We start from the raw sequence: 224,859 nt of genomic DNA, 5'->3' as shown, positions 1-224,859 counted from the left end.
GCGTTATCGTCATCGGGGTTTACCAGCAGGCGGAAGTACGACATCAAGTCTTTTACCTCCTGCCGGGCGAAGAAGCTGGTACCGCCACTGAGCCGGTAGGGGACCTGGTGATGCTGGAGCTTTAGCTCGATCAGCTTGGCCTGGTAGTTGCCCCGATACAGGATGGCGAAGTCGGAGTAGGGGCGGTCGGTGCGCAGGTGTAAGGTGAGGATCTCCATGGCCACGCGCTCGGCTTCGGCGTCCTCGTTCTTGCAGCGAATGACCCGGATCTCATCGCCATGGCCCATTTCACTCCACAGCTGCTTCTCGAACGCATGGGGGTTGTTGGCGATCAGGGTGTTGGCGCAGCGCAGGATGCGGCTGGTGGAGCGGTAGTTCTGCTCAAGCATCACCACCTTGAGTGAGGGGTAATCCTCTTTGAGCAGCATCAGGTTTTCGGGCCTTGCCCCTCGCCACGCATAGATTGACTGGTCGTCGTCGCCTACCACGGTGAACTGATGACGAGTACCGATCAGCTGTTTCACCAGCAGGTACTGGCTGGCGTTAGTGTCCTGGTACTCATCCACCAACAGGTAGCGCACACGGTTTTGCCATTTTTCCAGGATGTCTGCGTGCTCCTGGAACAGCTTGACCGGCAGGAGTATCAGGTCGTCGAAGTCCAGCGCGTTGTAAGCCTTGAGCGTACGTTGGTAGGCGGCATAGACGACGGCGGCCGTTTGCTCCTTTGGGTTGCGGGCATTGGCCAGGGCCTCAGGTGGCAGCACCAGGTCGTTCTTCCAGCCGCCAATCATGTGCTTGATATCGTCCGCACCGTCGTCGCCGGCATACTCCTTTTGCATGATGTCCGTCAGCAGGGCTTTGATATCGCCCTCGTCGAAGATCGAGAACCCCGGCTTGTAGCCCAACCGTGCGTACTCTTTGCGGATGATGTTAAGGCCCAGGTTATGGAACGTAGATACCGTGAGGCCTCGGCCTTCGCTGCCGCGCAGCAGGCTGGTGACCCGCTCTTTCATTTCACGGGCGGCTTTGTTGGTAAAGGTCACGGCGACGATGTACTGCGCGCGCATGCCGCACTGTTGCACCAAGTAGGCGATCTTGCGGGTGATGACGCTGGTCTTGCCAGAACCCGCGCCGGCCAGCACCAGCAGGGGGCCACCCACATAGTTCACGGCCTCTTGCTGCCTGGGGTTGAGCCGAGACATAGGTACCCGAGGGGTTATAAAAAGGTCGCGCATTTTAGCAGGCCGGGCGTTATCTGCCGTAACCGTCTCTCTGCCCTCTATGTTTTTTTGGAAAATTTGTTACTTTGCTTGTACGTGTCTTCGAAGTTGTACAGCGTGACCGGTGCGGATGGCCTGCGACAGCGCATGGCTACCCCAAACGGCGGCTGGCGCTAGGCGCTTTGTTTGCTGCTTCGTCATGCCCTTAAGGAGCCTGCTTGTCTACGCTCACCGAACCCATGCGGCTGCTGCTTATTGGATCTCAGGATTGGGAGGCGGCATTACGGGAGTGTCTACCGTCCCTCGGCGATACCTGCACGATCACTTGCGCGCCTGAGTGGGGCGCGCCATGGGACGGCCCATTGACCGAGCAGGAAGGCTTGCTGGTGGTGCTGGCCAGCCCCGATGCACAGCCCCCGGCCGGGCGGTGTGCCTGGCCACAGGTATTGCTGCTGGATCAAGAGCCCGAGGATACCCCTGTCGGCGTCAGTGACTGGCTGGTGCGCCAGGCCTTCAACGCTGATGGTTTACGGCGCTGCCTGCGCCATGTGCGCGAGCGCAACGCGCTACTGACGACCCTTCAGCGACTCACCGACCTGGACACCCTCACCGGTATCGCCAACCGCCAGGGCTTCCTCACGCTGTTGGCGGCGCGTCTGGCAGGGGACGATGGGCGTGGCCTCGCCCTCGGCCACCTGGACCTGGACAACTTCCGCCATGCCAACGATTGCCTGGGGTACCAGGCAGGTGACCGCTTGATCTTGCAGGTCGTGGCCAGGGTGAAGGCCCAGCTGGCGCCAGGGGACCAACTGGCCCGGCTGGGCGGGGATGAATTTGCGCTACTGATCGATACGCGTCGCGACCCTCAGCGCGCTGAGCGCCTGGCCGAGCGTATCGTAGAGGCCTTGGGCGATCCTTACTGGGTCGATGGCGAAAGCCTGTTGATCGGCTGTAGCCTGGGCATTGCCCACGGCCACCTGCGTATCGACCCCGACCCGCTGATGTGGCATGCCCATATCGCCATGCGCCAGGCCAAGAACGTCCAAGGCTGTACCTTCCATGTCTTCAACGAACGGATCAACCGGCATGCGCGTAGCGTGGCCGATTTGGAAGGGGAGCTGCGCCGAGCCCTGCGTCGTGATGAGTTTGAACTGCATTACCAGCCACGCCTGGATTTACAAGGGCAGCAGATCGTTGGGCTAGAGGCACTGGTGCGCTGGCGGCACAGTGAACGCGGGTTGCTGCCGCCCAGTGAATTCATCCCGCTAGCCGAACAAAGCGGGCTTATCGTGCCGCTGGGCTATTGGGTGTTGTCACGCGCCCTGGAAGACATGCAGCATTTGTTGCAGGCCGGCATAGCTCCGCTGCATATGGCCGTGAACCTGTCCTTCCGGCAATTTCAAGACAGCCAACTGCTCAGCACGCTCAAGCGGTTGATTACCGAGCGAGCCATCGACGCCAGTTGGCTGGAGTTCGAGCTGACTGAAACAGCGGTGATGCGCCGCAACGATCAGGTGCGTCATACGATGGACGCCTTGGGGCGGTTGGGGGTGCGCTTCTCTCTGGATGATTTTGGCACAGGGTTTTCATCGTTCGTACACCTGAGCAACTTACCCATCGCCCTGCTGAAGATCGACCGCAGTTTCGTGGCCAACATGGATGCGCGTGCAGAAAGCCGGCAATTGGTGAAAGCCATGGTCAACCTGGCCCACAACCTTGGCCTGCAAGTGGTGGCAGAGGGCGTGGAAACCAAGCAGCAACTGAGCGAGCTGCAAGCCTACGGCTGTAGCCAGGTACAAGGGTTTTTAATCAGCCGCCCCTTACCGTTGCCCTTGCTGCTGATGTACTTGCAAGCCCAGCAACGGGCCAATGCCCAGCGCAGCCTGGCCTAAGGCGCCTACCTGCCAACGCCGCCGATTGATCGCTACCCCTGCGCCTCCAGGTTTACGGCATGAGTTGTGCTGATAGGTGGGCTCAAGCGCTTCATTTTTATCTCGAACGCGACCGTGAGGCTAATGGCCGCGCATGCCAGACCAAGCGCCAGGCCCCACCACACCCCGACCGCGCCCTGGTTGAGCTCAAACCCCAGCAGCCACGCAGCAGGCGCGCCTATCACCCAGTAACAGGCCAAGCCCACCAGGAAGGTCAGGCGCGCGTCTTTTAAGCCCCGGATGGCGCCCATGGCTACGGTTTGCACGCCATCGAACAGCTCAAACCACGCCGCTACCGCGAGCAGACGCAGGGCCAAGGCGAAAATATCGGCGAAGGCAGGGTCCTGCCCCTCGATGAAGAGGCCTATCAAGCGTTCGGGTACCAGCCATAACACCAGTGAAAAGCTCAACATAATGGCTGCGCTGAAGCCAATACCGATCCGCCCAGCCTTGAGCACTTGGCCTACGTGGCCGGCGCCGTAGTGGCGGCCAATACGCAAGGTGACGGCATAGGACAATCCGGCGGGCACCATGAACGCCACCGAGATGATCTGCACGGCAATCTGATGAGCGCCCAGTGGGGTTTGCCCCATGTTGCCCATGCACAGTGCCGCGAAGGCAAACAGCCCCACTTCTACTGCATAGGTGCCGCCGATCGGCAGGCCCAGGCGCCACAGCTCTCTGAGTGACGTGGTGCATGGCCGCATAAGCCCCGTCAGAAACGGATACGCTGCAAAACTTTGCTGATGGTTGAGGTAATAGGCCAGGGTCAACCCCATCAAGGTGGCCACGGTGGCGGTGACCAACCCGATACCCGCCAGCCCCAACGACGGCAGCCCAAGCCAGCCGTCGATCAGGGCCAGGTTCAGCACCAGGTTGAGCAGGGTAGCGCCTACGCTGATGACCATCACTGGCGTGGCATTGCCCACTGCACTGGTAAACCCTCTAAGCGCCATGAAACTGAGCGAGCCGGGCAGAGCAAAGGCCAGTACCTTCAGGAATTCACTGGCTGCGGCGACGTTTTCCGGGGTTTGGCCCAAGCGCACCAGTAGGGGCGGTAGGTTCCACAACAACAGACCGCCAACCAGTGCCAGCCCCCAGGCCAGCCATAACCCTGCCTGAGTGAGCCGGGTCACGCCCGCCGTGTCGGCGGCGCCATGGCGGATGGAAACCAATGTGCCCACCGCGGCAATCACGCCGATGCAGAAGATGGACACGAACGAGTAGCTGGCAGCACCCAAACTGCCCCCGGCCAGCGCCTCGGGGCCGAGGCGTACCATCATCACGGTGTCGGTAAGGATCATCAGCATGTGGGCCAATTGCGAGGCGACCAGCGGCCCGGCCAAGCGCAGCAGGGCATTGATTTCGGAGCGGGCAGTTAAAGGCATGGGCAGGACAAGTATGAGTCGAAACCGCGATTCTGCGCCTTGAACCGTCCTTCAACAAAAGGATAATAGCGATCACTGGCATGAGTTTTACTCATGCTGTTTCCTGTTCGTTACGGGGTTTGGTATCCATGGCGCGTCGACTGCCACCGCTCTATGCCTTGCGCGCCTTCGAAGCGGCGGCGCGGCATTGCTCTTTCACCCGCGCCGCAGAAGAGTTGTCCATTACTCAAAGCGCGGTCAGCCGTCACATACGCACGCTGGAAGACTATTTTGGTTGCCGGCTGTTTCTGCGCGCGGGCCGTAGCCTTGCGTTAAGCGAGTCGGCGCGGTTGATTCTGCCGGGTATCCGGGAAGGGTTTTCGTCGCTGGAGCAAGCTTGCGCTGCCTTGGCGGCGGAGGATGGCATTCTGAGGATGAAAGCACCCTCCACCCTGACCATGCGCTGGCTGTTGGCGCGGCTCAGCCGTTTCCGTCATTTGCAGAGTGGCAACGAGGTGCAGCTCACCAGCGCTTGGATGGACGTGGATGCGGTGGATTTCAACCTGGAGCCCTTTGACTGCGCCGTGCTGCTGAGCAACGGTAATTTTCCACAAGACTGGGAAGCCACCTGGCTGTTCGATGAGTTGCTGATCCCAGTCGGCGGCCCGGAGCTGGGCAGCCAGGCGCCTTGGGATGCCAACCGGCTGGCGCGCGCCGAGCTGCTTCACCCCACCCCCGACCGCCGTGATTGGCGCAGTTGGCTGCGCCACATGGGCTTGGATGGGCACATTGCGCTCAGCGGCGGCCAAGTGTTCGACACCCTTGAGTTAGGCATGATCGCTGCGGCGCGAGGCTATGGAGTATCCATCGGCGACCTGTTGATGGTGGCCGAAGATGTCGCGGCGGGCCGCTTGAGCTTGCCGTGGCCCACAGCGGTTGCCAGTGGGGAGAGCTACTATCTGGTATGGCCCAGTACGCGACCTGGCAACGAACGTATCCACAGGCTCAGTGACTTCCTGCGAACCGAAGCGGCCACGATGCAACTGCCGGCGGTTACGCTTTTGCGCTAGCGGGGTGAAATAACCTGGCGCCTTGCTCAAGTAAAAGCCGTTGCCGCCGAACTCTTGGACAGGGATCCGATAGCCAGGATCCAGTTCTTTTAATACGCGCCGGAGGTTTGAAGCTGGCGCGTTCGGTATACGTCTGGAGCTAGCATGACTCAACCCCGCGCTTTAATCGCCAAGCAGCTTGGCATTGCAATAGCCTTTGTACTGGTCGTGGTTATCAGCGGGAGTACGGCGTTTGCCCTGCGCTCCCTTGACCAGGCCAACCTCACGACCCGTGAGCAGCACATGGCCAGCGAAGCGCGGTTGTTGTCTGATCAACTCGATACCTTCCATAGCACCCTGCGTGAAAGCACGCAGCGCCTGAGCGGGTTGTTCGAGTCCCGTTTCGCTGAAGGGCTGAGCGTGCATCCAGAGGCACCGGTGACCATCTCCGGCACCTCAACTCCTGGCCTGTGGCTGGGCGATGAGGTACTGAACAACAACCTGAGCGAGGTGGATGACTTCCGTAAAATGACCGCAGGGGTTGCCACCGTCTTCGTACGCAGTGGCGATGACTTCGTACGCATCAGCACGTCGGTCACCAAGCAGGACGGCAGTCGCGCCATCGGCACTCAGCTCGACCATGCCAGCCCGGCTTACCAGCGCCTGCTGGCAGGGCAAAACTATGTGGGGGCGGCCGCGCTGTTTGGGCGCAACTTCATGACCCAATACACCCCGGTGCGTGATGCCGGCGGCAAAGTGATTGCCGTGTTGTTCGTAGGCTTCGATTACACCGACGCGCAAAAGACACAGTTCACGAACCTGGCGCAGTTCCGCATCGGCGCCAGCGGCTCCCTGGCCTTACTGGACGCTCAACATCAGTGGCTGGTGCCTCCGGCAGGCGTGAAGCACCTGGATGTCGCAGCCAAGGCTATTCCTGATGAAAGCGCCGACAACAAGAAAGGCCGTTTCTGGAGCGATGGTGAGAGCGAGTACTACTCCGTAGCCGTACCGTTCGCACAGGGCCCCTGGAATGTCGTAGCGACCATGCCACTCGAAGAGCTGCGCGAAGTCACCTGGAATGTGGGCACCAAGCTGGTATTAGGTAGCTTGCTGGCAACGGTCCTGGCAGTCGTCGCGGCCATGGTACTGCTACGCCGTCGGCTCAAGCCGTTGGGTGATTTGGTACGCCAGGCCGAAGCGTTGGGCGCCGGTGATCTGGAAGCGCGCTTGGTAGTCGCCGGTAACGATGAAATTGCCCAATTGGCACGCAGCTTCAACCAGATGGGCGATGCCTTGGCCACCATGGTGCGTCATATTCGTACAGCGGCCGGGCAGGTGAGTGACCGCGCCCAGGCGCTGTCCGGGCTGTCCTCGGGCGCTTACGACGGCATGGAACACCAAAGCGGCGAAATCACCAGCATGGCCGGTGCCGTAGAGGAGTTCAGCGCCACCTCCCTGAACATTGCCGACAACATGAGCGAAACCGAGCGCGTTGCCCAACAGAACGCCGAGCACACCCGTACTGGCCGTACCTCGATGGAGCAGGCTTCATCCTCCCTGGAGCAAATTGCCGGTGCCCTTAGCGATACCGCCAAGGTGATCGATACGCTGGGCCAGCGCTCGCAGGAAATCGGCGGCATCGTAGGCGTGATCACGTCCATTGCCGAGCAGACCAATCTGCTGGCGCTGAACGCGGCCATTGAAGCAGCCAGGGCCGGTGAGCAAGGCCGTGGGTTCGCGGTGGTTGCCGATGAGGTGCGCAGCCTGGCCTCGCGCACGCGTCAGGCCACAGACGAAATCTCGTCAATGATTGCCAGCATCCAGCAGCAAACCGGCCAGGCGATCCAGACCATGGAGCAGGGCAACACGCTGATGCAGGAAGGGCTGGCGCGTAATGCACGTGTGGCTGATGCACTTTCCCGTATCGATGAGCAAAGCCGCATGGCGGGTCAGCAATTTGCCGCTATCTCTACCGCGACCCAGGAGCAGAGCGAAACGGCGACCCTGTTGAGCAGCAACCTGCAGAGCATTGCCTCCGCCAACAGCGAGCAACGCGAAGTGGTGTCCAACCTTGCGGTGACCGCACGCGACCTCGAAACCCTGGCCGCCGACCTGAACCGTGAAGTAGATCGCTTCCGCGTGCGGGGCTGAGGGCTTAGCTCCGTTCAACACCCAACAGCGCGGCGCACGTGTCCAAAGAGCGCTGTTGGGTAAGGGCGTACAGGGCCATCTCGTCGATCACTGGCCGCCCCAAGGCGTGCTCGAACTGTTCGCGGTTGGCATTGCTCCCGTAGTCGCTGCGCGCCTGATCGCCCAAGTTGGATTGGAAGATCCCCGCAGCACTCACCGGTAAAAAATCTTCGTACACGATTGGCTCACAGGCCACATCGCCGGCCGCCACTAAGGCATCCAGCGTACGATCCTGGCCGCCTCGGGCCAGGCCTTGGGCCGTGGGCCGGTAGCGGAACCACGCCAGGCCCTGGCTGCGCATCTGCTCGGCGTCATCGGGAAAGGCCTCGAACGCGGTGTGCAGCAGCGCACCGTAACGCTGCGGGTCACGTTCGGCCGGTACGCCTTCGAGGCCTGAGCGGGCCTTGTCCAATAGTTGGTCGTACAGGGCTCGGCCGGCGGGCGTGAGGGCTGCGCCGCGCTGTTCGATTTCACCGAAGCGGGCACTGTGAGCGCCTTGAACCGTGCCATCAGTACCGCTGAACGCTACCGTTTCCTCCAGGGCCTTGAAGCTGGTTTGGCGAAGCAGTATCGGTTGCTGCCTGGCCGGCGGCCCTTCGATCACCGCCTTGGGGTCGATGCCACGGGTGGGCATCAGGTGCTGTGCCTGATCGATGTCCAAGGTACGAGGCGTCAGGTGATTGATGTGCGGCCCTTTAAACGCCACCACGTCGGCAATCAGGCGGTGCTGGCCATTGAGCTGCTCATACTGCGCCCGGCTGACGGTCGCCTGTTGGTGCCAGCGGAAGGTTTCGAGTGCTTCGGTGACGAACGTTTCCGCTTCGCTAGGCGTAAGGCCGCCTTGCGTTTCGTGGCGCGCGACCAGTGCCAAGGCAGTGGGGGTAAAGATACGCCGACTGGCCAGCAGGCGCCCGGCCATGTCTCGAAGCGCAGGGTCGTCAATCAACTCAAGGCGCAGGAGGGAGGTGAACACCCGGAAGGGGCTGACCTTGAGGCTGTCCTCATGCACCGCCCGAAATGCCGTGGAATGAACAGGCACGCCCGCCGAGGACAGGTCGTAGTACCCCACCGGCTCCATGCCCATGACAGCAAACAGCCTGGCCAGGGTAGCCAATTCTTGCGCGGTGCCTACGCGAATAGCCCCATGCCGTTCTTCATCGAGCCTGTCTAGGTCACCGCCTTCGCGCAGGGCATCGGCCAGTGCCGGCTGGGCTGACAGTGTGGCCTGGTTCACCTGCGCAACCAGTTTCAATAGGTCCCCGTACAGCGGCACTTCGGCGCGGTACATAGTGGACATGGCACGTGAAAACTGCGCGCGGATGCTGTCCGGGCGGGCGAAACCAGAGGAAGGCATGAGGGGCTCCTTGACGTAGGTGGGCACGGCTATATAAGCGGGCACCGCTGCCTACAGGCAAGCGAAAAAAAGTCCCAGGGTCATTCCTGTGTTTCGTGAATAGCACCGGTCACGCGGTTGGCATTGGTAACCATCGAGCGTCATTCCGACAAGGAATGATGTGCTGCCAAATCCTCGCTTGAGGTGCAACCCTTGGCACGGCGACTATCCTTGCATCGCGGTTTAACTTCCGGAGCATTTACATGATTGACGGCTTGCTAGAGCGCCTGGGTGTCCCTGCCTCAGCGTATCGGGACGGGGCGCACCCTGTGCACACCCCCATTGACGGCAGCCAACTGGGCGCTGTTTCCCTGCAAGATAAGGCCCAAACCCAAGCGGCCATTGGTCAGGCCCACGAGGCGTTTCTGGTGTGGCGTAACGTACCGGCGCCCCGCCGTGGCGAGTTGATTCGGTTATTCGCCGAAGTGCTGCGTGAGCACAAGGCCGCGTTGGGGGAGCTGGTATCCGTGGAAGCCGGCAAAATAACCCAGGAAGGCCTGGGCGAAGTGCAGGAAATGATCGACATCTGCGATTTTGCCGTGGGCCTCTCTCGCCAACTCTACGGTTTGACCATCGCCTCCGAGCGGCCAGGCCATCATATGCGCGAAACCTGGCACCCGTTGGGCGTGGTCGGCGTCATTAGCGCGTTCAACTTCCCCGTGGCGGTCTGGGCCTGGAACACCGCGTTGGCGCTGGTGTGCGGCAATACCGTGGTGTGGAAGCCTTCCGAAAAAACGCCGCTCACCGCGCTGGCGTCCCAGGCACTGTTCGATGAAGCCCTCAAGCGTTTCGGTGAGGCCCCAGCCGGGCTGGCGCAGGTGATTGTAGGCGGGCGCGAGGCTGGCGAAGCCTTGGTTGACGACCCACGTGTGGCCTTGGTCAGCGCCACCGGCAGCACTCGCATGGGCCGCGAGGTAGGCCCACGCGTGGCGTCACGCTTCGGCCGCAGCCTGCTGGAGCTGGGCGGCAACAACGCAATGATCCTGGCACCGAGCGCAGACCTGGACCTGGCCGTACGGGGCATTCTGTTTTCGGCCGTTGGCACGGCAGGCCAACGTTGCACCACGCTGCGTCGGTTGATCGTTCACCGCTCCATCAAGGATGACGTGGTCGCACGGGTCAAGGCAGCCTACGGCAAAGTGCGCATTGGCGACCCACGGGACAACAACCTGGTAGGGCCACTGATCGACAAGAGCGCCTTCCAGGCCATGCAAGAGGCCCTTGCCCGCGCCAAGGAAGAGGGCGGCCAAGTATTTGGCGGCGAGCGTCAGCTTGAAGCGCACTACCCTGACGCCTGGTATGTAGCCCCTGCGCTGGTGGACATGCCTGGCCAAAGCGCTGTGGTACGCCACGAGACGTTCGCGCCCATTCTCTACGTGATGGCATATGACGAGTTCGAGCAGGCGCTGGCCCTGAACAACGAAGTGCCTCAGGGGCTCAGCTCCTGCATTTTCACCACTGACCTGCGTGAAGCCGAACGCTTCCAGAGTGCTTCAGGTAGCGATTGTGGTATCGCCAACGTGAACATCGGCACCAGCGGTGCGGAAATCGGTGGTGCGTTTGGTGGCGAGAAGGAAACCGGCGGCGGTCGTGAGTCGGGCTCCGACGCGTGGCGTGCCTACATGCGACGTCAGACCAACACTGTGAATTATTCCCGCGAGCTGCCACTGGCCCAAGGGATTGTGTTCGACTGATACCCCCTACCCAGAGAGCTTGCGATGCCGCCTCGCCCCTTGAGCCAGGATTGTGTGTGGGAACGTGTAGTACCAGCGGCAGCGCCAGCCTGCCCGTTGACGGCCGACGTGCGCACGCAAGTGTGCGTGATTGGCGGTGGTATCACGGGCTTGAGTGCCGCGATCCGTTTGCTGGAGCGCGGTTATCAGGTGGTGCTGATGGACGCCCACCGCATAGGGCACGGCGGGTCCGGTCGTAACGTTGGCCTGGTCAATGCAGGCACCTGGATCAAACCGGATGAAGTGGAAGAGACCTTGGGCACTCAGGTGGGGCAGCGCCTCAATCACGTATTAGGCGAAGCGCCTGCGCGGGTATTCGAGACCATCGCGCGCCATGGCATTGAGTGCCAGGCGCACCACCAGGGCACGCTGCACATGGCGCACAACGCCAACGGTGTAGCAGACCTGAAAGAGCGCCAGGCCCAATGGAGCCGCCGTGGGGCGCCCGTGGAGCTGCTCACCGGCGCTCGATGCCAAACTTATTGCGGTACGGACAAAGTGTCTGCCGCACTGCTAGATCACCGAGCAGGCACAATCAACCCGATGGCCTATACCCGCGGCCTGGCGGTTACCGTGGAACGGTTAGGCGGCACCCTGTACCAGGACAGCCCTGTCACAGGCCTCGAGCGTGAAGGCTTTGGCTGGCGGGTGCGCACGGCCACAGGTAGCGTCGAAGCCGACAAGGTAGTGATGTCCACAGGTGCCTATACCGAGGGCGACTGGAACGCGCTGCGAAATAACTACTTCCGTGGCTACTACTTGCAAGTGGCGTCCGTGCCTTTGGACAGTGGCGCTGCCCACGACATCCTGCCCCATGCCCAAGGGTCCTGGGACACCCGCATGGTGCTGAGCAGCATCCGTCGCGATGACCAGGGCCGCTTGCTCCTGGGCAGCCTGGGCCGGCTGGACAATAAGCCGGCGTGGTTCGTACGCAGTTGGGCCGACCGTATCCAGCGACACTACTTCCCAGCGCTGGGGAAGGTTGAATGGGAATGCCACTGGACCGGCACGATCGACTTCACGCCCGACCATCTGATGCGCCTCTATGAGCCTGCGGCCGGGCTAATCGCAGTCACCGGCTACAACGGCCGCGGCAATACTACGGGCACCGTGCTAGGCGCCGCCATGGCGGACTTCCTGATCGATGACCAGGCGGCAGATTTGCCCATGCCCTTCTCACGCAGCCGCCCGGTCAGCGTGCCTGGGCTACGGACCGGTGTATACGAGGCAGGTTTTTCGCTGTATCACGCGGGGCAGTGCTTGAGGGTGGTGTTGTAGGTACGTGTTCCACACCACCGCACAGGCGGGGGTTATCAGCTCTTTGGCGGCAATAGCGTGTTGAAGGCGCGGTCCAGGTTGCCTTGGGCCTTGACCAGGTTCTCGCGCTTCTCCTTGAGCCACTGACGGTCGCCATCGAGTGCCTTGTGCGCCTCGGCAAGCATGCGTTTGACTTCTTCAGGCTGTGGGCCGCCCGTGCCTTTGCGGGTGTTTACCATCGTGCGTGGGGACAGTGCGGCGCGGAAGGTGGCTTCATCCAGCGGCAAGGTATTGGGCGCCCACTTGTACTTGTCCGCCGCCTGGGCATACAGCTTCTGCGCATGATCGTAGGGGAACGTCTTGGGCGTAAGGCCGTTGTCCCGCGCTTCTTCCACGATCAGTGAGGCGAAACTATGGCCGATGCGGAAGGGCACCTTGTGCAGGCGTTCGAGGGTGTCGGCCAGCTCCATGGACGTGGTCCATTCGTCTTCCAGCTCTTGTAAAGCGCGCTGCGGGTTAACCTGCAGCGCATCGAGTACGGCATTCATGGCCCCGAACATGTCACGGGCCGAATCGAACACGCCGAGCGAATCGAAGGCAAACTTGTAATCGGTCATTCCAGTGGTGACGTTGTGTGCTCGCAGGGTGACCGTCTGAGCCAGGCCTACGACGTCCGAGGAGGTCTCGCGGGCGCGCATCAACAGCCCAGGGTTACGCTTCTGTGGCATGGCACTGCTGGTGTAGGTTTTTTCTTCATCGAGCAGAAGCCATGGGCGGATCTGATGGTATTGGGTATGGATGTCGCCAATCATCGCGCCCACACGAATGGCCGCAGACGAGGCAATGTTGGCCGCCTCGATGGGTATGTCATAGGTCGATACCTGGCTGGAATCCAGTGAGTTCTCCCGCACCCCGTCAAAGCCCAGTAGGTCGGCCAGGCGCTCGCGGTTCAGGGGGTAGGCAGAGTTAGCCAGCACCGCAGTGCCCATCGGGCTCAGGTTGAGCCGCTGATAGAGTTCACGAATGCGCTGGCCGTCGCGCTCGAATGCCGCTTCGAACGCCAGCAGGTAATGGGCGTAGCTGATGGGCATGGCTTGTACGCCATTGGTGTAGGCCGGTACCAGGGTGTCGATATTTTTGTCGGCCAGCTCAAGAAGCCGCTGGCGAGTCGCGTTGAGCGCGTCGTCCATGGCCAGCACGTCATTGCGCAGCGTGGCCAGGCGATAGGTGGCGAGCATGTCCTGGCGGCTGCGGCCAGAGTGGATCAGCGAGGCCTCGGGCCCGATCTTGTCGGTCATGATCTGCTCCAACTGCAGCACATCCGTGGGGCGCTTGCCGTTGGCCTGTTCGCCCTGCTCGATCGCGTAGCGTACGCCGCCAGCGATCTTCTGGCCCAATTCGGGTGTGACGATACCTTCTTCGGTCAGCATCACAAGCGAGGCCTTGTTGATGCGGTTGAGCCAGGCGAACTGGCCATCCGTTTGGTCAGCCTTGGCCTTGGGCTTCTCGACGGTTGCCCCGATCTTCGCAGCTTGGGCGGCGCACTGCTCGGTGGTGGCGCAGGGCACCTCGGCGGTATTGGCTGCGTAGGCATAGGGGCCGCCGAACATCGCGAAGGCGACAGCGAGGTGGATCAAGCGTTTGGTGCTGGGCATGGCAGGTGCTCCCGAAAGTAGAGGTCAAAGCAGCGGCAGGGTGTAGCTCACGATCACCCGGGTCTGGTCGATACGGTTGCCGCCGACCATGCTCGCCATTGCTATGCCCACGCTGTACTGCGCGTTTTTATTGGACGTTTAGGCCAGCGGTGCTGGCCCGGAAAGCCTACAGGGGCAGTTCGCACATTTGAAATAGATAAAAAACGGTGTGTTGAGATTTTTTGAATATGGAGGCGAGCCATTGGGGAAAGAGGCTAGCGGCCAATGCCCCGGCCTATAGCCTCGACAGCTGGCTGCCAACGCGATCAATCCGGGCATCTGGGACTACAGGACTACTTATGCACCGCCGACATCTGCTTCTAGCTACCGCGATGCCGGTCACGCTGACACCCTGGCTTTCTGTCCGTGCGGCCGATAGCCCCTGTGCAGCTCCTTGAAGGCGGTACTGGCGGGTGCCGTATTGGAGCGATTCGGCACGGTTTATGGGCTCGCTCGCCGCTTAACTTACGGTAGCCGGGCTATGGTTGCCTATTCGCCGATCACAAAGAAACACAGGAGGGCAGGCAGTAGCGGATAAAACCGGCACCGGTGATTACGCCTTTGCCAGCGACATTGGGGTTGCCTGGCCTCCGGAGGGTGGGCCCGTTGTGATTGCGATCTACATCACCCAACCCTCCTCGGCACATGCCAAGCCTCGCAATAACGTGATCGCCGACGCCGCCCGTATAGTCGCTGATTGGGTACAGGTGTGAGGCGTTCGAGCAAGAGGCTAACTGCGCATTAGTATTAACGGAGTCAGTTATCCCGCTGCCGGCCGATACTGCAACGCCTCGGCCAAATGCTCCCGCGCTATCTGGGGTTGGCCGTCCAGGTCCGCCAGGGTGCGGGCGACTTTCAGCAAGCGGTGCGCCGCCCTGAGTGACAGCGTAAGCCGTTCGCAGGCCTGTTCCAGCCAGCGCTCGTCCACAGGTGTGAGCTGGCAGTATGCCCGCAGGCTGTTCAAGTCCAGAAAGGCATTGGCGCAGCCTTGGCGCTTCAACTGTAGGTCGCGGGCCTGAGCCACGTGGGTGGCGACTTCAGCGGTGGACTGGCCCCGTGGGCCGGTAGGGCTGAGGGTGGTGGTTTCTCGGGCAACGGTCACGTGCAGGTCAATGCGGTCGAGCAGTGGCCCTGACAGCTTGTTACGGTAGCGATCGATCTGCTCGGTGCTGCAACGGCAGCGCCCCGTGCTGTCGCCCAAATAGCCGCAAGGGCAGGGGTTCATGGCAGCCACCAACTGGAACCGCGCCGGGAAGCGAATTTTATCCCGCGCCCGTGCGATCACGATTTCTCCTGACTCCAGCGGCTCGCGTAGCACTTCCAGCACCTTGCGGTCGAATTCCGGCAGCTCATCCAGAAACAGCACGCCGTGGTGAGCCAAGGTGATCTCGCCCGGCTGGGGGCGGCCACCCCCTCCGACCAGCGCCGCCCCAGACGCTGAGTGGTGAGGGTGCCGAAACGGTCGCTGTGGCCAGCTGCTCAACGGCACAGAGCTGGCGACCGAATGGATAGCGGCGACTTCCAGCGCCTCGGGCTCGCTCAAGGGTGGCAACAAGCCAGGCAGGCGGCTGGCGAGCAGGGTTTTGCCGGTACCCGGCGGGCCACTGAACAGCAGGTTATGCGCACCCGCCGCAGCTACCAGCAGGGCGCGCTTGGCGGCCACTTGGCCCTGAACTTCGTTGAGGTCGGGGTAGGGGCGATGCACCAGGCACAGCCCTTCCGTTTTGAAGGGTGCCAAGGGCGCGTGCCCGGTGAAATGGCCGACGAGTTCGGTCAGGGTGCCCACGGCAATCACCGTGAGCCCGTTGGCCAGCGACGCTTCTTCAGCATTGGCATGCGGCACGATCAGCTCGCGCCCGGCGTCTCGGGCGGCCAGCGCGGCGGGCAGTACCCCTTGCACCGACCGCACCGCGCCCGATAACGCCAGCTCGCCCAGGCACTCCACGTTATGCAGGGCCTCTACGGGCACTTGCCCACTGCCCGCCAGGATACCCAGCGCAATGGCGAGATCGAAGCGGCCACCGTCCTTGGGGAGGTCTGCCGGGGCCAGGTTGAGGGTAATGCGCCGGGCTGGGAAGTTGAGCCCCGAATTGACGATGGCACTGCGTACCCGATCCTTGCTCTCCTTGACCGAAGCCTCTGGCAGGCCTACCAGAGTAAGGGCTGGCAAACCATTGGCCAGGTGTGCCTCCACCAGCACCGAGGGCGCGCCAACGCCCACCTGGGCGCGGCTGTGAACGATCGCGAGTGACATGGCAACTCCAATGGGTACGCTTCCTTGCGAGAGGCGCAGCTTAGCTCAGCACTTGATCCTCGCACCGGAGCACTATTTAACTGGATATGTCTTGGAAACAGCCGTATGCATTTAGATCGCTTCGATCACTTTAATCGTTTTGTGCTGCGGTAATTGCTCGATTCGATCATTCCACCTATGATGGAGGTACTAAAAAAACAAGACAGGAATCACCTATGAAATTCCACGGTATTGTCCCCGCGCTTGTGACTCCCTTCACGAACGATCACCGCATCGACGAAAGCGCTCAGATCGGCCTTATTGAAAACCTCATCCAGGCTGGGGTTCATGGCCTGTTCGTGTTAGGTACCAATGGCGAGTTCTTCGCACTGTCCACTGAAGAAAAACTGCGCATCGCCGAGCTTACGGTCAAGACAGCAGCGGGCCGCGTGCCAGTAATAGCGGGCACCGGGGCATTCGCCACGGCTGAAGTGATTGAAATGAACAAAAAAATGGCCGACCTGGGCGTGGATGCGCTGTCAGTGATCACGCCGTATTTCAATGCGGTCAGCCAGTCCGAACTGATCAAGCACTACGAGGCCATCGCCGACGCCTCCACCTTGCCCATCATGATGTACAACATCCCGGCCAAGACGGGCATGTCCATCGGCGTCGGCGCGGTGGGGGTGCTGAGCCAGCACCCTATGATCAAGGGCATCAAGGACAGCGCGGGTAACTTCGATAACCTGGTGCAGATGATGAAATACCGCAGCGATGACTTCGCGGTGTTTGCGGGCACCGACTCACTGATCTATTGGAACCTCCTGGCGGGCGGTGACGGTGCCGTGGCGGCTACTGCCAATGCCGTGCCTCACGTGGTGATGTCGATCTGGAACAACTTTCAGGCGGGTAACCATGAAGCCGCACGCAGCGCCCAGGAAGCCTTGCGGCCACTGCGTGATGCCTTTGCGTTAGGGACCATGCCTGTGGTGCTAAAGAAAGCCGCCGACCTACTCAACGTTCCTGTTGGGCCATGTCGCGCACCCGTGCAACCTCTGGATGCTGCCGCCGAAGAAAAGCTCAAGGCGTTGCTGGCTGTGTACCGCTGATTCACACGGAGCTTTCCCATGGCCACAACCTTTCATTTTCAGACCGTCAAGCACATCGTCCATGGCCCAGGCAGCCTTGAGCTACTTATAGAGAAGTTGCCATTGCTGGACAGCGTGGTAGGGCGCGTTGCGCTGATCACTCAGAACGCCATGCACCGACTAGGGGTTACCGAGCGTGTGATGGCTGAACTCACCGCGCAGGGCATCGAGGTGAAGATGCTCGATACGGTAGAGATCGAGCCAACGCTGGATAATATCGAGCGGGTGTTTCACGACGACATCGTCCCTTTTGCGCCGGATGCCTTCATCGCTATAGGCGGTGGTAGTGTGCTGGATGCCGCCAAGCTGTTCGCCGTCTTGTCCACCAATGCCATGCCCTTGACAGACATGCTGGGCGTGGACAAGGTCCCCCTGCCAGGCAAGCCCATGGTGCTGGTACCCACTACCTCAGGCACCGGCTCGGAAGTAACGCCCAACGCCATCGTCACGCTGCCGGACGAAGCGCTCAAAATCGGCGTGGTCAGCCGTCATCTGTTGCCCACCTTGGTGATCCTCGATCCGCTGCTGACCCTTGGCCTGCCCAAGCCCATCACGGCGGCCACGGGCATGGACGCTTTCACGCACTCCCTGGAATCCTTCATCTCTACCAAAGCCAACCCGATCAGCGATGCGTTCGCACTGGAATCCATGCGCTTGATCGCCGGGAGTATCGTCGAAGCGTTCGAGCAGCCTGATTCAGTGCAGGCGCGGGGTGACATGCTGCTGGGCTCGATGTACGGCGGCCTGGCCTTGACCGCCGCCGGCACTGCGGCCGTGCATGCCTTGGCCTACCCGTTGGGCGGCAAATTCCACGTAACACACGGGGTGGCCAATGCCATGTTGTTACCCCACGTGATGGCCTTCAACCTTGATAGCTGTGCGTCGCGCTTGAAGCGAGCCGCGCTCACCTGCGGCGTCGCCCAGGCGAGTGATTCCGACGTGGAGGCTGCGCAGAAACTGATCGAGCAGATTTGTGCCTGGACGACAGCCTTGGATATTCCCCAGGACCTGACCCTCTTTGGCGTAGCGGACACGCACGTGGCCGAGATGGCAGTCGCCGCATCGAAGGTCACGCGGCTGATGGCGAACAACCCCAAGCCGTTGAGTCTGGCTGAGATCGAAGGCCTCTATCGGTGCCTGTTGCCATGAGGCGCAGGTGTTCACACAAGCTCTAGGCGGCCTGACGTATAGCGCGCGCCAACCTCACTACAAGAATAAGCAGGAGGTTCATCATGAAAGTCGTTTCGACGTCACCGTCGTTCGCCAAGTATTCCACCCAGGCCTTGGACATACTCAAGGCCCAAGGCATCGATTGCGTGCAGTTGCCCGCTGACATCAGCGAAGACGCCTTCATTGCTCAGGCTGCTGATGCCCAGGCGGCCATCGTTGCCTTCAATACGATCAGCGCGCGCGTTCTGGACGCGCTGCCTGGGTTGCGCATCGTGTGCAAGCACGGGGTAGGCGTGGATAACATTGATCTGGCCGCTGCCCAGACCCGTAACGTCTGGGTGTGTAATGTGCCGGATTCCAACAAGCACGCCGTGGCTGATTACGCCTTCGCACTGCTGCTGGCGTCGGCGCGCAAAGTGCCGTTGGCGGATCAACAGACTAAAGCCGGCGCCTGGCCCAGGCTGTTTGGTGCTGACGTGCACGGCAAGACTTTGGGTATCGTGGGCCTGGGCAACATAGGCAAGGAAGTTGCCTTGCGCGCCAAAGGTTTTTCCATGCGGCTGATCGCTCATGACCCCTATCCGGACCAGGCCTTCGCTGAGGCTCACGGTGTGGAGCTGCTAGGCCTGGATGACCTGTTGACCCAGGCGGACTACGTTACGCTGCATATCGGGCTCAATGCCGCTACCCGACATTTGCTCAACGCTACCCGTTTGCGGCTGATGAAGCCTGAGGCCTACCTCATCAATGCTGCGCGTGGCGGGATCATCGATGAGAGCGCCTTGTTCCATGCACTGGAGCAGGACCAATTAGCGGGCGCCGCGCTCGACGTATTCGAAGAGGAGCCGGCCAACCAGCACCCCTTGTACGCGCTGCCCAACGTGATCGCCTCGCCTCATATCGCAGGCTATACCCCAGGGGCCTTGGACATCCTTAGCCTTACCTGTAGCCGTAATGTGGTGGCGGTGTTGGCTGAGAACACACGCCCGCAGCATGTAGTGAACAACCTCTAACGCCTTTGCTACCTGCTCAGCGACACGCTCGCGACCTGGCCTGTGTCTGCTGGTACATCACGCTGCCTGTGAATCCGAATCCGGAGCTGGAATCATGCAAAACAACAATAAAGCATCCTCTGTACGCTGGCTGATCGCAGGGTTGATGTGGGCCGCCATTGCCATCAACTACATCGACCGCGTGGTCCTGTCTGCCGCCGCACCTTTCATCAGTAAGGAGTACGCGCTGAATACGGCCGAAATGGGCCTTATCATGTCGGCATTCTTTTGGTCATACGCGCTGCTGCAATTGCCTGCGGGCTGGTTGGCAGACCGTTTTGGCCAGAAGCTCACTCTGGGCGGCGCAGTGCTCTGGTGGTCAGCCGCGACGGCACTGACTGGCATTGCCACAGGCTTCAAGTCGCTGTTTGCCCTGCGCATCGGCCTGGGCATAGGCGAAGCCGCGGCGTATCCCAGTAATGCCGGCATTGCGTCGCGCTGGTTCCCGGATAAGGAACGCGCCACGGTCGCGGGTATTTTCGACAGCGGCTCGAAGTTCGGCGGCGCCATTGCGATGCCACTGATCGTGTGGCTCATCGCACTGGTTGGTTGGAAAATGACCTTCGTGTTGAGTGGTTCGATTGGTATCGTCTGGGCGCTGGTATGGTTCGTCTTCTATAAGAATGATCCAGAACAGCACCCGCGCGTGAACGTCCAAGAGCTTGAGTACATCCGTGCTGGTCAACGGCGTCGGGAAAGCGATGGCGATAAACCCACCATGCGCTGGTACGACCTGCTGCGTTACCGCAACGTGTGGGCCATGTGCCTGGGCTTTTTCTTCATCAACTACAACTCCTACTTCTTTATCACCTGGTTGCCTACCTACCTGGTCAAGGAGCGGGGCATGGACCTGATCTCCATGGGGTTCATGGCAGCATTGCCGTTGTTGGTGGCCATGGTAGTAGAGGTGTTCGCGGGTTGGTTGTCTGACCGCATCTATCGCCAGGGCCGCTGGTCCCTGACACGGGTGCGCAAGACGTTCCTAGTGGTGGGCCTGCTGATGGCGTCCTGCATTGGTTTTGCGGCCTTTGCCGAGTCTGCCTGGCTGGCTATCGTGCTGCTGTGCATCGCTAAGTCGGGCACCACCGTAGCCGCCACTCAAGTGTGGGCCATGCCTGGGGATATCGCCCCGCGGGGTATGACGTCGATGTTGGCGGGCTTGCAGAACAGCGTTTCCAATATGGGCGGGGTCGTGGGGCCGATCATTACAGGCTTTATCGTGGCCTTCACGGACTCGTTCGTGCCTGCGCTACTGTTCTCGGCGGCCTTGATTGTCGTGGCCATTATCAACTATCTGTTCCTGCTAGGAGACGTCAAACCTATCGAGGAACATGAGCCTCAGCCGGTGGGCAAGGCTGCTCCTGCCTCACAAGGCTGAGCAGTACGCTAGTGCATCCAGCAGGCGAAGATCCTGCCTGCTGGGCCTCGCGCGCCAGGCGCCAAGCGAAGCCCTCTGAAATCGTATATAAAGACGCCTGAATCGATTTATCGAGCCCTTTATGAAAGTTGCCAACCGGCGCAAAGCCATTCTTGACCTCGTTCTGTCGGGTACCGTTAACGTCGATGAGCTATGCGCCCATTTCGACGTGTCCGAGGCGACCATGCGCCGCGACCTGAGCGCGTTGGCCGAGCAGGGCTTTATCGTCCGCACCTACGGCGGGGCGGCTGCCCACATTGGCCTGCGCGAGCCTGAAAGCTCGGTCGACGAACGCCGCCTGCAGCACAGCCGAGAAAAAATGGCCATCGCCCGCGCGGCGTTGGCACACGTGCGCGACAACGACACGCTGCTACTGGACGCGGGCACGACTACCTGCGCCTTGGCCGAGCTGCTCGAAGCCCGCCAGGGCTTGCACATCATCACCAATAATCTGTTGGCCTTGCCGGCTCTGGCCAGGGTGCCAGACGGTAAGGTAACGCTGCTGGGGGGCGAGCTGCGTGGCTCTAGCCTGTCTACGGTAGGGGCTGCGGCGCTGGCTGCCTTGGAGCACTTGAGCGCCGACAAGATTTTCCTCAGCGCCGACGGGGTAGTGGCGCACTTGGGCTTGTGCGAAGCCAGCGCAGACCAGGCCTACCTCAAAGCCAACATGATCGGGCGAGCGGCTCAGGTGTTCGTGCTGGCAGACGCCACCAAGCTAGGGCGTGCCCTGCAGCAGCACTGGTCCCCGGTAAAAGTGCCCTGGACCTTGATCACTGATACCGCCGCTGATGAGTCCCTGCTGGCACCGTTCCGGCAGATCCGCAAGATGACCATTGAAATCGCGGCGGGTTAAATGAACGTGTTTTACCTAAATTCCCTGCTCCGGTGCAGATTGCTATGAAACCAACGCTCCATATTGCTGCTGCGCTCTTGTTGGACGCCCACGGCCGCACCCTATTGGTTCGCAAACGGGGCACTGCGTTCTTCATGCAGCCAGGTGGCAAGATCGAACCGTCCGAACAGTCTGTGCAGGCACTGGCACGCGAGCTGGAAGAGGAATTGGGTATGCGCCTCAATGCCGAAGACGCTACCTATCTGGGTAACTTCAAGGCCACTGCCGCCAATGAACCGGGGTATGACGTGCAGTGCGAGCTGTTCCAGGTCGTAACTAACCTAAAAGTGCAGCCCGCTGCTGAAATTGAAGAGGCGGTATGGGTAAACGCGAGTGAGGCGCGCGCCCTGAACCTGGCACCTTTGACGCGCGACAGCGTGCTCGCGCAGTGGTTGGCAACTGCGGCCGGTTGACCGCTGCGGCTGCGTTCCTGATTGCTCGGCTATAGTGTTGCGACCCTCGCTGATGTTAATGGAGCGCTGCATGGAACGCCTCACCGCCAAAGATTTCCCTCCTGAGCTGCTTGAGCTGTACGACTACTACGCGCATGGGCGTATCAATCGGCGAACCTTTTTGGACAGGGCGGCAGTGTTTACCGTCGCCGGCCTGTCTGCCTCGGCGTTGCTTGCTTCGCTCAGCCCCAATTACGCCCAAGCCCAGCAGGTGGAGTTCACCGACCCCGACATCGTGGCCGAGTACGTAAACTACCCCTCACCTCAGGGGCATGGGACCGTACGGGCATATCTGGTGCGCCCTGCCAAGGCTTCCGGCAAAGTACCCGCGGTTGTGGTTGCACATGAAAACCGAGGGCTTAATCCCTACATTGAGGATGTAGCCCGGCGTCTGGCCAAGGCCGGGTTCGTGGCGCTGGCGCCAGACGGCCTCACTTCGGTAGGCGGCTATCCCGGCAATGACGACAAGGGCCGGGAATTACAGCAAACCGTAGACCCGCAAAAGCTGATGAACGATTTCTTCGCGGCCATCGAATGGCTCAAGGTTCATCCGGCTTCCACGGGGAAAGTAGGCATCACAGGGTTCTGTTACGGCGGTGGCGTGGCAAACGCGGCGGCCGTCGCCTATCCCGAATTGGGAGCCGCTGTTCCGTTTTATGGGCGCCAGCCAAAACCTGAAGATGTCCCTCGTATCAAGGCGCCTGTGCTGCTGCACTATGCTGAACTGGACACGGCCATCAATGAAGGCTGGCCCGCCTATGAAAAGGCCCTCAAGGCCGCTGGGGTGAACTATCAGGCGCATGTCTACCCAGGCGTCAACCATGGTTTCCACAACGACTCCACGCCCCGATACGACGAAGCAGCCGCCACACTCGCGTGGGATCGAACGCTTGCGTGGTTCCGGCAATACCTGGTTTAGCCCCCTCAGCGAAGCAGGTTGCTGTCACCCATGTGCTGCTCCAGGCGCATGCGTAGCCAGCGCTCGGCAGGGTCGGTGTCGGTGATGCTGAGCCATACCATGGACAGCTCCATGGCAGGCGTTTGAAAGGGCAGGGGTTCTGCGTGGAGCCTTCCCCAGCTTTCCATCACGGTAGCGGCGTAGTCCGGGCAGCCGGCCAGCAGGTCGGTACCTGCCAGGATCGCGGGCAGTGAGCTGAATTGGGGCACTGACAGCACGACTTTGCGGGTGCGACCAATTTCATCCAGCCATTCGTCTGCGATCCCGCGCGTATTGGCCGTATGCGAGACCACTACGTGAGGGCGGCTACAGTATTCGTCCAGGGTCAGAGGCTGCCCTGAGATGTCTGCGCGCAGTACCCGCGCGTGCATTCGCCTTAGTAGCTTACGCTTGGCGTTGGCAGGCAGGCCGCGTGTCTGGCTGATTCCAACCGTAATGTCCCCCGACGCAAGCAGGTCTGGGATACGCCAGTAGTCCACGTGCTGCACCACCACGACCACATCGGGCGCTTCCTGGCGAACTGCCCTTAGCAGGGGCGGGAGCAGGCCGAATTCCACGTCATCGGATAAGCCGATACGGAAGGTCATCTTACTGGTGGCCGGCTCGAAGTCGTGGCTCAGGCTCAAGGCCACAGACATCGCATCAAGTGCCGGAGACAAATGCTTGATCAACTCTTCGGCACGGGCAGTGGGTTCCATGCGATGGCCGACCCGAATGAACAGCGGGTCGTTGAATAATGCCCGTAGGCGGTTAAGCGCTGCGCTGATGGTGGGCTGGCCCAGAAAGAGTTTTTCGGCGACTCGGGTAACGTTGCGCTCAAGCATCAGCGCTTCGAACACCACCATGAGGTTGATATCAGCCTTGCGCAGTTCGTTGCGGTTCATCGGCGGGCATCTGGGTGGGCAAGAGAAGCAGGGCGCCAGGCAGCGCCGCAGGGTCAAGGCTGCGTAGGCAGGGTTTGCTCAGGCTCTTCGGCAGGCAGGCGCGCTTCTATTTCGGCCAGCCGCGCTTCCAATGCATCGACCTTCGCCCGGGTGCGGGCCAGTACGACCATCTGGCTGTCGAACTCTTCACGGCTTACTAGATCCAGGCGGGAAAAGGCACCCTGCAGCAGGGCGCGGAATTGGCTCTCGAACTCCTGGCGAGGCGGGAGCTTATCGCCACCCAGTAATCGGCTGGCTTGATCGGTGAGAGCATCGAGAAATGCTTTGGGCGCAAGCATGGGGGTTATTTCCGTAACAATTGAATAGGCGAAGTGTATCACGCGCTGGCGAACACCCATCACATTGGACGTGCACAGTTACGGGGCGAGGCCTTGCCATAAAATGCACCAAGTCTGTGCGCTCCAGGGGTTTGGATTCGTATAAAGCTCCCCTGTTTAAGAAAAGAAGCAGTTAATTGCGGGCACGGCATGATATGGCAAGGTTTCTGCTTGCAGCCCATCGACCACTGCACTGATGGCAGCCTGCAAGGCGAGCGCAGTGCGCAGCGGGGCGGGAATGTTTCGTTAGTAGGCGTGCAGGATGCCAAGCCAGTACAGGCTACGGCGGGTTACAACGCCAGGCACTGCGCTTAGACTTGGCCCGGGTTTGTTTTCCTGGGGCAAGTCCAACAATTCGGAGAGCGTTTCATGAAACTAGTCACTGCCATCATCAAGCCGTTCAAGCTGGACGACGTACGCGAGTCATTGTCGGAAATCGGCGTGCAGGGCATCACGGTCACTGAGGTCAAGGGTTTCGGGCGCCAGAAGGGCCATACCGAGCTGTACCGGGGCGCGGAATACGTGGTGGATTTTCTACCGAAAGTAAAGATCGACGTCGCTATCGACGATAAGGACCTTGACCGCGTGATCGAGGCCATTACCAAGGCAGCGAACACCGGCAAGATCGGTGACGGCAAGATCTTCGTGGTCAATCTGGAACAGGCGATCCGTATCCGTACCGGCGAAACCGACACCGACGCGATCTAGGCCGCCCTCACAAAAAAAGCCCCAGGAGTAAACAATATGACTCTGCGTCAATTCGCAGGGCTAGGCGCCCTGTTGTCTCTGATAATGCCGGGCCTGGCCATGGCCGACGAGGCGGCAGCCCCTGTGCTCAATTCCGGTGACACGGCGTGGATGCTAACCTCCACGGCCCTGGTACTGTTCATGACCATTCCTGGCCTTGCACTGTTCTATGGCGGCATGGTGCGGTCCAAGAACGTTCTGTCGGTCATGATGCAGTGTTTCGCTATTACCGGTTTGATCACGGTGCTCTGGTTCATTTATGGCTACAGCCTGGCCTTTGACACCACCGGCATGGAACAAGGCGTCATCAACGTCAACTCGTTCATTGGTGGCATGGGTAAGGCGTTCCTGGCCGGTATCACACCCGCCAGCCTGACGTCGGCCACGGCCTTGTTCCCGGAAGCCGTCTTCGTGACCTTCCAGATGACGTTCGCCATTATTACGCCTGCCCTGATCGTGGGGGCCTTCGCTGAGCGCATGAAGTTCTCAGCGATGCTGGTGTTCATGGGCGTATGGTTCACGCTGGTCTACGCGCCCATCGCTCACATGGTGTGGAGTGGCAACGGTGGCCTGCTGTGGGACTGGGGCGTACTGGACTTCGCCGGCGGCACCGTGGTTCACATCAATGCCGGTGTCGCAGGTTTGGTAACCTGCCTGGTACTGGGCAAGCGCAAAGGCTTCCCCACCACCCCTATGGCGCCTCATAACCTGGGTTATACGCTGGTGGGCGCTGCCATGTTGTGGGTGGGCTGGTTCGGCTTCAACGCCGGCTCTGCCGCGGCTGCGAATGGTACTGCGGGCATGGCCATGCTGGTGACTCAGATCGCCACTGGCGCTGCGGCGCTGGGCTGGATGTTCGCCGAATGGGTTAGCCATGGTAAGCCCAGCGCGCTGGGGATTGCTTCCGGTGTGGTGGCTGGCCTGGTTGCCATTACGCCAGCGGCCGGTACCGTAGGCCCTGTGGGCGCACTGGTGATTGGCCTGGTAGCAGGCGCGCTGTGCTTCTTCAGCGCTACCACGCTCAAGCGTAAGCTCGGTTACGACGACTCCCTCGATGCCTTCGGTGTGCACGGGGTAGGCGGGATCATCGGTGCGTTGCTCACAGGCATATTCGCTGCCCCCGCCATGGGCGGTTTCGGTACCGTGGAAGATATCGCTGGCCAGCTGTGGATTCAGGCAAAAGGCGTAGGCTTTACCCTGATCTATACCGCCGTCGTGACCTTCGTCATTCTCAAGGTGCTCGACATGCTGATGGGCCTTCGGGTGTCCGATGAGTCAGAGTCGATCGGCCTCGACTTGGCTGAGCATAACGAACGAGGCTACAACCTCTAACGCGGTGGCCTGCCATTCGCGAAATAATGCCCGGCTTGCCGGGCATTTTTTTATTCAGCATTTGTCACTGCTTGGAACGGTTAGACACCGCCCCTCCGGTTATACGGGGGGAAGGCCGGGGCACTTTTTATCTGTAGGAAATGCCCACACCCATACAGGACTTTGTTTTTTTTTCGAGCGCGCTAGAATGCGCGCGAATGCGTGGAGAACCCCATGTGGCAACAGACGACAATAACCCTTGTGGCGCGGCCTAGAGGGTTCCATCTGGTCACCGACGAGATCGTAGCAGGGGTTCCCGGCCTGGCACATTGTGAGGTTGGTTTGCTGCACGTCTGGCTGCAACATACATCCGCTTCACTGACGGTCAACGAAAACGCAGATCCGGCGGTTCGTCGAGATTTTGAGCGCTTTTTCGATCGGCTGGTGCCTGAACGTACTGGTGGCTTCGAACACAACGACGAAGGCGAGGACGACCTGCCAGCGCATTTCAAGGCCAGCTTACTGGGCTGCCAGCTTAGCCTGCCTGTACGCGCAGGGCGGCTGGCCCTGGGAACCTGGCAGGGGGTGTACTTGGGAGAACACCGTAATAACGGCGGCCCCAGGCGGTTGATGGCCACACTCCATGGCGAAGGGTGATCACCCGAGCCCTGTATTTCTTCCAGCGTGCCGAGCTCTCCGGCGCGCTGGGCTGTAAACAACTGCTCCGGCAACACATGAGGTAGGACCATGAGCGACGACGATCTGGAAAACGACGAGCTGGAAGTGGGTGACGAAGACGACACCGAGGAAGGGCTGGAAGCGGCTGCCGAAGACATTGCCGAAGACGACACTGGAGCCAGTGACAGCCCTGCGCCGGCAGGCGGCAAGGGTAAAAAAGCCGCTGTCAGTGTTGACGAGCTGCCTAGCATCGAAGCTAAGCAGAAGGAACGTGATGCGTTGGCCAGGGCGATGGAAGAGTTTCTGGCCAGAGGTGGCAAGATCAGCGAAGTCGAACCTAACGTGGTGAGTGATCCACCTCGTAAGCCAGACAATAAATACGGCAGCCGGCCTATTTAAACCGCTTGATTCAGCAAAGGCCCCGTCATGACTGCGGGCCTTTTGCTGTACTCGTGCTCCAGGCTAGCCCTGTGTTGCAAGGGTTAGCTCCACGCCTCCAGCAACGCTGGCAGTTCGCTCAGCGTGGCAATCTCACCATGTGGCGCAACGTCGCCTTCCCAGGGCACGCCTGAGGGGTTGTACCACACCGCCTTGAAGCCAGCTTGCAGGGCCCCAGCGATATCGTCATGGGGGTTGTCACCCACGTGTACCGACGTATTCGCCTGTGCCTTGCCAAGGCGCAACGCCTCGTTGAACAGGCGGGTATCAGGTTTGCCTACCCCCAGGTCTTCGGCGCACAAGGCGAAACTAAAGTAATCCGCCACCCCTAGCCTGCGCACGTCCGCATTGCCATTGGTCAACGCACCCAAGGTATAGCGCTGCGCCAGAGTTTCGAGTGTTGTGGCGGCGTCCGGGAAGAAATCTACGCGGTGCCGTGCTTCTAGAAACACTTCAAACCCTTCCTTGGCCAACGCCTGCGCGTCATCGAGTGCGTAGCCAGCCTCCTGAAGCGCGATGAACATGACCTGCTGGCGCAAGTGGCTGATGCGGTGAGCCAGGCCAGGGTCGGCGCCGACCAACCGCTGACGGATCTCGAACAGGCGCTCCGGCGGGAAAGGCCCAAGTTTGGGTGCGTGGCTGGCCAACCAATCACGTAGGGCGGTTTCTGCACCCTGGATCACCGGCGCGGTGTGCCACAGGGTGTCGTCCAGGTCGAAGGTTACCAATGTAAGACTCATGGTTGTTCATCGCCTTTGGTTCGCTTGGCACGCGGGTGCGCGCTGTCGTACACCCGTGCCAGGTGCTGGAAGTCCAGGTGGGTATAGATCTGGGTGGTAGAGATGTCAGCATGGCCAAGCATCTCCTGTACCGCGCGTAGGTCTTGAGAGGATTCAAGCACATGGCTGGCGAAGGAGTGTCGCAGCATATGTGGGTGCAGGCGTTGGCCAAGTTCACGCTGACCGGCAGCTTGCACCCTCAGGCGAATAGCCTGCTGCCCCAGGCGCTCACCTCGCTTACTAATGAACAGGGCGTCATCCACGGGGTTGGCCAGCCCACGAAAGGTCAGCCACTGGCGTACGGCCTCACGCGCCTTGGTTCCGATGGGCACCAGGCGCGCCTTGTTGCGTTTGCCCTGTACCTGCACCAGCCCTTGGGCCAGGTCCAGCGCGTTCAGGTCCAGGCCGGTGAGTTCCGACAAGCGAAGCCCGGACGAATAGAACAGTTCCAGCATGGCCTGATCGCGGCGGCCAATGAAGTCATCCTCCACGGCGCCGTCAAGCAGCTGCTGGGCACGGTCGGTGTCCAGTACCTTGGGTAGGCGCCGCTCGCCTTTAGGTGCCGACAAGCCAACGGCCGGATTGTGTTCGCACAAGCCTTCTCGCAGCAACCAGCCATAAAAGCTACGAACGGCTGACAGCAAACGGGCCAGGCTTCGAGGCGCTTGGCCATGCTGGTGCAGGCGTGCAACCAGCCGGCGCAGCTTGGCTGCGGTCAGGTCTGGCCAGCGTGTAACCTCCACTTGCTCGCAGTGCTGTAACACCTTCGCCAGGTCGTTGCGGTAAGCCTGCAAGGTATGGGCTGACGCCTGGCGTTCAGTGCGCAGGTGGTGGTAGTAACCGTCCAGTTGCGCCTGCATGGCTAGCGCACCGGCCGTGGGGCGCCAGTGAAGCGCGGCAACACACGGCTCAGCACCTCAGCGATATGGGTCAGAAACAACGTACCTACGGAGCTGCGGTAATGATCGGCATCCGTACTGCCAATGGCCAGCACGCCCTGTAGCCCTTGATGCACCAAGGGCACCAGCGCGGTAGAGGCGACGTGCGTGTGTTGCCCAGGGCCAAAGAGGAACTCAAGCTCTGTAGGGCGGAGTACACCGATGGCCGGCCGTGAATCGGTAAGCAACGCGCCGAGCGCCTGTTGTGCCTCCCCCAAGGGCGCCGAGCGACCAACGGCCGGCCCGGCATCGGAGAAGAGAATCAGGCTCACAAAGGGCACCTTGAAAGACTGGCGCAAGCTGTCGTCCACGGCCATAACAACCTCTTCAAGGCTGCCCGCATCCAGAATGTCCAGCATCAAGCGGCGGGTTTTCTCGAACAGCCGGTCGTTATCCCGTGCCACATCCATCAGGTGGCTCAGGCGCTGCCGCAGCTCGGTATTGCGCTCTCGTAGAAGCTTGAGCTGGTGCTCGACCAAGGACACGGTATCGCCACGCTTGTGGGGAATACGCAGCGTGGCCAGCAGGCTTTCATGGTGTTCGAAGAATTCGGGGTTGCGCTCCAGATAGGCCGCTATGGCCTCGGTACTGGGCTCGTCGCCAGCACGGGTGCCGGGTTCGTTGGTATCGTCTTCCGGCGTAGCGTGGGTGGAGGGCGGTAACAGGGGCTCGTCGCTCATGGTTGCTACTCTCCGATGTTAGAGGCGGACCTGGCCTTCGTAAACGCGCGTTGCCGGGCCAGTCATCATGACCGAATGCCCTGGGCCTGCCCATTCCAGGGAAAGGCTGCCTCCAGGAAGCTCCAGCGTGAGCGGGGAGTCCATCCAGCCTTGGGCGATGGCCGCAACCGCAGCGGCGCACGCTCCAGTACCACACGCCTGGGTTTCGCCCGCACCGCGCTCCCATACCCGCAACTTGGCCTGCTGGCGGTCAAGCACTTGCAAGAAGCCAACGTTTACCCGCTCCGGGAAGCGTGGGTGGTGCTCGATACGCGGCCCCAGCGTGTGTACAGGCGCGGTGTCGACGTCGCCTACACGCAGCACCGCATGAGGGTTACCCATGGACAGGGCGGCAATGTCATAGGCCGCGGCATCGACTTCCAGCGCATGGACCAGTTGATCCACGTCGGCTTGAAAGGGGACCAGCGCCGGCGAAAGCACCGGCGGGCCCATGTCTACGCGTACCTGGCCATCGCTCCGCACGTCCAGCTCGATGATGCCTTTTTTAACTTGAACCCTGATGGTCTTCTTTGCCGTCAACCGCTTATCCAGCACGAAGCGGGCAAAACAACGGGCACCGTTGCCGCATTGCTCTACCTCCGTGCCGTCGGCATTGAAAATTCGGTAGCGGAAGTCCACGTCCGGGTTGGTAGGGGCTTCTACCAGCAACAGTTGATCGAAACCAATGCCGGTATGACGGTCCCCCCACTGCCGGGCGTGCTTAGGGGTAATGTGGGCATGTTGGCTGACCAGGTCCAGGACCATGAAGTCATTGCCCAGGCCGTGCATCTTAGTGAAGCGCAGCAGCATGGCCATTTACTCCGGCAGCAGGCTTTCGCCCGCATAGAGCTCAGCGATGGTCTCGCGGCGGCGGACCTCGTGAGCGTCATTGCCATCGACCAGTACCTCGGCGCAGCGCCCGCGCGTATTGTAGTTGGAGCTCATCACGAAGCCGTAGGCCCCCGCGGAATGCACCGCCAGCAGGTCGCCCTCGGCCAGCGCCAGTTCGCGGTCCTTGGCCAGAAAGTCGCCTGTCTCGCAGATTGGCCCGACGATGTCATAAGGCCGGGCAGCCTCGCTGCGCGGGCGCACGGCGGTAACGTCCATCCAGGCCTGATACAAGGCCGGGCGAATGAGGTCGTTCATGGCTGCGTCGACGATCGCGAAGTCTTTGTACTCGGTGTGCTTGAGGTACTCGACCTGCGTGACCAGTACGCCTGCATTGGCGACGATAAACCGGCCCGGCTCGAACAGCAGCGCCAGGTCGCGACCCGCAGTGCGTTCACGCACCGCTTTGATGTAGTCACTTACCTGAGGAGGCTGTTCGTCGCGATACCGCACGCCCACGCCGCCGCCCAAGTCAATGTGCCGCAGGTGAATGCCGCAATCACCCAGGCGATCTACCAAGGCCAGCAGGCGATCCAGGGCGTCCAGGAACGGCGACAGGGTAGTGAGCTGAGAACCGATGTGGCAGTCCACGCCGATCAGGTCAAGATTTGGCAGCTGCGCGGCGCGCAGGTACACCGCTTCGGCCTGCTCGATAGCAATGCCGAATTTGTTTTCCTTGAGCCCTGTGGAGATATAAGGGTGGGTACCGGCGTCTACGTCGGGGTTGACCCGCAACGAAACAGGAGCCTGCACGCCCAGCTCGGCGGCTACCGATTGCAGGCGTTCGAGTTCATCGGTCGACTCTACGTTGAAGCAGTGCACGCCCACTTCCAGCGCACGGCGCAGGTCCGCACGGGTTTTGCCCACGCCGGAGAACACGACGCGGTCAGCCCGGCCGCCAGCGGCCAATACCCGTTCCAGCTCACCTCCGGAAACGATATCGAAGCCTGCACCCAGCCGTGCCAGGACGTTGAGCACGGCGAGGTTCGAGTTGGCCTTTACCGCGAAGCACACCAGGTGCTCCACCCCTTCCAAGGCGTCGGCGTAGGCGCGGTACTGGGCTTCGATGTGTGCCCGTGAATAGACATAGACCGGCGTACCAAAGCGTTCGGCCACGGCCGAGAGCGCTACCCCTTCAGCAAAGAGTTCGCCGTCACGGTATTGAAAAGCGTTCATGTCAGCCCTTATTCGTGTTGATGCGACTGGCTATGACCGTCGTGCTTGGCGTCGTCAGGCAGGAACAACGGGCCTTTTTGACCACAAGCGGACACAAGGCAGGCAACCGCGACCAGCGCAGCGAATGAGGCGATCAGGCGCTTCATGGGAAATCCTTTGGATAAACCGTCAGTTGCGGCCGAGTATACCGACGGGGGGGCGCCTTGCCTATGAAATGCCCGCTCCGCCGGGCGGCGACCCTGCGGCGGATAGTCTTTGCATTCGCTTTGATCTGCTCGTATCTTGCCGCAGTTGTTTGGCCTATCCACTACCGAGGTTGCTGATGAGTTTGACCGAAGCGCGTTTCCACGATCTGGTGGACAGTACCCAGGAAGCTCTGGAAGACGTGTTCGACGAAAGCGATCTGGACGTGGACGTAGAGAGCTCCGCAGGCGTACTCACCGTTCGCTTTGACAATGGCACACAGCTGATTTTCAGCCGGCAGGAGCCGCTGCGCCAGCTGTGGCTCGCGGCGCGTTCAGGCGGTTTTCATTTCGATTACGACGAAGCCAGTGGCAAGTGGATGTGCGATTCCACCGACGAGCTCCTCAACGAAATGCTGGGGCGCATCGTGCATGAACAAGCCGGCGCACAACTGGACTTCGATGAACTCTGATGGCTACCAAACCGTTGTACAGCAATGTCAGCACTGCCGTGAAATCACCCTGCATCAGCCTGTGCAAGCTGGATGAAAGCCGTTATTGCCAGGGATGTTTCCGTCACGTCGAGCACATCCGCGAATGGCGCGCTGCCAGTGACGAACGTCGCCGCGAGATCCGCAGCCTGGCAGACCAGCATCGCCTTAGCACAGCTGCCGAGGCGCCCGAAGCGCCGCGTTAAGCGCTGACTCCAGCGTTGTCTTGTAGCGTAGGTAACTGTTGCTGGACAGCACCTGATCGCCACTGAGGCTGGAGAGGTCCAAGTCAGTGAGGTAGCAGCGGTATTGCGCGGCATCGCGTCGGTGGGCCACGATTTCCTGAGCGACCTGTCCGTACAGCCGGTCACCGTAGTCCAGGTCGCTGAATTCCTTGTCATTGCAGTACAGCGTCACGCCGGGAGGGCCGTTCTGGGCTTTTCTAAGAATGGCCTGCACTTCATAGAGCCCCGTTTCTTCAACCGGTTGAGGCAGTGGGCAGCGCTCCACGGCCTTGGCCTGCCCCCCGGTACTGGTGATGCGATAAAACAACGTCCCCAGTGTGCGGGGGCTGGCCATGGCTAGCCGCGCTTCACGCCGATAAGCCACTGCCTGCAGGAAACGGTGCAGCGGCAACAGCAAGCTGGCTTCGTCTCGAAAGGGGAGCTGCTGATGCCACAGGCCGTTGTACTCATCCAGTACATAGACCGTGGCTTCTTCCCCCTGGCGGCTGTAAAACACCTGTACGCACTCAGGGTGACCATGAGGCAGTACCAAGGCCAGTTCATGCTCGCCCAGTGCATAAGCATCCAGGTGAAGCGGGCTGTAGGCCCTCAGGGGGCGTGACAGGTAGTCAAGCAGCACGGGCAGCCCTGGTAGAGAAACATGTCGCACATTGCCAGGCACCAGCTCCAGCACGTGGTAATGCTGCTCTACTTGAATCAGGTAGCGGTGGCCTAACTGGCGGTCCAAGAGCTCGGCGGCGGTGTCGAACAGCGCTTGCACCCTGGCGCTGATGGCAGGGGCCCGGTTGTGGCAAAAACAACTGACCCGCAGCGTGGCGGCCGGCCGTAAAGCCGCGCGCGTATTCAAGTGATCGCGCAGGCATTCCAGCAGGGCGTGGCGGCTGTCATAGCGGTTATAGAGCGTCTCGTTCCAGCTGTTGAGGGTCACTTGGTCCAGCGTAAGTACGAGGTTGTCCCGAACACCTGAATAGCTGAGTGAGTCCGTGCGCTCGGTGGTCATCAGGATATTCAGTTCGCGATGGTGCTTAAGCGGGTCGACCCCTACGTTCACCAGTAGCGCGACTTCACGGGGTGCGCTGGGTTGTAGCCACTGGGCTTCGCTGACGTCAGGCATAGGCAGCGCCACCGTTCGCTGCAACACGGCCAGCAGGTTGAACAGCTCGTAGTCGGTAAGGTCGGACTCGCCTGGGTGCAGCGCGATACGTGTACTGGTGTCGATGACACCGTTGCAGTGGCACCACACCAGTAGCTCGATAAGGTCCTGGCTGCGTTTGAGTGGCATGTATTGCTCACAGTCGGTGGCGCTATGGTTGCCGCGGTACAGGTACCACAGCCGCTTGCCAGCCTCGCGCCGGTTGGGCCCTTGCAACAAGGTCAAGGTGTCCTCGGCCAGAGACGGGGCAATGCCGGGATTGACAAGCTCCACCTTGCTGGCGCGCCGTTCGAAGGCGGCATACAGGCGCCGCCCCAGCACGGCAAGGTCTTTGCGGCTGGTAGGGCTGTCGGCGTGCTGATCGTGTGCAAAACGGGTAAGGAACCGATAACTGCCGTTGAGTTCGCTCACCAGGGCTTGGCGTTCAGCGGTGACCTGGCCTACCTTCCACCGGCTCCGGTTGTCCAGCAGCCGCACGTGCTGTTCAGCCCAGCCCCACTCGATCACCAGGCGCTGCATGGCCTGCGTTTGCCAATCAGCCTGGCGCCCCGTGCGGGCCAGACTGACCTTGCGATTGACCTTAAGGTACAGTGCCCGCCTTACCAATTCGAGCCGGCCGTGTTCGCCGCGGCCCTTGAGGTACGCCTCGATCTGGCGGTACACCATCATGTAGGGGTCCAGGCTGTCCAGGTCCAGTCGGCCTTGGTAGATGGCGTGTTTAAGCTGCAAACCGAGGCATTCTACAGTCGGGTGTTGGCTGGCATACACCTCGGCCACCAGCAGCTTGAGCAAGGACTTGTAAGGGGCTTGCAGGCCTTTGAACAGCTGCCACAAGCCTGCGCCTACGTATTCGTTGGCAGGGATGCGCGACAGGTTGCCCAAGTCCAGTACATCCTGTTCTCGAATGAACCGCTTGCTGAGAAGCGCCTGGGTGAAGGCTGTGTAATTGACCTCTTCGTAGACGGGTACCAGCCACCATAAAGGTGTGCGCCCCGCTAACCAGATCGCTGTGCGGTAAAACTCGTCCAGCAACAAATAATGCTGAGTCGTTCCACTGTCATCGGAGCTGAGCGTATCGTCGCGGTCTTCCCGTACAAAGCGTTCGCAGTCCACCAAAAAACAATGCACCTCCGCCCCCAGGGTGGCGGCCCAGGCTTCAATGGCCTGGCCTTTGCGTTGAAGCTCATCGAGTGCTTCCGGCGCCAGGCCTGAGGCATGGCACACCCACACGTCCATGTCGCTGCCTTCGTCCTGGGCCAGGCTGCCCAGGCTACCCATCAAGAACAGGCCCAGTATGGGCGCCGGTGCGTTGCCTCGGCGTGGTTTGTAGGCGAACGACCGTGTCAGGCGCTGTGCTTCGGCCAGCACCTCCTCGCCGGGGGCGTAATGGCTCACCCCCGCTGGGGTAACGCCAGACACATAGCCTGGGAGCAGCGGATGATTGACGTGAAACAGCAGCGGCAGTAACCGCAGCACGAATTGCTGCCTGCTGGCGAAGCCGTCCAGGGCGCGTTGCAGGCGCCCATGGTTGACCGTCAGGAACCGTTGGCGCAGTTGAGCCAGGACCTTACGGTCAATGCCTGCGCTAAGGTCGGGGCGGATTTCAAGGGTGCGGGTCATCTCGAGATCAGGCGCCAGGCCGATAACAGGGTATAGGTGTTATCGGCCAGAGGCGTTCGAGGTTGAGTGCAGTCAGGCGGTTTCTGTGGTGTGCAGTATGGTCAGCAATGACTGCGCATGCTGCGCCGCTTCAAGCCCCAGGCTTGTGAGGTAGCCGCCATCGGGCTGGGTGATGAGTTCTTTCTCATGCAGCCGAGCAGCGGCTGCGATCGCGCCAGGGGTTGCGGTTTGATGGACCTTTAACCCTTCCAGGGTTGTGTCCAGGTTGAACAAAGACAGCAGTTCGATTTCGGCAATCAGTTCTGGGCTGTAGGTCATGCGGCGGCCTCGCTGTTGTTATTGTTAAACGAAGCCCCTCCGGCAGGTACGGGCTCAGGCTTCGTCAGGAAGCTCGGGCAGGTCGCGTAGGGCGGCCTCGTACCATTCCCCGTCGAAGGGGCGATCGGCCTTGAGCATGTTGTCGATCTCGATCGCCAACACGTGGGCCATGAGCTTGAGAATATCCTCTTCTTCGTATCCCACCAGCTTGAGTTTGTTAAAAGTTGCCTGGGCGGCCTGAGGCTCTCCGCTTTCCAGCTGATTGCGGATCGCCTCGGTGAGGGTCACTTCAGCGAAGTCTTCATCGTTCAGTTCATCGTTCATCAGTAGTCCTTAGCGTTGAGCCAACAAGGCCGTGCCGCGAATGACGGCCGCACGTACCTGCGCAGGTGCCGTGCCGCCAATGTGATCCCGGGCATTGACCGAGCCTTCCAGGGTAAGCACGTCAAACACATCGGCGTCGATGTGATCGCTGAACTGGCGCAATTCATCGAGGCTCATTTCGGCGAGGTCCTTTCCCGTCTCGACGCCATGTTTCACAGCGTGGCCGACGATCTCGTGGCAATCGCGGAAGGGCAGGCCGCGACGCACCAAGTAGTCTGCCAGGTCTGTTGCGGTCGAAAAGCCGCGCAAGGCGGCCTCGCGCATGATGGCGTGGCGCGGCTTGATGGCAGGGATCATGTCTGCAAATGCACGCAGTGAGTCGCGCAAGGTATCGGCCGCGTCGAACAATGGCTCTTTGTCTTCCTGGTTATCCTTGTTGTAGGCCAGAGGCTGGCCTTTCATCAGGGTCAGCAGGCCCATCAGCGCGCCGAAGACCCGCCCGCTTTTGCCACGAACCAGCTCAGGCACGTCCGGGTTTTTCTTCTGAGGCATGATGGAGCTACCGGTGCAGAAGCGATCCGGCAGGTCGATGAACTGGAACTGGGCACTGGTCCACAGCACCAGCTCTTCGGAGAAGCGCGACAGGTGCATCATGGCCAGGCTCGCCGCCGCACAGAACTCGATGGCGAAGTCCCTGTCGGACACGCCATCCAGTGAATTCCCACTGACCGCTTCAAACCCCAATAGCGCACACACAGCGTCGCGGTCGATGGGGTAGGTGGTCCCGGCGAGGGCTGCGCTGCCCAAGGGTAGCCGGTTGGTGCGCTTGCGGCAGTCCACCAGGCGCTCATAGTCGCGGCTGAGCATCTCGAACCACGCCATGAGGTGATGGCCGAACGTAACCGGCTGGGCGGTTTGCAAATGGGTGAACCCTGGCATGATAGTGCCAGCTTCGCGTTCGGCAACCTCTAGCAAACCTTGTTGCAGGCGGGTAATCTCGCTCAAGATCGTGTCGATTTCATCGCGCAACCACAGACGGATATCGGTCGCGACCTGATCGTTTCGGCTGCGGCCTGTGTGCAGCTTTTTGCCGGTTACGCCAAGGCGGTCGGTCAGCCGGGCCTCAATGTTCATGTGAACGTCTTCGAGGTCCACGCGCCATTCGAACTGGCCGGCTTCGATCTCGGCCTGTATGGCACCAAGCCCTTCGACGATAGCGTCACGCTCTGCCTCGGTGAGCACGCCCACTTGGGCAAGCATGGTGGCATGGGCAACGGAGCCCATGATGTCGTGACGGTACAGGCGCTGGTCGAACGTCACGGAAGCGGTGAAGCGGGCGACGAAGGCGTCGACGGGTTCGCTGAAGCGGCCGCCCCAGGACTGGTTGGTCTTGTCGGTCATGACTGGCTCGTTGAAGGTTCAAACGGGAAGTACCGCATCATAGCAGGCTCGCCGGGTATTAGGCGTTCAGGGGCGCCGCAGCGGGGTTGGGCATCATAGAACCAAACCGATTGAGTAATGTGTCGCTGGCGAACGTCTACAGTTCAAGTGGACGCTGCAACCTTGGGCGATGTGAGCTGCGAAGGCTTCAAACCAAGACACCTCAGCAACCCCACTGCGGGGCAGCGGCAGGCGACCATAGGGAGAGTCAAGTTGCGCCTTAATCACTGTGAGGCACCCCTAATAAAGAGGGTGTCAGCGATCACCGCGAAGAAGCGAAAAACCTCATCGTTCCGTTTACGGGCACTTTTCACTACTGTCGCCAGTCTCAGCGTGGTATGCCGCCACGGCCGTCAGTTCACCTGTCTACGCTATCTATCCGCGAGACTTACGCAGGAATCCGGCACTCTATGAATGTCCTGATCGTTGATGACGAACCTATGGCCCGCGAGAAACTGAGCCGAATGGTCAGCGACCTCGAGGGGTACAGTGTCTTGGAGCCCGGCGCCGGTAGTGGCGACGAGGCCTTGACGCTTATTGAAAGCCTTAAGCCCGATGTTGTGTTGTTGGACGTGCGCATGCCAGGCCTGGATGGCTTGCAAGTGGCCGCCAAACTGTGCGAACGGGATGCGCCACCTGCCATTGTGTTTTGCACCGGCCAGGACGAGTTCGCTGTCGATGCTTTCCAGAGCAACGCCGTACACTTCCTGATGAAACCGGTGAGTTCGGAGAAACTCTCCGATGCGCTCAAGCAGGCCGAACGGCCCAACCGCATCACGCTTCAGGCCCTTACTCGGCCGGCTGCCACCAATGGCACGGGCCCTCGTACCCATATCAGTGCCCGCACGCGCAAAGGCATCGAGCTTATCCCGCTTGACCAAGTGATCTATTTTATTGCCGATCACAAATACGTCACGCTGCGCCATGACCATGGTGAAGTACTGCTCGATGAGCCACTTAAGGCGCTAGAGGATGAGTTCGGTGAACGCTTTGTGCGCATTCACCGCAACGCGCTGGTTGCACGCGAGCGCATCGAGCGGCTGCAACGCACCCCGCTGGGTCACTTCCAGTTATATTTAAAGGGCCTGAACGGTGATGCACTTATCGTGAGCCGCCGGCATGTTGCCGGTGTGCGTAAGATGATGCAGCAACTCTAAGCCCCGGCTTGAAAGGGCACTTACAGGCGTTTCTATCTGCTCGATAGACGCGCCTGGCCGTTACCGGTGCAGTGAGCTGGTATCATTAGCCGTATTTAGGCTTACGGTAATTCTTCATGCATGTCCGCTCTATTCGCATTGCTACCCGCAAAAGTGCGCTTGCCTTATGGCAGGCCAACTACGTTAAGGCACGCCTTGAACAAGCGCACCCGCTGCTGCAAGTGACCCTGGTGCCCATGGTGAGCCGTGGCGACAAGTTGCTCGATTCGCCCTTGGCGAAGATTGGTGGCAAAGGCCTGTTCGTGAAAGAGCTGGAAACCGCACTGCTGGAAAACGAAGCGGATATCGCGGTTCACTCCATGAAAGATGTCCCCATGGATTTCCCTGAAGGCTTAGGGTTGTACTGCATCTGTGAGCGCGAAGACCCACGGGACGCGTTCGTCTCTAACGTGTACGACGGCCTTGCTAGCCTGCCTAAAGGGAGCGTGGTAGGGACATCCAGCCTGCGTCGCCAGGCGCAATTGCTGGCGCGTCGGCCGGACCTCCAGATCCGCTTCCTGCGAGGCAACGTCAATACACGGCTTGCCAAGCTCGATGCTGGCGAATACGACGCGATTATTTTGGCCGCTGCAGGCCTCATTCGCCTAGGGTTCGAGGACCGTATCCGTGACAACCTTGATGTCGCTGACAGCCTGCCCGCAGGAGGGCAGGGCGCGGTAGGAATCGAGTGTCGCACCGGTGATACTGAGTTGCAGGCGTTGTTGGCACCGCTTCACCACGGCCCTACGGCTGCGCGGGTTGGCGCCGAGCGCGCCATGAACCGCTGTCTTAATGGCGGTTGCCAGGTGCCCATTGCGGCCTATGCTGTCCTCGAAGACGATCAGCTATGGTTACGCGGGCTGGTAGGGCGCCCCGATGGCACCATGCTGCTAATGGCGCAGGCCCGGGGCAGCCAGAGCGATAGCGAAGCCATTGGCTGTCGCGTGGCTGATGAGCTACTTGAGCAAGGCGCGCAGACCATACTCGATGATATTTACGCCCCGGATAGCGGCCATTGAGTCGCTGGCGGCTGCTGCTGACTCGCCCCGAGGCTGAATCGGCCACGTTGGCTGAAGCCCTCCATGACCATGGCCACTACGCCAGTGTGGTGCCAATGCTGCGCATCGAGCCCCTAGCCAACATAGCGCCGCGCGCGACGGATTGGTTATACCGTTTCACGCTGATCATTGTTGTCAGTAAGCCAGCGGCCCAGCTGTGCCTGAGCCTGTTCAACCCTGTGCCAACACCAGGTGGCCCGCGCTGGTTCGCCGTGGGCGCCGCGACAGCGGGCATTCTTCACACTGCCGGGCTACCTGTGGCCTTTCCCGAACAAGGTGACGACAGCGAAGCGTTGTGGCAGTTGCCTTCGTTAATGGCCGCGTTGGCGACGCCTGGTTGCAGAGCGTTGATCGTGCGTGGTGAGGGGGGTCGCGAGTGGCTGGCCGAGCGCCTGGTAGAGCAGGGCGCTCAGGTGGACTACCTTGAACTGTACCGTCGCATCGTTCCTGATTATCCTTCCAACCTGATTGCCCATCAGCTGCAAGCGGAACGCTTGAACGCGGTGGTGGTCAGCAGTGGTCAGGGGTTGGAGCATTTGCACCGCCTCGCAGGCGATGCCTGGCCGGCGATTACTACAATGCCGCTATTCGTACCGAGCGCCCGGGTTGAAAGCCTCGCCCAGGCATTAGGCTGTCGAGAACCGGTCAACTGCCGTGGCGCGGGTAACGCGGCCCTGATTGCAGCGTTGGCCGCCCGCAGCCCGTGAAACGCGCCCTTACAAAGGAAGGATACGTGAGCGAAACAGTCCCGCCCCAAGATCCCAAGGAACCGATCCGTCCGCCCGTGGAGCCGCCTGTCAAGGCGCCTGCCTCTGGGCCTGCGAGCAAACCTGCTGTCGATCCGGTAACCAAGCCTACTCCAACCCCGGGTTCCAGCACGTCTGCGCCGGTGCGCACCGCGCCTGGGGGTGCGCGTGGCCTGGCGATAGTGGCGTTACTGATAGGGGCGGCAGGCGTAGGCGTCGGCGGATGGGCAGCCTGGCAACTGCGCCACCTCAATGCTGGCCAGCGCCAGCAAACCACTCAGGTTGAAACCCTGACAACGGCTAACCGTACCGTGGCCGAACAGGCGCGTAGCCTGGATGCGAGGCTGGCGCAGCTGCCCGGTGCTGATGAACTGGAAGAGCGCCGCCGCCTGGTGGCACAGCTTCAAAGCGACCAGCAACGGCTAGGGCAGCGCCTGGAGACAGTGCTGGGTGCCAGCCGGCAGGATTGGCGTCTTACAGAGGCTGAGCACTTGGTGCGGCTGGCAAGCCTGCGGTTGTCGGCACTTCAGGACGTCAATAGTGCGCGTGCCCTGGTGCAAGGGGCGGATGACATTTTGCGCGAGCAGGACGACCCCAATGCCTTCGCCGCCCGTGAGCAATTGGCGCGTAGCCTGACTGCCTTGCAGGCCACCCAGCAGCCGGACCGCACCGGCCTGTTCCTGCAACTGGCGGCTTTGCGCGATCAAGCCGTCCAACTGTCTGCACTTGCGCCGCAATTCGAGGCCGATCGCCAGGCAGCCAGCGCTGCCAACGATGACAGTACGTTGCACTGGCGCCAATGGTGGGCACGCATTTCAGGCTTCTTCCGGGTCGATTTCAACCCTGATGCCAACGTACGGCCGTTGTTGGCGGGGCAAAGCCTTAACCAGGTACGCCTGGCGCTTGGCTTAGCGTTGGAACAGGCTCAATGGGCTGCCCTTAATGGCGAAGGAGCTGTATTCAAGCTGTCCCTTGGGCAGGCACAGGAAATCCTCAGCGCCAACTTTAGCCAAGACAACGCCCAGGCGAGCACACTGCTTACACACTTGAAGGCTTTCAGCGACAGCCAAGTCACCGTGGCCACGCCTGACCTTGCGGATAGCCTGACTGCCTTGCAGGCGTATATGACGCGGCGCCATCAAGCGACCACCGCAGCGCCTGCTACACAGGAGCGGCAGCCATGAAGCGCCTGTATCTGGTCCTGTTCCTGACTATCGCCCTGGCGTTGGTCATCGGCCTGGGCGTGTCGCTCCATCCGGGGTACGTGTTGGTGGATTACCCCCATGTGTTCCGCTACGAGTCTGGCCTTTGGACCACCCTGGCGGCATTGCTGGCAGTGGCGCTGGTGATCATGTTCCTGGTGGGGCTGGTACGGCTGCTGACGACCTCCGGTGGGGTGGTGAACCCCTGGTCACGTCGCAATCGGCGACGCCGGGTCCAGTCAGCCATTGCCCAGGGCCAGATCGACTTGGCTGAGGGTCGCTGGGCCAGCGCGCAGAAGCACCTGAAGCGAGCGGCTGAAAGCGAGCGCTACCCCTTGTTTTACTACTTGGGTGCTGCGCGGGCGGCGAACGAGCAGGGCTTGCATGAAGAAAGCGATAATCTGCTCGAACAGGCGCTGCAGTGCCAACCCAAGGCCGAGCTGGCCATTGCCCTGAACCACGCCCAATTACAAGCTGAGCGCGGTGACAACGACGGCGCATTGGCCACGCTGCAAGTCATGCATGAGCGCCACCCCACCAATGTTCAGGTGCTTAGGCAGTTGGCCAACCTGTGCGTGCAGCGTGGCGAGTGGTCAGCCGTAGTGCGCTTGTTACCTGAGCTGCGCAAACAGAAGATCATGGGTACTACAGAGCTCTCTGCACTCGAACAGCGTGCGCTAGGCGAGCGCCTACTCCCTGCAACCACCGGCCAAGAGCCCGGCGACGAGGCCGCAGTAGACGCCGCCTGGCAGCAGCTCAGCAGCAGTCAGCGTCAAGAGCCTGCATTGGTGCTCAGCTATGCTGAGCGGCTGCGCCGGCTAGGCGAAACGGCCAAAGCTGAGGGCGTGCTAAGGGCCACGTTGAAGCGCACCTATGACAGTCACTTGGTACGGCTGTACGGCGTGGTACCGGGTGAAGAGCCCAGCAAGGCCCTGGCCTTTGCCGAGGGGTTGCTCAAAGATCATCCGCAAGACCCTAGCCTGCTGCTGACCCTTGGCCGCCTGTGCTTGCATAACCGCCTGTGGGGTAAGGCGCGGGATTACCTGGAAAGCAGCCTTCGCCTGCAACGCAACCCGGAAGCCTGCGCAGAGTTGGCTCGGCTGTTGGCTCAACTGGGTGATACGCAGCGGAGTAATCAGCTGTTCCAAGAAGGCCTGGGGTTGCTGGACGAGCGTTTTCTGGCCAGCCCACTTCCGGGCCCTATTGCGGTCTAGCGTGTGAAGGGGCGCGTAACCTGCCAGGTGCGCTGCCTCCGCCCGTTCAGCAAGTGACTCAACCACCGCTCTGTGAAACCTGCGTTTTCAGAGTTGTTCCTATGCCGGCCGTCTTGAAACCCCTTCCCGGTTTCACTACCGTTGCTGCCTGTTCATTGTGTATCTGGAACGCCAATGCCTTCGGCCCGACCGCGTTACCTGTTCGTGTTGGCTAGCCTGCTGGCCCTGCTGGCTTTGAGCGCGTCGGTTTACCTGGAAAAGGTAGTGCTGCTTCGGCCCTGCTCACTGTGTCTGGTTCAACGCGGCTGTATTGCGCTTGTTGCGTTGGTATGCGCCATGGCCAGCGTGTTTAGGTCAAAAACGCCTAGCCTCCGCGCGTATGCGTCCCTTGCTTTGCTCTTTTCGACCTTGGGCGCAGCCTCTGCTATTCGACAGTTGTGGCTACAGGTCAGCGCGCCCCTCTCTCCCTACCTGTGCTACCCGAACCTTTTTCTCAGTGGCCAGTCTCAGCCTCTGCTCGAAACACTGAGGCTGTATGTACTGGGATCACCGGACTGTGCCGTCATCAATTGGACGATGCTGGACATGAGCCTGCCCGAATGGAGTTTGCTGGCATTTGCAGGGCTCATCGCCATCAGTGTATTCCAGCTTTTCAAGCGGTGAGGCGCGCCGCCAAGGTGAGCGCTTTCAGGCTACCTCAAGGTGTGGGCTTGCGATCATCAGGCCTTGGGCATAATCTCACTGAACGCGCCGGATTGTGGCCCTTTGCTACGTTCGATGGACGTACAGTGCAGGTTCGCTGGCCATTGGCTGGTTTGCGTTCCGTCACTCAACGTGAACCTCAAGGGAAGAACAGATCATGCTGGAAAGTTGTCAGAATGCGCAGGAACGTTGGGGTGGGGTCCACCTGATCATTGATCGTTGGTTGCAAGAGCGCAAGCAGCTGATCAAGGCGTTCGAGGCAATCGATCAAGCCTCCGAAGAGGGCCGCCTGCGTCGTCAGGGCCTGAAGGATTTTTGCGCGACCCTCCTGGATTATGTGTCTGCAGGCCATTTTGGTGTGTATGAACAGCTTAGCGATGAAGCCAAGGCGTTCGGTAATGAGCGAGGCCTTGAGCTTGCCAAGCAGATTTACCCGCGTCTCGATGTGCTGACCGAGGGCTGCCTCAAGTTTAACGACCACTGCGACAGTGGCGATTGCACGGATTTCGCGGACATGTCCGCGCGACTCAGAGAACTAAGCGGCGTGTTGCACGAGCGCTTTGAGCTGGAAGACTGCCTCATCGAGGTGTTGCACACCGCGCACCGCGCAGAAGCAGCGCAGGCCTGAGTACCCTTAGCTAGAAAGGTTGCGCAGTTCGATTTCAAACACTAGCGGCGTATAGGGTGGGATCAACTCACCCGCGCCTTCTGCGCCATACGCCTGATCCGACGGCACTACGATGCGCCATCGTGCCCCTGTAGGCATCTGCGGCAGAGCAATCTTCCAACCGTCGATCACGCTGTCGAGCCTGAACCACTGTGGTTGATCGTTCTGGTCGAATACGGTGCCATCCGGTAACTGCCCCTTATAGATCACTTCCACGCGCGAGCTGGCATCAGGTTTTGCACCTTGACCAGGCGAAAGCTCTGTATACAAGACCCCATTTTCCAATACGTGTGCGCCTGGCTTGGCACGCTCAGCCGCCATGAAATGGTGTTCGGCGCTCAGGGCCGCCTCGGCGGTGGAATCGTGGACAGGCTCATTGATTTGAGCCTCGTGCGTAGCCAGGATCTGCCGGATGCGCTCTTCATCCAGCGCTAGTGGCTGGTTGCGGTAAGACTGCTTAAGGCCTTCCACCAGCGCATCAACGTCCAGATCCGGCTGGTCGTCACGCAAGCGTTCGCCAATGCTGGCGCCCAGGCTGTAGCCCAGGTCATGGGCCGAGGGTACGGCTTGCTGCGCCATGCTCAAGGGGGAGGCCAGGCAGAGCGTTAGCAATAGGCGACGCGGCATAGAGTAGCTCCTTGAGGAAACACCGATTATCCCTACCCGAGGGTTCGCTTTCAAACGGCATGGCCCTTGGCTTGGGCAAGCGTAGCTAGTTTTCTTTCAAAGCCTAGCGAGCCGGCTCCGCCAGGCATACCATAGAGGCCCATTGGTGAGGAGGTATGACATGTCGGCCAAGAAAAAGCCTGTAAGCACACCGCTGCACTTGCTCCAGCAACTGACCGGCAGCCTGCTGGAGCACTTCGAGCAGGCCTGTACCGAAGCGCTTGCAGAGGCCGAGAAGGTCCTCGCCAAACTGGAAAAGCACCGCGTCAAGGTACAGGAAAAGCTGCACAAGCAGCGCGAGCGTATCGAAATTGCGGCCGCGGCTGGCAAACGCAAGGCTCAAGCCAAGGCCCGTACCACTGTCGAAGCCCTTGAGCAGTCACTCGTTGAGCTAGAAGGGCGCCAGGGCGAAACCCGGCAGTACATTGGCGAACTCAAGAGCGACATCCAGACAGGCTTGGCGCTTATTCAGGGCGTGAACAAGGTGCGAGAAGCTACGGGCAAGGCGCTGGAGAAGCGAGTGGTTTCTACGAACGCCAAGCCTGCAGCGACTCAAAAGCCGGTGCAGGTCGCAACGGTCAAAGCGCGCGCTTCACGGAGTGCGACGGTGGCCGAAGGTACAACCTCGGCAGGTACGGTCTCCAGCGCCTTTGCACCGATGGAGCCTGTGTCAATGGCACCTAAAACCAGGGGTCGCAAACCTACCCCCGGTGACGTTGCGCCGCTGGCAGAAGGTGTTACCCAGGCCTCGACTGCAGGCGTGAGCCGCCGGGCACCTCGCAAGCCGCGTGCCGGAGCCAACTCGGCACTCGCCAACCTGACCATGGCCGAAACCCCGGTCACGGACATTGCTACCGACTGAGCTACTCACGGCAGCGTAATCGCTGCGCGTAATGCGGCCTGAGCAGCCGAATCGGGTACAGCCCAGTTCAGCCACTCAGGCGATGCGCATTGGCCTGTTGGCCAGGCCTGTGCCTCGGCCTGGAGGCGTAATAGCAAGGTGCGCTCGGCGTCCAGTTCGAGTTGTTTTACGTGCACCCTGAGGGTGTTGAGCGCATCGTCTTCATGAGCTGCGGCTCGCCAATACTGGCGAAGCGCGCGAAGTGGGTCGACCACGGTGCTCGCCCAGGGCCCTGCGATAGCGTGCAAGGCATCAGCGCGAAGCTGTGACCACGGCACATGCCGCGTCTCGAGCCATAGCGCGCAGAGCGCCAGGCATACATTACTGCCCGTTGCCTGAACGCCAAGGCAGGCAGGTTCAACGCCCGGAAGGGCATACAGGTGGCATGCATAGCGCCATAGATCGTTGTGCATCACGCCCTCACGCCTTGAAGCAGGGAAGCTGGTAAACTCCGCCGCCATTATGATCCGAATCCAGAACCTTACTCTACAGCGTGGCCCGCAACGTCTTTTAGAAGACGCCGAGCTTACCCTGCACGCCGGCCAAAAAGCCGGTTTGATCGGCGCCAATGGCGCTGGTAAATCCACGTTGTTCGCGTTGCTGCGCGGCGAACTTGCGCCCGATGGCGGCACCTGCGACCTGCCGCCTGACTGGCGTATCGCCCACATGCGGCAGGAAATCGACACGCTTGAGCGTATCGCAGTGGATTATGTCCTCGATGGGGACCAGCGCCTGAGGGAGATCCAGCAGGGCCTTGCGGCGGCTGAAGCAGCGCAGGATGGGAGTGCGCTAGCCCGGCTTCATTCCGACCTCGACGCCGCCGACGGCTATACCGCCGACGCCAGGGCGCGCAAGTTGCTGGCAGGGCTAGGGTTCAGCAATGCCCAGATGGATCAGCCTGTGGGGGATTTTTCCGGCGGATGGCGCATGCGCCTCAACCTGGCCCAGGCCCTGATGTGCCCTTCGGACCTGTTGCTGCTCGATGAGCCCACCAACCACTTGGACCTGGATGCGATCCTGTGGCTGGAAGACTGGCTCAAAGGGTATGCCGGCACCTTGCTGCTGATTTCCCACGACCGGGACTTCCTGGACGCGGTGGTAGACCACATCGCGCATGTAGATCAGCGCACGTTGATGCTTTACCGAGGCGGCTACACCGCATTCGAGCGTGCCCGCGCCGAGCGCCTGGCGCAACAACAGCAAGCCTACGACAAGCAGCAGGCCCGTCGCGCCCACATGGAAAAATACATCGCCCGCTTCAAGGCGCAAGCGACCAAGGCACGCCAGGCCCAAAGCAGGATCAAGGCCCTTGAGCGCATGGAGGACATCTCCGCCGCTCACGTAGATTCGCCGTTCGAGTTCATTTTCCGAGAGGCGCACAAGCTTTCCAGCCCGTTGCTCGACCTCTCGGACGCCCGTCTGGGCTACGGCACCAAGGCAATCCTGGAGAAGGTCAAGCTACAGCTCACGCCGGGTGCACGTATTGGTTTGCTCGGCCCTAACGGCGCGGGTAAGTCGACGCTGATCAAAAACCTTGCGGGCGAGTTGGAGCCCTTGGGGGGTACATTGCGTCGGGGAGAGAACCTGGAGGTGGGCTATTTTGCCCAGCATCAGCTCGACTCCCTGGACGGCAAGGCCAGCCCCTTGTTACACATGCAGCGCCTTGCCCCTGGCGAGCGCGAGCAAACGCTCAAGGATTTCCTCGGGGGTTTCGATTTTCGCGGAGCACGTATCGACGAGCCTGTACTGAATTTCTCAGGGGGCGAAAAGGCGCGCCTGGCCCTTGCGCTCATCGCGTGGGGCAGGCCAAACCTATTGTTGCTCGATGAGCCCACCAACCACTTGGACCTTGAAATGCGCCTGGCACTTACCATGGCGCTGCAAGAGTTCAGCGGTGCGGTACTGGTGGTTTCGCACGACAGGCACCTGCTCAAGAGCACGACCGACGATTTCCTCTTGGTAGCAGACGGCAAGGTCGAGGCCTTCGACGGCGACTTGGAAGACTATGCCCGTTGGCTAGTGGAATACCGTCAGCGCAACGCGCCCATGGGTGCTCCGTCAGCAGGTGGCGAGCGTACCGATAAAAAAGCGCAGCGGCAGGCCGCTGCGGCATTGCGTCAGCAACTGGCCCCGCACAAGCGAGAGGCCGAGCGCCTGGAAACGGCCTTGGGCAAGGTTCACAACAAACTGGCCGAAATCGAAGCAGGCCTTGCAGACACGACCTTGTACGAAGCGGGGCGTAAGGATGCCTTGCGTGACCTCCTGGCCCGCCAGGCTGCTCTCAAGGCTGAGGAGGCCGCATTGGAGGACGCCTGGATGGCAGCGCTTGAGTTGCTGGAAACGCTACAGGCAGAGCTGGAAGCGCTGGCCTAATACAAGGCAGGCCCTGACAACCTGACAAGGAAGGACGTGAGAACATGGCATTGCATACATGGTTGGCCTTTCTGGCTGCAAGTTGGGTAATCAGCCTGTCGCCAGGGGCCGGGGCCATTGCGTCTATGTCATCCGGGCTGCGCTATGGGTTCGTCAGGGGCTATTGGAACGCCCTAGGTTTGCAGCTAGGGCTGGCGCTGCAGATCGCCGTCGTGGCGGCTGGCGTAGGCGCACTTCTGGCGGCTTCAGCTACTGCCTTTACGCTGATCAAATGGTTTGGCGTGCTCTATCTACTTTATTTGGCCATTCGCCAGTGGTGTGCAGCGCCCATGCCCGTGCAACAGGCAACTGAGCCTGATGCAGGTGGAAGCCGCTCGGGCCTGGTGCTGCGGGGGCTACTGGTCAATGCCAGTAATCCAAAGGCATTGGTGTTCATGCTGGCAGTGTTGCCCCAGTTCATCGACCCCAAGGCACCACTTGTGGCGCAGTATCTGGTGATCGGCGTGACCATGGTCACCGTGGACATGATAGTGATGGCAGGCTATACGGGGCTTGCGTCGAGGGTCCTGCGCCTGTTGCGCAGCCCGCGTCAGCAGCAACGCATGAACCGTACCTTTGCCGGGTTGTTCGTAGGGGCGGCGGTCTTTCTGGCCAGCCTGCGTAAAGCGTCGTTATAAGCCGCAGAGCGGGGCGGGCTACTGTGCAGGCGGCTGCGGCTCTTGCAGCTTGGCGGCGGCTTCGGTTTTGCGGGCAATCCGGGCCGCCTTGATGCGGCGAGCAACCCACAGCAGTACACCCAGAAGCAGCAGGCCGCCCAGCACCCACAGTTCGTACTTTTTCACGTTGCCCAGCAAGCCTTCGAGCACCGAGCCAAAATGGTAAGCCGCCTGGCCAAGCGCGATGGCCCATACCATTGCCCCAATGCCATTGAGCAGCAGGTAGCGCCTGGGTGAGTAGCCTGACAAGCCGATCGCTACCGGCATGACCGTGCGCAGGCCATAGACGAACCGGAAAGACAGTACCCACAAATCCGGGTGCTTTCGGATGTGCTCCAACGCCTTATCGCCCATCGTTTGCCACCGAGGCTTGCGGGCAAGCAGGCGACGGCCGTGACGACGGCCGAGGAAATACCACAACTGGTCGCCAGCGTAGCTGCCACAGAAAGCCACCAACGTCACCACGTTGATATCCATATAGCCACGGAACGCAAGGAACCCGGCAAGGACCAATATGGTTTCGCCTTCGAAGAAGGTCCCTAGGAACAGGGCCAGGTAACCGAAATCGTTGAGAAATTGATGAAGCATTTTGAGGATGCTGGCGAAATGAACGCGCAGCCTAACCCTTAAGCGCCATTCATGAAAGTGTCGATATGTGTCTCGACGTTAACATTGATGCGTGCGGCGCCCGGTGTTTGGCTCCGATTTTGTCGTAACTCAGCTGTCACATAAGCACCTTATAACAGCCAAGCCGTCTTCGACGGCATTTTCAGCCTGCTGGCTCGAGCGCACTGTGTACAGGCGTGACCTCACACCCCGAGCCAACGTCACTGAGGCTTAACGACCTTGCCGTACGCGCCGTCAATCGTGCCCAGGGCCTTAGGCCCTTCAGGATATTCACATGAATAATGAAGCGCTCCCCGATAGTGTCGTAGAAGAGACACAAACCGTACTCGAACCTCTCCAAGAGGTGGTTGTCGAGACGCCACACGAGGCGCCGCCTTCCCCCGCCATGGCCCCTCCGGGCCTGGATGACGCGGTGCTCTACAGCCACCGCGAGCTGTCTCAATTGCAGTTCAACATCCGCGTGCTGGAACAGGCGCTGGATGAAAGCTATCCCCTGCTCGAACGGCTCAAGTTCTTATTGATCTTCTCCAGTAACCTGGACGAGTTCTTCGAAATCCGTGTAGCCGGGCTCAAAAAGCAGATTACCTTCGCTCGCGAGCAGGCCGGCGCGGATGGTTTGCAGCCACACCAGGCGCTGGCACGCATCAGCGAGCTGGTACACGTACAGGTTGACCGCCAGTACGCGATTCTCAACGATATCCTGTTGCCGGAGCTTGAGAAGCACCAGGTGCGCTTCATCCGGCGGCGGTATTGGACACCTAAGCTCAAGGCGTGGGTGCGGCGTTACTTCCGTGACGAGATCGCCCCTATCGTAACGCCCATCGGGCTGGACCCGACTCACCCGTTCCCGTTGCTGGTAAATAAAAGCCTCAACTTCATCGTTGAGCTTGAAGGCGTGGACGCGTTTGGGCGCGACTCCGGCCTGGCGATCATTCCAGCCCCACGCTTGTTGCCGCGAGTGATCAAGGTGCCAGAAGAGGTAGGCGGTGCGGGCGATAACTTCGTGTTTCTGTCGTCGATGATCCATGCCCATGCCGATGACTTGTTCCAGGGGATGAAGGTCAAGGGCTGCTATCAGTTCAGGCTTACCCGTAACGCGGATCTGTCGCTGGACTCAGAAGACGTAGAGGACCTTGCCCGTGCGTTGCGTGGGGAGTTGTTCTCGCGGCGCTACGGCGACGCAGTCAGGCTGGAAGTGGCTGATACCTGCCCTAAACATTTGTCTGACTACCTGCTCAAGCAATTCAACCTGGCCGAGTCGGAGCTTTATCAGGTCAATGGCCCGGTAAACCTTACCCGTCTGTTCAGCATTACAGGGCTGGACAGCCACCCTGAATTGCAGCACATGCCCTTTACACCGGCCATTCCCAAGCTGCTGCAAAACAGCGAGAACGTGTTTAGCGTAATCAGCAAGCAGGATATTTTGCTGCTGCACCCGTTCGAGTCCTTCACACCTGTGATCGATCTTCTGCGCCAGGCTGCCAAGGATCCTCACGTATTGGCGATCCGGCAAACCCTGTACCGTAGTGGTACCAACTCGGAAATCGTCGATGCCTTGGTGGAGGCGGCGCGCAACGGCAAAGAGGTCACTGTGGTGATCGAGCTGCGTGCCCGTTTCGACGAAGAATCGAACCTGCAGATGGCAAGCCGGCTCCAGGCGGCAGGGGCTGTGGTGATCTACGGGGTCGTAGGGTTCAAGACCCACGCCAAGATGATGCTCATCCTGCGTCGCGAGGGCGGCGATATCGTGCGCTATGCCCACCTGGGCACGGGTAACTACCATGCGAGCAACGCGCGGCTGTATACCGACTACAGCCTGCTTACTGCAGACGCCGCGTTGTGTGAAGACGTGGGTAAGCTGTTTACGCAGTTGATCGGCATGGGCAAGACCTTGCGCATGAAAAAGCTGCTGCACGCGCCCTTTACCTTGAAGAAGGGCATGCTGGACATGATTGCCCGGGAAACCCAGGCTGCCGTAGAGGGCAAGCCCGCGCATATCCTGGCCAAATGCAACGGCCTGACCGACCCTAAGATCATCCGTGCCTTGTACAAGGCCAGCCAGGCTGGCGTGCGCATCGACCTGATCGTGCGTGGCATGTGCTGCCTGCGACCAGGCGTACCGGGCGTTTCGCATAACATCCATGTGCGCTCGGTAATCGGTCGGTTCTTGGAACACACGCGTATTTACTACTTCTACAATGGCGGCGACGAGCAGTTGTTCCTGTCCAGTGCCGACTGGATGGAGCGAAACCTGGACCGTCGGGTAGAAACCTGCTTCCCGGTAGAAGGTAAAAAGCTCATTACGCGGGTGAAAAAAGAGGTAGAGGCTTACCTGACCGACAACACCCATGCCTGGATACTGCAGTCAGACGGCACCTACACCCGCCTGATGCCAACGGGTAATCAAAACCCCCGTCATGCACAGGCGGCGTTGCTCGACAAGCTCAGCAACCAGGCGCTTACCGTACGGTTAGGGTGAACCCGACCCGGGTCAGCCACTCCGCTTCAAGCGCGAAGTCGGCCTGGGTGAGCGGGTTGTTTTCGAGCCAGCCATCAGGGAAGGCGACGTCAAGGGCATTGCCCTTGGCGTAAAGCTGGACCTGAGGCATTTCCTGAGTACCACGGATGTGGTGGAAAAGGATGGCAAAGCGCAGCAGCACGCACAGACGAATGAGTTTGTCGCCATCCTCCCCGAATTCTGCAAAACGCTCTTTGGGGATATTGCGTCGGTGACCGCGCACCAGCAGCGCGAGCATGTGCTGGTCTTCTCGCGAAAAGCCCGCCAAGTCTGAGTGCTCGATCAGGTAGGCGCCGTGCTTGTGATAGTGATAGTGGGCAATATCTAACCCCACCTCATGCACCTTGGCCGCCCAGCCCAACAGGTCACGCCAGACACCGTCATCCAGGCCCCACGCGACAGCGACTTGATCGAACGCCGCCAGGGCCTTTTCCTCCACGCGCGCCGCTTGGTCGAGGTCTACGTGGTAACGCTCCATCAAAGAGCTCAAGGTGCGCTCGCGCACGTCTTCATGCCCATGACGCCCCATAAGGTCATACAGCACGCCTTCGCGCAGCGCGCCTTCGCAGTGGTCCATCCGCTGCAACTCAAGGGCATCGAAGATGGCTTCAAGAATAGCCAGCCCGGCCGGGAAGATCGCACGGCGGTCTGGCTTGAGGCCGTCGAAGTCGATTCTGTCGACGTCTCCCAGCTTGAACAGCTTGCGCTTGAGCCAGGCCAGGCCGTCTGCATTGACTTCACCTGCCCCTTGGCCGTTGGCTTTTAGCGCCGCGCCGATAGCCCGGATAGTGCCTGAAGAGCCTATGGCTTCATCCCAGCCCAGCCGGTGTACGGCGTTTTCGATACTCATGATCTCGAGGCGCGCTGCCGTATAGGCCTGCGCATAACGGGCAGGAGTGATCTTGCCGTCACGGAAATACCGCTGGGTAAAGCTCACGCAGCCCATTTGCAGGCTTTCCCGCATGAGGGGCTCGAAGCGGTGGCCTACGATGAACTCTGTACTGCCGCCGCCAATGTCGGCGACCAGTCGCTTGCCTGGGGTATCTGCCAGGGTATGGGACACACCCAAGTAAATAAGACGGGCTTCTTCGCGGCCTGAAATCACCTCGACGGGATGGCCAAGCAGGGCTTCGGCGCGGCGTATGAATTCAGCTCGGTTGCGGGCTTCACGCAAGGCGTTGGTGCCCACGATCCGCACTGCACCCAAGGGCAGGCCATTGATAAGCTGCGCGAAGCGTTTCAGGCATTCGAGCCCGCGCTGCATGGATTCTTCATTCAGTTGGCGCTGCTCATCGATACCGGCCGCCAGCTGGACTTTCTCGCCCAGCCGCTCCAGGATCCGAATCTCACCCTGGTTAGTCTTGGCCACGACCATATGAAAGCTGTTGGACCCTAGATCTATCGCGGCGATAAGGGATAGGTTCGCGGGCTTGAGTGGTGGCATGTTCAAGATTCTCGGTAAATAACCTCAACATCCTGCCATGATCCGTGCGCTTCGCCAACGGCGCCGGCATGTGCAGGGCCTTGGTCAGGTGCCAGAACCCATCCCATACTTTCAGGCGGCATTAACCGAAGAAGGGGTGGTCATATAGAAAATGCTGGGCCCTCATAGGGAGAGCCAATAGGCGTACGCTTTCGGTTGCAAACCGGGATGGGTATGATAGGCATAATTTTTCAAGGTCTTGACCGGGAGATGTTCATGAGCAGCGACAAAATCAAACATGTAACTGACGCGAGCTTCGACGCGGATGTACTCAAGGCCCAGGGCCCTGTGCTGGTAGATTACTGGGCAGAATGGTGCGGCCCTTGCAAAATGATCGCGCCTGTACTTGACGAGATTGCCGGCACGTATGAAGGCAAGTTGACCGTTGCCAAGCTCAACATCGACGAAAACCAGGAAACGCCAGCCAAACACGGCGTGCGTGGTATTCCTACGCTGATGCTGTTCAAGAATGGCAACGTAGAAGCTACAAAAGTAGGTGCATTGTCGAAGTCTCAGCTGGCCGCGTTCCTGGACGCCAACATCTGAGCATGGCCAACGCTGAGCTTGAGAGTACAAAGCCCCGCATTTAGCGGGGTTTTTTCATTTTAGCGACTAGACGCCCCTGGATTCAGGTGTTAAATTCGGCCCTGCACTGGTTTCTCCGGTGCCCCCTGCAAGTCGTCGCCGACGCATTCCAACTCGAATTTGTGCGCGATCCTATCGCCTCTTCCCGGCGCGGCCTCTCTAAGCCCAATGCTTAATTCCCCTCCATACAGAACACTTCATTCCCTCTATGAACCTGACTGAACTCAAGCAAAAGCCGATCACCGACCTGCTCGAAATGGCCGAACAGATGGGCATTGAAAACATGGCCCGCTCGCGAAAGCAGGATGTGATTTTCTCCCTCCTGAAGAAGCACGCGAAAAGCGGCGAGGAGATTTCCGGTGACGGTGTGCTGGAGATCCTCCAGGATGGCTTCGGCTTCTTACGTTCTGCCGATGCGTCCTACCTGGCAGGCCCGGATGATATCTACGTCTCTCCAAGCCAGATCCGCCGGTTCAACCTGCGCACCGGTGACACCATCGTTGGCAAGATTCGCCCACCCAAGGAAGGCGAGCGGTACTTTGCCCTGTTGAAGGTTGACACCATCAACTACGATCGTCCGGAAAACGCGAAGAACAAGATTCTGTTCGAGAACTTGACGCCGCTGTTTCCCAACAAGCGCTTGAAGATGGAAGCGGGCAACGGTTCTACCGAAGACCTCACCGGCCGTGTCATCGACCTGTGTGCGCCTATCGGTAAAGGTCAGCGTGGCTTGATCGTCGCACCGCCGAAGGCGGGCAAGACCATCATGCTGCAGAACATCGCGGCCAACATCACCCGTAACAACCCTGAGTGCCACCTGATCGTTCTGCTGATCGACGAGCGCCCGGAAGAAGTCACGGAGATGCAGCGCACTGTGCGCGGCGAAGTGGTTGCGTCCACCTTCGACGAGCCGCCTACCCGTCACGTACAAGTGGCCGAGATGGTGATCGAGAAGGCCAAGCGCCTGGTTGAACACAAAAAAGACGTGGTTATCCTGCTGGACTCCATCACCCGCCTGGCACGTGCCTACAACACGGTAATCCCCAGCTCAGGCAAGGTACTGACCGGTGGTGTCGACGCCCATGCCCTGGAGAAGCCCAAGCGTTTCTTTGGTGCGGCACGTAACATCGAAGAAGGCGGCTCGCTGACCATCATCGCCACCGCGCTGGTAGAAACCGGCTCGAAGATGGACGAAGTGATTTACGAAGAGTTCAAGGGTACCGGCAACATGGAGCTGCCGCTTGACCGTCGCATTGCTGAAAAGCGAGTGTTCCCGGCTATCAACATCAACCGCTCTGGCACCCGCCGCGAAGAGCTGTTAACGGCCGATGACGAACTGCAGCGCATGTGGATCTTGCGCAAGCTGTTGCACCCGATGGACGAAATCGCTGCCATCGAGTTCCTGATCGACAAGCTCAAGCAGACCAAGACCAATGACGAGTTCTTCTTGTCGATGCGGCGTAAGTAGACGCCGTCGCCTGAACCTCTCAAAGCCCCGGTCTAAACACCGGGGCTTTGTTTTTAGCGCTGTTGGTTCTTGCTGGATAACGTTAGAAAAAATAACGCCCTAATAGCGCAAGGCCGGACGCAAGCACGATGACGTTGATGAGCTTGAGAAATTGCACCCGTGACATCGCGAGTGTCATTCTGCGACCCACTGCAATGCCTATCAGCATGCCAGGCGCCAGTAACAGCGCCAGCCAGAGAAGGCTTGTATCAAGGTAAACACCAGCGGTGGCAAACAGTACGACCCGCGTCAAAGTGCTCAGGCCGATCAGCGTAGTTTGGGTAATACGCATGGCGTCTTTGTTGGCTAGCCGACCGCTAAGGTAAATGGCATAGATAAATCCGCCGCTACCAAATAAGGCGCTGAAGACGCCGCCTACCGAGCCGAACGCAATAGCTGCCCTCGGGCTGAAAGTACGTTCTGGTTTTAGGCCACTGAGTGCATAAAGCGAGTACGCGGTGACAAAGAGGCCCAGTGCTGGGAGCAGGAGTGCAGGGGGTATGCTCAATAAAACCGCCGCCCCTATCAAGCTCCCAAGCGCCATCATGGGCACTAAGCGCCGTAATTCTTGCCAATCTGCGTTACGGCCATCTCGGGCGACGTTCACTACCGCCGCGAAGAGGTCCATTAGGGCCAGTAGGGGTACGATCTTAGCCACGGGGATGAAGAGTGCCAGAACGGGGCTCGCCACCAGCGCGGTGCCAAAGCCCGCGATACCAAAGATGACATAGGCGCACAGGAGCGTGACGAATATCAGCGCATAGGCTGAAGTGCCGATAGTTAATACGTCGCTCATCGCATGACGGTCATCGCATGAATCCTTCTCATCGGTAAAGATCCCTTCCCGGGGGGAGGGTTGACGCCCCGAGAGCTTAGCTGCTCAGCGCCAGGCCTCGTTGACTATGGTCAACTCGCCACTGCGCCAGGCCGCAGCACGCGTAGCTGGCTAAGGCGGCTGCGGGTACGTGCGAGGTCGCCTATATCGCAATCGTCCATTGCTTCAGCGAATGCAAAAGGGGTGATGATGAACAGTGCGCAACGCTTGTCGTACAGCACGTCTATAAGGTTCAGGAACCGCTGCTGGCCTGCGGCGCTGGCACTCGAAAGCCTGGGTACTTCGTCCAGGATCCAGCGTTTGTAGTGCTCGACCAGTGCCAGGTAATCGATACTCGCAGAGGCCGCCTCGCAAAGGTCGGCGAATCGGAAGTACAGCGTGTGTTCATTCAGGGCAAGGCCCTTCAAGATACGGCCATTGACGGCAATGTCCCCAAAGGTCATAGGCCCTATAGGCAGGCCCAAGCCCCTGCGTTGCTCTGGGGTACCGGGGTTGATAAATGCACCCTGGTTGAATGCATCAGCGCTGGCCTGGCTGCTGGTACGGTAGTCCACCTCGCCCGCGATGGCCTGGATATCCATGTGCTGCTCGATCAGCTCAATGGTTGGCAAGAACCGCTCATGGTAAAGCGGATTGGGCAGCAAGCCCTCAGGTGGGTAATTCGAGGTGACTACCAGCACACAACGTCGCTTGAACAGTGCCTTGAACAGACGGCTTATCAGCATCGCGTCGCCAATGTCGTGCAGGTGAAACTCATCGAAGCACAGCAAACGGCAGTCACCCAGCAGGCTGTCGAGGGCGCCCGACATAGCATCGTCGCTGGCAGCATGGTCAAACAGCCGTTGGTGCAGCTCTCGAAAGAAGGCATGGAAATGCACTCGCCGCTTTTGTTGCAGGGGGATCGCGGCAAAGAACGTATCAAGCAGAAAGCTTTTACCCCTACCTACAGGCCCCCACAGGTACAGGCTGCGGGGCGTGCGATAGCCTAGCTGTGTCAACAGCGAGGGGTGCAGCAGGGCCTGTGCCATATCGCCCAAGCGTTGCGCAACAGTGGCCTGGTCGGCATCAAGGCTATAACCCTTGGCGGCTGCAGCCTGTTCAATGGCGGCGATCAGGTCAGCTGCGGGATAGTGCTTCATACGGTGTCCATCATGTGGCTAGGCAGGCGTCACGCACCTGAACGATAAAAGGTCCCTGCCACGATGGCTAGGCCTTTGCTGGTAGTGCCAGATTTGCCCCAGCGTAGGAATTGCGCACAGCCCAGGCAGAGCAGGTAAGCTAGGCGTTTATTTTGCAGTGTGGCCTGGGCGATGGAATTCAAGGATCTGCGAGACTTCGTACAGCAACTGGAACGGCGCGGCGAACTGAAACGTATCGCGGTGCCAGTATCGCCAGTGCTGGAAATGACCGAAATCTGCGACCGTACCTTACGCAAGCAGGGCCCGGCATTGTTGTTTGAAAAACCTACCGGCTTTGATATTCCGGTGCTGGGCAACTTATTTGGCACACCGGGGCGCGTGGCACTGGGGATGGGCGCAGAAAGCGTGAGCGAGCTGCGTGAAATCGGCAAACTGCTGGCCTTTCTGAAAGAGCCTGAGCCACCCAAGGGGCTCAAGGACGCCTGGTCGAAGCTGCCGATTTTTAAAAAGATCATCTCCATGGCGCCCAAGGTGCTCAAAGACGCAGCGTGCCAGGAAGTGGTGCTCGAAGGCGATGACGTGGACCTTGGCCAGTTGCCTATCCAGCATTGCTGGCCCGGTGATGTGGCGCCGTTGATTACCTGGGGCCTTACCGTTACACGCGGGCCCAACAAAGAGCGGCAAAACCTGGGCATCTATCGCCAACAGGTGATTGGCCGCAACAAAGTGATCATGCGTTGGCTCAGCCATCGCGGCGGGGCGCTGGATTACCGTGAATGGTGCGAGAAACACCCCGGCGAGCCTTTCCCCGTAGCTGTGGCGCTGGGCGCGGACCCAGCTACCATCCTCGGCGCGGTTACCCCGGTGCCCGATAGCTTGTCCGAATACGCGTTCGCCGGGCTGCTGCGCGGCCATCGCACGGAGTTGGTGAAGTGCCGTGGTAGCACCTTGCAGGTGCCCGCCAGCGCCGAGATCGTTTTGGAAGGGGTCATTTATCCAGGTGAGTTGGCCGATGAGGGCCCTTATGGCGACCATACCGGGTACTACAACGAGGTGGATCGGTTCCCGGTGTTCACGGTGCAGCGTATCACGCACCGCACGCGGCCCATTTACCACAGCACCTACACCGGCCGGCCGCCTGATGAGCCCGCCATCCTCGGCGTGGCCCTAAATGAAGTATTTGTTCCCATCCTGCAAAAGCAGTTTCCGGAGATCATCGATTTCTATCTTCCACCAGAAGGCTGCTCGTACCGCATGGCGGTGGTCACCATCAAAAAACAGTACCCCGGTCATGCCAAGCGGGTGATGTTGGGCGTCTGGTCATTCTTGCGGCAGTTCATGTACACCAAGTTCGTGATCGTGACCGACGACGATATCAATGCACGTGACTGGAACGATGTGATCTGGGCGGTGACTACCCGTATGGACCCCAAGCGGGACACCGTCATGATCGACAATACGCCGATCGACTACCTGGACTTCGCCTCGCCGGTTTCTGGCCTGGGTTCGAAGATGGGCCTGGACGCGACTCACAAGTGGCCGGGCGAAACCAGCCGGGAGTGGGGGCGCGTGATCGAGCGGGACCCCGCCATCACTCGCCGGGTCGATGAACTCTGGAATCAGCTGGGAATAGACTGATGCGGGTAACCTTGCAGCCTTCGGGCGTTGTACTGGATGTTGGGCCGGGCGAAAAGATACTCGAGGCGGCCCGTCGGTTGGGCCACGAATGCCCCCACAGCTGCCGTAATGGCAACTGCCATGTCTGCACAGCCCTGCTGGTTGAAGGTCGTGTAAGGCAGGAAGGCGAGGTCCGCGACCACGGGGAGCTTTACACTTGTGTGGCAGAGCCCCTTGAAGACTGCGTGCTGTTATGGGATGGCGTGCTATCCAAGGGTGAGCTGCCCGTACGCGAGTTCGCCTGTCAGGTCACCGAGTGCGCGCAGGTAGGGGGCGATGTGTGGCGTGTGAGGTTACGCGCGCCAGCGGGTAAAACCCCCCGTTACCATGCTGGGCAATACATGCGCATTGAACGCAACGGCACTGATAAGGCGTCGTTCTCTTTGGCGTCGGCGCCTCATTGCGGGCGTGATCTGGAGCTTCACATTTTGGGCCGCGAAGAAAGCGCGCTCAACCTGCTGGCACAGCTACGCCAAGAGGGGATTGCCCGAGTGGAGTTACCTTACGGGGATGCGCACTTGGCCGAGTTGCCAGACGGCCCCCTCGTACTGATTGCCGCCGGTACCGGTATGGCGCAGATGCACAGTTTGATTGAGCACTGCCGGGCCCAAGGCTTCCATCATCCAGTGCATTTGTATTGGGGGGTGCGCCAGCCTGGCGACTTCTACCAGATTGAGCATTGGGCTGCGTGGGAAGAGGTGCCTAATCTCTTCCTCAACCGAGTAGTCAGCGAGCGGTGCGATTGGGGAGGGCGCTGCGGAATGCTGCATGAAGCCGTGCGTGAAGACATTCCAGACCTCTCCAGCGTGCATGTCTATGCCAGCGGCTCCCCAACCATGGTGTATGCCACACTCGACGCGTTGGTCGAGGCTGGCATGGATGCGCATCAGATGCGTGCCGACGTCTTTGCCTATGCACCTCGGTCGTGAGCTGCTGCGATGATCGGTAGCCCCAGGTACTCCCAGCTTCAGTTAGAGTGGCGATGAAGTCTTTGGAACCCTGGGGTTATTCCAATGTCCGCCCTCGAACCTTTCCCTATAAAGCCGTGTACTTACCCGCCTGTGCTTGACACGCCACAGCTGAGCGATGAGCAACTTGCCAGTTCATTGGCCGCGACGATGCGTCAGCATCAGGGTGGGCCGGTATGGCTGTTCGCGTATGGCTCACTGATCTGGCGCCCGGAGTGCAGCAGCGCCGAACGGCGCCGTGCACGTGTTCACGGGTATCACCGCGGGTTGTACCTCTGGAGTCAGGAACATCGCGGTACGCCACAAAATCCAGGTTTGGTGTTCGGGCTCGACCGAGGCGGCTCGTGCACAGGCTTTGCTTATCGCTTGCCAGAAGACAATCTTCAAGCGTCGCTGATGGCCCTGTGGAAACGGGAAATGCCGTACCCCTCCTACCGGCCGCACTGGCTCAACTGCCGGCTCGAAGATGGCAGCAAGATTCAGGCATTGGGCTTTGTGCTGGAGCGCCATTTGCCCTCCTATGCCGGTAACCTGCCCGATGATTTGCTGGTACAAGTATTGGCCAGTGCCTGCGGCCGCTCAGGCACCTGCCGCGATTATGTAGAGCAAACCATGAAGGCGCTGCGTACACACGCCATGCCTGACCGTAACCTGGAAGCCCGCTTCAAACGCTGGCTGGAATTGTCGCTAAAACCATTGAGTGCCATTGCGCCAGAGCACATCCCAGAAGCACAGGCCTAGGTGCGCCACAGAATAAACAGCCTAGGGCTATTTCTTTTCACGGGTTTGCCGATAGGGTAAGCAAGCCCCTGTGTCGGGCACCTGAATGAGGACTAGACGCTGTGAAATCCTGGATTGCTGTATTGATCGCCGCTTGCTTGCCTTTCGCTGCCCATGCGAACGAAGGCGGTGAGTCCAAAGAAGGGCCGCCCAAAGTGGTCTATTACTCCCTGACGCCACCGCTGGTGGGTAACTACGCCATGGACGGCGGTACCCGCCTGCATGTCTACAAGGCCGACATTGCGCTCAAAGTCACTGGCGATGAGGCTCAAGCGGCTGTCAAACATCACGAGCCTTTGATTCGAAATCAACTGGTGCAGCTGTTTAATCAGCAAACCGTCGATTCGATGAGCAGCAGCGAGACGAAGGAGGCTTTGCGTCAGGAGGCTCTCAAGCAAACCCAGCAAGTACTCAATGCTGAAGAGGGCAAGCCGGTCGTAGAAGACTTGCTGTTCAACAACCTTATCGTTCAGTAAGCCAAAGCGAGCCCTCAACCCCTGCCCAGGCCCAGCACGGCGGCCCATTGTTCGGGGGTTACCGGCATCACTGAGAGCCGGCTACCTTTCTTCACCAGTGCCAGCGCCTCCAGCGCAGCCTGTTGCTTGAGTAACCCAAGGCTTACAACGTCCGGAAACGTCCGTTCGTGGGCTACGTCCAAGGCCAGCCATGGGTTTTCGCGGTCGGAGGCTTTAGGGTCGTGATAAGGGCTGCGCGGGTCCAGTGCAGTGGGGTCGGGGTATGCCGGCGAAATGATTTTCGCGACCCCCGCAATACCAGGCAAAGGGCAACTTGAATGATAAAAAAAGAAGAAATCGCCCGGTTGCATGGTCCGTATAAAGTTACGGGCCTGGTAATTACGCACGCCGTCCCAACGGGTTTGGCTTAGTGCGGCAAGGCGTTCAATAGACAGCTCATCCGGCTCGGATTTCATTAACCAATAGGCCATTACTGCATCCTTTGAAGGCGTAGTTAGCAAGGAAGTGTTACAGCATTGATTAACCCGACGGCTGGTTGAAATCAACGTTTGCATGTCGTTGGGTGCTGTCGGAGAATGCGCGCATTTCCAGGCAGGGCCCACGTCACAGGGCCTTTGGCTATCATTCAAGTGTATAAACGGTGTCTGTGGGGGACCAATAATGCGGCGCAAACAACCGGATCTACTATGGGTGTTAGTGTTTCTGTTCGGCCTGGGGGTGGTCACCACTGGTTACGCCCAGAGCTTTTGGGAGCAAAACCTCAGTGACCCGGTAGACGCCTCTTACGCCGTTCCGCTGCGTTAGTTAACCCGTTGCCCCCTGCCTGTAATTACGTGCTGAGGTACCAGCGTTTATCTGTGACTGTGCCTTGCAAAGGCACATCCCATCCGGCCTGCTCCAGCTTGTCCACTTTCTGACACTCATGCGCCAGGCCAAGCAGCGTCGGTTTGCGCCAGGTCAGCCGGCGCGTTCGGTAGGCCAGGCTGCGGTCATAAAAGCCGCCCCCCATCCCAAGCCGGCCACCGTGCTCGTCGAACCCCACCAGCGGTAATAGCACCACGTCTAGGGTCCAGACGCGGCGTTGCTGCCGCGGGTTTTTTTCCGGCTCAGCGATTCGAAAGCGGTTGGGCCGCAGGCGTTCGCCCGGTCGTACGCGCTGAAACACCATCTTGGTACGCGGCCACGGGCTAAGCACGGGCAGGTAGGTGTGCTTGCCTCGCTTCTGGGCGCAACGTAGCAGCGCGCGCGGGTCGATCTCGCCGTCGTTCGGCAGGTACACAGCGAGAGTACGAGCGCGGCGGAACAGGGGGTGCTGGCTAAGCTGACGGAACAGGCCATGGGCGGCCGCGCGTTGTTGTGCGGGCGTCAGGGCATTACGCGCTTGGCGTAAATGCTTGCGCAGCTGGGGCCGTGTGAAACGCGAGGCTTTGATCATGAGGGTAAGCTCCGGGTATGAAGCGGGAGCTTGGCGTGCCCCCGAAGTGGGGCGAAAAAGGAAGGTGCTCCCCGACGAACCGCTGTCGGTGTAGCCCTTGAACCCGAAAGTTCAAGGTGGAGATTGCAGGAGGCTTTAAGGCTTTCCGTCGAGCGGACATGCACACCAGCCCCAACGTGCAACTTCCGTGGTTGTGCGTATCGGCTCAGGGACATGACCGACTGGCGCATACTCCAGGGAGCGGGCTCAAGTATACCCCAAACCCTTTCCACTGTTCAGCCCCTGGTTGCAACCTGACTAGTGGCAAGCGCGAGGTCTACGCGCTCCAGCAGGTCGCGAACCTGCTCGCGCGTGGCGGCATTGGGCTGCGCCTCGTCGGCCTCTTTGCGATGAAGCAGGTCGTGGGTAATGTTCAAGGCGGCCATTACCGCGATCCGGTCAGCACCGATCACTTTGCCGCCACTGCGGATCTCTCGCATCTTGCTATCGAGGTAGCGTGCTGCGCTGATCAGGTTTCCACGCTCTTCGGGGGGGCAGATGATCGAATAGTCCTTGTCGAGGATTTGGACGGTAACGCTATTGCTCGAACTCATCAGTCTTGCTCCAGGGCCTTGAGGCGCACAATCATCGACTCGACTTTGCGGCGGGCGATTTCGTTTTTCTCGATCAGGTGGGCGCGTTCCTCTCGCCAGGTTCTTTCCTGGGCCAGGAGGAGGGCGTTTTGCCGATTCAAGTGCTCGATGCGGTCGATCAGCAGTTCGATCTTGCCCATCAGTGCTTGCAGGTCGTTCTGTTCCATGAGGGGGCGGTTGGATGTCCTGGTAATGGGTCGTGTATGAACGAAAGCAGACCACAACGCAGCCATACGGTTGCGTCGATGGTCTTGGCTTACCTGCCGGTGTAGGATACGAAGCCTTCATTCTAGACATTGCGCCGCCCGGCGCCTAGCTGCCCATGCCTAACGTCAGTTCGCCGTACACCGCTTTTGCCAAGCTGCTCGCCGATAATGGTTACCCAGTGTCCCCCGCCGAATTGCATGGCTTGTTGCTTGGGCGCAGTTGCGCCGGCGCAGGGTTCGACGTCGAGCCCTGGCTCGATGACGCCATTGAAGTGCTGGGCGCGCCCGCTGACGGTAACGTGCGTCAGGCCCTGGTAGGCTTGCAGGAGATGGTCAAGGCCGAGGTCACCAGCACGGACGTCACCGTGGTATTGCTCGTGCCGAGCGATGATCTCCCGCTCGCCGAACGCGCCCAGGCACTGGGTCAATGGTGCCAGGGCTTTCTAACCGGGTTCGGTTTGTCTGCCGGCAGTGCTTCGCTCAGCAGCGAAGCCAAAGAAGTCCTGGAAGACCTCGCGGCGATCGCTCAGGTGCAAGAGGCGTTGGAAGAGTCCGAAGACGGCGAAACCGATTACATGGAAGTGATGGAATACCTACGGGTTGCGCCACTGCTGCTGTACTCCGAGCGGGCCAAACCTGCGCCGCCTGAGCCAAAGCCTTCACTGCACTGACCTTTCACAGGAGCCGCGCCATGGTCCAGATTCCGAAGTCCGAATATGCCCGTCGGCGCAAGGCCCTGATGGCTGAGATGGTTCCCAACAGCATCGCCATCCTGCCGGCTGCCGCCATCATGGTGCGCAACCGCGATGTCGAGCACCTCTATCGTCAAGACAGCGACTTCCAGTACCTGAGCGGCTTTGGCGAGCCAGAGGCGGTAATTGCCCTGATCCCTGGGCGCGAACACGGGGAGTACGTACTGTTCTGCCGCGAACGCGATGCTCAACGTGAGCTGTGGGATGGCCTGAGGGCCGGTCAAGAGGGCGCCATCCGCGACTACGGCGCTGACGATGCATTTCCTATTACGGACATCGACGACATCCTGCCTGGGCTGATAGAAGGCAGGGACCGCGTCTATACCGCCATGGGCAGCCACCCGGAGTTCGACCGGCACTTAATGGAGTGGGTCAACCAGATCCGCTCCAAGGCCAACCAGGGGGCTCAACCCCCCAAGGCGTTCGTGGCGCTAGACCACCTGCTACACGACATGCGGCTGTACAAGTCGGCCAATGAAGTCAAAGTAATGCGCGAAGCAGCAGCCATTTCTGCGCGCGCGCACGTGCGTGCCATGCAGGCAGCTCGCCCCGGTTTGCACGAATACAGCCTGGAAGCCGAGTTGGACTACACGTTCCGCCTTGGCGGCTCGCGCATGGTGGCATACGGCTCGATCGTTGCGGCGGGGCGTAATACCTGCATCCTGCATTACCAGGAAAACAACGCGCCTTTGCGCGACGGCGACCTGGTGTTAATCGACGCCGGTTGCGAAATCGATTGTTATGCCAGCGATATCACGCGCACCTTCCCGGTCAGTGGCACGTTCTCGCCCGAGCAGCGGGCTATCTACGAAATCGTATTGCAGGCCCAGCAGGCAGCTTTTGATGAAATTGCCCCTGGCAAGCACTGGAATCGCGCCCATGAGGCGACGGTGCGCGTCATCACCGAGGGCCTCGTGCGCCTGGGGCTGTTGGAGGGGCAGGTCGATGACCTGATAGCTACCGAAGCGCACCGTGCGTTCTACATGCACCGGGCTGGCCACTGGTTGGGTATGGATGTGCACGATGTGGGTGAGTACAAAGTCGGGGGTGAGTGGCGAGTACTGGAGCCCGGCATGGCCCTCACCGTAGAGCCCGGCATTTACATTTCGCCGACCAACGAGCAGGTAGCGAAGAAATGGCGGGGCATTGGCGTGCGGATTGAAGATGACGTAGTAGTCACTCGCACCGGGTGCGAGATTTTGACCAGTGGCGTGCCAAAGGCCGTGGACGAGATCGAAGCACTGATGGCTACGGCCAAGGCGGCCCACGCGTGAGCCGCTATGACATCGCTATCGTCGGTGGGGGGTTGGTAGGGGCCAGCCTGGCACTCGCGCTGCAGCCATTGGCACACGCGCGAGGCTGGCGAATACTGCTGATCGAACCCTTCGCCCCAGGCCGTGCCTTCCAGCCGAGCTACGATACCCGTAGCTCCGCCTTGTCCTACGGCACACGGCTTATCTACGAACAATTGGGCGCATGGGACACCATCGCTCGGCGCGCGGAGCCTATTCGGCATATTCACGTGTCCGACCGGGGCCGGTTTGGCGCGACCCGGCTAAACGCCGCCGAAGAAGGCGTGCCCGCGCTGGGTTACGTGGTAGAGAACGCCTGGCTGGGGCAATGCTTGTGGGCCGCCTTGGATGTGAGCGTGGTCAGTTGGCGGTGCCCGGCCGAAGTGGTCTCGATGCAGGCTCAGCCTGAGGGCTACCAACTCACGCTGGCGGATGAAAGCCAGGTGAGCTGCACGCTGGCAGTGCTGGCCGACGGGGGCCGCTCCGGCTTGCGTACTCAACTGGGCATTGGTGTAGACGTGCAGCACTACGACCAAACCGCGCTTATCGCCAACGTAAGCTTCAATCAGCCTCATGGTGGTCAGGCTTTCGAGCGGTTTACCGACGAGGGCCCGCTGGCCCTGCTACCCATGCCTGAAAATCGCTGCGCCTTGGTGTGGACGCGCAAGCCGGCGGACGCCGAGCGCTTACGGACCCTACCGGACCCTGCGTTCCTGGCAGAGCTGCAACAGCGGTTTGGCTATCGCATGGGCACGCTGGTGCAGGTCGGCGCGCGCAGCCTGTACCCCCTCACACTGGCTATCGCGCATGAGCAAGTGAGGCCCAATCTGATCGTGCTGGGCAATGCCGCCCATAGCCTTCATCCCATCGCGGGCCAAGGGTTCAACCTGTCACTGCGTGACACACATGAGCTGGGCCAAGCCTTGCAGCGCAGCGACAAGCCCTTGGGTGACCTCGCAACGCTCAGAGGCTACCTTGCCGCGCAACAGCGCGACCAGCGCTGGACCGTTGGGTTCTCCGATCAAATCACCCGCCTGTTCTCCCAGCCAGGGCGCGTGGTCGCTCATGGCCGCAACCTGGGTTTGCTGGGGTTGGACTTGCTGCCTCCGGCCCGTCATTGGTTCGCTCGGCAAGCCATGGGCTTGGGCAGCAGCACGGGCTCCGAAGGAAGAGGGTAATCAGGCGTGGACTCCAAGACAGGCAAACACATTCCTGAAGTGACAGCGGACATCGCCATCGTCGGGGCTGGCATGGTGGGCAGTACCTTGGCCCTGGCCCTGGCGGACAGTGGTCTGAAGGTGATGCTCGTAGACGGCGGTGAGCTGCAGCCTCGGCTCTTTATGGCCGGCAGCCCCTTCGAGCCTCGGGTGAGCGCCTTGTCGGGTGCGAGCCAACGTATTTTCGAACGGCTCGGCGTGTGGGGCAGCATGCAGGCGCAACGGGTCATGCCCTACACCGACATGCAGGTATGGGACGGTAGCGGTACAGGCGCGGTGCACTTCAGCGCGGCCAACGTACATGCGTCGGTGTTAGGCCATATCGTCGAGAACGGTGTGGTTCAAGATGCGTTGATCCAGGCGCTGCTCCAGAGCGATACCCAGCTGATGAGCGGTGCCCGCGTAGAGCAGTTGCGGTTTTCCGGCGATGATCGGCTGTTGACCCTCGCCGATGGCACTCACGTGCGTGCCCCGTTGGTGGTGGCCGCCGACGGCGCGCATTCGGTCATACGTCGGCTGTCTGGCTGCGCTACGCGAGAGTGGGATTACCTTCACCACGCCATCGTGACCAGTGTGCGTACCGAGCGCACTCACCAAGCCACTGCCTGGCAGCGCTTCGGGGATGACGGCCCGCTTGCATTCCTTCCACTCCAGGGCCCGCCCGGCGAGCACTGGTCGTCCATTGTGTGGTCTACCACGCCGGAAGAGGCCAAGCACCTGATGGCGCTGGAGACACCTGCATTTTGCAAGGCCCTGGGCGCGGCCTTCGAGTATCGGTTAGGGGAGGTACTCGCCGCCGACCCACGGGTGTGCGTTCCACTTCGCCAACGTCATGCAAAGCGCTATATGGAACCAGGCTTGGCACTCATTGGCGACGCCGCTCATACCATCCACCCGCTGGCGGGGCAGGGGGTGAACCTGGGCTTGCTCGATGCTGCCGTACTGGCCGAAGAGCTGTTAAAGGCAAAGCAGCGGGGTGAGCGGCTAGCGGACGCCCGGGTGCTCAGCCGATACGAGCGCCGTCGTATGCCTCACAACCTGGCCCTGATGGCGGCCATGGAGGGTTTCGAACGGCTGTTCCAAGCCAATTCCTTGCCAATACGCTGGTTACGCAATACCGGTTTAGCCACGGTCAATGGTCTGCCAGAGGCCAAAGCGGCCTTTGTGCGCCAGGCCTTGGGCCTCGGTGGCGACCTGCCTGCGCTGGCCAAGGTGGCTGAACCTTACCGCTAGGGGGCCAAGGCCAGGTGCCGGGCCGCCGGATGAAGGCTACAATGCGTCGCATCCGGAGCGCTGGGAAGGAGAACCCCATGGGATTGCGCACACCGCTGTACGGCCAACACGTGGCGCTGGGCGCCAAGATGGTCGACTTTGGCGGTTGGGAAATGCCATTGCACTACGGCTCACAGGTTGAAGAGCACCATGAGGTGCGCCAGCGCTGTGGTGTGTTCGACGTGTCTCACATGGCAGTGATTGACATCGAGGGTACCGATGCCTGCACCTGGTTACGGCGCCTTCTGGCTAACGATGTGGGGCTACTTGCCGAGCCTGGCCAAGCGCTCTACAGTGCGATGCTGAATACCGAAGGCGGTGTGATCGATGACCTGATCGTCTACCGACGTGTGCAAGGCTATCGGCTGGTGGTCAACGCCGCTACCCGAGAAAAAGACCTCGCCTGGCTCCGCGCTCAATCTCATGATTGTGCCGTGCAGGTGATAGAGCAAGTAAACACTGCCATTCTTGCTGTGCAGGGGCCTACCGCTGTGCAGGAGGTCGCTGCGCTGCTAGGCGGCACCCGCGCCTCGCTCATCAACGCTCTGAAGCCATTCGAGGCCAGGGAAGATCATGGCTGGTTCATCGCACGAACGGGCTATACCGGCGAGGATGGCCTTGAACTGCTGGTGCCCGCCGATCAAGTGTGCGAGCTGTTCAATGAGTTGCTGGGCGCGGGCATCCCACCGGTCGGCCTGGGTGCCAGGGACACGCTACGGCTTGAGGCAGGCTTGAACCTGTATGGGCGCGAGCTGGACGAAGCGCATTCGCCCTGGGTGTCCAACCTGGGCTGGACGGTAGCCTTGGACCCGCCCGAGCGGGAGTTCAATGGCCGTAGCGCATTGGAGGCAGAGCTGGCCTCTGGGCCTTCATCGCGGCTGGTCGGTTTGGTGATGGAAGAGCGGGGCGTGCTTCGGGCTCATCAGGTGGTGCGCTTCGATGCTACGGCCGGCGAGATCACCAGCGGCAGCTTTTCGCCTACGCTCAACAAGTCCATCGCCCTGGCTCGCGTTCCAAGGCCTAGCCCCGAACGCGCCGAAGTGGAAATTCGTGGCAAGTGGTACCCTGTCCGCGTGGTAAAACCTACCTTCGTGCGGCACGGCAAAATACTGATTTGATCGCCAACCGTGGCAATCCCTGTCGACCTATTGAGGACTCTCCATGAGCAATATCCCCGCTGAACTCCGTTACGCTGAAAGCCACGAATGGGCACGCCTTGAGGCTGACGGCACTGTCACCGTCGGTATTTCCGACCATGCGCAGGAGGCCTTGGGTGACGTGGTGTTCGTAGAGCTGCCAGAGATTGGCAAAACCGTGGGCGCTGGAGATCAATTGGCGGTAGTTGAGTCCGTAAAGGCTGCTTCGGATATCTACTCGCCAGTTAGCGGTGAAGTGGTAGCGATCAACGAAACGCTGAAAGATGAGCCAGAAGCGGTCAACGGTGAGCCCTATGGCGCCTGGTTCTTCAAGATCAAGCCTACAGATAACAGTGAACTGGACAAGCTGCTTGATGCGAGCCGTTATAAAACCGCTATTGGCGAGTGATAAATCTGGCTGTGCCTAGCCGCTGTAGTGAGCAGCGAGCTAGGCGGGCGCATGCCTATAGCCAGGGCTTACTCGGCTACGGCATTTTTGGCGAGGATTGCGTTGGCCAGCTCCATGTCTGAAGCCTGCATACCTGGGTGGTCAGTGCGAAGCTGGGTGAGCGCAGCCTCCAGGTAAGGGCCGCGGATGGCACCATCGCTTGCTACAAAACTGCCTGCGTCGTCTTGGGTGGCCACTACGAGCTTGTGGTCACGCGAAGTAAGGTAGGTAGAGCCAGTGGTGGCGCCTGAAGACAGCACGTTGCGCCAGAAAGGGTCTGCCATGGCGGACGCCAGGGGCAAGGAGGCCAGCGCAAGGGTTGCTACAACGTATTTGACGCGCATGACAGGGTACTCCAAGTAGTGTGTTATGCAGCCCGTTCGATCCTATTTACGAGCGTGTAGTTCCCGTATAGAGGGCCTCATAAAGCGCCAGGCGCAACCCGCAGCGCTTCGGCCAGGCTCGTACGCCCCGCTATCGCCAGGTGGGCGGCAGCATGGCGTAGGGGGCGCATGCCGTTGTTGCACGCTACCTTATGAACGATGGCCAGGTCAGGCTCTGCGCCAATCACCGATGCCAGGGGTTCGCTCAGCACCATCAGCTCGTAGATCCCCGCTCGGCCTTTGTAGCCGGTGCCGCCGCAGAGTTCACACCCCTTCGCTTCGTACACGGTATCCGGTTGAGGGCTGTGGCCCAGCCCTACCAAGGCTTGCCAGGCATCAACGGGCACGCTGTGCTGCGTTTTACACGCAGGGCACAGTAGCCTGAGCAGACGCTGCGCCATTACCCCTAGCAACGTAGCTCGTACCAGATAACCCGGCACCCCCAGCTCCAGTAGGCGGGCCAGTGCGCCAGGTGCATCATTGGTGTGTAACGTGGACAGTACCAGGTGCCCGGTCAATGCTGCCTGGACTGCCATATTGGCAGTCTGGCTGTCACGGATTTCGCCAATCATGATGATGTCCGGATCCTGCCTGAGTAGCGCCTGTACACCTTCCGCGAAGCCCAGCTCAATGGCGGGGCGTACCTGCATCTGGTTGAACGCAGGCTCTACCATTTCGATGGGGTCTTCGAGGGTACATAGGTTTACGCCCCGTTTGGCCAGGCGGCGCAAGCTGGCATAGAGCGTGGTGGTTTTGCCCGAGCCCGTAGGCCCGGTAACGAGAATGATCCCGTGAGGCCGAGCGAGCAGTGTTTCCCAGCGACATAAGTCGTTGTCATCCAGGCCCAGCGCCTGCAACCCCTGGCTAAGTATGGCGGGGTCGAAAATACGCAGAACCAGTTTTTCGCCAAAGGCGGTGGGGAGGGTCGCCAGGCGTAACTCCACTTCGTCGCCATTGGGGCGCTGGGTTTTTATCCGCCCATCCTGGGGTTTGCGCTTCTCCGCCACGTTCATCCGCCCGAGGGATTTAAGCCGGCTGATAACCGCTGGCGTGACTTGTGACGGCAGACGGTAGGCGTCACGCAGCACACCGTCGATTCGCAAACGGACATCGCCGTGCTCACGCCGCGGCTCGATGTGGATATCACTGGCGCCTTGGTCGAAGGCATATTTGAGTACCCAATCCACCACCTGAGTCACGGGTGCATCGTAGCCTGCGCTGGCCTCCTCCGCGCTGTGAAGCTGCATCAGCTGTTCAAAGGAGGCAGGCCGCGCTGCGGCATACACTACGCCGCTGGCGCCCTTTACCGACTGTGCCAACTGGAACAGCTCGTTGATCAATCGACGCAGTTCCGCTGGGTTGACGATTACACGGCGCAGGGTCTTTTTACAGGTATGGGCCAGGTCCTCCTCCCAGCTGCGCATGCCGGGTTGGGCGCATGCCACGGTAAGGTGCTGGGCATCTCCTGCGACCATCAGGATCTGATGGTGCCGTGCAAAGGCTTCCGACATGCTGCCGGTGGCCAATTGAGGGTTAAGCCGGAGGGGGTCTAGACGCAAGTAAGGAAGGCCTACCTCAGCGGCAAGCCAAGCCGCGAGCGGCTCCAGCTCCAGACGCTGCCCTGGCACGTGGAGGTCGTTCAGGTGGAGCGAGGCGATGAATTCGAGTGGGTGAGCATCCGGCGCCTCTACCCTGCGGGCTATAGCCAGCCTGACCGAAGCAGCGCAAATGCGCTGTTGTCGCTCTAACGCATGAAGCAGTTCGCAAAGGTCGAGTGGGTGGTCTTGCGGGGGGCTGATAATAACCATGCGGCGCGTCCTGTGCAGGGAGGGGCATCCATGCCCGTAGGGGAAATCCTACCCTGGCTTGTCTCGCCAGGCCCTGCGACAAGTGTCAACACGTGTTGCTGGTAATTACCCTTAGCGGCTCAGGGCTTTCCAGGCGCGGGTGCGGGCAACGACGCCGGCCTGTTCGGCACGCGCTTCCAACACCTCATCGCTGATGGGTGTATTGGCCAGCTCGTGCAGCTTGTTCAGCTCACCGTACAAGCGGTCTGCTTCTTCTACCGATAGCAGGCTCCGGGCGTGGTGCAACCACACTTGCAAGCGCTCAAGGCGTGGCGATTGCTCGGCCAGGTCTTCGGGCTGGCGCTGGTAGCGGTCCAGTTGCAGTGCCAGGGTTTCTTCAGCAAAGAAATGCATGAGCCAACTGGCCAGTGGGGCTTGCCCCTGACGGTTGCCGCGGGAGGCGCGGGCCAGCGTCCAGCCGCGCTGCATCAACCACCGTGACAGGTTCAGGGACAGTTGGCCCCAGCGCGGGTCTTCCAGTTCGTCGGAGAACTGCTCCGGCGCAGCGGCGCGGATATCCCCGTCTTCCTGGCCTGCCTCGATCACGGTACGCCAATCTTCCAGCAGGGCATCGAGCCCGGTGCGCAGGTCGCGGGTAGTGGCGCGGGGCGCAGCCTGGCCCAGACTGCCTAGCAAGGCACGCAGTTCGATCAGGCGCGCTACCCAGTCCTGCAGTAAGCGCCATTGCCCGGTATGCCGGTATTGCTCGGCAAGGCGCTGGCTGCTGCCCAGCAGGTGCCAGGCCACCGCCGCGAAGGCGTCATCCAGCGATTGCTCGGCTTCGAGCGCCGGCGCGGGTACGGCAAGGCTGTAGTGGGTAGGGTCCAGCAAGCGATAGCCGCGCTCTGCCTTACTGATGTCACACGGCATCAATGGCAGTGTGGCCGCCAACTCACAGGCCAGCTCAAGCAAACCTGCAGGTTCGCCCTCACGCAGCTCAAGCTCCAGTTCGCAGATCTCTTCAGACTGCTTGCCAGCGGCCACTTTCCCGAGGTCCAGAGCCACTTCCAGCACAACCTTGGCCTTGCCCCGGCCCCAAGCGATTTCGGCTTTTTCTCGAATGAAATCGGTGGTGAACAGCGGCTTGATGGCTTTTTTGTCCAGCTCTGCCAAGGAGGCAGGCCAGCAGGTCTCGTCAAGTTTTTTGATGTCCAGCTTGGGCTTGGCCAGCGGCCACTCGAACTCATTACGCTCGGACAAACCTGCCACGCTATGGCCACGGGTTTTCAAGGTCTGAATAATCGCGTCGCCGTCGCGGCGCAGGCGAAGCGCTACCTTGGCCTGTGCCAAATCCCGCTCAGGGGTATCAAAATACTGGTTAGTCAGCTCATGGCGAGCCCAGCCGCTCTTGTTGCGCTTTTTCAGCAGCGGGTGTTCGCGCAGGGCAGCGAGCGTTTCGCGGCTGACGCGGAGTTTGATTTCGGTTTCTTTGTGCATGGCGGGTATATCCGGGCGCAGACAAGGCGTAGCGTAGACGCGAAGAGCCCGGCAGTGTACAGGAGTCAAGCGCCGTGCGCCGGTTCCGATCCGTCACCTTGGCTGTCAGCCACCACGCAGGTAGTCACCGATGTCCATGCTTTCACTCAAAGAACGCTTTGCCTCATTGATTGCCACGCCGTCGGTCAGTTGCACCCAGGCCAACCTGGATCAGAGCAATGGCCCTGTAATCGACCTCTTGGCTGACTGGCTCACTACCCTGGGGTTCAGCTGCGACATACGCCAGGTATCACCTGGCAAATTCAACCTGTTGGCCACCTATGGGAGCGGGCCTGGCGGGTTGGTATTGGCAGGGCATAGCGACACGGTTCCCTTCGATGAGCCGCTGTGGAAAACCGACCCCCTAAGGCTCACCGAAGCGGACGGCCGGTGGATAGGCCTGGGAAGCTGTGACATGAAAGGGTTCTTTGCGCTCGTGATCGAGGCCGTATTACCCCTATTGAGCCAGCCTTTCCGGCAACCCTTAATGATCCTGGCCACCTGCGATGAAGAAAGCTCCATGGCAGGGGCTAAGGCGTTGGCCGCGCAAGGCGCGCCGCTCGGGCGGGCCGCGTTGATCGGTGAGCCCACTGGCCTGCGGCCGATTCGCCTGCACAAAGGGGTAATGATGGAGCGCATCGATATTTTAGGCCGCAGCGGGCATTCTTCCGACCCCAGCCTTGGGAACAATGCCCTCGACGCCATGCACGACGCCATGGGCGCGCTGATCGGCTTGAGGGGCGAGTTGCAACAGCGCTATCACAATCCCCAGTTCAGCGTCCCCCAGCCTACCTTGAACCTCGGCTGTATTCACGGCGGCGATAACCCCAACAGGATTTGCGGGCAATGCTCCCTGGAGTTCGACTTGCGGCCCTTGCCGGGCATGGACCCGATTACCCTTCGCCAGGCTATTCAGGAAAGGCTGCGGCCTGTGGCGGAGCGTCACCAGGTAACCATCGACTACGGGCCGCTGTTCGACAGTGCCCCATCGTTCGAAGAGCCTGAAGGTAGCGAGCTGGTGCGGGTTGCTGAAAAACTCACGGGGCATCGCGCCGAAGCAGTGGCATTTGGCACCGAGGCGCCGTATCTTCAGCAACTCGGCTGCCAGACCTTGGTGCTGGGGCCAGGGGATATCGCCTGCGCCCACCAGCCGGGTGAGCACCTTGAAATGTCACGATTGAACCCTACGATACGTCTGCTACAAGACTTTATTGAGTATTATTGCCTGACGCCTGCCCATGGCCAGGCTTGATTGAGCAACGAAACCGGGCATTGGCCCCGGCGACGGTATGGAAGAAGGAGAGGTGCGCGTGTTGCCAGGCCAGTTACGACGATAACCGTTCTCGCGTTACACCCTCGCGCCCTCCTAATAATCCGTACAGGCTCGTTTTATGCCCGAATATGTCAATTGGCTTCGCCACGCGTCCCCCTATATCAACGCCCACCGGGACTGCACGTTCATCGTGATGCTGCCCGGCGACGGAATCGAACACCCCAACTTCGGCAATATCGTTCACGACTTGGTGCTTTTGCACAGCCTGGGTGTACGCCTGGTGCTGGTTCATGGCTCCCGGCCGCAGATTGAAACCCGCCTCGCTGCTCGAGGGCTGGAGCCCCACTATCACCGTGGGATGCGCATCACCGACGGCGCCACCCTGGAATGCGTTATCGATGCCGTAGGTTCTCTACGTGTGGCTATCGAAGCACGGTTGTCCATGGACATGGCCTCGTCGCCCATGCAGGGCGCTCGCCTGCGGGTAGCCAGTGGCAACCTGGTAACGGCTCGCCCGATCGGGGTGGTGGAGGGCGTGGATTACCACCATACGGGCGAGGTGCGGCGCATCGACCGCAAGGGCATTAACCGCTTGCTGGACGAGCGCACAATCGTCTTGCTATCGCCGGTGGGCTATTCGCCTACGGGTGAAATCTTCAACCTGGCGTGTGAGGACGTCGCTACCCGTGCCGCCATCGACTTGGGTGCAGACAAGCTGCTGCTGTTCGGTGCCGAGCCTGGGCTGCTGGACGCACACGGCCAGTTGGTACGTGAGTTGAGGCCACAGCAGGTGCCGAGCCACTTGGCGCGCCTGGGTAACGACTATCAAGCTGAATTACTCGACGCAGCGGCTGAGGCGTGCCGGGGGGGTGTTGCGCGCAGCCATATCGTCAGTTATGCCGAGAACGGCGCGCTGCTTACCGAGCTGTTCACCCGCAACGGAGGCGGCACCTTGGTGGCGCAGGAGCAGTTCGAGCAGGTGCGCGAGGCCAATATCGATGACGTGGGCGGATTGATCGAGCTGATCAGTCCGCTTGAAGAGCAAGGTATTCTGGTGCGCCGCTCTCGTGAGGTGCTGGAGCGTGAAATCGAGCAGTTCAGCGTAGTAGAGCGTGAGGGCATGATTATCGCCTGCGCCGCGCTGTACCCCATCGCCAACTCGGACTGCGCTGAATTAGCGTGCCTGGCGGTGAATCCGGAGTACCGCCACGGGGGCCGAGGGGACGAACTCCTCGAACGTATAGAAGCACGTGCGCGCGAGCAAGGCCTGAAAACCCTTTTTGTCCTCACCACGCGTACTGCGCACTGGTTCCGCGAGCGAGGCTTCAGCCCCAGTGGTGTAGAGCGCCTGCCTTCGGCTCGCGCCTCGTTGTACAACTACCAGCGCAACTCGAAGATCTTCGAGAAGACCCTGTAGGCGTGTGCACTTTATCCACAGTGGCGCTCTGGAACCTTGTTCGCAAGCTGTCGCTCGCTCCTACAAGAGCCATGTCGCTCACTCTTGTAGGCGTCAGCGAAGCTGACGAGTTGCGCCCTACTGGCTGATGCCCAGGATGCTGGCCTGGTAGGCGGCTACGAACACATCGAATTCACCTACCTCTGTTTGTTCCAGTTCGCGCTGCTTGGTCAGGGATTCACGCGCCATCGTTTCGAACGCTTCGTGCTCATGTGCTGGCAACGGCGTGTCTTTGAAGTAGTCCGCATGCGCTTGGCTTTGACGCAGAGAGAAATCAGAAAAGCTCTCTTTGTTCTCGCTCATGTCGGCCAATACCTGAGCAGAAGGGGTGAGGGAAGGGTCTGCGACTTTTGCACGTTGGAGGTTAATGGCATTGACATGTTCCTCAAGGTCATGGCTGTGGTCGAGCAGGCTCGCCAAAGGCGCAATGGCCGTGAGCAAGTCATCTGCCCACTGGCGCAACGTGACCCTCTGGCCGCTGCGGTCCAGTTCCAGGCCAGGGCGTCGCCCTTCTTTAACCACTTTCTGGAAGTTATCGGTGCATGCAGTGCATTCAGCGTTTTCCAGCAAGGGGCTTTCTTCCAGCGCGCAGTACAACAGGAAGGCGTCCATGAAACGCGCCTGTGGCAGGTCAATACCTGTAGGCAGGAACGGGTTGATGTCCAGGCAACGCGCCTCGACGTACTGCACGCCGCGGCTGATCAAGGCCTGGATTGGCCGCTCGCCAGTACGGGTGACGCGCTTGGGGCGGATGCTGGAGTAGTACTCGTTTTCAATCTGCAGCACATTGGTGTTGAGCTGAACCCACTCGCCGTCCTTCTGCGTGCCGATGTCCACATAAAGCTGATACGGCGTGGCCACAGCCTTACGCAGGCTCTCGGTGTAGCTGTACAGGTCGTTGTAGCAGGGTGTCAGGCCTGCCTGAGCGTTGTTTTGATAACCCAGGTCGCTCATGCGCAGGCTGGTGGCATACGGCAGGTACAGCGTCGAGGCGCCGAGGGTCTCCAGGAGATGGGGACGGCCTCTTAGGAAACCGGCATCCAGCGCGGGGGACGCTCCGAACAGGTACATCAGCAGCCAGCTGTAACGGCGGAAATTACGCAGCATTCCGATGTAGGCGGCCGATTGGTAATCCCTGTCGTCCCCTTGAGCGCCTTCTTCGGCTTTCAGCAATGGCCAAAGGGCATCAGGCACGGAGAAGTTGTAGTGGATGCCTGCGATGCACTGCATGGTCCGGCCGTAGCGAACCGCGAGGCCCTTTCGATACACATGCTTTAGCCGACCAATGTTCGAAGTGCCGTACCAGGCAATAGGGATATCGGCTTCCTCTGGCAGAGGGCAGGGCATGGACGGTGCCCACAGCAGTTCGTCGCCGAGTGCCGTATAGGCGAAGCGATGAATGGTATCCAGGCGTTCAAGTGTCTGCGCCGGGTCTGCCAGCGCAGGCGTGATGAATTCGACCAGTGCCTCTGAGTAGTCAGTGGTGATCTGCTCATGCGTCAGGGCCGAGCCCAAGGCTTCAGGGTGAGGCGTTTGTGACAGCCGCCCATCATGGGTTACGCGCAGGCATTCACGCTCAATACCGTGCAGGCACTGCTTGAGCAGGGGCAGGTTGGCAGGCTCGCCCAGCAGTTGCAGGCGGCGGTGAAAAAGTTCGCTCAAGTTGATGTCCTTACGCGTCGATCGCCCCGATATGGGGATGGGCTTGACGTTCTGCAAGGTCGAAGCGGGTGCCCAATCTTCATGGGCCCTGAATAAGGGCCTGGTTGAGTTACCATTCGGCATTGCCTCTACTAGGCGAACTTACCCCAGTTCAAGCCCTTGGGCTATAGAGTGACGAAGGTACCTTGCGCCTTGGCCATTAGCTTGCCTGCTTGTAGCACTTCTGCCTCGACCACTAGGGTACGACGGCCAGGATGCAGCACAGTTGCAATGCAATGTACCGCGCCTTCAATGACAGGCCTTACGTAGTTGATCTTGCACTCCAGCGTAGCGCTTCGCTGGTCGAAACCATGTGACGTGGAGCAAGCCAGGCCCATGGTGATATCGATCAGGCTGAACAAGGCGCCCCCGTGCAGTACGCCACCGCGATTGCGCAGTTCAGGCGCAAGCGAAAGCGATACCTCGGCAATGCCTGTTTCGAGGCGAATGACTTCGCAGCCCAGCAACTGGCTGAACGCGCTATGGACCAAGCCTTCGGGGATGTCCATCAGCGCTTCTTCAATTGTTTAGCATTGGCGAACACGCTGGCCATGGCGCCATTGGCCGGCGCGGCCGGGGTGGCGTCACGAGCCTTGGGCGCAGCAGCCGGGCGATTACCCCCCTGGCGCGCCCCGCCTCGGTTACCTTCTGTTTTTTCCCCAGGCGTATCCCCCATGCGCATGGACAAGGCAATACGCTTACGCGGAATGTCGACCTCCATGACCTTGACCTTGACCACATCCCCAGCTTTTACCGCCTCGCGAGGGTCTTTGACGAACTTTTCCGAGAGCGCCGAAATGTGGACCAACCCGTCTTGATGGACGCCGATGTCGACGAACGCACCGAAGTTGGTCACGTTGGTGACTACGCCCTCAAGCACCATGCCCAGTTGGAGGTCTTTGAGTTCTTCAACGCCGTCCTGGAAGGCGGCGGTCTTGAATTCAGGGCGGGGGTCGCGCCCTGGCTTGTCGAGCTCCTTGAGGATATCGGTGACGGTAGGCAGCCCGAAAGTTTCATCGGTATACCGCTCGGGTGCCAACCGTCGCAGAAAGGCGCTGTCGCCGATCAGTGAACGGATGTCCCGGTCGGTCTGGGCGGCGATGCGTTGTACCAGCGGGTAGGCCTCAGGGTGTACCGCAGAAGCATCCAGTGGGTTGTCACCCTTCATGACACGCAAGAAGCCAGCCGCTTGCTCGAAGGTTTTTTCACCCAGGCGGCTCACCTTCTTGAGTTCGGTGCGGGCCCGGAAGGCCCCGTTGGCATCACGGTGCGCCACGATGTTCTGGGCCAGGGTGGTGTTTAGCCCGGAGATACGGGCCAGCAGCGCAACGGACGCGGTGTTTACATCGACCCCTACCGCGTTCACGCAGTCTTCCACCACAGCATCCAGCCCTCTGGCCAACTTGAGCTGGGATACATCGTGTTGGTATTGGCCTACGCCAATGGATTTGGGATCGATCTTGACCAGCTCGGCGAGTGGATCCTGCAAGCGCCGGGCAATGGACACGGCGCCCCTGAGTGAAACGTCCAGCTCGGGGAATTCCCGTGCCGCGAGCTCCGAGGCGGAATAGACCGAGGCCCCGGCTTCGCTTACCATCACTTTGGTCAAATTAAGCGTTGGGTATTTTTTGATCAGCTCGGCGGCCAGTTTATCGGTCTCGCGGCTGGCGGTGCCATTACCAATGGCGATCAAGTCCACCTGATGGCGAGCGCAGAGCGTGCCCAGTACCGCCAGGGTTTGATCCCACTGGTTTTTGGGTACGTGCGGGTAAACAGTGGCGGTTTCCAGCAGCTTGCCCGTGGCATCGACGACGGCGACCTTGCAGCCCGTGCGCAGGCCTGGGTCCAGGCCGAGAGTCGCACGTGGGCCGGCCGGGGCGGCCAGAAGCAAGTCATGGAGGTTGTGAGCGAATACGTTGATGGCCTCAGCTTCGGCCTGCTCGCGCAGCTCGCCCAACAGGTCGTTTTCAAGCGACGTGTAGAGTTTGACCTTCCACGTCCATCGCACTACTTCGCCTAACCATTTGTCAGCAGGGCGGTTCTGGTTTTTCAGGCTGAAATGCTCGGTGACCATCACCTCACAAGGGTGCAGCGTGCCGGGCAACTCCTCGCCTACCTTGAGCGCAGCACTTAATACGCCTTCGTTGCGCCCGCGGAAAATAGCCAGTGCGCGGTGTGAAGGCACGCTCTTGAATGGCTCGTCGTGTTCGAAGTAATCCCGAAACTTGGCGCCTTCTTCTTCCTTGCCAGGCACCACGCGGGCGGCAAGGGTGGCCTGCTCACCCAGAAAACCGCGCAGCTTGCCCAGAAGGCCTGCGTCTTCCGCGAACCGCTCCATGAGGATGTATTTGGCGCCTTCCAGCACCGCACGGGTGTCCGGGTAGCCTTTATCGCTGTCAATGAAACGGGCTGCTTCAGTCTCTGGCGTTAGCATCGGGTCGGCCATTACCGCATCGGCGAGTTCGCCGAGCCCTGCTTCCAGCGCAATCTGGCCTTTCGTGCGGCGCTTTTGCTTATAGGGCAGGTAAAGGTCTTCGAGGCGGGTCTTGGTGTCGGCGAGGTTGATGTCCCGCGTGAGCTCAGGCGTGAGTTTGCCTTGCTCCTGGATGCTAGCCAGAATGCTGGCACGGCGCTCGTCCAGTTCTCGCAGGTAACGCAGGCGCTCTTCGAGGTGGCGCAGTTGGGTATCGTCCAGGCTGCCGGTGACTTCTTTGCGGTACCGGGCGATGAACGGTACGGTTGAGCCTTCGTCGAGCAAGGCTACCGCCGCCGCGACCTGTTGGGGGCGCACGCCCAGTTCTTCGGCGATGCGGCTGTTGATGCTTTCCATTAAACCCACCTGAATACTGTAATGCCTCGGCCCCTTGTTGACGGGGGCAAACCTGACCGGGCATTTGCCGGCCTAAAAGCGTCGCATTATAACCAGCGAAACGTGGCAAGGGGCCCCGCCGGACAAATCCGCGAAGGCTTCCACGCCGCGAGGAAAAATCTGCTAACAATGCGTAGAACACTTATACCCGGCGGCTGCGACATAATGCGCACCGACAGCAAAGGAGTTATTCATGAGCAGCACCGCCCCAAACAGCGAAGGCGAAAAAATCCTCATCGTGGATGACGACCCCGGCCTGAGCAGCCTGCTGGAGCGCTTCTTCGTCAGCAAGGGTTACAGAGCCCGGGCCGTAAGGGATGTCGAGCAAATGGATCGCCTGCTTGCCCGCGAGGTTTTCAACCTGGTGGTACTTGATCTCATGCTCCCAGGCGAAGACGGCCTTTCCGCTTGCCGGCGGCTGCGGGCCGCTGACAACCAGATTCCTATCATCATGCTCACTGCCAAGGGCGATGAGCTGAGCCGTATCAAGGGGCTGGAGCTTGGTGCAGACGATTACCTGGCCAAGCCCTTCAACCCCGATGAACTCGCGGCGCGTGTCAAGGCAGTGCTTCGCCGTCAGGCTACCCCCGTACCGGGTGCCCCTGCATCCAGCGATTCCACCGTGTCGTTCGGGGATTATGCGTTGTCCCTCGCTACCCGTGAACTGACGCGCGGCGATGAAGTACACATGCTCACAACGGGTGAATTTGCCGTACTCAAGGCGCTTGTTACTCATGCCCGTGAGCCGCTGACCCGCGACAAGCTCATGAACCTCGCCAGAGGTCGGGAATGGGATGCGTTGGAGCGTTCTATCGATGTACAGATTTCCCGATTGCGGCGCTTGATAGAGCCAGACCCTTCCAAACCGAGGTACATCCAAACTGTATGGGGCGTAGGGTACGTTTTTGTGCCAGACGGCAACGCTGGCAAGTGACGCACGCCTTTTTGGCAGTCATCGCGTATGGCAAAGCTTCGGTACACCCTATTCCTATTAAAAGAATACGGGGGCCGAGGCGGGCCAGATCTACACCTGCCTGTTATTTTGTAATGCCGGGGCACTCGGCGCATCACTCCGAGGAGCACTGGGCTCTATGAAAACACCACTATGGTTTCCGCAGAGCTTCTTCGCTCGCACCTTATGGCTTGTGCTGATAGTCGTGTTGTTTTCCAAGGCATTGACCTTGGTATACCTGCTTATGAACGAAGATGTGCTGGTAGATCGCCAGTACAGCCACGGTGTGGCCTTGACCTTGCGTGCCTACTGGTCGGCCGACGAAAGCAATCAGGCAAAAATCGCAGAAGCCGCCGGCTTGCACCGGGTCACGGGCGAGGCGGTGCCAGAAGGCGAGCAACACTGGCCGTATAGCGAAATCTACCAGCGCCAGATGCAGGCAGAGCTAGGCGAGGACACTGAGGTGCGGCTGCGTGTTCATGCGCCTCCTGCCCTGTGGGTACGGGCCCCAAGCGTTGGTCCGGATTGGTTGAAGGTTCCCCTTTACCCCCACCCTCTGCGAGGCCAGAAAATCTGGAGTGTGCTGGGGTGGTTCCTTGCGATCGGTCTGTTATCCACAGCCTCGGCGTGGATTTTCGTGCGGCAGCTCAGCCAGCCCCTCAAGCATTTGGTATTTGCGGCGCGCCAGCTTGGCCAAGGCCGCAGCATAAGGCTGCCCATCAGCGATACGCCCAGCGAAATGACTGAGGTGTATAGCGCTTTCAACCAGATGGCAGAGGATGTCGAGCAAGCGGGCCGAGAGCGGGAATTGATGCTGGCAGGGGTTTCTCATGACCTGCGGACTCCGCTCACCCGGCTAAGGCTATCGCTCGATTTGATGAACAGCGATAACGAGTTTGCCGAGGAAATGGTCCGGGACATCGAAGACATGGACGCCATCCTGGATCAGTTCATGGCCTTCATCCGTGACGGCCGTGACGAAGCCGTAGAAGAGGCAGACCTGGGCGCCCTGGTGCAAGAGGTCGTCGCGCCGTTCAATCAGCCAGAGCAGCGCGTGAGGCTATGCCTGGAGCCGATTACACCGTTCCCGCTGCGGCGGGTTTCCATCAAGCGACTGCTTAATAACCTTATCGGAAACGCGCTTTATCACGCTGGAACCGGCGTAGAGGTCGCAGCATTTGTTTCAGGCGACTCCAGTGCGCCCTACGTGGTGCTGAGCGTGCTGGACAGGGGCGAAGGCATCGAGCCTGAAGAGTTCGAAGGTATTTTCAATCCGTTTACCCGTGGGGGCCGCGCGCGTAGCAAGGGTACCGGGCTGGGCCTTGCCATCGTCAAGCGGATTGCTTCAATGCATGGCGGCAACGTGGAGCTGCGTAATCGTGCCGGCGGCGGGCTGGAGGCGAGAGTGCGTTTGCCCCTGAACCTGATGTTGCCCAGGGACGCCGTTTAGGCCGCCAACCACCGAGTACGGGCGGCCCCAGCCTCAACCCTTGCCTTTGGTGCGGGTGAGGTTAGGGCCGCTGTTTTTCTCCAAGTGCTCAATGATCATATGGGCCACGTTCTTGCCCGTCGTGGACTCAATCCCCTCAAGGCCTGGCGAGGAGTTCACTTCCATCACCAGAGGGCCGTGGTTAGACCTCAAGATATCCACGCCTGCCACGCTCAAACCCATGACTTTGGCGGCGCGTATGGCCGTCATCCGCTCCTCGGGCGTGATCTTGATCAAGCTGGCGGTGCCGCCGCGGTGCAGGTTGGAGCGAAACTCCCCTGGCTTGGCCTGACGCTTCATTGAGGCGATCACCCGATCACCTACCACGAAACAGCGAATGTCCGCGCCGCCGGCTTCCTTGATGTATTCCTGCACCATGATGTTTTGCTTGAGGCCCATGAACGCCTCGATCACTGACTCCGCCGCTTTGGTGGTCTCGCACAGCACTACGCCGATGCCCTGCGTGCCTTCCAGTACCTTGATAACTAACGGTGCGCCGTTGACCATGCTGATGAGGTCTGGAATATCGTCCGGGGAATGCGCGAAGCCTGTTACCGGTAAGCCAACGCCCTTTCGCGACAGCAGCTGTAGGGAGCGCAACTTATCCCTTGACCGGGCAATTGCCACGGATTCGTTAAGGGGGCAGACGCCCATCATCTCGAACTGCCGCAAAACGGCGCAGCCATAGAAGGTAACAGATGCACCGATGCGTGGAATGACCGCATCGAAGCCTTCCAGGGGCTTACCGCGATAGTGGATCTGTGGCTTGTGACTGGCGATGTTCATGTAGGCACGAAGCGTATCCACCACTACCATCTCGTGGCCACGCTCAGTGCCGGCCTCGACGAGCCTGCGGGTGGAATACAGGCGCGGGTTGCGCGATAGCACAGCGATTTTCATTGAGCACCTGGGAGAGCGGAAAGAGAGGCCGGAGAGAGAGGTTTTTCTTGAACGTAGGTTTGGCCAGGATTAACCACCAGTTGGCCGTCAATCAATGCCTTGGAGCCGAGCAGCAGGCGATAACGCATCGCCTTGCGGCACGCCAGGGTGAATTCCACCTGCCATACCCGATCGCCCAAGGCGAGCAACGTGCGGATGACATAGCGAATTTGAGCATGGCCATTGGAGCTGCGCACGGTTTTCATGGTAACCAGCGGCGCCTCACAACGACGGTGCCTAAGCTGAACCACTGAGCCTAAGTGCGCATTGAAGCGTACCCAAGGCTCGCCGTTACGCTCGAAGCGTACGATTTCCGTGGCATGCAGGCTAGAGGTACTGGCGCCCGTATCGATCTTGGCGCGTAAACCCGCCACGCCTAATTCTGGAAGAGCGATCCACTCGCGCAAGCCAATGACAGTAAGGTGGTCGAAAGTCTTCAAGAAAATGCTCGAATAGTCAGCCGTACGGAAGCGTGCGCCGCAGGGGATAGGGCCACCCCCGCCTGTGCGGCCTGTGCATAGACCACGCCGTTGGCTTAATTGCGCTTGGTTTTGATAGCTGCGCGATCAGCCGTTGCCGCACTGTAAACAAAGCGCGCGCGCGTTGCATCCGTACGCCACGGTAGTAGAGTGGATATATGTTTCGAAATGAGGTCAGGCAGTGGCACAACACCCCGAACACGGTGAAAAGGTCCGGTTGGACAAATGGCTATGGGCTGCACGGTTTTACAAGACGCGTGCACTGGCCAAGGCTGCTATTGAGAGTGGCAAGGTTCATTGCCGTGGCGAGCGATGCAAGCCAGGCAAGGAGCCAAAGGTGGGCGATGAATACCAACTGCGCACGGGATTTGACGAGCGTACCGTTGTGGTGACGGCGCTGTCGGATGTGCGCCGCGGCGCACCGGAGGCTCAACTGCTCTATGCAGAGACCCCCGAAAGCCTAGTGCGCCGGGAGCAGGCGGCGGCGTTGCGCAAGGCGGGCGCCCTGGGTGTCAGCTCGGACGGCAAGCCTACCAAGAAGCAGCGCCGGCAATTGTTTACGTTCCGCTCCGGCGATGGCGACTGATGACGTTACTACGCATCAACGCGTGTGGGCGCAACGGCGTGGGCCGTGGCGCTGAGCCCTCACTGGCTCACGATGCTCAAGCGGCGCACGCCCGGTACTTGGCCAAATAGCCGAAATACAGGCGCTGTGGTTTGAGTTAGCCATGAGCTGGTATAGGCCAGAAACGGCGTATGGCAGGACCAGCCAAGGGCGAGAAGCGCCATGATCATGCCCCCAATGTAGTCGTCCTGGCCCCAGTGAGCGCCTGCCACGAGGCGTGGCATCATGAACAGCAGCGTCAGTGCCCACACCACCAGCCATTGCCCGGCACGGCGGCAAGAGAAGCTCATATACAGCGCCCAGATAAGCAATACCGACGCATGGTCGCCCGGGAAGCTCGCACTGGATTGGTCTTTAAGCTCCCACCGCTTTTCCAGATGTGGGTACCAGTCGCTCAGGTGAACGGCGCTGGGCAGCATCAAGGTAGGGCTGTCGTGTTGCCAGCCTGCGGTATCGCACAGCTTCGAAAACAGCGCGCGGATCACCAGCAAGAGTAAAAGCGTGGCGGTGAACCCCCAAAAGGCCTGACGAACCTGCGCCGCGTTGAAAACCCAGTCGCCGCGAATCAGCAGCAGCAGTAGAATAAGCCCGACCAACGCGTCGAACGGCCGTAGACTGCCCGCAGTCCATAAGTAGCGCCAACCGGTATTGGTTGCCAGTGGCTGGTTGAGCAAGGCAAATAGCGCTTCATCGAACGCGGTAAACGCCGCGTGGCCGGTCGGCCATAACCACATGCATAACAATGCAATCGCAACAATATTGCACAGGGCCAGCCCGCGCAGATTCCAGCTTGCCCGGAATAACGCCGGTTTGTTCATAGATACCTCAGTCAAGCAACGTCCGATGCACTCCTGGGTGCAGAGAAGTGGCGGTTAGATAACGCCCATACATATTTTGTCATCTTTCTGTGATAGCCGAACCTATGCACGATTTGCTTAACAACGATTTCACCCAACGTTTCATCTTCGACGACGCCGACGTGCGGGGAGAGATGATCTCGTTGGAGCACAGCTATGCCCAACTGCTGGCCAAGCACGCATACCCCCAGCCGGTTGCAACCTTGTTGGGTGAGTTCATGGCGGCTGCAGCGTTGCTGGCCGGTACGCTCAAATTCGAGGGGCTGCTGATCCTTCAGGCTCGCTCCGAAGGCCCGATCCCACTATTGATGGTCGAGTGCTCCAATACGCTGGAGGTCCGCGGGCTGGCGCGTTACGACGAGAAGGCGCTAGGCAACCAAAACACCCTCGCGGCCCTTATGCCGAATGGCATCCTGGCAATGACCGTCGACCCTACCCAGGGCCAGCGTTATCAGGGCATCGTTGCCCTGGACGGGGAGAACCTGGCGCAGTGCTTCTCCAATTACTTCGCGCTTTCGGAGCAACTGGGCACGCGGTTTTGGCTGGAGGCCGATGGCACGCGTGCACGCGGCATGCTCCTTCAGCAACTGCCCGTGGAGCAGCAGCGCGACCCGCAGGAGCGCGCAGACAAATGGGAGCACCTCATCACGCTGGCCAGCACCCTCAGTGCCGAAGAGTTACTGGAGCTGGACAACCCAACGACCCTGCACCGTCTTTACCATGACGAAGCCGTACGGTTGTTCGACCCTCAACCGGTGGTGTTCAATTGCAGCTGTTCGCGTGAACGCGCAGCGCGGGCACTCATCAGCCTGGGCGAGCCGGATGCCTTGGCGTTGGTGGCCGAACAAGGTGGCACTGTGGAGATAGATTGCCAGTTTTGTAACGAGCGCCATCTGTTTGATATCGCCGACATCGTGCAACTATTTGCCGGTGGCAGGGTCGATGCACCGTCAGATAGCCGTCACTGAACAGATTCAGCAATGTAAATCGCGCTACGAGCGCCGGGATAGCGCCGTTTTGAGCCAATGAAGCTACTCTTTTGCCTTGGTTCTAGGCATAATCCGGCCACTTTTTAGCTGTAGTAGGGTGTAATTTTCTACTACAAACGTTTGGAGCACTCGGCCTTGTTGCCGACGGGGATTCTCATGACGCAAGCCAAAAACGCCGTGTATACCGATATCAGCATCGCTCAACTGGTCGAAGAGGCCATTCGTCGCGGTGAAGGTGAGCTTGCCGCCAATGGCTCGCTGGTTGTGAAAACCGGTCACCGTACCGGTCGTTCGCCCGCAGATCGCTTTATCGTAGAAGAGCCGTCCAGCCAAGACGACATCTCCTGGGGCCCGATTAACCGTAAATTCCCAGCGGACAAGTTCGACGCGCTGTGGACGCGTGTCAGCGGCTACATTGCCGAGCGCGACGCCTTCGTTTCGCATGTTCACGTAGGCTCTGACGCCAGCCACTACCTGGCCGTGAAGATGACCACCGAAACCGCCTGGCATAACCTGTTCGGTCGGTGCCTGTTCATCAACCCCGAGCAGTACAATGCCGGCGCTCGACCAGAGTGGGAAATCCTCAACGCCCCATGGTTCGTCTGTGAACCAGAGCGTGACGGAACCAACTCTGACGGTTGCGTCATCATCAATTTCGCCGCGAAAAAAGTGCTGATCGCAGGTATGCGTTACGCAGGCGAAATGAAGAAGGCCATGTTCTCGGTACAAAACTTCCTGCTGCCGGCAGCCGACGTATTGCCTATGCACTGCGCTGCCAACATGGGCGAAGACGGCGACGTCACCCTGTTCTTCGGCTTGTCCGGTACGGGTAAAACCACCCTGTCGGCCGATGAGAGCCGTTACCTGATCGGTGACGACGAGCACGGCTGGGGCGAGGGTGTGGTGTTCAACATCGAAGGGGGGTGCTACGCCAAGTGCATCGACCTGACCGAGAAGAACGAACCGGTTATCTGGAAAGCCATTCAGTTTGGCGCTGTGCTTGAAAACGTAGTGCTGAACCCGGAAACCCGCCTTCCTGACTACACCGATGACAGCCTGACCCAGAACAGCCGTGCGGCTTACCCGCGAGAGCTGATCGACAAGATCGCCCCCAAGAACCTGGGTGGCGAGCCTAACGCGGTGATCTTCCTCACCTGCGACCTGACGGGCGTATTGCCCCCGGTTTCTATCCTTAGCGAAGAACAAGCGGCCTATCACTTCCTGTCGGGCTACACCGCGCTGGTAGGCTCCACTGAAATGGGCTCGGGCCCAGGCATCAAGTCGACCTTCTCCACCTGCTTTGGCGCGCCGTTCTTCCCGCGTCCGGCAGGCGTGTACGCCGAGCTGCTGATCAAGCGTATTCGCGCCTTCGGCTCGAAAGTCTATCTGGTGAACACAGGCTGGACTGGTGGTGGCTATGGTGTGGGCAAGCGCTTCAACATCCCCACCACCCGTGGCGTGATTGCAGCCATTCAAAGCGGCGCGCTGGTAGGGGCTGAAACCGAGCACTTGGACATCATCAACCTGGACGTGCCCAAGGCCGTCCCAGGCGTCGATACCGCCCTGCTCAAGCCTCGTTCCACCTGGGCCGATGCAGCGGCCTATGACGAGGCCGCCAAAGGCCTGGCAGGCCTGTTCGTTGAAAACTTCAAGAAGTTTGAAGTCTCTGACGCTATCCGTGCCGCCGGCCCTCAGCTGTAAGCACTAAGCAGCGGGGGCAACGCCCCCCGCCGTTAGGGCATAAAAAAATCCGAAGCCTTGTAATAGGGCTTCGGATTTTTTATGCCTGGGCACAGCTTTTAGGCGTTAGCTGCAATGCCGGGCCATCAGGGCGTAAAGATCTGGGCGACCTCACAGAACTGCCCACGTGCTGCACGGGTTTGAGCGTCGCGGGCTTTCTCGGCGCGACGTGTCCAGTCCTTGCATTGGGTACGGAAGTACTGCTGTGCGGCACGGCGGCATTCACGGTGTTCAATGCTTTGATCGGGGAAGTTGAAACACACTGAGCCCTGATCGATCACAGCCCGTTCAATCCGCCATTTGGCGACATAACGGTTAGGGCCGTCCCATTCACGCAGGGCGACCGTCATGACCTGGGAGGATTTGCTCGGGGTTGAGGCGGAGCGGCTGGCATTGGCTTTAAATTGAGCCAGATACTGCGCAGACACCATGCCCTGAGGCGCAGTACTGGCCACTTTAGGTTCTGCAGGTGGTTCGCTGCGTGACACAGCTGCCTTGGGCGGAGCGTTGATAATGACAACCGTTGCCCGGTTAACGACCTGCGTAGCCAGCGCGGTATTCACTACAGCAATAGGTTCAGGCTCGGGCGGTGCAAGTGCAGTGACCTGAGGTGCGGTGCTGTCATCGCCTTGCTTCATCAAACCCCACCCAGCAATGCCTACCGCTGCTGCGACCCACCACCATGCGGTGTTGCTACGCTTCTGTGCGTTGGTTCGCGCTGCGCGTGAGCTGCCCAACACCACATCGATTTGGGCAGGGTCCAGACGCTGTAAGTGAACGCCATTATTAGGGGTGGAGGGCATAGAGGCTTTCCTGGCCGTACTGCTACCGCTTCACCCTAACAATGCTAGATGATGGCGCAGTGCTGTTACTTGGCGCGGGAGATTAAACGCCAGCACAGGAAATGAACAGGGGGAGGGCACGCATTTGGTCGGAATGGATCCTAGCGCAAGACGAGAGGCTATGTGCCCCTCGACTTACTGCGGCTAGGCTGACCGTTGCTCCGCTCCAGCCTTTGGAGAGGGTCAGATGATGCGCGCGCTCTCCTTTGCGCGTTCGAAACGGATAGCAACGAACTTGGAGGTTGGTGTGTGGCTGCCGTCCCCTACGCTTTCCAGCGGCACGAGCGGGTTGGTTTCTGGGTAATACGCAGCTGCCTGGCCTGCGGGAATGTCAAACGGCAACAGCGTGAAGCCACTCACTCGGCGCTCCCGACCATCGTCCCACACCGAAATCATGTCTACTTTTTGGCCAGGTTGATAACCCAGACGGATGATGTCTGCCTCATTGGCAAAGACCACTTCGCGCTGCCCCCGCACGCCACGGTAGCGGTCGTCCAGGCTGTAGATGGTGGTGTTGTACTGATCGTGCGAGCGCAGGGTTTGCAAGATCAGGTCTGGCGTTTGCCCAGTGGAGTGCACCTTGGCATGGAGCAAATCGGTAAGCAGCGCGTTGGCCTTGAAGTTGGCCCGTCCGCTGGTCGTGCTCCAACGGCGCGCCCCCGCCGTGTTGCCGAGGTAGAAACCACCAGGGTGCTCCAGCTTGGTATTGAAGTCAGTGAACCCTGGGATGGTGTCGGCAATAAGCTCACGGATGCGGCTGTAATCTGCCACCATCCACTGCCAGTCGACTGGGCGTGGGCCCAAGGTGGCATTGGCAATACCGGCGATGATGGCAGGCTCCGAACGCATCAGCGGTGAGAGGGGGGCCAGCTGGCCAAAGGAGGCGTGCACCATGGAGAACGAGTCTTCCACGGTGACGGCTTGCGGGCCTTCAGCTTGGCGGTCGATGTCGGTACGGCCCAGGCACGGCAGAATCAGCGCCTGCTTGCCGTGCACCAGATGGCTGCGGTTGAGCTTGGTGCTGATCTGCACCGTCAGGTCGCAATTGCGCAGCGCTTCAACGGTGCGAGGCGTGTCCGGGGTCGCCCTGGCAAAGTTGCCTCCCAGCCCTATGAAGACCTTGGCGCGACCTTCCAGCATGGCGTGGATGGCTTCTACGGTGTTGTGCCCTTGCTGGCGAGGAACCTGGAAGTCGAAGCGTTTTTCCAACGCGTCCAGCAGAAACACCGGTGGGCGTTCATTGATGCCCATGGTGCGGTCACCCTGGACGTTGCTGTGCCCGCGCACGGGGCACAAACCTGCGCCAGGCCGGCCAATGTTGCCACGCAGCAACATCAGGTTAGCCAGCTCCTGGATGGTCTGGACCGAGTGACGGTGCTGAGTGATGCCCATGGCCCAGCACATGATTACCTTGGTGCCTTTGGCATACATGCGCGCTGCCCGCTCGATTTCTACCAGAGGCAGGCCAGACTGGGTAACGATCTCGTCCCAGGTGGTGGCATCGACGGCTGCCAGGTATTCCTGTACTGCGGTAGTGTGGGCATTGATGAATTCATGGTCGAACACCGCCAGGTTGCCACTGGCCTGGGCATCACGCTCCCACTGCAACAAGAACTTGGCCATGCCACGGGCAATGGCCATGTCACCGCCCAGCGCCGGGCGGAAGAACGCCGTGTTGGTGGGGCGGTCGCCGTTGGTGAGCATTTCCAGGGGGTGCTGCGGGTGCTGGAAGCGCTCCAGGCCACGCTCTTTGAGCGGGTTCACGCACACCACCTGAGCGCCTCGCTCTACGGCTTCACGCAAGGGTTCAAGCATGCGAGGGTGGTTGGTGCCGGGGTTCTGGCCCCATACAAAGATCGCATCGGCATGGTGGAAGTCTTCAAAGGTGACGGTGCCTTTGCCCACCCCGATGCTTTGCCCCAGGGCCACGCCGCTGGCTTCGTGGCACATGTTCGAGCAGTCCGGGAAGTTATTGGTCCCGAACGACCGTACGAAGAGCTGGTAGAGGTAGGCTGCCTCGTTGCTGGCGCGGCCTGATGTGTAAAACTCAGCCTGGTCAGGGTTTTCCAGCCCATTGAGGTGCTGGGCGATGAGGGCGAAGGCCGCATCCCATTCGATGGGCTTGTAGCGGTCGGTTGCGCTGTCGTAGATCATTGGCGCCGTCAGACGGCCTTGGTACTCAAGCCAGTAATCACTCTGCTCCTGCAGTGCGGTCACGGTATGGCGGGCAAAGAACGCGGGGTCTACCCGGCGCTTGGTGGCTTCCCAGTTCACGGCTTTGGCGCCGTTCTCGCAGAACTTCACCAAGCCATCTTCGGGCGACTCGCCCCAGGCGCAGCCGGGGCAATCGAAGCCACCGTTCTGGTTGGTTTTAAGCAGCGTGCGGATATTCTTCAACGCATTGCCGCTACCCAGCCAGAACTTGGTCACGCTCTGAAGCGCGCCCCAACCAGCGGCCGGGCCTGTGTAGGGCTTGTAACGGGGAGGCGAAGCGGGGGCTGTTTCCTTGACATGAGTAGTCACGATCAAATCTCCATCACGGGGCTGTACACCCGTGGCGCGCTATGGTGCGGCAGGTGAATGAGGTTCAGGTTGTGCTGTCGCGCCCATTGGCAAGCAAGGCCTGTAGGCGCAGAAAAACTGACCAAGGTGGTAATCCCGGCGCGAAGCATTTTCTGGATAAGCTCCAGGCTGCAACGGCTGGTAACGACCGCAAGCCCCCCGGTGGTGTTGATGTTCTGGCGCAACAGCGCACCGATCAGTTTATCCAGGGCGTTGTGTCGGCCAATGTCTTCACGTGCGAGCAGCAGCTCGCCGGTGCTGTCCATAAAGGCTGCGGCATGTACCGCGCCAGAGCGCTGTGCCAAGGGCTGTAGGTCGCTGATGCGTTGGCGCAGGCCTTCTAGCCACTGCGGGGGTGGCAGTGGTGCAGGCTCAAGCACCGGCAGGTCGGGTAACGCTTGGTCTACGGCTTCTACGCCGCAGAGGCCGCAGCCGCTGGTGCCCGTCATTTGCCGGCGATGGTCTTTTAGTGACCAGAACGCCCGGCTGGAAATCTCCACCTCAGCGGCCCGGCTGGCCCCTACACCGCGTATCTGAATGTCGTAGATGTCGTCGAGCCCTGCCACGATGCCACTGGCCAAGCTAAAGCCTACGACGAAGTCTTCAAGGTCTCGCGGGCTGACCAGCATCACCGCCTGGCTGATGCCGTTGTAGGCCACCGCCAGTGCGACCTCTTCGGCCAGGGCAGTATGCGCGACTTCACCACCGCTCAGCGGGGTGAAAACATAGTCCTGGCTTGTGGAATAAGGACTTTCGCTGGGTGCCAGGGTAGCGGATCGCATAGCGGGCATTCGGCAGTACCGGCAGTTTGGTTTATTCAGCCTATGCCGGGTGTGACTGGTCGTCTAATCGCTTGTTCCGATCTGCTGATAGATGGCCTCGATTAGCCCTCGTTGTTACCGTTCTGGTAATAGGCGAAACAGGCCTGCGCAAGGGGCGAGCGGGGTTCACCGCGGCGCATGATCAGGCCTAGGCTGGCCAAGGTTTGTGCATGCTCGATGGGGTGAAGGCGCAAGTGCTCGGTCAGGCCCTCCAGGCCCCCATCCAGCGGCATGATGGCGCAGCACAGCCCGCCGTGTACGGCTTGCAACAACTGGTGCACGGCATCTGTCTGTAAGAGCGGGCGCGGGTAAAGCCCCTGGCTGTGAAACGCATGGTCGATGGACTGGCGAAAGTGCATGCCGGTCGTGAGCAGGCCCAGGGGCAACTCATTCACCTGTGCCCAACTCAAAGGCGCCGCTTCGAACTGATAAAAGCGCTGGTCATGCAGCAACCCCATGCGCGTCTCATTCAGTGGCAGCGCCTCAAACCCGGCGGGGTCTAGCCGGTCCAGGTAGGACACGCCCAGGTCCAGGCGATTACTGGCCAGCTGTTCCAGTAACTGGTCGGAGCTCAACGAGCTGAGTTCGAAACGTAACTCTGGGTGCAGCCGGTGCATGCCGCGCAGCAAGGGGACTGGATCGAAACTTGACAGCGGCACCACACCCAACCGCAACGTGCCCACCAAATGGCCACGGCAGGCCGCTGCTTCGGCTTGCAGCCCATCGTAGGCTGCCAGCACGGTACGGGCCCACGCCAGAATACGCTCGCCGGGCGGCGTGAAGCCCTCGAAGCGCTGACCTCGGTTGACCAGGGGCAGGTCCAACTCTGATTCCAGGTTGCGCAAGCGCATGGACAGCGTGGGCTGGGTAATATGACACCGCGCGGCCGCTTGCCCAAAGTGGCGGGTTTCATCTAGGGCCACCAGGAACTTCAACTGCTTGATGTCCATATCAGGCTCCCGGCTGGCGAGCGATAGGGGCAAGGCCGGTGATCAAATCCCGAAAATCCTCAACGGCTTCGAACTCTTCCGTAGGCTTTGGCCCTTTGCGGCTGTCTGGCTCGCGTACCGCCAACAGATGGCCGATGCCGTAGGCACGGGCGCTGCGCAGGATGGGCAAGGTATCGTCTATGAACAGCGCCCGGGCCGGGTCGAAGTGCAGGTCTGCGTGCAGCGCGTTCCAGAACGCGGGCGTTTCCTTGGGGTAGCCGTAGTCGTGAGACGAAATCAGCCGATCAAACCAAGGCGTCAGGGCGATGCGCTCTAGCTTCAAGGTAAGTGAGCCCCGGTGAGCGTTGGTAATCATCACCAGGCGCTTCCCCGCCTGTTTCGCGGCTTCTAAAAAGGTATCGGCATAGGGCCGCAGCGCAATCAGGTGAGCGATTTCGTGCTTGAGGTCAAGGATCGACAGGTTCAGCTCCCTGCTCCAGAAGTCCAGGCAGTACCAGTTGAGCAGCCCCGCGTTCGCCTCGAACATCGGTTGTAGCATGGCCTGGGCCGTGGCCAGGCTTACCCCGTGTAGCTCAGCGTAGCGTTGCGGCAGGTGGTTCAACCAAAAGTGGTTGTCGAAATGCAAGTCCAGCAACGTACCGTCCATGTCGAGCAGAACGGTATCGATATCAGGCCAGGCTAAAGCGGGCATCGGAGAGCTCCCGGGCAGCGGAAAACAGGCTCGGCGTTGGCGCAAGCCAAGGTATAGTAACGCGTTCAAGCCAAGGAGCCGCCTCTATGCGCCATAAACCCACCGTGCTGGCTCGTGAGATCGTCGCCAGCAGCCGAATCTTCCGGGTCGAACAAGTGCAGCTACGCTTTTCCAATGGCGTGGAGCGTACCTACGAACGGTTAGTGGGCAGCGGCACAGGCCACGGGGCGGTGATGATCGTGGCCATGCTCGATGCCGAGCATGCCGTACTGGTGGAAGAGTATTGCGGTGGGACTGAAACCTACGAATTGTCATTGCCGAAGGGGCTTATCGAGCCTGGCGAAGACGTGCTCGCCGCCGCTAACCGGGAGTTGAAAGAAGAGGCGGGGTTTGGTGCGCGTCACCTTGAACGGTTGACTGAGCTATCGCTGTCGCCCGGCTACATGAGCCAGAAGATTCACGTGGTACTGGCCACGGGCTTGTACGAAGAGCAGTTGGAAGGGGATGAACCTGAGCCCATGCGGGTCGACCAGGTGAACCTGCGGGCCCTGAGCGAACTGGCCCAACATCCCGCCTTCAGCGAAGGTCGGGCCCTGGCAGCGCTGTACTTGGCGCGGGATGTGATGGTGCAGCGCGGGGAGCTGAGCCTGTGAGTTATCCACACCCGTTGATGGAAGGTGCCTTGGCCATCGCGCGCGCGGCAGGCCAGGCGATTTTACCCTTCTGGCGCACCGGGACAAAGGTCACGGCCAAGGCCGATGATTCCCCGGTAACCGCAGCCGACCTGGCCGCCCATCATGTGATTGCCCAAGGCCTGGCCCACCTGGCGCCTGAGATCCCGGTGTTGTCCGAAGAGGATTGCGACGTACCCTTGGGCGTGCGTCAGGGCTGGCGGCAATGGTGGCTGGTAGATCCACTGGATGGCACCAAAGAGTTTATCGCTGGCAGTGATGAGTTCACGGTCAACATTGCCCTGATCGAAGACGGCAAGGTGGTGTTCGGCATCGTGACCATGCCCGTCAGCGGCTGCTGTTGGTGGGGTGGGGCACATTTGGGCGCCTGGTGTGGCGAAGCAGGGCAGGCCGCTCAGCCTATCAAGGTGAGGGCCACGCCTGCGGCGGGTGAGCCCTTTACCCTGGTGGCCAGCCGGCGCCATTCCAGCCCTCAGCAGGAGCACCTGTTGGCAGGCCTGGGCGAGGTGGTAGGGCCGCTACGGCTGACCAGCGTGGGCAGCTCCCTGAAGTTTTGCCTGCTGGCAGAAGGTACCGCCGACTGTTACCCACGCCTGGCGCCCACCTCACAGTGGGACACCGCCGCTGCTCAGGGCGTACTGGAAGGGGCGGGGGGCGAAGTGATCGATACCCAAGGGCAGCCCTTTATCTACCCGGCCAGGGAAAGCCTGCTGAACCCGCATTTCCTGGCGCTGCCAACCGGGGTGCCATGGCGTAGCGCATTACTGGGGTTGTGCAGGTAAACCTGCTTTATTCGCCGTCTTCGCCGCTGCCCACGTTCAGCCCGTGCTTACGCAGCTTGTCGTGCAGGGTTTTACGCGGGATGCCTAAGGCTTCGGCAAGGCTGCGCAGGGAGCCATGCCCCTTGGTCATCTCCGTGCTTATCAACTGGCGCTCGAACGCCTCTACTTGCTCATTCAAGGGCCCTGTTGTGATGGCCTCGGCCGTGTCTGGCAAGGTGTGCTCCTGGCCACCAGGTGCATCCAGCGACAGGTCCAGCCCCAAGGCGAAGCGCTCGGCGACGTTTTGCAGCTCTCGAACGTTGCCCGGCCAGGCGTAACGCAGCAAGGCTGCCCGCTGCGCCGGCTGCAGCGACTGTACCGGCAGGCCGTGCCGCTCAGCCGCCGAGCCACTGTAATGGTCGAACAACGTGATGATGTCCTCACCGCGCTCGCGCAGCGGCGGGATACGCACGGGCGCTACGTTCAAACGGTAATACAGGTCTGCTCGGAAACGGCCTTGGTCGGCGGCCTGGCGCAGGTCTTCTTTGGTGGCAGCGATCACCCGAATGTCCAAGGGGATTTGCTGGTTGCCCCCCAAGCGCTCCACTACCCGCTCTTGCAGCAGGCGCAGCAGCTTGACCTGAACGTCCAGGCTCATGCTTTCGATTTCATCCAGGAACAAAGTGCCGCCATTGGCAAACTCGAACTTGCCGATGCGGCGTTTTTGCGCCCCTGTAAACGCACCGGGCTCATGGCCGAACAGCTCGCTTTCCACCACCGACTCAGCAAGCGCACCGGCGTTGATGGCCACGAACGGCCCGTTACGACGGCCCGAGAGGTCGTGTAGCGCCCGCGCGACCACTTCCTTGCCGGCCCCGGTTTCCCCCAGGATCAAAACGTCGGCACGGGTGGCGGCCAAGGCGCCAATCTGTTCGCGCAAGCGGGTCATCGAGGGGCTATGGCCTACCAGGCGCGTGCCCAAGGCCTGGCGATCGCTCAGGGCAAGGCGCAGGCTGCGGTTATCCAGCACCAGCCGTCGATGGCTAAGGGCACGGCGCACGCTGTCGAGCAACGCCTCGCTAGGGAAAGGCTTTTCCAGGAAGTCATAGGCGCCGGCACGCATGGCCTCGACGGCCAGGGGCACGTCGCCGTGCCCGGTGATGAGCAACACCGGCAGCTCAGGGTCGCTGGCATGAAGCGCTCGCAACACAGTCAGCCCATCGACGCCCGGCATCCGAATGTCCGAGACCACGACCCCCGGCCAGTCTCGCCCGATTCGGGCCTGCAGGTCAGTGGCCTGTTCAAGGGCGAGCACCTTGAGCCCGGCAAGGTCCAAAGTCTGGCTCAGGGCCTGTCGCAGGTGGGAGTCGTCGTCGATCAAGACGACGTCGGTATGCGCCGCCACGGCATCGAGGGTTGTCATGCCAGGTCCTCATGGGGTTGGGGGCTCACGCCAGGCGTCGCAGGCCGAAGCCTCAAGGTCAACAGCGCGCCGCCTTGAGGGTGGTTGGCCATTAGCAGTTCGCCGCCCAGGGCGCGCATCAGCGTATCGCAGATGGCCAGGCCCAGGCCAAGCCCCTGGGTGCGGGTTTTGGTCGTGAAGAAGGGCTCGCGGGCATGGGCCAGGGCTTCGCTGCTAAAGCCTGGGCCGTTGTCCCGGATGTAAAGGTCGACCCCCTCGCTGGTGCGCGCGGCGCTCATCCAGATCCGTCGGGGAGTGGCTTTTTCGGTCAGCGCATCCAAGGCATTGGCCAGCACGTTACCCAGTACCTGGCGCAGCCGTGTCTCACCGGCTTGTACCCATAAGGGCGCGTCGGGCAGGTCACGGATAAGCTCCACGGCCATCGCCCGACGCCGTTTGGCGAGCAGCGCCAGTGCATCTTCCAGCGCAGGCTGTAGCGCCACGCTCTCCGGGGCGTGGCGGTCCCGCCGGGCGAACGCCCTCAGGTGAGCGATGATCGACGCCATGCGGGCAGTGAGTTCGCTGATTGCCTTCAGGTTGCCGCGCGCATCATCCGTACGCTGATGGTCCAGCAGTACGCCAGCGTTATCGGCGTAACTGCGGATGGCAGCCAGTGGCTGGTTCAGCTCATGGCTAATGCTGGCACTCATGGTACCCAAGGCAGACAGCTTGCTGGCCTGGACGAGTTCGTCTTGAGCCTGCACAAGTTTTTGTTGCGCGTGCTCGCGCTCCAGCACCTCCTGGCGCAATCGGCTGTTGAGCTTTTGCAGTGCACTGGTGCGCTCGCTGACCCGCGCTTCGAGCTCTTGGCGGGCCCGCGCTTCGAAGGCGATGCGGTCCAGGTAATTGCGCCGCCGTTGCATCATCAGGCCCAGCATAAGCATCAAGGCCAGCAACGCGGCGCTGCCCACCGCCACCACGGTGCGTACTGGGCGGTCGATCAGGCTGCGAGGCGCCAGCAGGTTGACCGTCCAGCCGGTTTCGCTGATGAATCGGCTTTGGGTAAGCCAGGCGTGATGGTCGAGTTGCACCAGCCCAGGATTACCTGCGGGGTATGGCTGGTTGGCGGCAATCGCGGCGCGCTCGTCGTCTGTCAGCGGGCGCGTTGCGCGGTAGCGCCACTCGGGTTGTGAGGTCAGGATCACTACCCCGTATTGGTCGCTTACGGCCAATTGCTCCGGCGTGCGCCCCCATAGGGTTTCGGTGTGGTCCAGGTCTACCTTCACCACCAGGGCGCCGATGGTGTCCTGGCCTTCGCGCACACCGGCCGCGAAGAAATAACCGCGCTTTGCAGAGGTAGTACCCAGGCCAAAGAAACGCCCGAGACGGCCCGCGATGGCATCGCTAAAGTACGGTCGGAACGCGAAGTTACGGCCTAGAAAGCTGTCTCGCTGGTCCCAATTGGACGCTGCTAGCGTATTGCCGGCTGGGTCCATGAGGTACATGACTTCGGCACCGGTTTGATCGCAGATGGTCTTGAGCAGGCGGTTGGCGACATCTTGCAGCCTTGGGTCGGCAGGCCTTGCCAGCAATTGGCGCAAGGCGGGCAAGTCGCTGAGGATGGGCGGCAGTGCTTCGTAGCGACGTAACGTGCCCAGCAGGTTGGCAACGTACAGGTCCAGGGTTTGGCGGTTCTGGCTGATCAGCTCGCTGCGGTAATACCGCTCAGCCAGTTGTTGCAATGGCAGCAACAAGGGCGCAAGGCACAACGCAAGGAGCGCAAGGTTGCGCCAGCGCGGGCGGCGGGGGAGGGCGGGCTTGATCATGCGCGCATGTTAACCCACCCGGCCCTTAAAATTACGCGCCTTGCAAACACTCCAGCAGCGCGCTGTGCCAATCCGCCTGGCGTACACCCCATTGCCGTTCCAGCAGGCTGCAATCCAGGCGGGAGTTCACCGGCCGTTGTGCAGGGGTGGGGTAATCACTGGCGGGGATAGGCAGCAAGGTTGCGCACGGCTTGCCTTGGCGCTGCAACTGCTCAGCGATAGCCTGGGCGAAGCCAAACCAGGAGGTTTCACCCTTGGCGGTAAGGTGGTACACCCCCCAGCCCCCCGCCTGGCCTGCCTGCCAGCGTTCGATCAAGGCCACGGTGCTCTGCGCGATGGCGCCCGCCCAGGTTGGCGCGCCAAACTGATCCGCCACTACTTTAAGCTCAGGCCGCTCCTGCATAAGCCGCTGCATGGTGAGCAGGAAATTGCGCCCATGGGTGGCGTATACCCAGCTGGTCCGCAGAATGAGGTGCTGCCCGCCTACCGCCTGTATCGCCAGCTCGCCCGCCAGCTTGCTTTGGCCATAGACGCCTAGCGGCCCAGTAGGGTCGGTTTCCACGTAGGGGGAGGGCTTGTTGCCATCGAACACGTAGTCGGTGGAGTAGTGAATCAACGGCACGCCCAGGCGCTGGGCTTCTTCGGCCAATACGCCGGGGGCAACGGCATTGATCGCAAAGGCCAGTTCGCCCTCGGATTCGGCTTTATCCACCGCCGTGTGCGCGGCCGGGTTGATGATCAGGCTCGGCCGCAACGCACGCACCTGTTCCCGAATGGCCTCGGGGTGGGTGAGGTCAAGGGTGGCGCTGCCCAGTACCTGGACGTGGGCCTTGCCCGCCAGGCACCGTTGCAACTCGGTACTGACTTGGCCATGCGCCCCAATCAGCATCACGTTCAAGGGGGTACTCATTCGAACACGTCCGCGTCTGCAAAGGGCTTGCCCTGTTGATCCTTGGCAGAAAGGCGTGGTTCAAGGCCACTCAGCTGCCAATCGATAGCCAGAGTAGGGTCGTTCCACGCAATGGAGCGCTCGGCAGCCGGGTTGTAGTAATCAGTGGTCTTGTATAGGAAGTCTGCGGTTTCGCTTAACACCACGAACCCGTGCGCAAAGCCTTCGGGGATCCACAGCTGGCGCTTGTTCTCTTCCGACAGCAACACGCTTACCCACTGGCCGAAGGTAGGGGAGCGACGGCGGATGTCCACGGCGACGTCCAGTACCTCACCGCTGACCACGCGCACCAGCTTGCCTTGAGGGTTGGTCAACTGGTAATGCAAACCACGCAATACGCCGCGCTGGGAGCGCGAGTGGTTGTCCTGCACAAAGGCCGCCTGGCGCCCGGCGGCGTCCGCAAACTGGCGTTCGTTGAAACTTTCGAAGAAGAACCCGCGTTCATCACCGAACACCTTCGGCTCGATGATCAGTACATGGGGGATGGAAGTAGCCACAACATTCATAGAGATTCTCGTGCCAGGGCGAAGAAGGATTGACCATGGCCAGCCTTGCCAAAGGCGTTGGCCTGCACCACTAACGTGAGCGGCAGGCGCCTGCCGGAGCCGCCCGTCAGCACAGTAGCTTTCATGCAATCAGGTCTTTGTGTTCAGCGCCGCCCAAGCGTTCGCGCTGGTAGCTGCCATCCTGTACACGGCGGCACCAGTCAAGGTTGTCCAGGTACCACTGCACCGTCTTGCGCAGGCCGGTCTGGAAGGTTTCCTGAGGCACCCAGCCCAGGTCCTGTTCGATCTTGCTGGCATCGATGGCGTAACGCAGGTCGTGGCCAGGGCGATCTTTCACGAAGGTGATCAGGTCTGCATAGTGGCCCAAACCCTCGGGCCGCGAAGGCGCCAGCTCTTCGAGCAGCTCACAGATACCGCGCACCACATCGATGTTCTTTTGCTCGTTATGGCCGCCAATGTTGTAGGTCTCGCCCACCTGGCCACGGGTTACGACTTCCAGCAAGGCCCGCGCATGGTCTTCCACGAACAGCCAGTCGCGCACTTGCAGGCCATCGCCGTACACCGGCAAGGGCTTGCCTTCCAAGGCATTGAGGATGACCAGCGGAATCAGCTTCTCTGGGAAGTGATACGGGCCGTAGTTATTGGAGCAGTTGGTGACCACTACCGGCAGGCGATAGGTACGGTTCCATGCCCGCACCAGGTGATCGGACGCGGCCTTACTGGCCGAATAGGGCGAGCTGGGCGCGTAGGGCGTGGTTTCGGTGAAGAGGTCGTCAACGCCGTGAAGGTCGCCGTACACCTCGTCGGTGGAGATGTGGTGGAACCGAAACGCCTCGCGCGCTGGGCCTTCAAGGCTGTTCCAATAGGCACGGGTGGCTTCCAGCAGGGCATAGGTGCCCACGATGTTCGTCTGTATGAACGCCGAAGGCCCATCGATGGAACGGTCCACGTGCGATTCAGCGGCCAGGTGCATGATAGCTTCCGGCTTGAAGCGGGCCAGCACCTCAGCCATCGCGGGCTGGTCGATGATGTCCGCCTGAACGAACTCATAGCGCGTATCAGTGGCGATGGCCGTTAAGGATTCAAGGTTGCCCGCGTAGGTAAGCTTGTCTACGTTGAGCACTTCATGTTCGGTACGTTGAATCAGGTGCCGTACCAGGGCCGAACCGATAAAGCCCGCCCCGCCAGTAATAAGGATTCGCATGTGTTGCGCCTTTTTCCTTAAGTCGCCAGTGATAAATGGGGCTACTTTGTGGGCATACGTGGCTGCGTGCAAGCCTCAATACACCTTTACCGCACAACGAGGCGTGCCAGCGGTATTACCCGCGCTCCGCAGCGCGGTCGGGGTGCTTGATAAACGCCGGGCAACGCGGCGATATTGAGGTCTGAAACCGAGGTTATCCTGATGCCCTGCATGCGCTGATTCTCGTACTTCCGACAGTTATCGGTCCACGAGGCTGACGTGTACGATGCTGGAGCACTTTTTGCCCGTCGGCCACACGCTTGTGTCCGATCAACACCCATGACTCCGCTGGAACCTGACCATGACCACCCTTACCCGTACTCCAAAGGCCGATGGCTTCCATATGCCTGCCGAATGGGCACCTCATAGCCAGCTCTGGATGCTATGGCCGGAGCGCCCGGACAACTGGCGGCTGGGCGGCAAGCCCGCTCAGATCGCCCACGTGGCACTGGCGCGCGCCATTGCCCGCTTTGAGCCCGTCACCGTAGGCGTGTCTGCCGCGCAGTATGAAAATGCCCGGGCGCGCCTGGATGTGCCGAACATCCGCGTGGTTGAAATGAGCAGCGACGATGCCTGGATGCGCGACACCGGGCCTACCTTCGTCATCAACGACAGTGGCGAAGTGCGCGGCGTGGATTGGGATTTCAACGCGTGGGGGGGCTTCAATGGCGGCCTCTACAGCCCTTGGAACCGTGACACTCAGGTTGCCAGCAAAGTGCTGGACATGGAGCGCTGCGCGCGCTACTGCACCGAAGGCTTCGTACTGGAAGGCGGCTCTATCCATGTGGATGGTGAAGGTACGGTGATTACTACCGAAGAGTGCCTGCTCAACGCCAACCGCAACCCGCACCTGAGCCGCGCCGAGATCGAAGCCTGGCTAGGCGACTACCTCAACGTGAGCAAGGTGGTGTGGCTGCCCAACGGCCTGTTCAACGACGAGACCGACGGCCATGTGGATAACTTCTGCTGTTACGTGCGCCCAGGCGAAGTGTTACTGGCGTGGACAGACGACCCACGTAACCCCAACTACACGCGCTGCCAGGAAGCACTTCAGGTACTGGAAAGCACCACCGATGCCCAAGGCCGCCGCTTTGTTGTGCACAAGATGCCTATTCCAGGGCCTCTGTTTGCTACCGCCGAAGAATGTGACGGGGTCGACATCGCTGCGGGCAGCCAGCACCGCGACCCTTCCGTACAACTGGCAGGGTCGTATGTGAATTTCTTGATCGTCAACGGCGGCATCATCGCCCCGAGTTTCTCGCAAGCCACGGATGACACGGCTCGGGAGATACTCCAGCGGGTATTCCCTGAGCACGAGGTGGTGATGATACCCGGCCGCGAACTACTGCTAGGCGGTGGCAACATCCACTGCCTGACCCAGCAGCAGCCGGCGCCACATCACGCATAAAACCCGCTTTCCAGGGTCTCCCACGTCTGGCTTTGAGGTGTGGGAGTAACTGCATTTTTCGAGCCTCTTGCGCTGGCACAGGTTTTGTATCTTTATATACAGCGGTGAACGTAGGCTGTTCATGCGCCTGTAACGAAGTAAATCTAGCCTGTGCTGTCCGTTGAATCGGGGATGTGGCGATGAATGCAGTCAGAGGGCCTATGCCCCAGAGAACTACCACCACCGTGGCCTTGACAGTGGCGCAGCGTGCCAAGGCAAATACAGGTCGCAAAGGGTGTCTAAGCCACTCACGCCAGATGATTGCCGAACGGTACCCGGCAGGCCTCATCAGTGAAGACGAGCTTGAAGCCTTGTTAGGCATTATCGAAACCTGACGGTTGGCCTCGCGCATTCACGGAAGGCGCAGCGTCTAGGCGTATTCCGATTTCCCCTGGTTATTCCATTTCGTGGTTTGACACCCCTTGGTGCCCTCTCTAGGATCCGCAGCGCTGCGGCCACCGCTCAGGGTCGGCGCTCGCGTAGGGGCTTGATGCTCGATAGCGTGGGGCGTTCAGCCGCCGTATGAGCGTGGTGCGCTTTTTCATGGCACAAGGAAACCACGATGTTGAATCACCGCATGAGCCTGCTGGCGCTTGGGCTTTTATTCGCAACCCCGGTCATGGCTAGCGATCAGGCCAATGCCGAAGGGTTCGTTGAGGGCAGCCACGCCAACGTATTGCTGCGCAATGCCTACATCAACCGTGACTACAAGCATGGCGACAGTGACCGCGCCGAATGGGGCCAAGCCGCTATTGGCACCTTTACCTCCGGCTTCACTCAAGGCACCGTTGGCGTAGGCGTGGATGCCTTCGGCCTGTATGCCCTTCGCCTTGATGGCGGCAGTGGCCGAAGCGGGGCGGGTGGCATCGATTTCTTCAAGCAGGACAGCCACGATAACGCCAAGCGTGACATCGCCAGGGCTGGGGCGGCCATCAAGTTCAGGGTGTCTAACACGGAACTCAAGTATGGGCAGATGATACCTTCGCTGCCGGTACTCAACTACGACGACACCCGCCTGCTGCCTGAAAGCTATACCGGCTACCTACTCACCTCCCGTGAAGTCGACGGCCTGGTTCTCAATGCAGGGCATTTCACCGCTGAGGCCCGTAAAAGCGCCGAAGGCCAGGACAGCGGCGGTGTGAAGCAGCTGGACGTGTTCGGCGGCACCTACACGTTTTCAGAGCACCTGAACGCCTCGCTGTATGCCTCCGATGGCGAGGACCGGCTCAAGCGGCAATACGTGGGCGTGACCTATGTAGTGCCTCTGGAAGATGAGCATTCCCTCACCTGGGAGCTCAACGGCTACCGCACAACGCTGGACAGAGGCTATGCCAGCAGTATGGACACTGGCCGCAATAACAAGATCTGGAGCCTGGCGGCTACCTATGAGATAGGGGCGCACTCGTTCACCCTGGCGCATCAGCGCAGCACGGGCGATACCGGCTATGCCTATGGTGGCTATGGCAAAGAGGGCGGTGTAGGCGACGGCGGCTCGACCATCTTCCTGGCCAACTCCTACTGGTCGGACTTCAACGCTGAGGATGAGCGCTCCTGGCAATTGGCCTATGGCGTGGCTTTCGAGGAATACGGCCTGCCGGGCCTGACCTACAAGATTGCCTACGTACGGGGCGATAACATTCGCACCAATAACGGCGAAGGCGTAGAGCGTGAGTGGTTCAACCAACTTCAATATGTGGTTCAGGACGGCCCCGCAAAAGACCTGAAGCTGCGCCTGCGTAGCTCTATGTTGCGTACGTCCGCCAATGTGCGCGAGTCCGGCTACAACGATGATGGCAACGAAGTCAGGCTGTTCGTAGAGTACCCAATGAACGCCTTCTAATCGCCGTTCAAATGCGGGCAAACCCTGAACAAGTGCCATTCATGCCGCACGCTGTCTAGCCACCAGCTTCTCCTGTTTGGGTCTTCTGCCGTACCACGGCAAAGTCCTGGCGCTTGAGCCGGGGCAGGGCAGCGCTGCCTCGGGCGGCCTGCTCGAAGTAAGGCAGCGTGCCCCACAGCGCCAGGTCGCCTACCAGGTAACAACGGTGCTGTGCACGGGTCAGGGCCACGTTCAGGAGGTTTGGCTTCGCTGACGCCCACACCGCGCCCCCTGTGTTTTCGGTATCAGTGCCTAATACCATGAAAACGGTTTTTTCTTCTTTGCCCTGGAAGGTATGCACGGTACCGACGCTTCGCTTCACCCAGCGCCGCAACACGTCCTTTTTAGGGGCGGCCACGTCCCACGTGTGCTTGAGCAATGCATCGGTCAGGGCCTGGCGGATAGCCTTGAACGGTGAGATCACGTACAGCGCCGGCAGCGCTTGGTCACGCTGATACAGGCTCACGATCACTTTGATCATGAACTCGATCTGCTCAGGCACCACTTGCTTGCGCTGTACCGCGCCGCCAATGTCGACCCAGCCGCTGGGCAAGTCGATCAGGGGCGCGGCGGTGGGCAGTTTGTCACCCAAGCCATAGACCATCTTGCCGTCATAGGCGATGCGGTTGGCCAGGGTAAACATAGGGTCGTGGCAGCGGCGGTGTACCCGCAGCGGGCTACCTACCCAGATCGGGTCGTCCAGGTAGGGCGCGTACGCACCATAGCGATTGGCTTGGTCTGCTACCCGCTGCACCGACACGCAATGAGGCGCGTAGGCATTGGTTGCGGTGATAGGGTCCAGGCCCGCGAGGGCATTGAGCAATGGCGTGGGCAACGTAAACACTGGCTCGATTTGCAACGGATCGCCCACGACCACTGCGCGACGAGCGCGCCACAACGCGCCGACGGCAGCCTGGGGAACGGCCTGGCCGGCTTCGTCGATAAATACCCAACCCAGTGCGCCTTGGCCTAGACCGGCGAATTGTTTGGCGAAAGAGGCGAAGGTGCTGGACACCACAGGCACCACCATGAAGAGGCTTTGCCAGATGGGCAGGGTGTGGCTGGCGTCTTCCGGCAGTTGGTTGGACAGCAGGGACGAGACAGCGACCAGGTTCTTGCGCAAGGCCCCACCGGGCTGGCCAACACTGTGTACCCACGCCTGATGCAAGGTGAGGGCCGCCGCGAACAGCGCTGAACGCGCCGTGACCAGCGCTTCGTCATGCCACAGGCCGTCGATCTGAAACCCCTCGTCGCTCATCAGCTCAAGCGGGTCCGTTGGCAGCCGTGGGCGCCCTATGGTGGCCAGCGCTTGATCGCATTCTTCCCGTAGCGCCCGCCAATGCTCAGCGACTAAAGCCCGCTGCTCGGTATGGTGCTGTGCCTGCACCACGGCCTGGGACAGCTCATCGCTCAAACGCAGCCGCTCGGTATCGATAGCCTTCAGGTGGCGGTGGGCGTCTAACTGGGCGTCGGCGTTTGACCGACGCTTCTCCAGGTAGGCCTTGGCTTCCTGTGTACGCCATAAGCGCGCCCACCAGCCCGGTGCCGTGCGGTCGATCAGCTGTTGCTCTTCTTTCAGCTGCTCAAGGGTGCGCTCAGCAGTGTGGCGACGCTGTGCGTTGTTTTGCTGCAAGCCTTCTACAGTGGTTACAGCTTGATGAGCCGTAGCGACCTCAGCTTCGGCCTCGGCCAAGGCACTGACTTCAGCACCGTGTGCCAGCATCGCTAGCAACTCCGCCAGCCGTTCATGTGCATCGAGGGCTTCTTTGACCTGCTTGCTCATGGTAATGAAAGCTTCCCGCGCCTGATCGAAGCTCAGGTCGTTGGGGGCTTTAAGCCAGTCCCAGATGCGCATAGGGGTTTCGTCGCTGGCAGTGTCCAGCTGATACATACTCAGCCGCTCATTGAAGCGGCGGCGATTCGCCGAATTGCCCAGCGCACAGCTCATCAGCCCCCAGGGCATTTCACCGCCTTGGGGCGATTCCGCGCCACGCTTGGTGATCTGGATCGCCTGGTTATGGGCCACCGGCTGCAAGTAGCCGAACGTTTGCCAGGGCTTACCCAGGGCTTTTCGCTTCACCAGGTCGACAGAGATATTTTCGACAGCGGCGTTGTTGGTAGACGCCACCACCATCTCAAAACCCGTAAGCGCCTCGATCAGCGGGCGCACCTGCACGGATTTATCCGTGCCCATGAATCGGGTCATCACGCCTTGCTTGACGAACGCATCGTCTGCTTTCGCCAACCCCGCCAGCACCCGTGCGCGTTCTACCAGGTTGTTCGCAAACAGGTCGCGTAACAGCGTGGTTTTACCGGTGCCCGGCGGCCCATTTACGGAAAACAAGCCACTGTGCTCAAGGTCGAGGCGAATCTGATTGAGCGCGAACTGTTGCATCAGGCTCATGGGGTGACGCGAGTCCGCCAACCAGTGGCCGGGGTTGATGAAGCGCGGCCGTAGCGCCTGCAACAACAGGTCACAGCCTTGCTTGGAGTAAAGATCGATACGTTGGTCGGGCGGGAGGGGAGAAAGGTACTGCGCAAGCGTGGCCGGTACCGCGCCGCTACGTACGCTGCTGATCGCACGCTCGATATCCTTGATGTAGAAGCTGTTCAGGATGGCCAGCTCCTCGACCACGACCGCCTCGTCATCGTCGTCGTCTTCCAATGCCTCTGCATCAGCGGCTGAGGGTTCGGTGGGGGCTTTCTCGTTCGCCTTCGCAGGCTTTCGGGGTTTTACCCGAGCACTCAGCGCGGCCATTGGCGCCGAAGCGTCTGGCGTAAAGCTGGCCCATTCGCACAACAGCGCGTGCAACTGCTCCACCTCAACCGCCGCCAGGCCACCCCCTGCAAACGCCCCGCGGGTGCTCATGAAATTATTCAGCAGGCGTATCAGCGCACGTTGCGCCGCACTGTAAGCGTCGTAGCTCAATGCCTGCAGGCCGTGCGTCAACGTCTGGCCCAGCGCCCAAGGCGCAGTAGAGATCGACAACGACTCCATGATCGGGTGGCCGGCCTTATCCAGCGGCAGCTTAGCGAAGCACGTCATGCCTTCCAGGGTTGCCCGCGCTTCGTCTTCATAAGGTGTGTTGCTGTCCATAGGGTCTGGGCTAGGCGCCACGTGCTCAGCCACCTGGCTGACGGCAGACGTATCAAACACCCCAATAAACAGGTCGTAGCCCAGTAGCTCTTGGTCCTCGGGCACGTCAATACTCAACCAACCCGCCCCTGCACGCGCCAGCCCCTCTTGGCTGAGCACCTTCGACTGCCAGGCCTCCAGGTCATCCAGGTATTGCTCCAGCCCATACGGCATGAAGAACTCAACCTTGTGCCAATAATCCAGGACGGCAAGCAAGGCGGGCAGGGTGTCGGGTGTCAATGCGCTGATTCCTGAGGATCCATGTTAGGGAGGGATTGTACACAGGGGGCTTGGGGAGGGGGCATTGAGAGTGGCGTCGAGGCCATTCGCCAACTGCGTTGGCTTCAAGTTTTTCATCCCGAATGTCACACCCTTTCTTTTCTATTGGCTGTGATCATCGAAACGTTCGTCGAACGTCGCTGCTTCTTCACGGGGAAGGGAAATTCGTGACGTATGAGCTGGGTCCCACGCCTGATCGCCTAGCAGATGCAAACTATGAGATTTTCTTTAATGCACGAAAAGGTGCCGCAGAAGTGTACCTATAAGACGTAGAAACCCGGTCGAAGACCGGGTTTCCGGATGAATCATCTGGCTGCACTAAACAGGCTTCTGCCGCTGTTCGGACTTCCTCTAACAAAGTCAAACGTTCGTCATTAGCCTCTGGAATTATTTTTTGGGCAACCAGCTCTGACTTAACGGAGTATCATCGCGCACTCCAGAATTCAATGCTTGCAAGCGCGCCTCATAGGCAGCCCTGACTGACTCCGGGGCGCCTAGCACCGGAAGCTGCAATGACCCCAATGGGGGGGCTTCTTTGTCTATCATTTCGCCTGCTACTTTATCCTCAAAACGCTGACGATCAAGGTGACGCAAAGCAATTACTTCATCGATAAACTCACTGGCTTCAGCGTTACCTATATTCGGATATCTATCCGCAATACCGGCGCGGAGCATAGTGCGATTGTCGGTGGTAAAATTATTTTCACCGTTGCTCACATAAGCGGGCATTAGTCCTGATAATGCTGCACTCGAGGCTTTGACCGTGCCTAACTGTGCAGACGCAATGACAGATGCCACCTCGGTCAAAGTTTGATTTTCCACCTCTGCGCGGACCCCACGCATGCCTCCTTTTTTCTCGTTGGTTTGTTGCTGAAAGTAGTCTCGGGCCGCCAAATAATCCTCAACTCTATTCTGTAATATCTGCTTATCGGATGATTGAGCACTGTTCACTTGCCAAGCTTGCAAATGTTCCTGGATTTGTTCCGATGTCGCCCCCTCTAACAACATGTGCGACAAGTCTTCTGCGTGCCTGCCAGAAAATGTGGTCATCACCTCAAAAATCCGGTCTACAGCGTGATCCATATAGCTGTGTTGAACATTGGTAGCCAGCTGAGAAGCTGCCGCCCCAACAATAAAAAAACCGTTATCGCTATTTGAACCGCGAATTTGCAAACCTATTACGGTCTTGAAAGGCTGATCGCTATAGACTTGATCGTAATCATATACAGGCTCCAGATGATCAAGAAGACCACCTAGCATGGCTCCAGCACTACCCGGCTTATGAATATCCTGGCCCAAGGCATAAACGTAATAATCCGCCTCCAGGTTTTTTTTGGCTTCTTGGGGGCCTTGTCCTGGCGAGCTGTAACTCAGTCGCAATGCAGATCCATGCTCTTGCTTCGAGGGATGGATATCTAGCGCGTCCACTTTGTGCAAGGCGCTTTGAGCCAATGCTGGTGCAAACTTTAGTTGGTTGCCATCTAGCAGTGCCGGATGGGTACTGCGGATAAACCAAAGGACATTTGCCCCAAGCTCCCCGGCGCGCTCAACTGCATCAATGCCTGCATTCGGTCCATGTACCACTACTGTTTTTCCAGCGAACCTCTGGGGAGAGGTATCACTCATCCGCATAAACTCATCCAGGTCCAGCACCTTGCCACGCAAGGCTTCCTGCTCATGCAGTTTTATGTTGTCCAATCGTTTTTCTGCTTGGGTGTTTGGCGTAGCGCTGTTCCAAATACTGGTATGGGACCCGGCACCTGCCCCCAATACAACCTGTCGGCTGTCCAGAATCTGGCCGTTGTCCAGATTGAGTCGGAAAACACCGTCATCCAGCCGCGAAATGCCTGTTACCAGCGCTTCCAAGTGCTCTGCGCCTAGCCCCACTGCTTGCATCAGCTGTCGTTTGTTACTTGCAGAAAACTCAGCACGATTAGCGTAGTTAGGATCATATTTTGGAACCTGTTGGTCCCACTGGCTAATAATTTCGGTCTGGTGATTTATATAACCTTGTCCACGAACACTCGCCGCCCAAGAGTCCTCCTTACCAATAATACTGACTTTTCCTAAAAATGGTGAAGTTGCTCCGTCTTCTGTAAAGCGACTATTAAGTTCATTCAGCAGAAAGGCCACACTACTACCTACTCCTATGAACGTCAGTTCGCGTACTCGATGCGGATCCAGGTCAGAACCTGTTACAGTGGGTTGTATGCGATACAGATTTTTCCCGATAAGCATTATGGTGATCCTTATTAAAAAATACCCTAAGAGCATCCAAGTTCTACAGAGGTAGAGTGATCCGAAGTTGGGTAAGCTCTACCTGAGGTAAGGTACTGGCTCATTGCATATCTGAAAACCAAATTATTAAGACATTTGATGAGCATGGCTTAGGCTATGTACGGAATTAGTCGGAATCATTTCACCTGGCATAAACGCTCAGGTTCAGTAAGTTCGCGGTCATCACGGCGGAAGTTCTCTACGTTCGATCGGTTGCTCAAACGCCTGCATGTTCGGCTCAATGAACAGGGACTTATCAACGTGCAGACCTGGATGATCGACTCCGCAGCGATACGTGCCACCCGAGCCGCCAGCGGCGCCGCGAAAAAAGGGGGGCTTGAAGAACCCGAAGACCCTGCGCTCGGTCGTAGCCGGGCGGACTGACAACCAAGATTCATATGCTGTGCGACGCTAACGGCATACCGTTGCGCTTTTTGCTTTCAGGTGGAACGCCAGCGACATTAGCTACGCGCAACCACTTCTCGACGGGGCCTATGTCCCTACACTGCGCTAACGCCCTCGTTAGCGCTGCGTAAGTACTATGACGGTTACCGCATGCAGCCGGTAATCCCACTCTGATAAAACGCCAAAACGCAAAAACCCGCCAAAAGGCGGGTTTTCCGTGCTCCAGAGGCGCTGATGCCCCTCTGAAACCTCATATGGTGCCGGCACCAGGAATCGAACCCGGGACCTACTGATTACAAGGAACCTGAGCATTGCTTATTAATCAAAAGGTTACGCTATACCTTGTTACGTGAAGACGTCACTATAAGCGCCGTTCTATAAGAGGTTGGAATCGCTTGTTACGTGGGTTTATTCGGCTGATGGTCTCACGCGGGGCACGCTGAGGTCGTATATGTCCATCATCGATTCGTCACGGTGTCCGCTGGCCTCCTGTTTGTCGGCGCGATTGCCTGCTGTGTCGGTGATCCCTCGGCGCTTCAGGTCGTGAAGTCCAAAGCGCTGCTCAGTGGTAAGCAGCCCAGCTTCCACTGCTGCAGTGATGAAGCGTTGCCAGGCCGTGTCGAGGCTGGATTTATTCAGGGGACCGCCATGTGCAGCGACGATCAGCGGCCGACGAGAAGGGTCTTTCGAAACTGGCAGCGATCTTTTCAGCCAAACCTCTGCCCTATACGCCTTTGCCGCATCCCAAGCGCTACGCAGTCGCGGCGACCAGCTCACTACGTTATCGCGGCTACCTTTTCGCCGGTTGGTCAGAACCCCGTCTTCCAAGGCATTCGCGTCTGTGAGAGTCACAGTCTCGATTCCGCGCAATCGGCACAAATAGCCAATTTCCATCACAAACCAAAGATAGGTAGGGCAAGCGCCTGCTTGCCCGCGCTTGAGCTGGCCTCGCTCGCGTGCGCGCTCGATCAGGGAGTTCATTACATGGGGAGCAGGCAGGCGGCGTTGTTTTCGCTCCTTGGGTGCTTCAATACCCTGAGCAGGGTTTTGATCCAAGAACCCTCGGTTACGCCCCCATTGCAGCGCTCGTCGCAGATAGCGCAGGGCGTGGGCGGCTTTGGATGGCGTTCCTTCGTCGGCGATCCGATCAATAAGGCGCTGTACCAAGGCGGGAGTGAACTTCCGTACGGCCAGGTCGCCTAGGTCTTTGCCCAGTTTGGTGTGAGTGCCCAATAGAACATCACGCGAATAGCAGTAATCGTCCTGGGTATTGGGCAGGAGCTTTTTGAACTGAGCACTGTCATGGAACTGATTGCACAGGTGACGAAGACTGTCGCGGTCAACACCTTCGCGTTCTTCCATGATGCTATGTAACTCAGACAACAACACCGAGCGCGGTGCCAGGTTATGCCGGCGTTGCCGGCCACCCTCGTCGCGGTGCAGCGTGTACCAAACACCGCTATTACGGTGATCAAAAAAGACGGCCGCCGGAAGGGCGGCCTGATCGATGTGCGCTGGGATATGCGGGTTGTGCTTACGCTTCCTGGCCTTTCTCATAAAATCCCGGCGTCGTAGTGCTCTGGTGTGCCTAGGCGAAGTCCGCCGGCCTGGTTAACAAGATCGATAGTGGTCCACGGGCCGAACCGCCCCCGGAACAATCGAACGCCCTGGCCAACTAAGGTGCGTTCAACGTCCGAGCGTCGGTTATAGCCGGTGATGCGTTGTAAGTCCTTAAAAGTCAAAACTCCATCAATCGGCCGGCTCATATCAAGATAATCCCTCCTCAGCCTGTTGAGGCGGGAGTTGTTCGGAGACTTTACCTGATGGGCATACAGAGTCGCCTCTCGAACTGAAGCCATTAATTTCTTGATGATCTACTGGGGGGGGGCCAGGTCCCCGGCAGTGCCATTGGCTGGATATTGGGTTTGCATGGTGCTTCTCCTTTGAGACGGTGGGGGAGTTGCAGCTCCCCTGTACCGTCCTAGATGGGTATCAGTGCGCGTAGCGACGCGGTTTGTTCTGTTTGGCCGCTTCACGCTCTGCCATAAATGCAGCCCATTCCGCCGTCTTGCTTTGCTGACGGAGTCGGCTACATGCCTTGTGTTTACGTGTGGCGCGGGGCTTGCCGCAGATATCGCAACGGTTGGGCAAATCCAGCCGGTACCCTGCCATTGGCGGGCGGGTGCGAGTGTTTGAAGCCATCACTGCCCCCTCTCAAGCAGACGTGCTAGCGCATTAGGCTCGCCATCCGGCGTCAACTCATCCAGGGGCAGGCTGATCGTGCTGCCATTGGCGGTGCGCAACGTCGCAACATCGCCAGCGATTCCAATGATCACGGCTGTACGAGCGCTCAAACGGTACGCCTGGCCATCGCAACTCAGTGCGACGAAGCTGACCGTGTCTCCGATCGCCAGCGGGGTTGTGGTAGCCTCTGCGATGCCGCCTTGGGGTTGATTCACTTGCATGGTGCTTCTCCTTTGGGTGGTGGGTGGCGAGGGGTTGCAGCCCTTCGCCACCACTTCTTTTCCGGTCAAGCCGGTGTCAGTGCTGCCTTGCAGCCCTGTCTTTCTTCAGTTGCGACCAGATGCGGTCGCCGTTCTCCACATATTCATGCACCTCTTTTTCCGGCCGGCGGTCCATCTTCAGCAGAGCGATACAGTCGTCGAATAACGCCTTATCCAGTGCTCGCAGATCGGTAAGAGGGAAGGGGAAGGCACGCCCGTTGTAGAGGCTGAGCAGGAAGTCGCCGACGATGCGACTTTGCCCCGTGCTACGTTGGGCAACCGGCAGGAGGCGGTGTAACGCCGCTATGCCAGCAGCACGGATTGCTGGGCGCTCACGCTCCTCGATTGCGAGCTGTTCCGCTATCTGGCGGATGACGTCGTCGGTGGGTTGAGTTGAGTGCATGGTGCTTCTCCTTTGGGTGGTGTCAGACGTTGCAGCGCCTGGCGGGTATTGCAGTTGATGAATCAAGCCTGGAAGTGCCAGCACTTCACGATGGGTTGCTTGGTGACAACAGCGTTGGTGTTCCTGGCCTGGTAAGCCCGTACCGCGCTGTCGGTGGCTTTGTTGACGTCGAGCAGCTTCCGAGACCGGGAGTCTTTCAGGCGCTCGCGCAGCTCGCTGACGTCGGCAATCTTCTGGCGATGCTCGGCCGCACACTTCACAAAATCGTTGAGGTTGATGGCGATGATGTGGGCTTTCTTGCTGTGGTTGACCACCGGGCCGTCGGCGTCGAGGCTCTCCAGGTAGTCGTAAACCTCCCAGAATTCAGCCACCACCGGATGGTCAGAGTTGAGCGAGGCCTGGCGCTCGATGGCCATACGGACGATCTGCGAGCGGGTGTGCTCGATCTGTGCATCGGTGAGCGGCACCACCAGGCACAGGCAATCCAGCAGCGTGAGCATTTGGGCGTGGTTCTTGTTGATCCGCTCCACGCGGATGTAGCCGCGCAGCGTGTTGCCGCAATGGCTACAGTCGCTGTGCTCGTCTTTGAACGGGGTGTCACAGGCAAAGCAATGGGAGTGCAGGTTGCGCAACTTCGCCTCATAGCCCGCTATCCGTTGGCCGAACAGCTCCATCACTTCCAATTCTTTGCGCACGGCCTGCACCACAAAGTTGCTGAGGGTCGAACCTTCCAGCGCATTGAGCCTATCGGCCGCCGCACGGCTCTCAGGGGTGACGTTCGGCCGCACAAAGTGCAGTTTGACGATCCGGGTCATGATCGCCTCTGACGCCACCACAGGGGCGTTTTGGCTGATGGCGATGGTGCCGCGAAACGGTGGTTCGTAGGTTTCGTTACCGGCGGTTTTAACGCCCTTGGTCGCCAGGGTGCCACCGCCGTAGTAATCCTTGAGTTCGTCCCATTCGAAGGTCTTGGCGTGGGTCTTGTCGTCGCCGCTGCGGTCTGATTCCAGCAGCACGATGGGCATACCGGATACTTGGCCCATCAAGCGGCTGCGGCCGGCCTTGGTGGATTTGGACGGGTCAAACCCTTCATAACCATCGCGCCCCGCGAGTTTCCATAGCAACGTGAGCAATGTGGTCTTGCCGGCGCCGGCTTCGCCCGTGGCTTCAAGGAACGGAAACGACTGGTACCGACTACGGATCTGCTCGGCAAACGCGGCCTTGCCCTCGTTGGACTGGATGGCCTTCAGGCGCAACCGGTCCTGCAGCAGCTGATTCAACTGATGCTCGTAGGCGGTGGCACCGGCCATGGATTGCTGCGGTGCAGTTTTTGCAGCCTCCATGGCCGCGCGAGCGCGGCGCTGGTGGGCTTGGGCGATGCTGAGTGCCATGGGGTTAAGCCTCGCTGCTGGCTTCTTCGACTGGGGTGATGTTTTCCACCAGGCAACCCAGGCCGTATTCCTCGACCACATACGCCTCGTTCGACGATTCGAAGTTGCTGACGCGGTTCCACTCCGGCTCTTCCTTGAGGTAGCGGCGGCGTGCGCCGATCTGCCAGTACACCGACAGGTTGGCGAAGGTGGTGATGAGGATCGTGCCTTCAGGGATGTAGGGCACCTCGTACAGCGGCAGGCCGCCGACGCGGCGTTGGGAGATGATCAAGTCGCTCGCCAGGGTGTTGGTGGCGTCCTGGTCTTGGTTGACCAGGGCCAGGAACTTGTCATGGACCAGCTCGCGGCCGGTCAGCACAACCAAGCCGGGGTTACGGCGGTACCAAGGGTCCAGCAGCTGGATGGCGTCGTAGACCAGGGCATCGATGTTCTTGAAGTCGCCGGTCTTACCGATGGTGATCTTGCCGGCAACAGCGCCTTCCTTCAGCACGCGGTCAGGTGCGTGGGTGCGGTATTGCTGTAGCCAGCCGATGTTGACGTCTTCCAGCAGCGGGTGCGCAGTGCGGTCGGTTTGTTCGGCCGCCGAGAGGCCATAGAACCCGATTTGGATGCGGTCGAGCGCTTGGCGTTGGGCAATGGCACTGGCCAGGCGCGTCTGGAAGTCTGGGAACTTCGCCCAGGCGTCGAGCTGCTTGTAACTGACGTAGGTGTCAAAGTCGGTCTGCTCTGCGCGGTACTTATCGCTGGACAAGGTGCCAATGCTGCTTGGCTCACGCTTCTTGACCTTGGTGTTGGTGCGGCTTGCAACCGTGCTACCAACGCCGAGGCCCACCTTTTCACCTTGCTGCTCATCAACGCCGATGATGTTGATTTTGGTCAGGAACTCGCTCGACTCTTGGATCTTGGTTTCCAGGCGCTGCTGGATGGTCGGGTCAACGTTGAACGTGGCGGTGGCCGAGTCAACGCCGTTGAGCTGGGCAACCTGGACGAGGTAGCCGGTGTAGAGTTTTCGGGTGTCGTTACGCATGGGTGTCTCCGATAGTGGGCTGGGCGGTTGAGGCCGCAGGTCAGAATTCAGCCAGGGCGTGTTTGCCGCCGCCGGTTACCGGTGGGCGCTGGGTTTGGGAGTGGTCTTGAGTGTTCCCGAGGGTGGTCTTCAGCTCGATCAGCTCTCTGCTGAGCTGCTCGACCTTGGTGTTCAATTCGCCGGAGAATTGCCTCTCGGCGGCGAGTTGATCCGGCAGGTCTTTGACGTGGTCGGCAATCGCTTCGACGGCTTGGCCAATCTGGGCGAACTCTGCATCGTCCTTCGCCTGCTTGCCGCCCAGCAGCGCCTGAACCTTGCTGAACAGCTGGGCGCCGAGGCCGGGCTTGTCCTCGACTTCTTCAAACTGCAGCTCGGTTTCCACTGCCTCGGTAAACATCGATGTCGCCGAGTAGTGGCGGTCTTTGAATGGGCTGGATTCTGGCTTTTGCGCGGAGAACGACAGTACGTCGGTGCCCAAGCTGGCTGGAGAGTCCGTCACGGCCAGGCCGACGATGTACGCTTCGCCCGTGTCCGAGAAGTTGTCGTCGATTTCGATAGAGGTGTAGATCTTCTGCTTGGCCTTGTTCATGGCGATCAGGTCGGGCGTGGGCTCCACCTGGGCAAACAGGGCCAGCTTCTTCTGGCCGTTGATGTCCACTTCTTCGGTCTTGACCGCAAGCACGTCGCCGTAGGCTTTGAACGGGCTGTCTGGCAGCAAGCTGCGAAAGTGCTCCAGCCAGATTCGGGCGCCGTAGGTGGAGGGGTTGAAGTTCTTCGCCGCCTGTTCCAGCCAACTACGTTTGATGGTGCGCTTGTCCGAGGTAGCGCCCTCGACGGCGACACGGAACCAATTGCTGCGAAATTTCTTCATGCCGGGAATCCTCAATGCGTTGGGCGCATGCGTTGACGTAAGCGATGCGTTGCAATGAGAGGCATGGTCGTGACGCGCGCGAGTTGCGGCAATGAGGCGGGATTGTAGGTAGTGGCGCTACAAGGGGCGGCGCTACTGGCTCGCAGGCCAGAGCGGCAGCATCGCGGCCATGACTACGACCGAACTGCTCCCCATCGATCCCCGGCGCCAATCCAAGTTTCTGTATTGGATGGGTTGGCGCATTTGCGAGATTGCCGAGGCTACGGGCGAAAAGGAAAAAACGCTACACAGCTGGAAGGCCCGTGACGCGTGGGACCGGGCCGATAACGTTGAACGAATCGGTGGCGCACTGGAAGCGCGTTTGGTGCAACTGATCCTCAAGGAAGGCAAGAGCGGCGGTGACTTTAAAGAGATTGATCTGCTGCACCGGCAGTTGGAGCGCCAAGCGCGCATCCAGCGCTTCCAGGGCGGCGGTACCGAAACCGAACTCAACCCCAACCTCGCCAAGCGCAACGAAGGCCCGAAGAAAAAGGCCCCGAAAAACGATATCAGCGAAGAGCAGATCGAGCTGCTGCGCGAAGCGTTTATCGACGGCTGTTTTGACTACCAGAAAGACTGGTACCGGGCCGGCAATCAACGTACACGCGTCATCCTCAAAAGCCGTCAGATCGGGGCGACCTACTACTTTGCTCGGGAAGCGTTTATCGACGCGCTGGAGACCGGGCGTAACCAGATATTCCTGTCGGCTTCGAAGAACCAGGCGTACCTGTTTCGCGGGTACATCCAGGCGTTTGCCCGCGATGTGATCGGCGTGGAGCTGACCGGTGACCCCATCGTCTTGCCCAACGGCGCTGAGCTGTTTTTCCTCGGGACCAACGCTCGCACCGCCCAGGGCTACCACGGCAATTTTTACTTCGATGAGTTCTTCTGGACGTTCAAGTTTGAGGAGCTGAACAAAGTCGCGTCCGGCATGGCGATGCACAAGAAGTGGCGCAAAACCTACTTCTCCACGCCCTCGACCATGGCGCACGAGGCGTACACCTTTTGGACGGGTGAGCGCTTCAATAAGGGCAAGCCGGCGGCGCAGCACACCAAGGTCGATGTTTCCCATGGTGCGCTCCAGCAAGGGCGGTTTTGCGAGGACCGGTTGTGGCGACAGATCGTCACCATCCTCGATGCGGAGCAGGGCGGTTGCGACCTGTTCGACATCGAAGAGCTGCGCCGAGAGTACAGCCCCGAGGCGTTTGCCAACCTGCTGATGTGCGAGTTCGTCGACGACGGCGCGAGCATCTTCCCGCTGACGGTGCTTCAGCCCTGCATGGTCGATAGCTGGGTCGAGTGGGCCGAGGACTACAAGCCGTTTGCCATGCGCCCATTCGGCGACCGCCAGGTGTGGGTGGGTTATGACCCTGCCGAAACCGGCGACTGTTCCGGCCTGGTGGTGGTCGCGCCGCCGCTAGTACCTGGCGGCAAGTTCCGAGTGCTGGAACGTCACCAGTTCCGTGGCATGGACTTCGCGGCGCAGGCCAACGTTATCAAAGCCGTCTGCGACCGCTACTGGGTAACGTACATCGGGATCGATGTCACCGGGCTGGGCAGCGGCGTGGCGCAGCTGGTGCGCCAGTTTTTCCCCAACGTCACCACGTTCAGCTACTCGCCCGAGGTTAAGACCCGCCTGGTACTGAAGGCCTACGACGTGATCCACCGGGGCCGGCTGGAGTTCGACGCCGGCTGGACCGACATGGCGCAATCGCTGATGGCGATCCGCAAGACCATCACTGCAGGCGGTCGCCAGTTCACTTACACCGCCGGCCGCACCGATACCACCGGCCATGCCGACCTGGCGTGGGCGCTCTTTCACGCATTGCACAACGAACCGCTGGAGGGGCAGACCTCTGCCAATACCGGGCGGATGGAGATTTTTTGATGTCGAACCGCCGCAGAAATAACAAGCAGACGCCCGCTGTGGTAACGCAGGAGTTTATTCCACGCAGTGACAGCAAGATCGAGGCGTTCAGCTTCGGCGACCCGTCACCCGTGCTAAGCGGGCGGGAGGTGTTCGATTACCTGGAGTGCTGGTTTAACGGGCGGTGGTACGAGCCGCCGTTGTCCCTAGACGGCTTGGCACGCTCGGTGGGTTCCAGCGTGCATCTGCATTCAGGATTGATGTTTAAGCGCAACTTGCTAAGCAAGACCTTTATCCCGCATCGGTTGCTGTCGCGTGCGGCGTTTGAACAGTTCGCCCTGGACTTCCTGTGCCTGGGCAACGGTTACCTAGAAGGGCGGCGCTCGATGCTCGGCCCGGTGCGCGAGCTGGTGCCGCCCCTGGCGAAGTACATGCGTCATGGTAAGGACGGCCGGCAGTTCATGGTCCAGGGCTGGAAGGAGGAGCATGAATTTGAGCCGGGCACCGTTTTCCATTTGCGGGAGGCGGACCTCCACCAGGAGGTGTATGGCTTGCCCGAGTGGATCAGCGCCTTGCAGTCGGCGCTGCTGAATGAGTCGGCCACGCTGTTTCGGCGCAAGTACTACGAGAACGGCAGTCACGCCGGTTTCATCCTCTACATGACCGACGCCGCGCAGAACGAAGCGGACGTCGACTCCCTGCGCAAAGCGCTGAAGGACTCGAAGGGGCCTGGCAACTTCCGCAACCTCTTCGTGTACTCGCCGAATGGCAAGAAAGACGGGCTGCAGATCATCCCGGTCAGCGAAGTCACGGCCAAGGACGAATTCAACTCGATTAAAAACCAGACCCGCGACGACGTGCTGGCCAGCTTGCGCATTCCGCCGCAGCTGATGGGCATCGTGCCGCAGAACGCGGGTGGGTTTGGGTCGATCAGGGAAGCGGCGCAGATCTACGCGGCCAATGAACTGGAGCCGATTCAGGCGCGTATGGCGCAGGTGAATGATTGGCTTGGGGAGGAGGTCGTGTGCTTCAAACCCTATGAAATTCCCGTAGGGGCCTAAAGCCCCCTGCGCAGAAAACGAGGCGACGAGCTGGTGCGCTAACACCCGCTCGACGCTGAATCACTCGAACCAGCCGAGTGCTCCAACCAAGGCCTCGCCCCACTGCGCAGGGGGTGCGAAGCCTAAGCGAATCCACTTGTCGAAACAAGGATCACTTATGAGCACACCGATAATCCCATGGATGGGCGGCAAGCGCCGCTTGGCAGATCGTCTTATCCCGCTGTTCCCGCCGCATGAATGTTACGTCGAGGTCTTTGCCGGCGGTGCCGCGCTTTACTTCATGCGGCCCCAGGCTGCACCGGTTGAAGTCCTCAACGATATCAACGGCGACCTGGTGACGCTGTACCGGGTTGTGCAGAACCACCTGGAAGAGTTCGTGCGCCAGTTTAAGTGGGCGCTCAGCTCCCGCCAGGTGTTTGAATGGCAGAAGATGACCCGGCCGGAGACGCTCACCGACATCCAGCGGGCTGCTCGATTTTTCTACCTGCAGCACCATGCCTTTGCCGGCAAAGTCAGTGGGCAGACGTTTGGTACCGCCACTACCGGGCCGGCAATCAACTTGTTGCGGATCGAGGAGAACTTGTCAGCAGCCTGGCAGCGGTTGTCGGGCACCTACGTCGAGAACTTGGAGTGGCTGGAATGCGCTGAACGCTATGATCGGCCACATACGTTTCATTACATGGATCCGCCATATTGGGGGACCGCTGGTTATGGAGTGGACTTTCCTTTTGAGAACTATGAGCGGATGGCCGATTTCATGCGGCGGTGCAAGGGGAAGGTGATGGTCAGCATCAATGACCATCCTGATATCAGACGGGTGTTTGAGGGGTTTCACTTTGAAAATTTGGACATTCGCTACAGCACGGCGAATCAGCGGCAGAGCAAGGCTGAGGCCAGCGGGGAATTGGTGATTATGAACTGGGAGCCGGCAGCGTTGGGAGGATTGTTCTGACTTGAGCTATCACGGATAAAGTTACCGCAACACCGAGCCGCCCATGAGGCGGCCTTTTGCTGTTCGTGAAGGTGAATAGGGGGAGCAATCGTATTGTACTGGGTTAAAGTTCAATACCTGTGTGTTTTTCCAACTGTTTTTTGACAAGCCCCTTCGCAAGACTCCCTAGTAACTCCAGAGTAAACCCACCAGCTTTGAGGGCTCCCTCCTTGGTCGTGGCCCAAATCTTATCGTCTCGGACTGAGTCGGCAAAGTCATGGCCCTTCGAGGTAAGGCTACGGAATATGAAACTTCTGCTGGTTGGGTTTCCGCCGGCGGTATCAATCCAACCAATTTCAGCAATTAGATTGAAGTGATAACTAATTTGGTGGGCAGTGTATCCATCAACTTGGAAGTCGTTCTCAATGTCGTTGGATATTATGATCGCGCCAGGTTTTAGCTCCCACGACTCCAGCTTCAGGATGATGGCACGAATTAAGTCCATATCTCTTCGCATTGCATTCAACTCACGGCAGGTTTGATCTCAGAGGGGCCAGTATAGGCAGGACGACGTGCATCGGTGGGATTCGGCACCTACCGAGCCCTACCTCCCGGTAGTCATAGTCGACCAGCATCCGCCGTGGTCCACCCAGTGAGGGAATAACGATGATCATACCCAGCCCTTGCGCTGGGTATTTATTGTGGGTACAGTAATTTCATGCAAATTACTTATGACCCAGCCAAAGACGCTCGCAACGTTGAAGAACGTGGACTCCCATTTGCCCTGGTACGGGATTTTGAATGGTCTACAGCCTTGATCATAGAGGATGATCGCTTCGCCTACGGCGAGTGCCGGTATCGAGCGATGGGGTACATAGGGGATCGGCTGCATGTCGTGGTGTTCACCCCTCGGGGCGATGCGGTTCATGTCATCAGTTTTCGTAAAGCCAACAAACGGGAGGTCAAAATCTATGACCAACAAACTCAATCCTGAGATGGCCGATAGGACAAACCCTGAATGGTCGGCTAGGGATTTCGCGAAGGCCAAGCCTGCCAGTGATGTGCTGGCGGGGTTGTTCGGCAAGGCTCAGGCAAAGGAGATGCTCAAGCCGAAGCGTGGCCGGCCAAAGTCGGCAGCTACTAAAGAACACGTCAATGTTCGCTTTGATCCTGAGGTACTGGAGCAATTCAGAGCCTCTGGTCCTGGCTGGCAAACGCGAATGAACGCTGCCTTGGCCGACTGGCTCAAAACGCACACACCAGATGAATTGAAGGCGTAGTACCTGAGGTCATCGCCGAAACAATGAGCCGTCCATGTGACGGCTTTTTGCTGTCTGGGATTGGCTTTTCCCACAGCAGAAGCCCTGTCCAGAACGATGAAGATTTGTCCTTCAATAACGTGAACAAGCCCAGATCAACATAGCATTAGCGGGATGTCATGCAAGGCTTTAGAGGGCGTTCGGGCCAGTAAATACAAGGCTTTCAGGTATGGGAAGCTCTGCCGGCACTGGTGTTAGCTGGGGGCGGTCGACTAGCTTTGGGGGATTGGCGTGCCACAAGGTGGGTCAAGGGTGTGCTTCAGCACCTGGCGCGCGCCGTCATCCCCCCACCTCGCCTGCGGGCTAAATAGGTCGCTTTTTCTACACGTCTGCAGCCCCTTCAAAGCGGCGCCGGCTGGGGGCGGGATTCCGATTTCCCAATCCGGAAAACCCTGCGAACCCCTGCAAAGGTCAGGATGGCTAGCACAGGGGCTCAGTAGGGCTCTTTCGCGGCCAGCTCAGTCTTTGCCTGGATGGTAGGAACTTAAGTCAAACCGCATTCTTCTTGGTAGCGGATGACCTTGTCGCGCAGTTCGGGGCTACCTTGTTGGGGCTGATTGAATACAGCCAGGCAGGGAGCTTGCGAAGGGGGGCATGCCATTTCCCTCGGTTTGCCATCCTCGGCAACCATCACGATAATCGTGATGGTTGATGCAAATCTGGCTGCTGGGCACGTGCCATTAATGGTGGTGTCGGTAAGCCTAGGGCATCGTTTATTTGACGTAGCTGACAATGCAGCCCGTGTCTCTCAAATTCGCCGGTCGCGGCGTCCAGCCATTTGGCTATGTAGCGCCCTTGTTCCAGAAGAATGAGCAGTTGCTTGAAGTTGATGCCGTCGCGCGCGCTGCGCTTGACGCCAGGTAAGGGGAGGATGCGCGAGGCCTGCTCTTCCAGCATCGTGATGTGTCGCTCTGTGTCCTTGGTCCAGTAACGCCACAGCACATCGTCGCACTCTTCCTGGTACTGGATGATCTTGTCGCGCAGTTCGGGGGCTACCTTGTTAGGGCTGATTGAATACAGCCAGGCAGGGAGCTTGCGGAGGGGAAGGCAGATCATCCCCCGTATTTTTCCATCTTCGGCAACTGTGTCGATATTCGACACAGTTGAATTGAAGCGCTCCACGATTTTGATGCGTTGAGCGGACCATTCGAGTCCGATGTTTTCTACGATCGGCCTCATAGCCACATATGGCTCGTTGTCTTTACCGATCAGGACAACGGTGTCCTCGTAGAACGGGACGGGCATCAGTTGGTTCTGCATCCCATTTCCCCCTTACTTGATCTTGGCTACATTCGAGTTCATCACACTTGTCGAGTCAATGACGCCGGACAGTTGCTGGTCGACCAGGGCAAGAAAGCCGCCCATCAACTCAGGGGCAAAGGTGCTCTGGCAATGGCTGTCTTCAGCGCAGTTTTTTAGCAAACGCAGCGAGTCGCGCAGCATGTGCAGGGTGGAGAACGCGTTTTCCGATAGGCCGTAGGCGACTGGGGCTTTCATTTCACACCCCCTTGTCCTTCTAGGGCACGAGCTAGAGCCATGTGGTGGTTGTAGCGCTTGATGCGCGTGGTCAGGCTGGAGTCGGCGTGCAGGGCGGTGAGCGCCATATGGCGGTGCGCAAGTGCGCGAATTTTTGATGGAATTAGGACATGCATTTGGCGTAGCTCCTTGATTTCAGGAACTGCCACGATTCGCCGTCAAACGAATAAGGTGGCAGCTGTACGCAGGTTGACGGACCGGGAATCAAGGAAACCGGCACACCCTAAGGTGTCCTGCGCACAGCCGCCATAACAGGATATGCGGACACAAAAAAAGCGCCTGCAATCATGATGGGGGCGCCTGTGCGCCTTGAATTCGTCGGGCCGTCAAACCCGGTCGCTGAATTTGCAGCGACGGATGAACTGTAGCGCCAGCAGCCATTATGCGCAACAGGTTCATCTATCAACGCAGATTTACCGGGTGCAAGGGGCATTTTTCAGGAACGGCACGGGGATAGGGTAAGTTTTTGAAAATGCGTTTCTGACGTAGCTAGAAGCACCGTATTTGCTGGGGTTGCGGCTTAACTTTGGAGGGTTATGCAGGGTTAATTCAAAGGTTAGCGGTTCTTATCTATCTGATTTATAAGAATTTTATTTATTTTTTTTTAACGTCTGCAAAGGTTAGGAATTAACTTTACATAACCCCAGAGCTAACCTTGTTCAGATCTTGCAAATCAGCATCAGACAAGACTTTCAAAGCGATCAGCAAAAAGCTAACCCTCTTAACCTGTTTCCCGTGGGTCAACATGAAACCGCCAGCCCTCATAGGCACCGGCAGCCTCAGAGGCTGCGCACAGAACCACTCATTGGCTCAGCTTGTTACGTGCGTTGTTACGTACGTCCCAAAAAACAAAGGCCTGCATCGCTGCAAGCCTTTGATTTATATGGTGCCGGCACCAGGAATCGAACCCGGGACCTACTGATTACAAGTCAGTTGCTCTACCAGCTGAGCTATACCGGCGGGTAAGGGCGCTGATTATAGCGATTAGCGACGAGCTGTAAAGGGGCGATCTGCAAAGAATGCTCTATCTCGCACGCCGAGGCGCTTCCTAGGAAAAGTCCTACAGGCGAGAAAGATTTTTCCACCAGCCTGGGCGGAAAGCACCTACATGCCGCGCTGACCTGAATCCCCACAATAGCGCCTCCACAACGCCGCTTAGATTGCTGCTGGAGGCCGTCGTTCCATGCGCTTCATTTTTCTCGTTGCACTGCTGCTCGGTTTGCCTGCTGCTGTGCTGGGTGGGCCGAAGATCAGCATCGGTTCGCTCAGCGACTACATGCGGGCCGACAAGAGCGTGCTGGTCAAGCGCGTTTATAACAAAGGGAATGCCACTGCCTTCGTGAAGGTGCGTGCCTGGGAGCTGGTGCGTCAGCCAGATGGCAAGGTCAAGGAGCTGCCCCTGGACCTGGAAAGCGCCCAGGGTCGCCGCGATCTGGTGGTTAGCCCAGCACGGCTGATCATTCCCGCAGACGGGCTGCAAACCGTGCGCTTGCTGTTCAACGGCGAGCGCCAAGGCGAGCGTTATTTCCGCCTGCGCTTCAATCCGGTGTTGCCCACCGAAGGGGACGGGTTCGCGCTGACTGAACAGGAAGCCGAGGCGTACGAAGTGTCGATTTCCGGCGGCGTACAAGTGCTCGCCGGCTATGGCTCGCTGCTGTACGTGCGGCCTCGCGACGTGAGCCATCAACTGGCGGTAGACGAAGAGCCGGGGCGCTTTGTGGTGCGCAATGTGGGTAATGCCACTGCTGTACTCGACCACTTCCGCCGCTGCAATGCCGCAGGGGACGACTGCGACACCTCGGTGGTTCACCACCTTGCGCCTGGCGCGGCTCGGGTGTTTGCGAAACAGCCCCATTCCACCTACGTGTTCGAGCATCGGCGGGGCGCGCTTGCGCCGCTGCCCTACGAAATCAAGGGCTAGCCGGGCCCTTTCTTTCCGGCACACCAACTAGCAACCAGGAGCCACACTTAAATGAAATACCTCATCCTTCCCCTAGCCTTGTTCGCTGCGAGCCACGCCATGGCCGCTGATAACGAAATCCGTAAGCAGATTCAGGTCACCGCCATCGTGCCTACCGCTGCCTTTAGCGTTGTGGACGAACACGGCTGGATGAACGAAACCCAGCAAATGCCGATGGGCAACAACGGCAGTCTGGAGCGCATCACGGGCAAGCGCATGATTGTCAAAAGCACCACGGGTGCAATCTCGTTGCGGCTAGAGAACGATGCAGTGCTGACCAGCCGAGGTAACCGCATCCCGCTGACCATCAGTGCCAACGGTGTTGACTTGAGCACCACCAGCCAGGAAGTGGTGTCCGCCAGCGACGCGCTCAACCCCTTCTACATGAACATGGAAATCGCCGCAGCAGATGGCCCTTACCAGCCGGGCACCTACATGGGCTTCGTGGACATGACCTTCGAAACCCCGCTGCCTACGCCGTAAGCAGTACCGGCGGGTCGCCAGCGGCCCGCCTTTTTATTCTCTTTTCCTTGCCTGGACACGCGTTGTGTTTGCGATTAATCACATCTTGCTTTCGCTCGCCTGTGCGCTTGGCCTGGTCGCCACTGCGGCCCACGCGAGCCCGGCGCGGCCGGCTACCCTGGCCCTGATAACCCAGGCCCATGGGCTGCCCGCCGAGTTTCGTGACTATTTTTTTGATGTGCCCATTGCGGTGAAGGTGGACCTCAACGGCCACCACCTCGGCGACGCCATGCTGATGCTGAGCCGTGATGAGCGCGTACAACTGCTCAAGTATACCGATACCACTCCGGCCGACGTGTCTGCTGAGCAGCGGCAGGCGTGGCTGGAGGCGCTTGCCGAGCCTCATGCATTAGGTACCTGCACCCAGGCGTGCTCCGACGGGTTGCTGGCGTTGCACTACAGCCTCGAACGCTCACAACTGTCCATCCTTACCGCGAGTGTAGAGCGCACGAGCGAGGCGCCCAGTTTTCATACCTTGCCTGATAAAAGCGGCGGCCTGCTGCTGCGTAACCAACTAAACCTCGCGGGCAGCGAGTCCCAGATGTACGGCACCTTGGTAGCGGCCGCCACCGGCAGTGTGGGGCAATGGACCACCGTGGCCGAAGGGCAGATGGACCGCAACCGTTATGCCGGCGTTACCGAGGACCGGCATCGCCTGCGCAGCCTGTATGCCGACCACCTGGCGGGCGACCGCTTTGTGCGCGTGGGCTACTTCACCCCCAGCGTGCAAGGGCTGAGCCGTCAGCCGCGCACCCTTAATGGTCTGCCCGAGGGCACCTTGGGCGTGATGTTCGGCAGCAGCGACAGCCTCGCTATTGATAATGCCCAGCCCAGCGCCACGCCGGTGTACATCACCCCCAATCGCCCGGCCACGGTGGAGGTGTACCGGGATAACTCGCTGCTCTACAGCCAGCCCGTGCAGCCTGGGTTGCAGGCCATCGATACGCGGCCCTTGCCGGGCGGCATCTATGAAGTGGAGGTGCGGGTAGTGGAGGACGGCCAGGTCACCGCCACCAGTAACGAGTTCATCTACAAGCCGGGCAACTGGAAAAACCCCGAGCAGCGGTGGCGCTACAACGCCTACCTGGGGCAAGGCCGCGAACTGTTCAGTGACTGGGACAGCGACCGGAGCGAAGGCATGAATGCGGGTCTTATCGCCAACTACCTGCTGCACCCTCAAGCCATTCTTGGCGTGTCGGTGGAACGGGTAGATCAGCTCATGCAATACGGCCTGTCCCTCGATGCCGAGCTGAGCCAGGGCGTGCGGCTGTACAGCAACCTCTTCCGTACCCAGGAGCGCGGCAATGGCTTGGATGTGCAGGCCATCTACAATTACTCAGCCGGCAACCTGGTGCTGAGTCACACCCGCTCGTGGTTGTACGTTCACGACATCGACCGTCGCGTACCGGGCTTCTATAGCCCGCGTCGTCGCTGGGAAGTGCGGGAGAACGCGCAAACCTCCCTGAGCTGGCAGCACCGCTTTACTGCCCGAGGCACCGGCGTGGCGCGGTTGACCCATGAAACCGGGCCTGCCAGTGGCGCGGGTATTGACCTGTCTTGGGTGCAGCGCAGCCTGCTGCTGGGGTCGGAGGCCTACTGGCGCTTTTCTGTATTCGACCGGCCCGGCAGCGACAGCACAGGCAACCACCGCAGCCGAGGCGTGGATGTAAGCCTCACGGTAGCCCTGGGTGGCGCTGGCGATCGGGTATCCGGCTCGCTGGGCAGCCGCACCAACCGCGACGGCGGCCGCGAGCAAACCGCCTCGCTCAATTACCAGCACCAGCTGAACGGCCCCACCGTTCGTAGTCTGACGGGCACCCTGAACAGTGACAGCTACGGCGTAGGCGTAGGCGGGCGGGTGGACTTCCTCAGCCCTGTGGTGGCGGGCGACCTGTATGTGCAGTCTTCGTCCTACAACGGTGAGTTGGGCGGCGGGCTGAACCTGAGCAACACCGTGGCATTGGGGCATGGGCACCTGGCCGCCAGTGGCAACTTCAGTGCATACCATGCCGGCATGATCGTAGACGTGGACAGCGACCTCACCGAGGTGGAGCTGCGCACCTACGATGGCCATGGCGTGACCGGCCTGCTGCATCCCGGGCGCAATGTGATTCCGCTCACCCCCTACCAGCCTGGGCGGGTGCGCTTCGACCTGCGTGGCGAAGGCGCACACCCCGCCGTGGTGGTGCCGCAGGTGGCGGACTATCACCTGAACAAAGGCGCGGTGGGTTACCAGAAGGTGCGGGTGATGCGCACCGTTACCGTGATCGGCCGGCTGCTCGACGAGCGCGGCCGGCCACTGCCCGGCGCCATGGTGGCCAACCACGCCAGCCGCAGCGTAAGCGAGGCGGACGGGTTCTTTGCGGTGGAGATGAGCCATGCCACGCCCAGCCTGGAAGTGCGCCTGCAAGGCAAGCGTCGCTGCCTGGTCAACGTGGACCCGCAACGCGCCCAGCGTGATCAGGACGTGCTGCTGGTAGGCGACCTTACGTGCAACCAAACCACCGTCGCCGGCCGCGTGGCCCAGGAGAAACCCGATGTGTAATCGCTGGATCGCGCGCATTAGAGAACGCCGTTCATACCGCGCCCCGCTGTGCCTGTTGCTGTGGCTGGGCATGATGAGCGCCAATGCGGCCACGGTCGACATTAGCGCCGCCTATAAGCCCTCGCGTGGCGCCGAGGGCTTTAAGAACACCACGCCCCCTTCAGGTTTTTGTACCGAATTCGGCGGCTGCGGCGACCAGGTGTTTTCGGTGGCGCTGCCTATTGAGTACGAGCGCAAGGTATTGGCGGGCGCGGCCCCGCTGCCTCAGCGCTGGTCCCTGCAAACCCCTCGGGAAACCACGGTAAACATGGTCTCGGAACGGGGCCACACCGCGTCCATCAAGTTGCAGATCACCCATGTGGCGCAAGTGCTGAGCAGCCCTGGCGTGCAAGGCAAAGCGCTACCAGGGTTTGACCGAAGCGCCGGCGGGGGCTGCGATTACGTGTCCCCTTATGGCGGCGACGGCGGCGCGCGGGTGGGCTTTATCTGGCGCGTGGCGGCGCCGCTGTCGCCGGGCGTGTGTTACCCGGCCTCTTCGGGTACGGAGTCGCCACATGAAGTGGAGATCTCTGCGCGGTCATTTTCAGTCGGCTACAAACTGATCACGCCAGCCCCGCATACCCTGAAAGGCGGCCTGTACCGAGGCAGCGTGACCTTTAGCGTAGGGGAAGCGGGTGACTTTGGCCTGGGTAGCCAAGTGAGCAGCCTAAGCACCGGCAGTGTGACCTTTAACATTACCTTGGATGTGCAGCATGAACTCGTGCTGGATTTCCCAGCTGGCTCCGACCATGTAGTGCTTGAGCCAACAGGCACTACTTGGGAAGAGTGGCAGGCCGGGGGAAGAGCGCCTTCCAATATGCGAAGAACGGTGCCGTTTCGCATTTCAGCTTCTGGGCCTTTTACTGTGACGCTGCGCTGTGACGACAGCGCAGGTTGCTCACTTCGCAACATACGTACTCAAGAACCCATCGGGCTGCTGTTGTATCTCACCATGCCACTGCTTATAACCGCAGATAATGGAAGGCCTTACAGAGACGTATGGCTAACCAATAACAGAGTAGACGTGCTCACAGTGTCGCAGCCTGTGATCGATCAACTAGGTAATGTTTCGATAGGGATCGATTCAAACAGTTTTGCAAATGTCGTTTTGAAAAAACCTGGAGAAACCTACACCGGCACGTTTACATTGGTGTTCGATGCGCAGATATAAAGCCCTGCTTCGCCATGGATTAATGAACCTGGCGATTTGCAGCAACCTCGTCTGGGCCGCACCAGAGTTGCAGTTGGACACCTTTTACAATTACCTGGCACCGCAGCAGGCCACCTTTGTAAAGCGCATACACAACCGAGGCGACCAAGCTGCGTTTGTAACCGTCGAAGTTGCAGAAGTACATTACGGCGCTCAGGGCGCCCCTACCGAACAGCACCTTGAAGGTAATAACCGGGCGCTGATCGCAAGCCCTGGCCGATTAATCATTCCCGCCCAAGGCAGCCGGGATGTGCGGGTAATCTACAGCGGCCCCCGTGCCGTGGAGCGCTACTTCCGTCTGCGTTTCGTGCCGTTATTACCTACGGCTGATGAGTTGTCTGATTTATCCCCCACCGAGCGCCGCGGCTACCGAGACGCCAGTAGCGCCCAAGCCGTAGTGCTCAAAGCGCTGGGTGGTTTATTGCTGGTCCACCCAGCGCCGCCGCACTTCAGTACAGAAGTGGAGCAGGGCCAGGGCTGGGGGCGAGTGAGTAATGCCGGAAATACAACCGTACGCCTTGAGTCTTTTACCTGGTGTTCTACCGAGCAGGCGTGTGAGCAAACCAGAACGGTTCATGTACGGCCCGGCACCGTGTTCGAGCAGCGAAGCCCCTCTAAGTTTGTGCGCTTTACCCTCGTTGAAGGCAGCGCACACCATCACTACACGCCATAGATTGGAGTGCCCATCACAGAGAAAGGAGACGCCCATGCCGAACGCGCTGATTGTGGATGATCAGCCCTATATTCGGGCCACTGTGGAGCAGGTACTCAGGGAGGAGGGCTTTAACGCTATCGCTCATGCCAGCGATGGCGTACAAGCGTTGGCGTTGGCACGAAAGTTACGGCCTCGGCTGATCGTGCTGGAAATAGCCCTTCCGTTATTGGACGGTATTGAGGTTATCCAGCGGGTAAGGGGCTTGGGTTTTCCGGTACATATGCTGGTGTTGACCAGCTATCCACCTGAATACAGCGCCGAGCGCTGCCTTAAAGCTGGCGCGGCGGGCTTTCTGTGCAAGACCAATACACCCGAAGAGTTTCGCAATGCTGTTCGCACAGTTAACGCCGGGTTTATTTTCTTTCCCAATGTACGCAGTCACCAAGACGGCCCTGGTTTAAGCGATGCGGGTGAGCGTGAGCGTATTGCTAGGTTGTCCGCCAGGGAGATAGCCGTCTTGCGCTATTTAGCCGTGGGGTTTAACAACATCCAAATTGGTGAAGCCCTGTTATTGAGTAACAAGACCGTCAGCGCCTATAAATCTAGGTTAGTGGCCAAGCTCAAGGTTAAGTCGGTGGTAGGCCTTGCAGAACTGGCCCGCAGGCATCAGTTGATTTAAAGCTATTCACAAGGGCCGTTAACTGTGATGTGCATACAGGCCGCAGGGCTGCTGCTGATTGCCCAAAGCTTTTGCACAGAGTTATCCACAGGTTGTGTATTCCGCGACGATCAATAGATTGCGAGGTGTGATGGTTGGCGCACAGAACGTACCCAGCCGCGCTTGGTAGCCTTGCTCTGTGAGCCAGAGTGCGCGGTCCAAGGCCAGCCACAGCTCCAAAGGCCGCCTGAAGAGTGCGCGCGCTAGCTCCAGGTTGCGTACTTCGGCCAGCCGTACCCAGCCTTGAGCTTCGAGGCCTGGCCAGTCAATCACGCTAGGTAACGGGATGCCTTTCAACTCGGCCAGGTAGCGGCAGTAGGCATCGAAGGGTTGTGCCAGCCAGCTCACCGGAAGGGACGGCGTGGGCAAGTAGTCATCAGTCTGGCGCAGGCGGCGTTGCAGCAGGTCAAAGCCCAGGCGGCGGGCCATGGAGGTATCACGCTGCCGGAGCACACGGGTGCCAGCAGTCACCGCTTCGCTGGCCGTCAGGGCCAGGTCTTCCCGGCTAAGCGCCAGCCCTGTACGTTGGCCTAAATCACACAACGCCCTGTAGTGCGCTGACTGCGTACGGTTATAGCAGCAAGGCGCCACGGCCATGGCGCGGCAACCAGCTACCACCGCGCGCTCCAGCAACCGCACGTGTAAATCCCCGCAGGCATGTAAGGCCACAGACGTGCTATTGCCTGGCAACGCCAGAGTATTTTCCATCACGTCGACACAGCGGTGCTCGGCGGTGAGGCCTTGACGGTCGCTCAACGCTTGGCCGTCGGCCACCAAGGCGGGGTCGTATTCATAGCAGCTCAGTGCTTGGCCCCCTACGCTCGCCAGATAACGGCCCAAATGGCCTTTACCCGCGCACCAGTCCAGCCAGTGAACAGGTGGCTGTTGAAAGTGCAGGTGCTGCGCAAATGCTTTGATTTGCTGCCATTTTCGGCCGGGTACGTCTCGTTCCTCATGCCTGGGCACCTGGGGGGCATTCCGGTTGGATAACGGCCCCAGGGTGCTGAGGGCTTCCGCTTCGCTGGCTAATGCAGGGAAGGGCGCGGGTGCCGCGAGATCGACCGGGCAGCGCAGGCCCTGTTCCGCTTGAGCCAGGCTGCGCTTGCGCAGCCAACGCGCCAATTGTGGGTGGGTAGCTTCCCAAGGCAAGCGCACATGCGTGAACGGTCGAGGCTTCCACAAGGCTTCATTAGCCTTCAGAAAAGTGCCCAGTGCCTGAAAGCGCGCCGCCAGCTGCTCGCCTTCAAGCATGGTTAACGAATGCTGAAGGGGAAGTACTTGTCGTTGATCTTCTTAAAGGTGCCATCAAGCAGAATATCTTTAAGGGCGAGGTTCAAGTGGGTGCGCAACGGGTCGTTCAGGCGGGTGGCAATTGCGATCTGATCACCGTCCTGGACGGGTTCACCCTTGAGTTCGAAGCCTTTGCCTGGGTCTGTGCGCAGCCACTCATAGGCGCTGTATTTATCACACAGGGCGCCGTCCAGTTGGCCGTTGGCCAACGCTACATAGAGTTCATCCTGGGTCTGGAAGGTTTGCACGATGGCCACATCCGCCGCATTGGCCTGCAGCCAGGTGGCAGCCAACGTGCCTTCTTGCGCCCCAAGGGTCTTGCCCATGAAGGTGCCCGGCGCGCCGGTCAGGTCGCTGCTCTGGGCGGCAAGAAACTGCAGCTTGTTGATGTAGTAGGGGTCGGTAAAGTCGACCAACTGCTTGCGCTCCTCGGTGATGGAAAGGGAAGAAATCAAAAAGTCGAATTCGTTGTTATTCAGCGCAGGGATCAGGTTTTCGAAGTCGGTGGTAACGATCTCGCACTCCACCTTCATCTTGGCGCACAGGGCGGCACCGATGTCGGCGTCAAACCCTACCACCTGGCCGCTTGCATCCGTGTCGTTAAACGGCGGGTGGCCACCCTCCATGCCCATACGCAGCTTGCCTACCGCCTGCGCTGAAGATGCGCAGGCCAGGGCTAACACGCAAGCCAATAGTGAACTGAACAGTCGAGCCATGTAGCAAACTCCATTTACCAGGTGAGGACAACCCGCAGGCCGCCGCGAGCCGTCGTGCCTTCGACAACTGTTATCGGTCAAACATCACGTCACCACAGGGGTGCTTCTCTATTTATTTTGCGTCAGCGCATGTGCAGGGGTTACTTGGTATCACTCCAAAAAGCTGAATCGTTTAGGCCGGTTGCACCCTTTTCGTACCAAAGGTGTTACCAAATGCACAAAAATAGAGCGTTTTGAACGTGTTGGAATGAGTAATCCGGTAATGGTTACTGATGCCTGCGACAAAAAGTCATATTGCTCAACGGTTTGTTATTAGGCTGCAACCCCTGCATGGGCAGAGCTCTGTAAGATTTTGCATCAATTTGGCGCGCATCTTGCCTTTCATTGCCCACGGCGCGTTGCCTGCCCCTGCGCAAGTAACTGGGCTGTCGCCGACAAAGATCGCTTTCTAGGAAGGTTTACCTATGAGCAGTATTCAAAATGCCGGTGGGCTTGCCCAAGGGCTCAAACAGCGCCACGTCACAATGCTTTCGATTGCGGGCGTTATCGGTGCAGGGTTATTCGTAGGTTCCAGCCATGCCATTGCCACGGCAGGCCCGGCAGTGCTGCTGGCGTATGCCGCTGCTGGCACGCTGGTGGTGCTGGTGATGCGAATGCTGGGCGAAATGGCCGTTGCTTCACCTGATACAGGTTCATTCTCCACCTACGCCGACCGCGCCATCGGCCATTGGGCAGGCTTTACCATTGGCTGGCTGTACTGGTGGTTCTGGGTACTGGTGATTCCGTTGGAAGCCAACGCTGCCGCTGCCATCTTGCATGCCTGGATTCCAGGGGTTCAGGTCTGGGTATTCGCGTTGATCATTACTGCGGTGCTTACGGTGACCAACCTGTTCAGCGTGAAGAACTACGGTGAATTCGAGTTCTGGTTCGCGCTGGTCAAAGTCATCGCCATCGTAGCCTTCATTGCCATCGGACTTGGCGCAGTGTTTGGCTTCGTGCCTGGTAGCCAGGTAAGCGGTATCAGCCATGTAACCGACACCCAGGGCTTTATGCCGAACGGCTTGAGCGCGGTCATTGCGGCCATGCTCACCACCATGTTCTCGTTCATGGGTACGGAAATCGTCACCATTGCGGCGGCAGAGTCCCGTAACCCGGGCCAGCAGATCTCCAAGGCCACCAATTCAGTGATCTGGCGTATCTGCCTGTTCTACTTGCTGTCCATCTTCCTGGTGGTTGCCTTGGTGCCTTGGAATGACCCTGGGCTAATAGAGTTGGGTTCTTATCAAACCGTGCTTAACCGCATTGGCGTGCCCAATGCCAAGTTGATCGTGGACATCGTAGTGTTGATCGCGGTAACCAGTTGCTTGAACTCGGCCCTCTATACCTCGTCGCGCATGTTGTTCTCCCTGAGCAAGCGCGGTGATGCACCCAAGATGGCCCAGCGCACCTCGCGTGCAGGCACGCCCTACATCGCCGTGATTCTCTCCACGGCTGCGGCGTTCCTGGCTACCTTCGCCAACTACGTTGCTCCCGCAGCAGTGTTTGACTTCCTGCTGGCCAGTTCTGGCGCCATTGCACTGTTGGTGTACTTGGTAATCGCCTTCTCGCAGTTGCGCATGCGTCGCCAGGCCGAAGCGCGTGGGGAGAAGCTGACCTTCAAGATGTGGGCATTCCCGGGCCTTACGTACCTGGTAATCGTGTTCATTATCGGTGTATTGACCGAAATGGCCTTGGGTGAAGATCACCGCGTGGAGATCATCGCGACTGGCCTGTTGACCGTTGCCGTGGTTGCCGCTGGCCTGATCGTAGCCCGCCGTCGTAAGTTGGCAGGCCAACCTCATGTAGCCTTGAGCAACTGATTACAGCCTGTATACGCTAAAACGAGAAGGCCGCCACCTGCGAGGGTAGCGGCCTTTTTCGTAAGCAGGCTGCGATTACCAGCGTGGCCCTGCGCCGTGTTGCTGATAACCGCCGTACTGGGGTGGCGGAGCAGGGCGGTAATGTACCGGGCGTGGCGCGGGCTGGTAATAGACGGCCTGCGGTGCCGGCTGGTAGTACACGGGCTGCGCTGGGCCGCGTGCGTGGTCACGATGATGATGCCCGTCGCTCTGCAAACTGCCCGCGATCAATGCGCCAACAGCCGCACCGGCAATGATCGGCACCACGAGGTTGCGCTCATCTGCCGAGGCAGTGCCTGTGACGCCAGCACCTACCAGGCAGGTGGAAAGAAGCAAAGCCTTGGTCCACTTCGTAAACATGGTGTCTCCTCAAGGCGCCGGTTCAGAGTGCGCCATGGCCCTATGAAACACCGGCGCTCTGTAAAGCGCTGTCTACGGAGGGTAAAGATTGGGTAAGGCTGCGCTAAGCGTCGTTCAGGCTGCGGGGCGGTTGGCGATCTCTTCTGCCGCTGCCTGGTACACCTCAATGAATTCGGGCGTTTCCATCCGAGCAAGCGCGTCGTCTTCGCTCAGCCCCTGGTGTTTTTCGTAATACGCCACCCACAGCGAGATAATCAGGTCTTCCACGTCGCTTTGCGCGTAGTTGTCGATCACCAGCGCCAGCGGCGAATCTTCGAGGAAGGTGGTACACACCGCCTGCAAGCCCTGCGGCTCTGCCTGGGCCATGGCGTCGAACAGGTCATCGAACGCGCCAATTTCCATGCCGCCCTCGAAGAACTCCTCCATGCTGATGGTCTCGGGAGACAACGCATCGGGGTTCTTCGGTGCGGGTGCGTCAGTCACGTTGTTACGCTGGATACGGTTCTCACGCGCCTTGGCGGAGGCGCGTTTCTTGTTCTTCTGCTGTTTGCGGGGCGAAGACATGAGGGGGGGCTCCTTAGGGGCGGGGTTCGTTGAACGTCTGTAAGCCTATTGAAATCAAAGACTTATAAAAGCGTCGTTGAAATGAAGTGTACCTATGCAGCGAGCGTGCATACAAGGTACGTTTGGCAACGATTCCATAGGCGTTGGCGGTAGGCGCTACTAGAGGATTCTCCTATACTCCAGCGCATGAAAACCTTAACCCTCGTACTCGACGGTACCTCACCTGACAAGCTCTCTATGGCGCGTTTGGCTGAGTACCTGCAGGCGTTTTCCGCATTGCTAGGTTCTGCAGATCATGTGCATTTCCATGCGGTAACCGATGGGTCGGCGCGCTTGAACGTTCGTGTGGAAGACAGCGAATATTCTAATGTACTGCAACATGCGCAAGCGGCCACGAACAGTCAGGGTTCCGTAAGCGCTAAAAGGGCGTATCGGCAACTGGTGGTCTTGATGGAAGCCGACCACGTAGAAGGCCTCCTCTTGTCAGGCGATATTCAAATAATAGCGTTCCCCACTGCCCAGCCCATCGAGTCCCCTATGGTTATTAGTAAACAAGGCAGTGTTCAGGGGCGCCTGTACCTTGTGGGTGGGAAGGATGAAAGAGTTCCGGTTCGCTTGGAGGGCGCCTCAGGGGAAACCCTGTTGTGTGAGGTAAGTCTTGTCCTAGCAGAGCAACTTGGCGGACTCCTGTTCAAGCACGTTCGTCTGTACGGTGAAGGCGAATGGGAGCGTCATGCGAAAGGGGGGTGGCGTTTGAAAAAGCTCCACGCTCATTCTTTTGATAGGTTAGAGCACGTTTCAGTTAGAGAAGGTGTAGAGGCGCTTAGAGCGATTACGGCGGGGGTATGGATAGATAAAGAGGATCCCCACGAGGCTATCCAGAACTCAAGGGGTTAGCGTGCGTTTAGTACTTGATTCGAACGTCCTTTTACAAATTTTCGGTAGCCTAAAGCCGGCGGTTGCCAAGGCTGAGTGCAACACAGCTATTGAGTTAAGGAGGGGGGCTGGTGATGCTTAGCCATCATAGCCGTCATCATTTCAATGGGGCATTTGTAATCAAATCGCTGACGCGGACGGATGTTCAACTGGTACGCAATGGCATCCAGTTGCTCCTGACTTACACCTGACAGATCGGCTCCCTTAGGCAAATACTGGCGGATCGATCCGTTAATGTTTTCGTTGCTGCCCCGCTGCCAAGGGCTGTGCGGGTCGCAGAAGTAGATCGCCACGCCAGTGCGCTGGGTGGGACTGTCAGAAATTTTGTGTTCGGGCATAACATGAGCGAAAGGAGCCTGTATGCCGACCAAAAAGAAACCTGCGCGCCAACCACTGAGAGATCTGCCCAAAATCCCGAAAGAGCTGCTTGAGTCTTTCGGTGAAGGGTTGATGACCGCTGATGCCATCGAGATGGCCTCTGCGGCGTTTAAGAAAGCCTTGATCGAGCGCGCCCTGAGTGCCGAACTGGGTCACCATCTGGGCTATCCATCGGGCGCGCAGCGGCCGGAGGATGAAACCAACCAGCGCAATGGTAAAAGCGGCAAGACGGTTCTAACCGGCGATGGTCCGATTCGGCTGGAGATTCCGCGTGATCGAGATGGCAGTTTCTCCCCCATCCTGATTCCCAAGCACGAGCGCCGTTACACCGGTTTTGACGACAAGATCATCGCCATGTATGCCCGTGGCATGACCGTCAGAGAGATCCGTGCGTTTCTTTGCGAGCAGTACGGCACGGACGTGTCGCCGGACTTCATCAGCTCTGTAACTGACGAGGTCATGGCAGAGATCGGCGCGTGGCAACAGCGGCCCCTGGAGCCGATGTATCCCGTTATTTTCTTCGATGCCCTGCGGGTCAAAATCCGTGAAGAGGGGCTGGTCCGTAACAAGGCGATCTACCTGGCGCTGGGTGTATTGCCCAACGGAACCCGCGATATCCTTGGCATCTGGATCGAAACCACGGAAGGCGCCAAGTTTTGGATGAAGGTCTTCAACGATCTCAGGACACGGGGCGTCGAAGACGTGTTGATCGCGGTGACGGATGGCCTCAAAGGCATGCCAGAGGCCCTCAGCGCCGTGTTTCCAGAGACGACGTTGCAGACCTGCATTGTTCATTTAATCCGCAACAGCCTTGATTACGCGGCCTGGGATAAGCGCCGCGAATTGGCCAAGGCGCTTAAGCCGATCTATCAGGCAGTCACCGCCGAAGCGGCCGAGCAAGCGCTGGATGCCTTTGAACAGGGGCCCTGGGGCAAGCAGTACCCCACGGTCGTGGCGGCTTGGCGACGCGCGTGGGATCGAGTGATTCCATTCTTTGTGTTCCCGCCTGCCATCCGAAAAGTGATCTATACGACCAACGCCATCGAGAGCATCAATGCGCAGTTGCGTAAGATCATTAAAACCCGTGGTCACTTCCCGACCGACGAGGCCGCAACCAAACTGATCTGGCTGGGGTTACGCAATATCACGGCCAAATGGGGCAACGCAGCCCATGATTGGAAAAGCGCGATGAATCAGTTCGCGGTTCTGTACGGAGATCGATTTATCAGGCCGACCTGGTAAAGCATGGCTTGCCTAACGGCAGGCCGTTACCGGCCCGCACACAAAAAATCTGACAGGCCCCGCTGGGTGATTTCAGCGTGCCGCGCCATTTCACGACCCCTGTCATACGTCAGCGTTTTACGCGCCGCCAGTGGCATACGATTCAATGCCGCACTAAAGCCCTCAACAGCCGAGGTGGCCGTCGCATCGTTCATCCTGACCAGCATCAGATAGCCTGTACTTCGCTCCACCAGGGTCCCGACAGCCGATGCATTGGCCTTGCCCTTTATGAGATCGCCTTCCCAATGGCCCGGCATTTGCCGATCCTCTACCTCTGGCGGTCGTACGTGAATGCTGACCAGATCAGGGATTTGACCGCGCCGGTCAACACCGCCAGACCGTGGGCGCCTGGTGGTGTTGCCTTGGCGAAGGCAGATGATCAGTTCCTTGCGAAGCTCGCCCACTGGCAGCGCATAGATGGCGTTGTAGATGGTCTCGCGACAGACGAAGGTGTCTTCAAAGTTAGGAAATTCCATGGACCTGAGCTTGCCTGCAATTTGCTGTGGGGAAAAGCGTTGTCGCAACAGATAGACCACAAGATCGAACAGGTCGCTGCCTGGGACCAGCTTTAGCGCAGGGCGGCAGACCTGGCGGCGAGAGCGCATGTGTTGCTGGGCTTGGCTGGCTGAATAGCGATGAGCGGTCAGACTGTTGCGGCGCACTTCGCGGCTGATGGTCGAAGGGCTTCGGTCGAGCATCCTGGCAATGGCCCTCAGGCTCAGGCCCTGAAGAGTGCCTATTTGGATGGTCACGCGTTCTTCGATGTTGAGCTCTTGATAGGACATAGGCATACCGTACCGGAAAGGTCAGGTGTTGCACTCAGTTTTTGCCGCTATCGCCTGATTCAGTTCTGAATGATCCCCGTACAGGAGCGCTTGTTACCAGGCTGTCTGCCCGTGCAGAGGCTTTGGTTAATGCAGTCAATGCAGCAAATGGGCACATACTTATCCCCACACCTGTACTCACAGAACTCTTCATTGGGCTGAAGCCCGATCAGGTAGGGAAATACACGGCGCGATAAAAGCTCATTCTTGTTTTGAGATCGTCGGATTCGATGAGCTAGCGGCTATAGAGTGTGCCTTGATGGTCACTGAGCAAGAAATCAAAAACCTAGACCCCACCGCCACCAAGGCAAAACTGAGATTCGACCGACAGATTCTCGCTATCGCGATAGCAAATAACGCAGAAGAAATTTGGACTCATGACAGGCAACTGCTTGCGAAAGCAGAAAGTTTGGATATGCGGGTCAAAAGCCTTGCTGATATTGAGCCAGCACCGGTGCAACTTGAGGTGGATTGGTCTACGTAGGCTTTGTAGGGCTTGCGTCTGGCAGTTGCGTTTGTAAGAAGCACCTATGGCCTAAAAGTAAGAATTTGCGTTCTTGAAGATCCACCGGCGTAAGTGGTAAGCCCTGGTGCGGCCATTTTGGTGAGTTACAACATAACGTCGTATACAAGCACACCCTACGTACTCATGCGCCACGCGTTACGGATTCCAGATAACAAAAAAACCCTGAACCTTTCGATTCAGGGGTTTGGAAGTAATGGTGCAGGGACGGGATCGAAAAAATCCCCACAGCCGCCGTGATTAATGGCATTGATACGGTTTGATAGGCGCTATACCCCCATTTGTACCCCTAAACTGAAAAGCACTATGTATCGCCATTGGTAGCTATGCTCGGTATATTTCAGGAGGCAATTCACTGTAACTCGATCAAGGAAGGATGGGGTATGACAGATTTACCAAACCTGCAAAGCTGGATCTTCGGTGTAGGGGGGCTCATTGGCACCATTGCAACGGCTATTGCGACGATTTTCCTATGGCGGGTCACATCTACCCTGGCTGTTGAAACGAAGCGAATGGCCGAGGCTGCTGCCCAGCCCCACATCGTTATCACATTAAGCCCTAATCGTTGGTCGATGCCACACTTCGATATAAGCATTGAAAACACGGGCAATGCTGCGGCGTATGACATAAGGGCATCTATTGACCCACCGATAATGAACGGAGAAGCGCGCGAAGGTAAGCAAATCCCGTTTTCCTATGTCAGCGTATTGAAGCCCGGCCAGTGCCTCACCAGCTACGTATCAGAGCATGGCTTGCTGAAGGGAGGAAATTATTTGGTAGTCATATCTTGGCTAGTGGACGCCAGTAAGACAGAGAGACAAAAAAACGAATATACGTTGAGCATGGCTGATCACGTCGGCGTCAGCAGGTTGGGTGGCGATCCGATGGTAGATATTGCACGGCATTTGAAGGGACTGGATGAGAGCGTTAAATCAGTTTTCAAGAATCATAAACCCATCAATGTTGACGTGCATACCGCAGAGGAAAGACGTGCAGAGCATCAACAAATGATCGCAAGCTTTGAAGCCCTTAAAGCTCGTCAAACAGCGGCGGCTATTGATCCAGACGCCGTTCCACTGGCGAACCCTGATAGTCAGGAATGAAAAAGCCCAGGACGGCGAGCGCATTGGGGCTTGGGTGTCGGCCTGGCTCCACCATAGATTTGGTGGGCGAGTACGCCAGGCCGGTGGTCGGTGTTTTCTTCCAGGGCTCGAGCACGCCCCTCTAAGGCGCTCCTATAGCGGAATGGCGCTAGTGTGGTGCGACGCCCTACTCACATTTACTTTCGCTTGTCGGCGCCGTGCTCTTCCATCAACCAAGCGAAGTCAGTCCAGCTCATTTTTTTTCGGTTAACGTGATGGCCGACCGGTACCCATTCAATTCCACCTTTACTCAGGTGGATTTCTCCAAGCTTTCCGGGCGAGCTGCTCACCTCGATCACTACATCCTTATTCTGCACTTCCCATTTGGGCTGCTCGATCACAATTTTGTGTGCCATCTGATATCCCTTCAGCAGAAAAATGGAAGAAGGATTCTATACCGGCGAGTAGCCATGCGCCTATCTGGCCTAGACGCTCGCCTCATAATACTCGGTGAGTCGTGAAAGGCTACCCTCTTGACGTCTCCAGGCTTAGGCTCCGGAATGCCTGTCGACCTGACAGATGAGGTGTTAAAGAATTGTTAAAAAGACCTTCGAAGGCAGTTTGGTTTTAACAGATTCGGTGGAGGTGAAAAATGCTGCAGGCCAAACGGGGCCTGGCTTATGCCCGCATGCGCGTTCGGCATAGGGCTTTAACATCTTTAACACTTTTCTGTGAGCGGAAAAAAATCTGTACGTGCGGTCGGGAGCGGTCTAGCAAAGGGGGAGAGCCGTTTTTTTCGGCCCCCCCTACCTCCGTTGCACTAATTCGGTGCCTGCCACCAGCCCGCCTGGAGCGTTGCGTGCAGCTGCGCAGGCTGTCGGGGTTGACTCGGGGGCACTGGCCGACTGATCCCCTCCCGTAGGTCGCCCTAGACGCGAGCGCTACTTGGCGGTGAGGTCAACCAAGCGGACGGCATCCTTTGCGAACACAGCCAGGCCCGCGCGCAGCTCAGCCAGCAAGGTCACCAAGTTCGTTAACAGGCTGTCGCGGTCGAAGCGCGTTGCGATCCCAGTGGGCTGCATACGATCGAGGATGCGAACGTGTGCCGGATCGATCAACAGCGCTTTGCCGCGGGCTAGGCTCGGCACCTCAACAATGGAGTTCTTCCACAGTGTGGCTGGCGCTGGGGCCTGAGGGCCGCCGATGAGGTAGGCGTTCTCGGAAGTCTTCGACGACCGAATAGCGAACCAGTCCAGAAGATTCATCAGAACCAAACCAGGCTTCCATCCTGTCGTCTTCATGGTGACCACGGCGCAACCGATTTTGTCGGTTGCCGTAGAACCGTGGGAGTCTCTGCGGCGAATGGCTTTACAGAGGCCAGCAAACTTAGACTTTGTTGGTACGGTAATCCCCCCTGAAAAAAGTACTCGCCGGAAGTAGAATTTTCTCCTAATCGGATCAAGGAAATTCTGCGTGAAGACATCCCGCTTTTCAGACAGCCAGACCATTGCCATCCTCAAGCAAGCCGAGGCTGGAAGCCCAGTACCAGAGCTGTGTCGTGAGCACGGTATCAGCTCAGCTACCTTCTACAAGTGGCGAGCCAAGTTCGGTGGTATGGACGCATCGTTGATGGCTCGACTACGCGAGCTTGAGGAAAAAACCGTCGATTAAAGAAAATGTACGCCGAGGAGCGTCTCAAAGCCGAAGTCATCCAGGAAGCGATGGCAAAAAAGTGGTGAAGCCATCTCGACGACGAGAGATGGCGCAACAGGCTGTACGTTCAGGAAAGATCGGTATCAAGCTGGCGTGTATGGCCTTCAAAGTCAGCCTCTGCTGCTATCGCTACCAACCGCGTCTAGCGACGAAAAATGCCGAGATTGCCGATCACTTGATTCGGCTTACCCATAACCAGCGAAACTGGGGTTTTGGCTTGTGCTTTCTGTATCTGCGTAATGTGAAGGGCTATCGCTGGAACCATAAACGGGTGTACCGAATTTACCGCGGACTTGAGCTGAATCTGCGGATCAAACCGCGCAAACGAATCGTGCGGGAAAAGCCCGAGCCGCTGGCCGTTCCAGAGGCGATCAATCAGTGCTGGTCGATGGACTTCATGCACGACCAATTAGCTGACGGACGCAGCTTTCGGATTTTCAATGTGATTGATGACTTCAACCGCGAAGCCTTGAGCATGGAGATCGACCTGTCGCTACCGGCCGAACGTGTGGTTCGGGCACTGGATCAAGTGATTGAGTGGCGTGGTAAACCACACACCATCCGCAGCGATAACGGTCCTGAGTACATCAGCACGAAGTTGACGCTGTGGGCCCAGAAACGGGGTATCCGCCTGGAATACATTCAACCGGGTAATCCACAGCAGAATGCCTATGTTGAGCGCTACAACCGTACCGTGCGTCATGACTGGCTGGGTCATTACCTGTTTGAATCAATCGCAGAGGTTCAGGATTACGGCACAAACTGGATCTGGACATACAATCACAAGCGTCCGAATATGGCTCTCGGAGGCATTACCCCCAAACAGAAGTTGGCCCTCGTGGCCTGATCTCTACTTCTGGCGCGTGCTAAAAATGGGGGGATTACCGTACCGCCTATGCCATTGGTGATGTCTGGCTCCAGCCTAGAGCACGCGCCGTGGTTGACAGGCTACTTAGGTGCGCCATCAGCGACTGCTCATCGTCCACTACCTTGCTCAAAACTGGTGAGCTGTATGTAGTCTTAGGAGCTGATCCCATAAGGAAACAAGGGGTTGTATATCGCTATACAGATTCACTCAGGCACAAAAAAACCGACTCAAGGGCCGGTTTCTCTGGGTTCCGAGGTCATTTGGGACCATTCGGATTTATGTTCATGGTGCCCAGGGACGGAATCGAACCGCCGACACGGGGATTTTCAATCCCCTGCTCTACCAACTGAGCTACCTGGGCAACGGGGCGCATTAAACTGGGTTTTCAGGATTGCGTCAAGCGTTGGGGCAAAAAAATTTTAATCATTACCGTCGCTTACGCGGCAACGCCTTATTCCGAGGGAGGCACGTAGCCTTCGGCTTGGGCGTATTCCTCACCGGAGAGGTACTTGTCCATCTCGCCTTGGAGGAACTTGCGGTCGTCGGCGTTCATCATGTTGAGCCGGCGCTCGTTGATGAGCAGGGTCTGGTGCTTCTGCCAATCGGCCCATGCCTTCTGCGACACGTGCTGGTAGATGTCTTCACCCTTGGCGCCGGGGTAGGGTGGGCGCTCCAGGGCAGGCAGTTCCTCTTTGTATTTGCGGCACATCACGGTGCGGGTCATTCGGGTTCTCCTGCGTGCAAGGCGACCGCCGCACGCTCCAGCAATGATTTTACCGGGGCCGCAAGGCCCAGGCGTGGCGGGGTGGCCAGGTTATACCAAAGCCAGTCGGCCTCGGCCACGTGTGAGCCATTGGTGCTCACACGCACCAGCCAGGGCTCGATGGCCAGTTGAAAGTGACTGAAGGTGTGGGTAAGCCCTGGCAGTGCGCGGGTGTCGACCAGGGTCAAGTCGTGTTGAGCGATCAAGTGCTCGATATCGTCGAAGGTGTCCAGCTGGGGGAGGCTCCAAAGCCCGCCCCACAAGCCTGTGGACGGGCGCCGGTAGAGCAGGATATGCCCTTCCCCGTTGGCCAGCAGCGGCATGAGTGTCTGCCGCTGTGGGAGCACCTTGCGCGGCTTGGGCGCAGGGTAGCGGGTTTCCTCGCCCAGCAGGTGCGCGCGACACCCCTCGCGGAGCGGGCAGAGCAGGCAGCTGGGCCGGCTGCGCGTACACAAGGTAGCGCCCAGGTCCATCATGGCCTGGGTGTAGTGGTTCACGCGGGTATGTGGGGTAAAGCGCTCTGCGGCGTCCCATAGCGCCTTGGCCACCTTGGGTTCGCCAGGGTAACCCGCCTGGGCGGTGTAGCGCGCCAGCACGCGCTTGACGTTCCCGTCCAGGATCGGTGCCCGCAAACCCATGCTGATGCTGGCAATAGCGCCTGCGGTAGAGCGCCCGATGCCTGGCAGGGTTTCTAGCAGTACAGGGTCTTTGGGAAATTCGCCTGCATACTCTGCCATGACGATGCGCGCCGCCTTTTGCAGATTGCGTGCCCGTGTGTAGTACCCCAGGCCGGTCCACAGATGCAGCACCTCGTCTTCAGGTGCCTCGGCCAGGTCGCGTACCGTGGGCAGCGCCGTCATGAAGCGGTCGAAATAATTGAGGACGGTGCTCACCTGGGTTTGCTGCAGCATGATCTCCGAGACCCACACGCGGTAAGGGTTGATCTGCTGCTGCCAGGGCAAGTCGTGGCGGCCGTGCCGGTCAAACCACTCCAGCACGGCGGTAGAAAACTGCTCTGGGCTCATCGTTTGAACAGGCCCTTTAGCGCGTCTTTGAGTTGAGGGCTTACTTTGTCGCCCAATTTGTCTTCGATTTTTTCCTCCACTCGATTGCGTACCGCCTGCGCGGCCAGTTGCCCGAGGCCGTCGCGGTCAACCCGGCAGGCACGCGCGCCAAGCTCCAGCGGGCCGCGGCAGCGGATTGGCAATGCCAGGTCTGCAAAGCGGTCGTTAACTTGGCAGGCCGGGTCTGCCATGTTGCCGCTTTCGCCTTCGACCACCACGCCTACGCGGTAGTCCATGCCCAGCACGCGCAGGTCGATGTCGCCATGGCCGTTTACCCGCAAGCCAGGAATGCTGGCTTTGAAGTCAGGGTTGCTGGCAACGCCATCATGGAAGGTCAGGGTGCCGTCCAGGCGCTGGAAGGGCGTATCACGGCCGCGGGGCTCGCTGCCCAGGCTCTTGCGGTTGAGCAACGCAATCCCTTGGCACAGCTGCTGCTCCAGGTTGGCATTGACCAATACGCCGTTGTCCAGCGCAAAGCGCGCGGTACCGTTGAGGGTGTCGATCAGCGCCTTTTGGCTATTACCCGTGCCCTTGAGGTCGGTGTCCAGGGTGAGTAACCCCCGTACCGGTGGGCTGTCGTTACGGCCAGCAAGTACGGCCTCCACCGGCACGCGGCTAAGCTGGGCGTGTACGTTGACCACGGGCGCCTCTGGGCGAACATCCAGCGTGCCACGGGTGTTGAACTCACCGTTGGCAATCTGCCCGCTAAGCGCTTGCAGGGTGAGCAGACCACCGCTGCCGTTTGCGCTGAGGTGCGCCTTGTCGATCGGTAGCTTTTGCACCGTGAGCCGGCCCAGGTTCAGCTCGGCTTGCACGTCAATGGCCCGTAACCGCTCGATTGGGAACAGCCGGTCATCGCTCCACGCCTGACCGCCAGGGGCGTCTGGCAGAGGTGACGCTCCGCTGGCCAGGGCGGCGGCTTCACTGTGCTGTACCTCGGCGTCTCGTGCAGCGGCGGCGCCTTTGGCCTGTTCGCTGTCGCCCGGCAGGTAGCGGTCCAGGTTCAGGCTATCGCCCTGCAGCTGGATACGCACGGCCTGGCGCGCGATATCATCCACCGCCAGGCGGCCTTTCAGGGTGCTGCCGTCGAGCGTAATGGCCAGGTCTTCCAAGGCCAAAGCGTTGCGGTTGCCCGCCACCTGAGTCACCAGTTCGATCTGGCTCAACGCGGTGTTATCCGCCGTAGAAGGCTCGGGCTGGCCAATGCCCTGGAGAAACGCGCGCAGGTCAAGTTGAGCGATAGACAGCGCGCCGCTGAGCTGAGGCTCTGCGCCCAGGTCACGCACGTGCAGCTCACCCAGGGCGCGTAATTGGTTGGTAGAGAGCTTCAGGTTGTTCCAATCCACCACGTGGGCGGCCAGGTCTGCCAGCAACTGCCCTTGGGCGGAGAAGGTGAGGGTCTGGCCCTGCAGCGGGGCGCCGGTCAGTTCACCGCTCAAGCGCATGTCTTCGAACTGATAACGCTGCACGGAGGGCTCAAGGCGCAGTGTGCCCTTGAGCTCGGTGCGGGCACGCAGCTCTGGTTGGTTGGTGCCTACGAAAGCGGTGAGGGTGACCGGAATGTCCGTGCCCGGGTGTACAGCGCCTGTGCTGAGCTGAATGCTGTCGGCACTGAAGCTGCGCCCGCTGTGCTCATCCAGGTAATTCACCTGCCCGTTATTCAGGGTGAGGCTGTCGATATCGAGCTTGAGCGACCGGCGGCCCTCGTTCGTTTGGGCGTTTTGCGCGCTCGCCGAGCTATTAGTGGTTGGCGGGGCTGCATCACCGGGCAATGGTTTGCCCAGGTCTTCCCAGTTGCCGTGGCCTTGGGCGTCGCGGCGCAGGTTCAGCTCAAGGCCGTCTACCCGCACGTCGCTCATTTGTACTTCGCGCCGCAGCAGCGGCAGCACGCGCACCGACAAGCCCAGCAGTTGCAAGTTGGCCAACGGCTGATCTGGTTGGGTCAGGGTCGCCACGCCGGCGTCATGAAGTTCCAGGCCAAGCCATGGAAACAGGCTCCAGCCAATATCGCCATTGAGGGTAAGGGCGACATGGGCCTTGTCTCGGGCCAGCTTTTGGATCTGCTCTTTATAGTCGTTGGGATCGATAAAATGGGTCAGGGCAAAGCCTAGAGCCACGACGATCAGCAACAGCCCGAGTATGAACAGCCCCAGGATTTTGCCGAACGCTTTCATGGGTGGGTCCTTTGGTTTAAATCAGGGTGTAACGGGGAGTATAACGTTTTGCCTGGGTACAACCCCCGCGTACATGGCGCTTCTGTCACTTTTCCACGCCCTGGCCAGAGAGTTTTAGTGCCTTGGGCTCATGCCTCAGGACAAACGGCCGAAAAAGACGATAGCAGTTCGCTTCCATCGCTTGAAACAAATGGTAATCTGCGCGCCTCTCCGGCCGTGCGGCGATTTGTCGCGTTTTGGGGAGGGCTGCCGATAAAACGATTACTTGCGAACGCATAAAGATCGTGGCCGCCCTCGTATCAGGTGCCCGCTCAGTATCGCGGCCGCGAGCCTTATCACAACTAGGGGTAGTACATGACACAAACCACGCATGCGACGGGGGCCGCACGACAGCCGGGCTTCTTCGCCAAAGAACGTATTATCGCCAAGCCTGGGTTCAACCGCTGGCTTGTGCCGCCCGCCGCGTTGGCAATCCACCTGTGCATCGGCATGGCCTACGGCTTCTCGGTGTTCTGGTTGCCGTTGTCCAAGGCCGTCGGCATTTCTAGCGCAACGGCTTGCCCCGCAGACATGGGTTTTATCAGCCAGGTATTCTCCTCTACCTGTGACTGGCCAATCTCCATGCTGGGCTGGATCTACACGCTGTTCTTCATTTTCCTGGGGTGCTCGGCCGCTGCGTGGGGCGGCTGGCTTGAACACGCCGGGCCTCGCAAGGCAGGCGTGGTGTCGGCCCTGTGCTGGTGCGGCGGGCTGGTGATCTCGTCGCTGGGTGTGTACACCCACCAGATCTGGCTGATGTGGATAGGTTCGGGTGTGATCGGGGGTATCGGCCTGGGCTTGGGTTACATCTCGCCCGTGTCCACCCTGATCAAGTGGTTCCCGGACAAGCGCGGCATGGCAACCGGCATGGCCATCATGGGCTTTGGTGGTGGTGCAATGGTAGGCGCGCCACTAGCGACTGCCTTGATGTCACACTTCGCTACCCCGACCAGCGTCGGTGTATGGCAAAGCTTCCTGGTCATGGCTGCGATCTATTTCGTGTTCATGATCGGCGGCGCCCTGACCTACCGTGTACCGCCTACCGGCTGGAAGCCTGAGGGCTGGACTGCACCTGCGAAGAAAGCGGGCAATACCCTGATTACCGACCGCCACGTGCATGTAAGCGTAGCCTGGAAAACCCCCCAGTTCGCGCTGGTATGGCTGGTGCTGTGCCTGAACGTTTCGGCCGGTATCGGCATCCTGGGCATGGCCTCGCCGCTGCTTCAGGAAGTGTTTGCCGGCAAGTTGCTGGGTACGACGCAGACCTTCAGTGAACTGGCACCGGCCCAGCTGGCGCAAATCGCCGCCATCGCCGCAGGCTTCACTGGCCTGCTGAGCTTGTTCAACATCGGTGGCCGGTTCTTCTGGGCATCGTTCTCGGACTACATCGGTCGCAAATACACCTACTTCGTGTTCTTTACCTTGGGCATCGCGCTGTACGCACTGGTACCGTCCCTGGGCCATTTGGGTAGCGTTGCGCTGTTTGTGGCGGCGTTCTGCATCATCTTGTCCATGTACGGCGGTGGCTTCTCCACCGTACCGGCTTACCTGGCCGACCTGTTCGGTACGCAGATGGTGGGCGCTATCCACGGCCGCCTGCTGACCGCCTGGGCCGCTGCTGGCGTGCTGGGCCCGGTACTGGTGAACTACCTGCGTGAGTACCAGTTGAGCATCGGTGTGCCGCGTGCTGCGGTGTACGACATCACCTTGTACATCCTGGCGGGCCTGTTGGTATTGGGCTTTATCTGTAACGCGCTGATTCGCCCGGTGGCCGACAAGTACTTCATGACCCCTGAGCAGTTGGCCGCCGAGCGCGCCCTCAGCCACGACAAGGGTGCTGCCGGCTCTACCGTGCTGGAATGGCGCGGCGCGCCGAGCACTCGGCCGCTGGTCGTTGCCGCCTGGCTGGCGGTGGGCATCCCGCTGGCGTGGGGTGTGATCGTGACCATCCAGAAGACCGCTGTACTGTTCCACTAAGCGTCCGTAGCACCTAAGCCCCGCCTCGCCTTACGGCCTGGCGGGGTTTTTTGTTTCTTCGTCGCGTTCGCTTCATGCGGCCGCGTGTATGGGCCTATACTGTGGCCCTTTTTCGTTGAATGAATGAGTGCGGAGTTGGTGATGGCCGAGCGTAAGGTGTTCGTCGAGCGCAACACCCTGGAAACCCAGATCAAAGCCTCGATCAACCTCGATGGTACGGGTAAGGCCCGGTTCGATATCGGTGTGCCTTTCCTTGAGCACATGCTCGACCAGATCGCCCGCCACGGGCTGATCGACCTGGATATCGACTGCAAGGGCGACCTGGCCATCGACGACCACCATACCGTCGAAGACGTCGGCATTACCTTAGGGCAGGCATTTGCCCGTGCCGTTGGCGATAAAAAAGGTATCCGCCGTTATGGCCATGCCTACGTACCGCTGGACGAAGCCCTGTCTAGGGTCGTGATCGACTTCTCTGGCCGGCCTGGCTTGCAGATGCACGTGCCCTATACTCGGGCCGTGGTCGGCGGCTTCGATGTAGACCTCTTCCAGGAGTTCTTCCAAGGCTTCGTCAACCATGCTCAGGTCACGTTGCACATTGATAACCTGCGCGGGGTGAACACCCACCACCAGATCGAAACCGTGTTCAAGGCCTTCGGCCGTGCGCTACGCATGGCTGTGGAAATGGACGACCGCATGGCCGGGCAGATGCCTTCCACCAAGGGCGTGCTCTGATGCAAACGGTAGCGGTGATCGATTACGGCATGGGTAACCTTCACTCCGTGGCCAAGGCCCTGGAGCATGTGGGCGCTGGCAAGGTCATGGTAACCAGCGACGCCGCTGTGATCCGCGAAGCGGACCGCATCGTGTTTCCGGGCGTAGGGGCAATCCGCGACTGCATGGCAGAAATCCGCAGGCTCGGTTTCGATACGCTGGTCCAAGAGGTGAGCCGAGACCGGCCCTTCCTGGGGATTTGCGTGGGCATGCAGGCCCTGATGGAGCGCAGCGAAGAAAACCACGGCGTGGATTGCATTGGCCTGTTCCCTGGGCAGGTGCGCTTCTTCGGCAAAGACCTTCATGAGGGTGATGAGCACTTGAAAGTGCCCCACATGGGTTGGAACGAAGTCAGCATGCCAGTAGATCACCCGCTGTGGCACAGCATTCCAGACCTTGCCCGGTTCTACTTCGTGCACAGCTATTACATTGAGGCTGGCAAGCCTGCCCAGGTGGTAGGCCGTGGCCATTATGGCAAAGACTTCGCTGCCGCCCTGGCCGAAGGCTCGCGCTTTGCCGTGCAGTTCCACCCCGAAAAAAGCCATACCCACGGCCTGCAATTGTTGCAGAACTTCGTTGCCTGGGATGGCCGCTGGTAACGGACCACGCCGCCGTGCCACAAGCGCTTCGCCTTCGAACGTTTGCGGTACGGTGGCCTGTCGCTTGAGCTCATGCCTAAGGAATTCGTAACGCGTATGTTGATCATCCCTGCTATCGATCTCAAAGACGGCGCCTGTGTACGGCTGCGCCAAGGCCGTATGGAAGATTCCACGGTGTTCTCCGATGACCCGGTGAGCATGGCCGCCAAGTGGGTCGAGGGCGGTTGCCGTCGGCTGCACCTGGTAGACCTCAACGGTGCCTTCGAAGGCGAGCCGGTGAACGGTGAAGTGGTCACTGCCATTGCACGCCGTTACCCAGGCTTGCCAATTCAGATCGGCGGCGGCATCCGCTCCCTGGAGACCATCGAGCATTATGTAAGGGCCGGGGTCAGCTACGTGATCATCGGCACCAAGGCGGTGAAGCAACCAGAATTCGTGACCGAAGCCTGTAAGGCGTTTCCGGGCAAGGTGATCGTGGGCCTTGACGCCAAGGACGGCTATGTAGCCACCGACGGTTGGGCCGAGGTCAGCACCCTGCAAGTCATTGACCTGGCCAAGCGTTTCGAGGCGGATGGCGTGGCGGCAATCGTTTACACCGACATCGCCAAAGACGGGATGATGCAGGGCTGCAACGTACCTTTCACGGCTGCCTTGGCCGAGGCTACTCGCATTCCTGTGATCGCCTCAGGCGGTATCCATGACCTGAAAGACATCAAGGCGCTGCTTGATGCTCGAGCGCCCGGCATCGTAGGCGCCATTACCGGCCGTGCAATTTACGAAGGCACGCTGGACGTAAACGAAGCGCAGACGTTCTGCGACAACTACACCGGCACCCGCGCCCTGTAGCAGCCGAGCTTGCCCGTGACCAAGGAGGCCCACCCATGGCCCTAGCAAAACGCATTATCCCTTGCCTGGATGTGGACAACGGCCGGGTGGTGAAAGGTGTGAAGTTCGAAAACATCCGTGATGCTGGCGACCCGGTGGAAATCGCTCGCCGCTACGACGAGCAGGGTGCCGACGAGATCACCTTTCTTGATATCACCGCCAGTGTCGATGGGCGTGATACCACGCTCCACACCGTAGAGCGCATGGCTAGCCAGGTGTTCATTCCCCTTACCGTGGGCGGCGGGGTGCGCACCGTGCAGGATATTCGCAACCTGCTCAACGCAGGGGCGGACAAGGTCTCTATCAACACCGCTGCCGTGTTCAACCCTGAGTTCGTGGGTGAAGCCGCCTCGCGTTTTGGTTCTCAGTGCGTTGTGGTCGCCATTGATGCGAAAAAAGTCTCTGGGCCGGGTGAGGTGCCCCGTTGGGAGATTTTCACCCATGGTGGCCGCAAGCCAACTGGCCTGGATGCAGTAGAGTGGGCCAAGAAAATGGAAGGGCTAGGGGCGGGCGAGATCCTGCTCACCAGCATGGACCAAGACGGCATGAAGAGCGGCTTTGACCTGGGCGTGACGCGTGCCATCAGCGATGCGCTGGGCATTCCGGTGATCGCATCCGGGGGCGTGGGCAACCTGCAGCACCTGGCGGACGGGATCATCCAGGGCCACGCCAGCGCGGTATTGGCGGCGAGCATCTTCCACTTCGGCGAGTACACCGTGCCAGAAGCGAAGGGCTTCATGGCGGCCCAAGGGATTTGCATTCGCTAACGGCTGGTACAGAAGCGATGCCCGGTTCGCGAACTCCGCCTTTGGCTGCGTTCACTCCTACAAAGGGGTGTGCGCTTTCATGGGCTGGTTGCTGCGTTGGGCGATCATTTGGCGCAGGCTGATCATCTCCACGCCCCGTGCCTTCAGTCCCGGCAGTGCCTGTTCCAGTAGCGCGAGGGTTTCGGGGTAGGGGTGGCCAATCACGACGGCTGAGCCCTGTTTGTGGGCTAGGGCCACCGCTTTGTTCAGCTGCGTGGCAATGGCCTGGGGTGTACGTTCATCGTCCAGGAACACGTCACGCGATACGCTTGCCAATCCAATCGCCTGGGCCTGAGCAGCGGCTTGAGTTGCGGCGCTGGTGCGGCTGTCTACCAGGAACACCCTGCGCTGTTGCAGTTCATGGGCAAGCAGTGCCATGGTGGCGACTTCAGCCGTCATGCGGCTGCCTTCGTGGTTGTTCAGCCCTGCCGCAAACGGCACGGCCTTGAAGGCTGCGTCCAGGCGCTGACGCAGCTGATCGTCAGTCAGGTTGGGTTGCCAGGCGAATGGGCCGCCGGCCGGAGCCATGGGCATGTGGACAATGACGGTTTTGCCAGCATGATGGGCATGTCGTGCGAATTCCGCCGCATGGGGCGTATCGGGCATGATCGCCAGTGTGACCGGGCCAGGTAGCGCCAGCGCCTGGCTGTCCCGCGCAGGGCTTTGCCCCAGGTCATCGATAATCAGGCTCAGGTAAGCAGGCGCACTTCCCGCCGCCAGTGCCTGCCCCCCGAACGGCAGGGCAAGCAGGCAGGCCAGTAACCACGCACGCATGAATCAGTTACCGCGAGTGACCTTCAACCCCTTGAGCAGGCTCAACGCTTGGCTCAATTGGAAGTCATCGTCCTGTGGGCGGGCCTTGCGCTCGGCACTGGAGCCCGTAGGGCGATCCTTGCCGCCGTTCCCATTGCCCAAATGGCCCTGCAGGTCGGCTTCCTTGAAGGTTTCGGCATCTTGCTCGCGGGTGATCTTAGCGCGCCGTACTTCAACGTCAGGAATGATGCCTTGGGCCTGGATCGAGCGCCCGTTGGGGGTGAAGTACAGTGCGGTGGTGAGCTTGAGCGCACGGTCGTTATTGAGCGGTAGTACGGTTTGTACTGAGCCCTTGCCAAAGCTGTCCGTGCCCATCAGCACGCCGCGCTTCTGGTCCTGCAAGGCACCGGCCACGATTTCCGAGGCTGAAGCGCTGCCGCCGTTGATCAGCACAACAAGGGGCACGCCTTCGCTCGCGTCGGCGGGGTCGGCATTGAAGCGCAGCTCCGAGTTCGCGATACGGCCTTTGGTGTAGACGATCAAGCCGTGGGTCAGGAAGTGATCTGCCACTTCTACCGCAGCCTGCAACACGCCCCCAGGGTTGTTACGCAGGTCAAGAATAAGCCCGTTGAGCTTTTTGCCGTTGTCCTTGCGCAGCTTGGCCAGTGCGCTACCTACTTCTTCGCCGGTTTTCACCTGGAACTGGGTGATACGAAGGTAGCCATAACCATCATCCAGCAACTGCGCTTTGACGCTTTTGACCTGAATGATCGCCCTGGCCAGCGTGACGTCAAAGGGGTTGCCGCCATCGCGCACCAGCGTCAGGGTGATCTTCTCACCCACTTTGCCACGCATCTTATCGACCGCCTCGGTCATGGTTTGGCCCCGGGTAGGCTGGCCATTGATCTTCACGATCAAGTCGCCAGCTTCGATGCCTGCCCGGCTTGCGGGGGTGTCGTCGATGGGGGACACCACCTTGATGAAGCTATCGTCTGCGCCGACTTCGATGCCCAGGCCACCGAATTCACCGCTGGTGCTTTCCTGCAACTCGGCAAAGTCTTCTGGCCCCAAGTACGCCGAGTGGGGGTCAAGGTTGCTCAGCATTCCCTTGATGGCATTTTCGAGTAAGGTCTTGTCATCTACCGGCTCTACGTAGGCGGCCTTGATCCGGTCCATTACCTCGGCAAAGGTACGTAACTCATCCAAAGGTAGGGGAGCCCTGGCCGGCGCTGCGGCCGCAATAGGCGCGGCTGGCTTGGCAGGTGTAGGCTCGGCGGCGTTCGCCAAAGGCGCAGCCATCATCAAGGCGAGGGCCAGCATGGAAAGGCGGGACGAATGCAGCATGTCGAACGAACTCCTGATCCTGTTTGACTGGCGCCGGGTTAGCCTCGGCACCATTGTGCAGGGTCGGTAGCCCGACCTTGCTGGCGAATGGCGAAATACAACGCCGGTGTGTCCTGCCCACCACTGGTGCCGACCGTAGAGATCGTTTCACCAGCTTTGACTACATCTCCGGCATTCTTGAGCAGCGATTGATTATGCCCGTACAAGCTCAGGTAGCCATCTCCGTGATCGAGAATCACCAACAGGCCCGCACCGCGTAGCCAGTCGGCAAACACCACCCGGCCGCCGTGTACCGCGTGTACCGCGCTACCGGCTGAAGCGCTGATCATTACCCCGTCCCAGCGGGTACGCTCATCGCCACGGGATTCACCGAAGCGCGCTAACAGTCGACCGTCGACCGGCCATGGAAGTTTGCCACGAGCAGAGGCGAATGCGCCTCCATAGGTTTGGCCTGTACTTACCCGTACGTCTGGTGCTGTCGGCTTGCGAGCAGGCGGAGGCGTCGTATCGCGCGCCACGGCTGCTTCTCGCTGGCGACGCTCTTCTTCCTGCTGAGCCAGCAGCGCCTTGCGCCGGGCTTCCTCAGCCTCACGTGCCTGCCTGGCCAGGGTTTCCTCAATGGCGGCCAATACCTTCTGCAGGTCGGCCTGGTCTTGCTGGCGCTGCTGCAACTTCTGGTCGCGTGCCTTGAAGTCCCCGTTCAACTTGGCAAGGGCCGCCTGACGCTCCTTGCGAACCTGCCCCAGCGCATCGCGCTGCTCGCTCAACGTGCTTTGCTGTACCAGAAGCTGAGCCTGTTGCATCTGGATATCTTTCTCGACCCCCGCCAGTTGGCTGAGGGTGTCATTGAATGCTTTGAGTTGGGCTAACCGGGCCTGACTGAGGTAATCGTAATAGGTCAAGGTGCGAGCAAACTGCTCCGGATTTTGCTGGTTCAATAACAGCTTGAGATATTCCTGACGGCCGCTCTGGTACGCGGCGCGTGCCTGTATGCCGATCAGCTGTTGCTGTTCAGTGCGCGAACTCTGGAGTTTTTTTTTCTCTGTTTCGAGGCGGTGAAGCTCGCTTTCGGTGTTCTTGAGTTGCTGCTGCAGGGCGTCTACCTGCTTTTCGAGCTTGCCCATTTCGGTTTCAGTACCGCGCAGATCCTTTTGTACATCAGCGCGCTCCTGTTGCAGCTGCGTGAGTACTTTTTTCAGCTCGGCGATATCTTGCCGTGTGGCTTCGATCTGCTGCTGGGTCTGGACGCGATCATCGGCCATGACCGGAAGCGTCAGGGCCGTAAGGGCAAGAAAGGCGAGGGCGCGAAGCATTGGGCGATCGTTACCGAAAGGAAAGTAGGGCCTAGTATGCCCGGCAGGGTCGGCAATCAAAAGGGCGCGTGTGCGCCCTTTCAACCAGGGTCAGGCGCTTACGAGGATGGATTGGCCAGTCATCTCGGCAGGCTTGTCCATGCCTAGCAACATCAGCATGGTAGGCGCCACGTCTGCCAGCACGCCGCCTTCCCGCACCTTGAACCCGCGCTTGCCTACATAAATGAAGGGCACCGGTTCGGTAGTGTGCGCGGTGTGCGCCTGGCCGGTAGACACGTCCTCCATCTGTTCGACGTTGCCGTGGTCGGCAGTAATCAGGGCTTCACCGCCTACCTTTTCCAAGGCTGCCGCAATACGGCCTACGCAGGTGTCCAGGCACTCTACCGCCTTGATAGCGGCCGACATGATGCCGCTATGGCCCACCATGTCGCCATTTGCGTAGTTCACCACGATCACGTCATAGCGCTGATGCTCAATGGCATCGACAATCTTTTCAGTGACTTCGGGCGCGCTCATCTCGGGTTGCAGGTCGTAGGTAGCCACCTTGGGCGAAGGGATGAGAATGCGCTCTTCGCCTTCGAACGGCTCCTCGCGGCCACCTGAGAAGAAGAACGTCACGTGTGCGTACTTTTCAGTCTCGGCGATGCGCAGTTGGGTCTTGCCATTCTTGGCCAGGTACTCGCCCAATACGTTTTCAAGGCTGCTGGCCGCAAAGGCAGCAGGCGCTGGGATCTTGGCTGAATACTGGGTAAGGCCCACATAGCCTGCCAGTTTGGGCTGACGTGCCCGTGCGAAATCGGCAAAGTTGTCTTCAACGAAGACCCGAGACAATTCACGCGCACGGTCGGCCCGGAAGTTCATGAAGATAACTGCGTCGCCATCTTCGACCCTTACGGGTTCGCCTACGGTGGTGGCTTTTACGAATTCGTCGCTCTCGCCGCGGGTGTAAGCGGCTTCAAGGCCTTCGCGGGCACTGGCGGCATGGTATTCAGCGGTGCCGTCTACGATCAGGTTGTACGCTGCGCTCACGCGGTCCCAGCGGTTGTCCCGGTCCATGGCGAAGTAACGGCCAATCAGGCTGGCGAAACGGCCCTTGCCTAAACGGCTGAAGGTGCTCTCCAGCAGGTCGAGGGAGCCCTGCGCGCTCTTCGGTGGGGTATCGCGGCCGTCGAGGAAGGCATGCAGGTAAAGACGCTCAGCGCCCCGGCGAGCAGCAAGCTCCACCATCGCCACCAGGTGGTCTTGGTGGCTGTGTACGCCGCCATCTGACAATAGGCCCATCACGTGTACGGCCTTGCCGGCGCTGACTGCTTTGTCGACCGCAGTGCAAATAGTGGGGTTTTCGAAGAACTCGCCATCACGGATAGCTTTGGTCACGCGAGTGAAGTCCTGATACACCACCCGGCCGGCGCCCAGGTTCATGTGCCCCACTTCCGAGTTGCCCATCTGGCCGTCGGGCAGGCCTACGTCCATGCCGGAGCCCGAGATCAGCCCATTGGCGTGGGTCTGCATCAGCAGGTCGAGATTTGGCTTTTTAGCGGCATAGACAGCGTTATATTCGTGGCTGTCACTGTGCCCAAATCCGTCCAGGATAATCAGAACCAGGGGTTTCGGCGTGGCTGTCATGGTTCCCACTCGCAATTGAAAGAGAAGAAGGGGGCTATCTTAGGGTAATTCTGCCCCGATGGCGCACCAAAGCGTGTGCTGCAGACCGTCCGGGGCTGGCCCGGTTCCATGAAACAGGCGCCGGGTGGGCTTTGGCCCCAGTCAGCCGCTGTGTATACTGGCCGCCATTTTTCACGCTCTGGAAGTTGTCGATGGTCGCTCACTTGCTGGAATTCGCAACCAATCACTACCTGCTTGTCGGTCTTTTTGTCATTCTCCTCATTCTGTTGCTGGTGCTCGAAAGCAGCCGTGGTGGCCGCAGCATCAGCCCTCGCGAACTCACCGCGTTGGTGAACGCTGACAAGGCTGTGGTAATCGACATCCGCGCCAAGAAAGATTTCGCCGCCGGCCATATCGTGGATTCCCTGAACATTCCTCAGGATAAGCTCCAGGCGCGTATGGCCGAGCTGGAAAAACACAAAGGCAAGACCCTGATTATCGTCGATGCAATGGGCCAGCATTCGGGTAACCTGTGCAGAGACCTGCTCAAAAGCGGCTACACCGCTGCCAAGCTGGGGGGCGGTATCTCTAGCTGGCGTTCCGATAACCTGCCTCTGGTGAAGTGATATGCCCCGCGTCATCGTGTACTCCAGTGACTGGTGCCCGTATTGCAGCCGTGCGAAGGCACTGCTGGCCAAAAAAGGCGTGGCTTTCGAAGAAATTCGGGTTGATGGGCAGCCCCAACTGCGGTCTGAAATGACCAAGAAAGCCGGGCGGACGTCCGTTCCTCAAATTTGGATCGATAACCTCCATGTGGGCGGTTGCGACGAGCTTCATGCCCTTGAGCGAGCAGGCAAGCTAGACCCCCTGTTGCGCTGAAAACAATCATATCCAACGCTACAAGAAGGATCTGTCATGACTGACCAAGTTTCCAACGGCGCGGCCAACGAAGAAGCCGAAGGCCCCCAGTTCTCGTTGCAGCGTATTTATGTTCGCGACCTCTCCTTCGAGGCACCGAAAAGCCCTGCTATTTTCCGTCAGCAGTGGGAGCCAAGTGTTTCGCTGGACCTCAACACTCGCCAGAAGCAACTCGACGGCGACTTCCACGAAGTGGTGCTCACCTTATCCGTTACCGTGAAGAACGTTGAGGAAGTGGCCTTCATCGCCGAAGTGCAACAGGCTGGTATTTTCATGATCAAGGGCCTGGATGCAGGCGCCATGAGCCACACGCTTGGTGCGTTCTGCCCCAACATCCTGTTCCCGTATGCACGTGAAACCCTGGACAACCTGGTTACCCGTGGTTCGTTCCCTGCCTTGATGCTGGCCCCGGTCAACTTCGATGCCCTGTATGCGCAAGAGCTGCAGCGCATGCAGGACGCTGGTGAAACCCCGCAAGCCTAAGCCTTGCCGGGTTGTACCAAAAACGCCCTTCGGGGCGTTTTCTGTTTACTGTGGCAGGCGCTACCCTTCGGCAAACCCTTGTTGCCTCCAGGCCTCGTAGACGGCGATGGCGACTGTGTTGGACAGGTTCAGGCTGCGGCTGTCAGGGCGCATGGGCAGGCGCAAGCGGCGATCGGCAGCAAAGGTGCTTAACAGCTCCGCAGGCAAGCCACGGCTTTCAGGGCCGAACACAAAGGCATCGCCCGGCTGAAACGCCACGTCGTGGAAGGGCTGGGAGCCTTTGGTGGTGAACGCAAACACCCGTGGGTTGCCCAGGCTTTCAAGACAGCTTTGCAAATCTGCATGGCGCTTGAGCGGCGCGTACTCGTGGTAGTCGAGCCCCGCGCGGCGCAGGCGCTTATCATCAAGCTCAAACCCCAATGGCTCGATCAAATGAAGATCGCAGCCGCTGTTGGCGCAAAGCCTGATAACGTTGCCCGTGTTGGGCGGTATTTCTGGTTGAAACAGGATGACGTGAAACATGCGCGGCTCCGATACGAACGACGGGCAGCATTCTAACGCTGAAGTGCTGCCGCCACGTGCTTCGCTGTGGCCAAGATTTCTAGGGGCGCTGGCCATCTTTGGTCTGCTGATTGGCATGATGATCGGCAAGGTGCTAGACCCCGGTCGCAGTGCGTTCGATCGCGTGGAGTTGTTGCCAGATGGCGAAATGAACCTATGGTTCGACCACGCGCCGCAAGTGCACGGTGAGATCATCGAGGGCACGGTCGCCATTCTGTTCGATGCGAGCGGTCCGCCACTTCAAGGGCAATTGGAACTGGGTGGGCGTCAAGCCAAGTGGACATTGCGCCATACCGACCGGGGTTTGCTGCTGAACATCGTAGCTGCCCGGCAATTACAGGCGCACTGGGTAGGGAAGGAGGACGCGGGGCGCTGGAGGCTCCGTGTGAGCCTCCGCGACGAATAAAAAAGGGAAGCCCCGGCCTGCCTGTACCAAGGTTCCCGAAGAAGGGTGGGCGCTGGCGTGGAGCCTTGCCCGGTGTAAAGAGGAAGCCCCGGCCTGCCTGAACCGAAGCCCCAAAAGGGGAGGGGCGTGTATCACATGCCCCAAGGTGTAAAGAGGGAAGCCCTGGCCTGCCTGTACCAAGGCTCCCGAAACCGTTCTTGTAAAAGGTATTGCAGGCAGCGTGCCAGTTTTCTTTCGGCCGCTGTTAGTTCTTATAAGCTATTGAAAAATATATATTTTTATTTATTTAGATTCATTCGTTGCAAACGCGACCTGATCTTGATCGCCTGCTTACAGGTGGCTACGCATTAATGCAGTGCATATAGGCCCGGTGATGCAGGCAAAGGGTGCAGCGCAAATAGCCCGTAGGCGGTAACGCCAGTTGCCGAAACGGGCTGATAAGGCATGGGTTAAGCGTCGTCGTTGTCGTCCTCTTCGCCGCCAGCGACCTTCATGCCCAACTCTTTGATTTTTCGCGTGAGGGTGTTGCGCCCCCAGCCCAACAACACAGCCGCATCCCGGCGGCGGCCTGCGGTGTGCTTGAGCGCTGTTTCGATCATGATCCGCTCAAAACTCGGCACAGCGCTGTCTAGCAGGTTGGATTGGCCTCGCGCCAGTGCCTGATCAGCCCATTGCCGCAAGGCGTGTTCCCAATTGGTCACCGGGGCGGCATCCTGGGGCAGGCTAAGCAACTCCGGCGGCAAGTCGGACACGTGAACCTCACGGCCCGACGCCATCACGGTTATCCAGCGGCACGTGTTTTCCAGCTGGCGCACGTTCCCTGGCCAAGGCAGGTTCTTAAGGTAGCTCTCGGTTTCTACCTTGAGCAGCTTGGGCTCTACCGACAATTCCTGAGCCGCACGCGCGAGGAAGTGCCGGGCCAGGGTTGGAATGTCTTCGCGACGGTCCGACAGGCGAGGAATGTGAATACGGATCACGTTCAAGCGGTGAAACAAGTCTTCCCTGAACTTGCCCGCATGCACCAGGTTTTCCAGGTTTTGATGGGTAGCTGCGATGATTCGCACATCCACCTTCACCGGGGTATGGCCCCCTACCCGGTAAAACTCACCGTCGGCCAGTACACGCAGCAGTCGGGTTTGAGTGTCCGCGGGCATGTCACCGATCTCGTCCAGAAACAGCGTCCCCCCATCAGCCTGCTCGAAACGCCCTCGGCGCAGATTGGCAGCACCGGTAAACGCGCCCTTCTCATGGCCAAAGAGTTCGGACTCCATCAGGTCCTTGGGGATCGCTGCCATGTTCAGCGCGATGAAGGGTGCTACGGCGCGCGGGCTGTGGCGGTGCAGCGCATGCGCGACCAACTCCTTACCAGTGCCCGACTCGCCGTTGATCAAAACGGTGATGTTGGAGTGGCTCAGCCGGCCGATGGCGCGGAATACCTCCTGCATGGCAGGAGCTTCCCCGATGATTTCTGGTGTGCGTGCCAGCACCGGCGGGGTGTCCAACCCTTGCTGTTCCTGGGCGTGTTGATTGGCGCGCTTGACCAACGAGACTGCTTCGTCCACATCGAAGGGCTTGGGCAGGTATTCGAACGCCCCTCCCTGGTAAGACGCCACGGCGCTGTCCAGGTCTGAATGAGCCGTCATGATGATGACCGGCAGGCGGGGGTGCTCTTCGCGGATGCGGGCTAGCAGGTCCAGGCCGCTTGTGCCTGGCATTCGGATATCCGAAATGATTACATCCGGTTGCTGGCGGGCAAGGCGGCTCATGACGCCTTCGGCACTGTCGAAGCTTTGGGTCGTCATGCCTTCCTGTTGGAGGGCTTTTTCCAAGACCCAGCGGATTGAGCGGTCGTCATCGACGATCCAGACAGTTTCACTACGGCTCATGACGAAGCAGCTCCTTGTTCCAGCGGCAGGAAGATCGAAAAGGTGGTGTGGCCAGGGTGGCTGTCACATTCGATCAGCCCTTGATGCTGGCTGATGATGGTCTGGGTAATCGCCAGGCCAAGCCCGGTACCGTCCGGGCGCCCACTGACCATGGGATAGAAAATCGTTTCTTGTAGTTCGGGGGGTATTCCGGGGCCGTTGTCCATGATGTCCATTTTCGCAACCAGCCGGTGACGGGTATGCCCAATGGTGAACTGGCGCATAGTACGGGTGCGTAACGTGATACGGCCTTGATGAGGGGCTGTTTCACCCCGGATAGCCTGCATGGCGTTGCGCACAATGTTCAGCACGGCCTGGATCATCTGTTCACGGTCGATGAGTACATCCGGGATGCTAGGGTCATAGTCGCGCACTAGGGTGATGCCCCCCTGGCTTTCGGCATCCACCAGGCTGCACACCCGTTCCACCACCTCGTGAATATTGGTCATCGCCAATGAAGGCAGTTTGTTGGAGCCCAGCATGCGGTCCACCAGGTTACGCAGGCGGTCAGCCTCTTCGATGATCACGTTGGTGTAGTCGCGCAAGCTGTCTTCCGGTAGCTGGCGAGCCAGCAACTGAGCAGCGCCCCGAATGCCCCCCAGCGGGTTTTTAATCTCGTGTGCCAGCCCGCGCACCAGCATTTTGGTGGTTTCCTGCTTTGAGAGCTGCGCTTCTTCCTTGGTGATTCGCAACAAGCGGTCCCGTGGATGGACTTCCAGCAACAACAAGGTTTCACCTTGGTTGAGGATCGGGGTTACCGCGTAATCAACGGTGATCGTCTGGCCGGTAAGTGCCGTTAACATGGCTTCGCGCTTGGTGAACGGGTGAGCCTGCTCGACCGCCTGGCGCAGTGAGTTAAGCGCTTCAGCCGATTCAGTGAACAGCTCACTGATGAACTGCCCATGGCTGCGCTGGCCACTGATCGCCAGTAGCATCTCGGCCGCAGGGTTCATGTATTCCAGGCGCAGTTCGGCGTTGAGAAGAATAGTGGCGGTCGTGAGGTTATCGAGTAACAGTCGGTGCAGCGCATCACTGATGGTCATGCGTATCCTTGACCTCTCTTGGCACATCGCGACCCAAGGGCGCGGTCTCGGTGCGAGGCAGGTTATGCCTGCGCCTCGCTGATGCATGCAAAATGCAAAATCCAAACCAAGCGCCGAAAAGAAGCGTGAATAGGCAGAATAAACCGCTTGATGCGCTAATTAAGCGTTTGTATGGGTAGGCTTTGCGCCAATTCAGCCCACGTAATAGCAAACGTTATAGGGCGAGCACCATAAAGGTGCAACCCTGGCGCGCTGATTGTCAGTCGTCTTCATCAGGCTTGCTGCTCAGCGGGCATTCTGGGCGAACGCCATAGTCATCCTTCTCACAAGGGTGGATGCGCCGCTTTTGAGCCAGCGAGGTACGTTGCACATGGAGAGGTTGCGGGGGCGTTCGCTCAATGACCACGCCTTGGCTGTCTACGATCTCAGCAGCGAGTTGATGGGTGCCTCGGTCCACGCCATGCAGGGCAATAACCGGGCTAGGCCCCGGCTCGCCTACGGGCGCGTTGTCGAGCAGTACCCGGTAGCGGTCCCCTTCAGCCAAGCCTGGTTCGCTGGTCAGGGTAACGATCACCTCTCCACCGGCATTACTGACCGTGCCATCGGGCAGGGGTACCAACACCCGGAGCATTTCATAGTGGGCCACTCGGGGGTTTGCCTTAGGTGTGTTGCGGGGGGCAGGAGTAGTGCTTGAAGGAGGCGCAGGCCTGAGGGGGTGCACACTCATACGGTTGCCTTCGGGCACCTTGACCGGCACTGCGCCTTTGCGCGGTTTATCGGTGTACACAGGGTTGCCCTGGGCATCGAGGTAGGTATACACCTGAGCGTGGCACACGCCGCTCAACGCCATTAGCGCTAGCAGCACCCAGGTGTTCATGGGGCGCTTACTCTCAACACGTAGATTGTGGTGGGAGGGCTGGTTTGCACCACCTCTGCACCTGTGAGCACCTGGACCGCAAGGCTATGCTGGCCACGGTCCACGTTGACCAGTTGCAGGCGAGGCACATTGCTGGGCGTGCCATACGCGACCCCGTCCAGGATCAACTGCAACACATGCCCCGGTGCCAGGCGCGGCTGAAGGTTAACCCCCACATCAAAGGTGCCGTTATTGGCGCGAATTGCCCCATCGGACGGTATACCGGAAAGCTCTAGGGTGGCGTAGTTCGCCACAGTGTTCTGGGGCGGCGCAGTAACTATTGCGGGCGGCTCTGGGGCACTGGATGGCTTGCTTTTAGGTATCTGCACGCTGTTGAGCGGGGGGAGCTTCATCTCCTGGGCCGGCTTGCCTGCAGGCGCGTGCTCTGAATACACCGTGTTGCCGTTGGCATCCGTATATTTGTAAATCTCCCCGAACGCGGGGGTACACAACAGTGGCAACAACAGGGCGATGGCACGACGCATGACAACTACTCGATAGACGCTAATGGGGGCCGGACGCAGCGTCGGCCCGATTAGCATAGATCAGACGGCCTTGGCGATCACGGGTTAATGCCCCGGCATGCACAGCTCACCCGTAGCGCGTGTCAAGGCAAGGCGGTGGAGGTCGTCACGGTCATTGCCTGTCAAGCCTTGGGCCACCCACTGGGGGCAGGCGGCGTCGTTGCGGTACGGCCCAAAGGCTGCCAATTGTTCCAGCAACGTCTGCTGCAAGGCATCAAGCTGTGGCCGGATGGTCTTTATGAGGTCGGGGCGCGGGGTGTCAGGTGCCTCGCCAGCCCCGCGCCACTGCGCCAGGTAAGCGTACTGGACCAGTTTGTTGGCTTCGATCTGGGCAGCGAAGAACTGCTCCACCAAGGCGGGTTCAAGCCTGTACTCCGGGGCCAGCAATACCGCACTGGCAATCACCTCGCGTTCGCGCGCCCGATCCTCCACGGCCTTTTTGGTGTCCCATTTGCTGAGCGCTACTTGGTCTGCGATGTTCAGCCGCTGCTCTATATTGCTCAGCAAGGGCGCAAGGGCAGCAGGTGCCGGTGCATCAGCCCAACTGTTCGTGGTGGCAAGCCCGGCTACGAGCAGGAGGCAGCGTGCAGAAAACATCGGCATGGCAGGATCCGCGTTGAGGATGGCGCCTTGTTATGCCAGTAATTGCGGGAGAGGGCTAGCAGGGTGCGTGCTACAGGTGCGCTGTTTTGAAACTGCAGGTTTCTTTCGACGCCGTTGGGCCAGGAGCGGCGGGGCCGTTTGCAGCGCCCATGAAAAAGGCCTCCCAAAGGAGGCCTCTGTGTACCGCTGCCTGATTAGACGCTGTAGTACAGGTCGTACTCAAGTGGGTGTACGAAGGTGCGAACCTTGATTTCTTCTTCGGATTTCAGCTCGATGTAAGCATCGATGAAGTCATCGGAGAACACGCCACCCTTGGTCAGGAAGGCGCGGCCCTTGTCCAGCTCTTCAAGGGCTTCTTTCAAGCTGCCACACACCTGCGGGATTTCCTTGGCCTCTTCAGGCGGCAGGTCATACAGGTTCTTGTCGGCCGCATCGCCAGGGTGGATTTTGTTCTGGATGCCGTCCAGGCCAGCCATCAGCAAGGCAGCGAATGCCAGGTAGGGGTTGGCAGCCGGGTCAGGGAAGCGCGCTTCGATACGACGGCCTTTGGGGCTGTTGACGTAAGGAATGCGGATAGAAGCAGAACGGTTGCGGGCAGAGTAGGCCAGCATCACAGGTGCTTCGAAGCCAGGCACCAAACGCTTGTAAGAGTTGGTCGATGGGTTGGTGAAGCCGTTCAGGGCCTTACCGTGCTTGATGATACCGCCGATGAAGAACAGGGCAGTGTCGGACAGGCCGGCATAGCCTTCACCTGCGAACGTGTTCTTGCCATCTTTGGAGATGGACATATGCACGTGCATACCCGAGCCGTTGTCGCCGTACAGGGGCTTGGGCATGAAGGTTGCGGTACGGCCATAGGCGTCAGCGACGTTGTGCACGACGTACTTCAGGGTTTGGGTTTCGTCGGCCTTCTTCACCAGGGTGTTGAACTTGACGCCGATTTCGTTCTGGCCGGCAGTCGCCACTTCGTGGTGATGAACTTCAACCGTCAGGCCCATCTCTTCCAGTGCGTTACACATGGCGGTACGGATTTCGTGGTCGTGATCGACTGGTGGCAAGGGGAAGTAGCCACCTTTAACACCAGGACGGTGACCCTTGTTGCCCCCATCGACGTCTTGATCGGTCATCCAAGAGGCTTGTTCGGAGAAGATCTTGAACATGGAGCCCGAGATATCAGACTTGAACTTCACTTCGTCGAAGATGAAAAATTCTGGCTCAGGGCCTACGAACACGGTGTCACCAATGCCGGTGGACTTGAGGTATTCCTCGGCGCGATGAGCAATGGCGCGTGGGTCGCGATCGTAACCTTGCATGGTGGAAGGTTCGATGATGTCGCACACCAGAATCAGGGTTGGCTCTTCGGTGAACGGGTCCAGCACAGCAGTTTCGTCGTCTGGCAGCAGGATCATGTCAGAGGCTTCGATGCCTTTCCAGCCAGAGATGGACGAACCATCGAACATCTTGCCGACTTCGAAGAAGTCGTCATCAAGGGCATCACGCGCGGGCATGGTGACGTGCTGCTGCTTGCCTTTGGTATCAGTAAAGCGCAGATCAATCCACTTAACGTCATGATCTTTGATGAGTTGAACCGACTTCGACATGGTGTCCTCCGGGTGGATTGGGACGTGCTGGGCAGCCCCGAGATTCATTGCTGCCGTCGAATAATCGACCAAGGCAACCTGCCTCACAAGGGAGCAATTTGCATGCCAGTGCCCTGAGATGGGCATTAAGGCCCAAATGCCCGGTTTTATGGGGCCTCGGTCGCTTGGGTAATTTTTGTCTGCACACTATGGGCGCACGCGTGCATTCTGGTGTTCCATTTTGGTGCCTCAATGAGTTTCGGCAGATAGTTGGTCAAAGCTTGAACAATTTCCGCTATAATACCGCCCCTTTTTTCAAGCTGAGCGATTGCGCGCGCTGTTCATGAAACTGATCGTTAAAGTCTTCCCCGAGATCACCATTAAAAGCCCGCCGGTGCGCAAACAGTTCATCCGCCAGCTTTCGAAAAACATCCGTTCGGTGTTGCGTGACCTGGATCCCGGCATTGCCGTGACCGGCGTGTGGGACAATATCGAGATCCAAACCATGGTGACCGATGCCAAGGTGCTCAAAGAGCTCATGGAGCGTTTGAGCTGCACCCCCGGCATTACCCACTTCCTGCAGGTGGATGAGTACCCTTTGGGGGACTTCGACGACATCGTCGCCAAATGCAAGCTTCACTTCGGCCACCTCCTACCAGGCAAGCGCTTTTCAGTGCGCTGCAAGCGAGGCGGGCGGCATACCTTTTCGTCCATGGACGTTGACCGCTATGTTGGCAGCCAGTTGCGCGAACAGTGCGCAGCAGCAGGCATCGACCTCAAGCACCCCGAAGTCCGCGTGCGAATGGAGATTCGCGACCAGCGTCTGTTCGTGGTGCATGGGCAGCACAAGGGGATCGGGGGCTATCCGCTCGGCGCATTGGAGCAAACCCTGGTATTGATGTCTGGCGGGTTCGATTCCACCGTGGCGGCTTATCAAATGATGCGCCGGGGGTTGATGACGCACTTCTGCTTCTTCAACCTGGGCGGCCGTGCCCATGAATTGGGGGTAATGGAAGTTGCGCACTTCCTTTGGAAAAAATACGGCAGTTCGCACCGTGTGTTGTTTATCAGTGTGCCCTTCGAAGAAGTAGTGGGCGAAATCCTTGCCAAAGTGGATGACAGCCAGATGGGTGTTATCCTCAAGCGCATGATGCTGCGAGCAGCCAGCCGCATGGCCGAGCGTCTTGACATACATGCCTTGGTAACCGGTGAGGCGATCTCCCAGGTGTCCAGCCAAACGCTGACGAACCTGGCTGTAATCGATGCTGTAACCCCCACCTTGGTGCTGCGGCCATTGCTCGCCACGCATAAGCAGGACATCATCGACACCGCCACGGCCATTGGTACGGCAGATTTCGCCAAGCATATGCCAGAATACTGCGGCGTGATCTCGGTAAACCCTACGACCAGCGCTCGCGGCTACCGTATCGAGCGTGAAGAGCAGCACTTCGACATGGCGGTGCTGGAAAGCGCCTTGCAGCGTGCCCGTCTGGTGTCCATCGATAACGTTATCGATGAGCTCGGCCAGCACGTGGAAGTCGAGGAGCTGACCCAGGCATTGGCTGGCCATGTGGTACTGGACATTCGCCACCCCGACGCCCAGGAAGATGACCCGTTGCTGGTCGAGGGCGCGCAAGTGCAAGCACTACCGTTTTATGCACTGAACAGCCGATTCAAGGATCTCGATCCTGGTCGGCAATACCTGTTGTATTGCGATAAAGGTGTCATGAGCAGGCTGCATGCTCATCACCTGCTCAGCGAGGGGCACGCCAATGTGCGCGTTTATCGTCCGGCATAGAGTTCCGGGGCTTAATGGCGGCAGCATCCGCCATCGCCCTCCCGACCACCGGGCTGCTTGACCCCAGTTTTTGCTATTGGCCGTATGACACCGTACGGCACACCGAATCCTCTGATCGAGATACACAAGTGATCGAAAATCTACGCAACATCGCCATCATTGCTCACGTTGACCACGGTAAAACTACCCTCGTTGACAAGCTTTTGCGCCAGTCGGGCACCCTTGAGCGTAACGAGCTCAACGACGAGCGCGTGATGGACTCCAACGACCAGGAAAAAGAGCGTGGCATTACCATCCTGGCGAAAAACACCGCAATCAAGTGGAACGGCTACGATATCAACATCGTGGACACCCCTGGCCACGCCGACTTCGGCGGTGAAGTAGAGCGCGTGATGTCCATGGTGGACTCCGTGCTGCTGCTGGTTGATGCCCAGGACGGCCCTATGCCACAAACTCGCTTCGTAACCAAGAAGGCGTTCGAAGCGGGCCTGCGGCCGATCGTTGTAATCAACAAAGTTGACCGTCCTGGTGCGCGTCCGGATTGGGTTCTGGACCAGATCTTCGATCTGTTCGACAACCTGGGTGCTACCGAAGAGCAGCTGGACTTCAAAGTCGTCTACGCCTCGGCCTTGAATGGCATTGCCGGTCTGGATCATACCGACATGGCCGAAGACATGACCCCGCTGTACCAGGCGGTCGTGGACAATGTTCCAGCGCCTGCCGTAGACCGTGATGGGCCGTTCCAGATGCAGATCTCGGCGCTGGACTACAACAGCTTCCTGGGCGTTATCGGCGTTGGTCGTATCGCTCGTGGTCGCGTCAAGCCAAACACCCCGGTTGTAGCTATCGATGCCAATGGCAAGAAGCGCAACGGTCGTATCTTGAAGCTGATGGGTCACCACGGCCTTCACCGCGTTGACGTTGAAGAAGCCGCCGCCGGCGACATCGTGTGCATCAGCGGTTTCGAAGAGCTGTTCATCTCCGACACCCTGTGCGATCCAAACAACATCGAAGCAATGAAGCCGCTGACCGTAGACGAGCCAACCGTTTCGATGACCTTCCAGGTCAACGACTCGCCGTTCTGCGGCAAGGAAGGCAAGTTCGTCACCAGCCGTAACATCAAAGAGCGTCTGGACAAAGAACTGCTCTATAACGTTGCCCTGCGCGTTGAAGAAGGCGACTCGGCCGACAAGTTCAAGGTATCTGGCCGTGGTGAGCTGCACCTTTCGGTACTGATCGAAACCATGCGCCGTGAAGGCTTCGAGATGGCCGTAGGCCGTCCGGAAGTGATCATCCGTCAGATTGACGGCGAGAAGCACGAACCGTTCGAAAACGTCACTATCGACCTGCCAGAAGATTCCCAAGGCGCCATCATGGAGCAAATGGGTCTTCGCAAAGGCGACCTGACCAACATGGTTCCGGATGGCAAAGGCCGCGTTCGCCTGGAGTACAACATTCCTGCGCGTGGCCTGATCGGTTTCCGTAACGAGTTCCTGACCCTCACCTCCGGTGCAGGTATCCTGACCTCGATCTTCGACCGTTACGCCCCGATGAAGTCGGGCGACATGTCCGGCCGCCAAAACGGCGTACTGGTATCCGTGGCTACCGGCAAGGCACTGACCTACTCGCTGGAAACCCTGCAGGCGCGTGGCAAGCTGTTCATCGATCACGGCCAGGATATCTATGAAGGCCAGGTAGTGGGCTTGAACAGCCGTGATAATGACCTGGGTGTGAATCCCACCAAGGGTAAGAAGCTCGACAACATGCGTGCTTCGGGCAAAGACGAAACCATCGCCCTGGTTCCGCCGATCAAGTTCACCCTTGAGCAGGCATTGGAATTCATCCAGGACGACGAGCTGGTTGAAGTAACGCCGAAGTCGATCCGCCTGCGTAAGAAAGTGCTGAACGAAAACGAGCGTAAACGCGCCTCGAAGTAAGGCCTAGCGACAGCCGACAAGGCTGTCTCTAAAACTAAGCCCTGTCACCTCACGGCGACAGGGCTTTTTTGTGGGCGGGGGTTCGCACAGCGCCGTTATCGGCCCTTTACTCGCCCCATCAGCCCACCAATGGTTTCCTGGATGTCTGCCGGCAACACAATCGTCTTGGCGTTATTACTGGTGGAGAGCTTTTCCATTGCAGCGATGTACTTTTCGCCCAGCAAATACACCATTGGCCCGGTATCAGTGCCAATGGCGGCCTTGACGCGTTCGATGGCCTGGGCCGACGCGTTGGCCAGGGTGACTTGGGCATCGCCGTCGCGCTTGGCGGACTCAAGCCGCGCCTCGGCTTCCAGAATGGCAGCGGTTTTAGCCCCCTCGGCTCGCGTGACGGTTGCTTTTCTCTCTCGCTCCGCCGCAGCTTGCAGTTCCATGGCACGCTGCATGGACTCCGACGGCTTGATGTCCTGAATCTCTACCGAGCGAATGGTAATACCCCAGTCGATGGTCTGTTCCGCCATGGCATCGCGTAGCAGCGCCTTGATCTTGTCTCGGGAGGAGAGCGCCTCGTCCAGGTCCATGCCGCCAATGATCGAGCGCAGGCTGGTCATGGTCAGGCTGCGCACCGCCTGGTCGTAGTTTTCGATGCCATAGGCCGCTTTGGTAGGGTCTGTGATTTTGGCGAAGCACAGGGCGTTGGCCAGTAAAACGGCATTGTCGCGCGTGATGACTTCCTGTTGCTGGATGTCCAGGATGAGGTCCTTGGTACTCATCTTGTAGCCAACCCGATCCATGTAGGGGATCAGGAAGTTCAAGCCGGGCTTTAGGGTGACGCGATATCGCCCCAGGCGCTCTACGATCCACTCCTGGCCTTGGGGCACCAGGCGTACGCCTTTGGCGATGGTGACCACCACGAAGATAAACAGGACCAGGGGAATGATAAGTGCGGGATTCATGCGGGAACTCCTTCTCTGTTTGAGCCTTATGGCAGGGTGGGGAGGCCTACGCGAACGAGGTTGCCTTCCACGGCCAATACCTGAACGCGCTCCCCTGCGTTGATGTGAGCGTCGGCCAGGCACGGCCATTCGTCCGTGCCCATCAGGGGTTTTTGAAAGCGCACCTTGCCTCGCTGGAAGGGGGAGACCGTTGTGGTGAGCAGGCCTACCTCACCAATGGCGTCTTCTGCAGACCACTGAAGGCCGGGTTGCCTGTCTGCTCGAAATACTTTGAACCAGAGGAGGGTAAGCACGACCGAAGTAAACGCCCAGGCGAGCAGCTGTACGCCGAGGCCAACCGACGGCGCGAGCCATACCAGCAGGGCTACGCCGAGGGCGCCCAAGCCGAACCAGATAATGAAGAATGAAGCGAGCAGGAGTTCGAGCAGCATCAATGCCATGCCGCCTACTGCCCAATACCACCACTGAATGTCCATGCGCTTCGCCGTCACTGACCAGGCGTCGATGGTGACCCTTACGTGCGCATTTAGGAAGGGTCGTAGCGTATCGGTTTATGTAGGCAGCCGCAGAGTGCGCCGCAGCAGCAAGGGCTAGCGTGCCAGCGGCTTGGGTTTGTACGCACAGTAGCCTGGGCGTGGGCCGATTTTGGGATGATTGCGGCAGGTGTCGGGCCGTTTATCGTAGATGGTACACAGGCGGGTTTTACGGTCCAGGTACAGGCAGTCGTCGTTGCTCATGCGGGTCAGGGTGAAAATACCGCTTTTCTGATTGAATCGCTCGACGATACCCTCCTTCTGTAAGCGCTTTGCAACGTTTTTGGGAGGCTCGTCTTTTTCAAACTCATCTACCACGCCAATACGAATCAGGTCTTTGATGCGCACTTCGACCGGCAGGGTGCAACAACTGGAAACGCAGCCACCACACATATGGCTAGCGTATTTCTGCCAGGTTTCGAGGCGGTCGAGCTCGGCGGCGGCAATCAAGGTGGGTTTCATGGCTGGGGAATCTAGAGAAGCGGGCGCGCGATCATACCTGCCTCGTCAGAAGGTTCAATGGCCGTTCGTACCTTTGCCGCCAAGAGTTTTCTCGAACCTGCCCTAGCACCCTGGGTCGAAACGTCTAGGCTGATTTCACCTCTGTTGAAAATTTATCGCCATTGAGGGCTGCAAATGTCTCAGGAACCGCTCACCCGAAAAGTCAAAGTCGATGTGGACGAATTTCGCGCCGCTGTACTCGCCAAACTGACCTACGCGGTTGGCAAGGACCCCGAACATGCATTCGATCATGACTGGTTCGAAGCCATTGCATTGGCTGCCAGGGACCACATGGTCGATCATTGGATGGGCCATACCCGACAGATCTACCGTAGCCAGCAGAAACGGGTGTATTACCTCTCGCTTGAGTTCTTGATAGGGCGCTTGCTGGTCGACAGCCTCAGCAACATGGGCATCCTTGAGATAGCCCGCGAAGCACTGGATGGTCTGGGCGTGGACCTGGACAAAATCCGCCTGCTCGAACCAGACGCCGCATTGGGCAATGGTGGCTTGGGCCGCCTGGCTGCGTGCTTCATGGAAAGCATGTCCACTTTGGGTGTGGCTGCGCATGGCTACGGTATTCGGTATGAGCACGGGCTGTTCCGTCAGGCCATCATTGACGGCTGGCAGCAGGAGCAGACTGAGAACTGGCTCGACTTCGGCAACCCTTGGGAGTTTGAACGCCCTGAAGTCATTTACCCCATCAGCTTCGGTGGCCATGTTGAAGGCACCGTCGAAGCTGACGGCGCCGCCAGACAGGTCTGGCGGCCCGCTGAAACCGTGCGTGCGGTGGCGTACGACACCCCAGTAGTGGGGTGGCGTGGTGCTAGCGTGAACACCCTTCGCCTGTGGCGCGCCCGGGCCATGGAAGAGTTGCACCTGGAGCGCTTCAACGCCGGTGACCACTTGGGCGCGGTGGCGGACGTGGCCCGCGCTGAAAGTATCTCCAGGGTGTTGTACCCAGCGGACAGCACCGAGGCCGGTCAGGAGTTGCGGCTGCGGCAGGAGTTTTTCTTCGTGTCTGCCTCGCTGCAGGATTTGCTGCGCCGCCATGTGAATGTGCATGACAGCGTCAACTCACTGGGCGAACACGTCGCTATTCAGATGAACGATACACACCCCTCCATTGCCGTAGCCGAGCTAATGCGCTTGCTGGTAGACATCCATCAACTGCCGTGGGATGAGGCGTGGAAGGTGACGGTCGATACCCTCAGCTACACGAACCACACGCTGCTACCAGAGGCCTTGGAAACCTGGCCGGTGGGCTTGATGGAGCGCATGTTGCCTCGGCACATGCAGATCATTTACCTGATCAACGCCCAGCACATTGACGGGCTGCGGGAAAAAGGCACGCACGATATCGAACTGCTACGGGCGGTTTCCTTGATCGAGGAAGGCAATGGCCGCCGCGTACGGATGGGCAACCTGGCGTTTCTGGGCTCCCATAGCATCAACGGCGTGTCAGCGTTGCACACAGACTTGATGCGCAGCACGGTATTCTCAGACCTGAACTCGCTTTACCCTGAGCGCATCAACAATAAAACCAACGGCATTACCTTCCGTCGCTGGCTGTACCAGGCCAATCCGAAGCTGACCGCCATGCTGGTGGACAAACTCGGCGCAGGCGTACTCGATGACCCGGAAGGGATGCTCAAGGGCCTCGAAGCCTTTGCCGACGACGCAGTGTTCCAGCGCAGGTTCACGGAGCAGCGCCTGCACAGTAAAGAAGCCCTGGCGCGGATCATTCAGGACCGCATAGGCGTGGCGGTAGACCCCAAAGCCCTGTTTGACGTACAGGTCAAGCGTATCCACGAGTACAAGCGCCAACTGCTCAACCTGCTACACACGGTGGCGCTGTACCAGGCTATCCGCGCTACGCCCGAGCGCCCTTGGGTGCCGCGGGTCAAGATTTTCGCGGGCAAGGCAGCGGCCAGCTATCACCAGGCCAAACTCATCATCAAATTGGCTAACGACATCGCACGCACGGTCAATAACGACCCTACGGTCCGTGGCCTGTTAAAAGTGGCGTTCCTGCCTAACTACAACGTCAGCCTGGCCGAAAGCATCATTCCGGCGGCAGACTTGTCCGAGCAGATCTCCACGGCGGGCTATGAGGCCTCAGGCACCAGTAACATGAAGTTCGGCCTCAATGGCGCGCTGACCATTGGCACTATGGACGGCGCCAACGTTGAGATGTGCAGCAATGTGGGCGCGGAACACATGTTCATCTTCGGTTTGAAAGCGGATGAGGTAGAGGCACGCAAGCAGGCCGGTAACTACAGTGCTCATCAGGACGTGGCCAACTCTCATCGTCTGAACGATGTGCTGCAAGCCATTCGCGGTGGGGTGTTCTCCCCGGACGATCCAACGCGCTACGCAGGCCTGATCGATGGGTTGCAGAGTTATGACCACTTCTTGGTGTGTGCAGACTTCGAAGCCTATTGGGCCGCTCAGATGAAGGTCGAAGAAATGTGGCGGCATCCTAAACAGTGGTGGCGCTCGGCGATCCTTAACACGGCCAGGATGGGGTGGTTCTCCTCTGACCGCACCATCAGGGAGTACGCGCAGCAAATCTGGAAAGCGCTGTAACAGCAGCCCGGCTTGCTGGCGACCAGCTTCACCGCCGATGTAGGGTCGGTCGCCAGCAAGCTGTGCTGCTACAAGGTCTGAAGTCGCCCTTGACGTAGCAGCCCGGCTTGCCAGCGACTGGCTCGCCGCCGATGTTGGGCCGGTCGCCAGCAAGCTGTGCGGCTATGGGTGAGAGCCAGGCCAATGAACTCCGCCCCCCTTCAGCGGTCTCACGCGAGCCGCTGGATCGCGGCCCCTGCGTGGTCGTGTCGTTATATTCCGTACATGGCTTGGTTTACCTTCCCCCTGTAAACTGCGCGGGTTTTTACCCCCTCTCCCCGGAACCGGAGCTTTTCCATGTCGTCCGTAACCCTGAGTCGCTACCTGATCGAGCAGACGCGCAGCAACAATACCCCTGCCGATCTGCGCTTCCTCATCGAGGTGGTCGCCCGTGCGTGCAAGGCCATCGCCCATCAGGTACAGAAAGGCGCCCTAGGTGGCGTGCTGGGCAGCATGGGCACTGAAAACGTCCAGGGTGAGGTCCAGAAAAAACTGGACGTCCTGTCCAATGAAATTCTGCTGGAAGCCAACGAGTGGGGCGGCCACTTGGCGGGTATGGCGTCTGAGGAAATGGACAACGCCTACCAGATTCCAGGCCGTTACCCCAAGGGTGCATACCTGCTGGTGTTCGACCCCCTGGATGGCTCCTCAAACATCGACGTGAACGTGTCGGTAGGCACCATCTTCTCGGTGCTGCGTTGCCCCGATCAGTACCTGAGCCAGAACGACGCCCTCAACGACCAGGCCTTCCTCCAGCCAGGCACCCGTCAGGTTGCTGCGGGGTATGCCATCTACGGCCCACAGACCATGCTGGTGCTCACCTTGGGCGACGGCGTGATTGGCTTTACCCTGGACCGCGAATTGGGCAGCTTCGTGCTTACCCATGAAAACATCCAGGTGCCCACGGCGACGGCCGAGTTCGCGATCAACATGTCCAATCAGCGCCATTGGGAAGCCCCGGTCAAGCGTTACGTAGACGAATTGCTCGCAGGCCAGGACGGCCCGCTGGGCAAGGATTACAACATGCGTTGGGTTGCCGCCATGGTTGCCGATGTGCACCGCATCCTGACGCGCGGCGGGATCTTCATGTACCCACGCGACAGCCGTGACCCGTCGAAGCCAGGCAAGCTGCGCTTGATGTACGAGGCCAACCCAATGTCCTTCCTGATCGAGCAGGCAGGAGGTGCCTCTACCGATGGTCACCAGCGCATCCTGGATATCCAGCCTGAAGGCTTGCACCAGCGCGTAGCGGTCTACCTGGGTTCCAAGGAAGAAGTAGAGCGTGTGACGGGTTACCACCAGTAACCTCTGGCGGTCTTGCAGTGCAAAAGGCGCCTGCCAACGAGCGGCAGGCGCCTGGTTTCAGATACGGAAGCTGCCCACTAGCTGACGCAGGCGGCTCACCTGGCTTTCCAGCTCTTCGCATGCCTTGAGTGTGGACTGCAAGTTCTCAACACCTTCCTGGTTCAGGGTGTTGATTTCCGTAATGTCTTGGTTAATGGCCTCTACCACTGCGGTTTGCTCCTCCGTAGCAGTGGCTACCGATTGGTTCATACCATCGATTTCACCGATTCGCTGCGTGACGCTGGTCAAGCGCTCGCCTGCCTGGTTAGCAACGTTCACACTCGCTTCGCTTTGGCGCTGGCTCTCGGTCATGGTGCCGACAGCCTGGCGTGCGCCTTGCTGAAGCTCCTCGATCAGCACCTGTACCTGATGCGCCGACTCTTGGGTGCGGTGTGCCAGGTTACGTACTTCATCAGCGACCACGGCAAAGCCACGGCCCGCCTCACCGGCACGGGCCGCCTCGATAGCGGCGTTGAGCGCCAACAGGTTGGTTTGCTGAGAGATCCCACTGATAACGTCGAGAATCTGCCCGATGTTGGTTGTGTTGGTGTTGAGGGTCTCGATGTTCGTGCACGAGTCACTGATGTTTGTCGACAACTGCCCCAGGCTTGTAATGGTACGGCCTACAACCTGCTGGCCTTCCTGGGCCAAGCCACGAGCATCGCTGGAGTGTTGGGAGGCGAGTGCTGCGTTCTGCGCGATTTCCTGGGCAGCGGCGCCCAACTCATTGATGGCGGCCGCCACGCTACTGGTACGCCCGGCTTGCTGGTCAGAATTAAGCATCGACGCGTTGGAGGTTTCTACGACGCGCAGCGCTACTTGGTTCACCTGTGCCGTTGCCGACGCCACTTCGCGGATCGATTCGTGAATACGCTCTACGAACTGATTGAATGACTGCCCCAGGGTGCCAAACTCGTCCCGGCCATGGATCACCAGCCGGCGCGTCAAATCGCCTTCGCCGGCAGCGATGTCTTGTAGGGCTTTGTTCATCAGGTGCAAGGGCGCCATGAGCACACGGATCAACAGGCCTAACAGGGCGATGATGACCACAACTGCAATGACCATGGCGATCACGGCCGACGACCTGAACTCACCTAGCATGGCGAGGGCTGCAGACTTATCCAGCACCGTTGCCACGTACCAGTCAGCGGACGGCACACCCTTGAGGGGCGTGAAGGTAATGAACTGAGCCTTGCCGTTGACGTTCATTTCTTTGAGACCAGGGGTCAGCGCAGGTGCGCCCTGCGGGTAGGCCTCGGTCAGCGGTTTGAGCGCCAGTTTGGCATCCGGGTGGATCAGGATCTTGCCTTGGGCGCTTACCAGGAATGCAAGGCCATGCCCGTCAAAGTTCAGCGAGTTGATGATGTCGCTCACTTGCCCCAGATCGATGTCGGCACCGGCAACACCCAAACGCTCGCTGCCGCGCTGTACCGGCGACGCCACGGTAATCACCAGCTTGCCCGAGGATGCGGCTACGTAGGGTTCGGTGACCACGGTACGGCCAGCGGTGTCGGCAGCCTTGTACCAGCCGCGTACACGCGGGTCATAGTCAGCTGCCCGGTTACCGGCGGGCACCGAGAACATCAGGCCGTCACGGCCGCCGAAATAACTCAATTGGAAGTTGGCAGGGTAAACCGGTAGGCCAATGATGCCTTGTAGCCCTTCAGCCTCAGGCCCTTTTGCCGCCATCTGCTGCGCCATGGACTCTACCAGTTGCATGCGGCTGGTCAGCCAGGTTTGGACGTTGCTGGCGGTCAGCGCGCCCAGCTGCGCCAATGAGCTTTCAGTCTGCGCTTGCAGGGTTTGACGCTGACGGTAGTCGTTGAACAGGGTAAAGCCTGCGAATGCGAGGGCCACTATCAGCCCTGCCACGAGTAATATCTTGTGGCTGAATTTCAGGTTAGCGGTCATGGTGTGAAGGCTCGGGCTGTAAGGCTAATAAGGAAGGCAGGTAGGCTTAAAGGCCTGAATAACCACTCAGTCGGCCGTTTTGCGGCAAACTCAAGGGCCATGTGCGTTAAATCGCGCGTTTTACGCCAGGATGACATTTGATTCGGGTCGGAACCTCATCAATGGCCTGCCGTCCAAGCCCAACGGCAACCTATTGGAACGGCAATGACTGAACAGGACCTTCCCGAAAAGATCGCGCGTGCCATTGACCGGCGTCTGGCTGCCATCAGCCGAGCGGCCAAAGGCCCTGAGCAGGTGTTGATGATGGGCATGGCATTGGGGTACATAGCGGCCCTTTACGATGCTGGCGTGGTTGACCCTGAGCTACGCCTTGCCCTCGAACGCAAGGTGCAAGCACTGGAACCTACCGAAGCACTTGATTAACCCTGCCGCTTGCAAGGGGTTGGCGCGCAAGCGGCCAGGCCCTTCACGTGTCACCCTCTCGAACAAGGAGTGTTGGCCCATGGCTAGCCGTTACAGTGTGTTTTCCAACCTGAGCAAGTTGCTGCTGTTGTTGATCTGTGGGGGCGTGCTGGCCGCCTGCAGCAATGCAGGCACCGGCGAGGTAGAGCCCAAGACCGCCGGCAAGGTAGACCTTAAGCGCTATCAGGGCACTTGGTATGAAATCGCCCGGTTGCCTATGTTCTTCCAGCGTAAATGCGTGCAATCCGAAGCCCATTACACGCTCAACGCCAACGGTAGCGTAGACGTGCTCAACCGCTGCAAGACAAAGGATGGCACCTTCGAACAGGCCCAAGGCACTGCGACTCAGCAAGTGCCGGGCAAGAGCGACAAGTTGTGGGTCGTGTTCGACAACTGGTTTTCGCGCCTGGCGCCTAGCCTCACCAGGGGTGACTACTGGATTCTCGACCTCAATGCGGGCTACACCGAAGTCGTAGTGGGTGACCCGGAGCGTAAATACCTATGGCTGCTGGCGCGTACGCCCACCGTCAGTGAAGAGACCCAGCAGAGGATGCTGGCCAGGGCGCGTCAACAGGGCTATGACACGTCCAAGCTGATCTGGCGTTCCGCCGACTGACCCACCCGGCTCGTCACGAGCGCTTTTCCATCAGAGGCTTATTGTGCCCACGTTGCCCACTGTTCCTTCGCTGGCTGACCATTTGGCTGAGGGCCCTGCGCCCTTGTATGCGCGCGTCAAGCTAATGATCGTGCAGCAGATTCAAGCCGGTAACTGGCCGCCTCATTACCGGGTGCCCTCTGAAAGCGAACTGGTGAGCCAGTTGGGGTTCAGCCGTATGACCATCAACCGTGCGTTGCGTGAGCTTACCGCTGAAGGGTTGCTGGTGCGCATGCAGGGTGTCGGTACCTTCGTAGCCGAGCCCAAAACCCAATCGGCCTTGTTCGAGGTCAATAACATCGCGGACGAAATCGCCGCCAGGGGGCATCGCCACCACTGCAAAGTCATCCTTCTGGCCGAAGACACAGGGCGTGCCAGCCGCGCCTTGGCCTTGGATGTACGTGAGAGCCAGCGGGTGTTTCATTCGGTGATCGTTCACTACGAAAATGACGTTCCCGTGCAAATCGAGGACCGCTTCGTCAACGCACGGGTAGCGCCCGATTACCTCAAGCAAGACTTCACCCAGGAAACCCCCTATGCCTACCTCAGCCGGGTGGCCCCGCTGACCCAGGGTGAGCATGTGGTAGAAGCCATCTTGGCCGATGAGCAGGCGTGCCAATTGCTACACATCGAGCCCAGCGAGCCTTGCCTGTTGATTCGTCGCCGTACGTGGTCTGGCCAGGACGCCGTCACCGCTGCACGGCTCATTCACCCCGGCTCACGCCATCGGCTTGAAGGGCGTTTCAGCACGTAAAGGTTGCAGCTCAGGAGCGGTTATAGCCTGACTCAGCTCGCGTTGCAGGGGGCCGACTATCCACCCTTTGGATTGCATATGCTTGTCTATACAAGTAAATAGGTGTGCGGGCGAAACAGCCCGCCTCATTCAAAGGATCACTGCCATGACTATGTTTCGTGATGTCACTGTTCGCGCACCCCGTGGCAATCGGCTCACTGCAAAGAGCTGGTTGACCGAAGCGCCGTTGCGCCTGTTGATGAACAACCTCGACCCGGACGTGGCCGAGAACCCGAAGGAGTTGGTGGTCTATGGCGGTATTGGCCGTGCGGCGCGTAATTGGGAGTGTTACGACCGTATCGTTGAAAGCCTGACCCAGCTTGAGGCGGATGAAACCCTGTTAGTGCAGTCTGGCAAGCCGGTAGGGGTGTTCAAGACCCACACCCATGCCCCTCGCGTGTTGATCGCAAACTCCAACCTGGTGCCGCACTGGGCCAGTTGGGAGCACTTCAATGAGCTGGATGCCCGCGGGCTGGCCATGTATGGCCAGATGACTGCCGGTAGCTGGATTTACATTGGCAGCCAAGGCATCGTCCAAGGCACGTATGAAACCTTCGTCGAGGCCGGGCGGCAGCACTACAACGGCAACTTGAAAGGCACATGGGTGTTGACCGCCGGGCTGGGCGGCATGGGTGGTGCCCAGCCGTTGGCGGCCACACTGGCTGGTGCCTGCTCGTTGAACATCGAATGCCAGCAGAGCCGCATCGATTTTCGGTTGAAAACACGGTATGTAGACGAGCAGGCCAGCGACCTCGATGACGCATTAGCCCGACTCGGCTGCTATACCGCCGAGGGGCGTGCGGTATCTATCGCGTTGTGTGGAAATGCCGCTGATGTTCTGCCAGAACTGGTGCGCCGTGGCGTGCGGCCTGGCATGGTAACGGACCAAACCAGCGCCCATGACCCGCTCAACGGTTACCTGCCCAGGGGCTGGACGTGGGAGCAATACCGCCAGCGCGCTCAGCGTGAGCCCGCCGTGGTGGTCAAGGCGGCCAAACAATCGATGGCCGAGCATGTAAGGGCCATGTTGGCATTCCAGCGCATGGGTGTGCCCACCTTCGACTATGGCAACAACATCCGCCAGATGGCCAAGGAGGAGGGTGTAGACCACGCATTTGATTTCCCAGGCTTTGTGCCGGCCTATATTCGGCCGCTGTTCTGCCGTGGGGTGGGGCCGTTTCGCTGGGTAGCGCTTTCCGGTGACCCTGAGGACATCTACAAGACAGACGCGAAGGTCAAGGCGTTGATCCCTGACGACACGCACCTGCACACCTGGTTGGACATGGCCCGGGAGCGCATCAACTTCCAGGGGCTGCCGGCGCGTATCTGCTGGGTAGGCTTGGGCCAACGCGCCTTGCTGGGGCTGGCCTTTAACGAGATGGTGCGCAGCGGCGAGCTGTCTGCGCCGGTGGTGATCGGCCGTGACCACTTGGATTCCGGCTCTGTCGCCAGCCCCAACCGTGAGACCGAGGCAATGCGCGACGGCTCCGATGCGGTGTCCGACTGGCCATTGCTCAATGCCTTGCTCAATACCGCCAGTGGTGCCACCTGGGTGTCGTTGCACCATGGCGGTGGCGTCGGCATGGGGTTCTCTCAACATGCAGGCATGGTTATCGTGTGCGACGGCACTGACGAGGCTGCCGAGCGTATCGCCCGCGTGCTGCACAACGACCCTGCCACAGGGGTCATGCGTCACGCCGATGCGGGGTATCCAATCGCTATCGACTGTGCCCAGGAGCAGGGGCTGAATTTACCGATGATGCCCAAGGTTTGATTGCCATTCTCCGTGGAGGCTGATCCTGCCTGATGCCAACGTCCGTGGCGCCACCAGGCCCGTGCCGGTAAATGCGCTTTGAGCCGTCACGTGCCTCTGGCTGTCCTAGGCTAAACCCATGCCATGACGAGAGTTGCCCATGTTCCCAGACAGCCTCACTTTTTCCATCGCAGAGGCCGTGAACGCCTGGGTCGACCAGTTGGTAGGCCGTTATGGCGACACCTTGCGACACGTCTCCGATTCGCTGCTCAGCGTACTGGTCGGGCTGGAGGGCATGCTGCGGGCTACTCCGTGGTGGCTGATATTGCTGGTGGTGGGTGGGTTGGCGTGGCATGCCAGCCGACGTTGGTACGTGGCGGTATTAATGGCGGGCCTATTGTTCCTGGTGGGTGCCATGGGTTTATGGGACAAACTGCTGCAGACGCTGGCCTTGGTCGTGGTCGCTACCAGCCTGACCATCGTGCTAGGCGTACCACTGGGCATGCTCTCGGCGCGCTGTGATCGATTACGTTCGGTGCTGATGCCGTTACTGGACGTGATGCAAACCTTGCCCAGCTTCGTGTATCTGATCCCGGTGCTCATGTTGTTTGGGCTGGGCAAGGTGCCAGCCATTTTCGCCACGGTGGTGTATGCCATTGCGCCGGTGATTCGCCTGACTGATCTGGGCATCCGGCAGGTGAACAAGGAGGTAATGGAAGCGGTCAACGCGTTTGGCGCCAGCCCCTGGCAGCAGTTGATGGGTGTGCAATTGCCCTTGGCGCTGCCCAGCATCATGGCAGGCGTCAACCAGACCATCATGATGGCACTGTCGATGGTGGTCATTGCCTCGATGATCGGAGCGCGCGGCTTGGGGGAAAACGTATTGGCCGGCATTCAGACGCTGAACGTAGGCAAAGGGCTGGAGGCGGGGTTGGCGATCGTGGCCCTGGCTATCGTCATTGACCGCATTACCCAGGCCTATGGCAAGCCACGGCGGAGGGCCGGTAAATGAGCGCCATCGAGCTACGTAACATCACCAAGGTGTTCGGTCGTCGCCCTGAGCGTGCGTTGGCCTTGTTGGACCAAGGCGCCAGCAAGGCGCTCATTCTTGAACAGACCCAGTGCGTAGTCGGCGTCTCAGGCGTGTCACTGAACATTGAAGTGGGCGAGGTGTTCGTGATCATGGGCCTGTCGGGCTCAGGAAAGTCTACGCTGGTGCGCCACTTCAATCGGCTGATCGACCCTACGCGGGGCGAGATCATCGTTCAGGGCGAAAACATCCTGGAATTCAGCCCGGACCGCTTGCGTGAATTTCGCCGCCGTCACATCAGCATGGTGTTTCAAGGGTTTGGCCTGTTACCCCATAAAAATGTCCTGGATAACGTGGCATATGGGTTACGCCTGCGCGGTGAGCCCAAAACCGCCAGCCATGAAAGAGCGCATCACTGGATCGACCAGGTAGGCTTGGGCGGTTATGCCATGCACTGGCCTGAGCAACTGAGCGGCGGTATGCGCCAGCGAGTAGGCTTGGCACGCGCCTTGGCCAGTGATACGCCGGTCTTGTTGCTGGACGAAGCCTTTAGTGCCCTTGACCCGCTCATCCGCGCCGACCTTCAGCAGCAATTGAAAGACCTGCAAGCACGCCTGCACAAAACGATCGTATTCATTACCCACGATTTGGACGAAGCTCTGCGTCTGGGTGACCGCATCGCTATTCTGCGCGACGGTCAGCTGGTGCAGGTGGGCACACCGCAACACATTCTGGAGCACCCTGCGGACGACTACGTAAGCCGTTTCGTCCAGCGCCGCACTGGAACCTGACCCTAATCGGAGCACGTCTCATGCCTACGCTTTGGCACAACTGCCATGCTGCAACCCTCGCCGGGGGGCGTTATTCCATCGTTGAAGAGGCCGCCGTGGTCACGGCCGATGGCTTGATTCGATGGATCGGCCCTTTGGCCGAGGCACCCGCCGATGCCATCAGGGCCCAAGTCGACCTTCAAGGCCGCTGGCTCACGCCCGGGCTTATCGACTGCCACACGCACCTGGTGTACGGCGGTAACCGCAGTGGCGAATTCGAGCAACGACTGCACGGGGCCAGTTATGCCGACATCGCCGTCAGCGGTGGGGGAATTGCCAGCACCGTGCAGGCCACCCGAGCCGCCTGCGAAGACGCCTTATTTAAAAGCGCTCGACGTCGGCTAGCGTGCTTACAGCGTGAAGGGGTGACCACGGTAGAGGTGAAGTCGGGCTACGGCCTGGACCTCCCAAACGAGCGCAAGATGCTACGTGCGATCCGCCGGCTTGGCAGTGAGCTGCCGGTCACCGTTCGGGCCACATGCCTGGCTGCCCATGCGCTGCCTGAGGAGTACCGGGATAACCCTGATGGCTATATCACCTTCATCTGCGACGAGCTGTTACCCAACTTAGCCCGGGAAGGGTTAATCGATGCCGTGGACGCCTTTTGTGAGCACCTGGCGTTTTCCCCTGCGCAAGTGGAGCGGGTGTTCCAGGCGGCGGCTCGTCTGGGTTTGCCCGTCAAGCTCCATGCCGAGCAATTATCTTCGCTCGGCGGCGCCAGCCTGGCAGCGCGCTACCAGGCCCTGTCGGCAGACCACCTTGAGTTCATAACCGATGCGGACATAGCCGCCATGGCCAAGGTCGGTACGGTTGCGGTGCTTCTGCCTGGCGCCTTCTATGCCCTTCGGGAAACCCAACTTCCGCCCATTCAGGCACTGCATGACCATGGCATATCTATTGCCATCGCTACGGACAGCAACCCAGGCACATCCCCTACGCTTTCACTGCGGCTGATGATGAACATGGCCTGCACGCTGTTTCGCCTTACTCCGGAGCAGGCGCTTGCGGGCGTTACCCTGCACGCGGCGCAGGCGCTGGGGCTTGGGGGTAGCCACGGCTCGCTGGAGGTGGGCAAGGTTGCCGACTTCGTGGCCTGGGACATCGAACGCCCGGCGGACCTGGCCTATTGGCTGGGCGGTGACCTGGACAAGCGCATCGTACGCCAAGGCGCAGAGCTGAACTTCAAGTAGGCCTGTCGATGAGCGCGGCTGTTTGTGTCAATCAGGGTAGCGTCCCATTGCAGGGGCGCTGCGTTTAGGCAAGCACTTACGAGCGAATCGGGTTTATGATGGCCTACGGCTGATAAACCCTGACGGAGCGCCTGATGCTGACCCTGTACCCTCAGATCAAACCCTATGCACGGCACGATCTGGCCGTGGATGAGCCGCACGTGCTGTATGTAGACGAGAGTGGGTCACCCGAAGGTCTGCCTGTGCTTTTTATACACGGCGGCCCTGGTGCTGGGTGCGATGCATCCAGCCGGTGCTATTTCGATCCTAACCTGTATCGGATCGTGACCTTCGACCAGCGTGGTTGCGGCCGTTCCATGCCACATGCGAGCCTTGAAAACAATACGACCTGGGACCTGGTCCGCGACATCGAGCGTATTCGCGAGCATCTGGGTATCGATAAATGGGTCCTGTTCGGCGGCTCCTGGGGGTCTACCTTGGCCTTGGCGTACGCCCAGACGCACCCTGATCGCGTGCATGGGTTGATCCTGCGGGGCGTCTTCTTGTGCCGGCCTCAGGAGTTCCAGTGGTTCTACCAGGACGGCGCCAACCGCATGTTCCCAGACTACTGGCAGGATTATCTGGCACCTATCCCCCAGGATGAGCGCGGCAACTTGCTCAAGGCGTTCCACAAACGCCTTACCGGCAATGACCAGATCGCACAAATGCACGCCGCCAAGGCGTGGTCGATGTGGGAAGGGCGTACCGCGACCCTCAGGCCTAACCCGTTGGTGGTGGACCGTTTTTCAGAGCCCCAGCGAGCGCTGTCCATTGCGCGCATAGAAACCCATTATTTTGTTAACGATGCGTTCCTGGAGCCTAACCAGCTTATTCGAGATGTGCATAAGATCGCTCATTTGCCAGCGGTGATCATCCACGGGCGCTATGACGTGATCTGCACCTTGGACAATGCCTGGGAGCTTCATCAGGCCTGGCCAAACAGCGAGCTGAAGGTCATCCGTGACGCTGGCCACGCGGGCTCGGAGCCGGGCATTACCGATGCGTTGGTGCGTGCAGCCGATCAAATGGCCCGGCGTTTGCTGGATTTGCCGCTTGAAGAAGCATGAAGGGGCTGTTGCAGCGGGTTGCAAGCGCCCAGGTAAGCGTTAAGGGTGAAGTGGTCGGTGCGATTGAACAGGGCATTCTAGTGTTTGTGGCGGTGGAGCCTGAAGACACCTTCGGCCATGCCGACAAACTCTTGCATAAGCTGCTTAACTATCGAGTGTTCAGTGATACAGAAGGGCGCATGAACCGTTCAGTCACCGATGTTCAGGGTGGGCTGCTGCTGGTTTCGCAGTTCACCCTGGCGGCAGATACGCGCAGCGGAATGCGGCCAAGCTTTTCTACCGCGGCACCGCCTGCGCTGGCACGATCGGTCTTCGATTACCTGTTGGGCCGTGCTCAGGGCGCACTGCCACAGGTACAGAGCGGCTGCTTCGGTGCCGATATGCAGGTTCAGTTGGTCAACGACGGGCCGGTTACCTTTATGTTGCAGGTTTGATTCCCAAGGGTGCCGTGAAGCCTTCGTTACGTATGAAAAGTCTGATTTTGTAGCAGAAATTCTGCTTTAGCTATGATGCGTTGTACTGCAGTGTGCTAGATAATCGCGCGCCGGGGGGATTCGTGTCTGATCCCTCGGCTTGTTCTATGTTGAGTGCTGTACCGTTCATCCTGAGGGAATCATTAAGCCCTTTTGGAGTCGGAACAGTGCTCGCCAACCCGGCAACCGCAGCTGGCCGTTGGTTCAATGATTCTGTTACGGCGAGGGTAGCTCGTGATTGCAAGTCCGTGTAATACACCAGGAACAACCGGCAAACGCCTGCGCCAGGCGCTCGTGGCAAGCTCGGCGCTGTTCTGCCTGCTTGGCGCTGGGCAACTATGGGCCTTTAGCCTTGATGATGTTGCCGCCAAGGCGAAGGACCTTGCCGGACAAAAGTACGAAGCTCCGAAAAGCAACCTTCCCCCTTTGTTCCGCGACATGAAGTTCGCGGACTACCAGAAAATCCAGTTCCGGGCCGACAAGGCTCAGTGGGCTGACGATAAAACCCCCTTTAAACTCTCGTTCTATCACCAGGGCATGCACTTTGACGTGCCGGTGAAAATCAATGAAGTCACCGCGACCACGGTGGATGAAATCAAGTACGACCCCTCTCGGTTCAACTTCGGGGACGTACAGTTCGACCCTAAAACTACCGAAAACCTCGGCTGGGCGGGTTTTCGTGTGCTGTACCCGATCAACAAATCGGATAAGCAAGACGAAGTCATGACCTTGTTGGGCGCCAGTTACTTCCGCGTAATCGGCAAAGACCAGAATTACGGCTTGTCCGCACGCGGCCTGGCCATCGATACAGCATTGCCTTCGGGCGAGGAATTCCCCCGCTTCACCGAGTTCTGGATCGAGAAACCTGAGGCCCAGGATAAGCAACTGATCATCTATGCACTGCTGGACTCGCCGCGGTCCACCGGCGCGTACCGTATGGTGCTGCGCCCAGGGACCGACAGCGTGGTCGACGTGCAGTCGCGGGTTTACCTGCGTGACCATGTCAGCCGTTTGGGTGTGGCGCCGCTGACCAGCATGTACCTGTTCGGGGCTAATCAGCCTTCGCGGTCGCTGAACTACCGCCACGAGTTGCATGACTCCAACGGCTTGTCGATCCACGCCGGTAATGGAGAATGGATCTGGCGTCCCCTCAACAACCCTAAGCACCTGGCTATCAGCAGCTTCACCGTTGAAAACCCAAAAGGCTTTGGTTTATTGCAGCGCGCGCGTGAGTTCAGCCGCTTCGAAGACCTCGACGACCGCTACGACCGCCGGCCAAGCGCTTGGGTCGAGCCTCGCGGTGATTGGGGTAAAGGTACCGTGCAGCTGGTTGAGATCCCTACCGCTGACGAAACCAACGACAACATCGTTGCCTTCTGGAGTCCGGATCAGCAGCCCGAGCCCGGTCAGGCCTTGGAACACAGCTACCGCATTCACTGGACCACCGACGAATCTGAGCTTCATTCCCCCGACATTGCCTGGGTGAAGCAAACCCTGCGCTCGGTGGGTGATGTGAAGCAATCCAACCTCGTTCGCCAGCCTGACGGCACTATGGCCTTCCTGATCGACTTTGAAGGGCCAAAGCTTAAGTCGTTGCTCGATGACGCCAGTGTTCGCAGCCAAGTGAGTGTGGATGACAATGCAGACCTGGTCGAAAACAACGTTCGCTATAACCCCGTTACGCAGGGCTGGCGCCTTACGCTGCGCATCAAGGTCAAGGATGGGAGCAAGCCGGTAGAAATGCGTGCCGCCCTGGTGCAGGACGTGGTGCCGGAAGAGGCGCCCAAGCCTGTAGCCGAGCCCAAGGCTGAAGAGCCTGCCCATGGCCATAAGAAAGTCGCCAAGCACGAAAAGGCTGTAGAGAAGGCCCCTGTAGCGGAAACCCCTGCTGCGCCTCAGCCTACTGAACCGGTCAAGACTGAAGAAGTATTGACTGAAACCTGGAGCTACCAGTTGCCTGCCGATGAGTAATCCTGTCGAACGACCAGAAACGCTCTCCGAGTATCTGGCGCACCTGCCCTTGAGCGAGGCGCAACGCGCCGAGCTGTCGCAAAGCGGCTCGTTCTCCGAGTTGCACCAGCGTCTTTCCCAGCCCGCAGTGGCCGGGGGCGGCGCGCAAGGCGCAGCAGGGCCACAGCTGGTGATCGAGTCAGCCGAAGAGCTGCACGCCCATGAGCTGCTGGACGTAGATGCCCAAGGGCGTCTGCGCCTTAAGGCTACGCCACCTATCCGGCGGACCAAGATGGTCCCGGAGCCTTGGAAAACCAACGTGGCCGGTCGTGTCTGGAACCGGCTGCAAGGCAAGGGCACACCGCCTCAGCCTAAAAGCGACAAACGTGACCTGCCCAAGGCGCGCTGGCGCACAGTGGGCTCGATCCGCCGCTACATTCTGTTGGTACTGATGCTCGGCCAAACCCTCGTGGCCGGCTACTACATGAAAGGCATCCTGCCGTATCAGGGCTGGGCCATGGTCGACCTGAACGAGGTTGCCCATCAGCCATGGCTGCAAACGGCTCAGCAAGTGATGCCGTATGTTTTGCAGACCACGATCCTGATCCTGTTCGGAATCCTGTTCTGCTGGGTGTCCGCCGGGTTCTGGACCGCGCTCATGGGCTTTTTGGAGTTGTTGACCGGCCATGACAAATACCGGATTTCCGGTGCAAGCGCTGGCAATGAGCCTATCGAGCCAGGTGCGCGAACGGCCTTGGTAATGCCAATCTGTAATGAAGACGTACCACGCGTGTTCGCCGGCCTTCGGGCAACGTTCGAGTCGGTAGCGGCGACTGGCGACCTTGATCGGTTCGACTTCTTCATCCTGAGCGACAGCTATAACGGCGACATCGCTGTAGCTGAACAACAGGCCTGGCTGGACGTCTGTAACGAGACCAAGGGCTTCGGCAAGATCTTCTATCGCCGTCGTCGCCGTCGCGTAAAACGCAAGAGCGGCAACCTGGACGACTTCTGCCGTCGTTGGGGCAGCGATTACCGGTACATGGTTGTCTTGGATGCCGACAGCGTAATGAGCGGCGAATGCCTTACGTCGCTGGTGCGGCTCATGGAAGCGACACCAGACGCCGGTATCATCCAAACCGCGCCCAAAGCATCGGGCATGGATACCCTCTATGCACGTTTGCAGCAGTTCGCAACCCGCGTGTATGGGCCGCTGTTCACCGCAGGGCTGCATTTCTGGCAATTGGGTGAGTCCCACTACTGGGGCCACAACGCGATCATCCGTATGAAGCCTTTTATCGAGCACTGCGCCTTGGCGCCATTGCCGGGTAAAGGTGCGTTTGCGGGCGCCATTCTGTCCCACGACTTTGTCGAGGCCGCGCTGATGCGCCGTGCGGGGTGGGGTGTCTGGATTGCCTACGACTTGCCGGGCAGCTACGAAGAATTGCCGCCTAACTTGCTGGATGAGCTCAAGCGTGACCGGCGTTGGTGCCATGGCAACCTGATGAACTTCAGGCTGTTCCTGGTCAAAGGTATGCACCCGGTTCACCGGGCAGTGTTCCTGACTGGCGTGATGTCCTACCTGTCAGCGCCGCTGTGGTTCTTCTTCCTGGTGTTGTCCACCGCACTACTGGCGGTTAATACCCTGATGGAGCCTACATATTTCCTTGAGCCTCGGCAGTTGTACCCGCTGTGGCCCCAATGGCATCCGGAAAAAGCCATCGCGCTGTTCTCCACCACGATCGTGTTGCTGTTCTTGCCCAAGCTGTTGAGCATCATCCTCATCTGGGCCAAGGGTGCCAAAGAGTATGGTGGTGGGATTCGCGTGACCTTGTCCATGCTGCTGGAGATGCTGTTCTCCATGTTGCTGGCTCCCGTGCGAATGATCTTCCACACGCGCTTCGTGCTGGCAGCGTTTCTGGGGTGGGCGGCAACCTGGAATTCCCCCCAACGTGACGACGACTCCACGCCGTGGGGCGAGGCGGTTAAGCGTCATGGCCCGCAGACCTTGCTGGGCTTGTGCTGGGCGCTTCTGGTTGCAGCACTGAACCCTAGCTTCCTGTGGTGGCTGGCGCCTATCGTCGTGTCTCTGATGCTGTCGATACCCGTGTCGGTGATTTCTAGCCGGACCAACCTGGGCTTGCGCGCCAAGAAAGAGAAGATGTTCCTCATTCCTGAAGAGCACAGCCCGCCTCAAGAGTTGGTGTCCACGGATGCCTACACCCAGCAAAACCGCTTGCATGCCTTGCAGCAGGGCTTCATCCGAGCGGTGGTCGACCCTAGGCAGAACGCCTTGGCCTGCGCCTTGGCCACGGCACGTCATGGTCAGGCGCAACCTGTGGAAGCCATGCGTGAAACCATGGTAGCCAATGCGTTGGCAAATGGCCCTGATGCGTTGGACGGCAATGCGCGCTTGTACCTGTTGAGTGACCCTGCCGCTTTGGGCCGCTTGCATAAGCAGGTATGGGAGAGCCAAAACGACGTCTGGTTGGCGGCATGGCGCGCTTCCATGGCGGCCGACCCCCGCAACGCACTGGCGGCGCCCGCCGCGCAAGGTGCCTTGGCAGGTGCATAAGTGCCTATCGGCTTCTACGGGCCTTCAAGCCCGTACAGGCCGGCAAGGTTTATGAAAAAGCCAGAATCAGAACAGTCGCGACACTAACGCTGTCACGGCTGTTTCTACCCTCAAAATGCGCTCGCCCATTTGCACAGGCGCAAGCCCTGCATTACCTAGCAAGTCGATTTCATAAGGAATCCAGCCACCCTCCGGCCCTATGGCCAGGGTAACTGCGCCGTGGACGGCCCTTGGACAAGCCGGGAATGCGCCAGGATGAGCAACCAAACCCTGAGTACCCTGGGCGATCTGGCCTAGGCGGTCTTGTGCAAAGGGTTTGAGGCGCTTTTCCACGATCACCTCAGGTAACACCGTATCCCTCGCCTGCTCCAACCCCAGTACCAATTGCTCATGAATAGCCTCGGGCTGGAGAAAGGGCGTCTGCCAAAAGCTTTTCTCTACCCGATAGCTGTTGACCAAAACAAGCCGAGGTACGCCTAGCGTGGCTATGGTCTGGAAGACTCGCCTTAGCATCTTGGGACGGGGGAGGGCAAGCACGAGCGTAAGTGGCAGTTTGCTGGGAGGCGGTTGGTCAAAGGTCACGTGAAGCACGGCTTGGGTGTCGCTCAAGGCCTCGATATAACCTTTGCCGATAAGCCCACCCAACTGCCCCACGCGCAACGTATCACCCACGTGGGCGCGGTGTACCTCACGCATGTGAGTCAGGCGCCGGCCACGAAGGGCAACCTGGCCCTCGCCGATGAAATCACCGGCTTCCAGTAACAGCAGGTTCATGGTCGTGTGGCAGGCGGCTGATCGCTGTCTTGCTCGGCATTCTCTTCGCTACGCTTGCGAATCAACGCGCCAAAGAGCACGCCTATTTCGAACAGCAGCCACATGGGCACTGCCAGCAAGGTCTGCGAGAAGATGTCAGGCGGTGTGAGGATCATGCCTACTACGAAGCAGCCGATCACCACATAAGGGCGGGCTTTCTTCAAGGTCTTGATGTCTACCACTCCGATCCATACCAGCAGGATCACCGCCACCGGTATCTCGAAGGCCACGCCGAACGCAAAAAACAACGTCATGACAAAGTCGAGGTAACTGGTGATGTCCGTCATCATTGACACCCCATCCGGTGTCGCGGCGGCGAAGAACTTGAACATCAGCGGAAATACGACGAAGTAGGCGAATGCCATGCCCGCGTAGAACAGCAGGATACTGGACACCAGTAGTGGGATCGCGATGCGCTTTTCGTGGCGGTATAGGCCCGGTGCCACGAACCCCCACACTTGGTGCAATACCATAGGAATCGCCAGGAACAACGACACGGTCATGGTGAGCTTGAAGGGGGTCAGGAACGGCGAGGCAACGTCCGTTGCGATCATCGTGGCCCCAGGCGGCAGGTACGCCCGCAATGGCGCTGAGACGATGGTGTAGATCTGCTGGGCGAAGGAAAACAACCCTGCGAACACCAGGAACACGACCGCAACGCACCGTAGCAGGCGGGTGCGTAGCTCGGTCAAATGGGATACCAGCGGCATGGGCTGGTCGTCTTCAGGAATGGTGCTCATGGCGAGGAGGGGGAATCCTGATGCGGACGCGGGTTACGGGGAACAGGTTCGACAGATGGTGCCGCCTCGTCGGCCTGGCGCGACCCGGCCTGGTGCGATGCGGGTTGCGATGAGCCTGCACCTGCAGGCGCACCTTCGATCAAGGGTGAGCCAGACGGTGGCGCCATGCGCGGCTCGATTGGCTGGCCCATGGGCGGCGCTGCCGTTGGCGTAGGCGCAGTGGGCGTATGAATGGACGGTGGTGGATGATTGCCATTAGGGTCGATCAACTTGCGAGCTTCTTGCTCCAGCGACACGATGTGTTCGTTGTGCAGTTGCCGACGGATTTCATCCGCGCCTAGCTCGCGCTCGATCTCGGTCCTGATGGAGTTGAAGCTGCGCTTGAGTCGGCCAATCCATAAGCCGGCAGTGCGCGCCGCGCCTGGTAGCCGTTCCGGCCCAAGCACCAGCAGGGCTACCAGCCCTACCAGCAGCAGCTCACTGAAGCTGATCCCAAACATGGTTTAGTCCCTGGTTGCGTCTTTACGCAGCGGATCGTCGACCCGCTGGTGCTGGCCGTCCAAGGTAGTTGGCTGAACAGGCGGAGTAATCGGCGACGTGGCCTGGGGGTGTACAGGCTGTTGGGGGTCGGCAGGTTTGTCGTCGTCGTTCATAGCCTTGCGAAAGCCTTTGATGGATTCACCCACATCCGTGCCGAGGTTTTTCAGCTTTTTAGTGCCAAATACCAGCACGACCACGATGAGAATGACAATCCAGTGTTTCCAGTCAAAGATACCCATGAGCAACTCCGTAGAAGAATGAAGTTCAAGCGGTGGGCTGGCGCGCCGCTTTTTCCGCATGGCCCGAGAGCCCAAAGCGGCGTTCCAGTTCGTCCAGCACAGCCTGCGGGTGTTGGCCGAGGGCCGCAAGCATCACCAGGCTGTGGAACCATAAATCCGCTGTCTCGTAGATGACATCAGTGCAGTCGCCACTACGTTCGGCATCCTTGGCGGCAATGATGGTCTCGACGGATTCCTCGCCGAGCTTTTCGAGAATCTTGTTCAGCCCTTTGTGGTAAAGGCTGGCCACATACGAGCTGTCTGCGGAGGCACCTTTGCGGGCTTCCAGCACCTGCGCGACGCGCTCAAGGGTGTCATTCATGCGTGTGACCTTGATAAATGGCGGAAGGGTCCTTGAGCACAGGCTCGACGGTTTGCCAGGCGCCTTCGGCGAAGGTCCGGTAGAAGCAACTTTCCCGGCCAGTATGGCAGGCAATGCCGCCCAACTGTTCGACCATGAGGATGATGACGTCTGCGTCGCAATCCAGGCGCAGCTCATGAAGGCGTTGAATGTGGCCTGATTCCTCACCCTTGCGCCATAGCTTGCCACGCGAGCGTGACCAATAAATAGCGCGGTTTTCCTGGGCGGTAAGGGCCAACGCCTCGCGGTTCATCCATGCCATCATCAACACCCGCCCGCTTTGGTGATCCTGGGCGATGGCAGGTACCAGGCCGTCGCTGTTCCAGTTGATCTCGTCCAGCCAGTTTTTCATCGTTTGCTCCACGGCATGCTGCCTAGTGTGCCAGCCTCGCTCCAGGCTGGCTATCCACGTACTACGAGATATACCCCACAGGCCACCATCAGCCAGGCAGGCCAGCCTTCAAGGCTGTCTATGGCCGCGCCAGTGGCGGCCATGAACACACCACCTGTAAGCAGAATACCCCCCACCACACGCAAAGCGGCGCGCTCACTGCTGCGGCGCCACGGCGGCGGCGGGTCCTTGCGGTGCGGCTGGGACATCCGTTCAAGTAGATCGCGAGTCATATTGGCGAGGTGAGGCAGCTGTTCTACCTGGGCCTGCATGTTACGCAGTACGGTACGCGGGCTCATGCGTTCACGCATCCAGCGCTCCAGAAACGGCTGCGCGGTGACCCAGAGATCGAGGTCGGGGTACAGCTGGCGCCCCAGGCCCTCAATGTTAAGCAGGGTTTTTTGCAGCAGCACTAACTGCGGCTGAACTTCCATGTTGAACCGGCGGGCGGTCTGGAACAGGCGCATCAGCACCTGGCCAAATGAAATGTCCTTGAGCGGCTTCTCGAAGATCGGTTCGCAGACGGTGCGGATCGCGGCTTCGAATTCATTGAGTTTGGTTTCTGCCGGGACCCAGCCTGAATCAATATGCAACTGCGCTACGCGACGGTAATCACGCTTGAAAAAGGCAAACAGGTTGCGCGCCAGGTAGTCCTGATCTTCTGGTGTAAGGCTGCCGACGATACCGCAGTCGATCGCAATGTAGCGTGGGTCCCATGGGGTGACCGTGCTGACGAAGATGTTGCCAGGGTGCATGTCAGCGTGAAAGAAGCTGTCACGGAACACCTGGGTGAAAAAGATCTCTACCCCACGCTCGGCCAGTAGCTTCATGTCAGTACGTTGGTCGGCCAAGGTAGCCATGTCGTTTACCTGAACACCATAGATACGCTCCATCACCAACACCTTGGGGCGGCACCAGTCCCAGTAGATCTGCGGAACGTACAGCAGGTCTGAATCCTCGAAGTTTCGCCGCAATTGGCTTGCATTCGCGGCTTCGCGCAGCAGGTCCAGCTCGTCGTAGATGGTTTTTTCGTAGTCGGCTACGACGTCTACCGGGTGCAACAAGCGGGCATCGGCCGACACGCGCTCAGCCATGCGCGCCAGGATGAATAGCCAGGCAATGTCCTGAGAGATGATCGGGCGCAGCCCTGGGCGCACCACCTTGACCACTACCTCTTCGCCAGTTTTGAGCTGGGCCGCATGTACCTGCGCCACCGAGGCTGACGCCATGGGCTCTACGTCGAAGCGGCTGAACACGCTGGTAATCTTCATGCCCAGTTGGGATTCGATCAGTTGCATTGACTGCTTGGGATCGAAAGGCGGCACGCGGTCTTGCAGCTTCATCAGCTCGTCGGCGATGTCTTCGGGCAGCAAGTCTCGACGCGTAGACAGAATTTGCCCGAACTTGATAAAGATTGGCCCCAAGTCCTGCAGGGCCAACCGTAGGCAGGCGCCTCGGCTGAGTTGGCGGTTGCTGCGCGGAAACCAGCGCCACGGCAGGCCAAACCGCACAATGCGTAGCCACCACGGCAGGGGCAGCGCGAGGATCAGGTCATCGAGGCGGAAACGAATGGCAACGCGCAAGATGCGTAACAAACGAAGTACGGCGGCGAGCAGCTTCATGCGTTATCGCTGGCTTCAAGGGTGTGGAGCAGACGGTCGAGACGCGCCTGTAGGCGGTCGGTTCGCAACTTGAGTTCGTCGAGTTCGCCAAAGCGCGCCTCGGCTTCACGCTTTCCGACCAGGGTTCGTGTTTCTTCGTTCAAGTAATCAGCCACGGTAGCCGTAAGCCGCCCACTGCCGCGACGTGCCCAGCCCGCCCGTTGGCGCAGGTGGCCGGCCAGCAGGGCAGTAGGCACTGGGCCCAACCAACGGGCCAACTCGTATTCCCAGTCGAGCTCAAGGTGCTGCAGTATCGCAGCCACCTCTGTGAGTGCGGTGCTATCGCCACTGAGGCTGACCTCTGGCGCATGGAGTACGCGGGTTTTATCCTGCCGTACTGCCAACTGCACTAGCAGGCTGAGTGGAGCATGCAGGGTACAGGTGGCAGGCGCCTCCCATTGGCGCGCCAAGGTAAGGCCTGCAGCGCCAGGGATCAGGTATAGCCGCTGCCGAGGTTGCGGGCAGTCGATGAGAATCACGTGCCCTGACAGCGCAGCCATGCGAGGCAAAGCGGTACTGTCCAGATGCAGCGCGGCGTTGACGCCGCGTTCGGCGGCGGCCAGCAGGGCGAGGGTGAGCATCAGGGCTTGATGCCTCTGTGCAGCGCTACGATGCCGGAGGTCATGTTGTGGTAGGTGACACGGTCGAACCCGGCGCTTGCCATCATGGCCTTTAGGGTTTCCTGGTCTGGATGCATGCGGATCGATTCGGCCAGGTAACGATAGCTTTCGGAGTCGTTGGCGATCAGCTTGCCCATCAGCGGCATGAAGGCGAAGGAATAAGCGTCGTAGGCCTTGGACATCAACTTGCTAGTGGGTTTGGAAAACTCCAGCACCAGCAATCGACCGCCAGGCTTGAGTACGCGCAGCATCGAGCGCAGGGCATCTTCCTTGTGAGTGACGTTGCGCAAGCCAAACGCGATGGTGACGCAATCGAAATGGTTATCAGGGAACGGGAGCTTTTCCGCGTCTGCCTGTACGAACTGCACGTTGCCCGCCACGCCAAGGTCCAGCAGCCGGTCCCGGCCTACCTTGAGCATGGACGCGTTGATGTCTGCCAATACCACTTCGCCAGTTGGCCCAACCAGTTGGGAAAACTTGCGGGCCAAGTCTCCAGTGCCGCCCGCGATGTCCAGTACACGATTACCTACCCGCACACCCGATAGCTCGATGGTGAAGCGCTTCCAGAGCCGGTGCATGCCGCCAGAGAGTAGATCGTTCATGACGTCGTACTTGGCCGCGACCGAGTGGAACACGTCGGCAACCTTTTTCGCCTTCTGGCTTTCCGGAACGTTCTGGTAGCCGAAGTGAGTGGTGGGTTCGGCATCGCTGCCTTTGCGCTGATCGTTCATATCGCTGCCACTGGAAAAAGATCAGCCATTCTAATCGGCCCCGGTGGCTTTTGTCTTGGCGTATGGAACAGGCCGTCAAGCGCGTTAATATACCGGCTATTGTTCAGTATCAGAGAGCCATCAATGAGTCAGATCAGGGTAGAGCGTGAGCATCAGTTGGGTAAAGAAGTAGCCCGGCAGAAAGCGGAGCGCCTTGTGGAAAAATTGGTGAGCAAATACGACATGGAAGCCCAATGGGAGGGCGATGTAGTCCACCTCAAACGCTCAGGCGTAACGGGCCAGGTAGTCGTAGGCGATAACACGGTGGTGGTGGAGCTCAAGCTGGGCATGATGCTGGCGATGATGGGCCCCATGATTGAAGCCGAGGTCAATCGGGCTCTGGACAAGACACTTGCCTGACCTGGCAATCGGACGGGCGCTCGCTGCACATGCTCGTTCCAGCAAGCGGTACGGAACGAACACGCGTTAAATTCGACCAATGGCAGGCGCTGGCGGAATAAACCGCCCGCACTTCACAGGGATCGCATCATGGCAGGCAAGAAGAAGGTAGAAAAACAAACCGCTTCCTTGGTGGGCGGCATCGGGGCGCAGTCTCGGAAGATCTGGCTGGCCGGCCTGGGTGCCTATGCAAGGTCGGGCAGTGACGGGCGTGATGCGTTCGACGCGTTGGTTTTGGAAGGAAAGCAGGTTGAAGAGGCTCAGCTAGCTGCAGCCAAGCAGGCGTTAGCCGCTAAGGCCCCTACATCGGTCAGCCCCAAAGCTAGCGCCAAGGCCAGCCCTGGCAACGCTGCCTCGGCCGCCGCCAAAGCGAAAGCCAAGCCTGTGGCGCCGTTGGCCGGCGCCTTGCCTAAAACCAAGGGTGCCGAGGCCTTGGTTGAAAAGGCGATAGCCTTGAACGCGGCCAATGCAAAACCTGCAAAGAAAGCCGCCAAGGCTAAGACCGCTGTAGACGAAACGGGCACAGGCGAGAAAAAAACCAAGGCTCGCAAGGCCGCGGCTAAACCCTGACAGGCTACTGGCAGTCGCCTGCCTCTGCCCTAGGGCGTGAACCTGACTACCGCCTCTGCCGGATCACGGGTTTTACCGGCAGCGTGCAGGGTTGCGAGGTACTCCTGCCACAGGGCGTCTTTGCGCGTTGCCAGCTCGTAGAGGTAACTCCACGTATATAGGCCACTGTCGTGGCCATCGTCGAACGTGAGCTTGAGGGCATATTGGCCAGCAGGCTCTACGCTCATCAGCCCTACCTTGAGCTTGCCGTACTGCAACACGGGTGTCCCGTGCCCTTGTACCTCTGCGGACGGAGAGTGCACACGCAAAAACTCTGCGTCTAACACGTAGGTTTCATCCGGCCCATAGGTAAGGGTGAGGGTTTTGGATGCTTTATGCAGATTGATTGCAGTGGGAAAGCGGTGCATGGCAGTGGCTCGAAAAGGGCCCTTCAGGGCCCTGTTGATCTCCGGCGGGGCGTTGCACAGTAACCCGCGCTGACCGCTTGGGGGTTACGCAAAGGTTAAAGGATATAACGCGACAGGTCTTCGTTCTGGGCCAGTTCACCCAGGTGATGGTCGACATACGCCGCATCGATGTTGATAGGCTCGCCATTTTGAGCACTGGCCATATCGCCCGCGCTGAACGACACTTCTTCAAGTAGCCGCTCAAGTAGCGTGTGCAGGCGCCGGGCACCGATGTTCTCAGTCTTCTCGTTCACCTGCCAGGCGATTTCCGCCAAGCGCTTGATGCCGTCTGGCTGGAACTCGACCCCCAACCCTTCGGTTTTGAGCAGCTCACGGTACTGCTCAGTCAGCGAGGCATGAGGTTCGCTGAGGATGCGCTCGAAGTCCCCAGGGGTCAGGGCCTTGAGTTCTACACGGATCGGCAGACGGCCTTGCAACTCTGGCACCAGGTCGCTTGGCTTGCTCAAGTGGAAGGCGCCGGAGGCGATGAACAGGATATGGTCTGTTTTGACCATGCCCAGCTTGGTATTCACGGTGCAACCTTCGATTAGCGGCAACAGGTCACGTTGAACGCCTTCACGGGAGACGTCAGCGCCGCCTACATTACCGCGCTTGGCCACTTTGTCGATCTCATCGATAAACACAATACCGTGCTGTTCAACGGCCTCAAGCGCTTGGGCCTTCAGCTCTTCCTCGTTGACCAGACGGCCGGCTTCTTCGTCACGCACCAACTTGAACGCTTCTTTAACCTTGAGCTTGCGGGCCTTGCGGCGGCCTTTGCCCATGTTGGCAAAGAGGCTTTGCAGCTGGTTGGTCATCTCTTCCATGCCAGGTGGTGCAGAAATGTCCACGCCCACGGCTTCTGCAACTTCGATTTCAATCTCTTTATCGTCCAACTGGCCTTCACGCAGGCGCTTACGGAAGAGCTGACGCGTGTTGGAGTCACTGCTTGGCGCGGGGTCTTCGTTGAAACCGGCCCGCGCAGGTGGCAACAAGGCGTCGAGGATGCGCTCTTCGGCAGCGTCTTCGGCACGGTGCTGCACCTTGATGATTTCTTGTTCTCGCAGCAGCTTCATCGCAGCGTCGGCCAAGTCGCGGATAATGGATTCTACATCGCGCCCGACGTAGCCCACTTCAGTGAACTTAGTTGCCTCCACCTTGATGAAGGGCGCGTTGGCAAGCTTGGCCAGGCGCCGGGCGATCTCGGTCTTACCCACGCCGGTAGGGCCGATCATCAGGATATTCTTGGGCGTTACTTCGGCGCGCAGCTCAGCGGGCAGCTGCATGCGCCGCCAGCGGTTGCGCAGGGCGATGGCGACGGCGCGCTTGGCATCGTCCTGGCCGATGATATGGCGGTTCAGTTCGTGGACGATCTCACGGGGGGTCATGGACATGGCGTTAACGGCCTCGGGCATGTCACTGCGCGAGGTCCTGCTCCTCGATGGTCAGGTGATGATTGGTGAATACACAAATGTCCGCGGCAATATGAAGTGCGGATTCGGCGATTTCCCGCGCCGACAGGTCGGTTTTGTTCAGCAGCGCACGGGAGGCTGCCTGGGCGAATGCACCGCCGGAGCCCATTGCGATCAAGCCGTCTTCAGGTTCGACCACGTCACCATTGCCGGTAATGATAAGCGAGGCATCTTTGTTGGCCACGGCCAACATGGCTTCGAGCCGGCTCAAAGAGCGGTCGGTACGCCAATCTTTCGCCAGTTCTACAGCGGCACGCACCAAATGGCCCTGGTGTTTTTCCAATTGCGCCTCAAAGCGCTCGAACAGGGTGAACGCATCGGCGGTTGCGCCGGCGAAACCTGCGATCACTTGGCCGTGGTACAGGCGGCGGACCTTTTTGGCGTTGCCTTTCATCACGGTATTGCCAAGGGAAACCTGGCCATCCCCGGCCATGACGACCTTGCCATGGCGGCGGACTGAAACGATGGTGGTCAAGGGAACGTCCTCACGCTGCGGGGCGAAACTGCCCAATGCAGAAGATGTGGGGATGGCGGGGAAGAATTTCAACCAGCACCTGTCACGCCGCCAGGCGTGCCGGTACCGCCCCACAACACTATGAGGCGGCCCTGCAAGCAGGCGGCGGCGTTACGGGCTTACTGGCGGCTTTGTCGTTGTTGCAGCAACAGATTGTTGAAGCCGCTGCCCGCGAGCATTTTCTGCGCAGCGGTCAGTTGCTCGCGATTGCTGAAGGGGCCTACCAGTACCCGGTACCAGGTGTCTTCCTTGACCATACCGGACTCTACCTGCACTGCCTGGCCTAGCAGGATGATTTGAGCACGCACCTTTTCAGCGTCGGCTTGCTTGCGGAACGAGCCTGCCTGTAGGTAATACTGCGTGGTGGCTGCCGGCTTGATAACCGCAGGCGCAGGTGGCGGCACCTGGCCAGACAGCGCCGCTTGCGCGCGTGCGGTGTCGATCTTCGCCGCCTGTGCCGGCGTAACGGGTTGCGCCGGCACAGGCGGTGTTTTCTCCGGCACCGCCTCAGGCGGCACGATCACTTCAGACTCAGGCAGCAGGGTGTAGAAATCGTACTTGGGTTTGATCTTTTCCGGGCTGGGCGGGGTTTTCTGTGCTTCAGCTACACGTGCCGCCTTTTGGTCTTCTGGCTTGACGCGCTTGACCTCATCACGGCCCGGCTCGAGTTTCATTAGAAACACAATGAACGCGCCCACCGACAAGCCAATGGCCAGCCATAGCCAGCCAGGAATAGGCTGTTTGGCAGGGGCCTGGTTACGGCTGGCGCCGCGTTTGGGTGCAGGTTTTTTCGCCGCCAACTTACATGCGCTCCAGTGTTTCCAGGCCTAGTAGCTCCAGGCCCTGCTTGAGGATCAGGCCGGTGAGGGCCGCAAGGCGCAGCCGGCTTTGCTGCTGGACAGGGGTGTCCGCGCCAAGGATCGGGCAGTGTTCGTAGAAGCTGGAGAACAAGCCCGCGACGTCGTACAGGTAGCTGCACAGCACATGCGGGGTGCCTTTCTCTGCGACGGTATTGAGGGTTTCGGCAAATTGCGCCAGCCGCGCCGCCAGCGCCTGCTCATGCGGGGCTTCGAGCACGATGTGGCCTTCGGTTTCGCTGTAACCCTTGCCCAGTTTGCGGAAGACGCCGGCTACCCGGGTGTAGGCATAGAGCAGGTAGGGCGCCGTATTGCCTTCGAAGTTGAGCATCTGGTCGAAGTTGAAGCTGTAGTCGCTGGTACGGTGCTTGGACAGGTCTGCGTACTTGACCGCACCAATGCCTACAACGCGTGCGATGTCACGCAAGCGGCTTTCTTCCAGGTCGGGGTTTTTTTCCTTCACCAAGGCATAGGCGCGTTGTTCGGCCTCGTCGAGCAGGTCGATCAGCTTGACCGTACCCCCATCGCGGGTTTTGAACGGGCGGCCATCGGCGCCGTTCATGGTACCGAAGCCCATGTGTTCGGGTGTCATGCCGTTGGTGATAAAGCCTGCGCGGCGTGCGACCTCGAATACTTGCTGGAAGTGCAGGGCCTGGCGTTGGTCCACGAAATACAGGGCACGCTCGGCCTTGAGCACGCTGCTGCGATAGCGAACCGCGGCCAGGTCGGTGGTCGCGTACAGATAGCCACCGCCAGCCTTTTGCACGATGACTGGCAGGGGGTCGCCGTCCGCAGTCTTGAACTCGGGCAGGAAGACGCATTGCGCGCCTTCGCTCTCTTCCAGCAGCCCCTTTGCCCGCAAGTCTGCCACCACACTGGGCAGGTCTTCGTTATAGGCGCTTTCACCCATTACATCGTTAGGGGTGAGGCGCACGTTCAGGCGTTCGTAGGTTTTCTGGCAGTGGGAAAGGGAAACGCGATTGTAGCGCTTCCACAGGTTCAGGCAGTCGGGGTCACCTGCTTGAAGCTTGACCACCAGCGTGCGTGCGCGCTCGGCGAAATCTTCGGACTCGTCAAAGCGCTTTTTCGCAGCGCGATAGAAGTTTTCGAGGTCAGACAGCTGGTCGCTGTCAGCCGGGTTTTCTTCCAGGTAGGCCAATAGCATGCCGAACTGGGTGCCCCAGTCGCCCACGTGGTTCTGACGGATGACCGTGTCGCCGAGAAACCCCAGCACATTGGCCACGGCATCACCAATGATGGTGGAGCGCAGGTGGCCCACGTGCATCTCTTTGGCAAGGTTGGGGGCCGAGAGGTCCACTACAACCCGTTGAGCCGGGCTGGCCTTGCGAACACCGAGTTTGCGGTCAGCCAGTGCCTGGTCGAGCCGCGCGGCCAAGGCCTGGGTGTTCTGGAAGAAGTTGATGAAGCCAGGGCCTGCGATCTCGGCGCGGCTCACTTGCTCGCTGGCAGGCAGCGCGGCGATGATTTTCTCGGCAAGGTCTCGTGGCTTGAGGCCGGCGGGTTTGGCCACCATCATCGCGATGTTGCTGGCGAAGTCGCCGTGGGCCTTGTCTCGAGTGTTTTCAACCTGGATCGCAGGCGTTAGCCCAACCGGCAGCACGCCGTCTTCTACAAGGCGGGCGAGAGCGTGTTGGATCAGCAAGCGAATGGTGTCTTTCATGATTGTCTCGTGTGCCGCAGGGCGGCGGCGCATGGTGCGCGGGTGGAAAAGCTCGGCATTATCCGTTCCTCGGCCGGGCTTGCCAACCTTCGCGGCTATTCAATAAAGGTCAATGGGGTCGACATCCAGTGACCAGCGTACCTGGCGCCCGCCGGGTAACTGCTCCAACTGCAGTACCCATAGGCTCAGCAGGCGGTGCAGTGGCGCACGGGCGTTGGCTTGCACGAGCAGTTGCGCACGGTAGCGACCGGCGCGACGCTCCATGGGCGCAGGTACAGGGCCTAGCAGCTCGACGGCCTTCACACCCAGTTGCTCGCGCAAGCGTTCGGCTTCTATGCACGCCTGGTCGAGAAATGCCTCTGCCTGGCCGGGCTTTTGGGCTTCGGCACGCAACAGCGCCAGGTGGCAAAACGGCGGAAGGCCTGCCCCCCGACGCTCGCTCAGAGCCTGGTCGGCGAACGCGAAGTAGCCTTCTTCAGTGAGTTGTATGAGCAACGGATGGTCGGCCATGTGGCTTTGAATAATCGTGCGCCCTGGCTCCTCCGCCCGTCCCGCCCGCCCGGCCACCTGCACGATGAGCTGTGCCATGCGTTCGGCCGCTCGAAAGTCTGCTGAGAACAGCCCGCCATCGGCATCGAGAATGGCCACTAACGTAACCCGTGGAAAATGGTGGCCCTTGGCAAGCATCTGAGTGCCTACCAGGATGCAGGGCTCGCCACGCTGTATGCGTGTGAACAGTTGCGCCATGGCGTCTTTGCGGGCGGTGCTGTCCCGGTCCACCCGTATGACCGGAACATTCGGGAATAACGTATTCAAACGCTCTTCCGCGCGCTCGGTGCCAGCGCCTACAGGCCTCAGGTCAACCGACTGGCACGCGGGGCATTGACGGGGGCGGGGCGTCGCGTGGCCGCAGTGGTGGCAGCGCAGCTCGCCTGAGCGCAGGTGCACCGTCATGCGGGCATCGCATCGCGGGCATTCCGACAGCCAACTGCAGTCGTGACACAGCAAGGTGGGGGCAAAGCCGCGACGATTCAGGAACACCAGTACCTGCTGGCCCAAGGCGAGTACCTGGCCGATCGCTTGTTGCAGTGGTGGGCTCAGGCCGCTGTCTAGGGGGCGGCTTTTGACGTCCAGGCGCAGATAGCGGGGCGGCTTGGCACCGCCTGCGCGTTGCTCCATGCGCAGCAACCCGTAGCGGCCGCTGTGGGCATTGTGCAGGGTTTCTAGCGAGGGCGTGGCCGACCCCAGCACGACAGGCACGTTATCCTGCCGGGCGCGCACCACTGCCAGGTCACGGGCATGGTAGCGCAGGCCTTCCTGTTGCTTGTACGAGCTGTCGTGCTCCTCGTCCACGATAATCAGCCCTGGGTTGAGCATCGGTGTGAACAGGGCGGAGCGGGTGCCGATGATGATGTCCGCGTCGCCATCCCGCGCGGCGATCCAGGCATCCAGGCGCTCACGGTCGTTGACCGCCGAATGCACTAGTGCGATGCGTGCATTGAAGCGCTGCTCGAACCGCAGCACGGTTTGCGGGCCCAGGTTGATTTCAGGAATAAGCACCAAGGCTTGTTTGCCGGCTTCAAGCGTTTGATGAATCAGTTGCAGATACACTTCCGTCTTCCCGCTGCCGGTTACCCCGGCCAGTAGAAAGGCATGAAAGTGGCCAAAGCTGCTCTTGACTGCTTCGTAGGCGGTACGTTGCTCAGGGTTCAGTGGCAGCTCGGGTTGGGCAAGCCAATGAGCGTGCCGCTTGGCAGGTGCATGACCACGAATGTCTACCGTGGCCAGGCCCTTGGCCTGCAGTGCGTCTAATGCCTCTTTGGCCAGGCCCAGGCGAGGAATAAGAGAGTGAGCAACGCCATGAGGGTGTTGCGCCAATGCAATGAACGCATCACGCTGCCGTGGTGCCCTGGCCAGGCGCGGGTCTGCGCTGGTGGCTGTTGGCACGACGCTCCAGAACCGCTCCTGGCGCGCCTCGGCGGGTTCGCCCTGGCGAAGCAACGCTGGCAGTGCCCATGCCAAGGTGTCGCCCAGGCTGTGTTGGTAGTACTGGGCGGTCCATAAGCAGAGGCTGAACATGCCAGGCGGAATAGGCGAACTGTCGTCCAGCAACGCGGTGGCGGCTTTGAGCTTGTCGCGAGGCACGTCGGTGTGGTCGGTGACTTCGATCAGCACGCCGATGATCTCACGCCGCCCAAAGGGCACTCTCAAGCGCATGCCAGGCTCGAGCGCAGTGGCGCGTACGCCAGCGGGCGCCCTGTAATCGAATAGGCGGCGCAGGGGCGAGGGCAGGGCGAGGCGCAATATAACGTCGGGCACAATGGCTTCCACGGCGAGGGCGGTGCAATGGGCAAGGCTATCACTTGGTCTGGGTCACGACCATCGGTAGCCCGCTGCGCTTGCGCTGGCGTACTGCTCTGGTAGTATATTTCGCCCAGTAAGTGCGGTATCCGGCAATGGTGCCGGATGGCGGCGCGACAATAGAGGAAATACCCATGAAGCCTGAAATCCATCCGAAATACGAAGCCATCGACGCTACCTGCAGCTGCGGTAACGTTATCAAAACCCGTTCCACGCTGGCCAAGCCTCTGAGCCTGGACGTGTGCAACGAGTGCCACCCGTTCTACACCGGCAAGCAAAAAATGCTGGATACCGGCGGCCGTGTCGATCGCTTCAAGCAGCGCTTCGGCGTGTTCGGCACTGCAAAAGCCAACTAAGGTTTTTGCATGGAATAGCCCCCGCGGCTTATCCAGGCTGAATCAAAAAGGCGTCCCTTGCGGGCGCCTTTTTTGTTGTTCGCGAATATTTGTACGTGCAGTTGAGGTGGCTGGGCCAGCGCCAAGGGCCGCGCTAGACGTTTCTAGATGCCCGCCGGTCGGGTATCCCTGCTTGCGCGACGGCTGTGCGTCAGGGCCAGAGACCATGACCCGACCTTGACCTGCCTCATTTGAGGCGAAAGTCGTAGACGCTGCATCTTGACAGCCGTGACTGGGTAGTCTTGTCGCGACTTTCCTTTGTGCGTATCCTCGGCGCTCCGAAAAAGCTCAACAGTCAAGCGGAACGCCACTATGTCAGATCTCAAAACTGCCGCTCTCGAATACCATGCTCTTCCTCGCCCAGGGAAACTGAGCGTCGAACTCACCAAGGCTACCGCTACCGCTCGCGACCTGTCGCTGGCCTATAGCCCGGGCGTCGCCGAACCTGTTCGTGAAATCGGCCGTGACCCGGAGCTTGCCTATAAGTACACCGGCAAGGGCAACCTGGTGGCAGTGATTTCTGATGGCACCGCCATTCTCGGCCTCGGCAACCTGGGCCCACTGGCCTCCAAGCCCGTCATGGAAGGTAAGGGCGTTCTGTTCAAGCGCTTTGCAGGCGTGGACGTGTTCGACATCGAAGTGGATGCCGAAAGCCCTCAGGCCTTCATCGATACCGTCAAGCGTATTTCCATTACCTTCGGTGGCATCAACCTGGAAGACATCAAGGCACCCGAGTGTTTCGAAATCGAGCGTGCTTTGATCGAACAGTGCGACATTCCAGTGTTCCATGACGACCAGCATGGTACGGCCATCGTGACCGCCGCCGGCATGCTCAATGCCCTGGAAATCGCTGGTAAGAAGCTTGAAGAAGCCAAGATCGTCTGCCTGGGGGCCGGTGCTGCCGCCATCTCGTGCATGAAGCTGCTCATCAGCATGGGTGCCAAGGTCGAAAACATCTACATGATCGACCGTACTGGCGTGATCCATGCCGGCCGTAGCGATCTTAACCAGTACAAGTCGGTGTTTGCCCATGAGACCGACAAGCGCACCTTGGCCGATGCCTTGGACGGCGCGGATGTCTTCGTAGGCTTGTCTGGCCCGAACCTGCTCAGCGCAGAAGGCCTCAAGAGCATGGCGGCTAATCCGATCGTGTTCGCCTGCTCCAACCCGGATCCGGAAATTTCGCCCGAGCTGGCGCACGCCACGCGTGACGACGTCATCATGGCCACCGGCCGTTCGGACTACCCGAACCAAGTGAACAACGTATTGGGCTTCCCCTTCATCTTCCGCGGTGCATTGGACGTTCGCGCCAAGCGCATCAACGAAGAAATGAAAATTGCCGCTGCCCGTGCGCTGCGTGACCTGGCCAAGCTGCCGGTGCCTCAGGACGTCTGTGACGCCTATAACGTAGAGAGCCTGAGCTTTGGTCGTGAGTACATCATCCCCAAGCCGCTGGACGCTCGTTTGATCGGCGTGATCTCGGATGCGGTCGCCAAAGCTGCTATTGAGAGCGGCGTGGCAACCCTGCCGTATCCTGCCAACTACCCGCTCAAAAGCGTGGACGACGTGTTCAAGGACTGAACAGTCCTCTAGAGGCAAAAAGAAACCGGCCATGGCCGGTTTCTTTTTGCGCTGCTACAAGAAGCTGAGGCAGCGTGTGCAAACAGTCTTCGTCAGCTGTCGTTGACTCCCACAATGCCCGTCGCGGGCTTGCGCCCGTAGGAACCAACGGCAGTTGGCGATCCCTGGAGTCAAGCCTGCAGCCGCTTTCGTCAACTTAGAACAGGTCCATAGGCGCTGCCTCGTCTGCCGGTAGAGGGCTGCCGGGCGCAGTGCCGTTGCCAAGCTCATTCACCGACGGCGGGGTATCCTCGCTTTTGAATAGTTCGAAGTAGGCATTGGGCGTAGAAGGCGTAGCCGCACGGCCGGTAACCGGATCTACGCGCAGGCTAACGATGCCCTCAGGCTCGGGTTGGGTATGAGGTGGCTTGTCCTTGAGTGCCGCGCCCATGTAATTCATCCAGATCGGCAACGATACCGTTCCGCCGAACTCCTTGCGGCCCAGGGTTTCCGGCTGGTCAAAACCGGTCCATACGGTCGTCATGTAGTCCCCGTTATAGCCGGAGAACCAGGCATCTTTCGAGTCGTTGGTGGTGCCTGTCTTGCCCGCGATGTCTGGGCGGTTAAGGGCCAGGGCGCGGCGACCAGTGCCTTTCTTGATGACGTCTTCAAGCATGCTGTTGAGGATATAGGTGGTACGGCCATCAATGATGCGCGGCGCAAACACCGGCGCACTGGCAGGCATTCCTGTGGCAGGCATCCCTGTGGCAGGCATCCCTGTGGCAGGCATCCCTGTGGCAGGCGTCCCTGTCGCAGGTACCCCTGCGGCAGCCGATGCTGCGGCAGCCGATCCCGTACCGGCCTGGAGGTCATTGCCAGTAGTTGCAGTTGCCACAGGTTCAGCGGGCTCAGAGGCTTCTTGCTCGGCAGTGGGCACCGTTGGCGGTGCAGCCGTGAACAAGACCTCGCCGTTACGGCTTTCGATGGTTTGGATCAGGTAAGGCGCAACCTTGAATCCACCATTGGCAAATGCGCTCCAGCCTGTGGCGATCTCCATGGGAGTCAGGGTCGCCGTACCCAGGGCCAGGGACAGGTTGCGTGGGAGATCTTGCCGGTTGAAGCCAAAGCGAGTGATGTAATCGACGGTGCGTTCCACACCCAGGCTTTGCAGCACGCGGATTGATACCAGGTTGCGCGACTTATACAGCGCTTCGCGCAGGCGTATGGGCCCAAGGAAGGTATTGGTGTCGTTTTTCGGCCGCCATACTTTGTCCACGGCCTCATCCACGAACACGATAGGCGCATCATTCACCAGGCTGGCGGGCGTATAGCCGTTATCCAGCGCGGCGCTATAAATGAAGGGCTTGAAGCTCGACCCCGGTTGACGCTTGGCCTGCATGGCGCGGTTGTAGTTGCTCTGCTCGAACGCGAAGCCGCCGACCAATGCACGAATAGCACCATCGCGTGGGTCAAGGGAAACCAGTGCGCTCTGAGCTACAGGCACCTGGCTGAATTTCAAGCTGCCATCAGCTTGGCGTTGGATGCGGATCAGATCACCCACCTGGGCGACGTCGGCAGGTTGGCTCGGCGCGCGACCCTGGCTATTAGTGTTAACGAACGGCCGTGCCCATTTCATGGTGTCCCAGGCCACATGCTCCTGCTTGTCCTCACGGGTGAGCACGGTGATGCCAGTTTTATCGACCTGAGTAACGATGGCTGGGTCCAGAGTGTTGAAGGTACGCTGGCGCGTAAGCTCTGCCAGCCAGGCGTCATGCGTTTTGCCCGCCAGGCGCGATTCGGGGCCGCGATAGCCATGGCGCTGATCGTAAGCCACCAGCCCTTCAAGCACGGCACTGTTGGCATGCTCCTGCAAAGGCGCTGGGACGGTCGTGGTCACCCGGAAGCCCTCGGTATAGGCTTCACTGCCATAGCGGCCGACCATCTCTGCTCGGGCCATCTCGGCAATATAAGGCGCGTTGAGTTCGGGTGTAGACACGTGGTAGCTGGCATTGATGGGCTCAGCCAGCGCGGCCTGATAGCTGGCTTCGTCTACCTTACCTAGCTTGTACATCCGGCCTAGAATCCAATCGCGACGCTCTTTGGCCCGTGCTGGGTTAGCCAGCGGGTTAAAGCGTGACGGCGCCTTCGGCAGGCCTGCGATCATCGCCATCTGCGCCAGGCTGCAGTCGCGTATGGACTTGCCGTAATACACCTGTGCAGCCGCTTCGATCCCATAAGCACGGTTGCCCAGGTAAATCTTGTTCACATAGAGTTCAAGGATTTCATCCTTGCTCAACTGCCGTTCGATTTGCAGTGCCAGCAATATTTCGTTGGTTTTGCGAGAAAAGCTGCGTTCACTACTAAGGAAGTAGTTTTTCGCCACCTGCATGGTGATGGTACTGCCACCGGTCTGGATGTGGCCGCTACGTAGCAATTGGCTGGCCGCCCGCACCAGGCTCGAAGGATCTACCCCGTAGTGGTTTTCGAAGTTGTCGTCCTCGGCAGACAACAGGGCCTGGATGAAATGAGGCGGAATGTCGGAAAACTTGATAGGAGACCGACGCATTTCGCCAAATTCTGCTATCAATTTTCCGTCGCTGCTGTACACCCGTAAGGGAATTTGCAACTGAACGCTTTTGAGCACCTCCACGGAGGGCAGCCCAGGGCTAAGATACAGGTAGGCACCGCTTAGCCCGAGCACGAGCCCGCAGACTACAGCGAGGATGGACCAGCAGAAAAACTTGAGCAAGCGGATCAAGGCTTTCGGATTTCCAGTAAGAATAAGGGCTTAGCCGTTCAGGCGGGCCAAGGCAAAAAAAGCGCTCGGCATTATAAGCATTTTGTAGTGGAGCGTCATTTGCGCTTCTGTCAAGACTGCTATTAAATGCCTTGTACCATAAATGGTCCGTAAGTCTCGGATAGTGCTAGGGAATAGGCAGTGCTAGGACTCTTCAGCAAGAAAGCGAACTCGCTTTTAGGGATCGACATCAGTTCCACTTCAGTCAAGCTCCTGGAGCTGAGCCGGGTTGGGGACCGCTTTAAGGTAGAGTCCTACGCGGTGGAGCCGTTGCCCGCCAATGCCGTGGTCGAGAAAAACATTGCCGAGCTTGAAGGGGTCGGTAATGCCTTGCTACGCGTAGTCGCCAAGGCCAGAACCGCCACACGTGGCGTCGCGCTGGCGGTGTCAGGCTCTGCGGTGATTACCAAGTCCATTGAAATGGACGCAGGCATGACTGACGATGAGATGGAAAACCAGCTCAAGCTCGAAGCCGATCAGTACATTCCCTATCCGCTTGAAGAAGTGGCCATCGATTTTGAGGTGCAGGGGCCGTCCGCGCGTAATCCCGAGCGGGTGGAGGTGTTACTTGCAGCCTGCCGTAAGGAAAACGTCGAGGTGCGCGAGGCTGCATTGGCAGTGGCCGGGCTCACCGCCCGCGTGGTAGACGTCGAAGCCTATGCGTTGGAGCGTGCGTTTGGCTTGCTCACGGCGCAGTTGCATGCCGGTGACCAGCCACTCACGGTGGCGGTGGTAGACGTAGGCGCTACCATGACCACCTTAAGCGTGATTCACAATGGGCGAATCATCTACACCCGTGAGCAACTCTTTGGCGGCCGCCAACTGACCGAAGAAATCCAGCGTCGGTACGGCCTGAGCATGGAAGAGGCCGGGCTTGCGAAAAAACAGGGCGGGCTGCCGGATGACTATGTGGCCGAGGTGCTACAGCCATTTCGCGAAGCGGTCGTGCAGCAAGTGTCACGCTCATTGCAGTTCTTCTTCGCAGCCGGGCAGTTCACTGAGGTCGACTACATCGTGCTTGCCGGGGGCACGGCGTCCCTGGCGGGGCTGGATCAGTTGATACAGCAGCGTATCGGCACCCCTACCGTCGTTGCCAACCCCTTTGCAGACATGGCACTTAACAGCAAGGTAAACGCTGGCGCGCTGGCCAGTGATGCCCCGGCGCTGATGATCGCCTGCGGGCTAGCGCTCAGGAGTTTCGACTGATGGCACGCATCAACCTGTTGCCCTGGCGCGACCAGCAGCGCGAGGAGCGCAAGAAACAATTCCTGCTATTGCTGGCGGCGGTCGTGATCTTTTGTGGCGGGGTGATCTTTTTGGCGGACCAGTACATCAAAGGTGAAATCAGCCGCCAAAGCGCACGCAACACGTACCTGCAAACCCAAAACGCCAACCTCGATCAACGCATCAAAGCCATCAGTGAGCTCAAGACCCGCCGCAAACAGCTGCTGGCGCGTATGCGTATCATCCAGGACTTGCAAGGCAACCGTCCCATTATCGGGCGGGTGTTCGACCAGCTGGCGCACACCTTGCCAGACGGTGTGTATTTCTCCGAAGTGAAAATGGTCGGCAAGCAGATTGATATCACGGGCGCGTCCGAATCCAATAACCGAGTTTCGGACCTGATGCGCAATCTGGACGCTTCTCCCTGGCTGGAAGCCCCTTCGCTCACTGAGGTCAAGGCCAAGGCAGACGCCGATACCGACCAGACCAACCTGTTCCAGTTGTCCGTACGGCAGACAGCGCCGTCGGTGGAGGAGGACGACAAATGAATATGTCCGGATGGCTAGACAGCCTGCGCAAGGTTGAGCTAAACGAGCTGGACTTTAACAACGTGGGGTCGTGGCCGGCTGCGGTAAAAGGGGTCGCAGCCATCTTGCTCGCAGTAGCATTGCTAGGGCTGGGTTACTACTTCCATATCCAGGACCTTGAGGACGACCTCAACAACCATGTAGCCGAAGAGCAAACCCTTCGCCAGCAATACGCGACCAAAGCCTTCCAGGCCGCCAACCTGGAAGCCTATACCGCGCAGATGAAAGAAATGGAAACCTCGTTTGGCGCCATGCTTCGTCAGTTGCCCAGTGATACCGAGGTGCCCGGCTTGCTGGAGGACATTACGCGCACGGGTTTGGGCGCCGGGCTTGAGTTCGAGGAAATCAAGCTGCTGCCCGAGACCGCGCAGCAGTTCTACATTGAGCTGCCGATACAAATCACGGTCACCGGTAACTACCACGACCTGGCCACCTTCGTGAGTGGCGTGGCAAGCCTGCCACGCATCGTAACCTTGCATGATTTCGACGTTAAGCCAGCCAGCGAAGACAGCACTTCACAACTGCGCATGCAGATCCTGGCCAAGACCTATCGATACAATGACAAGGGGCTGGCGCAATGAGGGCGTGGCTCAAGGTAAGCCTCCCGGTGCTGCTACTGGCGCTGGCAGGGTGCGACGGCGGTAACGATTTCTCTGATATAGATGCGTACTTGAAAGAAGTGAATGAGAAGCCCAAGGGCGCCATAGAGCCTATCCCACGGTTCCAGGCCTACCAGGCATTCACCTATCAGGCTTCAGACCTGCGCAGCCCTTTCCAGCCACCTGTTCGCGTGGAACAGGCCAGCCGTGAAAAAGGGCGGCGTGACATACATCCTGACGTAAACCGGGTGAAGCAGTTCCTCGAAGGGTTCAATATCGAGGAGTTCGAAATGGTCGGTACACTGGCCAACGCGTCAGGTAAATTCGCTTTGATGAAGGGCGGCGGTGGGGTCCACCGGGTCAAGGTAGGCGACTACATTGGCCAGAACGAGGGCAGGATCACTGCCATCAGCGACACAGAAGTCGATGTCGTGGAATTGGTTCCCGATGGTGAAGGCGGGTGGCTGGAACGGCCGCGTGCCATTTTGCTCAAGGAACCCTCCTGACAGGGTCGGTCAAGTATGCTCAGTGGAACCAAACAATGAATAGGATTTTCTCCGCCTTCGGCATCGCGCTGGTTGCGCTGCTGGCGTCTCCGGCTTTGCTGGCGGCTACGCTCAAGTCCCTTGATGTCGCGGCGCTGCCAGGTGATCGCATCGAGCTCAAGCTATCGTTCGACAGCCCCATGACGGCGCCTAAGGGCTATACCACTGAAGACCCGGCGCGGATTGCGCTGGACTTCCCTGGTGTGATCAACCAGGTGACCAACCGAAGCCGTGATCTAGGCGTGGGCAATGCCCGTACCCTCGCACTGATCGAAGCCAAGGACCGCACCCGACTGATCGTCAATCTCACCACCCTCGTGCCTTACAGCACCCGCGTAGAGGGGAATAACGTATTCGTATTGATTGGCCAGGGGGCGGTGGCCGTGCAGGCTTCCGCGCCAGCCAAGGCTGCGGCCACCCCCCGAGCGCCCGCTCCGGCCCGTTCCTCAGCACCTGTCATGGCTGGCAAAGCTGTCCGTAACGTGGACTTCCAGCGTGGCCCTCTGGGGGAAGGCAACGTGGTGATTGCGCTGAGCGACCCTTCCATCAGCCCTGACGTCAAGGAGCAGGGCGGGCAGATTATCGTGACTTTCCCCAAAACAGCCCTGCCGGATGCCCTGCGGCTGCGCCTGGACGTGAAAGACTTTGCAACGCCTGTGCAATTCGTCAATTCCACGGTGTCAGGCGACAGCGCGGTAGTCACCATCGAGCCTACCGGCGCCTTCGACTACTCCGCGTACCAGGCGGACAACAAGCTCACCTTGAGCGTGCGCCCCCTTACCAACGAAGACCTTCAGCGCCGCAACGCCGACCGCAATGTGTATACCGGTGAAAAGCTGTCGCTGAATTTCCAGGACATCGACGTGCGCTCGGTGCTGCAATTGATTGCAGACTTCACCAACCTCAATCTGGTGGCCAGTGACACCGTGCAGGGCGGCATTACCCTACGGCTACAGAACGTGCCTTGGGATCAGGCGCTGGACTTGGTCTTGAAAACCAAAGGCTTGGATAAGCGCAAGGTCGGTAATGTGCTGCTAGTGGCCCCAGCGGATGAAATCGCAGCCAGGGAGCGTCAGGAGTTGGAGTCGCAAAAGCAGCTCCAAGAGCTGGCGCCCTTACGTCGCGACCTGATCCAGGTGAACTACGCCAAGGCGGCGGACATCGCCAAGCTGTTCCAGTCGGTTACGGGGGCCAAGGACAATGACGATGCTCGCGGCTCGATTACGGTAGATGACCGCACCAACAGCATCATCGCGTACCAGACCCAGGACAGCCTGGATGAGCTGCGCCGTATCGTGGCCCAACTGGACATTCCAGTGCGCCAGGTCATGATCGAGGCGCGGATCGTAGAGGCCAACGTGGGCTACAACAAATCCTTGGGCGTACGCTGGGGCGGCACGTCCAGTGGGCATGGCAATACCACTATTTATGGTTTGGACAACAACGGCGACGAAGCCGGCAACACCGGCAGCGACGTGGGTACCAATACTCCCTTCGTAGACCTGGGGGCCACCGATGCAACCTCAGGCATAGGTCTGGGCTTCGTGACCAGTAATACGCTGATCGACCTTGAGCTCAGCGCCATGGAGCGGACTGGCAACGGCGAAGTGGTCTCGCAGCCCAAGGTCGTGACCTCTGACAAGGAAACCGCCAAGATCCTCAAGGGCACGGAAATTCCTTACCAAGAGTCCAGCTCAAGCGGCGCTACCACGGTGTCGTTCAAGGAGGCGGCGCTGTCTCTGGAGGTGACGCCGCAGATCACACCAGATAACCGCATCATCATGGAGGTCAAGGTTAACAAGGACGCGCCCAACTACCTCAATGAAGTGCTGGGCGTGCCACCGATCGACAAGAATGAAGTTAACGCCAAGGTGCTGGTCAACGATGGCGAAACGATCGTGATCGGCGGTGTGTTCTCCAACACCCAGAACAAAACGACAGACAAGGTGCCATTCCTGGGCGATGTGCCGTATGTTGGGCGCTTATTCCGCCGGGACGTGGTCTCGGACTCCAAATCCGAACTGCTGGTGTTCCTGACTCCGCGTATCATGAACAACCAGGCGACTGCTGTGAGTCATTGATGCTGTGCGAAATCTGATACTCGTTGGGCCGATGGGCGCGGGAAAAAGCACCATCGGCCGTTTACTTGCCAAAGAGTTGCGCTTGCCCTTCCGAGATTCCGACAAGGAAATCGAAACGCGTTGTGGGGCAAACATTCCCTGGATATTCGACCGAGAAGGCGAAGCGGGCTTCCGCGAACGTGAAGAGGCCATGCTTGCCGAGTTGTGCGCGTGCGATGGCCTGGTATTGGCCACCGGCGGCGGTGCGGTGATGCGCGATACCAATCGCAGGACCCTCCACGCCGGTGGCAGGGTGGTGTATCTTCACGCCTCGGTAGAGCAGCAGGTAGGGCGAACCGCTCGCGATCGCAACCGCCCGCTGCTGCGTACTGCGAACCCCGAAGCCACGTTGCGCGCCTTGTTGGCCGTACGTGACCCGCTGTACCGTGAAATTGCCGATGTGGTGATCAAAACGGACGAGCGGCCGCCACGAATGGTAGTACTGGATATCCTTGAACGCCTGCGGCACCTCCCTCCCCGGTGATGATCCGCGACCTACTTGATCAATGGCCCTGTGCCTGAATTGGCGAAAGCATGCAAACACTCAAGGTCGAACTGGCTGAACGTAGCTACCCGATCCACATTGGCGAGAACCTCCTAAGCGACCCGGCACTGCTACAGCCGTACCTTGCGGGCCGGCAGGTGGCGGTCGTCACTAACGAAACGGTTGCCCCCTTGTACCTGGAGCAAGTCAGCAAGGCCTTGGAAGGGCGGTTCGTGCTGCCTGTGGTGCTTCCCGACGGCGAGGCCTATAAAAACTGGGAAACCCTTCAGCGTATCTTCGACGCTTTGCTAGGCGCCCGGCATGACCGCCGCACTACGGTAATCGCCTTGGGCGGTGGGGTTGTGGGTGATATGGCGGGTTTCGCGGCGGCCTGCTACCAACGTGGTGTGGACTTCATCCAGTTGCCCACCACCTTGCTGTCTCAAGTCGACTCCTCCGTGGGGGGGAAAACCGGCATCAATCACCCTCTGGGCAAAAACATGGTAGGTGCTTTCTACCAGCCAAAGGCCGTGCTGATCGATACCGCCACTTTGCGTACCTTGCCGCTTCGCGAGCTGTCTGCAGGCATGGCCGAGGTAATCAAGTACGGGTTGATCTGCGACGAACCCTTCCTCACGTGGCTCGAAACCCACATGGACGCGCTCATGAGCCTGGATCAGGTGGCACTGACCAAGGCCATTCGGCGGTCCTGCGCGGCGAAGGCCGTGGTAGTGAACGCAGATGAGCGCGAAGCGGGTGTACGGGCCACGCTCAACCTGGGGCATACCTTTGGCCACGCCATCGAAACCCAGATGGGGTATGGTGTATGGCTACACGGCGAAGCGGTTGCGGCCGGTACGGCCATGGCGCTGGAAATGTCCATGCGGCTGGGCTGGCTTAGCCAGGCAGAGCGCGACCGGGGTATCCGCCTGATGCTCAGGGCCAAGCTGCCGGTAGTGCCGCCTACCGAAATGGCTCCGGCTGATTTCCTGCGTCACATGGCGGTGGATAAAAAGGTGATTGATGGCCGCATGCGTCTGGTATTGCTCAAGCAGCTAGGCACGGCGGTGGTTACCGATGATTATGACCCACAGATACTCCAGGCCACGCTGACTGCGGATTACCGCACCATCGTGGATCAGCTTTGAGGTTAGTGAGAGCTCGATGACAAGTCTGCATGCCGATGAGGCCTTCCTCGGTCATTACCAGTTGGACCACGACCCCTTTGCCGCGCGGGTGCCAGGGTTCAAGTTCTTTCCTGCGCAGCGCAAGCCAGTGCTGGGCCAGTTGCATCATATGGCGCGTTATAGCCAACTGATGCTGGTGGTCACCGGCCCACAGGGCAGCGGCAAGACATTGCTGCGTCAGGCATTGGTGGCCAGTACCAACAAGCAGTCGGTGATGAGTGTCGTGGTCTCGGCCCGTGGCGCTGGTGAAGCTGCCAGTGTATTGGGCCAGGTTGCCCAGGGCGTGGTCGCTACCGAGGTATCCATTGGCAGCATCCTTTCTCGCGTGGTTCAGCTTGGGCTGACCGGGCAAGAGGTCTACCTGCTGGTAGACGATGCAGAGCAGCTCGACACTTCAGCACTTGAAGCCCTGCTCGAATTGGCGGCTGGGCTGTCCGAAGGGCGGCCTCATGTGTTCCTGTTCGGCGAGCCCTCCCTGATCGCTGCCCTGGATGAGCTAGACGCCGGGCCAGAGCGTTACCACATCATCGAGCTGCAGCCGTACACGCTCGAAGAAACCCGCGAATACTTGGCGCAGCGCCTGGAAGGCGCTGGCAAGGGCATCGCATTATTCAGTAATGAGCAGATCGCGGACATTCATGAGTCCTCCGCGGGGTGGCCTGGGGCTATTAATCAGGTCGCGCGGGACTCCATGATCGAGGCAATGATCGCCAGTCGCTCCGCCGGTAAGCGCCCTTCAATAGGATTTAAAATGCCTAAGAAATACCTACTGGCCCTCTCTGCGGTCGTCGTGATAGTCGTGGCGGCCGCTGGGTTGTTATCCGGCCACAACAAGGCCCCGAGCACAGGTAGCGAGCAGGCCCAACTGCCTCTGGGCGAAGGCCAACCTGGTGGCGCCAAGTCTAACCAGGAAGGGAACCCTGCAATCGAATTCGCCGGTAACTCCAAGCCCTTGCCGCTTAACGGCCAACCCGTGGTACGTGAGCCGCTGGCTTCAGCCGCGGGCGATGAAGGCGACGACGGTGCACCGCCTGTGGATGACAACTCCGGGGCTGGCCAGCCACCCATGGTCACCAGCAGCGCTCCACCGGTAGGCGCGCCTGCCACGCCTGCGGTAACGCCGGTACCAGTGCCTGCGCAGGAGCCCGAACCGGACTTCAGCGAGCCAGCAGTTGCCAGCAAGCCCGCGCCTGCCCCCAAGCCCACGCCTGCTCAGCAGCTCGCCCTGGCCAAGCCCGCGCCTGCGCCGGCCAAGCCCGTCGAAAAACCCCTGGAGAAACCTACCTCCGGCAAGTTGGGCGCAAGCTGGTACACCTCGCAGGCACCCGGTACGTACGTGGTTCAGATTTTCGGTACCAGCTCAGAAAGCGCCGCGCAGTCCTATGTGCGCGAGCAGGGCGGTGAGTACCGTTATTTCAAGAAAACATTGCAAGGCAAGCCGCTGTTCGTGGTGACATATGGCAATTTTGCCAACCGCGCAGCTGCCGTCGCCGCCATCAAGAACTTGCCAGCGAAGGTCCAGGCTGGTAAACCATGGCCTAGAACTGTCGCGAGTGTTCAACAGGAGCTCGCCTCAGCCCGCTGAAGGTCCAGGTGGCGATACCCTCGCCACCGTCCCTGACGTTCCCCGAGTCGATCACACGAGCCCGCTGGGTAGGCCTTATGGCCAGCCTGATAGCGGGCTTTCGTGCCCCTCCAAAGTGCTCGCAGGCCAAAAGCCCTCGTCGCGACGCCAATAATCATTGACTCGAACGGCTTTGCTACATCATAAAGTCCGTTAAAAGCATTCAAAACAGCGACATCAAAATACATTGGATCGTCATCAGCGTTTGTGGCCCCCGACGCTGCTGTGTACAATGACTGCCCTTTTGCCACCGCAAAGCTGGCGAGCGTCCAGCGTGGAAGGTAAGTGGTTGAATCGAAGAGCATTTGCCTCCAAGAGAGGCAAGCCTGGTGAGAAAGTGTCTATGAAAACAGGTCTGTACCATCCCGAAGAATTCAAGGACAACTGTGGCTTCGGCCTCATTGCCCATATGACGGGCGAGCCCAGCCACAACCTGTTGCAGACGGCCATTGAGGCCTTGACCTGCATGACCCACCGCGGCGGCATCAATGCCGACGGCAAGACCGGTGACGGTTGTGGCCTGCTGATGCAAAAGCCAGATCGCTTCCTGCGGGCTATCGCCAAGGCGGAGTTGGGCGTTGAGTTGCCCCGGCAGTATGCGGTTGGCATGGTGTTCCTGAACCAGGATGACGCCCGCGCTGACGCGGCTCGTGCCAACATGAACCGTGAGATCGCCAGTGCCGGCCTGGGGCTGGCAGGCTGGCGGCAGGTGCCGATCAACACCAGTGTGCTGGGGCGTCTGGCCCTGGAACGCTTGCCGAAGATCGAGCAGGTGTTCATAAGCGGCGAAGGCTTGAGCGACCAGGAATTCGCGATCAAGCTGTTCAGCGCCCGCCGTCGTTCGTCGGTCGCCAATGCCGAAGACGCCGACCACTACATTTGCAGTTTTTCCCACAAGACCATCATTTATAAAGGCCTGATGATGCCTGCGGACCTCGCGGCCTTCTTTCCAGACCTCAGCGACGAGCGCCTACAGACCGCAATCTGTGTGTTTCACCAGCGCTTCTCGACCAACACCCTGCCGAAGTGGCCCTTGGCGCAACCGTTCCGGTTCCTGGCCCACAATGGTGAAATCAATACGATTACTGGTAACCGCAACTGGGCCCAGGCGCGGCGTGCGAAATTCGCCAATGAGTTGATCCCCGACCTGGACGAGCTAGGCCCTTTGGTCAATCGGGTTGGCTCGGACTCCTCCAGCATGGACAACATGCTGGAGTTGATGGTCACCGGCGGCATCGATCTGTTCCGTGGCGTTCGTATGCTCATTCCGCCAGCATGGCAGAACGTAGAAACCATGGACCCGGACCTGCGAGCCTTCTACGAATACAACTCCATGCACATGGAGCCCTGGGATGGCCCGGCGGGCGTGGTGATGACCGAAGGCCGTCATGCAGTATGCCTGCTCGATCGCAACGGCCTGCGCCCGGCGCGCTGGGTAACCACGCGTAATGGGTACATCACCCTGGCGTCGGAAATCGGCGTGTGGAACTACAAGCCCGAAGACGTAATCGCCAAGGGGCGGGTAGGCCCTGGGCAGATCTTCGCCGTGGATACCGAGACCGGGCAGATTCTGGACACCAATGCCATCGATGACCGCCTGAAGTCCCGCCACCCCTATAAGCAGTGGCTGCGCAAGCACGCGCTGCGCATTCAGGCAAAGATGGACGACCACGACCATGGTTCGGACTTCTACGACGTCGATCGCCTGAAACAGTACATGAAGATGTACCAAGTCACGTTCGAAGAGCGCGATCAGGTACTGCGCCCGCTGGGCGAGCAGGGCTACGAAGCCGTAGGCTCAATGGGTGACGATACCCCCATGGCAGTGCTGTCCCAGCGGGTACGCACGCCTTACGATTATTTCCGTCAGCAATTCGCTCAGGTGACCAACCCACCTATCGACCCGCTGCGTGAAGCGATCGTGATGTCACTGGAAATCTGCCTCGGTGCGGAGCGCAATATCTTCCAGGAGTCCCCGGAGCATGCCTCACGGGTGATCCTCAGCTCTCCAGTGATCTCCCCGGCAAAATGGCGGGCCTTGATGAACCTGGAGCGGTCGGGCTTCGAACGCTGTGTAATCGACCTTAACTATGACCAAAGCCTGGGGCTGGAAGCGGCCATCTGTAACATTGCTGACCAAGCCGAGGAAGCGGCACGTGGCGGCGTCACTCAAATCGTACTCAGCGACAGGGCCATTGCCCCTGGTAAGCTGCCTGCCCATGCCGCCATGGCGGTGGGCGCAGTGCACCACCGGCTGGTAGAAAAGGGCCTGCGCTGTGATAGCAATATCCTCGTAGAAACCGCGACTGCTCGCGACCCACACCATTTCGCCGTGCTCATCGGGTTTGGCGCCTCTGCGGTGTATCCCTTCCTGGCATACGAGGTGCTGGGCGACCTGATCCGTACCGGGGAAGTGCTGGGCGACTTGTTCGAAGTCTTCAAGAATTACCGTAAGGGCATCACCAAGGGCTTGCTGAAGATCCTGTCGAAGATGGGCATCTCTACCATTGCGTCTTACCGGGGCGCCCAGCTGTTCGAGGCGATCGGCTTGGCCGACGAAGTGACCGAGCTGTGCTTCCGTGGCGTGGCCAGCCGCCTTAAAGGCGCGCGCTTCATTGACCTTGAAGCCGAGCAACAGGCACTGGCGATTGAGGCCTGGAGCCCTCGTAAGCCCATTCAGCAAGGTGGCTTGCTGAAGTTCGTGTACGGCGGCGAATACCATGCCTACAACCCGGATGTGGTCAATTCGCTTCAAGCAGCGGTGCAGCAGGGGGACTTTGCCAAGTTCAAGGAATACACCGCCCTGGTGGATAACCGCCCGGTGTCGATGCTGCGTGACCTGCTCAAGGTGTGCGAGGCCGAGCAGCCGCTGGCATTGACCGAGGTAGAGCCGCTGGAGGCTATCCTCAAGCGGTTCGACTCGGCGGGCATCTCACTGGGTGCATTGTCGCCAGAGGCCCATGAGGCGTTGGCCGAAGCAATGAACCGCCTCGGCGCACGTTCCAACTCAGGTGAAGGAGGCGAGGATCCGGCACGCTACGGCACCCTTCGCAGCTCCAAGATCAAGCAGGTAGCGACTGGCCGGTTCGGCGTTACCCCAGAGTACCTGGTAAACGCCGAGGTGCTGCAGATCAAGGTTGCCCAAGGCGCCAAGCCAGGCGAGGGCGGTCAATTGCCCGGCGGCAAGGTCAATGGGCTGATCGCCAAGCTGCGCTATGCGGTGCCAGGCGTAACCCTGATTTCACCGCCGCCCCACCATGACATCTACTCCATCGAAGACTTGTCGCAGCTTATCTTCGACCTCAAGCAGGTCAACCCTGCCGCGCTGGTCTCGGTCAAGCTGGTCTCAGAAGCGGGTGTCGGTACGATCGCCGCTGGCGTAGCCAAGGCGTATGCAGACCTCATTACCATTTCCGGTTACGACGGCGGCACCGGGGCTTCGCCTCTGACGTCGATCAAGTACGCTGGCAGCCCATGGGAGCTGGGCCTGGCCGAGACGCACCAGACCCTGCGTGGTAACGATCTGCGCGGCAAGGTACGGGTGCAAACCGATGGTGGCCTGAAAACCGGCCTGGATGTCATCAAGGCCGCCATCCTGGGGGCGGAGAGCTTTGGCTTCGGTACCGCGCCGATGATCGCATTAGGGTGCAAGTACTTGCGCATCTGCCACCTGAACAACTGCGCAACGGGCGTGGCCACTCAAAACGAGACACTGCGCAAGGACCATTACATCGGGACCGTGGACATGGTGGTGAATTTCTTCACCTTCGTGGCCGAAGAAACCCGTGAGTGGCTGGCGCGGCTAGGGGTTCGCAGCCTGCAAGAGCTGATCGGGCGCACCGACCTGCTGGAGATATTGGCAGGCCAGACTCCCAAGCAGGCAAACTTGGACCTCACCCCATTGCTGGGCAGCGATTACATTCCGGCAGACAAACCACAATTCTGCGAAGCAGAGCGTAATCCGCCCTTCGACAAGGGCTTGCAGGCCGAGAAAATGGTTGAGCTGTCGTTGGCGGCCATTGAAGCGCGCACGGGTGGTGAATACGTGATGGACCTGTGTAACTGCGACCGGTCCATTGGTGCGCGTATCTCTGGTGAAATTGCCAAGCGTTACGGCAACCAGGGCATGGCAGATGCCCCTGTGACCTTCCGGTTCAACGGGACGGCAGGGCAGAGCTTCGGTGTATGGAACGCCGGTGGCCTTCACATGTACCTCGAAGGTGATGCCAACGACTACGTGGGCAAAGGCATGACCGGGGGCAAGCTGGTGATCGTGCCGCCCAAGGGTAGCCCGTTCAAGACGCAGGACAGCGCCATCATTGGTAACACCTGCCTGTACGGCGCAACCGGCGGCAAGCTGTTCGCCACCGGTACGGCCGGTGAACGTTTTGCGGTGCGCAACTCAGGTGCGCACACCGTGGTGGAAGGTACGGGTGACCACTGCTGCGAATACATGACCGGCGGGTTTGTGTGCGTACTGGGCCGAACCGGTTACAACTTTGGTTCCGGTATGACCGGGGGGTTTGCTTACGTGCTGGACCAGGACAATACCTTCGTTGACCGGGTGAACCACGAGCTGGTGGAGATCCAGCGGATCAGCGGTGAAGCGATGGAGGCTTATCGCAGTCACCTGGAGGGCGTACTGGCCGAATACGTGGCAGAAACTGATAGCGAGTGGGGACGCAACCTCTGGGAAAACCTGGATGACTACCTGCGCCG

At 59.6% G+C, this 224,859-nt stretch carries 205 protein-coding genes, 2 tRNA genes, 1 other RNA gene and 8 pseudogenes (2 of these 216 running past the window's edge); 110 read left to right on the top strand and 106 right to left on the bottom strand.

The genetic code is table 11. The features are described 5' to 3' along the window. A protein-coding gene (gene rep, locus AC4LE2_RS20530) for a DNA helicase Rep (RefSeq protein WP_491828194.1) crosses the window boundary here: on the bottom strand, positions 1–1,202 show its 5' portion. 808 nt of this gene lie to the left of the window's left edge; the window shows 1,202 of its 2,010 coding nt (coding positions 1–1,202); its start codon is at positions 1,200–1,202; its stop codon lies beyond the left edge, outside the window. 236 nt (positions 1,203–1,438) lie between these two features. Here rep and AC4LE2_RS20525 point away from each other — a divergent pair, with 236 nt between their 5' ends. Further along, positions 1,439–3,112, top strand: coding sequence for a putative bifunctional diguanylate cyclase/phosphodiesterase (locus AC4LE2_RS20525; RefSeq protein WP_491827899.1), 1,674 nt, complete (start codon positions 1,439–1,441; stop codon positions 3,110–3,112). Between the two features lie 32 nt (positions 3,113–3,144). Here AC4LE2_RS20525 and AC4LE2_RS20520 read toward each other — a convergent pair whose 3' ends face one another. Next, positions 3,145–4,545: a NorM family multidrug efflux MATE transporter gene (locus AC4LE2_RS20520; protein WP_491828193.1), complete on the bottom strand. Its 1,401-nt coding sequence runs from the start codon at positions 4,543–4,545 to the stop codon at positions 3,145–3,147. 122 nt (positions 4,546–4,667) lie between these two features. On the opposite strand from AC4LE2_RS20520, the gene AC4LE2_RS20515 reads away from it, so the two are divergent. Continuing rightward, positions 4,668–5,588, top strand: coding sequence for a LysR substrate-binding domain-containing protein (locus AC4LE2_RS20515; RefSeq protein WP_491827898.1), 921 nt, complete (start codon positions 4,668–4,670; stop codon positions 5,586–5,588). A 144-nt stretch (positions 5,589–5,732) separates the two neighbouring features. Then, complete coding sequence (locus AC4LE2_RS20510; protein WP_491827897.1) at positions 5,733–7,718, top strand: methyl-accepting chemotaxis protein; 1,986 nt, start codon at positions 5,733–5,735, stop codon at positions 7,716–7,718. Between the two features lie 4 nt (positions 7,719–7,722). On the opposite strand, the gene hglS is transcribed toward AC4LE2_RS20510, so the two are convergent. Beyond that, positions 7,723–9,111, bottom strand: a complete 1,389-nt coding sequence (gene hglS, locus AC4LE2_RS20505) for a 2-oxoadipate dioxygenase/decarboxylase HglS (protein ID WP_491827896.1) — start codon at positions 9,109–9,111, stop codon at positions 7,723–7,725. Positions 9,112–9,353: 242 nt separating this feature from the next. On the opposite strand from hglS, the gene amaB reads away from it, so the two are divergent. After that, positions 9,354–10,844, top strand: a complete 1,491-nt coding sequence (gene amaB / locus AC4LE2_RS20500) for an L-piperidine-6-carboxylate dehydrogenase (RefSeq protein WP_491827895.1) — start codon at positions 9,354–9,356, stop codon at positions 10,842–10,844. Positions 10,845–10,868: 24 nt separating this feature from the next. Then, complete coding sequence (gene amaA, locus AC4LE2_RS20495; protein WP_491827894.1) at positions 10,869–12,161, top strand: L-pipecolate oxidase; 1,293 nt, start codon at positions 10,869–10,871, stop codon at positions 12,159–12,161. Between the two features lie 35 nt (positions 12,162–12,196). Here the strand turns inward: amaA and AC4LE2_RS20490 are convergent, their stop codons facing one another. Continuing rightward, a complete protein-coding gene (locus AC4LE2_RS20490) occupies positions 12,197–13,795 on the bottom strand; it encodes an argininosuccinate lyase (protein WP_491827893.1) in 1,599 nt (532 codons plus the stop codon). A 524-nt stretch (positions 13,796–14,319) separates the two neighbouring features. Between AC4LE2_RS20490 and AC4LE2_RS20485 the strand changes: the two genes are divergently transcribed. Continuing rightward, positions 14,320–14,547: a serine hydrolase gene (locus AC4LE2_RS20485; RefSeq protein WP_491827892.1), complete on the top strand. Its 228-nt coding sequence runs from the start codon at positions 14,320–14,322 to the stop codon at positions 14,545–14,547. A gap of 47 nt (positions 14,548–14,594) precedes the next feature. Here AC4LE2_RS20485 and AC4LE2_RS20480 read toward each other — a convergent pair whose 3' ends face one another. Beyond that, positions 14,595–16,088, bottom strand: coding sequence for a YifB family Mg chelatase-like AAA ATPase (locus tag AC4LE2_RS20480; protein WP_491827891.1), 1,494 nt, complete (start codon positions 16,086–16,088; stop codon positions 14,595–14,597). A 215-nt stretch (positions 16,089–16,303) separates the two neighbouring features. Between AC4LE2_RS20480 and dapA the strand changes: the two genes are divergently transcribed. The 7 genes from dapA (at position 16,304) to yghX (ending at position 23,117) form a co-directional block, all read left to right on the top strand. Next, on the top strand, positions 16,304–17,176 hold the full coding sequence (gene dapA / locus AC4LE2_RS20475) for a 4-hydroxy-tetrahydrodipicolinate synthase (RefSeq protein WP_491827890.1): 873 nt from the start codon (positions 16,304–16,306) through the stop codon (positions 17,174–17,176). An 18-nt stretch (positions 17,177–17,194) separates the two neighbouring features. Beyond that, positions 17,195–18,364 (top strand): iron-containing alcohol dehydrogenase, encoded by a 1,170-nt coding sequence (locus AC4LE2_RS20470; RefSeq protein WP_491827889.1) that lies wholly within the window; start codon positions 17,195–17,197, stop codon positions 18,362–18,364. Between the two features lie 83 nt (positions 18,365–18,447). Continuing rightward, positions 18,448–19,398, top strand: coding sequence for a phosphoglycerate dehydrogenase (locus tag AC4LE2_RS20465; protein ID WP_491827888.1), 951 nt, complete (start codon positions 18,448–18,450; stop codon positions 19,396–19,398). Between the two features lie 94 nt (positions 19,399–19,492). Beyond that, the gene (locus AC4LE2_RS20460; RefSeq protein ID WP_491827887.1) at positions 19,493–20,815 is read left to right on the top strand and encodes an MFS transporter; all 1,323 of its coding nucleotides are present in this window, start codon (positions 19,493–19,495) and stop codon (positions 20,813–20,815) included. A 121-nt stretch (positions 20,816–20,936) separates the two neighbouring features. Next, positions 20,937–21,707, top strand: coding sequence for a DeoR/GlpR family DNA-binding transcription regulator (locus AC4LE2_RS20455; protein WP_491827886.1), 771 nt, complete (start codon positions 20,937–20,939; stop codon positions 21,705–21,707). A gap of 44 nt (positions 21,708–21,751) precedes the next feature. Continuing rightward, positions 21,752–22,159: an NUDIX hydrolase gene (locus tag AC4LE2_RS20450; RefSeq protein WP_491827885.1), complete on the top strand. Its 408-nt coding sequence runs from the start codon at positions 21,752–21,754 to the stop codon at positions 22,157–22,159. 70 nt (positions 22,160–22,229) lie between these two features. Further along, on the top strand, positions 22,230–23,117 hold the full coding sequence (yghX, locus tag AC4LE2_RS20445; protein WP_491827884.1) for a YghX family hydrolase: 888 nt from the start codon (positions 22,230–22,232) through the stop codon (positions 23,115–23,117). 5 nt (positions 23,118–23,122) lie between these two features. Here yghX and AC4LE2_RS20440 read toward each other — a convergent pair whose 3' ends face one another. Together AC4LE2_RS20440 and AC4LE2_RS20435 are read right to left on the bottom strand one after the other, a co-directional pair. Next, positions 23,123–24,040, bottom strand: a complete 918-nt coding sequence (locus AC4LE2_RS20440; protein WP_491827883.1) for a LysR substrate-binding domain-containing protein — start codon at positions 24,038–24,040, stop codon at positions 23,123–23,125. A gap of 53 nt (positions 24,041–24,093) precedes the next feature. Next, entirely contained in the window at positions 24,094–24,378 is a 285-nt protein-coding gene (locus AC4LE2_RS20435; protein WP_491827882.1) for an accessory factor UbiK family protein, read from the bottom strand. Positions 24,379–24,786: 408 nt separating this feature from the next. On the opposite strand from AC4LE2_RS20435, the gene glnK reads away from it, so the two are divergent. The 4 genes from glnK to sutA all read left to right on the top strand — a co-directional run bounded on the left by glnK (position 24,787) and on the right by sutA (position 27,552). After that, a complete protein-coding gene (gene glnK, locus AC4LE2_RS20430) occupies positions 24,787–25,125 on the top strand; it encodes a P-II family nitrogen regulator (protein WP_002555808.1) in 339 nt (112 codons plus the stop codon). Positions 25,126–25,161: 36 nt separating this feature from the next. Then, on the top strand, positions 25,162–26,496 hold the full coding sequence (locus AC4LE2_RS20425; RefSeq protein ID WP_491827881.1) for an ammonium transporter: 1,335 nt from the start codon (positions 25,162–25,164) through the stop codon (positions 26,494–26,496). Positions 26,497–26,709: 213 nt separating this feature from the next. Next, a complete protein-coding gene (locus tag AC4LE2_RS20420; RefSeq protein WP_491827880.1) occupies positions 26,710–27,132 on the top strand; it encodes a secondary thiamine-phosphate synthase enzyme YjbQ in 423 nt (140 codons plus the stop codon). A 90-nt stretch (positions 27,133–27,222) separates the two neighbouring features. Next, positions 27,223–27,552, top strand: a complete 330-nt coding sequence (sutA, locus tag AC4LE2_RS20415) for a dormancy-specific transcriptional regulator SutA (RefSeq protein ID WP_491827879.1) — start codon at positions 27,223–27,225, stop codon at positions 27,550–27,552. Between the two features lie 83 nt (positions 27,553–27,635). On the opposite strand, the gene AC4LE2_RS20410 is transcribed toward sutA, so the two are convergent. From AC4LE2_RS20410 to lptM, 6 genes are read right to left on the bottom strand one after another with little or no spacing between them, the layout of a single operon-like run. Next, positions 27,636–28,331, bottom strand: a complete 696-nt coding sequence (locus AC4LE2_RS20410; RefSeq protein WP_491827878.1) for an HAD family hydrolase — start codon at positions 28,329–28,331, stop codon at positions 27,636–27,638. Then, positions 28,328–29,230, bottom strand: coding sequence for a tyrosine recombinase XerC (xerC, locus tag AC4LE2_RS20405; protein ID WP_491827877.1), 903 nt, complete (start codon positions 29,228–29,230; stop codon positions 28,328–28,330). The genes AC4LE2_RS20410 and xerC overlap by 4 nt, the downstream gene beginning before the upstream one ends. A 2-nt stretch (positions 29,231–29,232) precedes the next feature. Beyond that, the gene (locus tag AC4LE2_RS20400; protein ID WP_491827876.1) at positions 29,233–29,988 is read right to left on the bottom strand and encodes a DUF484 family protein; all 756 of its coding nucleotides are present in this window, start codon (positions 29,986–29,988) and stop codon (positions 29,233–29,235) included. 18 nt (positions 29,989–30,006) lie between these two features. After that, positions 30,007–30,837 carry a diaminopimelate epimerase gene (gene dapF, locus AC4LE2_RS20395; protein ID WP_491827875.1) on the bottom strand — a complete coding sequence of 277 codons (831 nt, stop codon included), beginning with the start codon at positions 30,835–30,837 and terminating at the stop codon, positions 30,007–30,009. Positions 30,838–30,843: 6 nt separating this feature from the next. Beyond that, on the bottom strand, positions 30,844–32,091 hold the full coding sequence (gene lysA / locus AC4LE2_RS20390) for a diaminopimelate decarboxylase (RefSeq protein ID WP_491827874.1): 1,248 nt from the start codon (positions 32,089–32,091) through the stop codon (positions 30,844–30,846). 8 nt (positions 32,092–32,099) lie between these two features. Beyond that, positions 32,100–32,237 carry an LPS translocon maturation chaperone LptM gene (gene lptM, locus AC4LE2_RS20385; protein ID WP_491827873.1) on the bottom strand — a complete coding sequence of 46 codons (138 nt, stop codon included), beginning with the start codon at positions 32,235–32,237 and terminating at the stop codon, positions 32,100–32,102. Positions 32,238–32,413: 176 nt separating this feature from the next. Here lptM and cyaY point away from each other — a divergent pair, with 176 nt between their 5' ends. Both cyaY and AC4LE2_RS20375 read left to right on the top strand, forming a co-directional pair. Next, the gene (gene cyaY / locus AC4LE2_RS20380) at positions 32,414–32,746 is read left to right on the top strand and encodes an iron donor protein CyaY (protein WP_491827872.1); all 333 of its coding nucleotides are present in this window, start codon (positions 32,414–32,416) and stop codon (positions 32,744–32,746) included. Continuing rightward, positions 32,746–32,970, top strand: a complete 225-nt coding sequence (locus tag AC4LE2_RS20375; RefSeq protein ID WP_491827871.1) for a DUF1289 domain-containing protein — start codon at positions 32,746–32,748, stop codon at positions 32,968–32,970. The genes cyaY and AC4LE2_RS20375 overlap by 1 nt, the downstream gene beginning before the upstream one ends. On the opposite strand, the gene AC4LE2_RS20370 is transcribed toward AC4LE2_RS20375, so the two are convergent. The 4 genes from AC4LE2_RS20370 to argH all read right to left on the bottom strand — a co-directional run bounded on the left by AC4LE2_RS20370 (position 32,933) and on the right by argH (position 37,825). Then, positions 32,933–35,782: a class I adenylate cyclase gene (locus AC4LE2_RS20370; RefSeq protein WP_491827870.1), complete on the bottom strand. Its 2,850-nt coding sequence runs from the start codon at positions 35,780–35,782 to the stop codon at positions 32,933–32,935. The genes AC4LE2_RS20375 and AC4LE2_RS20370 overlap by 38 nt on opposite strands. Before the next feature lie 72 nt (positions 35,783–35,854). Continuing rightward, positions 35,855–36,100 carry a TIGR02647 family protein gene (locus tag AC4LE2_RS20365; protein ID WP_491827869.1) on the bottom strand — a complete coding sequence of 82 codons (246 nt, stop codon included), beginning with the start codon at positions 36,098–36,100 and terminating at the stop codon, positions 35,855–35,857. A 54-nt stretch (positions 36,101–36,154) separates the two neighbouring features. Beyond that, positions 36,155–36,424, bottom strand: coding sequence for a hypothetical protein (locus AC4LE2_RS20360; RefSeq protein WP_491827868.1), 270 nt, complete (start codon positions 36,422–36,424; stop codon positions 36,155–36,157). A gap of 9 nt (positions 36,425–36,433) precedes the next feature. After that, positions 36,434–37,825 carry an argininosuccinate lyase gene (gene argH, locus AC4LE2_RS20355; RefSeq protein ID WP_491827867.1) on the bottom strand — a complete coding sequence of 464 codons (1,392 nt, stop codon included), beginning with the start codon at positions 37,823–37,825 and terminating at the stop codon, positions 36,434–36,436. 449 nt (positions 37,826–38,274) lie between these two features. Here argH and AC4LE2_RS20350 point away from each other — a divergent pair, with 449 nt between their 5' ends. From AC4LE2_RS20350 to rsd, 7 genes are all read left to right on the top strand, one after another. Then, positions 38,275–39,021, top strand: a complete 747-nt coding sequence (locus AC4LE2_RS20350) for a LytR/AlgR family response regulator transcription factor (protein ID WP_491827866.1) — start codon at positions 38,275–38,277, stop codon at positions 39,019–39,021. A 116-nt stretch (positions 39,022–39,137) separates the two neighbouring features. After that, on the top strand, positions 39,138–40,079 hold the full coding sequence (hemC, locus tag AC4LE2_RS20345) for a hydroxymethylbilane synthase (RefSeq protein ID WP_491827865.1): 942 nt from the start codon (positions 39,138–39,140) through the stop codon (positions 40,077–40,079). After that, a complete protein-coding gene (locus AC4LE2_RS20340; protein WP_491827864.1) occupies positions 40,076–40,825 on the top strand; it encodes a uroporphyrinogen-III synthase in 750 nt (249 codons plus the stop codon). The genes hemC and AC4LE2_RS20340 overlap by 4 nt, the downstream gene beginning before the upstream one ends. A gap of 26 nt (positions 40,826–40,851) precedes the next feature. After that, on the top strand, positions 40,852–42,048 hold the full coding sequence (locus AC4LE2_RS20335) for a uroporphyrinogen-III C-methyltransferase (RefSeq protein ID WP_491827862.1): 1,197 nt from the start codon (positions 40,852–40,854) through the stop codon (positions 42,046–42,048). Then, positions 42,045–43,280, top strand: coding sequence for a heme biosynthesis HemY N-terminal domain-containing protein (locus AC4LE2_RS20330; protein WP_491827860.1), 1,236 nt, complete (start codon positions 42,045–42,047; stop codon positions 43,278–43,280). Before AC4LE2_RS20335 ends, AC4LE2_RS20330 begins: the two co-directional genes overlap by 4 nt. A 174-nt stretch (positions 43,281–43,454) precedes the next feature. Continuing rightward, positions 43,455–43,943: a disulfide bond formation protein B gene (locus AC4LE2_RS20325; RefSeq protein WP_491827858.1), complete on the top strand. Its 489-nt coding sequence runs from the start codon at positions 43,455–43,457 to the stop codon at positions 43,941–43,943. A 196-nt stretch (positions 43,944–44,139) separates the two neighbouring features. Beyond that, on the top strand, positions 44,140–44,610 hold the full coding sequence (gene rsd, locus AC4LE2_RS20320; protein ID WP_491827856.1) for a sigma D regulator: 471 nt from the start codon (positions 44,140–44,142) through the stop codon (positions 44,608–44,610). A 6-nt stretch (positions 44,611–44,616) separates the two neighbouring features. Here the strand turns inward: rsd and AC4LE2_RS20315 are convergent, their stop codons facing one another. Next, a complete protein-coding gene (locus tag AC4LE2_RS20315) occupies positions 44,617–45,276 on the bottom strand; it encodes an FKBP-type peptidyl-prolyl cis-trans isomerase (protein ID WP_491827854.1) in 660 nt (219 codons plus the stop codon). Between the two features lie 160 nt (positions 45,277–45,436). On the opposite strand from AC4LE2_RS20315, the gene AC4LE2_RS20310 reads away from it, so the two are divergent. Next, complete coding sequence (locus AC4LE2_RS20310) at positions 45,437–46,177, top strand: AlgP family protein (protein ID WP_491827852.1); 741 nt, start codon at positions 45,437–45,439, stop codon at positions 46,175–46,177. 5 nt (positions 46,178–46,182) lie between these two features. Here the strand turns inward: AC4LE2_RS20310 and AC4LE2_RS20305 are convergent, their stop codons facing one another. Next, positions 46,183–46,629, bottom strand: coding sequence for a TIGR02444 family protein (locus tag AC4LE2_RS20305; protein WP_491828192.1), 447 nt, complete (start codon positions 46,627–46,629; stop codon positions 46,183–46,185). Between the two features lie 49 nt (positions 46,630–46,678). Between AC4LE2_RS20305 and AC4LE2_RS20300 the strand changes: the two genes are divergently transcribed. Both AC4LE2_RS20300 and rhtB read left to right on the top strand, forming a co-directional pair. Next, on the top strand, positions 46,679–48,589 hold the full coding sequence (locus tag AC4LE2_RS20300) for an ATP-binding cassette domain-containing protein (protein WP_491827850.1): 1,911 nt from the start codon (positions 46,679–46,681) through the stop codon (positions 48,587–48,589). 44 nt (positions 48,590–48,633) lie between these two features. Then, positions 48,634–49,266 carry a homoserine/homoserine lactone efflux protein gene (gene rhtB / locus AC4LE2_RS20295; RefSeq protein ID WP_491827848.1) on the top strand — a complete coding sequence of 211 codons (633 nt, stop codon included), beginning with the start codon at positions 48,634–48,636 and terminating at the stop codon, positions 49,264–49,266. An 18-nt stretch (positions 49,267–49,284) separates the two neighbouring features. Here rhtB and AC4LE2_RS20290 read toward each other — a convergent pair whose 3' ends face one another. Next, entirely contained in the window at positions 49,285–49,893 is a 609-nt protein-coding gene (locus AC4LE2_RS20290) for a DedA family protein (protein WP_491827846.1), read from the bottom strand. A 313-nt stretch (positions 49,894–50,206) separates the two neighbouring features. Here AC4LE2_RS20290 and ppk1 point away from each other — a divergent pair, with 313 nt between their 5' ends. Then, positions 50,207–52,411 carry a polyphosphate kinase 1 gene (ppk1, locus tag AC4LE2_RS20285; RefSeq protein WP_491827844.1) on the top strand — a complete coding sequence of 735 codons (2,205 nt, stop codon included), beginning with the start codon at positions 50,207–50,209 and terminating at the stop codon, positions 52,409–52,411. Here the strand turns inward: ppk1 and ppx are convergent. Beyond that, positions 52,392–53,894: an exopolyphosphatase gene (gene ppx, locus AC4LE2_RS20280; RefSeq protein ID WP_491827843.1), complete on the bottom strand. Its 1,503-nt coding sequence runs from the start codon at positions 53,892–53,894 to the stop codon at positions 52,392–52,394. The two genes, ppk1 and ppx, sit on opposite strands and share 20 nt — an antisense overlap. A 255-nt stretch (positions 53,895–54,149) precedes the next feature. On the opposite strand from ppx, the gene trxA reads away from it, so the two are divergent. Beyond that, entirely contained in the window at positions 54,150–54,479 is a 330-nt protein-coding gene (trxA, locus tag AC4LE2_RS20275) for a thioredoxin TrxA (RefSeq protein WP_491827841.1), read from the top strand. A gap of 247 nt (positions 54,480–54,726) precedes the next feature. Next, complete coding sequence (gene rho, locus AC4LE2_RS20270) at positions 54,727–55,986, top strand: transcription termination factor Rho (protein WP_491827839.1); 1,260 nt, start codon at positions 54,727–54,729, stop codon at positions 55,984–55,986. 82 nt (positions 55,987–56,068) lie between these two features. On the opposite strand, the gene AC4LE2_RS20265 is transcribed toward rho, so the two are convergent. Both AC4LE2_RS20265 and zapE read right to left on the bottom strand, forming a co-directional pair. After that, positions 56,069–56,821 carry a sulfite exporter TauE/SafE family protein gene (locus tag AC4LE2_RS20265; protein WP_491827837.1) on the bottom strand — a complete coding sequence of 251 codons (753 nt, stop codon included), beginning with the start codon at positions 56,819–56,821 and terminating at the stop codon, positions 56,069–56,071. Positions 56,822–56,931: 110 nt separating this feature from the next. Then, positions 56,932–57,999 carry a cell division protein ZapE gene (zapE, locus tag AC4LE2_RS20260; protein WP_491827835.1) on the bottom strand — a complete coding sequence of 356 codons (1,068 nt, stop codon included), beginning with the start codon at positions 57,997–57,999 and terminating at the stop codon, positions 56,932–56,934. A 171-nt stretch (positions 58,000–58,170) separates the two neighbouring features. Here zapE and ubiD point away from each other — a divergent pair, with 171 nt between their 5' ends. From ubiD to AC4LE2_RS20240, 4 genes are all read left to right on the top strand, one after another. Then, positions 58,171–59,637 (top strand): 4-hydroxy-3-polyprenylbenzoate decarboxylase, encoded by a 1,467-nt coding sequence (ubiD, locus tag AC4LE2_RS20255; protein WP_491827833.1) that lies wholly within the window; start codon positions 58,171–58,173, stop codon positions 59,635–59,637. After that, positions 59,637–60,605, top strand: coding sequence for a CDP-6-deoxy-delta-3,4-glucoseen reductase (locus AC4LE2_RS20250; protein ID WP_491827831.1), 969 nt, complete (start codon positions 59,637–59,639; stop codon positions 60,603–60,605). Before ubiD ends, AC4LE2_RS20250 begins: the two co-directional genes overlap by 1 nt. Before the next feature lie 84 nt (positions 60,606–60,689). Further along, positions 60,690–61,385, top strand: a complete 696-nt coding sequence (locus AC4LE2_RS20245; protein WP_491827829.1) for a gamma-glutamylcyclotransferase — start codon at positions 60,690–60,692, stop codon at positions 61,383–61,385. 101 nt (positions 61,386–61,486) lie between these two features. After that, positions 61,487–61,900, top strand: coding sequence for a flagellar basal body-associated protein FliL (locus AC4LE2_RS20240; RefSeq protein WP_491827827.1), 414 nt, complete (start codon positions 61,487–61,489; stop codon positions 61,898–61,900). 14 nt (positions 61,901–61,914) lie between these two features. Here AC4LE2_RS20240 and AC4LE2_RS20235 read toward each other — a convergent pair whose 3' ends face one another. Further along, positions 61,915–62,370, bottom strand: coding sequence for an EVE domain-containing protein (locus AC4LE2_RS20235; protein ID WP_491827825.1), 456 nt, complete (start codon positions 62,368–62,370; stop codon positions 61,915–61,917). Positions 62,371–62,560: 190 nt separating this feature from the next. Between AC4LE2_RS20235 and AC4LE2_RS20230 the strand changes: the two genes are divergently transcribed. Continuing rightward, positions 62,561–62,704, top strand: coding sequence for a hypothetical protein (locus AC4LE2_RS20230; RefSeq protein ID WP_491827823.1), 144 nt, complete (start codon positions 62,561–62,563; stop codon positions 62,702–62,704). Positions 62,705–62,729: 25 nt separating this feature from the next. Here the strand turns inward: AC4LE2_RS20230 and AC4LE2_RS20225 are convergent, their stop codons facing one another. The 4 genes from AC4LE2_RS20225 to AC4LE2_RS20210 all read right to left on the bottom strand — a co-directional run bounded on the left by AC4LE2_RS20225 (position 62,730) and on the right by AC4LE2_RS20210 (position 64,134). Then, positions 62,730–63,335, bottom strand: a complete 606-nt coding sequence (locus AC4LE2_RS20225) for a 5-formyltetrahydrofolate cyclo-ligase (protein ID WP_491827821.1) — start codon at positions 63,333–63,335, stop codon at positions 62,730–62,732. A 64-nt stretch (positions 63,336–63,399) separates the two neighbouring features. After that, positions 63,400–63,578, bottom strand: a non-coding RNA gene (ssrS, locus tag AC4LE2_RS20220) — 6S RNA. 32 nt (positions 63,579–63,610) lie between these two features. Beyond that, entirely contained in the window at positions 63,611–63,928 is a 318-nt protein-coding gene (locus tag AC4LE2_RS20215; protein ID WP_491827819.1) for a cell division protein ZapA, read from the bottom strand. Continuing rightward, positions 63,928–64,134, bottom strand: a complete 207-nt coding sequence (locus AC4LE2_RS20210; RefSeq protein ID WP_491827817.1) for a TIGR02449 family protein — start codon at positions 64,132–64,134, stop codon at positions 63,928–63,930. Before AC4LE2_RS20210 ends, AC4LE2_RS20215 begins: the two co-directional genes overlap by 1 nt. 155 nt (positions 64,135–64,289) lie before the next feature. On the opposite strand from AC4LE2_RS20210, the gene AC4LE2_RS20205 reads away from it, so the two are divergent. The 6 genes from AC4LE2_RS20205 to gcvH all read left to right on the top strand — a co-directional run bounded on the left by AC4LE2_RS20205 (position 64,290) and on the right by gcvH (position 70,251). Next, a complete protein-coding gene (locus AC4LE2_RS20205; protein WP_491827815.1) occupies positions 64,290–64,844 on the top strand; it encodes a UPF0149 family protein in 555 nt (184 codons plus the stop codon). A 20-nt stretch (positions 64,845–64,864) separates the two neighbouring features. After that, a complete protein-coding gene (gene pepP, locus AC4LE2_RS20200) occupies positions 64,865–66,199 on the top strand; it encodes a Xaa-Pro aminopeptidase (RefSeq protein WP_491827813.1) in 1,335 nt (444 codons plus the stop codon). Continuing rightward, positions 66,196–67,395, top strand: coding sequence for a 2-octaprenyl-6-methoxyphenyl hydroxylase (gene ubiH / locus AC4LE2_RS20195; protein ID WP_491827811.1), 1,200 nt, complete (start codon positions 66,196–66,198; stop codon positions 67,393–67,395). Before pepP ends, ubiH begins: the two co-directional genes overlap by 4 nt. A 39-nt stretch (positions 67,396–67,434) precedes the next feature. Continuing rightward, positions 67,435–68,667, top strand: a complete 1,233-nt coding sequence (locus AC4LE2_RS20190; RefSeq protein WP_491828191.1) for a 2-octaprenyl-3-methyl-6-methoxy-1,4-benzoquinol hydroxylase — start codon at positions 67,435–67,437, stop codon at positions 68,665–68,667. Between the two features lie 77 nt (positions 68,668–68,744). Beyond that, on the top strand, positions 68,745–69,824 hold the full coding sequence (gene gcvT, locus AC4LE2_RS20185; RefSeq protein WP_491827809.1) for a glycine cleavage system aminomethyltransferase GcvT: 1,080 nt from the start codon (positions 68,745–68,747) through the stop codon (positions 69,822–69,824). A gap of 43 nt (positions 69,825–69,867) precedes the next feature. After that, positions 69,868–70,251 carry a glycine cleavage system protein GcvH gene (gene gcvH, locus AC4LE2_RS20180; RefSeq protein WP_491827807.1) on the top strand — a complete coding sequence of 128 codons (384 nt, stop codon included), beginning with the start codon at positions 69,868–69,870 and terminating at the stop codon, positions 70,249–70,251. A 68-nt stretch (positions 70,252–70,319) separates the two neighbouring features. Here the strand turns inward: gcvH and AC4LE2_RS20175 are convergent, their stop codons facing one another. The 3 genes from AC4LE2_RS20175 to AC4LE2_RS20165 all read right to left on the bottom strand — a co-directional run bounded on the left by AC4LE2_RS20175 (position 70,320) and on the right by AC4LE2_RS20165 (position 73,957). Beyond that, positions 70,320–70,634: a DUF2388 domain-containing protein gene (locus AC4LE2_RS20175; RefSeq protein WP_491827805.1), complete on the bottom strand. Its 315-nt coding sequence runs from the start codon at positions 70,632–70,634 to the stop codon at positions 70,320–70,322. A 77-nt stretch (positions 70,635–70,711) separates the two neighbouring features. After that, positions 70,712–72,481: a GspE/PulE family protein gene (locus AC4LE2_RS20170; RefSeq protein ID WP_491827803.1), complete on the bottom strand. Its 1,770-nt coding sequence runs from the start codon at positions 72,479–72,481 to the stop codon at positions 70,712–70,714. 111 nt (positions 72,482–72,592) lie between these two features. After that, entirely contained in the window at positions 72,593–73,957 is a 1,365-nt protein-coding gene (locus tag AC4LE2_RS20165; RefSeq protein ID WP_491827801.1) for a CYTH domain-containing protein, read from the bottom strand. A gap of 130 nt (positions 73,958–74,087) precedes the next feature. On the opposite strand from AC4LE2_RS20165, the gene argE reads away from it, so the two are divergent. Both argE and argA read left to right on the top strand, forming a co-directional pair. After that, positions 74,088–75,248: an acetylornithine deacetylase gene (gene argE, locus AC4LE2_RS20160; RefSeq protein WP_491827800.1), complete on the top strand. Its 1,161-nt coding sequence runs from the start codon at positions 74,088–74,090 to the stop codon at positions 75,246–75,248. A 139-nt stretch (positions 75,249–75,387) separates the two neighbouring features. Then, entirely contained in the window at positions 75,388–76,686 is a 1,299-nt protein-coding gene (argA, locus tag AC4LE2_RS20155; protein WP_491827798.1) for an amino-acid N-acetyltransferase, read from the top strand. A gap of 117 nt (positions 76,687–76,803) precedes the next feature. On the opposite strand, the gene gshA is transcribed toward argA, so the two are convergent. The 3 genes from gshA to AC4LE2_RS20140 all read right to left on the bottom strand — a co-directional run bounded on the left by gshA (position 76,804) and on the right by AC4LE2_RS20140 (position 81,256). Then, positions 76,804–78,387 (bottom strand): glutamate--cysteine ligase, encoded by a 1,584-nt coding sequence (gene gshA, locus AC4LE2_RS20150; RefSeq protein WP_491827797.1) that lies wholly within the window; start codon positions 78,385–78,387, stop codon positions 76,804–76,806. 164 nt (positions 78,388–78,551) lie between these two features. After that, the gene (locus AC4LE2_RS20145; RefSeq protein WP_491827795.1) at positions 78,552–78,935 is read right to left on the bottom strand and encodes a PaaI family thioesterase; all 384 of its coding nucleotides are present in this window, start codon (positions 78,933–78,935) and stop codon (positions 78,552–78,554) included. Then, positions 78,935–81,256, bottom strand: a complete 2,322-nt coding sequence (locus AC4LE2_RS20140; RefSeq protein WP_491827793.1) for a Tex family protein — start codon at positions 81,254–81,256, stop codon at positions 78,935–78,937. The genes AC4LE2_RS20145 and AC4LE2_RS20140 overlap by 1 nt, the downstream gene beginning before the upstream one ends. Before the next feature lie 232 nt (positions 81,257–81,488). Here AC4LE2_RS20140 and ompR point away from each other — a divergent pair, with 232 nt between their 5' ends. Together ompR and AC4LE2_RS20130 are read left to right on the top strand one after the other, a co-directional pair. Beyond that, on the top strand, positions 81,489–82,229 hold the full coding sequence (ompR, locus tag AC4LE2_RS20135; RefSeq protein WP_491827791.1) for an osmolarity response regulator transcription factor OmpR: 741 nt from the start codon (positions 81,489–81,491) through the stop codon (positions 82,227–82,229). A 157-nt stretch (positions 82,230–82,386) separates the two neighbouring features. Further along, positions 82,387–83,697 carry an ATP-binding protein gene (locus AC4LE2_RS20130; RefSeq protein WP_491827789.1) on the top strand — a complete coding sequence of 437 codons (1,311 nt, stop codon included), beginning with the start codon at positions 82,387–82,389 and terminating at the stop codon, positions 83,695–83,697. Between the two features lie 33 nt (positions 83,698–83,730). Here the strand turns inward: AC4LE2_RS20130 and rimK are convergent, their stop codons facing one another. Together rimK and rimB are read right to left on the bottom strand one after the other, a co-directional pair. Beyond that, on the bottom strand, positions 83,731–84,636 hold the full coding sequence (gene rimK, locus AC4LE2_RS20125) for a 30S ribosomal protein S6--L-glutamate ligase (protein ID WP_491827788.1): 906 nt from the start codon (positions 84,634–84,636) through the stop codon (positions 83,731–83,733). Then, positions 84,633–85,115, bottom strand: a complete 483-nt coding sequence (rimB, locus tag AC4LE2_RS20120) for a retropepsin-like aspartic endopeptidase RimB (RefSeq protein WP_491827786.1) — start codon at positions 85,113–85,115, stop codon at positions 84,633–84,635. The genes rimK and rimB overlap by 4 nt, the downstream gene beginning before the upstream one ends. 220 nt (positions 85,116–85,335) lie before the next feature. Between rimB and AC4LE2_RS20115 the strand changes: the two genes are divergently transcribed. Further along, the gene (locus AC4LE2_RS20115) at positions 85,336–85,740 is read left to right on the top strand and encodes an RNA-binding S4 domain-containing protein (RefSeq protein WP_491827784.1); all 405 of its coding nucleotides are present in this window, start codon (positions 85,336–85,338) and stop codon (positions 85,738–85,740) included. Between the two features lie 59 nt (positions 85,741–85,799). On the opposite strand, the gene AC4LE2_RS20110 is transcribed toward AC4LE2_RS20115, so the two are convergent. Further along, positions 85,800–86,597 (bottom strand): phosphatase PAP2 family protein, encoded by a 798-nt coding sequence (locus tag AC4LE2_RS20110; protein WP_491827782.1) that lies wholly within the window; start codon positions 86,595–86,597, stop codon positions 85,800–85,802. Positions 86,598–86,701: 104 nt separating this feature from the next. Between AC4LE2_RS20110 and hslO the strand changes: the two genes are divergently transcribed. Both hslO and AC4LE2_RS20100 read left to right on the top strand, forming a co-directional pair. Then, complete coding sequence (gene hslO / locus AC4LE2_RS20105; protein WP_491827780.1) at positions 86,702–87,604, top strand: Hsp33 family molecular chaperone HslO; 903 nt, start codon at positions 86,702–86,704, stop codon at positions 87,602–87,604. 177 nt (positions 87,605–87,781) lie between these two features. Next, the gene (locus tag AC4LE2_RS20100; RefSeq protein WP_491827779.1) at positions 87,782–89,326 is read left to right on the top strand and encodes a phosphoenolpyruvate carboxykinase; all 1,545 of its coding nucleotides are present in this window, start codon (positions 87,782–87,784) and stop codon (positions 89,324–89,326) included. A 125-nt stretch (positions 89,327–89,451) separates the two neighbouring features. Here the strand turns inward: AC4LE2_RS20100 and AC4LE2_RS20095 are convergent, their stop codons facing one another. From AC4LE2_RS20095 to yrfG, 5 genes are all read right to left on the bottom strand, one after another. After that, the gene (locus AC4LE2_RS20095) at positions 89,452–90,168 is read right to left on the bottom strand and encodes a hypothetical protein (RefSeq protein ID WP_491827777.1); all 717 of its coding nucleotides are present in this window, start codon (positions 90,166–90,168) and stop codon (positions 89,452–89,454) included. A 222-nt stretch (positions 90,169–90,390) separates the two neighbouring features. After that, on the bottom strand, positions 90,391–92,730 hold the full coding sequence (locus AC4LE2_RS20090) for an FdhF/YdeP family oxidoreductase (protein WP_491827775.1): 2,340 nt from the start codon (positions 92,728–92,730) through the stop codon (positions 90,391–90,393). A 2-nt stretch (positions 92,731–92,732) separates the two neighbouring features. Next, positions 92,733–93,560 (bottom strand): formate dehydrogenase accessory sulfurtransferase FdhD, encoded by an 828-nt coding sequence (fdhD, locus tag AC4LE2_RS20085; protein WP_491827773.1) that lies wholly within the window; start codon positions 93,558–93,560, stop codon positions 92,733–92,735. A gap of 92 nt (positions 93,561–93,652) precedes the next feature. Then, a complete protein-coding gene (locus AC4LE2_RS20080; protein WP_491827771.1) occupies positions 93,653–94,540 on the bottom strand; it encodes a LysR family transcriptional regulator in 888 nt (295 codons plus the stop codon). A 1-nt stretch (position 94,541) separates the two neighbouring features. Further along, positions 94,542–95,231 carry a GMP/IMP nucleotidase gene (gene yrfG, locus AC4LE2_RS20075; RefSeq protein WP_491827769.1) on the bottom strand — a complete coding sequence of 230 codons (690 nt, stop codon included), beginning with the start codon at positions 95,229–95,231 and terminating at the stop codon, positions 94,542–94,544. A gap of 86 nt (positions 95,232–95,317) precedes the next feature. Here yrfG and nudE point away from each other — a divergent pair, with 86 nt between their 5' ends. Together nudE and cysQ are read left to right on the top strand one after the other, a co-directional pair. Then, positions 95,318–95,884 carry an ADP compounds hydrolase NudE gene (gene nudE, locus AC4LE2_RS20070; protein WP_491827767.1) on the top strand — a complete coding sequence of 189 codons (567 nt, stop codon included), beginning with the start codon at positions 95,318–95,320 and terminating at the stop codon, positions 95,882–95,884. A 17-nt stretch (positions 95,885–95,901) separates the two neighbouring features. After that, complete coding sequence (gene cysQ / locus AC4LE2_RS20065; protein ID WP_491828190.1) at positions 95,902–96,705, top strand: 3'(2'),5'-bisphosphate nucleotidase CysQ; 804 nt, start codon at positions 95,902–95,904, stop codon at positions 96,703–96,705. Between the two features lie 7 nt (positions 96,706–96,712). Here the strand turns inward: cysQ and AC4LE2_RS20060 are convergent, their stop codons facing one another. The 6 genes from AC4LE2_RS20060 to rfbB are packed head-to-tail and all read right to left on the bottom strand — an operon-like array spanning position 96,713 to position 102,571. Beyond that, entirely contained in the window at positions 96,713–98,107 is a 1,395-nt protein-coding gene (locus AC4LE2_RS20060) for a sigma-54-dependent transcriptional regulator (protein WP_491827766.1), read from the bottom strand. Continuing rightward, positions 98,104–99,912: an ATP-binding protein gene (locus AC4LE2_RS20055; RefSeq protein WP_491827764.1), complete on the bottom strand. Its 1,809-nt coding sequence runs from the start codon at positions 99,910–99,912 to the stop codon at positions 98,104–98,106. The genes AC4LE2_RS20060 and AC4LE2_RS20055 overlap by 4 nt, the downstream gene beginning before the upstream one ends. 31 nt (positions 99,913–99,943) lie before the next feature. Next, positions 99,944–100,822: a dTDP-4-dehydrorhamnose reductase gene (gene rfbD / locus AC4LE2_RS20050; protein ID WP_491827762.1), complete on the bottom strand. Its 879-nt coding sequence runs from the start codon at positions 100,820–100,822 to the stop codon at positions 99,944–99,946. Beyond that, positions 100,819–101,367 (bottom strand): dTDP-4-dehydrorhamnose 3,5-epimerase, encoded by a 549-nt coding sequence (gene rfbC / locus AC4LE2_RS20045; RefSeq protein ID WP_491827760.1) that lies wholly within the window; start codon positions 101,365–101,367, stop codon positions 100,819–100,821. The genes rfbD and rfbC overlap by 4 nt, the downstream gene beginning before the upstream one ends. Next, entirely contained in the window at positions 101,364–101,492 is a 129-nt protein-coding gene (locus tag AC4LE2_RS20040; protein ID WP_491827758.1) for a hypothetical protein, read from the bottom strand. The genes rfbC and AC4LE2_RS20040 overlap by 4 nt, the downstream gene beginning before the upstream one ends. Then, a complete protein-coding gene (rfbB, locus tag AC4LE2_RS20035; RefSeq protein ID WP_491827756.1) occupies positions 101,489–102,571 on the bottom strand; it encodes a dTDP-glucose 4,6-dehydratase in 1,083 nt (360 codons plus the stop codon). The genes AC4LE2_RS20040 and rfbB overlap by 4 nt, the downstream gene beginning before the upstream one ends. Before the next feature lie 340 nt (positions 102,572–102,911). Between rfbB and aguA the strand changes: the two genes are divergently transcribed. The 3 genes from aguA to AC4LE2_RS20020 all read left to right on the top strand — a co-directional run bounded on the left by aguA (position 102,912) and on the right by AC4LE2_RS20020 (position 105,897). Then, positions 102,912–104,018: an agmatine deiminase gene (aguA, locus tag AC4LE2_RS20030; protein WP_491827754.1), complete on the top strand. Its 1,107-nt coding sequence runs from the start codon at positions 102,912–102,914 to the stop codon at positions 104,016–104,018. A gap of 200 nt (positions 104,019–104,218) precedes the next feature. Next, complete coding sequence (locus tag AC4LE2_RS20025) at positions 104,219–104,392, top strand: hypothetical protein (protein ID WP_491827752.1); 174 nt, start codon at positions 104,219–104,221, stop codon at positions 104,390–104,392. Between the two features lie 227 nt (positions 104,393–104,619). Then, positions 104,620–105,897, top strand: coding sequence for an OprD family outer membrane porin (locus tag AC4LE2_RS20020; protein WP_491827751.1), 1,278 nt, complete (start codon positions 104,620–104,622; stop codon positions 105,895–105,897). Between the two features lie 55 nt (positions 105,898–105,952). Here AC4LE2_RS20020 and AC4LE2_RS20015 read toward each other — a convergent pair whose 3' ends face one another. Together AC4LE2_RS20015 and AC4LE2_RS20010 are read right to left on the bottom strand one after the other, a co-directional pair. Next, entirely contained in the window at positions 105,953–109,312 is a 3,360-nt protein-coding gene (locus AC4LE2_RS20015; protein WP_491827749.1) for a DEAD/DEAH box helicase, read from the bottom strand. A gap of 426 nt (positions 109,313–109,738) precedes the next feature. Then, positions 109,739–111,589: a restriction endonuclease gene (locus AC4LE2_RS20010; RefSeq protein WP_491827747.1), complete on the bottom strand. Its 1,851-nt coding sequence runs from the start codon at positions 111,587–111,589 to the stop codon at positions 109,739–109,741. A gap of 228 nt (positions 111,590–111,817) precedes the next feature. On the opposite strand from AC4LE2_RS20010, the pseudogene AC4LE2_RS20005 reads away from it, so the two are divergent. Further along, positions 111,818–112,115: pseudogene (locus tag AC4LE2_RS20005) on the top strand (transposase family protein); the annotation flags it as partial. A 326-nt stretch (positions 112,116–112,441) separates the two neighbouring features. Here AC4LE2_RS20005 and AC4LE2_RS20000 read toward each other — a convergent pair. The 7 genes and pseudogenes from AC4LE2_RS20000 to AC4LE2_RS19970 form a co-directional block, all read right to left on the bottom strand. Beyond that, positions 112,442–113,590: a site-specific integrase gene (locus AC4LE2_RS20000; RefSeq protein ID WP_491827746.1), complete on the bottom strand. Its 1,149-nt coding sequence runs from the start codon at positions 113,588–113,590 to the stop codon at positions 112,442–112,444. Beyond that, a complete protein-coding gene (locus AC4LE2_RS19995) occupies positions 113,587–113,799 on the bottom strand; it encodes a hypothetical protein (protein WP_491827744.1) in 213 nt (70 codons plus the stop codon). Before AC4LE2_RS19995 ends, AC4LE2_RS20000 begins: the two co-directional genes overlap by 4 nt. 435 nt (positions 113,800–114,234) lie before the next feature. After that, a complete protein-coding gene (locus tag AC4LE2_RS19990; protein WP_491827742.1) occupies positions 114,235–114,498 on the bottom strand; it encodes a hypothetical protein in 264 nt (87 codons plus the stop codon). A 76-nt stretch (positions 114,499–114,574) separates the two neighbouring features. Next, on the bottom strand, positions 114,575–114,940 hold the full coding sequence (locus tag AC4LE2_RS19985; protein ID WP_491827740.1) for a DUF7673 family protein: 366 nt from the start codon (positions 114,938–114,940) through the stop codon (positions 114,575–114,577). 62 nt (positions 114,941–115,002) lie between these two features. Beyond that, positions 115,003–116,154 (bottom strand): annotated as a pseudogene (locus AC4LE2_RS19980) (YlcI/YnfO family protein); the annotation flags it as partial. A gap of 181 nt (positions 116,155–116,335) precedes the next feature. After that, positions 116,336–117,358 carry a phage major capsid protein, P2 family gene (locus tag AC4LE2_RS19975; RefSeq protein WP_491827738.1) on the bottom strand — a complete coding sequence of 341 codons (1,023 nt, stop codon included), beginning with the start codon at positions 117,356–117,358 and terminating at the stop codon, positions 116,336–116,338. Between the two features lie 40 nt (positions 117,359–117,398). Continuing rightward, positions 117,399–118,229, bottom strand: coding sequence for a GPO family capsid scaffolding protein (locus AC4LE2_RS19970; RefSeq protein WP_491827736.1), 831 nt, complete (start codon positions 118,227–118,229; stop codon positions 117,399–117,401). A 169-nt stretch (positions 118,230–118,398) separates the two neighbouring features. Between AC4LE2_RS19970 and AC4LE2_RS19965 the strand changes: the two genes are divergently transcribed. From AC4LE2_RS19965 to AC4LE2_RS19955, 3 genes are all read left to right on the top strand, one after another. Next, the gene (locus AC4LE2_RS19965; protein WP_491827735.1) at positions 118,399–120,156 is read left to right on the top strand and encodes a terminase ATPase subunit family protein; all 1,758 of its coding nucleotides are present in this window, start codon (positions 118,399–118,401) and stop codon (positions 120,154–120,156) included. Beyond that, positions 120,156–121,196: a phage portal protein gene (locus AC4LE2_RS19960; protein WP_491827733.1), complete on the top strand. Its 1,041-nt coding sequence runs from the start codon at positions 120,156–120,158 to the stop codon at positions 121,194–121,196. Before AC4LE2_RS19965 ends, AC4LE2_RS19960 begins: the two co-directional genes overlap by 1 nt. A 157-nt stretch (positions 121,197–121,353) precedes the next feature. Beyond that, positions 121,354–122,148, top strand: a complete 795-nt coding sequence (locus tag AC4LE2_RS19955) for a DNA adenine methylase (protein WP_491827731.1) — start codon at positions 121,354–121,356, stop codon at positions 122,146–122,148. A 103-nt stretch (positions 122,149–122,251) separates the two neighbouring features. Here AC4LE2_RS19955 and AC4LE2_RS19950 read toward each other — a convergent pair whose 3' ends face one another. Then, the gene (locus AC4LE2_RS19950; protein ID WP_491827729.1) at positions 122,252–122,632 is read right to left on the bottom strand and encodes a DUF2513 domain-containing protein; all 381 of its coding nucleotides are present in this window, start codon (positions 122,630–122,632) and stop codon (positions 122,252–122,254) included. Between the two features lie 213 nt (positions 122,633–122,845). Here AC4LE2_RS19950 and AC4LE2_RS19945 point away from each other — a divergent pair, with 213 nt between their 5' ends. Both AC4LE2_RS19945 and AC4LE2_RS19940 read left to right on the top strand, forming a co-directional pair. After that, on the top strand, positions 122,846–123,121 hold the full coding sequence (locus tag AC4LE2_RS19945; protein WP_491827727.1) for a BrnT family toxin: 276 nt from the start codon (positions 122,846–122,848) through the stop codon (positions 123,119–123,121). After that, on the top strand, positions 123,099–123,407 hold the full coding sequence (locus AC4LE2_RS19940; protein ID WP_491827725.1) for a BrnA antitoxin family protein: 309 nt from the start codon (positions 123,099–123,101) through the stop codon (positions 123,405–123,407). Before AC4LE2_RS19945 ends, AC4LE2_RS19940 begins: the two co-directional genes overlap by 23 nt. A gap of 669 nt (positions 123,408–124,076) precedes the next feature. Here the strand turns inward: AC4LE2_RS19940 and AC4LE2_RS19935 are convergent. From AC4LE2_RS19935 to AC4LE2_RS19925, 3 genes are all read right to left on the bottom strand, one after another. Beyond that, positions 124,077–124,706 carry a phage antirepressor N-terminal domain-containing protein gene (locus AC4LE2_RS19935; RefSeq protein ID WP_491827723.1) on the bottom strand — a complete coding sequence of 210 codons (630 nt, stop codon included), beginning with the start codon at positions 124,704–124,706 and terminating at the stop codon, positions 124,077–124,079. Between the two features lie 12 nt (positions 124,707–124,718). Beyond that, on the bottom strand, positions 124,719–124,943 hold the full coding sequence (locus AC4LE2_RS19930) for a hypothetical protein (protein ID WP_491827721.1): 225 nt from the start codon (positions 124,941–124,943) through the stop codon (positions 124,719–124,721). A 923-nt stretch (positions 124,944–125,866) separates the two neighbouring features. Continuing rightward, positions 125,867–125,942 (bottom strand) — tRNA-Thr (locus AC4LE2_RS19925). Between the two features lie 223 nt (positions 125,943–126,165). Between AC4LE2_RS19925 and AC4LE2_RS19920 the strand changes: the two genes are divergently transcribed. The 6 genes from AC4LE2_RS19920 (at position 126,166) to AC4LE2_RS19895 (ending at position 132,592) form a co-directional block, all read left to right on the top strand. Continuing rightward, positions 126,166–126,903: a fimbria/pilus periplasmic chaperone gene (locus AC4LE2_RS19920; protein ID WP_491827719.1), complete on the top strand. Its 738-nt coding sequence runs from the start codon at positions 126,166–126,168 to the stop codon at positions 126,901–126,903. Between the two features lie 51 nt (positions 126,904–126,954). Beyond that, the gene (locus AC4LE2_RS19915) at positions 126,955–127,425 is read left to right on the top strand and encodes a CS1 type fimbrial major subunit (protein ID WP_491827717.1); all 471 of its coding nucleotides are present in this window, start codon (positions 126,955–126,957) and stop codon (positions 127,423–127,425) included. A 64-nt stretch (positions 127,426–127,489) separates the two neighbouring features. Further along, entirely contained in the window at positions 127,490–130,009 is a 2,520-nt protein-coding gene (locus AC4LE2_RS19910) for a CS1-pili formation C-terminal domain-containing protein (RefSeq protein WP_491827715.1), read from the top strand. Further along, positions 130,002–131,219, top strand: a complete 1,218-nt coding sequence (locus tag AC4LE2_RS19905; protein WP_491827713.1) for a hypothetical protein — start codon at positions 130,002–130,004, stop codon at positions 131,217–131,219. Before AC4LE2_RS19910 ends, AC4LE2_RS19905 begins: the two co-directional genes overlap by 8 nt. Beyond that, positions 131,206–131,931 (top strand): molecular chaperone, encoded by a 726-nt coding sequence (locus AC4LE2_RS19900; RefSeq protein WP_491827711.1) that lies wholly within the window; start codon positions 131,206–131,208, stop codon positions 131,929–131,931. The genes AC4LE2_RS19905 and AC4LE2_RS19900 overlap by 14 nt, the downstream gene beginning before the upstream one ends. 34 nt (positions 131,932–131,965) lie before the next feature. Then, entirely contained in the window at positions 131,966–132,592 is a 627-nt protein-coding gene (locus AC4LE2_RS19895) for a response regulator (RefSeq protein ID WP_491827709.1), read from the top strand. An 81-nt stretch (positions 132,593–132,673) separates the two neighbouring features. On the opposite strand, the gene AC4LE2_RS19890 is transcribed toward AC4LE2_RS19895, so the two are convergent. Both AC4LE2_RS19890 and AC4LE2_RS19885 read right to left on the bottom strand, forming a co-directional pair. Next, positions 132,674–133,882, bottom strand: a complete 1,209-nt coding sequence (locus AC4LE2_RS19890) for a methyltransferase (RefSeq protein ID WP_491827707.1) — start codon at positions 133,880–133,882, stop codon at positions 132,674–132,676. 2 nt (positions 133,883–133,884) lie between these two features. Further along, complete coding sequence (locus AC4LE2_RS19885; RefSeq protein WP_491827705.1) at positions 133,885–134,637, bottom strand: transporter substrate-binding domain-containing protein; 753 nt, start codon at positions 134,635–134,637, stop codon at positions 133,885–133,887. 464 nt (positions 134,638–135,101) lie between these two features. On the opposite strand from AC4LE2_RS19885, the gene gabP reads away from it, so the two are divergent. Then, positions 135,102–136,496, top strand: coding sequence for a GABA permease (gene gabP / locus AC4LE2_RS19880; protein ID WP_491827703.1), 1,395 nt, complete (start codon positions 135,102–135,104; stop codon positions 136,494–136,496). A gap of 75 nt (positions 136,497–136,571) precedes the next feature. Here gabP and AC4LE2_RS19875 read toward each other — a convergent pair whose 3' ends face one another. After that, the gene (locus tag AC4LE2_RS19875) at positions 136,572–136,895 is read right to left on the bottom strand and encodes a hypothetical protein (RefSeq protein WP_491827701.1); all 324 of its coding nucleotides are present in this window, start codon (positions 136,893–136,895) and stop codon (positions 136,572–136,574) included. Between the two features lie 114 nt (positions 136,896–137,009). Next, positions 137,010–137,459: a hypothetical protein gene (locus AC4LE2_RS19870; protein ID WP_491827699.1), complete on the bottom strand. Its 450-nt coding sequence runs from the start codon at positions 137,457–137,459 to the stop codon at positions 137,010–137,012. A 186-nt stretch (positions 137,460–137,645) separates the two neighbouring features. Here AC4LE2_RS19870 and AC4LE2_RS19865 point away from each other — a divergent pair, with 186 nt between their 5' ends. Continuing rightward, the gene (locus tag AC4LE2_RS19865; RefSeq protein ID WP_491827697.1) at positions 137,646–138,356 is read left to right on the top strand and encodes a hypothetical protein; all 711 of its coding nucleotides are present in this window, start codon (positions 137,646–137,648) and stop codon (positions 138,354–138,356) included. Between the two features lie 86 nt (positions 138,357–138,442). On the opposite strand, the pseudogene AC4LE2_RS19860 reads toward AC4LE2_RS19865, so the two are convergent. After that, positions 138,443–138,703: pseudogene (locus AC4LE2_RS19860) on the bottom strand (IS30 family transposase); the annotation flags it as partial. Positions 138,704–138,755: 52 nt separating this feature from the next. Between AC4LE2_RS19860 and AC4LE2_RS19855 the strand changes: the two are divergent. Next, on the top strand, positions 138,756–140,015 hold the full coding sequence (locus AC4LE2_RS19855; protein ID WP_491823437.1) for an IS256 family transposase: 1,260 nt from the start codon (positions 138,756–138,758) through the stop codon (positions 140,013–140,015). Positions 140,016–140,053: 38 nt separating this feature from the next. Here AC4LE2_RS19855 and AC4LE2_RS19850 read toward each other — a convergent pair. Then, positions 140,054–140,839: pseudogene (locus AC4LE2_RS19850) on the bottom strand (IS30 family transposase); the annotation flags it as partial. Positions 140,840–141,137: 298 nt separating this feature from the next. Here AC4LE2_RS19850 and AC4LE2_RS19845 point away from each other — a divergent pair. Beyond that, positions 141,138–141,362 carry a hypothetical protein gene (locus AC4LE2_RS19845; protein ID WP_491827696.1) on the top strand — a complete coding sequence of 75 codons (225 nt, stop codon included), beginning with the start codon at positions 141,138–141,140 and terminating at the stop codon, positions 141,360–141,362. A gap of 422 nt (positions 141,363–141,784) precedes the next feature. Beyond that, the gene (locus AC4LE2_RS19840) at positions 141,785–142,504 is read left to right on the top strand and encodes a DUF8453 domain-containing protein (RefSeq protein ID WP_491827694.1); all 720 of its coding nucleotides are present in this window, start codon (positions 141,785–141,787) and stop codon (positions 142,502–142,504) included. Positions 142,505–142,680: 176 nt separating this feature from the next. Here the strand turns inward: AC4LE2_RS19840 and AC4LE2_RS19835 are convergent, their stop codons facing one another. Together AC4LE2_RS19835 and AC4LE2_RS19830 are read right to left on the bottom strand one after the other, a co-directional pair. Continuing rightward, positions 142,681–142,899, bottom strand: a complete 219-nt coding sequence (locus AC4LE2_RS19835) for a hypothetical protein (protein WP_491827693.1) — start codon at positions 142,897–142,899, stop codon at positions 142,681–142,683. A 525-nt stretch (positions 142,900–143,424) separates the two neighbouring features. After that, positions 143,425–143,991, bottom strand: coding sequence for a phage major capsid protein (locus tag AC4LE2_RS19830; protein WP_491827691.1), 567 nt, complete (start codon positions 143,989–143,991; stop codon positions 143,425–143,427). On the opposite strand from AC4LE2_RS19830, the pseudogene AC4LE2_RS19825 reads away from it, so the two are divergent. Beyond that, positions 143,957–145,043 (top strand): annotated as a pseudogene (locus tag AC4LE2_RS19825) (IS3 family transposase). The gene AC4LE2_RS19830 and the pseudogene AC4LE2_RS19825 overlap by 35 nt on opposite strands. 306 nt (positions 145,044–145,349) lie before the next feature. On the opposite strand, the gene AC4LE2_RS19820 reads toward AC4LE2_RS19825, so the two are convergent. From AC4LE2_RS19820 to AC4LE2_RS19805, 4 genes are all read right to left on the bottom strand, one after another. Next, positions 145,350–145,425: transfer RNA gene (locus AC4LE2_RS19820), tRNA-Phe, on the bottom strand. Positions 145,426–145,515: 90 nt separating this feature from the next. Next, positions 145,516–145,788, bottom strand: coding sequence for an oxidative damage protection protein (locus AC4LE2_RS19815; protein WP_491827690.1), 273 nt, complete (start codon positions 145,786–145,788; stop codon positions 145,516–145,518). Then, positions 145,785–146,852: an A/G-specific adenine glycosylase gene (mutY, locus tag AC4LE2_RS19810; RefSeq protein WP_491827688.1), complete on the bottom strand. Its 1,068-nt coding sequence runs from the start codon at positions 146,850–146,852 to the stop codon at positions 145,785–145,787. The genes AC4LE2_RS19815 and mutY overlap by 4 nt, the downstream gene beginning before the upstream one ends. After that, the gene (locus AC4LE2_RS19805; protein ID WP_491827686.1) at positions 146,849–149,065 is read right to left on the bottom strand and encodes an AsmA family protein; all 2,217 of its coding nucleotides are present in this window, start codon (positions 149,063–149,065) and stop codon (positions 146,849–146,851) included. Before AC4LE2_RS19805 ends, mutY begins: the two co-directional genes overlap by 4 nt. 354 nt (positions 149,066–149,419) lie before the next feature. Here AC4LE2_RS19805 and AC4LE2_RS19800 point away from each other — a divergent pair, with 354 nt between their 5' ends. From AC4LE2_RS19800 to hisF, 5 genes are all read left to right on the top strand, one after another. Further along, the gene (locus AC4LE2_RS19800; RefSeq protein ID WP_491827685.1) at positions 149,420–151,081 is read left to right on the top strand and encodes an OFA family MFS transporter; all 1,662 of its coding nucleotides are present in this window, start codon (positions 149,420–149,422) and stop codon (positions 151,079–151,081) included. Between the two features lie 141 nt (positions 151,082–151,222). Beyond that, on the top strand, positions 151,223–151,816 hold the full coding sequence (gene hisB / locus AC4LE2_RS19795) for an imidazoleglycerol-phosphate dehydratase HisB (protein ID WP_491827683.1): 594 nt from the start codon (positions 151,223–151,225) through the stop codon (positions 151,814–151,816). Further along, entirely contained in the window at positions 151,816–152,454 is a 639-nt protein-coding gene (gene hisH, locus AC4LE2_RS19790) for an imidazole glycerol phosphate synthase subunit HisH (protein WP_491827682.1), read from the top strand. Before hisB ends, hisH begins: the two co-directional genes overlap by 1 nt. A 96-nt stretch (positions 152,455–152,550) precedes the next feature. Further along, positions 152,551–153,300 (top strand): 1-(5-phosphoribosyl)-5-[(5-phosphoribosylamino)methylideneamino]imidazole-4-carboxamide isomerase, encoded by a 750-nt coding sequence (gene hisA / locus AC4LE2_RS19785; protein WP_491827680.1) that lies wholly within the window; start codon positions 152,551–152,553, stop codon positions 153,298–153,300. Positions 153,301–153,335: 35 nt separating this feature from the next. Further along, a complete protein-coding gene (gene hisF / locus AC4LE2_RS19780) occupies positions 153,336–154,106 on the top strand; it encodes an imidazole glycerol phosphate synthase subunit HisF (protein ID WP_491827678.1) in 771 nt (256 codons plus the stop codon). A gap of 57 nt (positions 154,107–154,163) precedes the next feature. On the opposite strand, the gene AC4LE2_RS19775 is transcribed toward hisF, so the two are convergent. From AC4LE2_RS19775 to gpmI, 4 genes are all read right to left on the bottom strand, one after another. Continuing rightward, positions 154,164–154,919, bottom strand: a complete 756-nt coding sequence (locus tag AC4LE2_RS19775) for a divergent polysaccharide deacetylase family protein (RefSeq protein ID WP_491827676.1) — start codon at positions 154,917–154,919, stop codon at positions 154,164–154,166. Positions 154,920–154,922: 3 nt separating this feature from the next. Continuing rightward, positions 154,923–156,242, bottom strand: coding sequence for a S41 family peptidase (locus AC4LE2_RS19770; RefSeq protein ID WP_491827674.1), 1,320 nt, complete (start codon positions 156,240–156,242; stop codon positions 154,923–154,925). A gap of 38 nt (positions 156,243–156,280) precedes the next feature. Continuing rightward, positions 156,281–157,555, bottom strand: coding sequence for a murein hydrolase activator EnvC family protein (locus AC4LE2_RS19765; protein ID WP_491827673.1), 1,275 nt, complete (start codon positions 157,553–157,555; stop codon positions 156,281–156,283). Positions 157,556–157,645: 90 nt separating this feature from the next. After that, the gene (gene gpmI / locus AC4LE2_RS19760; RefSeq protein ID WP_491827671.1) at positions 157,646–159,181 is read right to left on the bottom strand and encodes a 2,3-bisphosphoglycerate-independent phosphoglycerate mutase; all 1,536 of its coding nucleotides are present in this window, start codon (positions 159,179–159,181) and stop codon (positions 157,646–157,648) included. A 191-nt stretch (positions 159,182–159,372) separates the two neighbouring features. On the opposite strand from gpmI, the gene AC4LE2_RS19755 reads away from it, so the two are divergent. From AC4LE2_RS19755 to secB, 3 genes are read left to right on the top strand one after another with little or no spacing between them, the layout of a single operon-like run. Continuing rightward, positions 159,373–159,786, top strand: coding sequence for a rhodanese-like domain-containing protein (locus AC4LE2_RS19755; RefSeq protein WP_491827669.1), 414 nt, complete (start codon positions 159,373–159,375; stop codon positions 159,784–159,786). 1 nt (position 159,787) lies between these two features. Further along, positions 159,788–160,039, top strand: a complete 252-nt coding sequence (grxC, locus tag AC4LE2_RS19750) for a glutaredoxin 3 (protein WP_491827667.1) — start codon at positions 159,788–159,790, stop codon at positions 160,037–160,039. Positions 160,040–160,075: 36 nt separating this feature from the next. After that, the gene (secB, locus tag AC4LE2_RS19745; RefSeq protein WP_491827665.1) at positions 160,076–160,561 is read left to right on the top strand and encodes a protein-export chaperone SecB; all 486 of its coding nucleotides are present in this window, start codon (positions 160,076–160,078) and stop codon (positions 160,559–160,561) included. A 60-nt stretch (positions 160,562–160,621) separates the two neighbouring features. Here the strand turns inward: secB and trmL are convergent, their stop codons facing one another. Next, the gene (gene trmL, locus AC4LE2_RS19740; protein ID WP_491827663.1) at positions 160,622–161,083 is read right to left on the bottom strand and encodes a tRNA (uridine(34)/cytosine(34)/5-carboxymethylaminomethyluridine(34)-2'-O)-methyltransferase TrmL; all 462 of its coding nucleotides are present in this window, start codon (positions 161,081–161,083) and stop codon (positions 160,622–160,624) included. Between trmL and AC4LE2_RS19735 the strand changes: the two genes are divergently transcribed. Next, positions 161,082–161,528, top strand: a complete 447-nt coding sequence (locus tag AC4LE2_RS19735; protein ID WP_491827661.1) for a hypothetical protein — start codon at positions 161,082–161,084, stop codon at positions 161,526–161,528. The genes trmL and AC4LE2_RS19735 overlap by 2 nt on opposite strands. A 449-nt stretch (positions 161,529–161,977) precedes the next feature. On the opposite strand, the gene ntrC is transcribed toward AC4LE2_RS19735, so the two are convergent. From ntrC to glnA, 6 genes are all read right to left on the bottom strand, one after another. Further along, the gene (ntrC, locus tag AC4LE2_RS19730) at positions 161,978–163,414 is read right to left on the bottom strand and encodes a nitrogen regulation protein NR(I) (RefSeq protein ID WP_491827659.1); all 1,437 of its coding nucleotides are present in this window, start codon (positions 163,412–163,414) and stop codon (positions 161,978–161,980) included. After that, positions 163,411–164,496, bottom strand: coding sequence for a nitrogen regulation protein NR(II) (glnL, locus tag AC4LE2_RS19725; RefSeq protein ID WP_491827658.1), 1,086 nt, complete (start codon positions 164,494–164,496; stop codon positions 163,411–163,413). Before glnL ends, ntrC begins: the two co-directional genes overlap by 4 nt. 259 nt (positions 164,497–164,755) lie before the next feature. Then, the gene (locus AC4LE2_RS19720) at positions 164,756–165,373 is read right to left on the bottom strand and encodes a DUF4124 domain-containing protein (protein WP_491827656.1); all 618 of its coding nucleotides are present in this window, start codon (positions 165,371–165,373) and stop codon (positions 164,756–164,758) included. Continuing rightward, on the bottom strand, positions 165,370–165,897 hold the full coding sequence (locus AC4LE2_RS19715) for a DUF4124 domain-containing protein (protein WP_491827654.1): 528 nt from the start codon (positions 165,895–165,897) through the stop codon (positions 165,370–165,372). Before AC4LE2_RS19715 ends, AC4LE2_RS19720 begins: the two co-directional genes overlap by 4 nt. 84 nt (positions 165,898–165,981) lie before the next feature. Next, positions 165,982–166,533, bottom strand: a complete 552-nt coding sequence (locus AC4LE2_RS19710; protein ID WP_491828189.1) for a chorismate mutase — start codon at positions 166,531–166,533, stop codon at positions 165,982–165,984. Positions 166,534–166,733: 200 nt separating this feature from the next. Then, a complete protein-coding gene (gene glnA, locus AC4LE2_RS19705; protein WP_491827652.1) occupies positions 166,734–168,140 on the bottom strand; it encodes a glutamate--ammonia ligase in 1,407 nt (468 codons plus the stop codon). Between the two features lie 322 nt (positions 168,141–168,462). On the opposite strand from glnA, the gene thiI reads away from it, so the two are divergent. Both thiI and typA read left to right on the top strand, forming a co-directional pair. Then, a complete protein-coding gene (gene thiI, locus AC4LE2_RS19700; protein ID WP_491827650.1) occupies positions 168,463–169,917 on the top strand; it encodes a tRNA uracil 4-sulfurtransferase ThiI in 1,455 nt (484 codons plus the stop codon). A gap of 128 nt (positions 169,918–170,045) precedes the next feature. Continuing rightward, on the top strand, positions 170,046–171,854 hold the full coding sequence (gene typA / locus AC4LE2_RS19695) for a translational GTPase TypA (protein WP_491828188.1): 1,809 nt from the start codon (positions 170,046–170,048) through the stop codon (positions 171,852–171,854). Positions 171,855–171,949: 95 nt separating this feature from the next. Here the strand turns inward: typA and AC4LE2_RS19690 are convergent, their stop codons facing one another. From AC4LE2_RS19690 to AC4LE2_RS19680, 3 genes are all read right to left on the bottom strand, one after another. Further along, a complete protein-coding gene (locus AC4LE2_RS19690; RefSeq protein WP_491827648.1) occupies positions 171,950–172,810 on the bottom strand; it encodes an SPFH domain-containing protein in 861 nt (286 codons plus the stop codon). A gap of 26 nt (positions 172,811–172,836) precedes the next feature. Then, positions 172,837–173,286 (bottom strand): NfeD family protein, encoded by a 450-nt coding sequence (locus AC4LE2_RS19685; RefSeq protein WP_491827646.1) that lies wholly within the window; start codon positions 173,284–173,286, stop codon positions 172,837–172,839. 114 nt (positions 173,287–173,400) lie between these two features. Further along, on the bottom strand, positions 173,401–173,805 hold the full coding sequence (locus AC4LE2_RS19680; protein ID WP_491827644.1) for a YkgJ family cysteine cluster protein: 405 nt from the start codon (positions 173,803–173,805) through the stop codon (positions 173,401–173,403). A 174-nt stretch (positions 173,806–173,979) separates the two neighbouring features. Between AC4LE2_RS19680 and AC4LE2_RS19675 the strand changes: the two genes are divergently transcribed. Both AC4LE2_RS19675 and AC4LE2_RS19670 read left to right on the top strand, forming a co-directional pair. Then, a complete protein-coding gene (locus tag AC4LE2_RS19675) occupies positions 173,980–176,433 on the top strand; it encodes a glycogen/starch/alpha-glucan phosphorylase (RefSeq protein WP_491827642.1) in 2,454 nt (817 codons plus the stop codon). Positions 176,434–176,769: 336 nt separating this feature from the next. Then, entirely contained in the window at positions 176,770–177,777 is a 1,008-nt protein-coding gene (locus tag AC4LE2_RS19670; protein WP_491827641.1) for a class 1 fructose-bisphosphatase, read from the top strand. 57 nt (positions 177,778–177,834) lie between these two features. Here the strand turns inward: AC4LE2_RS19670 and AC4LE2_RS19665 are convergent, their stop codons facing one another. Together AC4LE2_RS19665 and AC4LE2_RS19660 are read right to left on the bottom strand one after the other, a co-directional pair. Then, positions 177,835–178,599 (bottom strand): methyl-accepting chemotaxis protein, encoded by a 765-nt coding sequence (locus AC4LE2_RS19665; RefSeq protein WP_491828187.1) that lies wholly within the window; start codon positions 178,597–178,599, stop codon positions 177,835–177,837. Positions 178,600–178,689: 90 nt separating this feature from the next. Next, positions 178,690–179,727: pseudogene (locus AC4LE2_RS19660) on the bottom strand (HAMP domain-containing protein); the annotation flags it as partial. A gap of 204 nt (positions 179,728–179,931) precedes the next feature. On the opposite strand from AC4LE2_RS19660, the gene AC4LE2_RS19655 reads away from it, so the two are divergent. The 11 genes from AC4LE2_RS19655 to mdoH all read left to right on the top strand — a co-directional run bounded on the left by AC4LE2_RS19655 (position 179,932) and on the right by mdoH (position 192,544). Beyond that, entirely contained in the window at positions 179,932–180,150 is a 219-nt protein-coding gene (locus AC4LE2_RS19655; RefSeq protein WP_491827639.1) for a hypothetical protein, read from the top strand. Between the two features lie 109 nt (positions 180,151–180,259). Then, positions 180,260–180,805 carry a lipocalin family protein gene (locus AC4LE2_RS19650; RefSeq protein WP_491828186.1) on the top strand — a complete coding sequence of 182 codons (546 nt, stop codon included), beginning with the start codon at positions 180,260–180,262 and terminating at the stop codon, positions 180,803–180,805. Between the two features lie 43 nt (positions 180,806–180,848). Continuing rightward, positions 180,849–181,598 (top strand): histidine utilization transcriptional repressor HutC, encoded by a 750-nt coding sequence (gene hutC, locus AC4LE2_RS19645; RefSeq protein ID WP_491827637.1) that lies wholly within the window; start codon positions 180,849–180,851, stop codon positions 181,596–181,598. A 145-nt stretch (positions 181,599–181,743) separates the two neighbouring features. Next, positions 181,744–183,411 (top strand): urocanate hydratase, encoded by a 1,668-nt coding sequence (hutU, locus tag AC4LE2_RS19640; protein ID WP_491827635.1) that lies wholly within the window; start codon positions 181,744–181,746, stop codon positions 183,409–183,411. A 139-nt stretch (positions 183,412–183,550) separates the two neighbouring features. Then, positions 183,551–184,402, top strand: a complete 852-nt coding sequence (locus AC4LE2_RS19635) for an ABC transporter permease (protein ID WP_491827633.1) — start codon at positions 183,551–183,553, stop codon at positions 184,400–184,402. Next, positions 184,399–185,211, top strand: a complete 813-nt coding sequence (locus tag AC4LE2_RS19630) for a quaternary amine ABC transporter ATP-binding protein (RefSeq protein WP_491827631.1) — start codon at positions 184,399–184,401, stop codon at positions 185,209–185,211. Before AC4LE2_RS19635 ends, AC4LE2_RS19630 begins: the two co-directional genes overlap by 4 nt. Positions 185,212–185,231: 20 nt before the next feature. Then, positions 185,232–186,440, top strand: coding sequence for an imidazolonepropionase (hutI, locus tag AC4LE2_RS19625; protein WP_491827630.1), 1,209 nt, complete (start codon positions 185,232–185,234; stop codon positions 186,438–186,440). Positions 186,441–186,574: 134 nt separating this feature from the next. Then, on the top strand, positions 186,575–187,546 hold the full coding sequence (gene pip, locus AC4LE2_RS19620; RefSeq protein ID WP_491827628.1) for a prolyl aminopeptidase: 972 nt from the start codon (positions 186,575–186,577) through the stop codon (positions 187,544–187,546). Beyond that, positions 187,543–187,980, top strand: a complete 438-nt coding sequence (gene dtd / locus AC4LE2_RS19615) for a D-aminoacyl-tRNA deacylase (protein ID WP_491827626.1) — start codon at positions 187,543–187,545, stop codon at positions 187,978–187,980. The genes pip and dtd overlap by 4 nt, the downstream gene beginning before the upstream one ends. A gap of 273 nt (positions 187,981–188,253) precedes the next feature. Further along, the gene (locus AC4LE2_RS19610) at positions 188,254–189,990 is read left to right on the top strand and encodes a glucan biosynthesis protein (RefSeq protein ID WP_491827624.1); all 1,737 of its coding nucleotides are present in this window, start codon (positions 188,254–188,256) and stop codon (positions 189,988–189,990) included. After that, positions 189,983–192,544, top strand: coding sequence for a glucans biosynthesis glucosyltransferase MdoH (gene mdoH / locus AC4LE2_RS19605; protein WP_491827622.1), 2,562 nt, complete (start codon positions 189,983–189,985; stop codon positions 192,542–192,544). The genes AC4LE2_RS19610 and mdoH overlap by 8 nt, the downstream gene beginning before the upstream one ends. Positions 192,545–192,610: 66 nt before the next feature. On the opposite strand, the gene AC4LE2_RS19600 is transcribed toward mdoH, so the two are convergent. From AC4LE2_RS19600 to ubiE, 9 genes are read right to left on the bottom strand one after another with little or no spacing between them, the layout of a single operon-like run. Next, entirely contained in the window at positions 192,611–193,318 is a 708-nt protein-coding gene (locus tag AC4LE2_RS19600; RefSeq protein ID WP_491827620.1) for a 16S rRNA (uracil(1498)-N(3))-methyltransferase, read from the bottom strand. Next, positions 193,315–194,097: a twin-arginine translocase subunit TatC gene (tatC, locus tag AC4LE2_RS19595; RefSeq protein ID WP_491827618.1), complete on the bottom strand. Its 783-nt coding sequence runs from the start codon at positions 194,095–194,097 to the stop codon at positions 193,315–193,317. The genes AC4LE2_RS19600 and tatC overlap by 4 nt, the downstream gene beginning before the upstream one ends. Further along, positions 194,094–194,597 (bottom strand): Sec-independent protein translocase protein TatB, encoded by a 504-nt coding sequence (gene tatB, locus AC4LE2_RS19590; protein WP_491827616.1) that lies wholly within the window; start codon positions 194,595–194,597, stop codon positions 194,094–194,096. The genes tatC and tatB overlap by 4 nt, the downstream gene beginning before the upstream one ends. A 3-nt stretch (positions 194,598–194,600) precedes the next feature. Further along, positions 194,601–194,876, bottom strand: coding sequence for a twin-arginine translocase TatA/TatE family subunit (locus tag AC4LE2_RS19585; protein ID WP_491827614.1), 276 nt, complete (start codon positions 194,874–194,876; stop codon positions 194,601–194,603). A gap of 25 nt (positions 194,877–194,901) precedes the next feature. Further along, on the bottom strand, positions 194,902–195,237 hold the full coding sequence (locus AC4LE2_RS19580) for a phosphoribosyl-ATP diphosphatase (RefSeq protein WP_491827612.1): 336 nt from the start codon (positions 195,235–195,237) through the stop codon (positions 194,902–194,904). Further along, a complete protein-coding gene (hisI, locus tag AC4LE2_RS19575) occupies positions 195,230–195,628 on the bottom strand; it encodes a phosphoribosyl-AMP cyclohydrolase (protein WP_491827610.1) in 399 nt (132 codons plus the stop codon). Before hisI ends, AC4LE2_RS19580 begins: the two co-directional genes overlap by 8 nt. 50 nt (positions 195,629–195,678) lie before the next feature. Further along, positions 195,679–197,289, bottom strand: a complete 1,611-nt coding sequence (gene ubiB, locus AC4LE2_RS19570) for a ubiquinone biosynthesis regulatory protein kinase UbiB (RefSeq protein WP_491827608.1) — start codon at positions 197,287–197,289, stop codon at positions 195,679–195,681. After that, complete coding sequence (locus AC4LE2_RS19565) at positions 197,286–197,909, bottom strand: ubiquinone biosynthesis accessory factor UbiJ (RefSeq protein ID WP_491827605.1); 624 nt, start codon at positions 197,907–197,909, stop codon at positions 197,286–197,288. Before AC4LE2_RS19565 ends, ubiB begins: the two co-directional genes overlap by 4 nt. Next, positions 197,909–198,679, bottom strand: coding sequence for a bifunctional demethylmenaquinone methyltransferase/2-methoxy-6-polyprenyl-1,4-benzoquinol methylase UbiE (gene ubiE, locus AC4LE2_RS19560; protein WP_491827603.1), 771 nt, complete (start codon positions 198,677–198,679; stop codon positions 197,909–197,911). The genes AC4LE2_RS19565 and ubiE overlap by 1 nt, the downstream gene beginning before the upstream one ends. A 123-nt stretch (positions 198,680–198,802) precedes the next feature. Here ubiE and AC4LE2_RS19555 point away from each other — a divergent pair, with 123 nt between their 5' ends. Together AC4LE2_RS19555 and AC4LE2_RS19550 are read left to right on the top strand one after the other, a co-directional pair. After that, a complete protein-coding gene (locus AC4LE2_RS19555) occupies positions 198,803–199,078 on the top strand; it encodes a polyhydroxyalkanoic acid system family protein (protein WP_491827601.1) in 276 nt (91 codons plus the stop codon). A gap of 129 nt (positions 199,079–199,207) precedes the next feature. Next, positions 199,208–199,687 (top strand): phasin family protein, encoded by a 480-nt coding sequence (locus AC4LE2_RS19550; protein WP_491827599.1) that lies wholly within the window; start codon positions 199,208–199,210, stop codon positions 199,685–199,687. Positions 199,688–199,716: 29 nt separating this feature from the next. On the opposite strand, the gene AC4LE2_RS19545 is transcribed toward AC4LE2_RS19550, so the two are convergent. From AC4LE2_RS19545 to AC4LE2_RS19520, 6 genes are all read right to left on the bottom strand, one after another. Then, positions 199,717–200,094 carry a gamma-butyrobetaine hydroxylase family protein gene (locus AC4LE2_RS19545; RefSeq protein WP_491827597.1) on the bottom strand — a complete coding sequence of 126 codons (378 nt, stop codon included), beginning with the start codon at positions 200,092–200,094 and terminating at the stop codon, positions 199,717–199,719. A 95-nt stretch (positions 200,095–200,189) separates the two neighbouring features. Beyond that, on the bottom strand, positions 200,190–201,527 hold the full coding sequence (gene hslU, locus AC4LE2_RS19540) for an ATP-dependent protease ATPase subunit HslU (protein ID WP_491828185.1): 1,338 nt from the start codon (positions 201,525–201,527) through the stop codon (positions 200,190–200,192). A gap of 22 nt (positions 201,528–201,549) precedes the next feature. Then, positions 201,550–202,080, bottom strand: a complete 531-nt coding sequence (gene hslV / locus AC4LE2_RS19535; protein ID WP_491828184.1) for an ATP-dependent protease subunit HslV — start codon at positions 202,078–202,080, stop codon at positions 201,550–201,552. 158 nt (positions 202,081–202,238) lie between these two features. Further along, positions 202,239–202,919 carry an SPOR domain-containing protein gene (locus tag AC4LE2_RS19530; protein ID WP_491827595.1) on the bottom strand — a complete coding sequence of 227 codons (681 nt, stop codon included), beginning with the start codon at positions 202,917–202,919 and terminating at the stop codon, positions 202,239–202,241. A gap of 1 nt (position 202,920) precedes the next feature. Next, entirely contained in the window at positions 202,921–204,657 is a 1,737-nt protein-coding gene (gene argS / locus AC4LE2_RS19525; protein WP_491827593.1) for an arginine--tRNA ligase, read from the bottom strand. 99 nt (positions 204,658–204,756) lie between these two features. After that, positions 204,757–206,976 (bottom strand): primosomal protein N', encoded by a 2,220-nt coding sequence (locus AC4LE2_RS19520; protein ID WP_491827591.1) that lies wholly within the window; start codon positions 206,974–206,976, stop codon positions 204,757–204,759. Positions 206,977–207,152: 176 nt separating this feature from the next. On the opposite strand from AC4LE2_RS19520, the gene rpmE reads away from it, so the two are divergent. Together rpmE and AC4LE2_RS19510 are read left to right on the top strand one after the other, a co-directional pair. Then, the gene (gene rpmE / locus AC4LE2_RS19515) at positions 207,153–207,374 is read left to right on the top strand and encodes a 50S ribosomal protein L31 (RefSeq protein ID WP_491827589.1); all 222 of its coding nucleotides are present in this window, start codon (positions 207,153–207,155) and stop codon (positions 207,372–207,374) included. A 351-nt stretch (positions 207,375–207,725) separates the two neighbouring features. Further along, entirely contained in the window at positions 207,726–208,994 is a 1,269-nt protein-coding gene (locus tag AC4LE2_RS19510; protein WP_491827587.1) for a malic enzyme-like NAD(P)-binding protein, read from the top strand. Positions 208,995–209,190: 196 nt separating this feature from the next. Here the strand turns inward: AC4LE2_RS19510 and AC4LE2_RS19505 are convergent. Both AC4LE2_RS19505 and AC4LE2_RS19500 read right to left on the bottom strand, forming a co-directional pair. Then, a pseudogene (locus tag AC4LE2_RS19505) lies at positions 209,191–209,694 on the bottom strand (peptidase); the annotation flags it as partial. Between the two features lie 210 nt (positions 209,695–209,904). Then, positions 209,905–211,731, bottom strand: a pseudogene (locus AC4LE2_RS19500) (penicillin-binding protein 1A); the annotation flags it as partial. A gap of 180 nt (positions 211,732–211,911) precedes the next feature. On the opposite strand from AC4LE2_RS19500, the gene AC4LE2_RS19495 reads away from it, so the two are divergent. From AC4LE2_RS19495 to gltB, 9 genes are all read left to right on the top strand, one after another. Then, the gene (locus AC4LE2_RS19495) at positions 211,912–212,976 is read left to right on the top strand and encodes a pilus assembly protein PilM (protein ID WP_491827585.1); all 1,065 of its coding nucleotides are present in this window, start codon (positions 211,912–211,914) and stop codon (positions 212,974–212,976) included. Next, on the top strand, positions 212,976–213,542 hold the full coding sequence (locus AC4LE2_RS19490; RefSeq protein ID WP_491827583.1) for a PilN domain-containing protein: 567 nt from the start codon (positions 212,976–212,978) through the stop codon (positions 213,540–213,542). The genes AC4LE2_RS19495 and AC4LE2_RS19490 overlap by 1 nt, the downstream gene beginning before the upstream one ends. Continuing rightward, a complete protein-coding gene (pilO, locus tag AC4LE2_RS19485) occupies positions 213,539–214,162 on the top strand; it encodes a type 4a pilus biogenesis protein PilO (RefSeq protein WP_491827581.1) in 624 nt (207 codons plus the stop codon). Before AC4LE2_RS19490 ends, pilO begins: the two co-directional genes overlap by 4 nt. Continuing rightward, on the top strand, positions 214,159–214,686 hold the full coding sequence (locus AC4LE2_RS19480) for a pilus assembly protein PilP (protein WP_491827579.1): 528 nt from the start codon (positions 214,159–214,161) through the stop codon (positions 214,684–214,686). Before pilO ends, AC4LE2_RS19480 begins: the two co-directional genes overlap by 4 nt. 35 nt (positions 214,687–214,721) lie before the next feature. Then, positions 214,722–216,806, top strand: coding sequence for a type IV pilus secretin PilQ (locus tag AC4LE2_RS19475; RefSeq protein ID WP_491827577.1), 2,085 nt, complete (start codon positions 214,722–214,724; stop codon positions 216,804–216,806). A 4-nt stretch (positions 216,807–216,810) separates the two neighbouring features. Beyond that, positions 216,811–217,329: a shikimate kinase AroK gene (aroK, locus tag AC4LE2_RS19470; RefSeq protein WP_491827575.1), complete on the top strand. Its 519-nt coding sequence runs from the start codon at positions 216,811–216,813 to the stop codon at positions 217,327–217,329. Between the two features lie 50 nt (positions 217,330–217,379). Continuing rightward, complete coding sequence (gene aroB / locus AC4LE2_RS19465; protein WP_491827573.1) at positions 217,380–218,477, top strand: 3-dehydroquinate synthase; 1,098 nt, start codon at positions 217,380–217,382, stop codon at positions 218,475–218,477. A gap of 16 nt (positions 218,478–218,493) precedes the next feature. Beyond that, positions 218,494–220,101 (top strand): AAA family ATPase, encoded by a 1,608-nt coding sequence (locus tag AC4LE2_RS19460; RefSeq protein ID WP_491827571.1) that lies wholly within the window; start codon positions 218,494–218,496, stop codon positions 220,099–220,101. A 382-nt stretch (positions 220,102–220,483) separates the two neighbouring features. After that, positions 220,484–224,859 carry the 5' portion of a glutamate synthase large subunit gene (gltB, locus tag AC4LE2_RS19455; RefSeq protein WP_491827569.1) on the top strand. It continues 73 nt past the right edge of the window, so only the first 4,376 of its 4,449 coding nucleotides appear in the window; its start codon is at positions 220,484–220,486; its stop codon lies beyond the right edge, outside the window.

The sequence above is a fragment of the Pseudomonas sp. 9.3L genome, from assembly GCF_058536285.1.
Note: the sequence above shows the minus strand (reverse complement) of the source record. Positions and strands in the feature narration are given on the sequence as shown.

Bases quoted from the DNA above. Each gene is read 5' to 3' on its own strand.
- AC4LE2_RS19765 (WP_491827673.1), bottom strand. From the start codon at position 157,555: ATGCTTCGCGCCCTCGCCTTTCTTGCCCTTACGGCCCTGACGCTTCCG.
- ppx (WP_491827843.1), bottom strand. From the start codon at position 53,894: ATGCCACCACTCAAGCCCGCGAACCTATCCCTTATCGCCGCGATAGAT.
- rfbB (WP_491827756.1), bottom strand. From the start codon at position 102,571: ATGCGAATCCTTATTACTGGCGGGGCGGGCTTTATCGGTTCGGCCCTG.
- AC4LE2_RS20145 (WP_491827795.1), bottom strand. From the start codon at position 78,935: ATGGACATCCCCGAAGGCTTGGTCCATAGCGCGTTCAGCCAGTTGCTG.
- AC4LE2_RS20465 (WP_491827888.1), top strand. From the start codon at position 18,448: ATGAAAGTCGTTTCGACGTCACCGTCGTTCGCCAAGTATTCCACCCAG.
- AC4LE2_RS20165 (WP_491827801.1), bottom strand. From the start codon at position 73,957: ATGCACAAAGAAACCGAAATCAAACTCCGCGTCAGCCGCGAAACGCTC.
- argE (WP_491827800.1), top strand. From the start codon at position 74,088: ATGTCCATGCTTTCACTCAAAGAACGCTTTGCCTCATTGATTGCCACG.
- AC4LE2_RS20170 (WP_491827803.1), bottom strand. From the start codon at position 72,481: ATGGTTATTATCAGCCCCCCGCAAGACCACCCACTCGACCTTTGCGAA.
- argA (WP_491827798.1), top strand. From the start codon at position 75,388: ATGCCCGAATATGTCAATTGGCTTCGCCACGCGTCCCCCTATATCAAC.
- ompR (WP_491827791.1), top strand. From the start codon at position 81,489: ATGAGCAGCACCGCCCCAAACAGCGAAGGCGAAAAAATCCTCATCGTG.
- secB (WP_491827665.1), top strand. From the start codon at position 160,076: ATGACTGACCAAGTTTCCAACGGCGCGGCCAACGAAGAAGCCGAAGGC.
- AC4LE2_RS20265 (WP_491827837.1), bottom strand. From the start codon at position 56,821: ATGAGCGACGTATTAACTATCGGCACTTCAGCCTATGCGCTGATATTC.
- AC4LE2_RS20010 (WP_491827747.1), bottom strand. From the start codon at position 111,589: ATGCTTATCGGGAAAAATCTGTATCGCATACAACCCACTGTAACAGGT.
- lptM (WP_491827873.1), bottom strand. From the start codon at position 32,237: ATGAAGCGCCTGATCGCCTCATTCGCTGCGCTGGTCGCGGTTGCCTGC.
- AC4LE2_RS19900 (WP_491827711.1), top strand. From the start codon at position 131,206: ATGCGCAGATATAAAGCCCTGCTTCGCCATGGATTAATGAACCTGGCG.
- gpmI (WP_491827671.1), bottom strand. From the start codon at position 159,181: ATGACAGCCACGCCGAAACCCCTGGTTCTGATTATCCTGGACGGATTT.
- fdhD (WP_491827773.1), bottom strand. From the start codon at position 93,560: ATGCCCGCTATGCGATCCGCTACCCTGGCACCCAGCGAAAGTCCTTAT.
- sutA (WP_491827879.1), top strand. From the start codon at position 27,223: ATGAGCGACGACGATCTGGAAAACGACGAGCTGGAAGTGGGTGACGAA.
- AC4LE2_RS20305 (WP_491828192.1), bottom strand. From the start codon at position 46,629: ATGCACAACGATCTATGGCGCTATGCATGCCACCTGTATGCCCTTCCG.
- AC4LE2_RS19970 (WP_491827736.1), bottom strand. From the start codon at position 118,229: ATGAAGAAATTTCGCAGCAATTGGTTCCGTGTCGCCGTCGAGGGCGCT.
- AC4LE2_RS20435 (WP_491827882.1), bottom strand. From the start codon at position 24,378: ATGCTTGCGCCCAAAGCATTTCTCGATGCTCTCACCGATCAAGCCAGC.
- AC4LE2_RS20480 (WP_491827891.1), bottom strand. From the start codon at position 16,088: ATGTCACTCGCGATCGTTCACAGCCGCGCCCAGGTGGGCGTTGGCGCG.
- AC4LE2_RS20290 (WP_491827846.1), bottom strand. From the start codon at position 49,893: ATGCTTCATCAATTTCTCAACGATTTCGGTTACCTGGCCCTGTTCCTA.
- AC4LE2_RS20040 (WP_491827758.1), bottom strand. From the start codon at position 101,492: ATGAAAGCTACTGTGCTGACGGGCGGCTCCGGCAGGCGCCTGCCGCTC.
- AC4LE2_RS20440 (WP_491827883.1), bottom strand. From the start codon at position 24,040: ATGAACCGCAACGAACTGCGCAAGGCTGATATCAACCTCATGGTGGTG.
- AC4LE2_RS19840 (WP_491827694.1), top strand. From the start codon at position 141,785: ATGACAGATTTACCAAACCTGCAAAGCTGGATCTTCGGTGTAGGGGGG.
- AC4LE2_RS19600 (WP_491827620.1), bottom strand. From the start codon at position 193,318: ATGAACCTGCTGTTACTGGAAGCCGGTGATTTCATCGGCGAGGGCCAG.
- AC4LE2_RS20420 (WP_491827880.1), top strand. From the start codon at position 26,710: ATGTGGCAACAGACGACAATAACCCTTGTGGCGCGGCCTAGAGGGTTC.
- rpmE (WP_491827589.1), top strand. From the start codon at position 207,153: ATGAAGCCTGAAATCCATCCGAAATACGAAGCCATCGACGCTACCTGC.
- AC4LE2_RS20410 (WP_491827878.1), bottom strand. From the start codon at position 28,331: ATGAGTCTTACATTGGTAACCTTCGACCTGGACGACACCCTGTGGCAC.
- amaB (WP_491827895.1), top strand. From the start codon at position 9,354: ATGATTGACGGCTTGCTAGAGCGCCTGGGTGTCCCTGCCTCAGCGTAT.
- argS (WP_491827593.1), bottom strand. From the start codon at position 204,657: ATGAAAGACACCATTCGCTTGCTGATCCAACACGCTCTCGCCCGCCTT.
- AC4LE2_RS19865 (WP_491827697.1), top strand. From the start codon at position 137,646: ATGAAAACCTTAACCCTCGTACTCGACGGTACCTCACCTGACAAGCTC.
- AC4LE2_RS20250 (WP_491827831.1), top strand. From the start codon at position 59,637: ATGCGGGTAACCTTGCAGCCTTCGGGCGTTGTACTGGATGTTGGGCCG.
- AC4LE2_RS19480 (WP_491827579.1), top strand. From the start codon at position 214,159: ATGAGGGCGTGGCTCAAGGTAAGCCTCCCGGTGCTGCTACTGGCGCTG.
- cyaY (WP_491827872.1), top strand. From the start codon at position 32,414: ATGAGTTTGACCGAAGCGCGTTTCCACGATCTGGTGGACAGTACCCAG.
- hisB (WP_491827683.1), top strand. From the start codon at position 151,223: ATGGCCGAGCGTAAGGTGTTCGTCGAGCGCAACACCCTGGAAACCCAG.
- AC4LE2_RS20080 (WP_491827771.1), bottom strand. From the start codon at position 94,540: ATGGACATCAAGCAGTTGAAGTTCCTGGTGGCCCTAGATGAAACCCGC.
- AC4LE2_RS20205 (WP_491827815.1), top strand. From the start codon at position 64,290: ATGCCTAACGTCAGTTCGCCGTACACCGCTTTTGCCAAGCTGCTCGCC.
- AC4LE2_RS19635 (WP_491827633.1), top strand. From the start codon at position 183,551: ATGTTCCCAGACAGCCTCACTTTTTCCATCGCAGAGGCCGTGAACGCC.
- AC4LE2_RS19960 (WP_491827733.1), top strand. From the start codon at position 120,156: ATGTCGAACCGCCGCAGAAATAACAAGCAGACGCCCGCTGTGGTAACG.
- rimK (WP_491827788.1), bottom strand. From the start codon at position 84,636: ATGAAAATCGCTGTGCTATCGCGCAACCCGCGCCTGTATTCCACCCGC.
- AC4LE2_RS20350 (WP_491827866.1), top strand. From the start codon at position 38,275: ATGAATGTCCTGATCGTTGATGACGAACCTATGGCCCGCGAGAAACTG.
- AC4LE2_RS20470 (WP_491827889.1), top strand. From the start codon at position 17,195: ATGGCCACAACCTTTCATTTTCAGACCGTCAAGCACATCGTCCATGGC.
- rfbD (WP_491827762.1), bottom strand. From the start codon at position 100,822: ATGAGTACCCCCTTGAACGTGATGCTGATTGGGGCGCATGGCCAAGTC.
- xerC (WP_491827877.1), bottom strand. From the start codon at position 29,230: ATGCAGGCGCAACTGGACGGTTACTACCACCACCTGCGCACTGAACGC.
- AC4LE2_RS20490 (WP_491827893.1), bottom strand. From the start codon at position 13,795: ATGCCCAGCACCAAACGCTTGATCCACCTCGCTGTCGCCTTCGCGATG.
- rfbC (WP_491827760.1), bottom strand. From the start codon at position 101,367: ATGAATGTTGTGGCTACTTCCATCCCCCATGTACTGATCATCGAGCCG.
- hisI (WP_491827610.1), bottom strand. From the start codon at position 195,628: ATGAAAAACTGGCTGGACGAGATCAACTGGAACAGCGACGGCCTGGTA.
- hutU (WP_491827635.1), top strand. From the start codon at position 181,744: ATGACTATGTTTCGTGATGTCACTGTTCGCGCACCCCGTGGCAATCGG.
- AC4LE2_RS19665 (WP_491828187.1), bottom strand. From the start codon at position 178,599: ATGCTTAATTCTGACCAGCAAGCCGGGCGTACCAGTAGCGTGGCGGCC.
- AC4LE2_RS19680 (WP_491827644.1), bottom strand. From the start codon at position 173,805: ATGAAACCCACCTTGATTGCCGCCGCCGAGCTCGACCGCCTCGAAACC.
- AC4LE2_RS19905 (WP_491827713.1), top strand. From the start codon at position 130,002: ATGTGTAATCGCTGGATCGCGCGCATTAGAGAACGCCGTTCATACCGC.
- AC4LE2_RS19735 (WP_491827661.1), top strand. From the start codon at position 161,082: ATGCGCGGCTCCGATACGAACGACGGGCAGCATTCTAACGCTGAAGTG.
- yrfG (WP_491827769.1), bottom strand. From the start codon at position 95,231: ATGCCCGCTTTAGCCTGGCCTGATATCGATACCGTTCTGCTCGACATG.
- AC4LE2_RS20230 (WP_491827823.1), top strand. From the start codon at position 62,561: ATGCGGCGCAAACAACCGGATCTACTATGGGTGTTAGTGTTTCTGTTC.
- AC4LE2_RS20140 (WP_491827793.1), bottom strand. From the start codon at position 81,256: ATGGAAAGCATCAACAGCCGCATCGCCGAAGAACTGGGCGTGCGCCCC.
- argH (WP_491827867.1), bottom strand. From the start codon at position 37,825: ATGACCGACAAGACCAACCAGTCCTGGGGCGGCCGCTTCAGCGAACCC.
- aroB (WP_491827573.1), top strand. From the start codon at position 217,380: ATGCAAACACTCAAGGTCGAACTGGCTGAACGTAGCTACCCGATCCAC.
- hslO (WP_491827780.1), top strand. From the start codon at position 86,702: ATGCACGATTTGCTTAACAACGATTTCACCCAACGTTTCATCTTCGAC.
- ubiE (WP_491827603.1), bottom strand. From the start codon at position 198,679: ATGAACGATCAGCGCAAAGGCAGCGATGCCGAACCCACCACTCACTTC.
- AC4LE2_RS20110 (WP_491827782.1), bottom strand. From the start codon at position 86,597: ATGAACAAACCGGCGTTATTCCGGGCAAGCTGGAATCTGCGCGGGCTG.
- ubiB (WP_491827608.1), bottom strand. From the start codon at position 197,289: ATGAAGCTGCTCGCCGCCGTACTTCGTTTGTTACGCATCTTGCGCGTT.
- hutI (WP_491827630.1), top strand. From the start codon at position 185,232: ATGCCTACGCTTTGGCACAACTGCCATGCTGCAACCCTCGCCGGGGGG.
- mdoH (WP_491827622.1), top strand. From the start codon at position 189,983: ATGAGTAATCCTGTCGAACGACCAGAAACGCTCTCCGAGTATCTGGCG.
- AC4LE2_RS20175 (WP_491827805.1), bottom strand. From the start codon at position 70,634: ATGCGCGTCAAATACGTTGTAGCAACCCTTGCGCTGGCCTCCTTGCCC.
- AC4LE2_RS19800 (WP_491827685.1), top strand. From the start codon at position 149,420: ATGACACAAACCACGCATGCGACGGGGGCCGCACGACAGCCGGGCTTC.
- AC4LE2_RS20455 (WP_491827886.1), top strand. From the start codon at position 20,937: ATGAAAGTTGCCAACCGGCGCAAAGCCATTCTTGACCTCGTTCTGTCG.
- AC4LE2_RS19545 (WP_491827597.1), bottom strand. From the start codon at position 200,094: ATGCACCGCTTTCCCACTGCAATCAATCTGCATAAAGCATCCAAAACC.
- ntrC (WP_491827659.1), bottom strand. From the start codon at position 163,414: ATGAGCCGTAGTGAAACTGTCTGGATCGTCGATGACGACCGCTCAATC.
- pip (WP_491827628.1), top strand. From the start codon at position 186,575: ATGCTGACCCTGTACCCTCAGATCAAACCCTATGCACGGCACGATCTG.
- yghX (WP_491827884.1), top strand. From the start codon at position 22,230: ATGGAACGCCTCACCGCCAAAGATTTCCCTCCTGAGCTGCTTGAGCTG.
- AC4LE2_RS20100 (WP_491827779.1), top strand. From the start codon at position 87,782: ATGACGCAAGCCAAAAACGCCGTGTATACCGATATCAGCATCGCTCAA.
- AC4LE2_RS19835 (WP_491827693.1), bottom strand. From the start codon at position 142,899: ATGGCACACAAAATTGTGATCGAGCAGCCCAAATGGGAAGTGCAGAAT.
- AC4LE2_RS19945 (WP_491827727.1), top strand. From the start codon at position 122,846: ATGCAAATTACTTATGACCCAGCCAAAGACGCTCGCAACGTTGAAGAA.
- hslU (WP_491828185.1), bottom strand. From the start codon at position 201,527: ATGTCCATGACCCCCCGTGAGATCGTCCACGAACTGAACCGCCATATC.
- rsd (WP_491827856.1), top strand. From the start codon at position 44,140: ATGCTGGAAAGTTGTCAGAATGCGCAGGAACGTTGGGGTGGGGTCCAC.
- tatC (WP_491827618.1), bottom strand. From the start codon at position 194,097: ATGAGCACCATTCCTGAAGACGACCAGCCCATGCCGCTGGTATCCCAT.
- AC4LE2_RS19885 (WP_491827705.1), bottom strand. From the start codon at position 134,637: ATGGCTCGACTGTTCAGTTCACTATTGGCTTGCGTGTTAGCCCTGGCC.
- AC4LE2_RS20215 (WP_491827819.1), bottom strand. From the start codon at position 63,928: ATGAGTTCGAGCAATAGCGTTACCGTCCAAATCCTCGACAAGGACTAT.
- AC4LE2_RS19805 (WP_491827686.1), bottom strand. From the start codon at position 149,065: ATGAAAGCGTTCGGCAAAATCCTGGGGCTGTTCATACTCGGGCTGTTG.
- hisF (WP_491827678.1), top strand. From the start codon at position 153,336: ATGGCCCTAGCAAAACGCATTATCCCTTGCCTGGATGTGGACAACGGC.
- AC4LE2_RS20020 (WP_491827751.1), top strand. From the start codon at position 104,620: ATGTTGAATCACCGCATGAGCCTGCTGGCGCTTGGGCTTTTATTCGCA.
- gabP (WP_491827703.1), top strand. From the start codon at position 135,102: ATGAGCAGTATTCAAAATGCCGGTGGGCTTGCCCAAGGGCTCAAACAG.
- AC4LE2_RS19985 (WP_491827740.1), bottom strand. From the start codon at position 114,940: ATGCACTCAACTCAACCCACCGACGACGTCATCCGCCAGATAGCGGAA.
- AC4LE2_RS19930 (WP_491827721.1), bottom strand. From the start codon at position 124,943: ATGAAAGCCCCAGTCGCCTACGGCCTATCGGAAAACGCGTTCTCCACC.
- dapF (WP_491827875.1), bottom strand. From the start codon at position 30,837: ATGCTGCTGCGCTTCACTAAGATGCACGGCCTGGGCAATGACTTCATG.
- AC4LE2_RS19555 (WP_491827601.1), top strand. From the start codon at position 198,803: ATGAGTCAGATCAGGGTAGAGCGTGAGCATCAGTTGGGTAAAGAAGTA.
- AC4LE2_RS19920 (WP_491827719.1), top strand. From the start codon at position 126,166: ATGCGCTTCATTTTTCTCGTTGCACTGCTGCTCGGTTTGCCTGCTGCT.
- grxC (WP_491827667.1), top strand. From the start codon at position 159,788: ATGCCCCGCGTCATCGTGTACTCCAGTGACTGGTGCCCGTATTGCAGC.
- AC4LE2_RS19940 (WP_491827725.1), top strand. From the start codon at position 123,099: ATGACCAACAAACTCAATCCTGAGATGGCCGATAGGACAAACCCTGAA.
- zapE (WP_491827835.1), bottom strand. From the start codon at position 57,999: ATGAAGCACTATCCCGCAGCTGACCTGATCGCCGCCATTGAACAGGCT.
- ubiD (WP_491827833.1), top strand. From the start codon at position 58,171: ATGGAATTCAAGGATCTGCGAGACTTCGTACAGCAACTGGAACGGCGC.
- AC4LE2_RS19720 (WP_491827656.1), bottom strand. From the start codon at position 165,373: ATGAACACCTGGGTGCTGCTAGCGCTAATGGCGTTGAGCGGCGTGTGC.
- AC4LE2_RS20460 (WP_491827887.1), top strand. From the start codon at position 19,493: ATGCAAAACAACAATAAAGCATCCTCTGTACGCTGGCTGATCGCAGGG.
- AC4LE2_RS20365 (WP_491827869.1), bottom strand. From the start codon at position 36,100: ATGACCTACAGCCCAGAACTGATTGCCGAAATCGAACTGCTGTCTTTG.
- AC4LE2_RS20095 (WP_491827777.1), bottom strand. From the start codon at position 90,168: ATGCCCTCCACCCCTAATAATGGCGTTCACTTACAGCGTCTGGACCCT.
- AC4LE2_RS20025 (WP_491827752.1), top strand. From the start codon at position 104,219: ATGCCCCAGAGAACTACCACCACCGTGGCCTTGACAGTGGCGCAGCGT.
- AC4LE2_RS19950 (WP_491827729.1), bottom strand. From the start codon at position 122,632: ATGGACTTAATTCGTGCCATCATCCTGAAGCTGGAGTCGTGGGAGCTA.
- glnL (WP_491827658.1), bottom strand. From the start codon at position 164,496: ATGACCATCAGTGATGCGCTGCACCGACTGTTACTCGATAACCTCACG.
- AC4LE2_RS20210 (WP_491827817.1), bottom strand. From the start codon at position 64,134: ATGGAACAGAACGACCTGCAAGCACTGATGGGCAAGATCGAACTGCTG.
- AC4LE2_RS19995 (WP_491827744.1), bottom strand. From the start codon at position 113,799: ATGAGCCGGCCGATTGATGGAGTTTTGACTTTTAAGGACTTACAACGC.
- rho (WP_491827839.1), top strand. From the start codon at position 54,727: ATGAACCTGACTGAACTCAAGCAAAAGCCGATCACCGACCTGCTCGAA.
- trxA (WP_491827841.1), top strand. From the start codon at position 54,150: ATGAGCAGCGACAAAATCAAACATGTAACTGACGCGAGCTTCGACGCG.
- AC4LE2_RS20330 (WP_491827860.1), top strand. From the start codon at position 42,045: ATGAAGCGCCTGTATCTGGTCCTGTTCCTGACTATCGCCCTGGCGTTG.
- rhtB (WP_491827848.1), top strand. From the start codon at position 48,634: ATGGCATTGCATACATGGTTGGCCTTTCTGGCTGCAAGTTGGGTAATC.
- AC4LE2_RS20130 (WP_491827789.1), top strand. From the start codon at position 82,387: ATGAAAACACCACTATGGTTTCCGCAGAGCTTCTTCGCTCGCACCTTA.
- AC4LE2_RS19895 (WP_491827709.1), top strand. From the start codon at position 131,966: ATGCCGAACGCGCTGATTGTGGATGATCAGCCCTATATTCGGGCCACT.
- AC4LE2_RS19845 (WP_491827696.1), top strand. From the start codon at position 141,138: ATGGTCACTGAGCAAGAAATCAAAAACCTAGACCCCACCGCCACCAAG.
- pilO (WP_491827581.1), top strand. From the start codon at position 213,539: ATGAATATGTCCGGATGGCTAGACAGCCTGCGCAAGGTTGAGCTAAAC.
- AC4LE2_RS19565 (WP_491827605.1), bottom strand. From the start codon at position 197,909: ATGCTCACCCTCGCCCTGCTGGCCGCCGCCGAACGCGGCGTCAACGCC.
- AC4LE2_RS20425 (WP_491827881.1), top strand. From the start codon at position 25,162: ATGACTCTGCGTCAATTCGCAGGGCTAGGCGCCCTGTTGTCTCTGATA.
- lysA (WP_491827874.1), bottom strand. From the start codon at position 32,091: ATGAACGCTTTTCAATACCGTGACGGCGAACTCTTTGCTGAAGGGGTA.
- aguA (WP_491827754.1), top strand. From the start codon at position 102,912: ATGACCACCCTTACCCGTACTCCAAAGGCCGATGGCTTCCATATGCCT.
- pepP (WP_491827813.1), top strand. From the start codon at position 64,865: ATGGTCCAGATTCCGAAGTCCGAATATGCCCGTCGGCGCAAGGCCCTG.
- AC4LE2_RS19670 (WP_491827641.1), top strand. From the start codon at position 176,770: ATGTCGTCCGTAACCCTGAGTCGCTACCTGATCGAGCAGACGCGCAGC.
- tatB (WP_491827616.1), bottom strand. From the start codon at position 194,597: ATGTTTGGGATCAGCTTCAGTGAGCTGCTGCTGGTAGGGCTGGTAGCC.
- AC4LE2_RS19630 (WP_491827631.1), top strand. From the start codon at position 184,399: ATGAGCGCCATCGAGCTACGTAACATCACCAAGGTGTTCGGTCGTCGC.
- AC4LE2_RS20360 (WP_491827868.1), bottom strand. From the start codon at position 36,424: ATGAACGATGAACTGAACGATGAAGACTTCGCTGAAGTGACCCTCACC.
- glnK (WP_002555808.1), top strand. From the start codon at position 24,787: ATGAAACTAGTCACTGCCATCATCAAGCCGTTCAAGCTGGACGACGTA.
- AC4LE2_RS19975 (WP_491827738.1), bottom strand. From the start codon at position 117,358: ATGCGTAACGACACCCGAAAACTCTACACCGGCTACCTCGTCCAGGTT.
- trmL (WP_491827663.1), bottom strand. From the start codon at position 161,083: ATGTTTCACGTCATCCTGTTTCAACCAGAAATACCGCCCAACACGGGC.
- ppk1 (WP_491827844.1), top strand. From the start codon at position 50,207: ATGAATAATGAAGCGCTCCCCGATAGTGTCGTAGAAGAGACACAAACC.
- AC4LE2_RS19460 (WP_491827571.1), top strand. From the start codon at position 218,494: ATGACAAGTCTGCATGCCGATGAGGCCTTCCTCGGTCATTACCAGTTG.
- mutY (WP_491827688.1), bottom strand. From the start codon at position 146,852: ATGAGCCCAGAGCAGTTTTCTACCGCCGTGCTGGAGTGGTTTGACCGG.
- AC4LE2_RS19585 (WP_491827614.1), bottom strand. From the start codon at position 194,876: ATGGGTATCTTTGACTGGAAACACTGGATTGTCATTCTCATCGTGGTC.
- AC4LE2_RS19870 (WP_491827699.1), bottom strand. From the start codon at position 137,459: ATGTCTTCGCCCCGCAAACAGCAGAAGAACAAGAAACGCGCCTCCGCC.
- AC4LE2_RS19715 (WP_491827654.1), bottom strand. From the start codon at position 165,897: ATGCGTCGTGCCATCGCCCTGTTGTTGCCACTGTTGTGTACCCCCGCG.
- AC4LE2_RS20400 (WP_491827876.1), bottom strand. From the start codon at position 29,988: ATGAGCGACGAGCCCCTGTTACCGCCCTCCACCCACGCTACGCCGGAA.
- AC4LE2_RS20515 (WP_491827898.1), top strand. From the start codon at position 4,668: ATGGCGCGTCGACTGCCACCGCTCTATGCCTTGCGCGCCTTCGAAGCG.
- AC4LE2_RS19855 (WP_491823437.1), top strand. From the start codon at position 138,756: ATGCCGACCAAAAAGAAACCTGCGCGCCAACCACTGAGAGATCTGCCC.
- AC4LE2_RS19710 (WP_491828189.1), bottom strand. From the start codon at position 166,533: ATGTTTTCTGCACGCTGCCTCCTGCTCGTAGCCGGGCTTGCCACCACG.
- thiI (WP_491827650.1), top strand. From the start codon at position 168,463: ATGAAACTGATCGTTAAAGTCTTCCCCGAGATCACCATTAAAAGCCCG.
- AC4LE2_RS20235 (WP_491827825.1), bottom strand. From the start codon at position 62,370: ATGGCCTATTGGTTAATGAAATCCGAGCCGGATGAGCTGTCTATTGAA.
- hemC (WP_491827865.1), top strand. From the start codon at position 39,138: ATGCATGTCCGCTCTATTCGCATTGCTACCCGCAAAAGTGCGCTTGCC.
- AC4LE2_RS19875 (WP_491827701.1), bottom strand. From the start codon at position 136,895: ATGTTTACGAAGTGGACCAAGGCTTTGCTTCTTTCCACCTGCCTGGTA.
- amaA (WP_491827894.1), top strand. From the start codon at position 10,869: ATGCCGCCTCGCCCCTTGAGCCAGGATTGTGTGTGGGAACGTGTAGTA.
- AC4LE2_RS19990 (WP_491827742.1), bottom strand. From the start codon at position 114,498: ATGCAAGTGAATCAACCCCAAGGCGGCATCGCAGAGGCTACCACAACC.
- AC4LE2_RS19965 (WP_491827735.1), top strand. From the start codon at position 118,399: ATGACTACGACCGAACTGCTCCCCATCGATCCCCGGCGCCAATCCAAG.
- AC4LE2_RS19915 (WP_491827717.1), top strand. From the start codon at position 126,955: ATGAAATACCTCATCCTTCCCCTAGCCTTGTTCGCTGCGAGCCACGCC.
- AC4LE2_RS20315 (WP_491827854.1), bottom strand. From the start codon at position 45,276: ATGCCGCGTCGCCTATTGCTAACGCTCTGCCTGGCCTCCCCCTTGAGC.
- AC4LE2_RS19955 (WP_491827731.1), top strand. From the start codon at position 121,354: ATGAGCACACCGATAATCCCATGGATGGGCGGCAAGCGCCGCTTGGCA.
- dtd (WP_491827626.1), top strand. From the start codon at position 187,543: ATGAAGGGGCTGTTGCAGCGGGTTGCAAGCGCCCAGGTAAGCGTTAAG.
- gcvH (WP_491827807.1), top strand. From the start codon at position 69,868: ATGAGCAATATCCCCGCTGAACTCCGTTACGCTGAAAGCCACGAATGG.
- AC4LE2_RS20055 (WP_491827764.1), bottom strand. From the start codon at position 99,912: ATGATCAAGCCCGCCCTCCCCCGCCGCCCGCGCTGGCGCAACCTTGCG.
- AC4LE2_RS20000 (WP_491827746.1), bottom strand. From the start codon at position 113,590: ATGAGAAAGGCCAGGAAGCGTAAGCACAACCCGCATATCCCAGCGCAC.
- AC4LE2_RS20450 (WP_491827885.1), top strand. From the start codon at position 21,752: ATGAAACCAACGCTCCATATTGCTGCTGCGCTCTTGTTGGACGCCCAC.
- AC4LE2_RS19580 (WP_491827612.1), bottom strand. From the start codon at position 195,237: ATGAATGACACCCTTGAGCGCGTCGCGCAGGTGCTGGAAGCCCGCAAA.
- AC4LE2_RS20225 (WP_491827821.1), bottom strand. From the start codon at position 63,335: ATGATCAAAGCCTCGCGTTTCACACGGCCCCAGCTGCGCAAGCATTTA.
- AC4LE2_RS20245 (WP_491827829.1), top strand. From the start codon at position 60,690: ATGTCCGCCCTCGAACCTTTCCCTATAAAGCCGTGTACTTACCCGCCT.
- AC4LE2_RS19830 (WP_491827691.1), bottom strand. From the start codon at position 143,991: ATGGTCTGGCTGTCTGAAAAGCGGGATGTCTTCACGCAGAATTTCCTT.
- AC4LE2_RS20310 (WP_491827852.1), top strand. From the start codon at position 45,437: ATGTCGGCCAAGAAAAAGCCTGTAAGCACACCGCTGCACTTGCTCCAG.
- AC4LE2_RS19890 (WP_491827707.1), bottom strand. From the start codon at position 133,882: ATGCTTGAAGGCGAGCAGCTGGCGGCGCGCTTTCAGGCACTGGGCACT.
- dapA (WP_491827890.1), top strand. From the start codon at position 16,304: ATGAAATTCCACGGTATTGTCCCCGCGCTTGTGACTCCCTTCACGAAC.
- AC4LE2_RS19935 (WP_491827723.1), bottom strand. From the start codon at position 124,706: ATGCAGAACCAACTGATGCCCGTCCCGTTCTACGAGGACACCGTTGTC.
- AC4LE2_RS20300 (WP_491827850.1), top strand. From the start codon at position 46,679: ATGATCCGAATCCAGAACCTTACTCTACAGCGTGGCCCGCAACGTCTT.
- nudE (WP_491827767.1), top strand. From the start codon at position 95,318: ATGCGCCATAAACCCACCGTGCTGGCTCGTGAGATCGTCGCCAGCAGC.
- AC4LE2_RS20375 (WP_491827871.1), top strand. From the start codon at position 32,746: ATGGCTACCAAACCGTTGTACAGCAATGTCAGCACTGCCGTGAAATCA.
- hisA (WP_491827680.1), top strand. From the start codon at position 152,551: ATGTTGATCATCCCTGCTATCGATCTCAAAGACGGCGCCTGTGTACGG.
- AC4LE2_RS19675 (WP_491827642.1), top strand. From the start codon at position 173,980: ATGTCTCAGGAACCGCTCACCCGAAAAGTCAAAGTCGATGTGGACGAA.
- glnA (WP_491827652.1), bottom strand. From the start codon at position 168,140: ATGTCGAAGTCGGTTCAACTCATCAAAGATCATGACGTTAAGTGGATT.
- AC4LE2_RS20370 (WP_491827870.1), bottom strand. From the start codon at position 35,782: ATGACCCGCACCCTTGAAATCCGCCCCGACCTTAGCGCAGGCATTGAC.
- AC4LE2_RS19655 (WP_491827639.1), top strand. From the start codon at position 179,932: ATGACTGAACAGGACCTTCCCGAAAAGATCGCGCGTGCCATTGACCGG.
- gcvT (WP_491827809.1), top strand. From the start codon at position 68,745: ATGGGATTGCGCACACCGCTGTACGGCCAACACGTGGCGCTGGGCGCC.
- AC4LE2_RS19475 (WP_491827577.1), top strand. From the start codon at position 214,722: ATGAATAGGATTTTCTCCGCCTTCGGCATCGCGCTGGTTGCGCTGCTG.
- AC4LE2_RS19490 (WP_491827583.1), top strand. From the start codon at position 212,976: ATGGCACGCATCAACCTGTTGCCCTGGCGCGACCAGCAGCGCGAGGAG.
- AC4LE2_RS19770 (WP_491827674.1), bottom strand. From the start codon at position 156,242: ATGCTGCATTCGTCCCGCCTTTCCATGCTGGCCCTCGCCTTGATGATG.
- AC4LE2_RS19690 (WP_491827648.1), bottom strand. From the start codon at position 172,810: ATGAATCCCGCACTTATCATTCCCCTGGTCCTGTTTATCTTCGTGGTG.
- AC4LE2_RS19510 (WP_491827587.1), top strand. From the start codon at position 207,726: ATGTCAGATCTCAAAACTGCCGCTCTCGAATACCATGCTCTTCCTCGC.
- AC4LE2_RS20510 (WP_491827897.1), top strand. From the start codon at position 5,733: ATGACTCAACCCCGCGCTTTAATCGCCAAGCAGCTTGGCATTGCAATA.
- AC4LE2_RS19775 (WP_491827676.1), bottom strand. From the start codon at position 154,919: ATGCGTGCGTGGTTACTGGCCTGCCTGCTTGCCCTGCCGTTCGGGGGG.
- hglS (WP_491827896.1), bottom strand. From the start codon at position 9,111: ATGCCTTCCTCTGGTTTCGCCCGCCCGGACAGCATCCGCGCGCAGTTT.
- AC4LE2_RS19755 (WP_491827669.1), top strand. From the start codon at position 159,373: ATGGTCGCTCACTTGCTGGAATTCGCAACCAATCACTACCTGCTTGTC.
- AC4LE2_RS19815 (WP_491827690.1), bottom strand. From the start codon at position 145,788: ATGACCCGCACCGTGATGTGCCGCAAATACAAAGAGGAACTGCCTGCC.
- hisH (WP_491827682.1), top strand. From the start codon at position 151,816: ATGCAAACGGTAGCGGTGATCGATTACGGCATGGGTAACCTTCACTCC.
- AC4LE2_RS20325 (WP_491827858.1), top strand. From the start codon at position 43,455: ATGCCTTCGGCCCGACCGCGTTACCTGTTCGTGTTGGCTAGCCTGCTG.
- AC4LE2_RS19685 (WP_491827646.1), bottom strand. From the start codon at position 173,286: ATGGACATTCAGTGGTGGTATTGGGCAGTAGGCGGCATGGCATTGATG.
- cysQ (WP_491828190.1), top strand. From the start codon at position 95,902: ATGGAAGGTGCCTTGGCCATCGCGCGCGCGGCAGGCCAGGCGATTTTA.
- AC4LE2_RS20060 (WP_491827766.1), bottom strand. From the start codon at position 98,107: ATGACAACCCTCGATGCCGTGGCGGCGCATACCGACGTCGTCTTGATC.
- AC4LE2_RS19550 (WP_491827599.1), top strand. From the start codon at position 199,208: ATGGCAGGCAAGAAGAAGGTAGAAAAACAAACCGCTTCCTTGGTGGGC.